The organism is Pseudomonas sp. AO-1 (assembly GCF_019775695.1).
Taxonomy (GTDB): Bacteria; Pseudomonadota; Gammaproteobacteria; order Pseudomonadales; family Pseudomonadaceae; genus Aquipseudomonas; species Aquipseudomonas parakoreensis.
Genome location: NZ_CP079947.1, coordinates 5,767,138 through 5,996,796, shown reverse-complemented (window position 1 = coordinate 5,996,796; position 229,659 = coordinate 5,767,138). Strand labels below are relative to the sequence as shown.

General features: G+C 59.9%; 202 protein-coding genes, 2 tRNA genes, 3 rRNA genes, 6 pseudogenes and 2 riboswitches (2 of these 215 cut by a window edge). Of the genes and pseudogenes, 104 read left to right on the top strand and 109 right to left on the bottom strand.

From position 1 onward, the window contains the following. The 4 genes from KVQ82_RS27375 to KVQ82_RS31885 form a co-directional block, all read left to right on the top strand. On the top strand, window positions 1-105 hold the final stretch of the coding sequence (locus KVQ82_RS27375) for a glycosyltransferase (RefSeq protein ID WP_222016913.1). It extends 681 nt beyond the left edge of the window; the window shows 105 of its 786 coding nt (coding positions 682-786); its start codon lies off the left edge, out of view; it ends in the stop codon at window positions 103-105. A 101-nt stretch (window positions 106-206) separates the two neighbouring features. Continuing rightward, the gene (locus tag KVQ82_RS27370) at window positions 207-971 is read left to right on the top strand and encodes a hypothetical protein (RefSeq protein WP_222016910.1); all 765 of its coding nucleotides are present in this window, start codon (window positions 207-209) and stop codon (window positions 969-971) included. Window positions 972-999: 28 nt separating this feature from the next. Further along, window positions 1,000-1,437, top strand: a complete 438-nt coding sequence (locus KVQ82_RS27365) for a hypothetical protein (RefSeq protein WP_222016909.1) — start codon at window positions 1,000-1,002, stop codon at window positions 1,435-1,437. A 396-nt stretch (window positions 1,438-1,833) separates the two neighbouring features. Beyond that, window positions 1,834-2,031, top strand: a complete 198-nt coding sequence (locus KVQ82_RS31885) for a DUF3606 domain-containing protein (protein ID WP_369426605.1) — start codon at window positions 1,834-1,836, stop codon at window positions 2,029-2,031. A gap of 103 nt (window positions 2,032-2,134) precedes the next feature. Here the strand turns inward: KVQ82_RS31885 and ppa are convergent, their stop codons facing one another. From ppa to KVQ82_RS27310, 11 genes are all read right to left on the bottom strand, one after another. Next, on the bottom strand, window positions 2,135-2,665 hold the full coding sequence (gene ppa, locus KVQ82_RS27355; RefSeq protein ID WP_222016903.1) for an inorganic diphosphatase: 531 nt from the start codon (window positions 2,663-2,665) through the stop codon (window positions 2,135-2,137). A 355-nt stretch (window positions 2,666-3,020) separates the two neighbouring features. Beyond that, the gene (eno, locus tag KVQ82_RS27350; protein ID WP_222016899.1) at window positions 3,021-4,304 is read right to left on the bottom strand and encodes a phosphopyruvate hydratase; all 1,284 of its coding nucleotides are present in this window, start codon (window positions 4,302-4,304) and stop codon (window positions 3,021-3,023) included. Between the two features lie 73 nt (window positions 4,305-4,377). After that, window positions 4,378-4,719 carry a hypothetical protein gene (locus KVQ82_RS27345; protein ID WP_222016897.1) on the bottom strand — a complete coding sequence of 114 codons (342 nt, stop codon included), beginning with the start codon at window positions 4,717-4,719 and terminating at the stop codon, window positions 4,378-4,380. Window positions 4,720-4,822: 103 nt separating this feature from the next. After that, window positions 4,823-5,089: a hypothetical protein gene (locus KVQ82_RS31745; protein WP_260687831.1), complete on the bottom strand. Its 267-nt coding sequence runs from the start codon at window positions 5,087-5,089 to the stop codon at window positions 4,823-4,825. Between the two features lie 42 nt (window positions 5,090-5,131). Further along, entirely contained in the window at window positions 5,132-5,455 is a 324-nt protein-coding gene (locus tag KVQ82_RS27340; RefSeq protein ID WP_222016895.1) for a DUF190 domain-containing protein, read from the bottom strand. 83 nt (window positions 5,456-5,538) lie between these two features. Beyond that, on the bottom strand, window positions 5,539-5,904 hold the full coding sequence (locus KVQ82_RS27335) for a hypothetical protein (RefSeq protein ID WP_222016893.1): 366 nt from the start codon (window positions 5,902-5,904) through the stop codon (window positions 5,539-5,541). Then, window positions 5,901-7,247 carry a voltage-gated chloride channel family protein gene (locus KVQ82_RS27330; protein ID WP_222016891.1) on the bottom strand — a complete coding sequence of 449 codons (1,347 nt, stop codon included), beginning with the start codon at window positions 7,245-7,247 and terminating at the stop codon, window positions 5,901-5,903. The genes KVQ82_RS27335 and KVQ82_RS27330 overlap by 4 nt, the downstream gene beginning before the upstream one ends. Window positions 7,248-7,328: 81 nt before the next feature. Continuing rightward, a riboswitch (Fluoride riboswitch) is annotated at window positions 7,329-7,401 on the bottom strand. Window positions 7,402-7,497: 96 nt separating this feature from the next. Next, a complete protein-coding gene (locus KVQ82_RS27325; protein WP_020191372.1) occupies window positions 7,498-7,821 on the bottom strand; it encodes a DUF190 domain-containing protein in 324 nt (107 codons plus the stop codon). Between the two features lie 10 nt (window positions 7,822-7,831). Next, on the bottom strand, window positions 7,832-8,215 hold the full coding sequence (crcB, locus tag KVQ82_RS27320; RefSeq protein WP_222016889.1) for a fluoride efflux transporter CrcB: 384 nt from the start codon (window positions 8,213-8,215) through the stop codon (window positions 7,832-7,834). 138 nt (window positions 8,216-8,353) lie between these two features. Further along, window positions 8,354-8,414, bottom strand: a riboswitch (Fluoride riboswitch). Between the two features lie 69 nt (window positions 8,415-8,483). Beyond that, a complete protein-coding gene (locus KVQ82_RS27315) occupies window positions 8,484-9,302 on the bottom strand; it encodes a phosphatase PAP2 family protein (RefSeq protein WP_222016887.1) in 819 nt (272 codons plus the stop codon). A gap of 142 nt (window positions 9,303-9,444) precedes the next feature. Beyond that, on the bottom strand, window positions 9,445-9,780 hold the full coding sequence (locus tag KVQ82_RS27310) for a hypothetical protein (RefSeq protein WP_222016885.1): 336 nt from the start codon (window positions 9,778-9,780) through the stop codon (window positions 9,445-9,447). Window positions 9,781-10,248: 468 nt separating this feature from the next. On the opposite strand from KVQ82_RS27310, the gene KVQ82_RS27305 reads away from it, so the two are divergent. Beyond that, window positions 10,249-10,701: a 3'-5' exoribonuclease gene (locus tag KVQ82_RS27305; protein WP_222016883.1), complete on the top strand. Its 453-nt coding sequence runs from the start codon at window positions 10,249-10,251 to the stop codon at window positions 10,699-10,701. Window positions 10,702-11,135: 434 nt separating this feature from the next. On the opposite strand, the gene KVQ82_RS27300 is transcribed toward KVQ82_RS27305, so the two are convergent. Beyond that, on the bottom strand, window positions 11,136-11,618 hold the full coding sequence (locus KVQ82_RS27300; RefSeq protein ID WP_222016881.1) for a helix-turn-helix domain-containing protein: 483 nt from the start codon (window positions 11,616-11,618) through the stop codon (window positions 11,136-11,138). A 226-nt stretch (window positions 11,619-11,844) separates the two neighbouring features. Between KVQ82_RS27300 and KVQ82_RS27295 the strand changes: the two genes are divergently transcribed. The 3 genes from KVQ82_RS27295 to KVQ82_RS27285 all read left to right on the top strand — a co-directional run bounded on the left by KVQ82_RS27295 (window position 11,845) and on the right by KVQ82_RS27285 (window position 13,199). Further along, window positions 11,845-12,237, top strand: a complete 393-nt coding sequence (locus KVQ82_RS27295) for a hypothetical protein (protein WP_260687828.1) — start codon at window positions 11,845-11,847, stop codon at window positions 12,235-12,237. Between the two features lie 65 nt (window positions 12,238-12,302). Then, on the top strand, window positions 12,303-12,725 hold the full coding sequence (locus KVQ82_RS27290; protein ID WP_260687827.1) for a hypothetical protein: 423 nt from the start codon (window positions 12,303-12,305) through the stop codon (window positions 12,723-12,725). Window positions 12,726-12,815: 90 nt separating this feature from the next. Further along, a complete protein-coding gene (locus KVQ82_RS27285) occupies window positions 12,816-13,199 on the top strand; it encodes a hypothetical protein (protein ID WP_222016877.1) in 384 nt (127 codons plus the stop codon). A 489-nt stretch (window positions 13,200-13,688) separates the two neighbouring features. Here KVQ82_RS27285 and KVQ82_RS31740 read toward each other — a convergent pair. After that, window positions 13,689-13,838 (bottom strand): annotated as a pseudogene (locus KVQ82_RS31740) (transmembrane anchor protein); the annotation flags it as partial. Here KVQ82_RS31740 and KVQ82_RS27280 point away from each other — a divergent pair. The 3 genes and pseudogenes from KVQ82_RS27280 to KVQ82_RS27270 form a co-directional block, all read left to right on the top strand. Next, a pseudogene (locus KVQ82_RS27280) lies at window positions 13,839-14,060 on the top strand (HAD family hydrolase); the annotation flags it as partial. Beyond that, window positions 14,053-14,636, top strand: a pseudogene (gene selD, locus KVQ82_RS27275) (selenide, water dikinase SelD); the annotation flags it as partial. The pseudogenes KVQ82_RS27280 and selD, both read left to right, overlap by 8 nt. A gap of 169 nt (window positions 14,637-14,805) precedes the next feature. Then, the gene (locus KVQ82_RS27270; protein WP_222016875.1) at window positions 14,806-15,420 is read left to right on the top strand and encodes a class I SAM-dependent methyltransferase; all 615 of its coding nucleotides are present in this window, start codon (window positions 14,806-14,808) and stop codon (window positions 15,418-15,420) included. Between the two features lie 138 nt (window positions 15,421-15,558). Here the strand turns inward: KVQ82_RS27270 and KVQ82_RS27265 are convergent, their stop codons facing one another. The 6 genes and pseudogenes from KVQ82_RS27265 to KVQ82_RS27245 all read right to left on the bottom strand — a co-directional run bounded on the left by KVQ82_RS27265 (window position 15,559) and on the right by KVQ82_RS27245 (window position 20,573). Further along, the gene (locus KVQ82_RS27265; RefSeq protein WP_222016873.1) at window positions 15,559-16,869 is read right to left on the bottom strand and encodes an MFS transporter; all 1,311 of its coding nucleotides are present in this window, start codon (window positions 16,867-16,869) and stop codon (window positions 15,559-15,561) included. A 293-nt stretch (window positions 16,870-17,162) separates the two neighbouring features. Next, the gene (locus tag KVQ82_RS27260) at window positions 17,163-17,654 is read right to left on the bottom strand and encodes a hypothetical protein (RefSeq protein WP_222016870.1); all 492 of its coding nucleotides are present in this window, start codon (window positions 17,652-17,654) and stop codon (window positions 17,163-17,165) included. Then, window positions 17,651-17,860 carry a hypothetical protein gene (locus KVQ82_RS31735; RefSeq protein WP_260687826.1) on the bottom strand — a complete coding sequence of 70 codons (210 nt, stop codon included), beginning with the start codon at window positions 17,858-17,860 and terminating at the stop codon, window positions 17,651-17,653. The genes KVQ82_RS27260 and KVQ82_RS31735 overlap by 4 nt, the downstream gene beginning before the upstream one ends. Window positions 17,861-18,614: 754 nt before the next feature. Further along, window positions 18,615-19,223: pseudogene (locus KVQ82_RS31725) on the bottom strand (histidine phosphatase family protein); the annotation flags it as partial. A 144-nt stretch (window positions 19,224-19,367) separates the two neighbouring features. Beyond that, a complete protein-coding gene (locus tag KVQ82_RS27250) occupies window positions 19,368-19,958 on the bottom strand; it encodes a hypothetical protein (protein WP_260687825.1) in 591 nt (196 codons plus the stop codon). Between the two features lie 147 nt (window positions 19,959-20,105). Continuing rightward, entirely contained in the window at window positions 20,106-20,573 is a 468-nt protein-coding gene (locus KVQ82_RS27245) for a transcriptional regulator (RefSeq protein WP_222016868.1), read from the bottom strand. 290 nt (window positions 20,574-20,863) lie between these two features. Here KVQ82_RS27245 and KVQ82_RS27240 point away from each other — a divergent pair, with 290 nt between their 5' ends. The 4 genes from KVQ82_RS27240 to KVQ82_RS27230 all read left to right on the top strand — a co-directional run bounded on the left by KVQ82_RS27240 (window position 20,864) and on the right by KVQ82_RS27230 (window position 24,071). Continuing rightward, window positions 20,864-21,427 carry a hypothetical protein gene (locus KVQ82_RS27240; protein ID WP_222016866.1) on the top strand — a complete coding sequence of 188 codons (564 nt, stop codon included), beginning with the start codon at window positions 20,864-20,866 and terminating at the stop codon, window positions 21,425-21,427. A gap of 218 nt (window positions 21,428-21,645) precedes the next feature. Beyond that, the gene (locus KVQ82_RS27235) at window positions 21,646-22,053 is read left to right on the top strand and encodes a hypothetical protein (RefSeq protein WP_222016863.1); all 408 of its coding nucleotides are present in this window, start codon (window positions 21,646-21,648) and stop codon (window positions 22,051-22,053) included. An 18-nt stretch (window positions 22,054-22,071) separates the two neighbouring features. Continuing rightward, complete coding sequence (locus tag KVQ82_RS31720; RefSeq protein WP_260687823.1) at window positions 22,072-22,278, top strand: hypothetical protein; 207 nt, start codon at window positions 22,072-22,074, stop codon at window positions 22,276-22,278. Window positions 22,279-22,493: 215 nt separating this feature from the next. Next, window positions 22,494-24,071 carry an ATP-dependent endonuclease gene (locus tag KVQ82_RS27230; RefSeq protein ID WP_222016862.1) on the top strand — a complete coding sequence of 526 codons (1,578 nt, stop codon included), beginning with the start codon at window positions 22,494-22,496 and terminating at the stop codon, window positions 24,069-24,071. A 33-nt stretch (window positions 24,072-24,104) separates the two neighbouring features. On the opposite strand, the gene KVQ82_RS27225 is transcribed toward KVQ82_RS27230, so the two are convergent. The 8 genes and pseudogenes from KVQ82_RS27225 to KVQ82_RS27190 form a co-directional block, all read right to left on the bottom strand. Beyond that, window positions 24,105-24,665: a hypothetical protein gene (locus tag KVQ82_RS27225; RefSeq protein ID WP_222016860.1), complete on the bottom strand. Its 561-nt coding sequence runs from the start codon at window positions 24,663-24,665 to the stop codon at window positions 24,105-24,107. Window positions 24,666-24,738: 73 nt separating this feature from the next. Then, a complete protein-coding gene (locus KVQ82_RS27220) occupies window positions 24,739-25,239 on the bottom strand; it encodes a hypothetical protein (protein ID WP_222016858.1) in 501 nt (166 codons plus the stop codon). Beyond that, entirely contained in the window at window positions 25,236-27,365 is a 2,130-nt protein-coding gene (locus tag KVQ82_RS27215; protein WP_222016856.1) for a site-specific integrase, read from the bottom strand. Before KVQ82_RS27215 ends, KVQ82_RS27220 begins: the two co-directional genes overlap by 4 nt. After that, complete coding sequence (locus KVQ82_RS27210; RefSeq protein WP_222016854.1) at window positions 27,362-29,803, bottom strand: tyrosine-type recombinase/integrase; 2,442 nt, start codon at window positions 29,801-29,803, stop codon at window positions 27,362-27,364. Before KVQ82_RS27210 ends, KVQ82_RS27215 begins: the two co-directional genes overlap by 4 nt. Before the next feature lie 332 nt (window positions 29,804-30,135). Beyond that, a complete protein-coding gene (locus KVQ82_RS27205) occupies window positions 30,136-31,398 on the bottom strand; it encodes a tyrosine-type recombinase/integrase (protein WP_222016853.1) in 1,263 nt (420 codons plus the stop codon). Between the two features lie 122 nt (window positions 31,399-31,520). Then, window positions 31,521-32,045: pseudogene (gene nadE / locus KVQ82_RS27200) on the bottom strand (NAD(+) synthase); the annotation flags it as partial. A gap of 4 nt (window positions 32,046-32,049) precedes the next feature. Then, window positions 32,050-33,273 (bottom strand): nicotinate phosphoribosyltransferase, encoded by a 1,224-nt coding sequence (gene pncB, locus KVQ82_RS27195; RefSeq protein WP_041065644.1) that lies wholly within the window; start codon window positions 33,271-33,273, stop codon window positions 32,050-32,052. Between the two features lie 200 nt (window positions 33,274-33,473). Beyond that, entirely contained in the window at window positions 33,474-34,379 is a 906-nt protein-coding gene (locus KVQ82_RS27190; protein WP_222016851.1) for a LysR family transcriptional regulator, read from the bottom strand. A gap of 164 nt (window positions 34,380-34,543) precedes the next feature. On the opposite strand from KVQ82_RS27190, the gene KVQ82_RS27185 reads away from it, so the two are divergent. The 9 genes from KVQ82_RS27185 (at window position 34,544) to KVQ82_RS27145 (ending at window position 45,807) form a co-directional block, all read left to right on the top strand. Continuing rightward, window positions 34,544-36,034 carry an aldehyde dehydrogenase family protein gene (locus KVQ82_RS27185; protein WP_222016849.1) on the top strand — a complete coding sequence of 497 codons (1,491 nt, stop codon included), beginning with the start codon at window positions 34,544-34,546 and terminating at the stop codon, window positions 36,032-36,034. A gap of 224 nt (window positions 36,035-36,258) precedes the next feature. Beyond that, complete coding sequence (locus KVQ82_RS27180; protein WP_222016845.1) at window positions 36,259-37,542, top strand: FAD-binding oxidoreductase; 1,284 nt, start codon at window positions 36,259-36,261, stop codon at window positions 37,540-37,542. A 368-nt stretch (window positions 37,543-37,910) separates the two neighbouring features. Next, window positions 37,911-39,044 carry an ABC transporter substrate-binding protein gene (locus KVQ82_RS27175; RefSeq protein WP_041065631.1) on the top strand — a complete coding sequence of 378 codons (1,134 nt, stop codon included), beginning with the start codon at window positions 37,911-37,913 and terminating at the stop codon, window positions 39,042-39,044. A 241-nt stretch (window positions 39,045-39,285) separates the two neighbouring features. Then, window positions 39,286-40,200 (top strand): branched-chain amino acid ABC transporter permease, encoded by a 915-nt coding sequence (locus tag KVQ82_RS27170; protein WP_027613532.1) that lies wholly within the window; start codon window positions 39,286-39,288, stop codon window positions 40,198-40,200. A gap of 3 nt (window positions 40,201-40,203) precedes the next feature. After that, on the top strand, window positions 40,204-41,505 hold the full coding sequence (gene livM / locus KVQ82_RS27165; RefSeq protein ID WP_041065627.1) for a high-affinity branched-chain amino acid ABC transporter permease LivM: 1,302 nt from the start codon (window positions 40,204-40,206) through the stop codon (window positions 41,503-41,505). After that, the gene (locus KVQ82_RS27160; RefSeq protein WP_041065624.1) at window positions 41,502-42,374 is read left to right on the top strand and encodes an ABC transporter ATP-binding protein; all 873 of its coding nucleotides are present in this window, start codon (window positions 41,502-41,504) and stop codon (window positions 42,372-42,374) included. Before livM ends, KVQ82_RS27160 begins: the two co-directional genes overlap by 4 nt. Next, complete coding sequence (locus KVQ82_RS27155) at window positions 42,371-43,087, top strand: ABC transporter ATP-binding protein (protein ID WP_041065619.1); 717 nt, start codon at window positions 42,371-42,373, stop codon at window positions 43,085-43,087. The genes KVQ82_RS27160 and KVQ82_RS27155 overlap by 4 nt, the downstream gene beginning before the upstream one ends. 851 nt (window positions 43,088-43,938) lie before the next feature. Continuing rightward, the gene (locus KVQ82_RS27150) at window positions 43,939-44,703 is read left to right on the top strand and encodes an SDR family oxidoreductase (protein WP_047291000.1); all 765 of its coding nucleotides are present in this window, start codon (window positions 43,939-43,941) and stop codon (window positions 44,701-44,703) included. A gap of 198 nt (window positions 44,704-44,901) precedes the next feature. Beyond that, window positions 44,902-45,807: a cation diffusion facilitator family transporter gene (locus KVQ82_RS27145; protein WP_222016843.1), complete on the top strand. Its 906-nt coding sequence runs from the start codon at window positions 44,902-44,904 to the stop codon at window positions 45,805-45,807. A gap of 130 nt (window positions 45,808-45,937) precedes the next feature. On the opposite strand, the gene KVQ82_RS27140 is transcribed toward KVQ82_RS27145, so the two are convergent. The 7 genes from KVQ82_RS27140 to KVQ82_RS27110 form a co-directional block, all read right to left on the bottom strand. Then, on the bottom strand, window positions 45,938-47,071 hold the full coding sequence (locus KVQ82_RS27140) for an AGE family epimerase/isomerase (protein ID WP_222016841.1): 1,134 nt from the start codon (window positions 47,069-47,071) through the stop codon (window positions 45,938-45,940). Between the two features lie 179 nt (window positions 47,072-47,250). After that, window positions 47,251-47,823 (bottom strand): HupE/UreJ family protein, encoded by a 573-nt coding sequence (locus KVQ82_RS27135; protein WP_047291003.1) that lies wholly within the window; start codon window positions 47,821-47,823, stop codon window positions 47,251-47,253. Between the two features lie 27 nt (window positions 47,824-47,850). After that, a complete protein-coding gene (ureG, locus tag KVQ82_RS27130; RefSeq protein ID WP_041065601.1) occupies window positions 47,851-48,465 on the bottom strand; it encodes an urease accessory protein UreG in 615 nt (204 codons plus the stop codon). An 11-nt stretch (window positions 48,466-48,476) separates the two neighbouring features. Further along, complete coding sequence (locus tag KVQ82_RS27125) at window positions 48,477-49,151, bottom strand: urease accessory protein UreF (RefSeq protein WP_047291005.1); 675 nt, start codon at window positions 49,149-49,151, stop codon at window positions 48,477-48,479. Further along, window positions 49,148-49,648, bottom strand: coding sequence for an urease accessory protein UreE (ureE, locus tag KVQ82_RS27120; protein ID WP_222016838.1), 501 nt, complete (start codon window positions 49,646-49,648; stop codon window positions 49,148-49,150). Before ureE ends, KVQ82_RS27125 begins: the two co-directional genes overlap by 4 nt. A gap of 244 nt (window positions 49,649-49,892) precedes the next feature. Next, complete coding sequence (locus KVQ82_RS27115) at window positions 49,893-50,525, bottom strand: TetR family transcriptional regulator (protein ID WP_007966952.1); 633 nt, start codon at window positions 50,523-50,525, stop codon at window positions 49,893-49,895. Between the two features lie 173 nt (window positions 50,526-50,698). After that, entirely contained in the window at window positions 50,699-51,205 is a 507-nt protein-coding gene (locus KVQ82_RS27110) for a hypothetical protein (RefSeq protein ID WP_041065594.1), read from the bottom strand. 385 nt (window positions 51,206-51,590) lie between these two features. Here KVQ82_RS27110 and KVQ82_RS27105 point away from each other — a divergent pair, with 385 nt between their 5' ends. Next, a complete protein-coding gene (locus KVQ82_RS27105) occupies window positions 51,591-53,666 on the top strand; it encodes an AsmA family protein (protein ID WP_108181528.1) in 2,076 nt (691 codons plus the stop codon). Window positions 53,667-53,834: 168 nt separating this feature from the next. Here the strand turns inward: KVQ82_RS27105 and KVQ82_RS27100 are convergent, their stop codons facing one another. Both KVQ82_RS27100 and KVQ82_RS27095 read right to left on the bottom strand, forming a co-directional pair. After that, on the bottom strand, window positions 53,835-54,368 hold the full coding sequence (locus KVQ82_RS27100; protein ID WP_003221186.1) for a bacterioferritin: 534 nt from the start codon (window positions 54,366-54,368) through the stop codon (window positions 53,835-53,837). Between the two features lie 91 nt (window positions 54,369-54,459). Further along, window positions 54,460-55,419, bottom strand: coding sequence for a LysR substrate-binding domain-containing protein (locus tag KVQ82_RS27095; protein ID WP_222016836.1), 960 nt, complete (start codon window positions 55,417-55,419; stop codon window positions 54,460-54,462). 109 nt (window positions 55,420-55,528) lie between these two features. Here KVQ82_RS27095 and KVQ82_RS27090 point away from each other — a divergent pair, with 109 nt between their 5' ends. The 3 genes from KVQ82_RS27090 (at window position 55,529) to KVQ82_RS27080 (ending at window position 57,455) form a co-directional block, all read left to right on the top strand. Beyond that, window positions 55,529-56,167, top strand: a complete 639-nt coding sequence (locus tag KVQ82_RS27090) for an FMN-dependent NADH-azoreductase (protein ID WP_222016834.1) — start codon at window positions 55,529-55,531, stop codon at window positions 56,165-56,167. Continuing rightward, window positions 56,168-56,473, top strand: coding sequence for a multidrug efflux SMR transporter (locus KVQ82_RS27085; protein ID WP_222016832.1), 306 nt, complete (start codon window positions 56,168-56,170; stop codon window positions 56,471-56,473). A 91-nt stretch (window positions 56,474-56,564) separates the two neighbouring features. Then, window positions 56,565-57,455 carry a triacylglycerol lipase gene (locus KVQ82_RS27080; RefSeq protein WP_222016831.1) on the top strand — a complete coding sequence of 297 codons (891 nt, stop codon included), beginning with the start codon at window positions 56,565-56,567 and terminating at the stop codon, window positions 57,453-57,455. Window positions 57,456-57,563: 108 nt separating this feature from the next. Here KVQ82_RS27080 and KVQ82_RS27075 read toward each other — a convergent pair whose 3' ends face one another. Then, window positions 57,564-58,451, bottom strand: coding sequence for a DMT family transporter (locus KVQ82_RS27075; RefSeq protein ID WP_222016829.1), 888 nt, complete (start codon window positions 58,449-58,451; stop codon window positions 57,564-57,566). Between the two features lie 96 nt (window positions 58,452-58,547). Between KVQ82_RS27075 and KVQ82_RS27070 the strand changes: the two genes are divergently transcribed. From KVQ82_RS27070 to KVQ82_RS27060, 3 genes are all read left to right on the top strand, one after another. Beyond that, on the top strand, window positions 58,548-59,342 hold the full coding sequence (locus tag KVQ82_RS27070; RefSeq protein ID WP_222016826.1) for a helix-turn-helix transcriptional regulator: 795 nt from the start codon (window positions 58,548-58,550) through the stop codon (window positions 59,340-59,342). 63 nt (window positions 59,343-59,405) lie between these two features. Beyond that, a complete protein-coding gene (locus KVQ82_RS27065; RefSeq protein ID WP_041065573.1) occupies window positions 59,406-59,711 on the top strand; it encodes a PsiF family protein in 306 nt (101 codons plus the stop codon). 169 nt (window positions 59,712-59,880) lie between these two features. Further along, a complete protein-coding gene (locus KVQ82_RS27060) occupies window positions 59,881-60,894 on the top strand; it encodes an AI-2E family transporter (protein WP_108181534.1) in 1,014 nt (337 codons plus the stop codon). Window positions 60,895-61,026: 132 nt separating this feature from the next. Here the strand turns inward: KVQ82_RS27060 and KVQ82_RS27055 are convergent, their stop codons facing one another. Beyond that, window positions 61,027-62,301 (bottom strand): Hsp70 family protein, encoded by a 1,275-nt coding sequence (locus KVQ82_RS27055; RefSeq protein WP_222016823.1) that lies wholly within the window; start codon window positions 62,299-62,301, stop codon window positions 61,027-61,029. 291 nt (window positions 62,302-62,592) lie between these two features. On the opposite strand from KVQ82_RS27055, the gene KVQ82_RS27050 reads away from it, so the two are divergent. Together KVQ82_RS27050 and KVQ82_RS27045 are read left to right on the top strand one after the other, a co-directional pair. Next, window positions 62,593-63,543, top strand: coding sequence for a DnaJ C-terminal domain-containing protein (locus KVQ82_RS27050; protein ID WP_086794516.1), 951 nt, complete (start codon window positions 62,593-62,595; stop codon window positions 63,541-63,543). Window positions 63,544-63,566: 23 nt separating this feature from the next. Continuing rightward, window positions 63,567-63,872 carry a chaperone modulator CbpM gene (locus tag KVQ82_RS27045; RefSeq protein WP_047600625.1) on the top strand — a complete coding sequence of 102 codons (306 nt, stop codon included), beginning with the start codon at window positions 63,567-63,569 and terminating at the stop codon, window positions 63,870-63,872. Between the two features lie 138 nt (window positions 63,873-64,010). Here the strand turns inward: KVQ82_RS27045 and KVQ82_RS27040 are convergent, their stop codons facing one another. The 24 genes from KVQ82_RS27040 to cbiE form a co-directional block, all read right to left on the bottom strand. After that, entirely contained in the window at window positions 64,011-65,138 is a 1,128-nt protein-coding gene (locus tag KVQ82_RS27040; protein WP_222016820.1) for a sensor histidine kinase, read from the bottom strand. A gap of 146 nt (window positions 65,139-65,284) precedes the next feature. Next, window positions 65,285-66,985, bottom strand: coding sequence for an urease subunit alpha (gene ureC, locus KVQ82_RS27035; protein WP_222016818.1), 1,701 nt, complete (start codon window positions 66,983-66,985; stop codon window positions 65,285-65,287). 181 nt (window positions 66,986-67,166) lie between these two features. Beyond that, on the bottom strand, window positions 67,167-67,475 hold the full coding sequence (locus tag KVQ82_RS27030) for an urease subunit beta (RefSeq protein WP_007966984.1): 309 nt from the start codon (window positions 67,473-67,475) through the stop codon (window positions 67,167-67,169). After that, complete coding sequence (locus KVQ82_RS27025; RefSeq protein WP_108181538.1) at window positions 67,472-68,008, bottom strand: GNAT family N-acetyltransferase; 537 nt, start codon at window positions 68,006-68,008, stop codon at window positions 67,472-67,474. The genes KVQ82_RS27030 and KVQ82_RS27025 overlap by 4 nt, the downstream gene beginning before the upstream one ends. 6 nt (window positions 68,009-68,014) lie before the next feature. Then, window positions 68,015-68,548, bottom strand: coding sequence for a GNAT family N-acetyltransferase (locus KVQ82_RS27020; RefSeq protein ID WP_108181539.1), 534 nt, complete (start codon window positions 68,546-68,548; stop codon window positions 68,015-68,017). A 9-nt stretch (window positions 68,549-68,557) separates the two neighbouring features. Then, complete coding sequence (locus KVQ82_RS27015; protein WP_222016817.1) at window positions 68,558-68,860, bottom strand: urease subunit gamma; 303 nt, start codon at window positions 68,858-68,860, stop codon at window positions 68,558-68,560. Window positions 68,861-69,009: 149 nt separating this feature from the next. After that, entirely contained in the window at window positions 69,010-69,849 is an 840-nt protein-coding gene (locus KVQ82_RS27010) for an urease accessory protein UreD (protein WP_222016815.1), read from the bottom strand. A 30-nt stretch (window positions 69,850-69,879) separates the two neighbouring features. Then, window positions 69,880-70,578 (bottom strand): urea ABC transporter ATP-binding subunit UrtE, encoded by a 699-nt coding sequence (urtE, locus tag KVQ82_RS27005; protein ID WP_222016813.1) that lies wholly within the window; start codon window positions 70,576-70,578, stop codon window positions 69,880-69,882. Between the two features lie 140 nt (window positions 70,579-70,718). Then, window positions 70,719-71,561 (bottom strand): urea ABC transporter ATP-binding protein UrtD, encoded by an 843-nt coding sequence (gene urtD / locus KVQ82_RS27000; RefSeq protein WP_177325654.1) that lies wholly within the window; start codon window positions 71,559-71,561, stop codon window positions 70,719-70,721. 23 nt (window positions 71,562-71,584) lie between these two features. Further along, window positions 71,585-72,664, bottom strand: coding sequence for an urea ABC transporter permease subunit UrtC (gene urtC, locus KVQ82_RS26995; RefSeq protein ID WP_041068203.1), 1,080 nt, complete (start codon window positions 72,662-72,664; stop codon window positions 71,585-71,587). After that, on the bottom strand, window positions 72,664-74,166 hold the full coding sequence (urtB, locus tag KVQ82_RS26990; protein ID WP_222016810.1) for an urea ABC transporter permease subunit UrtB: 1,503 nt from the start codon (window positions 74,164-74,166) through the stop codon (window positions 72,664-72,666). Before urtB ends, urtC begins: the two co-directional genes overlap by 1 nt. 238 nt (window positions 74,167-74,404) lie before the next feature. Further along, complete coding sequence (gene urtA, locus KVQ82_RS26985) at window positions 74,405-75,670, bottom strand: urea ABC transporter substrate-binding protein (RefSeq protein ID WP_027613564.1); 1,266 nt, start codon at window positions 75,668-75,670, stop codon at window positions 74,405-74,407. A 312-nt stretch (window positions 75,671-75,982) separates the two neighbouring features. Then, window positions 75,983-76,993 (bottom strand): iron ABC transporter permease, encoded by a 1,011-nt coding sequence (locus tag KVQ82_RS26980; RefSeq protein ID WP_222016808.1) that lies wholly within the window; start codon window positions 76,991-76,993, stop codon window positions 75,983-75,985. Further along, window positions 76,990-77,937, bottom strand: a complete 948-nt coding sequence (locus KVQ82_RS26975; protein ID WP_041068194.1) for an ABC transporter substrate-binding protein — start codon at window positions 77,935-77,937, stop codon at window positions 76,990-76,992. The genes KVQ82_RS26980 and KVQ82_RS26975 overlap by 4 nt, the downstream gene beginning before the upstream one ends. Next, window positions 77,934-78,722: an ABC transporter ATP-binding protein gene (locus KVQ82_RS26970; protein WP_222016806.1), complete on the bottom strand. Its 789-nt coding sequence runs from the start codon at window positions 78,720-78,722 to the stop codon at window positions 77,934-77,936. Before KVQ82_RS26970 ends, KVQ82_RS26975 begins: the two co-directional genes overlap by 4 nt. Window positions 78,723-78,894: 172 nt before the next feature. Next, complete coding sequence (locus KVQ82_RS26965) at window positions 78,895-81,018, bottom strand: TonB-dependent siderophore receptor (protein ID WP_222016805.1); 2,124 nt, start codon at window positions 81,016-81,018, stop codon at window positions 78,895-78,897. 150 nt (window positions 81,019-81,168) lie between these two features. Then, a complete protein-coding gene (locus KVQ82_RS26960; RefSeq protein ID WP_222016804.1) occupies window positions 81,169-82,548 on the bottom strand; it encodes a PepSY domain-containing protein in 1,380 nt (459 codons plus the stop codon). Between the two features lie 117 nt (window positions 82,549-82,665). Continuing rightward, window positions 82,666-84,786 (bottom strand): TonB-dependent copper receptor, encoded by a 2,121-nt coding sequence (locus KVQ82_RS26955; RefSeq protein ID WP_222016802.1) that lies wholly within the window; start codon window positions 84,784-84,786, stop codon window positions 82,666-82,668. Between the two features lie 85 nt (window positions 84,787-84,871). Next, complete coding sequence (locus tag KVQ82_RS26950) at window positions 84,872-85,312, bottom strand: DUF2946 domain-containing protein (RefSeq protein ID WP_222016801.1); 441 nt, start codon at window positions 85,310-85,312, stop codon at window positions 84,872-84,874. Window positions 85,313-85,333: 21 nt separating this feature from the next. Then, window positions 85,334-85,810 (bottom strand): copper chaperone PCu(A)C, encoded by a 477-nt coding sequence (locus tag KVQ82_RS26945; RefSeq protein WP_108181549.1) that lies wholly within the window; start codon window positions 85,808-85,810, stop codon window positions 85,334-85,336. A gap of 48 nt (window positions 85,811-85,858) precedes the next feature. Continuing rightward, window positions 85,859-86,257, bottom strand: coding sequence for a DUF2946 domain-containing protein (locus KVQ82_RS26940; RefSeq protein ID WP_222016799.1), 399 nt, complete (start codon window positions 86,255-86,257; stop codon window positions 85,859-85,861). Window positions 86,258-86,516: 259 nt separating this feature from the next. After that, window positions 86,517-87,245, bottom strand: coding sequence for a cobalt-precorrin-6A reductase (locus KVQ82_RS26935; RefSeq protein ID WP_222016797.1), 729 nt, complete (start codon window positions 87,243-87,245; stop codon window positions 86,517-86,519). Continuing rightward, window positions 87,242-88,339: a cobalt-precorrin-5B (C(1))-methyltransferase gene (locus KVQ82_RS26930; RefSeq protein WP_222016794.1), complete on the bottom strand. Its 1,098-nt coding sequence runs from the start codon at window positions 88,337-88,339 to the stop codon at window positions 87,242-87,244. The genes KVQ82_RS26935 and KVQ82_RS26930 overlap by 4 nt, the downstream gene beginning before the upstream one ends. Beyond that, window positions 88,332-89,543 carry a precorrin-6y C5,15-methyltransferase (decarboxylating) subunit CbiE gene (gene cbiE, locus KVQ82_RS26925; protein ID WP_222016792.1) on the bottom strand — a complete coding sequence of 404 codons (1,212 nt, stop codon included), beginning with the start codon at window positions 89,541-89,543 and terminating at the stop codon, window positions 88,332-88,334. The genes KVQ82_RS26930 and cbiE overlap by 8 nt, the downstream gene beginning before the upstream one ends. Window positions 89,544-89,772: 229 nt before the next feature. Between cbiE and KVQ82_RS26920 the strand changes: the two genes are divergently transcribed. From KVQ82_RS26920 to KVQ82_RS26895, 6 genes are all read left to right on the top strand, one after another. Then, window positions 89,773-90,429 (top strand): hypothetical protein, encoded by a 657-nt coding sequence (locus KVQ82_RS26920; protein ID WP_222016790.1) that lies wholly within the window; start codon window positions 89,773-89,775, stop codon window positions 90,427-90,429. Between the two features lie 147 nt (window positions 90,430-90,576). Beyond that, window positions 90,577-91,875, top strand: coding sequence for a precorrin-3B synthase (cobG, locus tag KVQ82_RS26915; RefSeq protein WP_313902826.1), 1,299 nt, complete (start codon window positions 90,577-90,579; stop codon window positions 91,873-91,875). Continuing rightward, entirely contained in the window at window positions 91,868-92,494 is a 627-nt protein-coding gene (locus KVQ82_RS26910; protein ID WP_222016787.1) for a precorrin-8X methylmutase, read from the top strand. Before cobG ends, KVQ82_RS26910 begins: the two co-directional genes overlap by 8 nt. Further along, complete coding sequence (locus tag KVQ82_RS26905; protein ID WP_041068211.1) at window positions 92,494-93,225, top strand: precorrin-2 C(20)-methyltransferase; 732 nt, start codon at window positions 92,494-92,496, stop codon at window positions 93,223-93,225. The genes KVQ82_RS26910 and KVQ82_RS26905 overlap by 1 nt, the downstream gene beginning before the upstream one ends. After that, window positions 93,225-94,925, top strand: a complete 1,701-nt coding sequence (cobJ, locus tag KVQ82_RS26900; protein ID WP_222016785.1) for a precorrin-3B C(17)-methyltransferase — start codon at window positions 93,225-93,227, stop codon at window positions 94,923-94,925. Before KVQ82_RS26905 ends, cobJ begins: the two co-directional genes overlap by 1 nt. Before the next feature lie 410 nt (window positions 94,926-95,335). Further along, the gene (locus KVQ82_RS26895; RefSeq protein WP_222016783.1) at window positions 95,336-102,403 is read left to right on the top strand and encodes a TcdA/TcdB pore-forming domain-containing protein; all 7,068 of its coding nucleotides are present in this window, start codon (window positions 95,336-95,338) and stop codon (window positions 102,401-102,403) included. Window positions 102,404-102,502: 99 nt separating this feature from the next. On the opposite strand, the gene KVQ82_RS26890 is transcribed toward KVQ82_RS26895, so the two are convergent. Beyond that, window positions 102,503-103,099 (bottom strand): MarC family protein, encoded by a 597-nt coding sequence (locus tag KVQ82_RS26890; RefSeq protein ID WP_222016781.1) that lies wholly within the window; start codon window positions 103,097-103,099, stop codon window positions 102,503-102,505. A gap of 235 nt (window positions 103,100-103,334) precedes the next feature. On the opposite strand from KVQ82_RS26890, the gene KVQ82_RS26885 reads away from it, so the two are divergent. Next, window positions 103,335-104,117, top strand: a complete 783-nt coding sequence (locus tag KVQ82_RS26885) for a hypothetical protein (protein WP_041068162.1) — start codon at window positions 103,335-103,337, stop codon at window positions 104,115-104,117. Window positions 104,118-104,177: 60 nt separating this feature from the next. Beyond that, window positions 104,178-104,867 (top strand): hypothetical protein, encoded by a 690-nt coding sequence (locus KVQ82_RS26880; protein ID WP_222016777.1) that lies wholly within the window; start codon window positions 104,178-104,180, stop codon window positions 104,865-104,867. Window positions 104,868-104,917: 50 nt separating this feature from the next. On the opposite strand, the gene KVQ82_RS26875 is transcribed toward KVQ82_RS26880, so the two are convergent. The 12 genes from KVQ82_RS26875 to gcbA all read right to left on the bottom strand — a co-directional run bounded on the left by KVQ82_RS26875 (window position 104,918) and on the right by gcbA (window position 121,140). Next, complete coding sequence (locus KVQ82_RS26875) at window positions 104,918-107,692, bottom strand: hybrid sensor histidine kinase/response regulator (protein ID WP_222016775.1); 2,775 nt, start codon at window positions 107,690-107,692, stop codon at window positions 104,918-104,920. Window positions 107,693-107,791: 99 nt separating this feature from the next. Continuing rightward, window positions 107,792-109,087 (bottom strand): phosphoribosylamine--glycine ligase, encoded by a 1,296-nt coding sequence (gene purD / locus KVQ82_RS26870; RefSeq protein WP_103485973.1) that lies wholly within the window; start codon window positions 109,085-109,087, stop codon window positions 107,792-107,794. Window positions 109,088-109,240: 153 nt separating this feature from the next. After that, entirely contained in the window at window positions 109,241-110,848 is a 1,608-nt protein-coding gene (purH, locus tag KVQ82_RS26865; RefSeq protein WP_222016773.1) for a bifunctional phosphoribosylaminoimidazolecarboxamide formyltransferase/IMP cyclohydrolase, read from the bottom strand. A gap of 82 nt (window positions 110,849-110,930) precedes the next feature. Then, window positions 110,931-111,251 carry a DNA-binding transcriptional regulator Fis gene (gene fis / locus KVQ82_RS26860; protein WP_003221275.1) on the bottom strand — a complete coding sequence of 107 codons (321 nt, stop codon included), beginning with the start codon at window positions 111,249-111,251 and terminating at the stop codon, window positions 110,931-110,933. Continuing rightward, window positions 111,248-112,258, bottom strand: coding sequence for a tRNA dihydrouridine synthase DusB (gene dusB / locus KVQ82_RS26855; protein ID WP_007961945.1), 1,011 nt, complete (start codon window positions 112,256-112,258; stop codon window positions 111,248-111,250). Before dusB ends, fis begins: the two co-directional genes overlap by 4 nt. A gap of 185 nt (window positions 112,259-112,443) precedes the next feature. After that, on the bottom strand, window positions 112,444-113,736 hold the full coding sequence (locus KVQ82_RS26850; RefSeq protein WP_222016772.1) for a DUF3426 domain-containing protein: 1,293 nt from the start codon (window positions 113,734-113,736) through the stop codon (window positions 112,444-112,446). Window positions 113,737-113,766: 30 nt separating this feature from the next. After that, entirely contained in the window at window positions 113,767-114,645 is an 879-nt protein-coding gene (prmA, locus tag KVQ82_RS26845) for a 50S ribosomal protein L11 methyltransferase (protein ID WP_041068147.1), read from the bottom strand. A 238-nt stretch (window positions 114,646-114,883) separates the two neighbouring features. After that, on the bottom strand, window positions 114,884-116,242 hold the full coding sequence (gene accC / locus KVQ82_RS26840; protein ID WP_041068145.1) for an acetyl-CoA carboxylase biotin carboxylase subunit: 1,359 nt from the start codon (window positions 116,240-116,242) through the stop codon (window positions 114,884-114,886). Between the two features lie 17 nt (window positions 116,243-116,259). After that, window positions 116,260-116,724: an acetyl-CoA carboxylase biotin carboxyl carrier protein gene (gene accB, locus KVQ82_RS26835; protein WP_024164417.1), complete on the bottom strand. Its 465-nt coding sequence runs from the start codon at window positions 116,722-116,724 to the stop codon at window positions 116,260-116,262. Window positions 116,725-116,772: 48 nt separating this feature from the next. After that, window positions 116,773-117,225, bottom strand: a complete 453-nt coding sequence (aroQ, locus tag KVQ82_RS26830) for a type II 3-dehydroquinate dehydratase (protein ID WP_007914604.1) — start codon at window positions 117,223-117,225, stop codon at window positions 116,773-116,775. Between the two features lie 246 nt (window positions 117,226-117,471). Beyond that, window positions 117,472-119,418 carry a methyl-accepting chemotaxis protein gene (locus KVQ82_RS26825; protein WP_222016769.1) on the bottom strand — a complete coding sequence of 649 codons (1,947 nt, stop codon included), beginning with the start codon at window positions 119,416-119,418 and terminating at the stop codon, window positions 117,472-117,474. A 51-nt stretch (window positions 119,419-119,469) separates the two neighbouring features. Next, window positions 119,470-121,140, bottom strand: coding sequence for a diguanylate cyclase GcbA (gcbA, locus tag KVQ82_RS26820; protein ID WP_222016767.1), 1,671 nt, complete (start codon window positions 121,138-121,140; stop codon window positions 119,470-119,472). Window positions 121,141-121,462: 322 nt separating this feature from the next. Here gcbA and KVQ82_RS26815 point away from each other — a divergent pair, with 322 nt between their 5' ends. From KVQ82_RS26815 to KVQ82_RS26765, 11 genes are all read left to right on the top strand, one after another. After that, entirely contained in the window at window positions 121,463-122,611 is a 1,149-nt protein-coding gene (locus KVQ82_RS26815; RefSeq protein WP_222016764.1) for a hypothetical protein, read from the top strand. A 109-nt stretch (window positions 122,612-122,720) separates the two neighbouring features. Further along, window positions 122,721-123,329, top strand: coding sequence for a hypothetical protein (locus tag KVQ82_RS26810; protein WP_313902814.1), 609 nt, complete (start codon window positions 122,721-122,723; stop codon window positions 123,327-123,329). Further along, a complete protein-coding gene (locus KVQ82_RS26805) occupies window positions 123,308-123,814 on the top strand; it encodes an Hcp family type VI secretion system effector (protein WP_222016761.1) in 507 nt (168 codons plus the stop codon). The genes KVQ82_RS26810 and KVQ82_RS26805 overlap by 22 nt, the downstream gene beginning before the upstream one ends. Beyond that, a complete protein-coding gene (locus KVQ82_RS26800) occupies window positions 123,811-124,287 on the top strand; it encodes a hypothetical protein (protein ID WP_222016758.1) in 477 nt (158 codons plus the stop codon). Before KVQ82_RS26805 ends, KVQ82_RS26800 begins: the two co-directional genes overlap by 4 nt. 137 nt (window positions 124,288-124,424) lie before the next feature. Next, window positions 124,425-125,492: a DUF2333 family protein gene (locus tag KVQ82_RS26795; protein WP_007963034.1), complete on the top strand. Its 1,068-nt coding sequence runs from the start codon at window positions 124,425-124,427 to the stop codon at window positions 125,490-125,492. A 3-nt stretch (window positions 125,493-125,495) separates the two neighbouring features. Beyond that, window positions 125,496-126,053 (top strand): NUDIX hydrolase, encoded by a 558-nt coding sequence (locus tag KVQ82_RS26790; protein WP_047291057.1) that lies wholly within the window; start codon window positions 125,496-125,498, stop codon window positions 126,051-126,053. Between the two features lie 316 nt (window positions 126,054-126,369). Further along, the gene (locus KVQ82_RS26785) at window positions 126,370-126,741 is read left to right on the top strand and encodes a translation initiation factor Sui1 (protein ID WP_041068080.1); all 372 of its coding nucleotides are present in this window, start codon (window positions 126,370-126,372) and stop codon (window positions 126,739-126,741) included. 219 nt (window positions 126,742-126,960) lie between these two features. After that, the gene (speA, locus tag KVQ82_RS26780) at window positions 126,961-128,874 is read left to right on the top strand and encodes an arginine decarboxylase (protein WP_007963030.1); all 1,914 of its coding nucleotides are present in this window, start codon (window positions 126,961-126,963) and stop codon (window positions 128,872-128,874) included. 231 nt (window positions 128,875-129,105) lie between these two features. Continuing rightward, complete coding sequence (locus KVQ82_RS26775; RefSeq protein ID WP_222016756.1) at window positions 129,106-130,443, top strand: contractile injection system protein, VgrG/Pvc8 family; 1,338 nt, start codon at window positions 129,106-129,108, stop codon at window positions 130,441-130,443. Further along, window positions 130,440-131,234 carry a DUF4123 domain-containing protein gene (locus tag KVQ82_RS26770; protein WP_222016754.1) on the top strand — a complete coding sequence of 265 codons (795 nt, stop codon included), beginning with the start codon at window positions 130,440-130,442 and terminating at the stop codon, window positions 131,232-131,234. Before KVQ82_RS26775 ends, KVQ82_RS26770 begins: the two co-directional genes overlap by 4 nt. A 12-nt stretch (window positions 131,235-131,246) precedes the next feature. Further along, complete coding sequence (locus tag KVQ82_RS26765) at window positions 131,247-132,122, top strand: alpha/beta hydrolase (RefSeq protein WP_086794457.1); 876 nt, start codon at window positions 131,247-131,249, stop codon at window positions 132,120-132,122. On the opposite strand, the gene KVQ82_RS26760 is transcribed toward KVQ82_RS26765, so the two are convergent. Both KVQ82_RS26760 and KVQ82_RS26755 read right to left on the bottom strand, forming a co-directional pair. After that, entirely contained in the window at window positions 132,116-133,465 is a 1,350-nt protein-coding gene (locus KVQ82_RS26760; protein ID WP_222016752.1) for an MATE family efflux transporter, read from the bottom strand. The genes KVQ82_RS26765 and KVQ82_RS26760 overlap by 7 nt on opposite strands. Window positions 133,466-133,615: 150 nt before the next feature. Continuing rightward, window positions 133,616-133,909, bottom strand: coding sequence for a hypothetical protein (locus KVQ82_RS26755; protein ID WP_007963021.1), 294 nt, complete (start codon window positions 133,907-133,909; stop codon window positions 133,616-133,618). A 239-nt stretch (window positions 133,910-134,148) separates the two neighbouring features. Between KVQ82_RS26755 and KVQ82_RS26750 the strand changes: the two genes are divergently transcribed. From KVQ82_RS26750 to KVQ82_RS26730, 5 genes are all read left to right on the top strand, one after another. Beyond that, window positions 134,149-134,451: a MazG-like family protein gene (locus tag KVQ82_RS26750; RefSeq protein WP_008011269.1), complete on the top strand. Its 303-nt coding sequence runs from the start codon at window positions 134,149-134,151 to the stop codon at window positions 134,449-134,451. After that, entirely contained in the window at window positions 134,451-135,200 is a 750-nt protein-coding gene (locus KVQ82_RS26745; RefSeq protein WP_222016751.1) for a methyltransferase, read from the top strand. The genes KVQ82_RS26750 and KVQ82_RS26745 overlap by 1 nt, the downstream gene beginning before the upstream one ends. A gap of 12 nt (window positions 135,201-135,212) precedes the next feature. Continuing rightward, window positions 135,213-135,824, top strand: coding sequence for a DUF4136 domain-containing protein (locus KVQ82_RS26740; RefSeq protein WP_222016749.1), 612 nt, complete (start codon window positions 135,213-135,215; stop codon window positions 135,822-135,824). Between the two features lie 51 nt (window positions 135,825-135,875). Continuing rightward, window positions 135,876-136,433, top strand: a complete 558-nt coding sequence (locus KVQ82_RS26735) for a DUF4136 domain-containing protein (protein ID WP_007963018.1) — start codon at window positions 135,876-135,878, stop codon at window positions 136,431-136,433. A 253-nt stretch (window positions 136,434-136,686) separates the two neighbouring features. After that, window positions 136,687-138,690 (top strand): pilus assembly protein TadG-related protein, encoded by a 2,004-nt coding sequence (locus tag KVQ82_RS26730; protein WP_222016745.1) that lies wholly within the window; start codon window positions 136,687-136,689, stop codon window positions 138,688-138,690. Here the strand turns inward: KVQ82_RS26730 and KVQ82_RS26725 are convergent. Beyond that, a complete protein-coding gene (locus KVQ82_RS26725; protein WP_222016742.1) occupies window positions 138,687-141,434 on the bottom strand; it encodes a PAS domain-containing protein in 2,748 nt (915 codons plus the stop codon). The genes KVQ82_RS26730 and KVQ82_RS26725 overlap by 4 nt on opposite strands. Then, window positions 141,431-141,877 carry a TadE/TadG family type IV pilus assembly protein gene (locus KVQ82_RS26720; RefSeq protein ID WP_041068044.1) on the bottom strand — a complete coding sequence of 149 codons (447 nt, stop codon included), beginning with the start codon at window positions 141,875-141,877 and terminating at the stop codon, window positions 141,431-141,433. Before KVQ82_RS26720 ends, KVQ82_RS26725 begins: the two co-directional genes overlap by 4 nt. Before the next feature lie 76 nt (window positions 141,878-141,953). On the opposite strand from KVQ82_RS26720, the gene KVQ82_RS26715 reads away from it, so the two are divergent. Next, window positions 141,954-142,424: a prepilin peptidase gene (locus KVQ82_RS26715; protein ID WP_086794449.1), complete on the top strand. Its 471-nt coding sequence runs from the start codon at window positions 141,954-141,956 to the stop codon at window positions 142,422-142,424. 118 nt (window positions 142,425-142,542) lie between these two features. After that, a complete protein-coding gene (locus KVQ82_RS26710) occupies window positions 142,543-143,328 on the top strand; it encodes a response regulator transcription factor (protein WP_041068038.1) in 786 nt (261 codons plus the stop codon). A gap of 61 nt (window positions 143,329-143,389) precedes the next feature. On the opposite strand, the gene KVQ82_RS26705 is transcribed toward KVQ82_RS26710, so the two are convergent. From KVQ82_RS26705 to KVQ82_RS26695, 3 genes are all read right to left on the bottom strand, one after another. Beyond that, the gene (locus KVQ82_RS26705) at window positions 143,390-143,797 is read right to left on the bottom strand and encodes a response regulator (RefSeq protein WP_121183537.1); all 408 of its coding nucleotides are present in this window, start codon (window positions 143,795-143,797) and stop codon (window positions 143,390-143,392) included. A 66-nt stretch (window positions 143,798-143,863) separates the two neighbouring features. Then, window positions 143,864-144,076, bottom strand: coding sequence for a Flp family type IVb pilin (locus KVQ82_RS26700; protein ID WP_041068032.1), 213 nt, complete (start codon window positions 144,074-144,076; stop codon window positions 143,864-143,866). A gap of 119 nt (window positions 144,077-144,195) precedes the next feature. Continuing rightward, window positions 144,196-144,402 (bottom strand): Flp family type IVb pilin, encoded by a 207-nt coding sequence (locus KVQ82_RS26695; protein WP_041068207.1) that lies wholly within the window; start codon window positions 144,400-144,402, stop codon window positions 144,196-144,198. A gap of 344 nt (window positions 144,403-144,746) precedes the next feature. Between KVQ82_RS26695 and cpaB the strand changes: the two genes are divergently transcribed. Genes cpaB through KVQ82_RS26655 form a run of 8 tightly spaced genes read left to right on the top strand, consistent with a single transcriptional unit; the run spans window position 144,747 to window position 152,202 of the window. Further along, window positions 144,747-145,679, top strand: coding sequence for a Flp pilus assembly protein CpaB (cpaB, locus tag KVQ82_RS26690; protein ID WP_222016740.1), 933 nt, complete (start codon window positions 144,747-144,749; stop codon window positions 145,677-145,679). Between the two features lie 20 nt (window positions 145,680-145,699). Next, on the top strand, window positions 145,700-146,923 hold the full coding sequence (locus tag KVQ82_RS26685) for a type II and III secretion system protein family protein (protein ID WP_222016739.1): 1,224 nt from the start codon (window positions 145,700-145,702) through the stop codon (window positions 146,921-146,923). Further along, window positions 146,920-148,113 (top strand): pilus assembly protein, encoded by a 1,194-nt coding sequence (locus KVQ82_RS26680; RefSeq protein ID WP_222016737.1) that lies wholly within the window; start codon window positions 146,920-146,922, stop codon window positions 148,111-148,113. The genes KVQ82_RS26685 and KVQ82_RS26680 overlap by 4 nt, the downstream gene beginning before the upstream one ends. Next, entirely contained in the window at window positions 148,110-149,378 is a 1,269-nt protein-coding gene (locus KVQ82_RS26675; RefSeq protein ID WP_041068020.1) for a CpaF family protein, read from the top strand. Before KVQ82_RS26680 ends, KVQ82_RS26675 begins: the two co-directional genes overlap by 4 nt. An 18-nt stretch (window positions 149,379-149,396) precedes the next feature. Further along, entirely contained in the window at window positions 149,397-150,281 is an 885-nt protein-coding gene (locus KVQ82_RS26670; RefSeq protein ID WP_222016735.1) for a type II secretion system F family protein, read from the top strand. A 1-nt stretch (window position 150,282) separates the two neighbouring features. Beyond that, window positions 150,283-151,167 (top strand): type II secretion system F family protein, encoded by an 885-nt coding sequence (locus tag KVQ82_RS26665; RefSeq protein ID WP_222016733.1) that lies wholly within the window; start codon window positions 150,283-150,285, stop codon window positions 151,165-151,167. Window positions 151,168-151,189: 22 nt separating this feature from the next. Next, window positions 151,190-151,912 (top strand): tetratricopeptide repeat protein, encoded by a 723-nt coding sequence (locus KVQ82_RS26660; protein ID WP_222016731.1) that lies wholly within the window; start codon window positions 151,190-151,192, stop codon window positions 151,910-151,912. Between the two features lie 17 nt (window positions 151,913-151,929). Beyond that, window positions 151,930-152,202, top strand: coding sequence for a DUF3613 domain-containing protein (locus KVQ82_RS26655; RefSeq protein WP_222016729.1), 273 nt, complete (start codon window positions 151,930-151,932; stop codon window positions 152,200-152,202). Between the two features lie 67 nt (window positions 152,203-152,269). On the opposite strand, the gene KVQ82_RS26650 is transcribed toward KVQ82_RS26655, so the two are convergent. The 4 genes from KVQ82_RS26650 to KVQ82_RS26635 form a co-directional block, all read right to left on the bottom strand. Then, window positions 152,270-153,940 (bottom strand): ShlB/FhaC/HecB family hemolysin secretion/activation protein, encoded by a 1,671-nt coding sequence (locus tag KVQ82_RS26650; RefSeq protein WP_222016727.1) that lies wholly within the window; start codon window positions 153,938-153,940, stop codon window positions 152,270-152,272. A 134-nt stretch (window positions 153,941-154,074) separates the two neighbouring features. After that, window positions 154,075-155,697, bottom strand: a complete 1,623-nt coding sequence (locus KVQ82_RS26645; RefSeq protein ID WP_222016725.1) for a collagen-like triple helix repeat-containing protein — start codon at window positions 155,695-155,697, stop codon at window positions 154,075-154,077. 303 nt (window positions 155,698-156,000) lie between these two features. Beyond that, window positions 156,001-156,855 carry a MaoC family dehydratase gene (locus tag KVQ82_RS26640; RefSeq protein WP_222016723.1) on the bottom strand — a complete coding sequence of 285 codons (855 nt, stop codon included), beginning with the start codon at window positions 156,853-156,855 and terminating at the stop codon, window positions 156,001-156,003. Window positions 156,856-156,857: 2 nt separating this feature from the next. Continuing rightward, a complete protein-coding gene (locus KVQ82_RS26635) occupies window positions 156,858-158,210 on the bottom strand; it encodes a 3-oxoacyl-ACP reductase (RefSeq protein ID WP_222016720.1) in 1,353 nt (450 codons plus the stop codon). A gap of 328 nt (window positions 158,211-158,538) precedes the next feature. On the opposite strand from KVQ82_RS26635, the gene KVQ82_RS26630 reads away from it, so the two are divergent. From KVQ82_RS26630 to KVQ82_RS26620, 3 genes are all read left to right on the top strand, one after another. Next, window positions 158,539-159,816, top strand: a complete 1,278-nt coding sequence (locus KVQ82_RS26630; protein WP_222016718.1) for an acetyl-CoA C-acetyltransferase — start codon at window positions 158,539-158,541, stop codon at window positions 159,814-159,816. A 238-nt stretch (window positions 159,817-160,054) separates the two neighbouring features. Next, complete coding sequence (locus KVQ82_RS26625; protein ID WP_222016715.1) at window positions 160,055-160,951, top strand: PA4780 family RIO1-like protein kinase; 897 nt, start codon at window positions 160,055-160,057, stop codon at window positions 160,949-160,951. Between the two features lie 120 nt (window positions 160,952-161,071). After that, the gene (locus tag KVQ82_RS26620; RefSeq protein ID WP_222019449.1) at window positions 161,072-162,316 is read left to right on the top strand and encodes an MFS transporter; all 1,245 of its coding nucleotides are present in this window, start codon (window positions 161,072-161,074) and stop codon (window positions 162,314-162,316) included. Here the strand turns inward: KVQ82_RS26620 and cueR are convergent. From cueR to KVQ82_RS26605, 3 genes are all read right to left on the bottom strand, one after another. Then, the gene (gene cueR / locus KVQ82_RS26615) at window positions 162,270-162,683 is read right to left on the bottom strand and encodes a Cu(I)-responsive transcriptional regulator (protein WP_007962968.1); all 414 of its coding nucleotides are present in this window, start codon (window positions 162,681-162,683) and stop codon (window positions 162,270-162,272) included. The genes KVQ82_RS26620 and cueR overlap by 47 nt on opposite strands. Beyond that, window positions 162,680-165,073: a heavy metal translocating P-type ATPase gene (locus KVQ82_RS26610; protein WP_222016713.1), complete on the bottom strand. Its 2,394-nt coding sequence runs from the start codon at window positions 165,071-165,073 to the stop codon at window positions 162,680-162,682. Before KVQ82_RS26610 ends, cueR begins: the two co-directional genes overlap by 4 nt. Before the next feature lie 163 nt (window positions 165,074-165,236). Continuing rightward, entirely contained in the window at window positions 165,237-165,620 is a 384-nt protein-coding gene (locus tag KVQ82_RS26605) for a hypothetical protein (protein ID WP_047291083.1), read from the bottom strand. A gap of 148 nt (window positions 165,621-165,768) precedes the next feature. On the opposite strand from KVQ82_RS26605, the gene KVQ82_RS26600 reads away from it, so the two are divergent. After that, the gene (locus tag KVQ82_RS26600; RefSeq protein ID WP_047291084.1) at window positions 165,769-165,969 is read left to right on the top strand and encodes a heavy-metal-associated domain-containing protein; all 201 of its coding nucleotides are present in this window, start codon (window positions 165,769-165,771) and stop codon (window positions 165,967-165,969) included. A gap of 232 nt (window positions 165,970-166,201) precedes the next feature. Continuing rightward, window positions 166,202-167,404 (top strand): multidrug effflux MFS transporter, encoded by a 1,203-nt coding sequence (locus tag KVQ82_RS26595; protein ID WP_041067973.1) that lies wholly within the window; start codon window positions 166,202-166,204, stop codon window positions 167,402-167,404. A 3-nt stretch (window positions 167,405-167,407) separates the two neighbouring features. Here the strand turns inward: KVQ82_RS26595 and KVQ82_RS26590 are convergent, their stop codons facing one another. The 3 genes from KVQ82_RS26590 to KVQ82_RS26580 all read right to left on the bottom strand — a co-directional run bounded on the left by KVQ82_RS26590 (window position 167,408) and on the right by KVQ82_RS26580 (window position 169,074). Next, the gene (locus KVQ82_RS26590; protein ID WP_169842458.1) at window positions 167,408-167,581 is read right to left on the bottom strand and encodes a hypothetical protein; all 174 of its coding nucleotides are present in this window, start codon (window positions 167,579-167,581) and stop codon (window positions 167,408-167,410) included. Window positions 167,582-167,734: 153 nt separating this feature from the next. Then, entirely contained in the window at window positions 167,735-168,748 is a 1,014-nt protein-coding gene (locus KVQ82_RS26585) for a zinc-binding alcohol dehydrogenase family protein (RefSeq protein WP_047291086.1), read from the bottom strand. Between the two features lie 32 nt (window positions 168,749-168,780). Further along, on the bottom strand, window positions 168,781-169,074 hold the full coding sequence (locus tag KVQ82_RS26580; protein WP_086794397.1) for a putative quinol monooxygenase: 294 nt from the start codon (window positions 169,072-169,074) through the stop codon (window positions 168,781-168,783). Between the two features lie 118 nt (window positions 169,075-169,192). On the opposite strand from KVQ82_RS26580, the gene KVQ82_RS26575 reads away from it, so the two are divergent. The 4 genes and pseudogenes from KVQ82_RS26575 to KVQ82_RS31715 form a co-directional block, all read left to right on the top strand. After that, on the top strand, window positions 169,193-170,122 hold the full coding sequence (locus tag KVQ82_RS26575; protein ID WP_086794394.1) for a LysR family transcriptional regulator: 930 nt from the start codon (window positions 169,193-169,195) through the stop codon (window positions 170,120-170,122). A gap of 316 nt (window positions 170,123-170,438) precedes the next feature. Continuing rightward, the gene (locus KVQ82_RS26570; protein WP_041067961.1) at window positions 170,439-171,170 is read left to right on the top strand and encodes a helix-turn-helix transcriptional regulator; all 732 of its coding nucleotides are present in this window, start codon (window positions 170,439-170,441) and stop codon (window positions 171,168-171,170) included. 127 nt (window positions 171,171-171,297) lie between these two features. Then, window positions 171,298-172,680, top strand: coding sequence for an MFS transporter (locus KVQ82_RS26565; RefSeq protein WP_222016709.1), 1,383 nt, complete (start codon window positions 171,298-171,300; stop codon window positions 172,678-172,680). A 12-nt stretch (window positions 172,681-172,692) separates the two neighbouring features. After that, window positions 172,693-172,782: pseudogene (locus KVQ82_RS31715) on the top strand (metal ABC transporter ATP-binding protein); the annotation flags it as partial. Window positions 172,783-172,798: 16 nt separating this feature from the next. Here the strand turns inward: KVQ82_RS31715 and KVQ82_RS26560 are convergent. The 3 genes from KVQ82_RS26560 to KVQ82_RS26550 all read right to left on the bottom strand — a co-directional run bounded on the left by KVQ82_RS26560 (window position 172,799) and on the right by KVQ82_RS26550 (window position 176,015). Beyond that, the gene (locus KVQ82_RS26560) at window positions 172,799-173,752 is read right to left on the bottom strand and encodes an adenosine deaminase (RefSeq protein ID WP_003221371.1); all 954 of its coding nucleotides are present in this window, start codon (window positions 173,750-173,752) and stop codon (window positions 172,799-172,801) included. 80 nt (window positions 173,753-173,832) lie between these two features. Then, a complete protein-coding gene (locus KVQ82_RS26555) occupies window positions 173,833-174,798 on the bottom strand; it encodes a 2-oxoglutarate and iron-dependent oxygenase domain-containing protein (RefSeq protein WP_222016706.1) in 966 nt (321 codons plus the stop codon). Between the two features lie 143 nt (window positions 174,799-174,941). Beyond that, window positions 174,942-176,015 carry a BMP family ABC transporter substrate-binding protein gene (locus tag KVQ82_RS26550; protein WP_222016704.1) on the bottom strand — a complete coding sequence of 358 codons (1,074 nt, stop codon included), beginning with the start codon at window positions 176,013-176,015 and terminating at the stop codon, window positions 174,942-174,944. 274 nt (window positions 176,016-176,289) lie between these two features. Between KVQ82_RS26550 and KVQ82_RS26545 the strand changes: the two genes are divergently transcribed. Then, a complete protein-coding gene (locus KVQ82_RS26545; RefSeq protein WP_222016702.1) occupies window positions 176,290-177,381 on the top strand; it encodes a calcium:proton antiporter in 1,092 nt (363 codons plus the stop codon). 124 nt (window positions 177,382-177,505) lie between these two features. On the opposite strand, the gene KVQ82_RS26540 is transcribed toward KVQ82_RS26545, so the two are convergent. The 9 genes from KVQ82_RS26540 to KVQ82_RS26500 all read right to left on the bottom strand — a co-directional run bounded on the left by KVQ82_RS26540 (window position 177,506) and on the right by KVQ82_RS26500 (window position 188,022). Continuing rightward, on the bottom strand, window positions 177,506-178,864 hold the full coding sequence (locus KVQ82_RS26540) for an 8-oxoguanine deaminase (RefSeq protein ID WP_108181598.1): 1,359 nt from the start codon (window positions 178,862-178,864) through the stop codon (window positions 177,506-177,508). A 258-nt stretch (window positions 178,865-179,122) separates the two neighbouring features. Further along, entirely contained in the window at window positions 179,123-179,809 is a 687-nt protein-coding gene (locus tag KVQ82_RS26535) for an SDR family oxidoreductase (RefSeq protein ID WP_095667619.1), read from the bottom strand. Window positions 179,810-180,057: 248 nt separating this feature from the next. Next, on the bottom strand, window positions 180,058-180,984 hold the full coding sequence (locus KVQ82_RS26530) for an ABC transporter permease (protein WP_003221385.1): 927 nt from the start codon (window positions 180,982-180,984) through the stop codon (window positions 180,058-180,060). After that, on the bottom strand, window positions 180,984-182,090 hold the full coding sequence (locus KVQ82_RS26525) for an ABC transporter permease (RefSeq protein WP_222016700.1): 1,107 nt from the start codon (window positions 182,088-182,090) through the stop codon (window positions 180,984-180,986). The genes KVQ82_RS26530 and KVQ82_RS26525 overlap by 1 nt, the downstream gene beginning before the upstream one ends. 14 nt (window positions 182,091-182,104) lie before the next feature. Further along, a complete protein-coding gene (locus tag KVQ82_RS26520) occupies window positions 182,105-183,652 on the bottom strand; it encodes an ABC transporter ATP-binding protein (RefSeq protein WP_222016698.1) in 1,548 nt (515 codons plus the stop codon). Between the two features lie 604 nt (window positions 183,653-184,256). Beyond that, window positions 184,257-184,838, bottom strand: coding sequence for a YigZ family protein (locus tag KVQ82_RS26515; RefSeq protein ID WP_222016696.1), 582 nt, complete (start codon window positions 184,836-184,838; stop codon window positions 184,257-184,259). A 7-nt stretch (window positions 184,839-184,845) separates the two neighbouring features. After that, a complete protein-coding gene (locus KVQ82_RS26510) occupies window positions 184,846-185,496 on the bottom strand; it encodes a TetR/AcrR family transcriptional regulator (protein ID WP_027613646.1) in 651 nt (216 codons plus the stop codon). A gap of 87 nt (window positions 185,497-185,583) precedes the next feature. Further along, the gene (locus tag KVQ82_RS26505) at window positions 185,584-186,972 is read right to left on the bottom strand and encodes a uracil-xanthine permease family protein (protein WP_222016694.1); all 1,389 of its coding nucleotides are present in this window, start codon (window positions 186,970-186,972) and stop codon (window positions 185,584-185,586) included. Between the two features lie 129 nt (window positions 186,973-187,101). Beyond that, a complete protein-coding gene (locus tag KVQ82_RS26500; RefSeq protein ID WP_007968115.1) occupies window positions 187,102-188,022 on the bottom strand; it encodes a LysR family transcriptional regulator in 921 nt (306 codons plus the stop codon). A 138-nt stretch (window positions 188,023-188,160) separates the two neighbouring features. On the opposite strand from KVQ82_RS26500, the gene KVQ82_RS26495 reads away from it, so the two are divergent. From KVQ82_RS26495 to KVQ82_RS26435, 13 genes are all read left to right on the top strand, one after another. Then, window positions 188,161-189,510: an aspartate aminotransferase family protein gene (locus tag KVQ82_RS26495; protein ID WP_041067922.1), complete on the top strand. Its 1,350-nt coding sequence runs from the start codon at window positions 188,161-188,163 to the stop codon at window positions 189,508-189,510. 76 nt (window positions 189,511-189,586) lie between these two features. Continuing rightward, window positions 189,587-191,080, top strand: a complete 1,494-nt coding sequence (locus tag KVQ82_RS26490; protein WP_041067919.1) for a CoA-acylating methylmalonate-semialdehyde dehydrogenase — start codon at window positions 189,587-189,589, stop codon at window positions 191,078-191,080. Window positions 191,081-191,711: 631 nt separating this feature from the next. Next, a 16S ribosomal RNA gene (locus tag KVQ82_RS26485) occupies window positions 191,712-193,248 on the top strand. Window positions 193,249-193,329: 81 nt separating this feature from the next. Beyond that, window positions 193,330-193,406, top strand: a tRNA-Ile gene (locus KVQ82_RS26480). Between the two features lie 28 nt (window positions 193,407-193,434). Then, window positions 193,435-193,510 (top strand) — tRNA-Ala (locus KVQ82_RS26475). Window positions 193,511-193,757: 247 nt separating this feature from the next. After that, window positions 193,758-196,649: ribosomal RNA gene (locus KVQ82_RS26470) — 23S ribosomal RNA — on the top strand. 154 nt (window positions 196,650-196,803) lie between these two features. Then, window positions 196,804-196,919, top strand: a 5S ribosomal RNA gene (gene rrf / locus KVQ82_RS26465). Together the 16S, 23S and 5S rRNA genes with 2 tRNA genes alongside form the textbook arrangement of a ribosomal RNA operon. Before the next feature lie 153 nt (window positions 196,920-197,072). Beyond that, window positions 197,073-200,525: an exodeoxyribonuclease V subunit gamma gene (recC, locus tag KVQ82_RS26460; protein WP_222016692.1), complete on the top strand. Its 3,453-nt coding sequence runs from the start codon at window positions 197,073-197,075 to the stop codon at window positions 200,523-200,525. Further along, window positions 200,522-204,211 carry an exodeoxyribonuclease V subunit beta gene (recB, locus tag KVQ82_RS26455; protein WP_222016689.1) on the top strand — a complete coding sequence of 1,230 codons (3,690 nt, stop codon included), beginning with the start codon at window positions 200,522-200,524 and terminating at the stop codon, window positions 204,209-204,211. Before recC ends, recB begins: the two co-directional genes overlap by 4 nt. Then, on the top strand, window positions 204,208-206,307 hold the full coding sequence (recD, locus tag KVQ82_RS26450) for an exodeoxyribonuclease V subunit alpha (protein ID WP_222016687.1): 2,100 nt from the start codon (window positions 204,208-204,210) through the stop codon (window positions 206,305-206,307). Before recB ends, recD begins: the two co-directional genes overlap by 4 nt. Before the next feature lie 120 nt (window positions 206,308-206,427). After that, window positions 206,428-207,003, top strand: a complete 576-nt coding sequence (locus KVQ82_RS26445) for a YfiR family protein (RefSeq protein WP_041066640.1) — start codon at window positions 206,428-206,430, stop codon at window positions 207,001-207,003. Next, on the top strand, window positions 207,000-208,268 hold the full coding sequence (locus tag KVQ82_RS26440) for a diguanylate cyclase (protein ID WP_222016685.1): 1,269 nt from the start codon (window positions 207,000-207,002) through the stop codon (window positions 208,266-208,268). The genes KVQ82_RS26445 and KVQ82_RS26440 overlap by 4 nt, the downstream gene beginning before the upstream one ends. A 44-nt stretch (window positions 208,269-208,312) precedes the next feature. Beyond that, entirely contained in the window at window positions 208,313-208,768 is a 456-nt protein-coding gene (locus tag KVQ82_RS26435; RefSeq protein WP_222019448.1) for an OmpA family protein, read from the top strand. Here KVQ82_RS26435 and KVQ82_RS26430 read toward each other — a convergent pair. Continuing rightward, a complete protein-coding gene (locus tag KVQ82_RS26430; RefSeq protein WP_007962101.1) occupies window positions 208,765-209,712 on the bottom strand; it encodes a LysR family transcriptional regulator in 948 nt (315 codons plus the stop codon). The two genes, KVQ82_RS26435 and KVQ82_RS26430, sit on opposite strands and share 4 nt — an antisense overlap. Window positions 209,713-209,861: 149 nt before the next feature. Between KVQ82_RS26430 and KVQ82_RS26425 the strand changes: the two genes are divergently transcribed. Further along, complete coding sequence (locus KVQ82_RS26425) at window positions 209,862-211,388, top strand: CoA-acylating methylmalonate-semialdehyde dehydrogenase (RefSeq protein ID WP_115987656.1); 1,527 nt, start codon at window positions 209,862-209,864, stop codon at window positions 211,386-211,388. A gap of 9 nt (window positions 211,389-211,397) precedes the next feature. Continuing rightward, a complete protein-coding gene (mmsB, locus tag KVQ82_RS26420) occupies window positions 211,398-212,285 on the top strand; it encodes a 3-hydroxyisobutyrate dehydrogenase (RefSeq protein WP_222016683.1) in 888 nt (295 codons plus the stop codon). A 256-nt stretch (window positions 212,286-212,541) separates the two neighbouring features. Here the strand turns inward: mmsB and KVQ82_RS26415 are convergent, their stop codons facing one another. Together KVQ82_RS26415 and KVQ82_RS26410 are read right to left on the bottom strand one after the other, a co-directional pair. Beyond that, a complete protein-coding gene (locus KVQ82_RS26415; RefSeq protein ID WP_003221437.1) occupies window positions 212,542-212,892 on the bottom strand; it encodes a cupin domain-containing protein in 351 nt (116 codons plus the stop codon). Window positions 212,893-212,926: 34 nt separating this feature from the next. Further along, a complete protein-coding gene (locus KVQ82_RS26410) occupies window positions 212,927-213,865 on the bottom strand; it encodes a LysR substrate-binding domain-containing protein (RefSeq protein WP_222016681.1) in 939 nt (312 codons plus the stop codon). Window positions 213,866-214,097: 232 nt separating this feature from the next. Between KVQ82_RS26410 and KVQ82_RS26405 the strand changes: the two genes are divergently transcribed. Continuing rightward, entirely contained in the window at window positions 214,098-214,862 is a 765-nt protein-coding gene (locus KVQ82_RS26405) for a sulfite exporter TauE/SafE family protein (protein ID WP_222016680.1), read from the top strand. On the opposite strand, the gene KVQ82_RS26400 is transcribed toward KVQ82_RS26405, so the two are convergent. Next, window positions 214,852-215,166 (bottom strand): putative quinol monooxygenase, encoded by a 315-nt coding sequence (locus KVQ82_RS26400; RefSeq protein WP_041066659.1) that lies wholly within the window; start codon window positions 215,164-215,166, stop codon window positions 214,852-214,854. The two genes, KVQ82_RS26405 and KVQ82_RS26400, sit on opposite strands and share 11 nt — an antisense overlap. 182 nt (window positions 215,167-215,348) lie before the next feature. Between KVQ82_RS26400 and KVQ82_RS26395 the strand changes: the two genes are divergently transcribed. The 7 genes from KVQ82_RS26395 (at window position 215,349) to KVQ82_RS26365 (ending at window position 222,575) form a co-directional block, all read left to right on the top strand. Continuing rightward, entirely contained in the window at window positions 215,349-215,939 is a 591-nt protein-coding gene (locus KVQ82_RS26395) for an NAD(P)H-dependent oxidoreductase (RefSeq protein ID WP_095139858.1), read from the top strand. A 208-nt stretch (window positions 215,940-216,147) separates the two neighbouring features. Continuing rightward, window positions 216,148-217,059, top strand: coding sequence for a LysR family transcriptional regulator (locus tag KVQ82_RS26390; protein ID WP_222016678.1), 912 nt, complete (start codon window positions 216,148-216,150; stop codon window positions 217,057-217,059). 103 nt (window positions 217,060-217,162) lie between these two features. Next, window positions 217,163-218,056 carry an NAD-dependent epimerase/dehydratase family protein gene (locus tag KVQ82_RS26385; protein WP_222016677.1) on the top strand — a complete coding sequence of 298 codons (894 nt, stop codon included), beginning with the start codon at window positions 217,163-217,165 and terminating at the stop codon, window positions 218,054-218,056. 314 nt (window positions 218,057-218,370) lie between these two features. Next, window positions 218,371-219,720: a GntP family permease gene (locus tag KVQ82_RS26380; RefSeq protein ID WP_222016676.1), complete on the top strand. Its 1,350-nt coding sequence runs from the start codon at window positions 218,371-218,373 to the stop codon at window positions 219,718-219,720. A gap of 15 nt (window positions 219,721-219,735) precedes the next feature. Next, window positions 219,736-220,596, top strand: coding sequence for a MurR/RpiR family transcriptional regulator (locus KVQ82_RS26375; protein WP_047291119.1), 861 nt, complete (start codon window positions 219,736-219,738; stop codon window positions 220,594-220,596). Between the two features lies 1 nt (window position 220,597). Next, window positions 220,598-222,055 (top strand): amidohydrolase family protein, encoded by a 1,458-nt coding sequence (locus KVQ82_RS26370; protein WP_222016675.1) that lies wholly within the window; start codon window positions 220,598-220,600, stop codon window positions 222,053-222,055. Between the two features lie 151 nt (window positions 222,056-222,206). Next, window positions 222,207-222,575, top strand: a complete 369-nt coding sequence (locus tag KVQ82_RS26365; protein ID WP_041066674.1) for a glyoxalase superfamily protein — start codon at window positions 222,207-222,209, stop codon at window positions 222,573-222,575. 156 nt (window positions 222,576-222,731) lie between these two features. Here the strand turns inward: KVQ82_RS26365 and KVQ82_RS26360 are convergent, their stop codons facing one another. Continuing rightward, window positions 222,732-223,748 carry an AraC family transcriptional regulator gene (locus KVQ82_RS26360; RefSeq protein WP_131671405.1) on the bottom strand — a complete coding sequence of 339 codons (1,017 nt, stop codon included), beginning with the start codon at window positions 223,746-223,748 and terminating at the stop codon, window positions 222,732-222,734. Window positions 223,749-223,959: 211 nt separating this feature from the next. On the opposite strand from KVQ82_RS26360, the gene KVQ82_RS26355 reads away from it, so the two are divergent. The 4 genes from KVQ82_RS26355 to KVQ82_RS26340 form a co-directional block, all read left to right on the top strand. After that, on the top strand, window positions 223,960-225,555 hold the full coding sequence (locus KVQ82_RS26355) for an FAD-binding oxidoreductase (protein WP_222016674.1): 1,596 nt from the start codon (window positions 223,960-223,962) through the stop codon (window positions 225,553-225,555). Between the two features lie 5 nt (window positions 225,556-225,560). Next, the gene (locus tag KVQ82_RS26350) at window positions 225,561-227,156 is read left to right on the top strand and encodes a glycerol-3-phosphate dehydrogenase/oxidase (RefSeq protein WP_222016672.1); all 1,596 of its coding nucleotides are present in this window, start codon (window positions 225,561-225,563) and stop codon (window positions 227,154-227,156) included. A 20-nt stretch (window positions 227,157-227,176) separates the two neighbouring features. Further along, entirely contained in the window at window positions 227,177-228,745 is a 1,569-nt protein-coding gene (locus KVQ82_RS26345; protein ID WP_222016669.1) for an FGGY-family carbohydrate kinase, read from the top strand. Window positions 228,746-228,974: 229 nt separating this feature from the next. Beyond that, a protein-coding gene (locus tag KVQ82_RS26340) for a phospholipase (RefSeq protein WP_222016667.1) crosses the window boundary here: on the top strand, window positions 228,975-229,659 show its 5' portion. Its footprint extends 605 nt past the window's final position; the window shows 685 of its 1,290 coding nt (coding positions 1-685); the start codon lies at window positions 228,975-228,977; its stop codon lies beyond the right edge, outside the window.

Below are 229,659 nucleotides of genomic sequence, written 5' to 3'. Positions count from 1 at the left end.
CTAGACCATATTCAAAGTGGAACGATTTCCTCACTAGGCGGCTACACCAAAAACCACAGAAGAGTCAGGATGTATAACCAGATTACACAGGGTTTAAAACTTTAAAAGGCGGCGACGGATCTGTATTCGCTCAACCTCAGAAAAATTTCGCTATCTAACTTCGCCTTTACATAAGCTCAGCGCATATCAAAAGAGGCTGTCATCACATGAATCTCGACAAAGCCGGATGGCTCAACAAAGTACCTGAAGTGACATTGTCATTCTGGGTCATAAAAATACTGTCCACTACGGTGGGGGAAACAGGGGCGGACTTTCTGGCAGTAAACGCTGGCTTAGGAGCTGCCTGGACTTCCATCGGCATGGCCGCATTACTAATGCTAGCGTTGTATTTCCAGCTCAATACCAAGGCTTATTCGCCCAGGATTTACTGGCTAACAGTGGTACTCGTAAGCATTGTCGGGACACAGATTACCGACGTCATGACCGACATGCTAGATATCAGCCTGTACACTAGCACGGCGCTCTTTGCGGTACTGCTGACGATTAACTTTCTAGTCTGGTACAAGGTCGAGCGAAACCTGTCGATTCGTGAAATTGTCACGCCTAGAAGGGAGCTTTTTTACTGGACGACCGTACTTTGCACCTTTGCGCTTGGCACAGCAGCCGGCGATCTAGCCACCGAAGCGCTGGGCTTGGGTTTCACCCTTGGCGTTTTTATTTTCGGTGCGCTTATTGCCGCCACTCTGGTGGCTTGGCGCTTGGGTGGCAACGTGGTACTGACCTTTTGGCTGGCTTACATCCTGACCCGTCCTTTTGGCGCCTCTCTCGGCGACTTGCTTACTCAAGCTAAGACCTATGGTGGCCTTGGCATGGGGGCTGCTTGGACGAGCGCAATTTTCTTGTGCGTAATTGTCCTTCTGGTAGGGGTCGCACAAATAAGTGTCAGTAACCGTAAATCCGTAAATCAATAACTGGTCAAAAAACCATCAAGGAATTCTCATGCCCACTCTTCAAAATATGATCCGTCAAGTCGGTATCGTGTCGACTATTTTTTTGCTGAGCATCGCCGCTGGCTGCTCGAAACCTTCCGATAATGTCGCCTCTGGAATACAGGCCACCCCCGTCAGCGCATCTACCCAGTCTGCTTCAAAGTTGGGTGACCTATCTGAGTTCCGAACCATCGCGGCGGATACTTCCAGCCTCACCGAAAAAAACGACCTCGCTGGAGCAAAAGCTCGCATCAAGGATCTAGAAACCTCATGGGACTCTGCTGAAGCAGGAATTAAACCCCGCGCTGCCAGTGATTGGCATGTGCTGGACAAAGCAATTGATAGGGCACTCGATGCCCTGCGAGCAAGTACACCCAAGCAAGCCGATTGCAAGGCGGCAATGGATAACCTGTTGAAAACCTTCGACTCTATGATGGGTAAGCCATGACACCGCACCATGGCCGCTGATGCATCAGGGGGCAAACATCGGCCCAGACGCTTCAACACAGACGCGCAGGTCATGATCCCTGCGCTGGTCTTAGTGAGTTACATGCGTATATTGCTAGTCGCAGATGACTCGATGATTGGCGAAGCGACTCAAGGCGCGCCGACCAACGCAAGCCACGCCTTGGACTAGGTGCGGCCAAATTTGCCGTGGCGTACCTACTGGTGCGTCTGCGTGTGATGCTACGCCGTAAAAAATCTCCAAGCCTTCGTAAGTGATTTGAGGCCAGCCGCACTTCCATTCTCCGCATACAGCGCGCAACCTAACGTACAAGATTGCCATAGAAACGGGCGTGAACTTGCTAAGTCTACAATCCTAGTTTAGCCCTCTTAACCTGTAATGGAATTTTCGATGCAAAGGCAGAATCCTATGTTCGACACCGACTCGATTAGAATCAATATAAACGACGTCACTGAACTCAAGCATTGGGCCCAAAAATTTGGAGTATCAAGAAATGAGATCAAATCGGCTGTCGGAGCAGTAGGTGACTCTTTGACAGCCGTTAAGCAATATCTTAGCCCCGTACATGAGGCTTAAATACGATAGCCTGAGACTGGCAAAACTTGCCATTCCTATTTTTCTGCCTACATCCGGGGGGCAATGGCGGACTTGCATCGCCCTTAAGCTACTGAGACGGAGACTATTTTTGGAGGACGGCAGCCACCGATTTGCGAATTTCTTCCCGCGCTTCATCTGCGCTTCCCCAGCGGCCCATCTTCACCCACTTACCCGGCTCCAACGCCTTGTAGTTTTCGAAAAAGTGCTGGATCTGCGCGAGGAGTAATGCAGGGAGGTCTGAGCACTCCTTAACGTCGCTGTATATAGAGCTGAGTTTTTCATGAGGCACTGCGATCACCTTGGCATCCGCTCCAGCTTCGTCCGTCATATACATCACACCAACCGGGCGACTACGAATGACAACGCCAGGTGATACTGGGTAAGGACAAATCACCAGGACGTCGAGAGGATCGCCGTCATCGCTGAGCGTATTTGGAATGAATCCGTAGTTGGCCGGGTAGAACATCGGCGTGCTGAGGAAGCGGTCAACGAAGATCTGTCCGCTTGGCTTGTCCACCTCGTATTTGATCGGCGAGTGGTTTGCAGGAATCTCGATTACGGTGAAGAAGTCATCGGGAATCGCGTTACCAGCTGGAATGTCCGTGTAGCTCATGCTCATATCTCCAAGCGTCTATGAAAGGCAAAGGCCGCTGACGTTTTTGCCAGCGGATACACTGTTTCGATTTCTTACGCTGACCAACCAACAGATTTACCGGCTATAAAACGAATGACTTTCTGATCGCATCCAAGTCAGTCCAAGGTTGCGAAAATTGAGAGCTGACCTCACCACAGCCAGAGCCGTGGGCGAACGGTTGATTACTCAATGTCTCGGGCTGCTGCGCCGCGCACTTTCTACAAATAACAATGCCGCCCTGGACTCTCCATCTCCTGTTCCAGTCGACTAGCTTCTCGGACGGGGTCATTACGTCTCTCTTGTTTCAATCTGATTGACAGCAAATCAGTGGATATCACCGCACAAACGCATCATGTCCTGCATAAATGGCACGGTTTCCCAGATGCTCTTCTATTCGCAGAAACTGATTGTATTTCTCGACCCGCTCCCCCCGGCATGGAGCTCCAGTCTTGAGATGGCCAGTCCCCATGGCGACAGTCAGATCAGCGATGAAGCTGTCCACCGTCTCCCCGCTACGATGAGAAACCATCGCCCCCCAGTTTGCCCCGTAGGCCATTTCGATAGCTGCTTTTGTCTCCGTCAGGGTTCCGATTTGATTGGGTTTGATCAATACGGCATTGGCGACGTTTTCTGTGATGCCGCGCTGAATCCGCTCGACATTAGTGACAAATAGGTCATCTCCAACCAACTCTATCCGGTCACCCAGCGCAGCATTCAATTGCTTCCAGCCCGACCAATCATCTTCCGCGAGTCCATCTTCCAGTACCGCAATTGGGTACTTATCGACCCATGAGGAATAGAGACTAATCAGCTCTTGGGCATCGACTTTGCGACCTTCCGAGCGTAGATGGTAAAGACCGTTTTCATAAAAACCGCTGGATGCTGGATCGATGGCGATCTCGATCTGAGATCCAGGGGTATAACCAGCCCTTTCAATTGCCTTAATGATCAGCTCAATGGCGTCTGAGTTTTTCTTGAGTGCCGGCGCAAAGCCGCCCTCATCTCCGACCGCTGTTGAATAGCCGGCGCCCTTAAGCACCGCTTTCAGCTCGTGGTACACCTCAGCGCCCCATCGCAAGGCTTCCTTGAAACTGCCAGCCCCTGTAGGTGCAATCATGAATTCCTGAAAGTCAGGGCCTTGCCAGTTGGCGTGAACACCGCCATTGAGAATATTGAACATCGGGACGGGCATTCTTGCTGCTTGCTCGACGCCCAGATATTGGAACAAGGGCAAGTTCAGCGCAGAAGCTGCCGCTCTGGCAACGGCGAGGCTCACGCCCAAGATCGCGTTTCCTCCAAGCCTGGATTTATCAGAGGTTCCATCCAGCTTAATCATCAGATGATCAATCTGTTCCTGGTCAGCCGCATCCAGGCCTCTCAAAGACTCAAGTATTTCGGTATTTACATTGCTAACGGCCTTTAAAACTCCTTTGCCGGAATACCGCTGTATATCTTGGTCACGCAACTCAACTGCTTCGTGAGCGCCTGTAGAGGCACCGGACGGTACTGAAGCCCGGCCTAGGGCTCCGCACTCCAAGGTGACGTCGACTTCAACGGTAGGATTACCGCGTGAATCGAGAATTTCACGTGCATGAATAGCCTGGATTTGCGTTTTCATTGATCTTCTCCAAGGAACGATTCGGGAACGTCATTAACCATGTGAATCCGTTGAGAGGCCTCTATGTCGGACGTCAGCTCTCCATGAGTATCCTGAACAGCTGCACTGCCGACACCGCAATCGCGGGAACCAAGAAGCCTCCAATAATTAGTTCAGGAATCTCTCCAACCAAGGGCATGAACTGCCCTCCCTTTGCCATCTGGAAAAGCTCCAGCATTTGGTTTGACGCAACCATCACGGAGCAGCAGTACGCAGTCTGGGCTTGTAGCCTGGCCTGCCTTTGATTGAGCAGATGAAAGGTCAGCAACGACACGCCAATGCTTACGATGAACAGCACGGAGAACTCATAGACTGATCCTGTAAAAAGCTTACCCATCACAAGCCCGAATACGCTGCTCAGCATCACTGCGCTCATGTGGTCTCCCAATTTTCTAAAGTGGTTTTGATGAGCCGACCTCGCTGAGCACCATTTCGCAGTCTCATCTTTGGGTTACCCATGGACATCGCGCTCATTACCCTCAATTTTGCTGTGCTCTCAGTTCGTAGCCCGGCAGGCAGGTGTGGGCTACGTCGGCCTTGCAGGACTTCTCACTGGGCATGCGCATCGTTACTAACGCCCCTTCGAGCGAGGTGACGATGTACCAACCCTCGCTCGATACCTTTTGGCTACCTGCAACGCCCGCCAGAAAAAGTGACCAAAAAATCAGTCCTACGAGGAGCGGCCTGTTGTCACGGGCCCAGTTAGCAGGAGCTGGCTGTGGACGTAGGTTATAAACTCGGTACATGGCGTTTATCCTTTTTATTGGTTGTCCAACAAGGTGTGTTTTTTAGTTTTTCGCCTGGCCCACTCGCCCGTACTCGGTGGGCAATTTGATATAGCTCAGCGAAAACGACTCCTTGGCTAATGCCTCCAGCAACTTGTCGCACCCAGTTTCATCAGTGGATATCGTCACAGTGACGGGATGATCGGCACCGCTGAGGAAATGCGCCGTATGCAAATGCCCCAAATGATCTAGCCCCTCCGTACCGCTCACCAAAGTCGCACCCAACGCGCCCTCTCGCTTGGCGAACTCGACCAACCACTCTCCCAGTGGAAGGTGCTGGTAGTTGGTATTCTGTTCAGTGAAAAACGTCAGTTGAAAGCCTTTCATAGAAAATCCTCTTAGGGTGCAAGAGCGACCGATGCTTCGGTCGAACATGCATCTTCATTTACGAGCTGTTTCTTCAAGCTGAATTACGACGCGTCACTAAGTGGTAACTCGCATAACAGGAGGACTGCTCGCACCTTGCGTAATTCGTCAGCGTGATCGCGCAGGAAGGCGCGTAGCTTGTCCTCTGTATCCAGCAATTCCAGGCACTGGGGATGACGCATATCACCCAGCTCCGGGTGATGATGCGAGATGCGATGCCCCGGCAAATAACCTGCAGAGATCGTCTTGAGCATTACCTGCTCGATTTTTGCGTTTTGAGCAACTTTAAGGAGGTGCTGGGCTAGCGCAGGTGCGCTGAGGTGGTGCCAGAAGCTGGTAACCCGAGCTCGACTAGCGCCAGGGAAATAGAGTTGCAAAGCTGTCAGGCGATCTTGACGATCCTCGGTCATTTCTCTTCCCCCTCAAGAGCCACTTTTCGCTCGTTTTCAGATTTAGTTTGTGCGTGGAATTGCTTGATATCAGAGAGCCGGATTTCCTCCGGAAGCAGACGGTGATGCTTGCTGTGGCCGACACGCTGGGCGTGATAGATCCCGGTGTGTCCGGATACGAGATAACTGGCGATACAGGCAATGGCTGCAAGCGGAGCAATTTCGGGCCCGAAGAGCTCCATGGCCATGACGATGGTTGCCAGTGGTGTATTAGCTGCACCGGCAAAGACGGCGACAAAGCCGATACCAGCCAGCATGCCGAAGGGAAGGTGCAAGAGGGGAGCCAGCGCATTCCCCAAGGTGGCGCCGATGTAAAACAGCGGTGTCACTTCACCGCCTTTGAATCCAGTGCCCAAGGAGACAACAGTGAACACCATCTTTCCAAGCCAATCCCAAGGAGCTATTGGCATTTGAAAGGATTGGACGATGCTCGGAATGCCCAGTCCGATGTACTTATCGACGTCGATGTAATGGTTACTACCGAGCGCCCACACTGCGACTGCGATCAGCAGGCCGCCGGCGAAGGGCCTTAATGGTGAATAGGTGATAAGCCGCTTAACGAAGGCCCCGAGCTTGTGGGTCGCTGTAGCGAATAGCAGACCAGTGAGGCCAAAGACAATCCCAGCTGCCACCACAGCCAAGACGCTCCACAGCTGCACCGGAACCACTTCGCCAATGACGTAATGCGTGTGAACCACGCCCCAGGCTTGCCCCACCTGGTCAGCAACGATTGCCGCAACCACGCAAGGGAAAAGCGCGTCGTAACGCATACGTCCAATGGCCAATACTTCAAGTCCGAATAAAGCCCCGGCAAGAGGGGTGCCGAAGACGGACGCAAAGCCAGCACTGATACCGGCCATGAGAATCACCCGACGGTCTTCGCGGCGCAGACGAAAGACATGCGTCAGTTGATCGGCAAGGGCACCGCCCATTTGCACCGCCGTCCCCTCACGTCCCACAGATGCACCAAAAAGGTGGGAAACCACGGTTCCGATCAGCACCATCGGCACCATGCGCAAAGGCACGATCTTCTTAGGATCATGGATCTCATCGATGATCAGGTTGTTTCCGGCATCAACCGGTTTACCCATCAAATGGTAAGCGAGCCCCACGGCGAAGCCAGCAACTGGAAGTAGCCAGATCGCCCAGCGGTGAGTTTCCCGCCATTGGGTGGCGTGATCTAAAGAGAAGAGGAATAGCGCAGAGGCAGAACCCGCCAACAGTGCGACGAGAACTGCAAGCGCAAGCCATTTTGCTATGTAGGGCAGTAAGTCGAGTTGTTCAGGTCGTCGAAGTTTAGACATTTGGCCAGCCACAAAAAAGTAAGTGGGCCTGACCAAAAGTGGGATTCTGAGCGCGAACGCCTACAGACCTGTTTTGATCAGGTTTCTGTAGGCATCATCAGCTGCTACGGGTGCAGCGGTTGGTTAATGGAGGAATGCCATCTCCAATCCGTCGATTTTAGCTAGCTCCGCTCAAAATGTAAAATCATGTTACGGAGGCAGTAAGCACAGGAAGAGCTCGTGAAGTCTTGTTTGGTAAAAGGATGCCGGACTAGGTGGTTTTTTTGCCGACAAAGCCCATTTCAATTGGAGTCTTGATGTAAAACACCGAGATGTCCTCAAGCTCCAATCGCTTGAACAAGCGTTCAGATTCGTCCTCGGTGATAGCCATGCGAATCTCGGTAGGCTGATCCGCCAGTTCAAAAAAATGGGAGGAGTGCAGCCGACCGGTATGCCCAAAACCCTCGATACCAGTAGATAGGGTCGCACCACGTAGTCCCATTTCTTTCGCCAAATCTACGATCCAGTCGCCGAGCATCTTTCCCTGATAACGACGGTTCTGTTGGGTAAAGAAAATCACCAGAAAACCTTTCATTTTCATCTCCTCAGCGCGTGCCGATCATTTGATAAGACAGAAGCCCGGCAGCCGTCATCGCCAACGAGCCCACGACATGCAATGAAACCGAGCCGAGGGCCCACAGAAGTCTGCCTTCCTGGATCAGGGCAACTGTTTCTGCCGAAAACGTGGAAAAGGTTGTAAGCCCGCCACAGAAACCCGTGATGATCAGCAGACGCCACTCAGGACTCAGGGTGGGAGACGCGGCCAAAAATGCGATGGCTAGGCCAATGATGTAGCCCCCAACCATGTTTGCAACCACTGTGCCTGGCGGAATCGTAGGGAACAGAGCGTTTAGCTTCATGCCCAAGAACCAGCGCAACCAGGCACCAAGTGACGCGCCAATGGCGATAACTACAAGTGATTTCAGCATGGCGGGCTCACCTCGTCAGACCTAGGCCAAACAGGTAGCAGGTAAGCACAACGCGGGAGTGGCGACTGGGGTAGTAGGATCATAATCCTGTCCTAGATTGGAGACAGGAAGCGGATACACCTACGCACCCTGTCCAGGGTTCACGTAGGCATCATCAGCACAAGGCGGTTGAAGGAGGAATGCCATCTCCTGGCTACAATCTAGCAGCAAAATGGGGAAAAGTGACCTAGCACGCAGTAGCTCTGTTTGAAATTATTCCTAATCCAGCTCAATGCAATGGCTTCGCTTCCAACCCCCGCCATTCATTGATAGCGATACCTATCAAGAGCCAAGCGGAGCCGACGAGGACACCGGCAAGTACATCACTCAGATAATGCAGACTTAGAAATAGTCGGCTAAGACAAATCGCCGCGATTGCCATCGCTGACCAAACCCCAACTTCTGCCCGCATTCTTTTGGTCGATAGCTCGCGAGCTATCACAAACCCTATGAATCCAATCACCACCGTAGATGCCGTAGCGTGTCCGCTTGGAAAAGAAGGATTGAATTCTGTGATTCCGTCAATAAAGACTGGTCTCGCCCGATTAATGGCGTATTTCGCAACCCATGTAGTGACTTCCGCGCCCAAAAAAGAAGCCCAAAGCGGAAGCAAAATGCTGGATCTGCGCATCGACCACAACAAGACTGATACGACAGCTACAAGCATCCCCATCGAAATTATCGTCCCTAAAGACGTCACTTCGACGAAAAGATGTAAAAGCCAAGGAGCACGAAATGGCTGAAAAAAGTCGTTCACGGCCAAATCGATGGCGGATGTCCTGTTCCAATGCAGCACCGCAATGGTCAAGCAGAGAAAAGCGCTGATTATCAGGCCTGCCGCTAAAAGCAAACAACGTATGACTCGCCAACCATCTGGTGCTCGCGGTTGCACTTCTGAGTCGCTGGTCTCAGCACCATCCTCATACATTTGCGGTGAGTTCGTTGAGTTGGCGATTTTGAGCAATATTTCGATAGCCAAAAACCGCATCGCTCCAACTGCAACAGCAAGGGCACCCAAGAAAATTAGTGCCTCTGGATAGGTACTCAATTTGCCTCCTGTTGATTTAATCCGCCTCCAAGAGCCGAGTACCGATTTTATGGTGAGCACTGTAAAAGCGTTGTGACAGGGATGCCTTGCACCATGCGCGGCTCAGTCTATGACCTGCGACTAACTATGCCAGTAGGGCCGCCTACATGGCTTTGACCGAAACCACTTCCACGTACTTGTACCTCTTCTTAGCAGGCTTCACAGCCTCCAGCTCCGCAAGCAAAGAGCTCAACGTGTCGGTCTCGTGGATCAACTCATGCATCTTACCCTCGAATTCGTTTCCAACGCGAAGCGTGACTCGCAGCCTGGGCGTAAACACTTTCTCTGCTTTTTTCTTGTCTGCGGGAGTTGCAATCGGCTTGGTAAAAACAACCTCTGGCGCAGGCTCCTGCACTGGAGGAGCAGAAACCTGCACCTCCTGCTGAGCCTCACCAAACAAGGCGCGACGCATTTCTTCTTCAGTTAAACCAGCGTTCATAAAACATCTCAATGGAGAAGCAATTAGCTCAACAAATTCTACAGGGGTGGCTACGCTAAGGTACGCTGTGGGGCATGATCAGACTTCAGATACCTAAGTCTATTTCTAGACAGGAACCTCTCCAGGCTCGCGAAAGCTGCTCCTTCGGTAATAGCGTGATGAGCCCGTCCGCTAGGTCACTGGCGTGACGAGCGTATAGCGTCACTGTGCCAGGAACCGGTATCCGATCAGCAACGAAGGCACCGACTCGCTCTTGGGCAATTTTTAATATATCTAGGACTTCTGGGCTCACCTGTTTCGTGGACAAATGCTCAACGACAGGTTTGGGCGGAGGCGCGGCGTGACTCCACATATTTACAACCACCTGAAGCAGTCCGTCTGAGCCAAGATGTTCAAGAGCTATCTCCCACAGCTGGCCTTCCTGCGCCATATCCAGGCGAGCCCTAGTCATTACGGAGTTCTAACAAGGTGAGGGTCTTTCTTGATTGCGAGTTTACCAAGCTCTCAGCGGCTGCGAAGCTGATATCACTCGCATTGGTGGCTGAGGATGGGCGCGAATTCTACGTGGAATTGCTCGATGCTTGGAAAGAAGAAGACTGCAGTGATTTCGTAAAGGAAATCGTGCTTCCGCAGCTGTGGGGCGGTAGCTACGTACGACCCACCATTGAGGCAAGGTCAGCGCTGCTCGAGTTCCTAGAGTCGTTTGACGAAGTTCTGGTGATTGTCACAGACGCTCCACAGTACGATTGGGAGCTTTTCACCGAACTTGCATATGACAATGGTAAGTGGCCAAGGAACGTCCGGAATTACCCCACTGACGCAACCACTCTAAATGCCACAAGCGACGGGGTTCCGCTTCCGCATCACGCTCTCCTTGACGCCCGTATCATCGCTAGCATGTTCATCACAAGCAATCCATAGGAAGGACTACCCTGAGAAGGCGCACAGTCTGTATTGGCCAATCGGGTCGAGCGGAGAATGAAATGGAAGGCACGCACGTCGGAGCAAGTCGCGGAGCTGCTCTGTGGTGACAACGCGGAAGGCCATTTTCATTATCCGCCAGGTGCTCAGCATGAACGGAATAGATAACGATTTGCCCTCGCTCAAACCGCCTATAGGGAACAATCGCGCCCGCAGCGGCCTGAGCAATCTTCAGAATACTCAACACACCATCACCACCGAGGTTGCCGTCCAGATACCCTCTGTTTTACCACCGGTCGACCGGACATCCGTCCATGACGCGCCCACAACTTGATGGAGATCCGATGGGCCGAGGTGCTCCTCCGAAGTTCTCCACAGGAAGCCTTCCTATGACACGGTGACTCGGGTTGTGCTCATTTAAAGGTCATTCGAAATCAAGGTCGCTCGGGCGTGGTTGTTTGTAGATATCTGCGCACAGTCGATCTCGACAGCTCCAGTCTCTCTGCGATTTCTGACACAGACACGCCCGCGCTGCTCAAACGATTAGCCTCCGCTGCCTTTTGCGCCGCATCGGATCGGACGGGTCGACCAGGCGGTAGTTTTCCGGCTCGTGCCATTGACTCCATCTCCTGATCAACACTTTCTTTTCTAATTCTGTTCATCTGTTTGGAAACGCGTTTAAGGCCCTCCCCGAACGGCTCATTAGATTGCAGAGACGTCGCCATGAGAATGAGTGAGGCCGGCTCAACTTCCATTAGCGCTGCAAGACGAATGAGCACATCAATCGTGATGTTAGCTTCACCACGCTCTATCCGGCCCCAGTAGGAACGGTCAATTGTGATCAGGTTTTCCTGCGCAAAACCCTTTCTTCTACGCAGTGCTCGTACCACTACAGCAAGGGCTTCTGCGGCCTCCATGACATTTCCCCAAGCAAATCGAGGATGAGGCCATATTGCGGCGCACCATAACACGGACTATCATCCGTATTATGGTGCGATTGGCACTTTCAGGCTGGCTTCCCGTGATCCGATTGACGTCTCCAAGCCAACGCAACTGGCGTGCGGAGATACTCTTTGCGAGGGGCGAGCTCAAACAAGCGGGATTGAATTGTCAATTTCCGGGTTATTAATTGAGGTGAACCCTATGGCTAGCGTCCAAGAGCCCGACTTTATGAAAGGGCCAAGAACGCCCCTTGAGGGCCTGGAGGGTACTTCCGAAGCTCGAGCTTTAGCAGTCGAACGATTCCCTAAAAAGCCTTACTGCCTAGTTCGCGACTGGACAATATTTCGCATTGAAGTCACACGCGACGAACTCTTCAAATGTCATGCAGCAGGCCAGCTCCCGATGATCCTGTTTGCTCACAACGTGGCCGAGGACAGCCAAGGTCGTTTCGAACGGGGCGATTGGGTTCGTTCAAGCATGTGCACCGGTTTCCACGACGGTGTTGCATTCGAGACCAGAAACTCTGTTTACGTATTGATTGGCCCTGGTCATGAACAGCTCGCAAGCCTGAAAGACGTTTTCTCCCTCTTCTAACTGCGCTCAGTATCGGAGCCCATTCAGGCTAAGGACATACGATGTTTAGAACACACGACTCCGACATGCTCGGACTGCCGGGCATGTTCGGTGAAGGTCAGTACCAATGGCATCAGGTATCCAAAGTGCTTCGTAATCACTGGTATCACGTAACTGTTCTGGCTAAGTACGAGGACAGAATTTCAGAGGCGGTTCTCATGATCGACAGCGAACCTCGGCTTCAGCAACTGCTGATTGCCCAGGACGCGGAGACGATCATCACAGAGGTGCAAGTAGTTACACCTGCCCACATGAATGGCACGGGAATTTGGCGCATGGAGAAACTGACCAAAGTGACGCTTGGTGAAGACCAAAACAAGTGTGTTGTGTGTCTGCTGGAGGTGGAGACCGGCTCCAAATACCACAGCTCTCACCAACCTGGCTTCAACACTGACGTGCTGAGCAATCTTCGTCCAATCTACCACGCGAACATGATTCGTACAGCCTGAGATTTACAAAGAATCCTGCACGATACCAGCGCAGATGGTTCCTTGAAGATTTCCTGGTAACGCCATACGGGCTGCGAAAGGAGCGCAATTATGCTGAACACTCTGGATGTGAATTTTCATGGAAAACGACATACGGATTTCGATCTCGCACGAATCCTAAAAGCACAAGCCCAAGGCTTCGACAAACCGATAACAGCCTATCTCTGCAGAGTATCCATAAAGGCTCGTGCTGGATTAGGCGTCGTGTTTGGTCACAACCGTAAAGACCAATATGGACGGTTCGGCGACGGTCACCTGATCCGGACTTCTGACGTCATTAAGGCGGAGCGCGAGGGCCGATTTTGGGTACTTACCACAGAGAACTCACGCTACGTGATCGCGACGTTTCAGCACGGTAATGGGCGTGCGAGCTTGCGAGATTTTTTGCGCCTTTCACAGAATTACCACCATTTCGCGCCAAGGTTGCTGCAGTGATGATCGTGTTCGCCTTCGCCAAAGATGAACACTCCTGAACAACTTCAAGGTAGTGTCATGATCGTAAAGACCGGCGAAATGACCTGCATTTTCCGACAAAGCCTATCGGGATGGCTCGTTGGCGGGAAAGCCTGTTCGCTTTTCTACTGAAGAACGTCAATAGCAACCTGAAATACTTCAATTTGCCATTGAACCGAGTGATCCAGCTGGGTACTCAGGTTGAGATGTAGAAATAAACAAGGCCGCGAATGCGGCCTTGTTTATTTCAGGGGTGTTACTCGTGTGAGTGTCCGTGCTCAGCGCTCTCGGACGTTGCTGCTTTCTCACCGCCACCGCATGCCGTCATCAGGCCAAGGAAGCAGATCAGGAGCATTGAGCGAATCAGCGTTGTCGGGGGGGGCATGGAAGAACTCTCAAAAAATGGATGGAATAAATGGTTTGTGATTCGGCTGGCTGAGGAACAGGTGCCGCAATAGGTTGGCTCTGCACGACCTGCGGTGCTGGAGCTGTAGCTGCTGGTTGAGGTGGTGCGGCATCCGCCAAGGCTTCCTGGGCAAGGATGATCTTCAATTCGCCCATCTGGGTGAGCCCCAGCGCCCGGCCCACACCCGTGGGATCAAAGGCGTATTCCGAAGGCATGTGGCCGATACGGTAAAGGACACAAGCCAGACTGCGATCAAAGAGCTGCACGCGCTGGGCATCAAAACCATGATGCTGACAGGCGACAACTCACACACGGCTGACGCGATTGCCAAACGAGTTGGGATAGATGAGGCGCGGGGAAACTTGCTGCCCGCTGACAAGCTCTCGGCGATTGGTGAGTTGCAGGATCGTAAGCACGTGGTAGGCATGGTCGGTGACCGGTGTCGTGCACAAAAAACACATGAAGCGCAATGATACCGCCCGAGTTGGCAATGCTTTATACCTCACCAAACCACTGGGTATAGGCATTCTTACCACCGCCGAAAAGAAGTCCAAGCTGCGGGCAGAGGATGTTGGCGTGGCCTGCGATTGGATGTGCACTTTGAATGAGCCCGGCAGCCGTTTTGGCAAGCTTGCAGGGGTCACAGCGATGACCGATGTGACCGGTTTTGGTTTACTCGGACACCTGGTGGAAATGGCCGATGGAGCTGAGCTCACCGCCCGACTCGAATATGCAGCTGTCCCTCGCCTACCTGGTGTCGATCACTACCTCGCCGAGGGCTGTGTGCCGGGTGGCACATTGAGGAATTTCGACAGCTATGGAGATAAGATCGCGCCGATCAGTGACGCGCAGCGTGACCTGCTCTGCGACCCGCAGACCAGTGGTGGCCTATTGATCACGTCACGCCGGAGGGTGAGGCGGAGTTTCTCGCCGTCTCCGCTGAGTTGGGGTTGCACCTGGCGCCTATCGGAACCTTGGTCGAACGACAGGCGTACGCGGTAGAAGTGCTCTAATGCGCGACAATAGCAGCGACACAATGTGGCTTGCTCGGATGGTTGCTAAGCATCATATTTTGATGGGCTCAGCTTGCTACTGGTGCGCTCGGCTCTGAGGTCTTAAAGGTAGAGACTCAGCAATTGTGCAATCGTGAAGTGGTTATCGACCTGCAAGAGAGGGCACTTTATGCAATCGAAGGAGCATTGGGACAAGGTCTACTCCAGCAAGCCAGCAGATGGCGTGAGCTGGTATCAAGAGCATGCGGAAAGCTCGCTGCGGCTGATCCAGCAAACTGGAGTTCCCTCGTCCGCAGAAATCATCGACGTAGGAGGTGGCGCCTCTACGTTGGTAGATGACTTAATTGCGAGTGGCTTTACCCGCCTGAGTGTCCTAGATCTTTCAGCGGCAGCTCTAGAAGCCACAAAGCAGCGATTGGGCAGCCGTGCCGATGAGGTGCGGTGGATTGCCGGAGATATCACGAAAGCTTCACTTCCTTCGCTATCTTATGACGTCTGGCATGACAGGGCCGTTTTTCATTTTTTGACCGATGAGGCCGACCGTCAGGCTTACGTCCAAGCTGTTTTGAGAAGCGTAAAACCTGGAGGTTTCGTCATTGTGGCGACCTTCTCGGAAGATGGGCCGACTCATTGCAGTGGCTTGCCTGTGCAACGGTATACAGCAGATGAACTGCATGATGAATTCGGCGCTCCGTTTGAGCTGATCAGCCATGAGAAGGAAGCACACCACACGCCGTTTGGGACAACACAGAACTTTGTGTACTGCTTCTGCCGGAAAAACTGAAGAGCGTTCATCTTCGAGGTCTGCCAGTGCTACGACGGGGCAACTGGATCTATCTGATGCACCCAGCAGCTCTACAAACCATACGGCTCTTGGTCTTGAGCAAACCGACAAGTCTTAGCAAACCATAGAAACTTACGATCACTTGGTGGGCCATCGGCGATGCTGATCATCGATAACGAACGGATGCTCATGATCATCACCTCCCTGGCCATCGATGTGCGTGTGATCGCCAGGTAGATCTTCATGGGTGTGCTTGATCGACTCCTGGTCATGAACTGGACGCCAGATCACGATGCTGATCAGCAGCGCACTACCTGCCACGACGGCGAGTCCTAGAAACGACGCCGTCAGGCTGATGTTGGCACCCAACCATCCTGCCAGTGGATAAGTAATCAACCAGCAAGCATGGGACAGCGCAAATTGGGCGGCAAACAACGCCGGGCGATCTTCGGCATGTGCCGAGCGACGCAACAGGCGACCGCTCGGAGTCTGGGCCAGCGAATAGCCCATCCCGAGCACCATCCACAGCGGCAACAGGAAGTTGTAGGTGGTCAGGTTGATGCCGACGGCCAAGCCCGCGACCAGTATTCCTCCGCCAAACAACATGGCCGTTCGGTCTTTGACGTTTTTCAGCAGGCGAGGCAATACCAGGGCCGAGATCATGGAACCACCACCAAACGCAGCCAGCGCCAATGCCGTTGAGCTTTGAGGCAGAGCGAAGCGCGACTGAACCAGCACCACGGTGTTGACGATGACCATGGCACTGGCGGCAGCTACTGTAAGATTGAGAGCCAGCAGCCCTCGTAGTCGGGGTGTTGCCAGGAATATGCGCGTGCCACGAGTGGTTCGCTTATAGATGCTACGTCGAGGCGTCTGCTTTGCCTTTGGCAATAGCACTGTGGCGACGAGGGCCGCTGAAGCAAGGAAACCGATGACAGTGCCGGCGAACAGGTTGTGGAAACTGATAACGGTCAGCAATGCGGCGGCGAGCATCGGGCTTGCGACACTTTCTAGATCGTAGGCCAGACGCGATAGCGACAAGGCACGGGTGTAGTCGTCCTCGTCCGGCAGGATGTCCGGAATAGTTGCCTGGAACGTTGGTGTGAACGCTGCCGAGGCCGACTGTAGTACGAAAATCAGGACATAGATTTGCCAGACCTCAGTCACGAACGGCAGAGCCAACGCAACCAGAGCTCGCACCAAATCCAGCGAAACCAGCATTGCCCGACGAGGTAGGCGTTCTGCAAAAGCTGCTGCAATCGGCGCAACGCCGATGTAGGCCGTCATTTTGATCGCCAACGCCGTGCCGAGAACGGCTCCTGCTTGGGCGCCTGCAAGGTCGAATGCCAGTAGGCCCAATGCGACAGTGGCAAGCCCAGTCCCAACGAGCGCAATCACTTGTGCCAGGAAGAGGTGACGGTAGGTTCGGTTGGCTAGGATTTTCAGCATGAGAAATCTCAAATGGAAAGGTGCGTCCCCATCTGGTTGTCGAGTATTTCTCGAAGAAAGAAAGCGACGAGTTTCCCGTTTGCAGATGATTATATATCCCCCTAGGGGGGATGTAGAATCATCCTAAACTAGAGGAAGTAGTAGCTCAAGGTATAGGCACTACCCTTTAACCGAATATCAGGGAGGTAGCGAGGAAGGAGGAAGGAGGAAGGAGGAAGGAGGAAGGCTATTGGTCAAGCGCACACAATGCGTGAGAGGTTTAACTCGCGCCCCTAGCCCTCCAGCTATCGGGCTCATCTCCACTGACGTTGCTGCGACCGGAGCCAAACCTCCATCTTCTCCAGCCTACCCACCTCTTGAAGCTTTGACTTCCCAGTAGCTACGAGATTGAGCAATAGTTGCTTATCGGAAAAGGATGGAAACCACTCATCCACTTCAACATTACAGTGCTCGGACTTACTCAGTGCCCACCTCACAATCATGTCGGCTGTCGCTCGGTAGTGATCTGCCATGTAAAGCTGTCGACCTTCTAAAGACCAACCGCATTTGGCCAGTTGCTCAGTGACCTCGACGATCCCTATCTCGCCAAAAAAGTCGGTGGTATCTGGATAATGGATGCCTGCAAGCGACACCTTGGCCACGCCGGATTCTCGGTCGAAGTACGACAGAAAATGCCACCCACCAGTTGTGCTCCCAGCGTGCGGAAAATTGATTGCGGCTTTCCCGGTTATGTAGTGCCCGCGTGAGACGCGTTTGAGATCAAAATCGAAAAGCGGCTGCCTCATGGGAACTTGCTGAGACGCGCCAGGCCCTGTTTTATGTGGCCCGCGTTCTCGCCGATTGTCTCGAGCGCTCCACGGACGTTATCTCCTACATCTGCATGACCGTGAGCTTCGACGTGGAGGGTCAACTCCATGAGAGCAGCCTCAAGGGCGAGCTGATTTTGGTACATCCTTTCCAGCACATCTGATAGCGAGTATTCACTCTGCACTTGATCACCTCCATGGTCAGAGTCGGCAGAATAACAGGAGCAAAAGCATCGCGTTATCCACTCAAGAATGATCAAAGCAAGCGGAGCGCGCAGGCGACAGCCGAAGGCGTGAGGATGGAAGCCCACAGGGCCAAGACGCTGGCGTTTACGACAAGGCTTGGTTCACGACAGCCGTTCCTTCAGGGACACGCAACGATACGGTAATTCGGACTTACAACTCCTTCAACATCCGCTCAAGTGTCTGATGTTCCCATGTGCTGAGCAGTGCAACTGGATCAGTGCCAAAGCGATCCCCGGAGTCAAACGACCAGTGTCGCCCATCTGGACTGACGCATTGTTCGCAGTAGTCGAGCTGATCACAGTCGTTGTAAATCGATATCTCCCAACCGTCTACATTGATCTGGAAGTGGCCGGCATAGATCTCGTCCCACGATTCATGACCCACCTTACTCATGACGGTTCGACCGAAAATTGCCTCCCTTAGCACCTGGGATACCTCTCTTGCGAAGAGCTCAGCCGCAGTGTTTTCGCTAACGCTACCTACCTGGGATGAACGAGCTGCCGCTCTGGCCTCTTTCAGCCTTTGCTCAGCGTACATAGCCGGATCATCATCTGGCAGCGGATAGCCTGCAGCTGAGAGAGCTTCGGCGCGCTCTTCAATGAGCAAACGCTCGGGATCGCGAACTGCTTGGTAGGCTCTGCCCGGTACGCGCCAAGTGGCATCCATTTGTGGCTCCTCAGTGGCTGACCGGCTTACTCTCCACCCGGCTTCGTCCAGATCTTTCGAAAGCAGGCACCCACCACAATTGGGCACGTGGTTTGCGATCTCATACTCACGCCAGTCCATCATAGCTTCGCTATCAATGCCGAGCGGCATGCGCTCAATAAGCCAGGCTATAGCGTTGATAACCTGACCATGCGAAAACGCTACGATGTCTCGGGCGGGATGTTCAGCAAGGCGCTCCAGGAAAGACTGAGCTCTAGCTATGAAATCTAGAAATGACTCAGCGCCTTCACCATCCGTGAAACCAGGATCTGCTTTGGCCCAATACGCCTCCACCCATTCGTGCCGATCAGCGACGGTTGTGCTAGTGCACCGCGCGGGTTCAAGGTAAGTGAATTCTTGAATGGGCCAAGTTTCAAATGGGGAATGAGGGAAAGCCGCAGCGGTCGCCATAGCGGTCGAATGCGCTCGGGTGAAAGACGAGGCAACAATCAGAGCCGGTGCATGGTTGAACGACAGTGCCACCAAGTGCGCTTGCTCAAATCCTTTCGGAGTGAGAGGAATGGTCGCGTGATCTAAAGTGGCTTGCCCTGCATTCGCAGCGCTCTCTCCATGTCGTATCAGCCTGACATTCTTCATCAATCGGAGACTCGGTCAGATTTTGACATTCGTTTCTGCTCAATTGGCAAAGGGGCAACAGGCTGTTAAAACCTGTGCCCCGTAAATCATTTTTTTGGCGGCGGAGGCGGCGGTGGAGATTTCGGAAGGTCTTTTCCGTGATCTTTAACGAAGCGCATTGGAGGGGGCGGTGGCGGAGGCGGCTTTTGATTGCTCATGCTGGTTTAGCTCCTGCTGGTGGGTGTAGAACGGGACGAACGACAGCACCGAGAGAATCATGGTGAGGGTTACGTAATTTGATAAGGAAACAAGTTTTGCACCACGTTTATCGTTGTTCACCGTGTTAACGGTCGCGCCTTCAATGTAATAGCTCAAAATGATCGTCTTGAAGTAGGTTTCCGCGTCATCGTCATTTTCACCGTGAACCGCAAAATGAGCCGTAGCATCAGCTCGATACCTTTCCAGCTCAGACAAGGTTGGAAGCCCTCTGTCGAAGTCGCGCAGTTGCCATGACGAGCGAAAGTAATATGCTCCACAAAGCAGACAAAAGACGGCAGACAGGTAAAAAATCCAAAATGAAACGCCTGCAAAGCCATCCTCCGAACTCGGTGCTTTGCCCAGCATATAGGACAGAAATGAGAGCAGTACGCCTAGGATAGCAAGGGGAAGATTCAGCCTAGAAATGAGCTTTTCTTTACGCTCTAGCTCATAGAAATAGATTTTCTCGTAAAAAATAAACCTTGCTGCGTCGTCCATGCGAGCTTCCTTCTGGCCTGGGGGCATGGCCTTTCGCCGTGTCAGACATCGAGAGATTTTGATATTGATTCAGCGTTACATCTCCTACCGTAACTGTTCAGCCGTGGCTCGGCCATACCGGAGTGCATGAATCCAGCTCAGCTTGGCTCAGGTATTCCAATATTTTTGGACTGTGCTCCTGGCCACGCCAAGCTTCTCCGCGATTAATTTCTTATCCATCCCCGCAGCCTTGAGAGCTCTTATGGTGTCCGCATTGAGAGGACGCTTAGGCTTGCCCTGAGAGCGCTTGATGAGCTTTCCATCACTGAATTGCTCCTCTACTAACTGCCACCCTCCGGACATCTCGAATTCCCTGATTCGCAAGGCAGTACGTCGCAAAGTTTCCGAAGGGAGTTCGCCACCCCGAGCCGCAATGGCGAGAGTGACTACCGTCAAAAGGTCGAGGCCCAAGTAGTCAGCGATCTCGTCCAGTTTCTCCAGCGTCGGCGTCGTCCTGGCCTGCTCAAGCTTCCCTACATTCGTCCGGTGCGTTGCCCCTGCGAGATCCTCGTAACTCAACCCTTGGTGTGCACGGGATCCGCGTAATGCCCCCGCCAGCGCTTCCTTCAGATTCATGAGTCGGATCCCCAAAAGCGAGGATAAAGCCACGGGTAGTGCGTTCCGATAAACAGATCATGGTGATATTATCGTGACATGCGATCAGCTTGGGCCAGGCATACGACCGCTAGGCGACGGCGTTAGCAGCAGTGGTCTGGTGACAGAGGAGAGACTCAAGCCTTGGTGAGCGGAGATCTCGCCACGCTGCGCAGCGATAACGTGTTGGAGGCGCAGGTCGTCAGGTGGTCTGACGCAACCGCTTTGAGGATGAGACGTTATTTTTTATTGAATGCAGGGATCCGGTACTAATGAAATTTGAGTGCGTAAAGTTTTCTGGAAAGGTTGATAACGTAAGCTTCGTCAGGCCCATGAGGGGTGGTTACAAAGTGACGCTAAAAATAGATGGGGAAGTTATTCCAAACCTGGTAGTGCCTGGCAAACTTTATGAAGAGCTAGAAACTAACAAGAACGTAACTTTGTATGGGTTTTTCAAGAATAGTCGGAAAAAAGAAAAGAATGAAGGGTTTTTGTACGGAATGAAACCCGAGGGTGGGGAAAGGGTGTTTGCCACTAACATGAGGCTTGGAGTTCCAGCGCTGCTCGCATTCTATGCCTGCTTGGCGTTTTGTATGATGTTCGTCGTAGGGTGGGCGGCTTCACTTGCTCTGGTAGTTGGGTTCAGCAGTGAATATAATCCTGGAGCAATGATGCATACCACTACGGTTTTCGCCTTAATCGAGGCAACTTTAGCCGGCTTATTTTTTCTCTGGCGAGCTTGGGTTATGTTCAGTAAGACATCTAATCCTGAAGCGTGGGAAACAATTACTCCCGCCGTACTATCGAGTCGATTCAGTAAGTTTCACAAGTCATAGTTCTTTAAGTTTGACGATAGGTGCGCGGCCGTTGAGACCCCGAGATATGCACTGAGGTAATCAACCTTAGAGCAGCGCAAGCGGAGCGCGCAGGCGTGCTGGATGAAAGCCCGTAGGGCCGAGCCGTGGCTTGCCACGGCTCGGTTCACGCCAGCCATCCGCCGCAGGCGGCACGCCATAGCTACTGCCCGATATCAATTCAACAAGGATGCGGCTGAATGACCCACGATGAACTCCGTCAGCTTGAGGGGGCTAGGCGAAGGACTTTGTGGGCGCTTGGCAGCCTCCGTCCTGGCGATCCCACTGCATCAGACCTCCTTGCCATCCTCGACGATCTCGACGACCAAGAGCGAAACGACACCCCCTGTAGCGATAAGCCACTCGACCTCATTGAGGTTCGTAACTCTGTCTCGGTGATGCGTCATAGCTCCGGAATCGACATCATTTTGGAGCAGACTATCCCGCAGCCATGGAGGGAGCGCTTCAATCAAGCAAGTATCGGCTCGACCAGGTTGCTTGATGGGCCATATGCCTCAGACTGGGATAAATTCCTGGCTTGTTGGGAATCAGAGATGCAGCACCTCGATGCACACAGAGCTGCATGCAGTAAGGCCAAGTTGGATTGATGCAAACGGAGAGTAGACGTGGAACGAGACAGCGATGACACCGTGTATTGCGATATCCAAATGCATGTAGCCCAAGGCCGGGAGCTACTGGAAGTAGTGACTGCCCTGCGAGAGTCGAAAGTTCATCCAAGTCTCGACAGAGTTTTTGAACACATTCAGGACGAGCTCAGCACCTCAATCGACATCGTTGAGAACCCGCTGACCTGGGGGCCTTGGTTTCAGTAAACCTCACCACAGCCCGTACTGTTTCTTCCTGTATATCGCGGATAGCCCACCAGTGTGAAAGCTGCCGGTGCCGGCGACTACAACTCCTGCAAGCACCTCTCCTTCCGTCTCTCTAGGTACAATACGAGCGTGACGCCTGCACCGCTCGGGAGCTCATTTTCAGAAGATGCCTAATGAGTGCGCCTATCAAAATCAATCAGTAAAGGAATACAATCTTGCATATTAAAAGTTTTGGTCTGTTGGGGCTTCGAACACTCTGCCTCAATAACATCATGCAGACCAACTCCCTCAATCCGCGTGATGTTCCTCAAGTCAAAGCGTCAAAGGTTAATATTTTCGTCGGCCCCAACGGCGGCGGTAAGTCAACTGTGCTAGATATGGTGCGCGCACTCAAGGATGTTGAGATTATAAAAACGATTGCTCGTGAAAACATGCGATCCACTACCGTGGCGGCTTCCATCATCTACTTTGACAATGGAACTTGGGTAGCTTCAGTATTCAACAAGCTAGATATTGATGAATTTGGCACATACATAGCCGTTACCACACGAGAAGACGGACACTTATTCAAGGGAAGTATTTACAGTAAATCGTCGAAACCTCCTAAAGAACTTTTAAAGGTTTTGGATAAACTAGAAGCAATAATTAGTTTTCGCTCATCACACGACGAGCGCGGAGTTTGTATTAACAAAATCATCAATGCGCTCAATAATGATGGCAAGCATCTAGTGGGACTCGCGCCGCACCCATTGCAGCCCGACCAAGTAGACTATAAAAGGCCTCCAAATGCAGATGACGCCTACAAGCATGCCAACCCAATTAGCTTTCTTGATAAGAATACGTTAGGTGTCTACCTCAACGATGATTTAGGTCAGTACAACCATATCCCATTAAAGATGCTGCCGTCTGGATGGCGGGCGTTTGCTGGGCTAATAGGATGGCTGAACTCTGTTAAGGATGACCAGATATGTGTCATCGAGGAGCCTGAAGTCCACCTGCATCCAACGCTTCAGAGACTCATGATGGCTAGAGTTTCTGAAATCGTCACCCGCAAGAACCTTCAGCTTTTCATCTCTACGCACTCTTCTGTGCTTCTAGACATATCAAGCTGGTCTGTACCAGGCACAAAGCTATTTGAAGTCAATGGTTACGCATTATCAGAATTAACATCACCTGCAAGGGCTCTGTCAGGGCTCGGCATAAAACCAAGCGATGTTTTCCAAGCCAACGGAGTGATATGGGTCGAAGGGGCGTCTGATCGAATCTACATTTTGCACTGGCTTTCGCTCTGGTGCTCGACGCATGGTAAATCCATGCCCATGGAGAATCTTGATTTCTCCTTCGTTTTTTACGGCGGCTCTATGCTCGGCCATTTCACATCAAATGCTACGCCAGGATTAATTGACATGTTCAGTATAAACAGGAACTCCATAGTAGTTATGGATCGAGATCTAGACTTTCAGCGCGCAGCTGACGGCGCTGATGAATGCATTAACCAAAACTGCGTGAAATATCAGGTTTGGGCAGACATTGCTGAACATGAATCGAAGACAGGATATTGCTGGGTGACTGATGGCTATACGATTGAAAGTTATTTGCCAGCAGCTTTTCGAGACAAGCATTATCGAATTTTCGGCGCTAGACTAAAGCAAATTACTACTTATTCAAAAGTTACAATCGCGGACAAGTTCGTAGCCGGAGGTAGCACTTTCAACTATAGCTATGACCCACAAACCGACTTGCCAACTCAGATTGAAAGACTTTTCAACACTATTGAGGCATGGCAGTTGTAGGCCCAAGCGTCGGTAAGTCTCGCCTCAAGGCAATCAAAGGTTTGCATCCCAAGCGTCCATCGCCTCGCTCACAGTAGCCAACCAGCGGAGATGATCGTTCTGTATGGCATTGGCGACGTGCTTGGCGGTGTTGGCTTCGATCCAAGTTGGGATACTTTGCGTGCCGTCCGAGAACAGGCTTGCGGTCGCGACAGCGAATCGCCCCGTACTCGTAGACTGGAGGCACAGATAACGCACTGCACCGCCACTGTGCAACCGACGCCAAGCCACCACCTCGATACAGTCCATGGCACTCACTGGAGTCTCTGCGGAGGGACTCGATTCCTGTTCCACCAGGAGGTCTGTCGCTGCCTCGAAAGGTCTCCTAGGCGCTCCTGTTGTGTGGACAAGGTGCTTCAACTGCTCACGTGAGGCGGTTATATGTTCGCGGAGCTCTTCGGGATCGATGGACATGCCGCCCCGGTCGGTGACCGAAAGGGTCTTCAAGCTGTTCGCTGCCAGGATGAACTCGCGTTCTCGCGCTTTCTCCCAGTCAGGGCGACGGTCGTTGTTGATAAAGCGCCACAGCTTTGCGAGGAGATTCAATAGGAGCATCTGCTGTCTCAATCGTACAGAAATACTGAATTAGAGGGTCGTAGTAACCGGGGGAAATACTTTGAGCTATCTATTAGGACTGTCGTAGTCCGCTGGCAATTTCCTGCTCCAATACATCGACCATATTATGTAGCTGCTGATTTTCAAGGCGCAGCTCGTTGATTTTACGAAGCAGTATCTGATTCTCTTCCTTGTAGTAATCACGTGCCGCTGCTGTCTGCTTGATCGTCCTCGCGTGCGAAGCGTTGTCAGCCCTCGCATCTTGAAGCTGAGTAAACCAGTAGATGATTTCTAGCCTGCTACGCTCCAGCTGCTCCTCGGGGGAGCCAGATGCTGCTTTTGCTGCAGCGTGGTCTTTCTTCTGCTGGGCACGCTTCGTCTTGATCTCTTCGATTCGAGCTTTCGGCCACTGACGGAAGTAGAGGGTGTTCCGATGCACGCCTGCTAGCTTGGCCAACTGGGTTATGGTGGCCGAAATGGACGGATCCTTTGATATTTTTTCTAGCGCTGCATCAATCGCACGACTGCCCGCCTCAAAGTTTTCCTCATTCTTGGAGTCGTAGGCGCTGCTCACACTGACATCTCGATGCCAAGTTGATGGAGCACCCCTTTGGCCTCTGAAATAGCGAGCTTCATTTGTTCGATGGACAAGGAAGCGTCAGCTGAGTCTCGCAGCTCCGCATAAGCTGCTGCAGGATCTGTCTCATACCTCCTGAGTGCTAAGGTATTTTGGACGTAGATTTCTTGCCACTTTGGCGCATTAGCTTCAGTTACCACGGCATTCTTGCATCGGTTGGGGTTACAGCGCAGTGAACCGATGCAAGGAATTGAGGGATCGTCCAACTCCGTTGCGTTGCCATAGCAATAGCCTTGGCCCACATTGATTACCGCGAAATTCAGCTCAGCCATTCGCTCAAAGATTTCTTTGTTCGAATAACCGGCCTCGAGATAACCTTTAAAATAGTTTTCAAGCCGAGCACGATGCGCGGGAGCGTTCTCGCCTGCATAACCCCCGGCGGGATTCAGGGAGTTCATGATGAATTCCGTCTCGGCATGCACTCGACCAGGAGCATCTGGGCCACCACCTGACGTAAGAGCCTCACCAATACCGCCATAGTCAATCGTGACGGTGCCTAACTGATTCCAGCGCACATCTTGGCCGATGGTGCTGGCATGGTGACCAAAGTGTTTGAGCTGATAGGACATGAACGGCAGGCCCACGGCAGCCCTGAGCATCTGGTTCGCTAACGAATGTCTGAGCGTGTATGGAGACACTTCGATCTCGTCATACTCTTCGACGGTCAAGGTTTTAGACAAAAATGCGCAAAGCTGATGACCTAGACCAGACCCGCTCAGCGAATTCGCCTCATGCTGCATGCCCGGCTTGATGGTATTCATGTTCGAGAAGAGGTATGGATTCTGCTTGAACCGGTTCAAGATCTGTAGTGCCTTTACCGCGTCCTTGACGATTGGAATTGCAACCCACATATCGTCGAAGAGTTTCCTGACGGCCTCTCGATTTTTGATGACCCTGCTGGTGATGAGCTCGTGTCCAAATTCGTCGACCGTCAGACAGTCATCAATCAAGCAGCCGGAAAGCTCGGACGGCCTCATACCGGTGTACTGACCGATGATGTAGCTTGCGCTGTTGCTGATGTGTGTCAGGTACTCATACAGGTCGTTGTCCATCGGGGCGCGAGTCAATTTACACAGCGCTTCTTTGTCCTTGAGCATGCCAAGGTTTTGAGGCGACCAAAAAACAGGCTCTAGGTTATACAAGTAAGGCTCCACTTCGAGTCCTGTATAACCGCGCGAGGTCAGGCGTATCGCCACATAAATGTCGTAATTTCTCCGCGTGATCTTGGCTTTCTTAGCCTGGTCATAGCCCATTATCTCGAGCCGGCTCAGCGTATCCTGATCCGAGATGTCCTCTTTCAGCGCTTTAAGGAAATCTACAACTGCGAAAGAACCTTCTCGGGAGCTCTTCTCGAAAATTTTGTTGCTGAACCATTTGCTCCTGGTACGGGTTTGTTTATTTTTGACGCTGTTTTGCTTCCACCCAAGATTCTCCAGATCGACGTACACCAACGGCCTTGGAAAAAGATTTTCGACAAGGAAGTGAGACCTAAGAACCTGGAAACCAGTGAGCATCACTCCCCGGAATGCTCGGTCGAAGACTTCAGCCTCAGTCCGGTAATCGTGTTCGGTAAAGTCTGCGAGGCTGAAATGCGATCCTTCGAAGAAGCGATCCCCATGCTCCAATCGCTTGCGTGCGCACATCTGATTGATAAACGGGATCACAGACTTGAAGATATCCAGCACGGTATGGGGTTTGTAGCTTCTAGGCTTCTTGGTATGGCGAAGAGCTCCAGGGATCTCCAACACGCAAAGGATAGCGACCTTCAGTTCGAAAAGAATTGTGCTGTTCAGACTCTCATAGATTCCGAAATCGATCCGGGATTTTGAGCCCTGTATATCCCTTGCTAAGACATGTGATTCACCGTTGAAGTCCCAGATCGTATGCTTCACGAGGCTCAACTTGCTGGCAGGAAGGTTCATCAGTGCGGCGAGCAACTCAAGTGCGTTCACTCCATTGTTGGAATGAGAGGTAACCACAATGAGCTCATTGCCTAAATAGCCCAAGAACCGCTCACGCACCGCTTTGATTTTGTAAATGAGCGTATCGAATCCAAGAATCACAGGGACACTGCCTCAATCATCGGGTTAGTGACGATGTGCTCTGCCAACCGGCGCGCCTCCTCCAGCTGTTCCGCCGTGAACCCATGCTCGGAAGGCGTGAGGATGCTGTTCAGTACCTCCAGGTTTTCACGGATGACAGTGCCGTATGGTGTTTCTGCGACATTGCTGGTGGACATAATCGAAATGTAGTCCCACTGCATCGCAAAGAGGTCTGGCAGGTTGGATACGGTGATGATGGAGTTGCTGCATGACAAGCACTTGTTCAGCAGCGAGCACTTACTGCCTTTTTTGTAGCTCGGCAGCTTTGTGATTTCATCAGGAGGATTTAGGGCGTCCCTGCAACTGACCAAGCCTGTCTTAATGATCACCGGTGACGAACTTGTACCTGGGGTACTTGGCTTGTGCTTGGTCGCCGATTTAGCATCCTGGATGATCGTACCTTTGTGAATCTCGGTAAGAGCTTTGGAGTTGACCTCTCGAGCCGTCTTGTTGAATTCCAACTTATCGAGATAATTGATAGTGGTTTTGTGGGATCCGTGACCAAGAATCACTTGGATTTCCCTGATTGAGACGCCCTGCTCAACAAGATCCGCTACAAGACTGGGCCGGAGTCGAGAAGCCGAGATATTCAGATCCTCACCTCCCTCAGTTTTGAGGTTGTGATCCCTGGCAAACTGGTTCATCACATTGTTGATAAGTGTGGAGTTTTCGAACGACTTCACCTTCCTGAATTCGCTTTGTTTCTGGGACTCGTAAATGAACAGTCTTTCTTTGACAGCGCCTTCGGCGAGTTCTCGAATGTGGCGAGTCAGATAAACGACCTCGCTGAAGATCTTCCTGACCTCAATGCTTTGTGCCCGCGTTAGCCACGTCCAGTCCGCGTACATGAGATCAAGGTGAAGAACCTTTCCTCCACCTGACCGCTCTTTCCAGTAACGAAGATAAGGGCGTTGAGTCAGTTCGTGGCTCTCGACGAAGTCATCAACATCCAGGCTTTTGAGGGAGTCAGCGTTGAGTCCTGTAACCTGTGCCAGCCGAGTGATATAAGGGGCAATCGTCCTAGATGTTACCTGATAGATTACCCCCCACTTGGCATACGTCTCAGTAACCCCGAGGCCGCCGATCCTCACTAATCGTGTGAAACCCTGTTCGTACTTGTTCTCCGAATCAGCTGACCACTCGCTGGTCGGTCTGCAGTTGAGCTTGTTCTCGAAGATCCAACGAGCGTTTTCCAAGGTGGCCATCCCTTTGACAAGGTGCCCATTCTCGTCCAACGGATCACTGCCTCCATGAAACGAGACGTAGTTCTTCGCCAGCTCATTGGTCTTTTGCCTCTCCATGTCACAGGCTTGCTGGATCGCCGTTCTCGCAAACTTAGGGTAAGGGCGATACATATCAGTTTCCCGACCGGTGTCGAACCCCTGCACATCAATAAAAGATGAAAGGCCAAAGCCTCGAATCTTCACTGTGCGCTTTAACATTGAGCGGACTGCCGACAAAACCCCATTAGCATAATTCGACGTTAGGGTGCCCGATTCCATTTGGTCGACAAGGTACTTCCTGAGTCGCGTTAAGTAGTGGGCCGTGACGTATTCCCGAGGATCCTCACCTCCCTCGAATCCTACCTCGGTCAAATGCATGGACATCTGCCGGAAGGCGTCACTGTAGTTTTGCTGGCCGGATGAGGATTTCGACTTCATCGACGCGGCGGCGAACATATGCAGGAGCTTGCTGAAGGGGCGACCAGAGTCTTCCGCCAGATCTTCGAACTTCGAGAGCCCGACCAGCCTTAGCTTAGAGAGCGCCTTGGTAATAGAGTCTTTTGGCGTTGCTTCTTGTTTTTTCTGCCCAGCTTCAGCCGCTCGCTCTTTGCAGTTCTTGTAATCAGCATTGATTACGCCAAGGTTCGTCAGGTCGAGGAGGATCTCTTGGAAGGTTTGTTCAACGATGGAGAAATTGGCGCGAGCCTGTTTCAGGTTTTTCATGCCGTCAACCTGGTAAAGGCTGGCTTTCGACGAGATGGTATTGCCGAACCTTGGGATGTTTCGCTTCTCTGTCTCACTTAGGTTTTCGTACCAGCAGAGAAGTTTGCGGCGCCACTCATTCGCAATTGAGGGGTGGTCGGGGATCACGATCTTTTCCTCGATCATTCGCTGGATGATTGAGTCGAGGATGTCTTCCCTAGTGTTGAAGGTGTTGCCGCTCGTTTCCAACTCTTTTAAGAGATACGTGTAAGCCGGTCTCAGCTTTCCCCTTTGAGAAAGCTGCACGTTCAAGAGAGATTGGCGGCTGCTTTTGATCCTTGTGGCCCAAGTCTGAATCGCCACAGTGACTTCGGATTTCAAACGCTTCGGGCGTCTGGCTTGGCTGGGGAGCTCGGCTTCGGTGTGAGCATGAGCCGCTGCTAGCTCATCGGGCGAATGATGAGTAGTGCTCATTTTTGGCTTCTTTGGGCGTACAGGTGAGCACAGAGCAGCATGAGGGTTCCTCCCGGTTGGTAGCCAGAAATGAACACCATAGCGAAGCGGTGGTCAAGCAGATTAAAGTAAAAAAACCATGTAAATCAATGGGTTAAGAGTATGCTGTCGGCATACCCTTAAGCTAAGCCGTTGTCCCATCAGGCTTTTTCGTCGTTATGTCGTGCCCAGCTGCGTCAGAAATTACTGGGGAGTTTTTACGGACGAAAGTCAGGGACTACGGCAAGGTCGCTGGTTTGTTCAAGTGATCCGTTCAGCGTGGAAAACTGTACTGGCGGGTGTGGTCTGAGATATCACTTTCTATCACCGGTTTTGATTCGTTTGGTCGTCCGCTCGCGCAGTACCTGCATTTCTCCGCATTTGGTCTTGATGAGTGAGTCAGGCTTGCAGAGCTTTTGGTAGATGTCATGAGGGATCTGGGTGTAGCCCTCAGATGTCGTGGAGTGGCTGTGACCATGCCCTATCGAAAGCATTCCGAGGCGCTCGAAATAATCCTTTCCCAGATCTGGGCTTGTGAGGAGGAGATACGCCGAGCCATGACGAAATTTGTGCGCCGAGATCTTTCGCTTGGTCTTCCCAGCCTTCTGGGCCCGCTTGCTTACACGCTCAAAAAGCTTTTCAACGCTCTTGGTGGTATAGGGCTTCCCATGTGAATTGAAAAACGCAGGCGTCTTACTTGGGTCTCTTATCCGCTGGCTATGTCGGTGGTAGAGCGGTGTTCTGTGATAGTTCTCGATGCGCTCCAGGGTTGTCCTACTGACGAGTGTTATCCTAGGTTTTTTTGCATTTTTTCTACCCTTGCTTCCCAAGACATGCAACGGACTGTAATCCGCATTCACCGGGATATTACTGTCAGCGGAAACATACTGGAGCTTCTGGTACTCAAGTGCATTGCGGATGTCCTGAAGCGTGATATGAGGCAGCTCAGACTCTCGAATGCCAGAGTCGTATATCAACTGCAGCATGCACCTTTCTCGTTCTGAGTGTGCATGCAAGATCAACTGTTCAAGCTCAAGCATGCTGCACGGTTGGACGATTTCTTTTGTGTGTGCCTTGCCAGGGCGAATCGGCCCGTGCTCATAAGGATTGTCAGTCCGGAGAGGTGGCTGATCGTTAAGGCTGATGCTCAGGTGGTTGCTGAACAAATGATGGTAAGCAGCATCTCGACCCTGCACTGTCTTCGGAGCTAGGCCCGCAGCATCCAGACGACCCAAGTAAACTTCGAAATTACCTAATCCGATACTCAGTAGGAGGTCGTCTCTGACTGTGGTCTCGTACTCAGGCTTTCTCCTCTGGTCATCTAGCAGGTACGAGATACGCCTTGCATAGGACACAACGGTTTTGTCCGCGAGTAAGGTGTTTCTGTAGTTCCGGCAAAGGTAGGAGGACACCAAGGGAAGAAGCTGTTCATCGTTACCGATCAACGCGCATCCTGTCACTTTCACGCTTGGTTCACTGCCCTCTGGCTGAGCTAAGAACTGCTCACGGTATGGGCCGCTGGCGAGGATTGAATTGCTAAGGTCGAGCTCTCTTTCTCGTACAGCAACCACTTTCATGATCTGACGCCCCACTCATCAACTCAGGATGTTTGGTGTGGAGTATGACTCACGGATTAGATTCTGGATGGACTTGAGGCAAGTGCGCCTAGTGATTGTGCACTTCAGTGTAGGGGGGTAGAAATCACCGCTTCCGCCGCGTGGTCGGTACCGATCACCAGCCCGTGGGCCGCGCCGGCGATGGTGTACTGGGCGACCATGCGCATCCGCGCCTTGGTGTTGCCGAGCACGAAATCCACCGACACCGCGTGTTTGCCTTCGAACGCCGCCACTTCACTGGCCAGCGACTTCACCGCCGGGCCGATGTTCACGGTGTGGCGCTCGTCCGGGGCGATGAAGTCCACCGAAGCCTGGGCGTCGTGTTCATCGAACTGGGTTTCGTACGGCAGGCGCACGGCAATGAACTTGTAGGCGTTGTCGCCAGTGCGCTCGCGCAGCTCACGCATGGCGCGCTGGGCCAAGAGACCGGCGGTCAGCGAGTCGACACCGCCGCTGATGCCCAGCACCAGGGTCTTGAGGCCGGAATTGACCAGGCAATCCTGGATAAAGGTGATGCGTCGGGCGACTTCCGCTTCGAGGGCCTGATGCCCGGCGAATGGCGGTTGCACCTTGAGCTGTTCAGCAATCTCACGCTGTACGGCTTGCATGAATTCACTCCTTGCTAGATAGGCTGGAAACGGCAGGAACCTGGAACACATGTCGCAAATAGGCGACGAAATTCGGGTCTTTACAGTGAGTCTTGCCGGGCTCGTCGGAGATCTTCGCCACCGGCTGGCCGTTGCAGGCGGTCATTTTAAGCACGATGCTCATCGGTTCGACACCCGGAATGTCACAGGTCAGGTTGGTGCCGATGCCAAAGCTGACGTTGATCCGCCCGTGCAGCGCGCGGAAGATCTCCAGCGACTTGGGCAGGGTCAGGCTGTCGGAGAACACCAGAGTCTTGCTCATCGGGTCGATGCCGAGCTTGTGGTAGTGGGCGATGCATTTTTCGCCCCACTGCACCGGATCCCCGGAGTCGTGGCGCAAACCATCGAAGAGCTTGGCAAAGAACAGGTCGAAGTCGCCGAGGAAGGCGTCGGTGGTGATGCAATCGGTGAGCGCAATCCCGAGCAAACCACGGTACTCGCGCACCCAGCAGTCGAGCGCGGCGATCTGGCTGTCGATCAAGCGTGGGCCGAGTTGCTGGTGGGCCATGATCCATTCATGGGCCATGGTGCCCAGCGGTTTCATGTCCAGTTCGCGGGACAAGTGCACGTTGCTGGTGCCGACGAAGCGCCCGGGGAAATCGTGCTTGAGCACATTCACCACTTCTTCCTGCACGCGATACGAAAAACGCCGACGGGTGCCGAAATCGGCGACCTGCAATTGCGCCAGTTCGTCGGCCGAGGCGTTGGCGCTGAGCCAGTCGAACTTGCGATACAGCTGTTCCCGCGCCTGCACCAGTTCGATTTCGCGGTAGCGATAGCGGTTGCGCACTTCGCTGACGATCGCCAGCAGCGGCACTTCGTAAAGGATCACATGCAGCCACGGGCCGCGCAGACGAATGAACAACTCGCCGTTCTCTATGCCGGTGTGGAGGTAGCGCAGGTTGAAGCGGAACAGTCCGAGAAAGCGCAGGAAATCCGGCTTGAGGAAGGTGATGCGCTCGAGAAAACTCAACTGGTCGGCGCTCAGGCTCAGCTCGGCCAGACGCTCGATCTGGTAGCGAATCTCGGCCAGATACGGCCGCAGATCCTCGCTGTTACGGCAACGAAACTCCCATTCGACTTCGACGTTGGGGTAGTTGTGCAGCACCGCCTGCATCATCGTCAGTTTGTAGAAGTCGGTGTCGAGCAGGTTCTGCACGATGCGATCGGCAAACACACTCTCGCTCATAAACGGGGTCTCCAGGTGCACCGCGCGGCTGCGCGGGATCAATCAATGACGCTAGTGGCGCATATCAGCGGTGGGGATTGCCAGCAATTTTTGGCCTGTAGCGGATTTTGCTTAATGTAGGAGCTGCCGAAGGCTGCGATCTTTTGATCCTGAAAAACAAGATCAAAAGATCGCAGCCTTCGGCAGCTCCTACAGGAGAATCAGTGGTCGTCGGGGCTATCGATCTGCTCCAGCATCCACTTCACAAAATCGCGCACCTTCGGCACTTCCGCCGCATGTTCCGGGTAGGCCAGGTAATAGGCGTCGGAGCTGGGCATTGCATGCTGCCAGGGAATGACCAGTTTGCCGTCGGCCAATTCTTCTTCCACCAGAAACCGTGGCAGCAGCGCCACGCCGCAGCCGACCTGGGCGGCGCGGATGCACATATAAAAGGTTTCAAAACGCGGCCCGTGATAGCTGTGTTCGGTGTGGTAACCCTGACTGTCGAACCAGTCGTGCCAGGCCTGTGGACGCGAGGCGTTTTGCAGCAGCACCAGATCGGTCAGTTGCGTCGGGTCGGTGAACGGCTGATCCGGCAGGCTGCCTGGCGCACAGACCGGCACCAGCTCTTCGCCGAACAGCTTCAGGCATTCGGTGCCGGGGCGTGAGCCTTGGCCGAAATAGAACGCCAGATCGCTGCGCCCCTGTAGCAAATCGTCGGCCTCCTGCTCGTTGCACAAGTCGAGATGGATCGACGGATGGCGCAGACGCCAGCCCTTCAGACGCGGCACCAGCCAGCGCGCGCCGAAGGTCGAAGACGTAGAAACGCGCAGGACTTCGGTCTCGCCGCCGTAGGAACGCAGGTAATGCGTGGACATTTCCACCTGAGTGAGGATTTTTCGGACTTCCACCAGGTACAAATCCCCGGCCGGAGTCATCTGCAAACGCCGACGCACTCGGCGGAACAACAAGTGCTGCAACAATTCCTCAAGCTGCGCGACCTGTTTGCTGACGGCGCTCTGGGTCAGGTTCAGTTCTTCGGCGGCCCGGGTGAAGCTCAGGTGCCGGGTCACGGCCTCGAAGCACTGCAGCGCGGTGATCGACGGCAGGTGGCGTTTGTTCAGCATGGGTGGTCCTTTTTCTTGTCTTTCTATGCGCAGCATGAATAAACGGAATGATATCTCGCGTAAAGGTCGTTTGTTGCCTTGCCTTCGGGAAGCTACAACTAAAGGCCTGCCCGGTCGTGAACATTCGGCCGCACACATTCAGTTTTTCGCTTGAGGAGTGACCCATGGTTGCCGCATTGCTTGATCGTCTTGGTGTGAACCCGGCCCTGTACCAGAACGGCAAAGTGCCGGTGCATTCGCCCATCGACGGCAGCCGCATCGCCGCCGTGAACTGGGAAGGCCCGGCCGAAGTCGAGCAGCACATCAGTCGCGCAGATAATGCGTTCGAGCAGTGGCGCAAGGTGCCGGCCCCGCGTCGCGGCGAGCTGGTGCGTCAGTTCGGCGAGGTGCTGCGCGAATACAAGGCTGACCTCGGCGAACTGGTGTCGTGGGAAGCGGGCAAGATCACCCAGGAAGGCCTCGGTGAAGTGCAGGAGATGATCGACATCTGCGACTTCGCCGTCGGCCTGTCGCGTCAACTGTACGGCTTGACCATCGCCTCCGAGCGCCCGGGCCATCACATGCGTGAAACCTGGCATCCGCTGGGCGTGGTCGGCGTGATCAGTGCGTTCAACTTCCCGGTCGCAGTGTGGGCGTGGAACACCACGCTGGCGCTGGTCTGCGGCAACCCGGTGGTGTGGAAACCGTCGGAGAAAACCCCGCTGACCGCACTGGCCTGCGAGGCACTGTTCGACCGTGTGGTGAAGAATTTCAGCGATGCGCCGGCGCACTTGTGCCAAGTGATCATCGGTGGCCGTGACGCTGGCGAAGCGCTGGTGGATGATCCGCGCGTGGCGCTGATCAGCGCCACCGGCAGCACCCGCATGGGCCGCGAAGTGGCGCCGAAAGTCGCCGCGCGTTTCGCCCGCAGCATTCTTGAACTGGGCGGCAACAACGCGATGATCCTCGGCCCGAGCGCCGATCTGGACATGGCTGTACGCGCCATTCTGTTCAGTGCGGTCGGCACCGCCGGGCAGCGTTGCACCACCCTGCGTCGGCTGATTGCCCATGAATCGGTGAAGGAAGAAATCGTCACCCGCCTCAAAGCCGCGTACGCCAAGGTGCGCATCGGCCATCCGCTGGAAGGCAATCTGGTCGGCCCGCTGATCGACAAACACAGCTACGAAAATATGCAGGACGCGCTGGAGCAGGCACTGAGCGAGGGCGGGCGGGTGTTCGGTGGCAAGCGCCAACTGGAAGATCAATTCCCGAATGCCTACTACGTGTCGCCGGCCATTGTCGAAATGCCGGAGCAGAGCGATGTGGTCTGCAGCGAAACCTTTGCGCCGATCCTCTACGTGGTCGGCTACCGCGACTTCCAGGAAGCGCTACGCCTGAACAACGCGGTGCCGCAAGGCCTGTCGTCGTGCATCTTCACCACCGACGTGCGCGAGGCCGAGCAGTTCATGTCGGCGGTCGGCAGTGACTGCGGCATCGCCAACGTCAACATCGGCCCGAGCGGCGCGGAAATCGGCGGCGCATTCGGTGGCGAGAAAGAGACCGGTGGTGGTCGTGAGTCGGGTTCCGACGCCTGGCGCGCGTACATGCGCCGGCAGACCAATACCGTGAACTACTCGCTGGAGTTGCCGCTGGCGCAGGGCATTACCTTCGACTGAGTTTGGAATGACGCAGATCCTGGGAGCGGGCTTTTGTGGAGAGGGGATTTATCCCCGATGGGCTGCGCAGCGGCCCCAAAACATGCAATCGCGGAGTTTCAGATACACCGCATGCACTGGTTTTACGGTTGCTATGCAACCGATCGGGGATAAATCCCCTCGCCACAGGGCTTTATCCCACAGGATCAGCAGTGTGTTTGGCAGGTTTCTGTTGGAGTCTGGCAATGCCGTTACGCGAAGAATGTCTGTGGGAAAAACTCACGCCGCAGCGCCCGGATAACACCGCGCTGCGGGGCGAGGTCAAAGTCGATGTCTGCGTGATCGGCGCCGGGTTTACCGGGTTGTCGGCGGCGCTGCATCTGTTGGAAAAAGGCAAAAGCGTCTGCGTGCTGGAAGCGCATCGCGCAGGTCACGGCGGCTCCGGGCGCAACGTCGGGCTGGTCAACGCCGGCATGTGGATCCCGCCGGACGAGATCGAGGCCGGGTTCGGCGAAGCGGTCGGCAGCCAGCTCAACCGCATGCTCGGGGCGGCGCCAGCGCTGGTGTTCAGCCTTGTGGATAAATATCACATCGATTGCCAGTTGCGCCGCGAAGGCACCCTGCACATGGCGCACAACGCCAAGGGCGAAGCGGATCTGCGCAGTCGCGAGCAACAATGGAAGCGTCGCGGGGCGCCCGTCGAGTTGCTCACCGGCAAGGCCTGCGAGCAAGCCACCGGCACGCAAAAGATCGCTGCCGCGCTGCTCGACCGCCGCGCCGGCACGCTCAACCCGATGGCCTATGTCACCGGACTGGCCAACGCGGTGAAAGGGCTGGGCGGGCAGATGTTCGATCATTCGCCGGTGAGCCGTCTCGAGCGCGTGGGCCAGCAATGGTCAGTGCAGACCGAGCACGGTTCGGTACTCGCCGAGCAAGTGGTGATCGCCTCTAACGCCTACACCGAGGGCGACTGGACCGAACTCAAGCGCAACTTTTTCCCCGGTTACTACTATCAGGTCGCCTCGGTGCCGCTGACCGAAGATGCCGCCCATGACATTCTCCCCGGCGGGCAGGGCTCGTGGGACACGCGGCAGGTGCTGAGCAGTATCCGTCGCGACAAGGACGACCGGTTGTTGCTCGGCAGTCTGGGCAACGGCAACCAGAAACCGACGTGGTTCCTCAAGGCCTGGGCCGATCGGGTGCAGCAGCATTACTTCCCCAACCTGAAACCGGTGGAATGGGAATGCACCTGGACCGGGCGCATTGCCTTTACCCCCGATCACCTGATGCGCCTGTTCGAACCGGCGCCGGGACTGGTGGCCGTCACCGGTTACAACGGTCGTGGCGTGACCACTGGCACTGTGGTCGGCAAAGCCTTCGCCGACTATCTGTGTAACGGAAATCCTCAAGCCTTGCCGATCCCCTTCGCACCGATGCAGCCCCTGGCCGGTGTCGGCCTGCGCAGTTGCCTGTACGAGGCCGGGTTCTCGCTGTATCACGCGGGCCAGTGCCTGCGCATCGTCATCTGAGTGTTGAAATATGTTGCGTAACGCGGCGCTTTTCGGCGTAGCGACTAGCCTGTAATGGTGCGGGTTGTAGCAGTCCCGCACCAGCAGTGTGCAGTTCGGTGACGCGAGCTGTTACAGGCTGGTTGCACGTCGTTTGGTGCCGCGGTTGCAATGATGGCGCAAGCGGGTTGCGCCTGAGATTTAAAAAGGTTTCACCTTCCGCGGTTTAGACGGTTGCACGCCCAATGAAAATGGGAACGAAACAGTCGAAATAACAAGAAAGCAGCGACTTTTTGAAGAATAAAAAACCGATGGCACGGCGCTTGCTCAGAGCATTCAGTGAAGTGAAGTCGCAGTGCCAACTAAAAAAAACCTTGGAGCACCACCTCATGTCCCAGACGTTTTACAAGAAAGGCTTTCTGGCCCTCGCAGTGGCTACTGCGTTGGGTGTTTCTGCGTTTGCTCAAGCTGATGTGAAAATCGGTGTAGCGGGTCCAATGACTGGCGCCAACGCGGCATTTGGCGAGCAGTACATGAAGGGTGCACAGGCGGCGGCGGACGCGGTCAACGCGGCGGGTGGCGTCAACGGCGAGAAAATCGTACTGGTCAAGGGCGATGACGCCTGCGAACCGAAACAGGCAGTAACGGTTGCGAAGGATCTGGTCAACCAGAAGGTGGCCGGTGTGGTCGGTCACTTCTGCTCTTCCTCCACCATTCCAGCGTCGGAAATCTACGATGAAGCCGGTGTTATCGCGATCACCCCGGGTTCCACCAACCCGCAAGTGACCGAGCGCGGCCTGAGCGCCATGTTCCGTATGTGCGGGCGTGATGACCAGCAAGGCATCGTCGCGGGCGATTACATTGTCGATGTGCTCAAGGGCAAGAAAGTCGCCGTGCTGCACGACAAGGACACTTACGGTCAGGGCCTGGCCGATGCGACCAAGGCTCAACTGGAAAAGCGTGGCGTGAAGCCGGTGCTGTATGAAGGCCTGACTCGTGGCGAGAAAGACTTCAGCGCCGTGGTCACCAAGATCCGTGCGGCCGGTGCCGACGTGGTCTACTTCGGCGGCCTGCACCCGGAAGCCGGGCCGCTGGTCAAGCAACTGCGCACCGAAGGCCTGAAAGACGTGAAGTTCATGTCTGATGACGGCATCGTCACCGACGAACTGGTGACCACCGCCGGTGGCCCGCAATACGTCGACGGCGTGCTGATGACCTTCGGCGCTGACCCACGCCTGCTGCCAGACAGCAAGACCGTGGTCGATGCGTTCCGCAAGGCTGGCACCGAACCTGAAGGCTACACCCTGTACGCCTACGCGTCGGTTCAGACCCTGGCGGCCGCCTTCAACGGCGCCAAATCCAACAGTGGCGAAAAAGCCGCCGAATGGCTCAAGGCCAACCCGGTGAAAACCGTGATGGGTGAGAAAGCCTGGGACAAGAAAGGCGACCTGAAAGTGTCCGACTACGTGGTTTACCAGTGGGACGCGAGTGGCAAATACCATCAGCTGGAAAAACAGAAGTAAGGGCTGACGCGATCAGCTTGATCCCCACCAATACCTGTGGGAGCGGGCTTGCCCGCGATGGCGTCAGGTCAGTCGACACACAGATTGGTTGATCCGCCGCTATCGCTGGCAAGCCAGCTCCCACAGAAGATCGGTGGGTCTGGACTCATCGCGCTCTGACATTGCTCCGACGTAAATCTGTATTTTTCCTAGAAGAACCGCCCGCCCCGGCGGGCAGGTTCTCATTGCGTGAGATTGCGTTATGGATGGTATTTTCCTGCAGCAACTGGTCAACGGCCTGACCCTCGGGTCGGTCTATGGCCTGATCGCCATCGGCTACACAATGGTCTACGGCATCATCGGCATGATCAACTTCGCCCACGGTGAGGTTTACATGATTTCCGCTTACCTGGCGGCAATCAGTCTGGCTCTGCTGGCTTACTTCGGTATCGAATCCTTCCCGCTGTTGATGCTCGGCACGCTGGTGTTCACCATCGTCGTCACTGGCGTCTATGGCTGGGTAATCGAACGCGTCGCCTACAAACCTCTGCGCAACTCCACCCGACTGGCACCGCTGATCAGTGCCATTGGTATCTCCCTGATCCTGCAGAACTATGCCCAGATCAGCCAGGGCGCCCGCCAACAGGGTGTTCCAACGCTGCTCACCGGTGCCTGGCGCATTGACGTCGGCAGCGGTTTCGTCCAGCTGACCTACACCAAGATTTTCATTCTGGTGGCCGCGTTCGTCGGCATGGGCCTGCTGACCTACGTGATCAAGTACACCAAGCTCGGCCGCATGTGCCGCGCCACCCAGCAAGACCGCAAGATGGCCTCGATCCTGGGGATCAACACCGACCGGGTGATTTCCTACGTGTTCATCATCGGTGCAGCGATGGCAGCTCTGGCCGGCGTGCTGATCACCATGAACTACGGCACGTTCGACTTCTACGCAGGCTTCGTCATCGGCATCAAGGCGTTCACCGCCGCAGTGCTCGGCGGGATCGGCTCACTGCCCGGCGCGATGCTCGGCGGGATCATTCTCGGGATCTCCGAGTCGCTGTTCTCGGGCCTGGTCAACTCCGACTACAAAGACGTGTTCAGCTTCTCGCTGCTCGTACTTGTTCTGGTCTTCCGGCCTCAGGGCCTGTTGGGCCGTCCTCTTGTGTCGAAGGTGTAAGCGATGTCTTCAACCACTCAAAAAAACATCGATATCAAAAAAAGCCTGGTTGAGGCGATTCTGGCCGGCCTTATTGCCTTGATCGTGTTCGGCCCGATTGTCGGTGTCGTGCTCGACGGCTACAGCTTCAACCTCGAACCAACCCGCGTGGCGTGGATCATCGGCATTGTCATGATCGGCCGCTTTGCCTTGAGCCTGTTTCTGCAGACGCCCAAGGGCCTGAAGATCCTCGATGGATTCGAGAGCACCGGTTCCGGTGTGCATGTGCTGCCTGCCGATCACAAATCACGCTTGCGCTGGATCATTCCACTGCTGATTGTGCTGGCGGTGATTGTGCCGTTTGTCTCCAACTCGTACCTGCTGGGCGTGGTCATCCTCGGGCTGATCTACGTGCTGCTGGGGCTGGGGCTGAACATCGTGGTTGGCCTCGCCGGTCTGCTCGACCTCGGTTACGTGGCGTTCTACGCCATCGGTGCCTACGGTCTGGCGCTCGGTTATCAATACCTCGGGCTGGGCTTCTGGACTGTGCTGCCGCTGGCGGCGATCACCGCGGGTCTGGCCGGCTGCATCCTCGGTTTTCCGGTGCTGCGTCTGCACGGTGACTATCTGGCCATCGTGACCCTGGGCTTCGGTGAAATCATCCGCCTGATCCTCAACAACTGGCTGTCGCTGACCGGCGGGCCGAACGGCATGCCGGCGCCATTGCCGACGTTCTTCGGCCTGGAATTCGGCAAGCGGGCCAAGGATGGCGGGGTACCGTTCCATGAGTTTTTCGGCATCGCCTACAACCCGGACGTGAAGTATTACTTCATCTATACGGTGTTGTTCCTGGTGGTGCTGGCCGTGCTGTACATCAAGCATCGTCTGGTGAAAATGCCGGTGGGTCGCGCCTGGGAAGCCTTGCGCGAAGATGAAATCGCCTGCCGCTCGATGGGCCTGAACCACGTTCTGGTCAAGCTCTCGGCGTTCACTATCGGTGCATCGACCGCCGGGCTGGCCGGGGTGTTTTTCGCCACCTATCAAGGCTTCGTCAACCCGACCTCGTTCACCTTCTTCGAATCGGCGCTGATCCTCGCCATCGTCGTGCTCGGCGGCATGGGCTCGACCATCGGCGTGGTGATTGCTGCATTCGTGTTGACGGTTGCTCCGGAACTGCTGCGCGGCTTCGCTGAATACCGCGTGCTGCTGTTCGGCATCCTGATGGTGTTGATGATGATCTGGCGACCTCGAGGGCTGATCCGCATCAGCCGTACCGGGGTCACCCCACGCAAAGGTGCCATTCACTATGAGAGGACTGCGCCATGAGTGAAGTCGTACTCTCTGTGGAAAAACTGATGATGCACTTCGGTGGCATCAAAGCCTTGAGCGATGTCAGCCTCAAGGTCAAACGCAACTCGATCTTTGCCCTGATCGGGCCGAACGGTGCCGGCAAGACCACGGTGTTCAACTGCCTGACCGGGTTCTACAAGGCCTCCGGCGGCAAGATCGAACTCAACGTGCGCGGCAAGCAGACCAACGTCATCCAGTTGCTGGGCGAGTCGTTCAAACCCACCGACTTCGTCTCGCCGAAAAGCTTCCTCAGTCGCCTGTATTACAAGATGTTTGGTGGCACGCATCTGGTGAACCGCGCCGGCCTGGCCCGGACCTTCCAGAACATTCGCCTGTTCAAGGAAATGTCGGTGCTGGAAAACCTGCTGGTGGCGCAGCACATGTGGGTCAACCGCAACATGCTCGCCGGCATCCTCAACACCAAGGGCTACCGCAAAGCGGAAAGCGATGCGCTGGACTGCGCGTTCTACTGGCTGGAAGTGGTCGATCTGGTGGACTGCGCCAACCGTCTGGCCGGTGAGCTGTCCTACGGTCAGCAACGTCGTCTGGAGATCGCCCGGGCCATGTGCACGCGGCCGCAGATCATCTGCCTCGACGAACCGGCCGCCGGCCTCAACCCTCAGGAAACCGAAGCGCTGAGCGCGATGATCCGGCTGCTGCGCGACGAGCATGATCTGACCGTGGTGCTGATCGAACACGACATGGGCATGGTCATGAGCATTTCCGACCACATCGTGGTGCTGGATCACGGCGTGGTCATCGCCGAGGGTGGGCCCGATGCGATTCGCAACGATCCAAAAGTGATTGCCGCCTACCTGGGCGCCGACGAAGAGGAACTGGTATGAGCAAACCGATCCTCGAACTCAAAGACCTGGACGTGTTCTATGGCCCGATCCAGGCCCTCAAGGGCGTGTCGCTTGAGATCAACGAAGGCGAGACCGTCAGCCTGATCGGCTCCAACGGCGCGGGCAAATCGACGCTGCTGATGTCGATCTTCGGCCAGCCACGGGCGGCGGGCGGACAGATCCTCTATCAAGGCATCGACATCACCCACAAGTCCTCGCACTACATCGCCTCCAACGGCATCGCGCAGTCGCCGGAAGGGCGGCGGGTGTTCCCCGACATGACCGTCGAGGAAAACCTGCTGATGGGCACCATCCCGATTGGCGACAAGTACGCCAAAGAGGACATGCAGCGCATGTTCGAGCTGTTCCCGCGGCTCGAAGAGCGCCGCACTCAGCGGGCGATGACCATGTCCGGCGGCGAACAGCAAATGCTCGCCATTGCCCGCGCCTTGATGAGTCGGCCGAAGCTGTTGTTGCTTGATGAACCGAGCCTGGGCCTGGCGCCGATCGTGGTGAAACAGATCTTCGCCACCCTGCGTGAACTGGCGAAAACCGGCATGACCATCTTCCTCGTCGAGCAGAACGCCAACCATGCGTTGAAGCTGTCGGACCGCGCGTATGTGATGGTCAATGGCGAGATTCGCCTGACCGGTACCGGTAAAGAGCTGCTGGTGAACGAGGAGGTGCGTAACGCTTATCTGGGCGGGCACTGATTCTGCTTGAGTTGTCCACAAAGCCCCGCGACGAAAGTCCCGGGGCTTTTTACATCCCAAGTCCCGCACAAATCCCCTGTAGGAGCTGCCGAAGGCTGCGATCTTTTGATGTTGTTTTTGAAGATCAAAAGATCGCAGCCTTCGGCAGCTCCTACAGTGAATCCATCTTCAATATCAAGTCGATTTGGAAATTGTGGAAAACAAATTCCCATCGCTGTCAAAGCGCGACATATAGACGCTGCAAATGGCTGTTTTTCCACAGTTTTGACTTGTCCCCGTTTGCTGTGGAGCTGGCTGTGAATAACGTGGGAGTAGCTGGCTGAAGCCCTTGTTTGACGTGGCTTGCAGGCTGGTGATCGCTTTTTGATCAGGCGTTTTTGCGGGAGCTGTAGACGCTGTTGTCAACCTTTTTCTAGGCCTCGCGCTAAAGGCAATTCCATGTGAACAAGCCTGTGGATAAGTCTGTGACTAAACTCTGGAAAGACCGCGCTGAGGGCCGTAATTACTGGCCTCGCGCAATCACCGCACTGACCGGCCGGTCGTGCAAAATGCCATCTCCGGCACAACCGCGGCTTCAGGGTCAAGCAAAAAACTTTCTATTTCCCGCGCAAAGCCTTGTGTGGCGCGGCTTTGCGCGTTTCTACTTGCCCCCGGAAACTGTGGAAGGGACTGTGGATAACGTGCGTGCACATGGCTACAGGCCACGGCAGGTATGGCGTAGCGACGGTTGATCAAAATTTGATCGGAATATGTCCCGGTGCGGGTGTTGCTCGTAAATGCCGGGCCGGGCATGCTGGCTGCTGATTTTCTATTCCAATGGCTGCGCTGGCGGCCGACGCAAGGAGAACACGATGTCCAACACCCTGTTTATTACCGGCGCAACCTCCGGTTTTGGTGAAGCCTGTGCCCGTCGATTTGCCGAGGCTGGCTGGAAACTGGTGTTGACCGGTCGTCGTGCAGAGCGTCTGAATGCCCTGTGCGCCGAACTGTCGGAGCAGACTGAAGTGCATGGCCTGGTACTCGATGTACGTGACCGCAAGGCGATGGAAGAGGCAATTGCCAATCTGCCGCCGTCGTTCGCCAAGCTGCGTGGCTTGATCAACAACGCCGGGCTGGCGCTGGGCGTCGATCCGGCACCGAAATGCGACCTCGACGACTGGGACACCATGGTCGACACCAACGTCAAAGGCCTGATGTACAGCACCCGCCTGCTGTTGCCACGGTTGATCGCTCACGGCCGTGGCGCCGGCATCGTCAACCTCGGCTCCATCGCCGGTAACTATCCGTACCCGGGCAGCCATGTGTATGGCGCGACCAAGGCGTTCGTTAAGCAATTCTCGCTGAACCTGCGCTGCGACCTGCAGGGCACCGGCGTGCGCGTCAGCAACATCGAGCCGGGCCTGTGCGAAAGCGAGTTCTCGCTGGTGCGTTTTGCCGGTGACCAGGAACGCTACAACGCCACCTACGCCGGGGCTGAGCCGATCCAGCCGCAGGACATCGCCGAAACGATTTTCTGGGTGCTCAACGCGCCAGCACACATCAACATCAACAGCCTGGAGCTGATGCCGGTGAGCCAGACCTGGGCCGGGTTCGCCATCGAGCGTAACAAGGCGTAAGACCGCATAATGGCCATCGCTGGCAAGCCAGCTCCCACAGGATCGTCGGTATACATAAATCTTGTAATCGACTCGGTACCTGTGGGAGCTGGCTTGCCAGCGATGAGGCCGTAACAGGCAAAACATGGCGATAAGGTAAACTCTCTCCTCAACAACCCCACCGCACCCCGCGGTTTTCAAGGTTTTCGAGGAGTTAAAGTGAGTAACCGAGGTGAGCAGTCGCTGCTCAAACAATCGACCATCCTGATGTTCGCGGTGTCGATTGCCGGGATCGTCACCGGTTTTGTTTCAGGTTCGCAATCCATCCTTTTCGATGGTTTTTTCTCGCTGATCGCAACGTTCATCAAAGTGCTGATGCTGATCACCGCCCGGCTGATCGCCAAAGAGAGCAATCACCGCTTCCAGTTCGGTTTCTGGCATCTGGAGCCGATGGTGCTGCTGATCGAAGGCAGCTTCCTGCTGTTGATCGCGATCTATGCGTTTCTCAACGGTGTGTTCGGCATCATCAACGGCGGCCGCGACATCGAGCTGGGCTTGGTGATCATTTATGCGGCGGTGTTCACCGTCGTCGAGTTCGCCTACTTCTTCTACGTGCGTCGGCGCAATCGCAAACTCAAGTCCAGCCTGATCCAGTTCGACAACATCAGCTGGCTGGTGGACGCGATGCTCTCGGTCGGCCTGTTGATCAGTTTTCTCGTGGCGCTGCTGCTCAAGGCCCAGGGCTTTGAGGCGTGGGCGAAATTTGTCGACCCGCTGATCCTGATCGTGCTGGCGCTGACCATGTTGCCGCCGGCGTTCAAGATCCTCGGCCCCGCGCTGCGCGATGTGCTGGGTATTGCCCCGGACACGCTGGATGACCAGGTGCGTCAGGTCATGGAAGCGGCGAAGGTCGAACACGGTTTCGACGATTACGTGACCTACGTGCAGAAGCACGGACGGGCGCGGTTCATCGAGATTCATGTGGTGCTGCCGGCGGATTACCGGTTGCACAGCGTTGGGCAACTGGATGCGTTGCGGGAGGAGATTTCGGCGCAGTTGGGCGAGCCGGATGCGGCGCGCTGGTTGACCATCAGCTTCACGGGCGACAAGAAGTGGATCGCCTGATTCAGAGCTGCTGAATCTCCTGTGGCGAGCGAGCTTGCTCGCGCTGGGCTGCGAAGCGGCCCCGGATTTTTGTGAGTGCTGCGCACTCAAGCGGGAGCAAGCTCCCTCGCCACAGGATAAGTTCAGTCAATCAGTTCAGGTATTCAGCCAGCCCGCTGTAGCACGTCGCCAAGTGATAAGGCGTTGTTGAAGGCATGTCCTTGCGGCTGACCTCTCCCAGCTCATCTCGGCATTCATGCCACCCGCCCGCGTGCAGAAAACGCTGCTGCAGCGCCTGCAACTGGCGCAGCACGGTGCCTTCGCTGTTAGGGCGCAAGGTCAGGGCGCGCAGGTATTCCGCCTGCGCCCAGATGCGCTGAGTCGAATCTTTCGGGCGACCGTCCAGTTCCAGATCGAGCATCGCCCGCACCGCCCCTGAAGGCTGTTCAACGCCGAATTGCTCGGTGAAAGCAAAGGCTCGCTCCAGCGCCGCGTGCAGTTTCGAACCGCGCAGCAGCGCTGAAGATTCAAGCAGGAAATACCATTCGAACTGATGCCCTGGCTCGTACCAGTTATCCACAGCCCCGAGCGGCTTCTCCATCAACACTCCGTGCTGCGGATCGACGAACTGCGTGTGCATGGCTGTGCATAACTCGACCAGCGCTTGCTGCGTCGCCGCGTCTTCACGTACCGCCAAAGTGGCGAGGAACGCTTCGGCCAAGTGCATCAGCGGGTTCTGCAGTGGCCCGGTTTGCAGGGTGATCCAGTCGCGGTCCAGGCAGGCTTCGTACAGGCCATCACCGGTGGCGAAGCGCTGGCCGATCACTTCCAGTGCAGCGTTGAGCGTGGATTCCACCAGCGGCTCCCGGGACTTGGCCCAGTAATGGGCGCAGGCGAACAGGATGAAGGCGTGGGTGTAGAGGTCTTTGCGCTGATCCAGCGGCTGGCCTTGCGCGTCGATGCTGTAGAACCAGCCGCCGTGCTCGGCATCATGGAAGTGCCGTTGCAGCGAGCGGAACAGCGCGGCGGCGCGCACCTCGGCGTTATCCACAACCCCGATCAGGCTGGAAAACAGGTACAGCTGCCGTGCGCAGGCCATCGCCCGATAGCGTTGCGGTGGCAAGGGTTGATGCGCCGCGTCGAGTGCCTCGTAAGGCAGCGCCATGTCGGCGTTCCAGCCCGGGCCTTGCCAGAGCGGCACGATCACGTTCAGAAAGTGCTGTTGCACGTCGCTGAACAGGGTGGTCAATTCGGGCAGGGAGGTGGAGCGGCAAGCATGGGGCATTGGCGGACGTCGTCACGGCTGGGGCGATTGCGCGACATGGTAGCAGAGAGACTGCTGTTAGAGTCTCGGTGTCTGATCGGCCGTCATCGCTGGCAAGCCAGCTCCCACAAGGATTGTTATCAATTACAAACCTGTGGGAGCTGGCTTGCCAGCGATGAGGCCGGTTCAGGCGATAGAGATCAGCCGGCCAGCAACCAGGCGCCAGTCACCGCCGAAGCAGCACCTGCCACTCGCACCAACGGCGCAGCAGCCTGCGGCAGAACACGAACCACGGCATAACCCGCCGCATGCAGCGCTGCCGTCGCCGCGACAAAACCGGCGGCATACGCCCACGGGCTGCTCATGTCCGGCAGTTCCAGGCCGTGCGCCACGCCATGGAACAACGCGAACAATGCCGTCGCCGCCACCGCCATCACCAGCGGTGGACGCACCGCCAGTGCCACTGCCAGACCCAGCGCCAGCACCGAAGCGGCGATCCCGCTTTCCAGCGCCGGCAACTCCAGCCCTTCAAAACCGAGCATGCCGCCGATCAGCATGGTGCCGACGAAGGTGCACGGCAGCGCCCAACGCGCCGCACCTTGTTGCTGTGCCGCCCACAGGCCGACCGCAATCATCGCCAGCAAGTGGTCGAGGCCGCCGATCGGGTGGCTGATACCGGCGACCAGCCCACTGTCGCCGTGGCCCGGGTGGGCGAAGGCGAGGGCTGGGGTCAGCAGCAGCGCCACGGCGCCGAGAATGCGTTTGAGTGTCATGGAGAAGCTTCCTTGTTGGTCAATAAATCAGGCGGCGTTCAGCAGGCCCTGGCGTTCGATGAAGGCAATGATGTCTTCCAGGCCCTGGCCGGTTTTCTGGTTGCTGAAGACGAACGGCTTGCCGTTACGCATGCGCTGGGTGTCGCTATTCATCATTTCCAGCGACGCGCCGACCAGCGGCGCCAGATCGATCTTGTTGATCACCAGCAGATCGGACTTGCAGATCCCCGGCCCGCCCTTGCGCGGCAGCTTGTCGCCGGCAGAGACGTCGATCACGTAAATGGTCAGGTCTGACAGCTCCGGGCTGAAGGTTGCCGACAGGTTGTCACCACCGGATTCCACCAGAATCAGGTCCAGCCCCGGAAAGCGTCGGTTCAGTTGATCGACGGCTTCGAGGTTGATCGAGGCGTCCTCGCGGATTGCCGTGTGCGGGCAGCCGCCGGTTTCCACGCCGATGATCCGCTCCGGTGCCAGCGCTTCGTTGCGCACCAGAAAGTCGGCGTCTTCGCGGGTGTAGATGTCGTTGGTGACGACGGCCAGGTTGTAGCGATCACGCAGCGCCAGGCACAGGGCCAGGGTCAATGCGGTTTTGCCGGAACCGACCGGGCCGCCGATGCCGACGCGCAGGGGTTGTGTGTTCATGGTTTGTTCTCCTAAGAGCGAAACAGTCGGCTGTACTGGCGCTCATGCGCCATGCACGCCAGAGACAGGCCGAACGCGGCGCTGCCGATGTGTTCGGGATTAATGCGCGTGGCGTCCTGCTGCGCCTGTTGCAGCAGTGGCAGCAGTTCGCTGGTCAGGCGCTGGGCGGCTTGCTGGCCCAGCGGCAGGGTTTTCATCAATACCGCGAGCTGGTTTTCCAGCCAGCTCCACAGCCACGCGGCGAGCGCATCCTGCGGGTTGATGCCCCAGGCGCGGGCCGCCAGTGCCCAGCCAAGAGCCAGATGCGGTTCCGCGCATTGCTCAAGAAAGCGGCGGGCCGGCGCGTCGAGTTCCGGCAGACCGTTGAGCAACTGCTGCAGCGAGTAACCCATCTGCCGACTCTCCAGATGCAACTCGCGGGTCTCGCGGCTGGCGCGGTGGGTTTCGCAGAGATGCAGCAACTCGGGCCAGTTTTCCTCGGCCGCAGCCTGACAATGGGCGAGCAGCAGCGGCGCTTCGAAACGGGCGAGGTTGAGCAGCAGTTGATCGCTGATCCAGCGCCGGGCGCTGTCCGGGTTGTTCACGCGGCCGTTATCCACCGCCATTTCCAGGCCTTGCGAATAGCTGTAGCCGCCAATCGGCAGTTGCGGACTGGCCAGGCGCAGCAGCGCCCAGGCCGGATTCACAGGCGAACGCCGAACTGATGGAGTTTGGGCGCGTAGTTGAAATCTTCGTCGCCATGCCGCGAATGGTGATGGCCGCCGCCGTAGGCACCGTGCTCCGGCTGGAACGGCGCTTCAATCGCTTCGACCTGCGCGCCGAGCTGTTCGAGCATGGCCTTGAGCACGTAATCATCGAGCAGACGCAGCCAGCCATCGCCGACTTGCAGAGCGACGTGGCGGTTGCCCAGGTGATAGGCGGCGCGGGTCAGTTCAAAGGCATTGGCGCAGGTGACGTGCAGCAGTTGCTCGGGGCGGGCGCAGACGCGAACGATGCGGCCGTCTTCGGCCTGCAGGCATTCGCTGTCGTATAACGGTGCCTGACCGCGCTCCAGAAACAACCCGACGTCTTCACCGTCGGCACTGAAACAGCGCAGACGGCTTTTGCTCCGCGCTTCGAAAGTCAGGTGCAACTCGGCGGACCAGACAGGTTGAGGGTCGATTCTGCGATGAATCACCAGCATCGGAAAGCTTCCAGCAGTGGACTTGTAGGAGGGCTAGAGCAAGGGGCTTGCCAACCGTGCGAGATGTAGGAAATCCCTGTCGGAGCGTAGAGGATGTTTCAAGATGTTGCAGAATTTTGGAAGATTTTGGTGCGTGAAGATTTTTACATGCACCAATTTGTGGCCAATAAAAAAGATCGCAGCCTTCGGCAGCTCCTACAGGGGGTTGGTGTAGGAGCTGCCGAAGGCTGCGATCTTTTGATCTTTACTCGGTACTGCCCAGCCCTTGCCAGTGCTTGAGGCCGATAAAGATGAAGCGCAATTGCTGGGTGATCTTCGCCTGGGGTGTCAGATGTTCCGGCAGGGCCTCGGCGGGCGGGTCGATGATGTCCGGCAGGGTGGCGAACACCGATTTGACGATCAGGTCGGCGATCACGCTCAGCCCGGCTGCATCCAGATGTTGCAACTTGGGCATCAGCGTCAGGTCGGCCGCGAGGTCGGCGCTGATGTTCTCGCGCAGACGACCGATTGCCTGACGCACCGGCAGCGAGCCGCCGTACTGCTCGCGGGCAAGAAACAGAAATTGCGAGCGGTTGGCGCTGACCACGTCGAGGAAGATCCGCACCGACGCATCGATGATGCCGCCCATGACGAATTCGTTGTGGCGCACCAGGCGGATGGTCTCGCGGAAGGTCTGGCCGACTTCACTGACCAGCACCAGCCCCAGCTCGTCCATGTCGGCAAAATGCCGATAGAAACCGGTGGGCACGATGCCGGCGGTCTTGGTCACTTCGCGCAGGCTCAGGCTGCCGAATCCTCGGCCGCTTTCCATCAAATGGCGGGCAGCGTCCATCAGGGCATTGCGGGTCTGTTGTTTCTGTTCGGCGCGGGGCAGCATCGCAAAGGCGTTTTCTTGAGCGGGACAAGCGCCGCACTCTAGCAAATCGGCTTTGCTGGCGTCGAACGGCAGGGGGAATGTCAGCGGTAAAAAAGGGTTTTACAGATTGCCAGTGCTGAAAAAGTCAAAAGCCCAATCCGGTGATTGGGCTTTTTTTCCAGGCCGCCATGGGCTTAGCTCAAAGCGCTGTTGCGTTCGATCACACGGTCACCACCACCTTCGGCAACGGCTTGGCCCAGTGGGGTTTTGTCGAAACCGTCTTCGGCAAGGGTCTGGCCTTGTGGGGTGCGGTCACCACCACCTTCAGCGAGGGTTTGGCCTTGTGGAGTGCGGTCGCTGCCATCGGAAGCCAGGGTCTGACCTTGTGGAGTCTTGTCATAGCCGTCTTGCACCAGCCCTTTCTCTTCCAGACGATCACGGCCACCTTCTGCTACAGCTTGGCCTTGTGGCGTCTTGTCGTAGCCGTCTTGTACCAGACCTTTTTCTTCCAGACGATTACGGCCGTTTTCAGCCAGGGTCTGGCCTTGTGGTGTGCGGTCGCCGCCATCAGCAGCCACAGTCTGGCTGAACACCGAGTGGCTGGATTTCACTTGTGGGGTAGCCTGATCGGCAGCGGGCAGGGCGAAAGCAGTGCTGGCTAGCATCGACAGGGTAAGGCTGAGCAGTAATTGGCGTTTCATGATGGGTTGCTCCTTGGGAGGGCGATAAAGTGGGTACGAAGCCAATGCTACTCTCGATAAGTCGATATAAAAGTTCATAAACGCAATGGTAATAATCAACAGAATTGATTGTTCTGCCGAGGCGCTCTAGCTCGGGCGTTTGCGGGCGGTGGTTTTGCACCGCAGTGGGTATTTTCGAGTCACTCGCGCCTCGCAAATGTGCGGGTGGCGGTAACGCTGTTCGACCAATCGGTCAGCATTCGGGCGATTTTTTGCCACGGAATCTATATTCCGATTAAACCTGCGCACTGTTTGCCAGTCGTAGATTTCATGAGGGCCGCTTTGGCCCGCCGTTTCAGCTGTGCGTCGCGAAGTCGGCGTGCGGTCGTCATCAGGAGTTTTGTGCATGACGCGCACCGGGAAAATCTTCAGTTGGACCTTCGCCATCCTCGTACTGCTGCTGGCGGTACTCGTTCTGATCATCGTGTTCTTCGATTGGAACCGGATCAAACCGCCGCTCAACGCCAAAGTCTCGGAAGAACTGCATCGACCGTTTGCCATCAATGGCAACCTCGCGGTGATCTGGCAGCGCGAGCCGGACGAGGGCGGCTGGCGGGCCTGGGTGCCGTGGCCGCATGTGGTGGCTGAAGACCTGACGCTGGGTAATCCGGACTGGTCGAAGCAGCCGCAGATGGTCACGCTCAAACGCGTGGAGCTGCGCATCTCGCCGCTGGCCCTGCTGGCGCAACGGGTGACGATCCCGCGCATCGACCTGACCGAGCCCAACGCGCAACTGCAACGCTTGGCCGATGGGCGCGCCAACTGGACCTTCAAGTTCGACCCGAAAGACCCGAACGCCGAACCGTCGAACTGGGTGGTGGACATCGGCGCCATCGGTTTCGACAAGGGCCACGTCACGCTGGACGACCAGACGCTGAAGACCAATCTCGACGTGGTGATCGACCCGCTGGGCAAACCGATTCCGTTCAGCGAAATCGTCGGTGACAAAGCCGCGAAAACGGCCCAGGACAAAGGCACCGCGCCGCAGGACTATGCGTTCGCGCTGAAGGTCAAAGGCCAGTACCACGGCCAGAATCTCACCGGCCAGGGCAAAATCGGCGGGTTGCTGGCGTTGCAGGACGCGAACAAACCGTTCCCGCTGCAGGCCCAGGCGAAGATCGGCGCCACCAGCCTCGAACTCGCCGGCACGTTGACCGACCCGCTCAACCTCGGTGCCCTCGATCTGCGGCTGAAACTGGCCGGTGCCAGCCTCGGCAACCTCTATCCGCTAACCGGCGTGACCCTGCCGGACACGCCGCCGTACTCCACCGACGGCCATCTGATTGCCAAATTGCATGACGCCGCCGGGGCGAAATTCACCTACGAGCAGTTCAACGGCAAGATCGGCGGCAGTGACATTCATGGCGATCTGACCTATGTCGCCAGTCAGCCTCGGCCAAAACTCAGTGGTGCGCTGCTGTCCAATCAGCTGCTGTTCGCCGACCTCGCGCCGCTGATCGGCGCCGACTCCAATGACAAGCAAAAGGCCCGCGGCGGCGAGAGCAAGCAGCCGACCGACAAAGTGCTGCCGGTGGAAGAATTCAAGACCGACCGCTGGCGCGCGATGGATGCCGACGTCGAGTTCACCGGCAAACGCATCGTGCACAGCGAAAAACTGCCCTTCACCGACCTTTATACCCACCTGAAACTCAACGACGGCGAGCTCAGCCTGGAACCGCTGCGCTTCGGCGTGGCCGGCGGCAATCTGGACGCGCAGATCCGCCTCAACGGTCGCGCCGAACCGCTGGAAGGGCGGGCCAAACTGACCGCGCGCGGGTTCAAACTCAAGCAGTTGTTCCCGACCTTCGAACCGATGAAAACCAGTTTCGGTGAGCTCAATGGCGACGCCGATATCAGCGGCCGCGGCAATTCGGTGGCCAAGCTGCTCGGCGGCGCCAATGGCCAGTTGAAGATGCTGATCAACGACGGCGCGATCAGCCGTGAGCTGATGGAACTGGCAGGGCTCAACGTCGGCAACTACGTGGTCGGCAAGATCTTTGGCGACAAGGAAGTGAAGATCAACTGCGCGGCGGCGGACTTCGACATCAAGACGGGTCTGGCGACCACTCGGCTGTTTGTGTTCGATACCGAGAACGCGATCATCTACATCGACGGCACGGCGAACATGGCCACCGAGCAACTGGACCTGACCGTGACCCCGGAATCCAAGGGCTGGCGTTTGATTTCGCTGCGTTCACCGCTGTACGTGCGCGGCAAGTTCATCAAGCCGGACGCCGGGGTCAAGGCTGTACCGTTGATGCTGCGCGGGGCGGGAATGGTTGCACTGGGCGTGATCGCTGCACCAGCGGCGGGGCTGCTGGCGCTGGTGGCGCCGAGTGGCGGGGAGCCGAATCAATGCGCGCCGCTGCTTGAGCAGATGAAGGCGGGCAAGGCGCCCGTGACCGTCAAGCCAACCAAGTAAAGGCAAGAGCAAACAGATCGCAGCCTGCGGCAGCTCCTACAGGAAGAGCATTCCAGGCTGCGATCTTTTTGTTTCTGTAGCGGCCCCTTCGCGAGCAGGCTCGCTCCCACATTTGAAATGGATTCCAGTGTGGGAGCGAGCCTGCTCGCGAAGACGGTTTTGAAAGGCTTACAGGTCTTTCAGAATGTCGGCCATGTCATCGGCATGCTCTTCTTCCTGCGCGAGGATGTCTTCGAATATGCGCCGAGTCGTCGGGTCTTTTTCGCCGATGTACTGAATGATCTCGCGGTAGCTGTCGATGGCGATCCGCTCGGCCACCAGGTCCTCATAGACCATTTCCTTCAAGGTGTTCCCGGCCACGTATTGGGCGTGGGACATTTTCGACAGCAGGTCCGGGTTGAACTCCGGCTCGCCGCCCAGTTGCACGATGCGCTCGGCCAGGCGGTCGGCGTGTTGCGCTTCCTGGGTGGCGTGTTCGAGAAATTCGTCAGCGGCCACATTGGCTTTCAGACCGTTGGCCATGAAGTAGTGACGCTTATAGCGCAGCACGCAGACCAGTTCGGTGGCCAGCGATTCGTTGAGCAGGCGCAGCACCTCTTCACGGTTGGCACTGTAGCTTTCGGTTACCGCGCCGTTCTCGACGTGTTGCCGCGCACGTTCGCGCAGGGTTTTGACATCCGACAAGTGCAGGTCATCGCTCATTTCGATCTCCAGGAGGCTAATCCAATGGGCGCCACGCTCTACAGGCGTGATCGCTTACCCTGGTTGTGAGTCCTGCGCGACGCAAAAAGTTTTACGAGATTTGCTCCGTCCCCCCTGTAGGCGCTGCCGAAGGCTGCGATCTTGGCGTCAGTCCGGACAACACGGCCTCCTCCTGCAACCAGGCAAAAAACGCCCGCACCGGCGGATGGCGCTCCCGTCCCGGCACGCACAGCGCGCTGTACCCGGCACCCTCAACCTGCACCTGCCCCTTGTACGGCACCAGTAAACCGCTGGCGACGCTCTGCGAGACCAGAATATTGCTCGCAAGGACCAATCCTTGCCCGGCAATTGCCGCTTGCAAGGCGTAGTGCTCTTCGTCGTATTCGCGCATTGCGGGATGCTGGTTCAGCCAGTTCTCACCTGCGCGGGCGCACCACGCTTCCCAGCCGTGGGCATACAGCTTCGAGTTGTGCCAGCGCACGCTGATCAGCGCCGGCGTGCGCCGGGCGGCCAGCGCCACCTGCTCCGGTGAGCCGTACACGCCGAACGCCTCATCGAACAGGCACAAGCCGTAAAGATTGGGGTAGTCGTCAAGGCTGTAGCGCAGCACCAGATCGACGCTGGCGTCCTGATGCAAGTCGATGACTTCGCAGTGGGTATCGAGGCGCACGTTGATGTTCGGGTGCTGCGCATAAAAGCGCCCGAGGCGCGGTACCAGCCATAGCGCGGCGAAGGCGGCCGTGGTCGACAGCGTCAGGCTGCTGCCGCTGCGTTGCGGGCGCAGGGTATCGACGCTTTGCGCCACTTCCAGCAGCGCGCCGTGCAGGCTGCGAAACAGCCGCTCGCCACCTTCAGTCAGGCGCACCTGACGCGGCAAGCGTTCGAACAGGGCGACGCCGAGCCAGTCTTCCAGCGTACGGATCTGATGAGAGATTGCCGTGGGCGTGACCGACAGCTCTTCGGCGGCGGCCTTGAAACTCAGCAGGCGCGAAGCGGATTCGAAGGCGCGCAGGGCGGTCAGCGGCAACGAGGCGAACATTGAAAACTCCATGGATGAAATGAATTCATCCCGACTGATTTTTGCTCATTTGAATGGACGCGGTCACGCGCTTCAAGCTGCAAGCCACAAGCCGTTTGATTCTAGTCCGGAGGAAATACAGATGAGCAAAATTCTTGCAATACATGCCAGCCCACGGGGTGACCGTTCGCATTCACGGCGCCTCGCGGAAAGCTTTCTCAGCGCCTGGCAATTGCGCCATCCGCAGGCGCAGATCACCCGCCGTGAAGTCGGGCGCGCGCTGATCCCGCCAGTCAACGAAGCGTTTGTCGCTGCCGCGTTTCATCCTGAGCCCGAGGCGCGCCCACTGTCGATGCAGGCCGATCTGGCGCTCAGCGATCAATTGGTCGGCGAGTTGTTCGAGCATGACCTGCTGCTGATTTCCACGCCGATGTACAACTTCAGCGTGCCCAGCGGCCTCAAGGCCTGGGTCGATCAGATCGTGCGCCTGGGCCTGACGTTCGACCACACCCTCGACAACGGCGTGGCCCAGTACACCCCGCTGCTGCTGGGCAAGAAAGCGTTGATTGTCACCAGTCGCGGCGGATTCGGTTTCGGCCCCGGCGGTGAACTGGAAGCACTGAACCACGCCGATCCGTGGTTGCGCACCGCGCTGGGCTTTATCGGTATCAACGACGTCACGGTGGTCGCGGCCGAGGGCGAGGAGTCGGCCGAGCGCACCTTCGCCGTGTCAGTGGCCGAGGCCGAGCAGCGTTTGCTCGACCTCGCCCGGACGTTCTAAGTGGCCTGGCTGTTCCTGCTGATCGCCGCCGGGTTCGAAGTCACGTTTGCCATGGGCATGAAGTACGCCGAAGGCTTCACCCGGTTGTGGCCGTCGCTGATCACGGTGCTCGCGGCGATTGGCGGGGTTTACTTCCTGACGCTGGCGATGCGCGAGTTGCCGGTAAGCATCGCCTACCCGATCTGGACGGCGATCGGCTCGCTGGGCACGGTGTTTCTCGGCTTTGCCTTGCTGGGCGAGAGCCTGACCCTGATGAAACTGCTGTCGGTGGGGCTGATTGTGGCGGGGGTGGTGGGCCTGAAGTAGGCTGGTCGTGGAGTTGTCATCATCAGAGAGGATGCTTGGCGGGCGTTTTGCACGTCCGGCATCCACTCAGCGACCACAAGGATGTTTGCCCATGTCACAAGGTACGGCGACACGTTATCCACTGGTGCTGGTGCCGGGCATGCTCGGGTTTATCCGGCTGCTGCTGTATCCGTACTGGTGCGGGATCATCAAGGCGTTGCGCCGTGGCGGGGCGACGGTGATTGCGGTGCAGGTGTCGCCGCTCAACTCCACCGAAGTGCGCGGCGAGCAACTGCTGGCGCGGATCGACGAGATTCTGCGCGAGACCGGCGCGGCCAGGGTCAATCTGTTCGGTCACAGCCAGGGTTCGTTGACCGCCCGTTATGCCGCCGCCAAACGGCCGGATCTGGTCGCTTCGGTCACGTCGGTGGCCGGGCCCAATCACGGTTCGGAACTGGCCGACTATCTGCAGCAACACTACCCGGCGAACACCGCCAAGGGCCGTCTGCTCGAAGCGCTGCTGCGTGTTGTCGGCTGGCTGATGGCATTGCTGGAAACCGGTTACCACGGGCCGAAACTGCCGGTGGATATCCACGCATCGCATCAGTCGCTGACCCGCGAGGGCGTGGCGCTGTTCAATCAGCGTTATCCACAGGGCCTGCCCGAAACCTGGGGCGGGCACGGGCCGGAAGAGGTCAACGGCGTGCGTTATTACTCGTGGTCAGGCACATTGCAGCCGGGCAAGACTGACCGCGGTGGCAACCTGTTCGACGGCACCAACCGCAGCTGCCGGTTGTTCGCGAAAACCTTCGTGCGTGAGCCGGGGCAGTGTGACGGGATGGTCGGGCGCTACAGCTCGCACCTGGGCACGGTAATTGGCGACGACTATCCGCTGGATCACTTCGATATCGTCAACCAGTCGCTGGGGCTGGTGGGCAAGGGCGCGGATCCGGTGCGGTTGTTTGTCGAGCATGCGGCGCGGCTCAAGGCTGCCGGCTTGTAAAGGCAAAGACAAGATCAAAAGATCGCAGCCTGCGGCAGCTCCTACAAGGTTTCAGCGTTCATCCACGCGATCACCTGTAGGAGCTGCCGAAGGCTGCGATCTTTTCCATCAGGCAACGCTGAGTTTGCGGCCTAGAACGGTGGTCCAGCGCTCCGACAGAATCACCCCACCCAACGTCAACACCCCACCCACCAGGTGATACATCGCCAACTGCTCCTTCAACACCACCGCCGCAATCAGCGCGGTAATCAACGGCAACAAGTTAAAGAACAAGGTCGTGCGGCTCGGCCCAAGACGCTGCACCGCCTGCATCCACGCCAGCGGCGCGAGCATCGAGGCCAGCAGGCACGCGTACAGCACCAGCGGAATATTTTGCGCGGTGAAGCCGGTTTTCGGTGAAGCGGCATACAGCGGAAACAGCACCACAATTGCCACCAGCACTTGCAAGTACAACAACACCAGCGGCGGCAGGCGTAACTGCCATTTTTTCAGCAGGGTGCTGTAGATCGCGTAGGCGAGGGTAGCGATCAGCATCATCGCGTCACCCAGATTTACCCCGTGCTGCAGCAGCGCGCCGAGGCTGCCGGACGACACCACCACCAGCACGCCGGCGAACGACAGCACCGCGCCGAACAGTGCCCCAGCGGTCAGACGCTGGCCGAGGCTGATGATGGCCATGGCCAGCGACATCAGCGGCATCAGCGACAAAATGATGCCCATGTTGGTCGCCGTGGTCAGGGTCGCGGCGAAGTAGGCCAGGCTTTGATACACCGCCATGCCCAGCACGCCGAGAACGAAGATCTTGCCCAGATTCGGGCGGATCTGCGGCCAGTGGGCGATCACCGCTTTGAGCATGAACGGCGTGAACAGCAGGCCGGCGAGCAGCCAGCGATAGAAACCGATCTCGGCGGGGAAGATTGCTCCGACCGCCAGTTTGTTGATCACGGTATTGCCGGCCCAGATGAAAATCGCCAGCAGGGGAAACGCGTATTGCATGAGTTAAAACCAGAGCGTTGATGAACCGTGATTATCCCCTGTCTGGATGCAGCCCTATACTGCGAACCGGACAACCTGCCTCTGCAACCGGACAGCATGAACAGTAAACACATCGATCTGCTGGATTTCAGCGAATTGCCGTCGGCGGTGTACTTCCGCTACGCCGACTTCAACGCCCATGAATACGCCGCGCCGCACCGCCATCCGTGGGGCACGCTGGAGTACGCGGCCCACGGTGTGCTGCACATGGACGTCGACGGCAGCCGCTTCATGTCGCCGCCGCAGTACGCGGTGTGGGTGCCGCCGCAGATCGACCACAGTTTCTACAGCCATCAACCGGTCAACTACCGCGCGGTATGCCTCGATCCGAAGGTCTGCGCCAATTTGCCGGAGCGCGCCTGCACGCTGGCGATCAGCGACATCCTCAAGGCGATTCTCAAGGACTTCGCCGCCCGCGACGTGAAGATCCCCGAACTCGACGCCGACCAGCGTCTGGCCCAGGTGCTGGTCGATCAACTGCAACAGGCGCCGGTACATGAATGTTATCTGCCGTACGCGAGCCATCCCGGGTTGCTGGCGATTCTCGATGCATTGCAGGCCGATCCCGGCAATAACCAGCCGCTGGCGCACTGGGCGGCGCAGGTACACGTCAGCGAGCGCACGCTGGCCCGGCAGTTCGTGCGCGAGTTGGGCATGAGTTTCGGCGAATGGCGTCAGCGCCTGCGTTACCTGGCTGCCATCGAGGCACTGGAAAGCACGAAGAGCGTGCAGGAGATCGCCTTCGATCTGGGTTACAGCAGTGGCTCGGCCTTCATCGCCATGTTTGCCCGTCAGGCCGGCTGTACCCCGGAACAGTATCGGCGGAGCCACCTGGAAGGCAGGAAGGTGTAACAAGATTTGGCTACACTTCAGCGGAGGCCGCATCCATCGATGCGGCGACAAGGAGAAAACTCCATGAAGATGTTGCGTGTGCCTTTGTTGATGATCGGTCTGCTCCTGTGTTCCCAGGGTTTCGCCGCCACGGCGCAACAGAACAAAATGACCACCTGCAATGCCGACGCTACCGCCAAGAACCTCAAGGGCGATGAGCGCAAGACTTTCATGAGCACTTGCCTCAAGGCCGCTCCGGCCGCCAATGACGCCAAAGTGCTGACCCCGCAGCAGGAAAAAATGAAGACCTGCAACGCCGACGCGAAAACCAAGGCCCTGACCGGTGATGCGCGCAAGACCTTCATGAGTGATTGCCTGAAGAAAAAATAAGATCAAAAGATCGCAGCCTGCGGCAGCTCCTACATGAGATCGCGATCCTGTAGGAGCTGCCGCAGGCTGCGATCTTTTCGGCGCGACCAGGATGCGGGGCATCTACTCGCTTCGGCGCCGGATCGCTGGCAGACTGCCAATCCTTTTACGCCGTTCGTTTTGAGGCTGTATGCCAACGTTTTCTGAGCGTCATGTTGTGTTTTGGGTCAGTTGCATCATTATTTTTGGCGGTTTGCTGCTGGCATTGCCGCTGCGCTTGTTGCCCAGCCTGCTGGCCGGTTTGCTGGTGTTCGAGCTGGTCAACATGCTCACCCCGCAACTGCAACGATTGATCGAAGGCCGGCGCGCGCGCTGGCTGGCGGTGGCGCTGCTGGGCACCCTGGTGGTCAGCGTGCTGGCGCTGATCTTTGCCGGTGCTATCAGTTTCCTGCTGCACGAAGCGGAAAACCCGGGCGCCTCGCTCGACAAATTCATGGGCGTGGTTGATCGCGCGCGCGGGCAACTGCCGCCGTTTCTCGATGCCTATCTGCCGGCCAGTGCTGCGGAGTTCCGCGTGGCGATTGGTGAGTGGGCGAGCAAACACCTGGCTGACCTGCAACTGGTGGGCAAGGACGCGGCGCACATGTTTGTCACCCTGTTGATCGGCATGGTCCTCGGCGCAATCATTGCCCTGCAGCGGATACCGGATGTGACCAAGCGCAAGCCGCTGGCCGCCGCCCTGTTTGATCGCCTGCACCTGCTGGTGCAAGCCTTCCGCAACATTGTCTTCGCGCAGATCAAGATTTCCCTGCTGAACACCTTCTTCACCGCGATCTTCCTCGCGGTGATCCTGCCGCTGTTCGGCATCAAGCTGCCACTGACCAAGACCCTGATCGTCCTGACCTTCCTGCTCGGCCTGCTGCCGGTGATCGGCAACCTGATGTCGAACACGCTGATCACCATCGTCGGCCTGTCGCTGTCGATCTGGGTGGCGGTGGCGGCGCTGGGTTACCTGATTTTTATCCACAAGCTCGAATACTTCCTCAACGCGCGCATTGTCGGCGGGCAGATCAGTGCCAAGTCGTGGGAGTTGCTGCTGGCGATGCTGGTGTTCGAAGCCGCGTTCGGCCTGCCGGGGGTGGTGGCGGGGCCGATTTATTACGCGTATCTGAAGAGCGAGTTGAAGCTGGGCGGGATGGTTTGATCCGATAACTGTGTTGCCTTAGCTGACGCCATCGCTGGCAAGCCAGCTCCCACAGGATTGATAGCGCTTTCGAAAGCGGCGCAGAACCTGTGGGAGCTGGCTTGCCAGCGATGGGCGCAACGCGGTCTTGGATCAGTTCACGGCGCCGTAGCGCTTCATCGCCTCAATCGCCAGACCGCTGCCAATGCTGCCAAAGATATTCCCTTCCACATGTCGCGCATTCGGCAGCATCGCCGAGACGCTGTTGCGCAGCGCCGGAATGCCGCTGGAGCCGCCAGTGAAGAACACCGTATCGACCTGACCCACCGAGACGTTGGCATCGTTCAACAGCTGCGTGACGCTGCCGCGCACGCGCTCAAGCAGCGCGTCGATCGACGATTCGAACAGGGCGCGGCTCAGTTCCACGCTCAGGCCCGGCTCGATGCGGTCCAGGGGTACGTGGCGGCTGTCGGTGTGGGTCAGCTGAATCTTGGTTTCTTCGACTTCCATCGCCAGCCAGTGCCCGGCGCGCTGTTCGATCAGCTTGAACAGCCGGTCGATACCGCCAGTGTCCTCGATGTCGTAGCGCATGCTGCCCAGCGCCAGGGTGGATTTCTGCGAGTACACCGAGTTGATGGTGTGCCAGGTCGCCAGGTTCATGTGGTGGCTGGTCGGCATGTAGGCGCCGCTCTTCATCCGGCTGCCGTAGCCGAACAGCGGCATCAGGCCTTGCAGGCTCAGTTGTTTGTCGAAATCGGTCCCGCCGATGTGCACGCCGCCGGTGGCGAGGATGTCGTCGTGACGGTTGTCCATGCCACGACGCTCGGGCGACAGGCGCACCAGCGAGAAGTCGGAGGTACCCCCGCCGATGTCGACGATCAGCACCAGCTCTTCTTTTTCGATGGTCGACTCGTAGTCGAAGGCGGCGGCAATCGGTTCGTACTGGAACGACACGTCCTTGAAACCAAGCTTGCGCGCCACTTCGACCAGGGTGTCTTCGGCTTCCTGGTCAGCCAGCGGGTCGTCATCGACGAAAAACACCGGACGCCCCAGCACCACTTGTTCGAACTCGCGACCGGCGGCCGTTTCGGCGCGGCTCTTGAGCTGGCCGATGAACAGCCCCAACAGATCCTTGAACGGCATCGCCGTGCCGAGGACGCTGGTGTCGTGCTTGATCAGCTTGGAACCCAGCAGGCTCTTGAGCGAGCGCATCAGCCGGCCTTCGTAGCCTTCCAGGTATTCGTGCAGGGCCAGACGACCGTAAACCGGACGGCGCTCTTCGATGTTGAAGAACACCACCGACGGCAGGGTGATCTTGTCGTCTTCCAGCGCGATCATCGTTTCCATGCCGGGGCGCAGCCAGCCGACGGTGGAGTTGGAGGTGCCGAAGTCGATACCGCAGGCACGGGCTGGAGAGGCGTTGTTCATGTCTTTCGGGTTCCGGTCAAAAAACGGCCGCGCAGTGTATGTCAGTGCGCGGCAGATTCGAAGGCCGGTCATCTGCTATTTCACGACTAAGCTTCTTGAAAGTCGCAGCTTCGCCCCAAACTTGCTGGCATGGGCCGGCAGACATACCGGCGGTCGCAAGAACCGTCGTCCACTGCCGATAAACTTCTGCTGCGCCACCCGGTCACAAAGTTGAGATCGGTCAACCCGGCACGCGCGAATGAGCGCATGCTGGTCTCGGCGCGAAATCGATAACGGATGGTGATTCCTTCGATGGACTTCAAAGACTATTACAAGATACTCGGCGTGGAGCCGACAGCGGACGACAAGGCGATCAAGGCTGCCTATCGCAAGCTGGCGCGCAAATACCACCCCGATGTCAGCAAGGAAAAAGACGCCGAGGCCAAGTTCAAGGACGCCTCGGAAGCCTATGAAGCGCTGAAGAGCGCCGACAAGCGCGCCGAGTACGACGACCTGCGCCGTTATGGCCAGCATGGTCAGCCGTTCCAGGGCCCGCCGGGCTGGCAGAGCCGTGGTGGCTTTGGCGGCGGTGGTGGCGACACCGGCGACTTCTCGGACTTCTTCAGTTCGATCTTCGGCAATCGCGGCGCCGGTTTCGGTGGCGGCGAAGGTCGGCAGCAACGCAGTGCAGGACGGCGGGGACAAGACGTGGAAATGGAACTGCCGATCTTCCTTGAGGAGACGCTGTCGAACGAGTCGAAGAAGGTCAGCTTTCAGGTCCCGCAGTACAACGCCAACGGTCAGCACGTCAGCAACACCAGCAAAAGCCTGAACGTGAAGATCCCGGCGGGCGTGACCGACGGCGAGCGCATCCGCCTCAAGGGGCAGGGCGCGCCGGGCATCGGTGGCGGCGCCAATGGCGATCTGTACCTGACCATTCGCTTTGCGCCGCACCCGAAATTCGATGTCGAAGGCGACAACCTGATCATCACCTTGCCATTGGCACCGTGGGAGCTGGCGCTGGGCACCGAGGTGGCCGTGCCGACCCTGACCGGCAAGATCAACCTCAAGGTTCCGGCCGGCAGCCAGAACGGCCAGCGCATGCGCGCCAAGGGCCATGGTCTGAAAAACAAGGCCGGTGAGCGCGGTTACCTGTTCGTGCAGCTCAAGGCCGTGATGCCGAAAACCTCGGACGACGAGGTCAAGGCGCTGTGGCAGGAACTGGCGAAGAAAGCCGCGTTCAACCCACGCGAGAACTTCTGAACCCGACGACGGAGTAGCCCATCATGAGCAGCCCCCTGATCGTTCAACTGGACATGGCAGAATTCTGTGAGGCGGCCGATCTGTCGGACGTCTACGTGATCGAAATCGTCGAACACGGCATCCTCGAACCTCAGGGCGCGCAGCCCCGGGAATGGCGGTTCACCGACTACGAGCTGAGCCTGGCCAAACGCGCCGCGAAGTTGCGGCGCGAGCTGGAGCTGGAGTGGGATGGGGTCGCGCTGGCACTGAATCTGCTGGAGGAAGTGCACGAGTTGCGGGCGGAGAACCGGATGCTCAGGCAGCGCTTGGGGCGGCTGGTGGTCGAATAGGTTTTCCGTGGTATTGGCCGGCCTCATCGCTGGCAAGCCAGCTCCCACAAGGAACTATGTCGTACACAAAGTTTGTATTCGACGCCGAACCTGTGGGAGCTGGCTTGCCAGCGATGAATTTACCGCAGATTTTCTTGCTTAAACCTTTCTCGGCAACACCACACTGAACAGCGTCCCGTCAGCCTCGCTCGAGCTGACGTCGATTGTCCCGCCATGGGCGCTCACCACTTCCTTGACGATGAACAAGCCCAACCCGAGGCTGGTCGACGGCTGCCCGAGTTCTTCGTCGGCGCTGCGCACCAGCGGGTCGAAAATCGTGCCGATCGCCTCTTCGGAAATCGGTGTGCCGTAGTTGTGCACCGTCAGGCACACGTTGTCGCCCTCGCCACGCAGATCAAGGGTCACGTCGCGCTGGCTGGTGCCGTGCTGCAAGGCGTTGCCGATCAGGTTTTGCAGGAGCTGGTCGATTCGCCCGGCGTCCCACATCCCACGGGTGTCGCCGTGCACCGTGAGCTTCGGATCGGATAGCGGATTACCGGCGCAGGCTTCGGCAATCGCCGCCCGCGCCGCAACGGCCAGGTCCATCGCTGCCGGCTCGATCGGCAGGCTACGGCCGAGGCGACTGCGCACCAGCTCCAGCAGGTCGCTGACCATCGTCGCCATGTGCCGCGCGCCACGCTTGATGTGCTGGGCGCAGGCCAGGGCATCGCCTTCAAGGCTGGATTTGCGCAGCAGCAGTTCGGTGGACATGCTCACCGCCTGCAGCGGCGCGCGCAGGTCATGGCCGAGGATGGCGAGGAAAATGTCCCGCGAGCGATTGACCTGCTCGGCGTAGGCCGCGGTGGATTCGGCCAGTGCCTCGTCGATGGCTTCGTTGAAACGGATCATGTCCTGAAAATAGGTCATGTCCGGCGATTCAAGGCTGTTGACCCACAGGCGGATCACACAGGCGCGCAAATGGCGGAATTCGCTGGTCATCTGCACCAGATCGAAACCGACGGTGTGGCGCAGTTCGCCATGGCTGGCGCCGGCCTCGTCCAGACTCGGGGTCTTTTCCGGGCCCTCGCCCTTGGCTTTGGCAGCCTGTTCGGCGGGGCTCTGTGGCTTGCTCATGTCGCGGGCGGCGGCCCGCAGAATCTCGCTGGCGTGATCGCGCAGCGCAGTGGAATCCAGATGGTCGGCCGCCGGCGTGATGGTCGCGGCGAACTGTTCCCATTCATCGACGATAGGCTCGATGTTGGCCAAGATGAACTCGGAAAGACGCATGGGCAGTTCCTGAAAATAGGCGGAGCGAATCGAATATTAGCCCCTTTGGCGGGAAATACACGACCGTTTGCGCATCGGTTTTCCTGCCCCATGAAAAAGGCCCCGGCCCGTGCGCAAGATGCGGGTCGGGGGCCTTTTGCCGTGTGTCAGAACAGGAAGTAACGCTGAGCCATCGGCAAGGTTTCCGCCGGTTCACACCACAGCAGCACACCGTCGGCCTTGACCTGATAGGTCTGCGGATCGACGTCGATGTTCGGCAGGTAATCGTTATGGATCAGGTCGGTTTTCTGCACATCGCGGCAGCCTTTGACCACGGCGATTTTCTTCTTCAGTCCCAGTGCCTCGGGCAACCCTGCCTCCTGTGCGGCCTGGCTGATGAAGGTCAGGCTGGTGGCGTGCAGCGAGCCGCCGTAGCTGGCGAACATCGGGCGGTAGTGCACCGGTTGCGGGGTTGGGATCGACGCGTTGGCGTCGCCCATCAGGCTCGCAGCGATGGCGCCGCCCTTGAGGATCAGCGTCGGTTTCACACCGAAGAACGCCGGACGCCAGAGCACCAGATCGGCCCATTTGCCGACCTCCACCGAGCCCACCTCATGGCTGATACCGTGGGTGATCGCCGGGTTGATCGTGTACTTGGCGATGTAGCGCTTGGCGCGGAAGTTGTCGTTGCCTTCGCCGTCCTGGGGCAGCGGGCCGCGCTGCTTTTTCATCTTGTCGGCAGTCTGCCAGGTGCGTGTGATGACTTCGCCGACGCGGCCCATGGCCTGGCTGTCGGAGCTGATCATCGAGAACGCGCCGAGGTCGTGGAGGATGTCTTCGGCGGCAATCGTCTCGCGGCGGATGCGGCTTTCGGCGAACGCCACGTCTTCGGCGATGCTCGGGTCGAGGTGGTGGCAGACCATCAGCATGTCGAGGTGTTCGTCGATGGTGTTGCGGGTGAACGGCCGGGTCGGGTTGGTCGAGCTCGGCAGCACGTTAGGGAAACCGCAGGCCTTGATGATGTCCGGCGCATGGCCGCCACCGGCACCTTCGGTGTGATAGGTGTGAATGGTGCGGCCCTTGAACGCGCCCAAGGTGGTTTCGACGAAACCGGACTCGTTGAGGGTGTCGGTGTGGATCGCCACTTGTACGTCGTACTGGTCGGCGACGCTCAGGCAGTTGTCGATGCTCGCCGGGGTGGTACCCCAGTCTTCGTGCAGTTTGAGGCCGATGGCCCCGGCCTTGACCTGCTCGATCAACGGCTCCGGCAGGCTGGCGTTGCCCTTGCCGGTGAGGCCGATGTTCATCGGGAACGCGTCGGCGGCCTGGAGCATCCGCGCCAGGTGCCACGGGCCGGAGGTGCAGGTGGTGGCGTTGGTACCGGTCGCCGGCCCCGTGCCGCCGCCGATCATGGTGGTGACGCCGCTCATCAGCGCTTCTTCGATCTGCTGCGGGCAAATGAAATGGATGTGCGTGTCGATGCCGCCGGCGGTGAGGATCATGCCTTCACCGGCGATCACTTCGGTGCTGGCGCCGATGGCGATGGTCACGTTCGGTTGTACGTCCGGGTTACCGGCCTTGCCGATAGCAGCGATGCGCCCGTCCTTGAGGCCGACGTCGGCTTTGACGATGCCCCAGTGGTCGATGATCAACGCATTGGTGATCAGCGTGTCGACCACTTCGGCAGCGAGCAACTGGCTCTGGCCCTGGCCGTCACGGATGACTTTGCCGCCGCCGAACTTCACTTCTTCGCCGTAGGTGGTGAAGTCTTTTTCGACTTCGATCCACAACTCGGTGTCCGCCAGGCGCACCTTGTCGCCGACGGTGGGGCCGAACATGTCGGCGTAGGCTTGCCGGGAAATCTTCATTTCAATTCCTTGCAAAAATTTATTGTGGCGAGGGGATTCATCCCCGATCGGGTGCGAAGCACCCGCCATTCAGCAAAAGTGATTTTGTGGTGGGGCCGGTGGCGGTTGGCGACCGCTGCGCGGTCGATCGGGGATGAATCCCCTCACCACAGATAAACCCCTCACCACAGGTGAATCTGCTTCAGTCGAGATCACCCATGACCCGCCCGGCAAAGCCGAACACCCGCCGATGCCCGGCGTACTCCACCAACTCGACCTCGCGGCTCTGCCCCGGCTCGAAGCGCACGGCGGTGCCGGCGGGGATGTTCAGGCGCATGCCACGGCTGGCGGCGCGGTCGAAGGTCAGCGCGTCATTGGTTTCGAAAAAGTGATAGTGCGAACCGACCTGAATCGGCCGGTCACCGCTGTTGGCGACTTTCAGGCTGAGCGTGCGGCGGCCGACATTCAGTTCGATGTCGCCGGGCTGGATCTGGTACTGGCCGGGAATCATGGCCGGGCTCCTTGCAGAATCTTGTAGTAGAGGGCAGTCGGGCGATAGGTACCGTGCGGGTCGCAGGCGTAATCGGGAATTTCACCGGCACGGGTGTAACCCAGGGCCTTGTAGAACTCTTCGGCGGGCGAGCCGGCCTCGGTGTCGAGGTAGAGCATGCCGCGCTTGTGTTTGGCCGCTTCGAGCTCCAGCGCATTCATCAACTGCTGGCCGAGACCGCGTCGCCGTGCCTGTTCGCGCACCAGCAGCTTCTGCACTTCCGCGCGATTGAGGCCGTTGGCCTTCTGGCACAGGCCCAACTGCACGCTGGCCTGCACTTCTTCATCCTTGACCACCACCCAGAGCAACACGCTGCCCTTGTTCACGTGTTGCTGCACTTCATCGAAGTAGGCGCGAGCCTGCGCGGCATCAAGGTCGGCCATGAAGCCGACGCTGGCGCCATAACCCACGGCGTCGAGCAGCAGATCAATCAGGCCCTGACGATAGTGCGCAAAACTTTCCGCATTGACGCGTCGCAGTTGGGCGGGGTTCATCGCGTGTCACTCCTTGTTGGCGAGCGGCGGCTGCGCGCCAGGGTTGAGGATCAGTTGCATGAAGGTCAGGTCGAGCCAGCGGCCGAACTTGGTGCCGACTTGCGGCATCTGTCCGGTGATGCTGAAACCGGCGCGTTCATGCAGACGAATGGAAGCGGCATTGCCACTTTCGATGGCGGCGACCATCACATGCTTGTCGCAGGCTTTGGCCCGCTCGATCAGCACGCTCATCAATTGCGGGCCAAGGCCATTGCCGCGCTGGTCGCTGCGCACGTAGACCGAGTGCTCGACGGTGTGACGGAAACCGTCGAACGGCCGCCAGTCGCCAAAGGAAGCGTAGCCGAGCACCACGTTGTCGGCGTCGACGATCACCAGAATCGGGTAGGCCTGGGCCTGACGGGCGCTGAACCACGCCTGGCGGTTGCCGAGGTCGACCGCCGACTCGTTCCAGATCGCCGTGGTGTTGAGCACCGCGTCGTTGTAGATGTCACGGATCGCCGGCAGGTCGGCGTGCAGGGCATCGCGAATGGTGTAGGTCATGGCGAGTCCTCAAACGATCGGTTGGTGGACGGTGACCAGTTTGGTGCCGTCGGGGAACGTCGCTTCGACCTGGATCTCCGGGATCATTTCCGGAATGCCTTCCATCACTTGCTCGCGGCCCAACAGGGTGGTGCCGTAGTGCATCAGCTCGGCCACGGTCTGGCCGTCTCGGGCGCCTTCGAGCAGCGCGGCGGAGATGTAGGCCATGGCTTCCGGGTAGTTGAGCTTCAAACCACGGGCCAGTCGGCGCTCGGCGACGAGGCCGGCGGTGAAGATCAGCAACTTGTCTTTTTCGCGTGGGGTCAGGTCCATTTGTTTTTCAAATCTCGGCAGAAGAAAGTTAAGTCGTACGCTCTGTAGGAGCTGCCGAAGGCTGCGATCTTTTGATCTTGATTTTTTACAGCAAGATCAAAAGATCGCAGCCTTCGGCAGCTCCTACAGAGGAATACGGGGAGTGCATTTCAGGTGTTCCAGATTCGCGGTGGCTGGGCCTCGCGACCGAGCAGGGCCGGGCGCAGCAGGCGCCACAGGTCGATCAGCCAGGCGCGGGCCAGCAGTGCCTCGCTCGCCAGGCAGCGGGCAACCAACAGCCCCGGCAACTGGGTCAAATCCCCGCGCACGGCATGCCCCAGCGAACGACAGCGCTCCAGCAGCTCGGCGTCGATTTCACCGGTGACCAACAATGTGGCGAACACCGGACGGCCATCCAGGCCGATCGGCGAATCCAGCAAACCGTCACCGCCAGTAATCCTCTGACGCTCGTGCCAGAGCAATCGCCCGTCGCGGCGGATATCCAGATGCGCTTGAAAGTGTCCGAGGTCGAAGCGCTCGCCACTGGCCGGTCGGCCCAGCGCCACCACGTCCCAGTAGAACAGCCGCGCATCGCCCTCCAGTTCGATCGAGGTGGTGAGTTCAGCCTGAGCGGCGCTGTAGACGATGGTTTCCTGCGGCAGCCACTCCAGCGTCGCGCCGGCGGCGACTTGCAGATCGAGCTGTTGATACGCCGGCCCCGCCGCGCGATACCATTTGGCGGCGCCGGGGCTGGTGATCTGCGCCCAGGCGTCCTGTTCGACGCGGGCGCTGATGTTCAGCCGATCTCCGCCGGCGATCCCGCCCGGCGGGTGGACGATGATGTGTTGGCAGACCTCGGGGCCTTCGGCGTACAGGTGCTTTTGCACGCGCAGCGGGCCGAGATGCCGGCGTTGAACCGGGCGCGTGCAGTCGCCGAAGCGGGCGTAGGCCAGTTCCAGCTCGGCGTGCCAGCTCGGGGTAAACAGGGCAGTGGGAAGCGGTAAGTTCATGGTTTGTGATTATCGTTAGGAAGCTACAGATTAAATTGTTACCAGACCTCGTACACCCTCGGCCTCCATATTTTCGCCGCGACCCTGTTGCACGATCTCGCCCCGGGACATCACCAGGTATTGATCGGCCAGCTCCGCAGCGAAATCGTAGAACTGCTCCACCAGCAAAATGGCCATGTCGCCTCGGGCCGCGAGCTTTTTGATCACCGCGCCGATCTCCTTGATCACCGAGGGCTGGATGCCTTCGGTGGGTTCGTCGAGGATCAGCAAACGCGGACGACTGGCCAGGGCGCGACCGATAGCGAGCTGCTGTTGCTGGCCGCCGGAGAGATCGCCGCCTCGGCGCTGCTTCATTTGTAGCAGCACCGGGAACAATTCGTAGATGAAACCTGGGACTTCCTTCGCTTCACTGCCGGGAAACCGCGACAAACCCATCAGCAGATTCTCTTCCACCGTGAGCCGGCCGAAGATTTCCCGGCCCTGTGGCACATAGGCGATCCCGGCGTGCACGCGCTGGTGCGGCTTGAGCGTGGTGATCGGTTTGCCCTCCCAATTCACCACGCCTTCCTTGGCCGGCAACAGGCCCATCAGGCATTTGAGCAGGGTGGTCTTGCCCACGCCGTTGCGCCCGAGCAGGCAGGTGACTTCGCCGACTTTTACGTCGAATGAGAGGCCACGGAGGATGTGGCTACCGCCGTAGTACTGATGCAGCTTGTCGACTTGCAGCATGTTCAAATTCCTTCTGTTGCACACAGAACCCTGTGGGAGCTGGCTTGCCAGCGATGGCGGTGTGTCAATCAACTTCAATGTTGGATAGGCCGCCTTCATCGCTGGCAAGCCAGCTCCCACAGGTTTTGTATTCGCAATCGTCAGCGGCCGAGATAGACCTCGATCACCCGCTCGTTTTCCTGCACCTGTTCCAGCGACCCTTCCGCCAGCACGCTGCCCTGATGCAGCACCGTCACATGGTCGGCAATCGAGCCGACGAAGCCCATGTCGTGCTCCACCACCATCAGCGAATGCTTGCCGGCCAGCGACTTGAACAGCTCGGCGGTGAATTCGGTTTCGGCATCGGTCATGCCCGCCACCGGCTCGTCGAGCAGCAGCAGTTGCGGGTCCTGCATCAGCAACATGCCGATTTCCAGAAACTGTTTCTGCCCGTGGGACAGCAAGCCCGCCGGGCGATTGACCGAGGTGGTCAGGCGAATGGTGTCGAGCACTTCGCTGATCCGGTCTTTCTGCTCGCCGCTCAACTTCGCCCGCAAACTGGCCCACACCGACTTGTCGGTTTTCTGCGCCAGTTCCAGGTTCTCGAACACGCTCAGCGCTTCGAACACTGTGGGTTTCTGGAACTTGCGACCGATGCCGGCCTGGGCAATCTGCACTTCGCTCATCTGCGTCAGGTCGAGGGTTTCGCCGAACCAGGCCTTGCCGTGACTGGGGCGGGTCTTGCCGGTGATCACGTCCATCAGCGTGGTCTTGCCCGCGCCGTTGGGGCCGATGATGCAGCGCAACTCGCCGACGCCGATGTACAGGTTCAGATTGTTCAGGGCGCGAAAACCGTCGAAGCTGACGCTGATGTCTTCCAGGGTCAGGATCGTGCCGTGGCGGGTGTCGAGGCCCGGGCCGACGCGTTGGCCGAGGCCGATCGAGTCGCGGCTGGTGCCCTCATCCTTGTTCGGTTCCACGGGGAAAAACGCCGGTTCGAGCATGAATTCAGCACTCGCAGTGACTCTCATTGTTCACCTCGTTTCTTCAGCAGGCCGATCACGCCTTTGGGCAAATACAACGTCACGACGATGAACAGCGCGCCGAGGAAGAACAGCCAGTATTCGGGGAACGCCACGGTGAACCAGCTCTTCATGCCGTTGACCACACCGGCGCCGAGCAGCGGCCCGATCAAGGTTCCGCGTCCGCCAAGGGCGACCCACACCGCCGCTTCGATCGAATTGGTCGGCGACATTTCGCTGGGGTTGATGATCCCCACTTGCGGTACGTACAACGCCCCGGCCAGACCGCACAGCACCGCGCTCAAGACCCAGACGAACAGTTTGAAACCGCGCGGGTCGTAACCGCAGAACATCAGGCGGTTTTCCGCATCGCGCAGCGCGGTCAGCACCCGGCCGAACTTGCTCTGCGCCAGACGCCAGCCGATGAACAGACTCGCCACCAGCAACAACACGGTGGCCAGAAACAGCACCGCGCGAGTGCCCGGTTCAGTGATGCCGAAGCCGAGAATCGTGCGGAAGTTGGTGAAGCCGTTGTTACCGCCGAAGCCGGTCTCGTTGCGGAAAAACAGGAGCATGCCGGCGAAGGTCAGGGCCTGGGTCATGATCGAGAAATACACGCCCTTGATCCGCGAGCGGAAGGCAAAGAAACCGAACACCAGCGCCAGCAGACCTGGCGCCAGCACCACCAGACACATCGACCAGATAAAACTGCTGGTTCCGCTCCAGTACCACGGCAATTCGGTCCACGACAGAAAGGTCATGAACGCCGGCAAGCCGTCACCGGCGGCCTGGCGCATCAGGTACATGCCCATCGCATAACCGCCGAGGGCGAAGAACAGCCCGTGGCCCAGCGACAGCAGCCCGGCGTAACCCCAGACCAGATCCAGCGCCAGAGCAACGATGGCGTAGCAGAGGATTTTGCCGACCAGCGTCAGGGTGTAGGCCGAGACGTGCAGCGCGCTGTCCGCCGGCAACAGCGAGAGCAACGGCAGGGCGATCAACAGCGCGAGGATCACCGCGCCGATGGCAAGCGTGAGTTTCGGGCCGGCCTTTTGCGTGGCCGTGACAAGTAGAGGCTGGTTCATCAGTCGATCACCCGTCCTTTCAGTGCGAAGAGGCCTTGCGGACGTTTCTGGATGAACAGAATGATCAGCGCGAGGATCAGGATCTTGCCGAGCACCGCACCGATCTGCGGTTCGAGAATCTTGTTGGCGATGCCCAGGCCGAACGCCGCCAGTACGCTGCCGGCGAGTTGGCCGACACCGCCCAGCACCACCACCAGGAACGAGTCGATGATGTAGCTCTGGCCCAAGTCCGGGCCGACGTTGCCGATCTGGCTCAGCGCCACGCCACCGAGGCCGGCGATGCCCGAACCGAGGCCGAAGGCGAGCATGTCGACGCGCCCGGTGGGCACGCCGCAGCAGGCGGCCATGTTGCGGTTCTGCGTGACCGCGCGGACATTGAGGCCGAGGCGGGTTTTGTTCAGCAGCAGCCAGGTCAGCACCACCACGAACAAGGCGAAGGCGATGATCACGATGCGGTTGTACGGCAGGACAAGATTCGGCAGCACCTGAATCCCGCCGGACAGCCACGCCGGATTCGCCACCTCAACGTTCTGCGCACCGAACAGCAGGCGCACCAACTGGATCAGCATCAGGCTGATGCCCCAGGTGGCGAGCAGGGTTTCCAGCGGTCGGCCATAGAGGTGTCGAATCACCGTGCGCTCGAGCGCCATGCCGATTGCTGCGGTGACGAAGAACGCCACCGGCAACGCAATCAGCGGATAGAACTCGATCGCCTGTGGCGCGTAGCGCTGGAACAGCAACTGCACCACGTAGGTCGAGTAGGCGCCGAGCATCAGCATCTCGCCGTGGGCCATGTTGATCACCCCGAGCAGGCCGAAGGTGATCGCGAGGCCGAGGGCCGCGAGCAGCAGAATCGAGCCGAGGGACATGCCGCTGAACGCCTGACCCAATACTTCACCGATCAGCAGTTTGCGCTTGACCTGCGCCAGGCTGGTTTCGGCGGCGGTACGCACACCGGCATCGCTTTCGACGCCAGGTTCGAGCAGTCCTTCGAGGCGGGTGCGGGCCAGCGGATCGCCGGTTTCGCCGAGCAGGCGCACGGCGGCCAGACGCACCGCCGGGTCGCTGTCCACCAGTTGCAGGTTGGCCAGCGCCAGGCTCAGGGCGGCGTGGACGCTTTCATCTTTTTCGCCAGCCAGTTGCTGGTCGAGGAATTTCAGCTGCGCGGGTTTCGCGCTTTTCTGCAATTGCTGCGCGGCAGTCAGACGGGTTTTGGCGTCGGCGGCGAGCAATTGGTGGCTGGCCAGAGCGGTGTCGATCAGACCCCGCAGGCGGTTATTCAGGCGCAGGGTTTTGGGCTGGCCGTCGATGATCAATTCGCCTTGTTGCAGGGCGTTGATCAGCTCGACACGCGCCGGCTCGGGCTGCGCGGCCCAGGCTTCCAGCAGTTTGGCCTGTTGCACCGGGTTGGCGGCGACGAAGTCTTCGGCGTCGCTGGCGTGGCCGGCCATCGGCACCAACAGTGCGAGGGCGAGAATGAAGCGGTAAAGGGTAGTCGGCATAAAGAGTCGCCTTGCGCGGACTAATTGTGGGCGCAGTCTTTGTGGCGAGGGGATTCATCCCCGATGGGTTGCGAAGCAGCCCCAAATCCAGCGGTCGCGGTGTATCAGATTGATCGCGTCGACTGATTTCGCGACTGCTTCGCAGCCGGTCGGGGATGAATCCCCTCACCACAAAATATTGTTCCCACAGAGGGATTGTGTCGGGCCGAAAATGCTCATCAGCCCGACACCCAATGGCTCAGTTGCTCTTCACCGCATAATCCGGTTTCTTGTCGTTGCCATCGATAAACGGACTCCACGGCTGCGCACGGATCGGGCCTTCGGTCTGCCACACGACGTTGAACTGACCATCGTTCTGGATCTCGCCGATCATCACTGGTTTGTGCAGGTGGTGATTGGTCTTGTCCATGGTCAAGGTGTAACCCGAGGGTGCGGCGAAGGTCTGGCCGGCCAGCGCTTCGCGGACTTTGTCGACGTCGGTGGACTTGGCTTTCTCCGCCGCCTGCGCCCACATGTGGATGCCGACGTAGGTGGCTTCCATCGGGTCGTTGGTCACCGCTTTGTCGGCGCCCGGCAGGTTGTGTTTCTTCGCGTAAGCCTTCCAGTCAGCGACGAACTTCTTGTTCACCGGGTTCTCCACGGACTCGAAGTAGTTCCACGCCGCAAGGTTGCCCACCAGCGGTTTGGTGTCGATGCCGCGCAGTTCTTCTTCACCCACGGAGAACGCCACCACCGGTACATCGGTCGCCTTCAGCCCCTGGTTGGCCAGCTCTTTATAGAACGGCACGTTGGAGTCGCCGTTGACCGTGGAGATCACAGCGGTCTTGCCGCCGGCGGAGAATTTCTTGATGTTGGCGACGATGGTTTGATAGTCGCTGTGACCGAACGGGGTGTAGACCTCTTCGATGTCCTTGTCGGCCACGCCTTTGGAATGCAGGAACGAGCGCAGGATCTTGTTGGTGGTGCGCGGGTAGACGTAGTCGGTGCCGAGCAGGAAGAAGCGCTTGGCGCTGCCACCTTCTTCGCTCATCAGGTATTCAACGGCCGGGATGGCTTGCTGGTTCGGCGCGGCGCCGGTGTAAAACACGTTCGGCGACATCTCTTCACCTTCGTATTGCACCGGGTAGAACAGCAGGCCGTTGAGTTCTTCGAACACCGGCAGCACCGATTTGCGCGACACCGAGGTCCAGCAGCCGAACACCACCGCGACCTTGTCCTGAGTCAGCAACTGCCGGCCTTTCTCGGCGAACAGCGGCCAGTTCGATGCCGGGTCGACCACCACCGGTTCGAGCATCTTGCCGTTCACCCCGCCCTTGGCATTGATCTCGTCGATGGTCATCAGCGCCATGTCCTTGAGCGACGTTTCGGAAATCGCCATGGTCCCGGACAACGAATGCAGAATCCCCACCTTGATGGTCTCGGCGGCCTGGACAGTCCAGGTCATGCCCATCGCGGCAATGGATGCCGTGAGTGTGAAAGCCTTGATCAAACTGCGACGCTTCATTGTGCGATCTCCATGAACGTTAAAGTTTTTTATGGTTGGCAGATGCGGACGACTGAAGGGTGTTTTGCAAGGGCTGTGCCCGGTCGGGATCGGGCAGGAAAATGTCGGTTTAGAGCGGTCGCGCGTGGGTGGGGTGCACCATGAAGGGACGCGGAGAGAGCGTTGGTGCAGGCGGCCGCGCCAGATTGGGGCGCCCACAATTCCTGTAGGAGCTGCCGCAGGCTGCGATCTTTTGACCTTGATTTCTAATGATCAAAAGCAAGATCAAGAGATCGCAGCCTGCGGCAGCTCCTACAGGGGGATTGTGTTGTGTCAGCGGCGGCGCATCAGGCCGATGAAGAACAGGCCGCCGATGGCCGCGGTGGCAACGCCGATGGGCAGGTCTTCCGGCGCGATCAGGGTTCGCGCGGCCACATCGACCCACACCAGAAACAGGCTGCCGAGCAGTACGCAGGCCGGCAGCAATCGGCGATGTTCGGCACCCACCAGACGCCGGGCAATGTGCGGCACCATCAGTCCGACAAAGCCGATCGAGCCACTGATCGACACCAGCACTCCGGTCATCAACGAGGCGATCACAAACACCCGCAAACGCACCGCCCGGGCATTCAGCCCGAGGGTCACGGCGGTCTGCTCGCCAGCCATCAGTGCGTTCAACGGGCGGGCCATGCCCAGCAGCAGACCGAGGCCGAGCAGCACGCTCAGCGCGGGTATCGCCAGCAGCTCCCAACGCGCCAGGCCAAGGCCGCCGAGCATCCAGAACATCACCGCCGAGCTGGCGCGATGGTCGCCCATGAACAACAGCAGGTTGGCGATCGCCATCATCACGAACGACACCGCCACGCCGCACAGCAGCAAGCGGTCGCTGTCGAGTCGACCCTGCCGATTGGCGATGCCCAATACCAGAAACATGCTCAGCAATGCACCCATGAAGGCGGCAATCGGCAAGGCCAGCAGGCCAACGATTTCACCAATGTGCAGCACCACGATCACTGCGCCGAGGGTCGCGCCAGAGGTGACGCCGAGCAGGTGCGGATCGGCCAGTGGATTACGCGTCACTGCTTGCAGCACCGCGCCGATCAACGCGAGCCCGGCACCGACCAACGCCCCGAGCAGCATGCGCGGCACGCGGATCAGCCAGACGATGTGCTCCTGCCCGGCGCTCCAGCTCACCTCGCCGAAACCGAAGGTCTTGTGCAGCAGAATCCGCCACACCACCTCCACCGGCACCCGCGCCGGACCAAAACCGAGCGAGACCACGCACGACACCAGCAACAGGGCACCGAGGGCGGTGAGCAACAGGGCGTAGCGCCGGTCGATCATTCGCCGTGGAATCCTTTGGCCAGGGTTTCCACCGCCAGCACGTTATCGATGCCCGGTGTGGCCTGCACATAAGGGATGACGATGAAACGCTGGTTCTTGATCGCGTCCACCGATTGCAGCGCCGGGTTCTTCAGCAGAAATTCGATCTTCTGCTCGGCAGTGATTTCGCTGTAGTCGACGATCACGATCACCTGCGGATTGCGTTCGACCACGGTCTCCCAGTTGACCCGGGTCCAGCTCGCGTCGACGTCATCGAGAATATTGCGCCCACCCGCCGCGTCGATCAGCGCCTGCGGCATGCCGAGTCGGCCGGAGGTCATGGCGCGGTCTTCGCCACTGTCGTAGAGGAACACACGCGGCTTGTCGGCGGGCAGGTCTTTACGGATCTCGGCGACCTGATTCTGCATGTCGGCGATCAGTGCGTTGGCGCGATCCTGTACGTCGAAAATCTTCCCGAGGTTGCGCAGGTCGTTGTAGGTGTCGTCCAGCGTGGCCGCCGGACGCTTCATCACGAAGGCGCAGGACTCGGTCAGCTCATACACGTTGATGCCCAGCGGTTGCAGGGTCTGCGGGGTGAGATCACCGCCGACGCGCATGCCGTAATCCCAGCCGGCGAAAAAGAAATCGACGTTGGCGTTGAGCAGGGTTTCCACCGACGGATATTTCGCGGCCAGCTCCGGCAAGCCGTCGAGCAGCGACTGCATCTGGGGCGTCACCGACTTCCAGCCACTGACGCCGCTGTAACCGGCCATGCGCGGTTTGAGGCCGAGGGCGAGCATCATCTGAGTCATGTTGATGTCGTGGCTGACCGCGTGCTTCGGCGCCTCGTTGAAGGTCACTTCGCGGTTGCAGCTATGGACGGTCAGCGGGTATTTGGTGGCTTCGGCCAAGGCTTGGGCACTGCACAACAGAAGAGCGACGCAAAGCAGGGAACGCACAGTCATGGTCGGGTTATCCAGGTGATTCGCGGGTAGCCGTGGAGGGGGTGGGAGTCGATCAACGCCTCGACGCCGAACACGTCGCGCAGCAACTCGGTGGTCAGTACTTCTGGCGGCGTGCCGCTGGCGACGATCCGGCCGTGGTTGATCACGTACAGTCGGTCACAGAACGCGGCGGCCAGGTTCAGGTCGTGGATGCTGGCGAGGGTGCCGATCTGCAGACGTTTGACCAGTTGCAGCAGTTCGAGCTGATAACGCGGGTCGAGGTGGTTGGTCGGCTCGTCGAGGATCAACAGTTGCGGTTGCTGGGTCAGGGCGCGGGCAAGGATCACCCGCTGCTTCTCACCGCCGGACAGGGTGGCGAACGCGTGGTCTTCGAAGCCGTCGAGGCCGACGGACTTGAGCGCTAACGTGGCAAGGTTGCGATCTTCCAGCGTGTCGCCATCGAACAGGCCTTTGTGCGGCGTGCGGCCCATGGCGACCACTTCTTCGACGGTCAGGCCAAAGGCATCGGGGAATTCCTGCAGAACCACGGCGATGCGTTTCGCGCACCAGCGCGAGGATTGCTTCCATACGTTGTGATGATCGAGTCTGACCTCACCGCTTTCCGGCTGACTGAAGCGATAAGCGCAGCGCAGCAGGCTGGTCTTGCCGCTGCCGTTGGGGCCGATCAGCCCGACAAACTCACCGGCGGCCACCTGCAACGAGGCATCACGCAGCTGGAACTGGTGATGGCAGTGGCCGTGGCCCAGGGGTGTCCAGGCAAGGTTGGCGAGATTTAGCGAGGTCATCAAATTCCTGAATTCATTACATCATTTGTGGTGAGGGGATTTATCCCCGATGGACCGCGCAGCGGTCCCAAAACCTGTAATCACGATTTGTCAGAAGACTGTATTCATCGGATTGCGACGGCTTCGCCGCCGATCGGGGATATATCCCCTCACCACAGGAATGTTTGAGCTTTTAAAAGGTGTAATCCGCCGTGACGAAGAACGCTCTCGGCTCGCCGAGGATCCATTGCTGGCCGTCATTGTATTGGCTTTGTGCGTACCGGCGGTCAAACAGATTGTTCAGCTGCAGGCCCAGCGTGGTGTTGCGCAAGGCTTGCCACGACAGCATCGCATCGACCACGGTGTAACTGGGCAGCTCGTTGCGGTTGGCCATGTCGGCGTAGCGCGCGTCGACATAACGCACGCCGGCGCCAGCCTTCAGATCATCGCTGAGGTTTTTATTGAGCCACAGATTGGCAGTTCGACGCGGTACATCCACCGGACGATTGCCGTTGTACGACAGCGTCTGTCCGTTGATCACTTCGGAGAAGTCATCGTACTTGGCCTTGACGATGGCGGCGTTGGCCTGCAGTTGCCAGGCGTGCGGCAGTTGCAGGTCGAGGCTGGCTTCAAGACCGTTGGACGATTGCTGACCGACTTGCTGCTTGAGCGTCGGGTTGCCCGGATCGTCGGTCAGCAGCTTCTTTTTGACGATGCGATAGGCCGCCAGGGTGAACTCGCCGCGTTGATCCCAGAACAACTGCTTCATGCCGACCTCGGTCTGGCGTGCCGTGGACAGGTCGTATTGCTGCTGACTCGGGCTCAGGGATATCAGGCCGCCAATGCCGTCGGTGCTGGTCGCGACCTGAGCGTAAAACGAAGTCTCGGGCGTCAGGGCAAACACCAGTCCAGCCTTCCAGTTATTGCCGGTCAGGGTCTTGTCGCTCTGGCTGTCGTCGACCAGGTTGTTGCGATCCACCTGTACATAGTCACGGCGCACGCCGGTCACCAGCGACCAGCGCTCGCTGAGTTGCGTGCGGTTTTCCGCAAACACTGACATCTGTCTGGTGGTGCTGTCGAACTGGTCGCGGTACGGGTTGGCGCTTTCGAAATAGCCCGGTTGCGGGTGATACAGATCCAGCGCCTGACCGTTCGGCAGCACATCGTTGAACGGCGAGTTGCTGTTGAGCTGGAAACGGATGCGGTTGTAATCGACGCCAGTCACGGTCTGGCTGTCGAGGCCGAACAGCGAGTGTTTGAAGGTGAAGGTCTGGCGGTCACCGACCTGTTCCTGTTGGTGGCCGATGCCGAAGTAGCCGCTGCGGCTGAGCTGTTGCGTGGCGGTGTCGAAGTTGTAGTTCTCGGCGTTCTGCCAGCGGCGCTGGGCCTTGAGGTAGTACAGCTCGTTGCTGGCGCTGACCGTGTCGTTGATCTGCCAATCGGTGGTCAGGCGCGTCCACTGATCGTTGTAGTGCTGCTGGTCGTCGCGCACGTTGTAGTTCTTGTTGCGCAGGCTGTCTTTCAATTGGCCGTTGATCAACGGCGTGCCGAAGTCGTTCTGCGGGCGCTGATCGCCGTAATCGTGGGCGAGGGTGAAGGCCAGGTCTTCGGTGGCCTGCCAGCGCAGCGCGGCGCTGATGAAATCGCTTGATGAATCACCGCGATCAATCCAGCCGTTGCTGCGCAGGCAATTGAGATTGAGCCGATAGCTCAGGGTGTCGCTCAGCGAACCGCCGCTGTCGAATGCCTGCTGCTGACGGTCGTAGGAGCCGTAGCCGAGGCGCAAGTGGTTTTCGATGTCGCCCTCGAACGGTTTCTTCGCAATCACGTTGATCACCGCACCGGTCGCGCCTTCGCCGTACAGCACCGAGGCCGGGCCGCGCAGCACGTCGACGCGCTGCACCGACCAGGTGTCGACCGGAAAGGTCACGGTGCCCATGCCGGTGTACATGCGGTTGCCGTCATACAACTGCATCACTGAACTCTGCCCGGTAAAACCGCGCGCCTGCAACGAAGTGCCGCCATCGCCCGGGGTGCCGGTGCGGCTGATGCCGGTGCTGCGCGACACGGCGTCCTGCACGCTGCGGTCACCACGGGCGCGCACCTGTTCGCCGCTGAGGCTTTCGACGCTGGCCGGGGTTTCCATGGCCGTCAGGTTCAGGCGCGAACCAGCGGTGGCCGGCGTGGTCGGGCTGACATTTTCTTCGTCAAGCGCAGGCGCGGTGATGGTGCCCGCGGGCAGCGTCAACGGCTGGCTGTCGGCGTTGGCGTTGTTCAGGGCGAACAGGCAGAGGCTGGACAAGAGGTACTTGTTCATCGGGGCGGTGAATCACTTCTTCAAAAGAAAACCCGCCACTTTGGGTGGCGGGCAGAGCGGCACATTTGCGTTATACAGTAACACTAAAATCTGCCGGAGTTTAAACCCCGGCAGTTTAAAGATCTGTCTGAAACGCGCATCTCGCCTGCTTCACGTTGAAGTTGAGGCAGATTCAGCTTGGCGGCCCAGACGCGACAACAGCAGGCGATCCAGCAGCCAGACCAGCACCAGCGAAGCGCCCACCAGCGGAAAGATCACGGCCAGAGCGAGCATGATCGCCACGCCGGTTTTCCATTTCGGCAGGTCATGGCGCAGCGGCGGCACGCCGAACTTGCCCTGCGGACGGCGCTTCCACCAGATCACCACACCGCTGACGGCGCTGAGCAGAATCATCAGGCAGATCAGCAGCACGACGATATGGTTGAAGGTGCCGAACATCTTGCCCTCATGCAGCATCACACCGATTTCCGTGGCCCGCGCCACCGCGCCGTACTGCTCGAAACGGACATCGGCGAGGACCTTGCCGGTGTACTGATCGACATGCAGGGTCGCATCGTTACGCGGGTCGTCGGCGAACACGGCAATGGTGAATACCCCGGTCGCGGTGGTCGGCAGGGTGATGCTGTAGCCGGGTTCGACCTTGCGCTCAATGGCGATGTTCTGCACGTCTTGCAGGGTGATCGCGGGCGCTGCGGGACCGTGTTGCATGCCGCCGTGGGCCATGTGCTCGGCGTGGTCGCCGGACATCGGCATCGGCGTGTTTTCCATCGCCCATGGCACGGTCTGGCGCGCGGCGTTGTTGAGGCTGCCGGCCTCGATGTCGGAGGTCGGCACATTGTTCCACATCGCGGCCGGGAACACGTTCCAAACCTGGGCATATTGCTTGCCCCAGAAGCCGGTCCAGGTCATGCCGCTGAGCAGCATCACCAGCAACAGTGCGGCGCCCCAGAATCCGGTAACCGCGTGCAGATCACGCCACAACACCCGACCGCGACTGTTCAGCCGTGGCCACAGAATCCCGGCGGACTGCCCGCGCGGCCACCACAGGAACACTCCGGACACCACCAACACCACACCCCAACCGGCGGCGAGTTCGATCAGACGATCACCCACCGTGCCGATCATCAATTCGCCGTGAATGGCGCGAGCGACGGCTTGCAGATTTTTCTTCGCATCCTGCTCGCCGAGGATGTCGCCGTGGTACGGATCGATGAATACGTTGAGTTCATGCCCCTCATTCTTGACGACAAACTGAGCGCTGCGCTCGGCGTTGGCCGGCGGCAGGTATTGGCTGATCTGACCCTGTGGATAAGCGCTCTTGACCCGTTGCAGCAAGTCATCGGCCGGCACCGTGTGATGCCCGGCCGGAACCTTGAGCAGGCTGCTGTACATCAGTGAGTCGAGTTGCGGTTTGAACAGGTAGACGATGCCGGTCAGGGCCAGCATCACCATGAATGGCGCGACGAATAATCCGGCATAGAAATGCCAGCGCCAGGCCAGGTTGTAGAAATTCGGTTTGGGCTTTTGCATCACGTTTGCTCCGCTTGGCGAATCATTTTTTTAGATCAAAAGATCGCAGCCTTCGGCAGCTCCTACAGGATCTACGCGCTCCCCTGCAGGAGCCTGCGATCTTTTGATTTTTTCTTGTCAGAAACTCATATCGACCTTGGTCCAGAGCGTGCGCCCCGGCTCGTTGATCGCTTGCGGGTCGTTGGCCGGGTAGCCGAAACCGGCGTTGCCCGCCAGGTTCAGGTGCTCGGCGTAAGCCTTGCCGAACAGGTTGTCGACGCCGGTGCTGACCTTCCAGTTTTTGTTGATCCGGTAGGCGCCGTTGAGCGAGAACACGCCAAAGCCGCCGCTCTTGTCGTAGTCCTTGCCGACCACGTTGCCCTTGTTCTGGTCGATGCGGTTTTGCGCCGCGACCACGCGCCACAGCGCCCCGGCGCTCCAGTTGTCTTCGCTGTAGGTCAGGCCGAAACGCGCATCCAGCGGTGGCATTTGCGGCAGGGCCTTGCCATCGCTGCTGTTCTTGCCCCAGGCGTACGCCAGGGTCGCGTCGGCTTTCCAGTTATCGGTGAGTTTGTAGGCGGCGCCGAGTTCGCCACCCATGATCCGTGCGTCGATGTTTTCCGCGCGCGAAGTACTCATGCCCATCATCGTTGGCGTGTAGTCGAACAGGATGTAGTCGCGCACCACACCGACGTAGCCCGAGGCCCAGGCTTCGAGTTCGGCGGTCTTGTAGTTCACGCCGAAATCGAACTGGGTGGTCTTCTCCGGCTTGATCGAGTCGAACGCATTCAGTGAACCGGCCGGGCCGGACTTCGGTGAAAACAGCTCCCAGTAATCCGGAAAGCGCTGCGCGTGACCGAGGCCGGCGTACAGCGTGGCCGGTGTGTCGGCCAGGTCATGCTCGTAGCGCACGAAACCGCTGGGCAGGGTGTCGGCGCGGGTCTCGTCGGCGGTGGGGTTGGGGCGGCTCATCATCCCCGAGCCGATGCTCTGCCGGTAATCCTTGGCCGAAGCACGGTCAACCCGGGCGCCGGTAATCAGCCGATCGCGGTCGGCGGCGTACCAGGTCATTTCGCTGAACACGCCGTAGTTATGGAAATCGGCATCTTTGGTGTATGGCTGATCCTTGTAGGTGTCGATGCCCATGCCACTGCGCTGGCGGTGTTCGTTGGTCTGCGCATCGAGACCGGTGATCAACTGGATGTCGGCCCAGCGCCAGGTCGCCTTGATCCGCGCGCCGAGGGTCCGACGGTCGACGTTGGAGGCCATGGGCCCGGCCATCATCCCGGTGCCGGACGGTGTGCGCAGGGTGTAGTTGTCCATCACGTGGTCGGCGTAGTTGTAGTAGACCTGTGCTTCGAGTTTCTCCAGCACGTCGGTGATGTTGGATTTTTCGAAGCGCAGGCCGAGGCTTTCGCGCAGGAACTGCGAACCGTCCATGCCGCGTCCGGCGTAGCGCGCTTCGCCATCGCCCTTGCCGGCGGTGAGTTCGATCAGGGTGTCGGCGTCCGGGGTCCAGCCGACGGCGATGTCACCGTTCCACTTGTCGTAGCGCGAGGCAACGATGTCGTTGTTGCCGTCGCGGTAGTCGTCGGAGTGCGCGGTGTTGCCGATCACCCGCACGTAGCCCAATGGCCCGCCGGCAGCAGCGTCGACGACCTTGTCGAAGCGCCCGTTGGAGCCGGCCAGCACGCTGGCATTCACCCGCGTGCCGAGTTCGCCGAAGCTTTCCGGCTCACGGTCGAACAGCACCGTGCCGGCCGAGGCACCCGGCCCCCAGAGCACGGTTTGCGGGCCTTTGATCACCGTGAGCTTGTCGTAGGTTTCCGGCGAGATGTACGAGGTCGGCGCGTCCATCCGCCCCGGGCAGGCGCCGAGCAGCATGCTGCCGTTGGTGAGAATGTTCAGCCGCGAACCGAACATGCCGCGCAGCACCGGGTCGCCATTGGTGCCGCCGTTGCGCACCAGGGCGAAGCCGGGAATGGTCTTCAGGTAATCGCCGCCGTCGCTGGCCGGCACCGGTTGGCGCGGGTCCTTGGGGTTGGTGACGATGGTCAGCGGCGAGCTCGGGGCGATGGCCGTGATCACCGTCGGGCTCAATTCTTCGTTGTGCCCGGCGTGGTCATCGGCCAGCACCAGCGGCGACAGCAGGACGCCGCAAAGGACGGCGGTAGCGTGCGAGAAACGAATCCGCGATTCGTTCAAGGCGAAAGACGCTTGAGCAGTGCTCAAACGTGGAACAGCAGAAAACCTGGACATGACAATTTCCATCAAACAGTCGTAAACGACACGGCCGGCAGGCTGAAGCTGTCTTCTCGACCGTGTGCAATCAAAGGTGCGGTGTTTACGCTGTGACGGGCGGGGCGCGGGTGCGGGCGCCAGGGAAGAAGGTCTGCCGGGCATGGCCCAGACGCGGGGAGGATGGGACGAAGGTGTTGACGTGGGTGATGCTGAATGTGGCGAACGTGCCGCCACCGGTCAGCGCCGGGCAATTGAACAGCAGGCTGCAATAACCGCATTTTTCCCACAGGGCGTGGTGCGAGGATTGCGGAGGACAGTGTTCGGCAGCTGGTTGTGCGCCGTGCGCGGCGTGATCCATACCCGGCATGGCCATGTCCATGCTCATCGGCATGGAACTCGAGGCGTGCTGATCCATCGGCATCGACTGAGAAATCAGCGGGCCGATGAAGATCATCAACATGGCGAACAGGGCGATCCAGCTACCGCGGGTCAGAGCCTGACTCTGGCGATGCTTGCTGGACGCCCCGGCGCGTTGCGGGCGCACGGGCGTGGTCAGCCGGATCGGTTACTGGGCGTGATCGTGTGCCTTGGTTTCCGGTGGTTTCTTCTGCACCGCGACTTCGACGGTAACGTTGCCGGCCTTTTCGAAATGCAGGGTCAGCGGGAAGCGTTTACCGTCGCTGAGCAGGCTGCGGTCTTTCGGGTTGAGCAGCATCACGTGATAGGCCATCGGCGCGAACGTCACTTTGCCGCCGGCCGGGATTACCACGTTGGGCACTTGCTGCATTTTCATCAGGTCGCCCTGCATTACATGCTCGTGCAGCTGAGCCTCGTCAGTGATCGGCGAGTCGACGCTGAGCAGGCGGTCGTCGGTCTTGCCGGGATTACTGATCACAAAATAAGCGGCGACGGTTGGCGCGTTGGGCGGCAACTCCTGCGACCACGGGTGAGCGATTTCCAGCTCGCCGGCCTTGTATTCGTGGGCATGGGCGAAGCACGCCGGCAGCAACAGCGCAGCGATGACGAAGAGTTTGTTCAACATGGCAGTTCTCCAGAACGATTTGATACGCAGGTCAATTGCGAGAACAAATCAAACCAGAGGCGAGGCGCGCGGATTAAGGCTCGGCCATTGCTGGCGCGGTGTCGGTGTTTGCAACGAGGGCGGGGCCACGCTGCGATTGCTTTCGAAGCGGGCAAAATACAGCTGCGGCGCATGCCCCGGCAACGCTACCAGCGGCGCTGAACCCGAGCAGCACCAGCAATGCTGCATGCTGGAATGGCTGTCATTGGATGGGGCTTTCTGCTGCGGGGTGCCGATGTTGATCGCCACCATCTTCGTCCCGCTGCCAGTGCAGAAACTGCTCCACAGCAATTGTTCGGCCGGTGAATTGGCCGCCTGCGCCAGCGCCCCGGTCATCGGCATGGCGAGCATGTTGAACAGCACTGCAAAGCAGGCGATCCAGGCAAATGCGAGCCGGTGTCGGTTCATGGGACAGATCCGTTGGGTGGGCGATCAGGCGCGGGCTATTTAGCCTGATCAGGGCCGATAAGTAAAAAGGCGTCGTGCGGTTTGGTGTCGCAGATCAATGGAAATGAGTGTAGCGGTGGAAATGTGCAACGCCAGATCCGACGCCTTCGCGAGCAAGCCTGCTCCCACTGGGTTTCTGGCATACACAGACTATGCGGTTGCCGCCGACCACTGTGGGAGCGGGCTTGCCCGCGAAGGCGTATTCGAAATCTGCACCTGGCTAAAGCCGGGTGAAGGCGGCAAGGGCAGCGAAGACTTCAGCCGTCGTCAGAAACTCCCGATCAACTCCCGCCAACTCCGGCCGCTTCAACACCATCACCGGCACCCCAAGCTCCCGCGCCACTTCCAGCTTCGGCTCGGTCGCGGTGCTGCCGCTGTTCTTGCTGATCAGCACATCAATCTGCCGGCGTTCGAAGAGCGCGCGTTCTTCCGCAAGCAGAAATGGCCCACGGGCGCCGATGACTTCGCAGCGTTCGTTACCGGGATAAGCGTCGAGGGCGCGCAGGGTCCAGAACTGGTGGGCAGGGATTTCGTCGAGGTGTTGCAGCGGTTCGCGGCCGAGGGTAAACAGCGGGCGGCGGAACGGTTTGAGGGCTGCGGTCAGTTCGGCCCAGTCGCTGACTTCGCGCCAGTCATCGCCCGGTTGCGGCTGCCATGCGGGGCGGCGCAAGGCCCAGCAAGGGATGCCGGTCAGTTGCGCGGCGCGGGCGGCGTTGTGGCTGATTTGCGCGGCGTAGGGGTGGGTCGCGTCGAGCAGCAGGTCGATGCCTTCGTCGCGCATGAACTGCTCCAGACCTTCGGCCCCGCCGTAGCCGCCGACGCGTACCTGGCAGGTCAGGTCGGTCGGCACCCGGCCCACGCCGGCCAGGCTGTAAATGTGTTCTGGCCCCAGCGTGCGAGCGATGGCCAGGGCTTCGGTGACGCCGCCCAGCAACAGAATGCGCTTCATGCAAAACCTCCGGCGTGGCCGACAATGCCGCCTTGGCGATCAATCGCAAACACCTCGACCTGAACCTGCGCCGGCACCACGCTGCGGGCGAAATTCAGCGCGTGGCGGCAGACCTCATCGCCGAGGGCAATGCCTGCCGCACTGGCCATCGCCAGGGCCTGCTGACTGGTGTTCGCTTCACGAATACGCTGTTGCAACGCCTGATCGGCGCCAATCGCCGCCGCCCATTCGGCCAGTTGCGGCAGGTCGATGCTGGAATGGCGAGAGTGCAGATCCATGTGCCCGGCCGCCAGTTTGCTGATCTTGCCGAAGCCGCCGCACAGGCTGAGTTTATCCACAGGCACTTTGCGCAGATGTTTGAGCACCGCGCCGACAAAGTCGCCCATTTCGATCAAGGCGATTTCGGGCAAGTCGTAGACCCGGCGCATGGTGTCTTCGCTGGCGTTGCCGGTGCACGCAGCGATGTGCAGGTAACCATTGGTTTTGGCGACGTCGATGCCCTGATGGATCGAGGCAATGTACGCCGCACAGGAAAACGGCCGAACGATACCGCTGGTGCCGAGAATCGACAGCCCGCCGAGAATGCCCAGCCGTGGATTCATGGTTTTCAGCGCCAGCGCTTCGCCGCCCTCGACATTGACCGTGACCTCGAAGCCGCCGCCATAACCGCTTTCGGCGGCGAGCAGGCTCAAGTGATCGCTGATCATCTTGCGCGGCACCGGGTTGATTGCCGGCTCACCGACGCCGAGCACCAGCCCCGGCCGGGTCACGGTGCCGACACCTGTGCCCGCGATGAAGCGAATCCCCGGCACGGCCAGCAGCCGCACGTGTGAATAGAGCAGCGCACCGTGGGTCACGTCGGGGTCGTCGCCGGCGTCCTTGATCGTTCCGGCCTCGGCGCCGTCGGCGGTCAAGCGGCAAAACTCCAGGCGCATCTGCACCTGCTTGCCCTTGGGCAGGACGATCTGCACCGCGTCCGCCGAGGTACCGTCGAGCAGCAGGCGCGCGGCGGCAAGGCTGGTGGCGGTGGCGCAGCTGCCAGTGGTCAGGCCGCTACGCAGCGGCGCGGGTTGTTCGGCGGTTTCGTCACGCATCGAGGGGTTTGACCAGATCGAGCAAGGTGATCGGCAGCGCCTGCCGCCACGTGTCGAACTCACCGAGCGGTTGCGCCTGGGCAACGTGGATTCGGGTCAGTTCGCCGCCATGGCGTTCGCGCCAGTTCATCAAGGTGACTTCGCTTTGCAGGGTCACGGCGTTGGCCACCAGTCGACCACCGGGTTTGAGTTGATCCCAGCAGGTTGCAAACACGCCCTCACGGGTCACGCCGCCGCCGATGAAGATCGCGTCGGGGCGCTCCAGCCCGGCGAGCGCCTGCGGTGCGCGGCCCCGCACCAATTGCAGACCGGGTACGCCCAACGCGTCGCGGTTGTGTTCGATCAAGGCCTGTCGGCCTTCGTCCGCCTCGATGGCAATGGCGCGGCAGCTGGGGTGCGCGCGCATCCATTCGATGCCGATCGAGCCGCAACCGCCGCCGACATCCCACAGCAATTCGCCGGGGATCGGCGCAAGGCGGGCGAGGGTGATGGCGCGGACATCGCGTTTGGTCAGTTGCCCGTCGTGCTGGAATGCCGAATCGGGCAGTCCGGCCAGACGCGACAGGCGCGGTGCCTGCGCATCGGCCAGGCATTCGATGGCGATCACATTCAGATCGGCAATCGCCGGGTCGCTCCAGTCATTGGCAGTGCTGTCAATGCGCCGCTCGGCGTCGCCGCCCAGGTGCTCGAGAACACTCAGGCGACTGCCGCCAAATCCGCGCTCGCGCAGCAGCGCCGCGATCGCCGCCGGACTTTGCCGGTCATTGCTCAGCAGCAACAGGCGTACGCCGCTGAACAGCTGTGCATTGAGTGCCGCCAAAGGTCGCGCGACCAGCGACAGTGTCACTACATCCTGCAACGGCCAGCCGAGTCGGGCGGCGGCCAGCGAACAGGAAGAGGGCGCCGGCAGGATCAGCATCTCGGCACTCGGCACCTGCCGCGCAAGGCTGGCGCCGACGCCATAGAACATCGGATCACCGCTGGCCAGCACGCACACGGCTTCGCCGCGCTGCTCCAGTACCGGCGCGAGGGAAAACGGGCTTGGCCACAACGCGCGTTCACCGCGTATGCATACCGGCAGCAAGTCCAATTGCCGCTGGCCGCCGATGATCCGCGAGGCGCCCATCAGGGCGCGCCGGGCATTTTTGCCCAGGCCCTTGAAGCCGTCTTCACCGATTCCCACAACCGTCAGCCAGGGTGTCATGCCGTTCCTTTAATCCAGGGTAGATCTTCAAGGGCGGCATGATAACGCGGCGGCCGGCATCTGACGCGGGTCTGTCGTCGCGGTGGGCTGAAAGCCGCGCGGAAATGTGTTGTTGAGCAATATTGGTTTTTTCAACTGCTGTTTTTGTTAGTTTGCTTCAGTTCAGTCTTTTAATAAGTCTGGCGCAATAGATCGATAAATAATCAATGCCAAGTTGGCAGGAGATGATATGGATATCAGTTCCAATACACGTTTAAGTCAGAATAACGCAGTGGCCGTTAACAATATGTTATTCACCGGCCTGGAAGGTCGGGCCGAGGCCGATAACAACTTTGTGAAGCACTGCGTTTATCTCGCGCAGATCAAGGCGGACGGCGTTTATAACAGCAGTACTCAGCCTGCGCAGTGGTTCGATCATTTTGCCGGCATCCTCTGGTCGTTTGGCTGGAGCCTTGAGGAACAGCCAGTGGTGCTGGTCCAGACGGCGTTTTCCGGGAGTGTGCAGGAGGCATGGCGGCGATTGACTGCGCCGTTGCTCGCGCGTTCGCAACTGACCCAGGTTGAAGCGGGACTTGCAGCGCTGGAAAAAGATGCGGCATTGTTGAAGCAGTTTTCCGCGCTGAGTGGCAAAACCTTCAACTCGCACATTTTGCCGGTCAGTCAGAACACCCGTGACGAGCTGGTGGTGGTCATCAGCCATATCCGCTTTATCAAGTTGGTACTCAATACCAACTATCTGTTCTGGCAGGTTCATCAACCGATGTCACAACTGGACATTCGCGCCAGAAAGCTGCTGATCAAGCGCCGGGCCATGGATGCCAACCGGGCAAGTGTGGAGCAAGCCATTCGCGAGAATGCGTCCAGGTTTGAGGAATACCAACTCTGAAGCAGCGCCTGACAGCGGGAATTGCAGCCTGGGTGCAATTTCCGACCGGCAGGCATTTTCATGCGCTCGGGCAAAGCAGGCATAATGGCGACCTTTCGCCCACCACAGCGCTGCCAGCCAGCCGGTCATCCCTTGAACGAACGCCCTCTGTCCACCGCTCTGCGCCCCTCGGCTTGTCCGGGGTTGCTGCGTATCGTCCAGGCGCTGGACGGCGGCATCTGCCGGATCAAGCTCAATGGCGGTTCGATCACTGCCGATCAGGCCGACGCGGTGGCCAATGCCGCCGAGCGTTTCGCCCGTGGGGAAATCGAGGCGACCAACCGCGCCAATCTGCAGATTCGCGGCATCGGTGAGCAGTCAGCGGTATTGACCGACAGCTTGCTGGCCGCCGGCCTCGGGCCGCAGACCGCAGCGGGTGACGATGTACGCAACCTGATGCTCAGCCCGAGCGCCGGTATCGATCGGCGGTTGCTATTCGATACCCGGCCTCTGGCCGAACAGATTCTGCTGACATTGCAGACGCATCCGCGTTTTCCCGAGTTGAGCGCCAAGTTTGCCGTGCAACTGGACGGCGGTGAGGCGTTGGCGATGCTCGAACATCCGCATGATCTGTGGTTGTCGGCGTTTGAGTGTGACGGTGAAGTCTTGCTGGCCTTCGGTCTGGCCGGCTGTCCGACCGATCGGGCGGCCGGTGCCGTGACCCTGGAAAACGGCCATGCGCTGGTGGTCGCGGTGCTGGAGTTGTTCCTTGAGCGGGCTCGGCCGGAGCAGACGCGCATGCGCCATTTGCTTGATGAATGGCCGATGCCGGCCTTCCTCGAACAGTTGCGCGAACGGGTGGCGATCAAAGCCGTCGTTGCCCGACAGCGCACGCCGCTGGCGGAGGCTCTGCACATCGGTGTTCACCCGCAAAACGCTGCCGACCGGGTGTATGTCGGCGCGGTGCCGGCGCTCGGCCGTCTCGACCCGGCCATGCTGCGTGGCGCCGCCCGGCTGGCCCGCGAGTACGGTGATGGCAGCCTGCGTTTCACCCCGTGGCAAAGTCTGTTGCTGCCGAACGTGAAGCCCTCCGACGCGGCGCAAGTCTTGCAAACACTGACGCAATTGCACTGGCTGTCCGATGCCAGTGAGCCGCTGTCCAGGCTGATTGCCTGCACCGGTTCCAGCGGTTGCGGCAAAGGCCTGGCCGATACCAAACACGACGCCCGATGGCTGGCGACGCTGTTGCCTCAGGCGCAGAACGTGCACCTGTCCGGCTGCCCGCGCTCTTGCGCGGCGGCCCACCGCGCACCCGCCACATTGCTGGCGATCAGCCCCGGTCATTACGACCTCTATTTTCGCGATGCAGCGCTGCCGGGTTTCGGCACGCTGCACGCACGCAACCTTACTATTGAAGCGGCCGCGATCCTGCTCGACGCCCGCTCACGGAGCCCCCTTGATGCTTGATTACATCCGCGACGGTCAGGAGATCTATCGCAACTCCTTCGCGATCATTCGCAGCGAGGCCAATCTGGCGCGCATCCCGGCCGATCTGGAAAAACTCGCGGTGCGGGTGATCCACGCCTGCGGCATGGTCGAGGCCATCGACGGTCTGCAATTCTCCGAGGGCGCCGGCAAGGCCGGGCGCGATGCGTTGGCGGCCGGTGCGCCGATCCTGTGCGATGCGCGGATGGTTTCCGAAGGCGTGACCCGTGCGCGTTTGCCGGCGAACAACCCAGTGATCTGCACCCTGCGCGACGACAGCGTGCCGGAGCTGGCCCGTGAGCTGGGCAACACCCGTTCGGCGGCGGCGCTGGAGTTGTGGCGACCGCATCTCGAAGGCAGCGTGGTGGTGATCGGCAACGCGCCGACCGCACTGTTCTATCTGCTGGAAATGCTCGACGCCGGCGCACCGAAACCGGCGCTGATCCTCGGCTTCCCAGTGGGCTTCGTCGGCGCCGCCGAATCGAAAGCGGCGCTGGCGGCTGACAGTCGCGGTGTACCGTTCGTGATCATACAAGGCCGGCTCGGCGGCAGCGCCATGGCCGCCGCCGCAGTCAATGCCCTCGCCACGGAGGTCGAATGATGCAGGCAACAGGACGTCTGATCGGCCTCGGCGTGGGCCCCGGTGATCCGGAACTGATTACCGTGAAAGCCCTGCGTCTGCTGCGCGAGTCGCCAGTGGTGGCGTACTTCGTCGCCAAGGGTAAAAAAGGCAATGCGTTCGGCATCATCGAAGCGCACCTGCAGGACGCGCAGAACCTGCTGCCGCTGGTGTACCCGGTGACCACCGAAGTGCTGCCGGCGCCGCTGTCCTACGAGCAAGTGATCAGTGATTTCTACGACGCTGCCGCCGAAGAAGTCGCGGCGCATCTGGACGCCGGGCGCGACGTTGCAGTGATCTGCGAAGGCGATCCGTTCTTCTACGGCTCCTACATGTATCTGCATGACCGGTTGTCCACCCGCTATGAAGCCGAAGTGGTGCCGGGCGTGTGCTCGATGCTTGGCGGCGCCTCGGTACTCGGCGCGCCGCTGGTGTATCGCAACCAGAGCCTGTCGGTGCTCTCCGGTGTACTGCCGCACGAGGATCTGAAGCGGCGTCTGGCCGACGCCGATGCGGCGGTGATCATGAAGCTGGGGCGCAACTTTCCCAAAGTCCGAGCGGTACTCGAAGAGCTCGGGCTGGCCGAGCGGGCGCTGTACGTTGAACGCGCGACCATGGCCAATCAGAAGATCGTGCCGCTGGATCAGGTCGAGCCGATGTCCTCGCCGTACTTCTCGCTGATCATCGTACCGGGTGAACGGTGGCAAGGTTGATGACACAGTCCACTCCGGCCATTGTCATCCTCGGACAGAGCGCGCTGGCCACCGCGCGACGTATCCAGCAGGTGTATCCGACGGCGCAGATCCACGGCCTCGCCGGACGCGTCGAAGGCGCCGACAGCCGCTATCAGGAATTCGGCGCAACCCTGCGTGAGCTGTACCAGCAAGACACGCCGATCATTGCCCTGTGCGCGGCCGGCATCGTCATTCGCACCCTGGCACCGTTACTGCTGGAGAAGGGCGCTGAACCGGCGGTGCTCGCCGTTGCCGAAGATGGCAGCGCCGTGGTGCCGCTGCTCGGTGGCCTCGGCGGGGTGAATGTCATGGCCCGGGAAATCGCTGGCGCATTGCAGGTCGCAGCGGCGATCACCACCAGTGGCGAATTGCGCTTCGGCACTTGCCTGCTCAACCCACCCAGCGGCTATGCGCTGGCGGATCTGGAACTGGGCAAGCGTTTCGTTTCCGATCTGCTGGCCGGGCACAGCGTGCGCATCGAAGGTGCGGCGCCGTGGCTGGATCAGGCGCAGTTGCCGCAAGACCCGCAGGCGCAGCGCTCGATTCATGTCGGCAGTGCCGAACGTATCGCGAACGCCAACGAGCTGCTGATCTATCCGCGCAGCGTCGCGGTGGCGGTGAGTGCGCAGCTGGAGGACCTGCCGAACGCTGTGCGCGCCGCGTTGCAGCAGGCCGGGGTTGCGCAGCAGGCGCTGGCTTGTCTGCTGGCGGCTGACACGGAAATGGCGGCGGCCAAGCTGCGTGAAGCCGCCATCGAGCTGGGTGTGCCGCTGCGCTTTGTCGCGGCGCACAACGACCTCGACGCGTTGGCGCGTCAGGCACTGCCGCAGGCCACGATCATCCGTGCCAACGGCTTGGCGATTGCGCGCGCCGAACAGCCGCTGGACGTCGCGCAGATCGGTCGTCAGCGTGGGCGCCTGGCGGTGATCGGCCTCGGCCCCGGCGCTGCCGAACTGATGGTGCCAGCGGTCAAGGCGGAACTGGCACGGGCCACCGATGTGCTCGGTTATGAAACCTATGTGCGCATGGCCGGCCCGTTTCGCGCTGATCAGGTGCAGCACTGCACCGACAATCGCGAAGAAATGCAGCGCGCCCGTCACGCCTTCCGGCTGGCGGCCGAGGGGCGTTCGGTGATCGTCGTTTCGTCCGGCGACCCCGGCGTGTTCGCCATGGCCGCAGCGGTGCTTGAAGCATTGCACGAGTCGACCGATCCGGCCTGGCACAGCGTCGAGCTGGAAATCCTGCCGGGAGTGTCCGCCTCGCTCGCCACGGCTGCGCAAGCGGGTGCGCCGCTGGGTCATGATTTCTGCGTGATGTCGCTGTCGGACAACCTCAAGCCGTGGTCGATCATCGAGAAACGTCTGGATCTGGCGGCCGCCGCCGATCTGGCCCTGGCCTTCTACAATCCGATCTCCCGGGCGCGTCCGTGGCAACTGGGCCGTGCACTGGAAATCGTTGCGCAACATCGGACTGCGGCGACGCCGGTGGTGTTGGGGCGCGACATCGGTCGGCCAGGGCAGTCGCTGCGGGTCACCACACTGGGGCAACTGACCCCGGATCAGGTGGACATGCGCACCATGGTGCTGATTGGTTCTTCGACCACGTGCACCTTCCCCAAGGCCGAAGGTGGCGAGTGGGTCTACACGCCGCGCTGGTACGGCGAAAAGCCGCAGTCATGAGCGCAGGCGAGGGGGCATGCTCCCTCGCCGTGCCGGACATGGCGGGTAGATTGTTTCCGGATTTGCCGATGTCATATCTTTCAGCAGGGCGTGTGTGATTTGCTCCATTGTCGCGTGGGCTCTTTCTTATGACTTACATTTTGTCGGACTTATCCTGAATCTTGATTGGCCGCAGTAAAAGTCGATGCGCAGTTGTGCCGCCGACTTTCGCAGTTTTTTTAATTTATTGATCAGGGTTGTCGCAATAACTTGTTGCGGTTACATGCGTTATCAGTTGTTTTTTAGTCGCCCGTTCTGACATGTATTGAAAGTTCTGAAGTTTGAGTGTGAATTTGCCATTCGTTAACTTCGCTGCCATTCAAGTGCCTGGGTGCACTGATGATGTCGGTCAGAATAACGGAGGAACTTTCATGCGCAATCAACGATTTAAAGATGCCAGTGGTTATGTCAGTTTTATCAATCTGTTCAAACAGGCTGATCTCGAGCAGGCCCTGTTGGTACACCGGGACAGTGACGTTTATCCGTCAGTGTGGCGCTATTACTTTGCATGTATCGGTTTGCTCAACTCCCCGCGACTGATTGAACCCCTGACATTGCTCAAGCATTCCCTGGCGCAGTTGATCGGCGAGCCGCGTGTGCGCCGTGACACTCTTGGCCAGTCTGAGCCGCCGAAAAACTCTTTATCGGGTATTTACAACAATATCCAGGCGTTTGAGACCCGTCTGCGAAACAGCGAGATTTACGCGAAGACCGCCGCCACTCCGGTTGTAAAAAATCTGCATTTTGTCTGGCTGGGCGGTGGTCTTGGCGCGATCCAGCGAGACTACCTCGACCTGTGGAAGCAGGTATTGAGCGGGCAGGGGTACAGCCTCCATCTCTGGTATGACAGTGACGCGCTACTGGCCTGGCAAACCAATCAGTTGATCGTCGAGGCCGCCAAGGCTGACGCCATGCAACATGGCGGTAGCGAGAGTATTACCGACAGCAGACTGGGGACGCTGTACGAAGAACGGGTCATCGTCCTCAAGCAGCAGATGTTCATGCACATCAACGAAGCGCTGGAACGAGGGGAATCGGCGGATGACGCACGGGTCGATTTGTTGACCCGCGCCTACGGCCAGGACGCGGTACAACTGGAAGCCTTGATCGAGCAGAACCGGCGCAGTCTGCTCGATCTGGCAGGCGATGATTTGCAGTTACGTGACTTGCGTGACCTGGACGCACCGCTGCGACTGCAAGCCATCTATGAGCGCGAGACCCGGTTGCGCGGTAATCTGGCCGCCGCCTCCGACGTGGTGCGGGCCGAGGTCTTGTACGAGGAGGGCGGTCGCTACGTCGATGTCGATAATCTCCCGCCCCTGGTCAAAACCATGGGCGGGGTCGACATCAGTGCGTTCGGCGGCGACGCGCGCCTTGGCGTTCTGCAACTGCTGCTCGATCACAATCCGCACTGGATGCCGGGACGCCAGGCATTGCGCGACCGGTACACCGATTATCTGGGCCGGATTCCCGACGAACACCGCGCCGCGCTGGAGGCTTTTGCCCGGCAGCAACCGGCACTGCACGAGGTGTTCCAGGCGCCGGCCGAGCTGCTTGTGCGCCCGCAGGACCTGCGCGCTGTTGCCGTGCAAAACACGTTGAGCAACTCGTTTCTGATGGCTCATGCGCAATCGCCGATGCTCAACAGCGTGATCGAGCGGTTCCGGTTCAACTATCAGGCCATTGACCAGACGGCCCGCCTCGCCGCCAAGCGAGGCGTCGCATTGAGCGATTTTGACGGCATGACAGAGTTGGCACGGGAAGTACTCGAGCAGGCATTTGGCCCTCTGGCCGAACTGTCGATGACCGAGGACGTGGCGGCCAACTTTTTGATGCTGGCCATCGCGGGCTACTTCAGTGACGGCATTCGCCCGCAGAGCGAGGGGACGATTTATCTGACCGGACCCGCCGCGATGCGCGATGGCATGGCCGATTACGCACGGCGCAATTTCGTCCCGCGCGAGGAGGAAACCTTGCGTGTGGAAGCGGCTATCGAGCCATTGTGGATGGTCAACGACAAGACCGAGGAAGAGCAGGACCACTCCTGGAAAGACAACGCCGTTGATGTCGAGCAGTGGGTGCTCGACGAGCAGCAGCGCTGGCACGAAGGACATTACAGCGCGCGCTACCGCGGCGATGTAAAAGCATTGTTGACCCAGCAGAGCATAACGTTCGAGGAGGGCTGGCCGGTTATCGAGGGCCGGCCAGTGCTGTTGACGCAGGTGCTGCAACGGATGATCGACAGACTCGGTGAACCGTTCGTGGTCGCGATGCGCCACGGACATAACGGCACATTATGGTTTCCCGACGGGCCGGGGCTCAGCTTCGATGATCGCCAGGCCATCAAGGCCCAGCCCGTCACTTTGCAGGCTCCGGCGTCGCTCAGCGATGCGCGGATTCAGGGGCTGGCGCTGGATGAGTTGCTAAGCGGCATTGCCGAGGGTTCGCTGCCGTTCTTTCAGATCAGTCCGTTGCAACGGGTGGTGTTGGGACAGATGCTCGGCGCACGCTCACTGGATAACTCAAGTCTCACGCAACTTGCCTCCGAGCTGGATAATCTGGCCAACAGCGTTGCCGAGTTAGGGGCGTCGGTGCGTTATGCGGCCATTGAACACCATCTGTATCAGCAGCGAGCCCCGCAATTCATGGCCGGTCTCGCCAGTCATGTCGAGCAGCCGATGATGTCGTCAGACAGTGCGTTGACGCTGAAGCGAGCCGCGCTGTCGCAGGCGCACACGCTGTTTCAATGGGGGCGTCATGTTGCCCATATTCAGACCGTCGCCACCCGCGAGCATCGCGAGCAGGTGATCCTGCGGCTGGGTCAGGTGCTGGGGCAAATCGAGGCCAGTGACGTCAAACTCGTGCCGCAGGATCTGTTGCTCGAAGGGCCGGGCGATCCCGGTGGCCGCTGTTACCCGCTGGCGCTGATCATGAGTGCTGCTCTGGAGCAGGGCGTTGTCGCGTCGCGACGATTGCGCGAGCGGTTCTTTCTGGCCACTGCCGAGCCGCAGCAGCACGATTCAATGATGTTTCTGGAGGCGCTCGAAGAGTTGCGCGGCGTGCAATTGCACGACATCGGCAAGCCGTTGGGGCGGGTCGATCTGCAACAGCTCGGCACCGCGCTGGAAGCGTTCGCCAGCCCGCGCACGTTGATGCTCAACTCGGACAACCACGCCATGCTGGTGGCGAAAACCTTCAAGGGTGGGCACGCCACCTATCACTTTTATGATCCCAATTTCGGCGTGTTCGAGTTCAGCCAGCCGGATCAGTTGCAGCTGGCACTGACTGACCTTTTCCACAAACAGGGCATGGCGAAATACTATGCAGCCTATGGCGACAACGCGCGTCCGACCTTTGATCTGATCGAGCTGCAGGGGCAAAAGATATCGGCCCTGAATCTGTCCGGCGGATTTAGCGTCGGGCAATTGCTGGAGTCCGACAATGTGTTGCCGGAGCAGGCACAGCGGCCAATCCGTCGGCGCTTGAACAGTGCCCGCGGCCATTCGCTGGTCAGCAATCCACACCTGGGGCGCAGCCTGCGCGATCTGGACAGTCATTGGTGGGGAGAGCAGATCGCCCAGGCAACTGACGCTTTACAGCACTTGCATGCTTCGGCAAAACCGTTGGTGCCGTTGTTCGAAACCCTGGAGATGATGCCCACCGGCGAGTTCCGGATCAACCTGATCGATCCCGCGCAATCCGAGCATGTGGTACAGGTGGTCAGCCGCGATCATCGCCTGCTGCGCATCAGAAATTATCTGTCGGAGCAGTTTTCGACACTGGGCACCCGAGCCACGCCGCAGATGGTCGAGGCCGGTGCCGTTCACACCCTCAATACCGGCTTCACGATCCAGGCACTGATGAACGTCTTGCGTGGACGAGAGGGGGATGGCCGCACCTTGACCACCGCCGTCAGGTTGCATGCTTACGTCAATTACGCGCAATTGCTGCACGGTAATGTCACCGACGTCGCCGGTCTGCTCAGTCTGATCAAGACCGCACTCAATGAGGAGAAAGTCATTGCCCGTACCTGTGCGCCAGTGGTGGGCGAGGCGCTGGGACACGTCGCCAACGAAGGTGTGGGCGCGGTGCTGGGGCTGGCCAATGTCGGCTTCGACATCTACCAATTGGCGACGGCAGACAACGAGGTCGAGCGCGCGCAGTTCGGCACTCAGTTGGCCTTCGACGCCACCAGTCTGGCGTTGACCGCTGGTGGTCTGGGAGCCGCCACGGCGGGCGCGGCGACTGCAGCCGCTGTGCTCGGCGGCGCCGGGGTGGTGCTGGGCGGCTTGGCTGTGGGTGTGGCGGCACTGGCTCAGGGGTTCGCCAGGATCGCCGGGCAGGCGCAGGAGGTGGGGCTGTTTTTCGATGATCTGGAGCGGGCCTGTCGCGGTGTCGGTTATCGTTATGACGACGGGCTTGGGGCGTGGCTCGCTCACCCCTCGCTGGTGGTTCAGAGCCTGGACTTCAATCGCGCGATGATGGTGCTCGACAGTCCGAAGGTGTATCGGCTGCGCGACCATTTCGGGGTGCCGGGTATCAACCCGGATGATCAACAAGCGCTCGATCTGCGGCGTGAACTGGGCTTGCCAGGCTACATCCGCTTCGATCCGCCGAGCACGCAACTGGTCGTCCTGCCATGCACGCCGACCACCTACTACGGGTACGAATACAAGGCGCTGCCGTTCTCGACGCTGCGTCACGACACCGGTTTCGATACGGCCCGCAAGCTGGAGAAAAAGGATGCGGCAGGCCAGTGGCAGTTCCTGTTTTCGTTCTACTCTTTTCCCACGCACTACATCATCAACCGTCTGATACCGTCGTATCGCTCAACCGTGATCGAGGTGCGGCTGGATGCCCGCGAACGTGCGCTGGCAGTACCCATGACGCCGCCGGTCTGGCACGACAAGTTGTCGTATCGCATCGAAGGAGCGGGCGGCGCCTGTTCACTGATTCTCAATCGTGGGGTCGATGTCCAGTTGCAGTCTCCCAGCCTGCAGCTGTGTCGCTGGAAGTTGGTCGCCACCTGGGCCAGCGAAAGGGATGTGCGGATTGACGCCGCCGGGATTCTTGCTGTGGGCGGTGTGAAGGTGACGTTCACCGGCAGAGGACGGCATGACGTCACGCTGCAACTGACCGGGCGACAAACGTTCAAGGTCAACCGCGGTGACGCACGACTGGACATTCTCGAGCAGGACGCGCCAGCCGGGGAGCATGAGCAGTCGCTGCTTACGCATTACCAGAGGCTGGCCCGGGAGCATCGGCTGGTGATGCCTTACACGCCGGTTCATCACTTTCCGATTCCTTTCGAGCCCGAGGGACAACCGCGCTACACCACGGCCTGGTACGACGCTGCCAAGGATCGTTTTCTGTACATTCGCAGTGAAGAGGTACTCGCGGCCGATGAAATGCTGCTGGCGGCGGTGGTCGACGATTCTGCGTTTTTCTATGAGACGCACAACTACGATATCTGGCAGGTCGATGCCGTCAGCGGTTTACTCAAATGCCGTTACCGGCTGCTGGTGATGAAGGGGCAGAGCAGCGTGCGGCGTATCGATGTCGATGCCCAAGGGGTGATTCACATCGAGCAACAATGTTGGGGGGCCGATCAGCAAGTCACGCAGTTCAATTACCTGATCCGTGAGGGCCAGCTGCAGCTGGTTGCGGTGACCCGAGAGATGGACCGTGACTTGGGCCAGCGAGTGTTCGCCAATCCGACCCTGACACATTGGTCGGCGGTGCTGGGTCACTATTTCCCGTTATCGCCGGTGCCCGAACGCGCAGGCGTCACCACCGTCGACTGGCAACCGGCCGCCTACGTGTCGGTGTGCTGGAAGTTCAATCCGGACAAGCGCGATCTGGTCTGGATTCGCAGCCGTGACCTGTTGTGCATTCATCCGTTTGCCTCTGGGCGTCACCGCGGTTGGGCCGATTCGATCAAGCATCTAGATGATCTGGTGCTGCTGCCGGTCAACGACGAGCACACGCTGTTTTTCATCTACGACCGGCTGGCGCAAAAACTGTGCAGGGTGCAACGCAGCGCGCCCGCAGGCAGCGAGCGCTGGCCGGCGCAATGGACGCATCAATGGCTTCAGCCTGACGGACTGAATGACGTGGTGCCGGTACAGGACGGGTATCTGGCCCTGACCGATGACGGCTTGTTCTTCAATCTGACCGCCGAGGGTGAAGTGCAGCTGGGTGGCTTGAGTGAGCGCTGGCTCAAGGGACGGGCCCAGTGGTGGCAAGCATTGGAAGCGCTGGCAGCGAAGTACCCGATCGACAGTTTTGCCATTCTGGGTGTGCGCAACGCCAGCGGTGATCGCAACCTGTGTGCCTGGTACGTGGATAACCGCGTGCTGCTGTGCGACCCGGGGCACGACCGGGAAATGCGCCTGCTCGGCGTGACCCCGGACAATCGGGCGGTCTGGCTGTTCGACGTCGGCAGCGGTGAGATCTTGAGTCAGCAGTTCTTTGACAGTCGACAGCTCGCAGCAGCCTTCAGCGGTGGCGCACAGTTACTGGCGGGCGAGCTGTTGCCGGCACCGCAGGCCGAGTGGGACGACTGGCGGTTCAGCACCGTGAGCAATGATGGCTCCGGTCTGCGCGGGACGTCAGCCGATGGCGTGTCTCTCGAGCTGCGATATCAGGAACCTGAACGAATCATTGGCGTCGATCATCAGTGGGCAAGCGAACACGCAGAGCATTTGTCAGAGGCTCTGCAGGCATTGCTGGAGACTGCCGAGCATGCTCCCTACATCGCCGTGGAGTCCGACGCGGGCAAACTGCAATGGTTCGACGTGGCGAATGCCCGATTGATCCGGATAGCGGGCCAGAACCTGCCGCACGATTGCGAATTGCTCGGTACGCGCCATCGGCATGTGCTGTTACACGAGCGCGCGGCACACTGCGTGTTCGTCTACCCCGATCACCAGAGCATTGGCCCTTTCGAATATATGCGGCGCGACGCCGAGGTGTTGGTGGTCGAGGGCCAGAAACAGGTCGACGACCTCTTGCCACTGATCGCTGATGACGTGAGTTGTCTGGTATTGCGCGTGGGGCAGGGTGGTGTGACGTATCACCTGTCGAGGGCCAGCTGGTTGCGGCTGGAATCGGTCATCGTCGATTGTCGACCGCCACTGGGCGAGGCTCCGGTGATTCCCGGCAAGCTGGTCTGGGCGCTGGACGCTCCGCAAAAACTGCAACTGTCGTTTGTCGACGAGCACTTGCTGATCGTCGACCCGGATCGCCAGCACAGCCTGATCCTGCGGGATGTGTGCTCGGCGGATCCGGCGATGCGCGGCGATGTCTTCCTCGGCTTCGAGGGCAAGCGTTCCTATGCGGTATCGAGTCTGGTGCACAGGCTGCGTGAAGTCGTCGAGGTCGATGATGCCGACGGCAGTGCAACGCTTGCGCAGTTGCTGGGAGCCGTGTCGGCCTGACGCGGAGGGGAAACTGACCAGGCCTGCGCAGATTACTGCGCGGGCCTTTTTACTGATTCTGTCTCGTCCTGAATAAGGTTTACACCGGCTGACTTCACCTCAGGAAACCAGATAGCCCTTCACCCCGGTAAAGATGATCTGCGCCGCCAGCGCGCAAACAAACAGGCCCATCAACCGGCTGACGATCTGCAAGCCTTGGTCGCCGAGAATTCGCTCGATGTGATTGGACAGGTACAGCACCACGCCGACGGTGAAGCTGGCAAGGGTGATACTCATGATTGCGGTCAGCTTGTCGTCCCAGTGCGGTTGGCTGACGCCCATCACCAGCAGGGCGCCGATGGTGCCCGGGCCGACGGTCAGCGGGATGGTCAGCGGAACAATCGTCACGTCCTGCTGCACGTTGTCACTCTGCACCACCGGCTTGCCCTGGGCCATGCCCAGCGCCGAGATGAACAACACGCTGCCGGCACCGATGCGGAATGCGTCCGCCGTGATCCCGAACACATCGAAAATCACCCGCCCGAACAGGTACAGCAAGACGCTGGATACCAGCGTGGCAATCGCCACTTTCCAGGCCAGGCGCCGCTGCTCCCTGCGCGAGTAGCCACGGGTCAGGCTGATGAAACAGGACAACACGAAGAATGGGCTGTAGAGCACCAGCATCTTCAGGTAAACGCTGAATAACACGTGGAGCATGGTGTTGGCTCGCGGCGGCAGATGGACAGAGCGGAGTCTATCAGCCGGTTTGATTTTTGGGGGAGGCGAAAACAAATATCCCCGGAGTAACTAAACAAGTTGTAGTTTGAAGTGGGTATTTTCGGGGCTTGTTATTAGCAAGTTACATGTTCTGGTTTGTGGTTTTTTATTGTTCTGTTTATTGTTCTTTCGCGGGTTCAAGAGGAGCTCGTTTTTAATTAATAAGGATTTGATAATGAATATTCATGATGTTGAAGATTGCGCCGTTGCTGAGTGTGTCCACCGCTTGCAGAGCTATGAACTGGACGGCGCGGCTATTCGTCCTCGTGGTCTTTCGCTGCCGGCAATCGAAGAGCCGGGCAAGGGTTCCATCGTCGGTGAAGGCATTCTGTCCTTTACCGGAAACTTGAGTGAACAGAATCGCGAAGATGTGCAACACGCGTTCCTGTTCGCCACGCTGGTCGCCAACAAGAAGTATCCGTACGAATATCAGGGCAAGGAATGGTACTACCTGTTTCTGCAAGTGATGACCGATGCCGGCTGGCTGCCAACGAGCAAGTACTACAATGACATGAACATCGGCGGTAATACCGTCCGGATGGATCAACTGGTGCTGGAGATCCTCGGCAGCGTCGTGGCCGGGCTTGCTGTGCCGGGCTCGGCTTCGGTGTTGATGCTGAAAGTCGCAGGCGACGCCATTACCGCCCTGAAAAAGCGTGAAACCGCGCTGACGCTGTACGAGCGCAACATGCTTGAACATGGTGTCGGCGGTATGGCGGCGGGCACGTGTACCGAAATCAATGGCGAAGTCACCATGGCCCTGGGGACTGTTCGATTCATCCGCAAAAACACGGCCAAACAAGTGTTGTTCATGGATTGGGATTCGCGTGAAGTGAAACTCTATCGGGGTGATTCGGTATTCCGCAAAGTGCCTTCTATCGTCGAGCAAACCCGCGATACCATCCGCGTCAAACTGGGTTTGAACGCAAAAACCAAGATCGAAGATTACGAGATCTGACTGAGTGTTATTGATAGGGCGGCCGTTATCGGTCCGCCCTTTTCTTATTGAGGGTTGATAATGGCTCGGTTATACACGTTGTTGGCAGTAGGGCATGCTGTTTTGGCGTTGCCGGAATCTGGACGCCGCACGGATTACGATGATCTCGTTCAGTCAGGTCTGTTGGCGCAACTGGTCGCCAATAAAAAAATCGAAGACGCGAAAGTTGAAAGTTGGTACGACGCTTACATCGCTGTGCTGGATGACTTCTGGGTGCGAAGCGTGAAGTTGCGCGAGGATTTCTCTGTCGCTCAGGCAGATACGGGTTCGGCGCTGGAGTGGGCCACGACAGTGTTGGCCAATAACGCTGGCAACGATCCGGCACTTGGCGGGCTGATGGCATATGCGGCGCGAATCACTGACGGTGTTTCGGCAGTGCAGACGTTGCCCGAGCCGCCTGGCGAAGCGCTCATGCAGACGCCGAGGCCTGCGCTTCAGGTGGTGCGCCTGCTGACCATTGCAGCGCAGAGTCCGACATCGATCAGCAGCCTTTATCTTGAGTTCAAGACGCGACAGACGCTGGCTGCCAATCCGTGGTCGCAGCGTTTCGCGAGCGCTGAAGTCGAAGGTCCGGTGTGTGTGCGTTATGCGCGAGCGACGCTGTCACAAACGCTCTACGCACTATCGCGTCAGGCCGTGGCGCGAAAGCTTGGAGATCGACTGGCGCAGAACGTGGCGCCATTGGCTGAGGCAATCGATCTCGGTGTCTGAGGCGGATTGCCCGGGGGCTGCAAGCGCTTTCGGGCGATGAACGGCAATCGTCAGAAAGTCGAGGCCGTACGGTTCTGCTGATCACGCTGGGCCACCCAGTGTTCGATCAGCTCGCGCAGTTGCGACAACTCCACCGGTTTGGCCATGTGCCCGTCCATCCCGGCCTGGCGCGCGCGTTCCTTGTGCTCGGCGAGGATGTGTGCGGTCAGCGCGACAATCGGTGTGCGGGTACGCTGATTGCTGACTTCCCACGCGCGCAATTGCTGGGTCGCCGAGAAGCCGTCAAGGATCGGCATTTCGCAGTCCATCAGCACCAGGTCGTAACGCTGAGCCTTCATCGCCTGCAGGGCTTCTTCGCCGTTGCTGGCAGTGTCCGGTTGCAGGTTGAGTTTGCCGAGCATGCCGCGAATCACTTTGGTCGAGATCGTGTTGTCTTCGGCGACGAGAATGCGGAAATCGCTCGGCACCTTGGCGGCGGTCGCGGGGGTGACCACTTGCGGCTGGAACACCACCTGCCCCTTGTTGCGCTGGTTCAATTCGTCGGCCAGCGTGGTCTTGAGCGTGTAGCCGGCCACCGGTTTGGCGAGGATGCGTTTGATCCCGGAGTTGCGCGCGATGATCTTGCTCGGCGCGTTGCTGATGCCGGTGAGCATGATCAGCAGAATATCGTGGTTCAGACTCGGGTCTTCCTTGATCTTGGCCGCCAGTTGCATGCCGGTCATGCCGGGCATGTTCTGGTCCAGCAGCACCACATCAAAGTAGTCACGCAGATGCGCCTTGGTGCGCAGCAGCGCCAAGGCTTCCTTGCCCGAAGGCACCGCGCTGACGTTCAGGCCCCAGGCGCTGCATTGCTGCACCAGCACCTTGCGGCACGTGTCGTTGTCGTCCACCACCAGCACGCGCGCACCTTGCAGCGGGCCGTCTAGGTCGGAGGTCGGGTGTTCGAGACGGTCAGGGTCCAGTGGCAGGGTCAGCCACAAAGTGCTGCCCTGATTGGCGCCGCTCTTGATCCCGAACTCGCCGTGCATCAGGCGGATCAGTTGCCGGGCGATCACCAGCCCAAGGTTGCCACCCAAACGGTTGGCCGAGAGGAAGTGCTTGCTGTGCAACTCGGCGTGCAGCAGCGCCTCACGCTCTTCTGCCTCCATCGGCTGGCCACTGTCCTGCACGGCGATGCGCAGGCGCGGCTTGACGCTGCGCTCGTCAAGGGCGACGACGATCAGCACTTCGCCTTCGTCGGTTTTTTTCAGGGCATTTTCCAGCAGGCTCAGCAGGGTCTGGCGCAAGCGGGTCGGGTCGCCGCTGATCACGCGCGGCACCTGTGGCTGGATGAAACTGATCAGCTCGACGTTTTGCTGTTCGGCTTTGGCCCGGTAAATGCTCAGGCAGTCGTCGATCAAAGCATTGAGGTCAAACTGCACATCGTCCAGTTCGATCTGCCCGGATTCGAGCTTGGAGATGTCGAGGATCTCGTTGATCAATGTCAGCAGTTCGTTGCCGGCACTGTGGATGGTTTGCACGTAATCGCGTTGCTTGACCGACAGTGGCGTACCCAGCAGCAGTTCGGTCATGCCCAGCACGCCGTTCATCGGGGTGCGGATTTCGTGGCTGATCTTGGCGAGAAATTCGGCCTTGGCGTTGATCTCGGCGTTGCTCGCGGCAAGGTCGCGGCTGATGCTGAAACGGCTTTCGGTGATGCTGCGCTGGCGTTCACCCAAGGCGATGCTCATCAGCAGGCCGCTGATGCAGATGAAGCCCATCAGGGTCATGATCAGGCCTTGCGGCGCCACCAGGGTCAACCCCAGCAGGGCCGGCAAAATAATCAGCGTGCCAATATTGAACACCACCATCCCGGCCACGAACAGCCGCGCCGGACGGTAGCCCTTCTGCCAATGATAGAAGCCGACCAGCAACATGCTCAGGCCGGCCAGCGCCACCAGCGCGTAGGTGATGATGTTCAGCGGCAGGGTGTTGACGAATAACAGCAGCAGGCTGCAGATCACGATGAACAGAATGTCGCCCAGCAACAGTTTGTTCAGCGGGTGCGGGCCCAGCGGGGCGAAGAAGCGCAGGGCGAACATCAGCCCGGCCGGGGCGGTCAGCAGCAACGCCAGATAGGCGCCCGGGGTCTGGATCGCGTGCCAGTTCGGCAGCCACGGGCCGGCGAGGTTGAGCAGCAACAACAGACTCAGGCCCAGCAGTCCTTCGCAGACCGCCAGCCACAGGCTACTGCGCGAGCGCGAGTAGGCGTAGCGCACAAGATTGTGCAGCAGCAACATGCCGAGGCAGCCGAACAGCAGACCGAAGATCAGCGTCTGGTTCTGGTTGGCGGCACTCATCACCGCCGATTGCAGGGTGATGTGCGGGCGCAGTTGATGGTCGGAGACCATACGCAGATAGATGTCGAGTGGCTTGTCGCTTTGCGGCAGCGGTAGCAGGAAGTCGCTGCTGGGCAGTGGCCGCTCGGCCTGCGGCTGGTGGGTGCCGGAGAGGCGTTGCTCGATCAGCTTGTCGCCGTCCAGCACGTACAGACTGAGACTGGACAGGTCGGGCGCAAAGATACGCAGCACTTGCTCGTGCTTGCCCGGCGCCAGTTTGAAGCGCAGCCAGAGTGCACCATCGGGCTCGGCCGCCGTGAGGCGATCAAGTTCGATGGGACTGAATTGATTGGTGTAGCGCGCCGAGCGGATGTCGCTCAGTTGCAGATTACCCTGATCGTCAAGCAATACCGACCAGCCACTGCCTTGCGCGGCCAGCGCCGGAAGCATGCAGAGCAAGGTCAGCAACGTGACGGTGAAACTTATGGCAATCCTGAGCCAGCGCACGGCGAAATCCCTTCGTAGGTTGATGCCAGAATATAACGATGCGCGGCGGCGGAATAGCCCGGCGAGGGACTGCATCCCGCGCCGGACGTGAAGGACAGCTTATTCCTGGGTTTCGCCACGTTCACGGGCAATGGCGCGGTAGCCAATGTCCTTGCGGTAGAAGCAGCCTGCCCAGTCGATGGCGGCGGCCAGCTTGTAGGCTTGCTGCTGCGCTTCGCTGACACTGGCGCCCATGGCAGTGGCGCAGAGTACGCGACCACCGGCCGTTACCACGTTGCCATCCTTCAGCGCCGTACCGGCGTGGAAGACTTTGCCTTCCAGGCCTGCGGCTGCGTCCAGACCGTTGATCGCCGCACCCTTGGCGTAGTCGCCCGGGTAGCCGCCAGCGGCCAATACGATGCCGACGCTCGGACGCGGATCCCACTGTGCTTCAACCTTGTCCAGCGCTTGCGCTAGAGCGGCTTCGACCAGCAGCACCAGGCTCGACTGCAGACGCAGCATCACCGGTTGGGTTTCCGGGTCACCGAAACGGCAGTTGAATTCGATGACTTTCGGGTTGCCGGCCTTGTCGATCATCAGACCGGCGTACAGGAAACCGGTGTAGACGTTGCCTTCTTCGGCCATGCCGCGCACGGTCGGCCAGATCACCTGATCCATCACGCGCTGGTGCACGTCGGCGGTGACCACCGGGGCAGGGGAGTAGGCACCCATGCCGCCGGTGTTCGGGCCGCTGTCGCCGTCGCCAACACGTTTGTGGTCCTGGCTGGTGGCCATCGGAAGGACGTTCTTGCCGTCGACCATGACGATGAACGAGGCTTCTTCGCCGTCGAGGAATTCTTCGATCACCACGCGCGAACCGGCGTCGCCGAAGGCGTTGCCGGCGAGCATGTCGCGCACGGCGTCTTCGGCTTCGGCCAGGGTCATGGCAACGATCACGCCTTTACCGGCGGCCAGGCCATCGGCCTTGATCACGATCGGTGCGCCTTTTTCCCGCAGGTAAGCCAGGGCCGGCTCGATCTCGGTGAAGTTCTGGTAGTCGGCGGTCGGAATCTTGTGCCGGGCCAGGAAATCCTTGGTGAAGGCTTTCGAGCCTTCCAGCTGCGCAGCGCCGGCGGTCGGACCGAAGCAGTCCAGGCCACGGGAGCGGAACAGATCGACCACGCCAGCGACCAGCGGTACTTCCGGGCCGACGATGGTCAGGGAAACGTTTTTCTCGGCGAAGTCGGCCAGTTGCTCAAGGGCCAGCACGTCGATGGCGACGTTTTCGCACTTGGCTTCAATCGCGGTACCGGCGTTGCCCGGCGCGACGAAAACCTTCTGTACGCGCGGATCCTGAGCCACTTTCCAGGCCAGGGCGTGTTCACGGCCACCGCTGCCAATGATCAAAACATTCATTTCAAAAACCTCAAATTCTGTGGGGCGCTACCAAACCTCTGTGGACTGAACCTGTAGGAGCTGCCGAAGGCTGCGATCTTTTGCTCTTGGCCTTCAACATCAAGATCAAAAGATCGCAGCCTGCGGCAGCTCCTACACAGAGGGAGCGGTGTATCAGTGACGGAAGTGGCGCATGCCCGTAAAGACCATGGCGATGCCGGCTTCATCAGCAGCAGCAATCACCTCGGCATCACGCATCGAGCCGCCTGGCTGGATCACCGCCGTGATACCGACCTTGGCCGCGTTGTCCAGACCGTCGCGGAACGGGAAGAACGCATCCGAGGCCATCACCGAACCGGCCACTTGCAGACCGGCGTGCTCAGCCTTGATCGCGGCGATACGCGCGGAGTTTACGCGGCTCATCTGGCCAGCGCCGACACCGATGGTCTGACGGTTCTTGGCGTAGACGATGGCGTTGGACTTGACGTACTTGGCGACTTTCCAGGCGAAGATCAGGTCGTGGATTTCCTGTTCGGTCGGTGCACGCTTGGTCACCACTTTCAGGTCGTCGGCGCCGATCATGCCGATGTCGCGGCTCTGCACCAGCAGGCCACCATTGACGCGCTTGTAATCCCAGGCCGGAACGCGGTCCGCCGACCACTCGCCGCAGGCCAGCAGACGCACGTTGGCTTTGGCGGCGACGATGGCGCGGGCTTCTGCGCTGACGCTTGGAGCAATGATCACTTCCACGAACTGACGCTCGACGATCGCCTTGGCGGTCTCGGCATCCAGCTCACGGTTGAAGGCGATGATGCCGCCGAAGGCCGACTCGGTGTCGGTGGCGTAGGCCAGTTCGTAGGCCTGACGGATACCGCCCTCGGCGTCCGGGCTCACGGCCACGCCGCACGGGTTGGCGTGCTTGACGATCACGCAGGCCGGCTTGACGAAGCTCTTCACGCATTCCAGCGCGGCGTCGGTGTCGGCCACGTTGTTGTACGACAGCTCTTTGCCTTGCAGTTGGGTCGCGGTGGCGATACCGACTTCGGCAGGCTTGGCTTCCACGTAGAACGCCGCGCTCTGGTGCGGGTTCTCGCCGTAGCGCATTTCCTGGGCCTTGATGAACTGGCTGTTGAAGGTGCGCGGGAACTCGCTGCGGCCTTCGGTGCTCAGGGTTTCGGTAGCCTGATTCACGGTGCCCATGTAGTTGGCGATCATGCCGTCGTAGGCGGCGGTGTGTTCGAAGGCCTTGAGCATCAGGTCGAAACGCTGAGCGTAGGTCAGGCCGCCGGCCTTGAGGTTTTGCAGAACGTTGGCGTAATCGCTGGCATTCACCACGATCGCCACGTCTTTATGGTTTTTCGCCGCCGAACGGACCATGGTCGGGCCGCCGATGTCGATGTTCTCGATAGCGGTCGGCAAGTCGCAGCCTGGCTTGCTGATGGTGGCTTCGAACGGGTACAGGTTGACCGCAACCAGGTCGATCGGCTTGATGCCGTGCTCGCTCATGATCGCGTCGTCGATACCGCGACGACCGAGGATCCCACCGTGGATTTTCGGGTGCAGGGTTTTCACCCGACCGTCCATCATTTCCGCGAAACCGGTGTAATCCGCGACTTCCACTGCGGCAACACCGTTGTCGCGCAGCAGCTTGAACGTCCCGCCGGTGGAGAGGATCTCGACGCCGAGGGCTTCAAGCTCCCTGGCGAACTCGAGGATCCCGGTCTTGTCGGAAACGCTGATCAAGGCGCGGCGGATCGGCAGGCGGGTAGTCTGGTCGGTCATCTCAATTTCCATCAAAAGCAAAGGAAGTCAGCAAAAAAGGCGACCGGTTTTACGCGGGCGCCTTTCTGGTTTGATTGAATGCTTACAGCAGATCGTACTGCTTGAGTTTCTTGCGCAGTGTGCCGCGGTTGAGTCCCAGCAGCTCACTGGCCTTGGTCTGGTTGCCCTTGACGTAGTTCATCACGCTTTCGAGCAGGGGAGCCTCGACTTCGGAGAGCACCAGGTTGTACACATCCGTGACGGACGCGCCCTCAAGGTGGGCGAAATAATTGTGCAGCGCCTTCTCGACACTCCCGCGAAGGGTCTGACCTTCTTCGCTTGGGGTATTGAGGTGCTGTTTCAAATTCACGTTGTCGCTCACGGGTGCTGTTCCACTCACTAAAGTCTCGGTCATCATCGTCATGCGGCCACCCCTTCTTCGTCCCCTGTCAGGCTCTTGTAACGCTCGGCGAAGAACTCCCGAACGTTGGCGCATTGTGTTTCCGTACCATCCAAACGATTGAAGTGGGCGCGAAACTCCCTGGCGCCCGGCAAGGTTGCGAGATACCAGCCCACATGCTTGCGGGCAATGCGCACGCCCATCACATCCCCATAGAAGGCGTGAAGGGCGGCCAGATGCTCCAGCAGGATGCGTTCCACTTCGCTCAGCTCCGGCGCCGGCAATTTCTCGCCGGTACGCAGGAAGTGTTCGATCTCGCGAAAAATCCATGGCCGCCCCTGGGCAGCCCGGCCTATCAGCAGGCCATCGGCACCGGTCGCGTCAAGCACGTAACGGGCCTTTTCCGGCGAATCGATATCGCCATTGGCAAACACCGGGATCGACACCGCCTGCTTGATCGCGGCAATCGTGTCGTACTCGGCTTCGCCGGTGTACAGATCGGCGCGCGTGCGGCCATGCACGGCCAGCGCGGTGATCCCGGCCTGCTCGGCGATCTTCGCCACGGTCAGGCCGTTCTTGTTGTCGCGATCCCATCCGGTGCGGATCTTCAGGGTCACCGGCACATCCACTGCAGCGACGACGGCCTGCAGGATCTCGGTGACCAGTGCTTCATCCTTCAACAACGCGGAGCCGGCGGCCTTATTGCAGACCTTCTTTGCCGGGCAACCCATGTTGATATCAATAATCTGTGCGCCCAGTTCGACGTTGGCCCTGGCCGCATCCGCGAGCATCTGCGCGTCGCCACCGGCAATCTGTACCGAGCGTGGCTCGGGATCGCCTTCGTGGATCATGCGCATGCGCGACTTGCGGGTGTTCCACAGGCTCATGTCACTGGTGACCATTTCCGAGACTACAAGCCCTGCGCCCAAACGCTTGCACAGCTGACGAAAGGGCTGGTCGGTGACGCCCGCCATCGGGGCGAGAATCAAACCGTTCTGCAATGTATATGGGCCGATGCGTACCGCCGACATAGGACTTCCCTGAAGTGGGGCCGGATCATGAGAGTTCGAAAAAGGGTTGGCATGATACCCGCTCTCGATGACTGGATAAAGGCTGAATTGAACAAAATCTGAACAGTTATTCTGTTATTACCAGCGGTTTGGTGGCCGCGGAGGAAGTCAGAAAACTGCCGTCAAACCTGAAGCGATAAAGCGATTCACTCGGGGGAGTGGAAACTCAGGCTGTAATTCACCGCTTTGGGGCCTGGATCGAGGATATCCAGTGCGATGTGGATCGGCGTCTGTGGCGGCATTTCCGCCATGCCCTCAAGGTCGCCGTTGAGGTATTCGCCGGGTTTGAAGCGACGACTGGCAATCAGATGACCGTTGAGGTCGGCGAAGCGCAACTCCAGCAGCGGGAACGGCTGGGAGAATGTTGCGCGGTTATAAATGATCGCGTCGACCACCAGCGCTCCACTGAATTCCGGATGGCTGCGCACCACCAGGTTGCTGCTTTTGATTTTGCCGATGTCGACCTTGGACGGCACCGTGCAACCGATCTGCGGACAGAACTGCTGGAACCACGGGCGGTACTGATCCTGGCGCGCCAGTTCGTCGAAATGATAGGCGATGTACTGACCCGCCAGACCGGCGGCGGCGAGCAGCACCAGCAAACTCCAGAGCAGGCGCCGGCCCCAGGGCGAACGGCGCTTCTGCCAGTCCAGTTGCAGCGGGTCGTCGGTCAGATCCTGCAGCACTTCGGCGCGTACGCCGGGTTCGGCACGTTCACGTTTTTTGCGCAGCGGTTCGACCGATGGCAACTCGTCATCGTCCGGCTCGACGCTGGCCGACAGGCGTTCGCGGCGGGCATTCGGATCGATCGGATCGTGCAGGCGCAGTTGCGGGATCGGCGGCTCGTCATCCAGATCCACCGGCTCCAGCGACAACGAAGGCTCGGTGCGCGCGGTTTTCAGCGGTTCTGCTTCGACGATCTCGGGCTCGGCTTGAACGTCGGGCTCGGACAGGCGTTCATCGTCGCGTGCGCTGAACAAGCTGTCGCGCCACACCGTTTCATCGGCTTCAGGGCTGTCGCGGCGCGCGCTCAGGGACTCCTCGCGCTGACGACCGAATTCGGTGGTCGGCTGGATTTCCCGTTGTTCGAGGCGGGCCAGTTCTTCGTCCAGATCGAGGCTGTCCAGATCCAGCTCGCTGGCGCTCCATTGCTTTTGGCTGATGGCGCGCGGCACGGGCGGTTCGTCGTTGACGGGCGCTTCGACCACTGGCGGCGGTTCGCTGACCACAGGTTGAGACGGTGCTGGCTGGACAATGGACGGCGCCACCGGCGTAACCGCTTCCTTGCCGGCGTGTTGTTCCAGCAGCTGTTTGGCGGCATTGAACACTTGCAGGCAGGAGCCACAGCGAACCACCCCGCGGGCCACGCTCAACTGAGCATGGCTGACGCGGAAGCTGGTTTGGCAATGCGGGCACTGGGTGACGAAGCTGTCGGTCATGCGGCGATCCGGTTTATGCAGGCGGCCATTCTAGCGCCGACGGCCGGTGATGCGCACCCAGCCATCACGATTGGCGATCGGGTCCAGATCGAAGTCCTGCGCATAGGCTGCAGCGACCTCTTCGCCTTGTTCGGCGAGGATCCCGGACAACGCCAGACGCCCGCCGGACTTGACCAGGCCGGACAGCTGTGGCGCCAGGGAAACCAGCGGGCCGGCCAGAATGTTGGCCACCAGCACGTCGGCTTTGACCTGCGGCAGATCTTCCGGCAGGTACAGCGGGAACAGCTCGTCGGCAATATTGTTGCGCCCGGCGTTGTCGCGCGAGGCTTCCAGCGCCTGCACGTCGATGTCGGTGCCGACCGCTTCTTTGGCGCCGAGCAGCAGGGCGGCGATCGCCAGAATCCCCGAGCCGCAGCCGAAGTCCAGCACGTTGCAGTCTTTCAGGTCCTGACCGTCGAGCCATTCCAGGCACAGGGCGGTGGTCGGGTGGGTGCCGGTGCCGAATGCCAGGCCCGGATCCAGCAGCAAATTGACCGCGTCAGGCTCAGGCGCGGCGTGCCAGCTCGGCACGATCCACAGGCGCTGGCCGAAACGCATTGGCTGGAAACCGTCCATCCAGCTGCGTTCCCAATCCTGGTCTTCGATGACTTCGCTGTGATGCTCGGGCAGCGGGCTGCCGGTCAGCAGTTCCAGATGGGCCAGCACCGGCGCAGGCTCGGTGCCGCCCTCGAACAGGGCCAGCAGATGTGTGTGCGCCCACAGCGGGGTGGTGTTGAGTTCCGGCTCGAAGATCGGCTGATCTTCGGCGTCCATGAAGGTCACCGAAACGGCGCCGACTTCAAGGAAAGCGTCTTCGTAGGTTTCGGCTTGTTCCGGGCTGATGGCGAGACGTACTTGCAGCCAAGGCATGGCGGGCACCTTTGAAAAAATATGATTGCAGCCTAGCGGCCAGCGAGAAGCGCGCAAGTTTACGCGAGCGCGCCAAAGAAGACGAACTTGGTTGAAAAGCAAAAGATCGCAGCCTTCGGCAGCTCCTACATTTCGAATGCATTCTCCTGTAGGAGCTGCCGAAGGCTGCGATCTTTTGACTTTGCTCCAGAAACAACAAAGCCGCCCGAAGGCGGCCTTGTCTGGTGCGGGCTGAAGCTTAGTGCTTGTCGCCAGCCAGCTTGTGCTCGAGGTAGTGAATGTTCACGCCCCCTTTGCAGAAGCCTTCGTCGCGGGTCAGATCACGGTGCAGCGGGATGTTGGTCTTGATCCCGTCCACCACGATTTCGTCCAGGGCATTGCGCATGCGCGCCATGGCTTCGTCGCGGGTGGCGCCGTAAGTGATCAGCTTGCCGATCAGCGAGTCGTAGTTCGGCGGAACTGCATAACCGCTGTACAGGTGCGAATCGACGCGAACGCCGTTGCCGCCTGGAGCGTGGAAATGCTTGACCGTGCCCGGGCTCGGCATGAAGGTTTTCGGGTCTTCAGCGTTGATCCGGCACTCCAGCGAGTGACCGCGGATCACCACGTCATCCTGCGTGAACGACAGCTTGTTGCCAGCGGCGATGCTGAGCATCTCCTTGACGATGTCGATACCGGTGACCATTTCCGAAACCGGATGCTCCACCTGAACACGGGTGTTCATTTCGATGAAGTAGAAACGACCGTTCTCGTACAGGAACTCGAACGTGCCGGCGCCACGGTAGCCGATGTCGATGCACGCCTTGACGCAGCGCGCCAGCACTTCCTGACGTGCCTGCTCGTCGATGCCGGGTGCCGGTGCTTCTTCAAGCACCTTCTGGTGACGACGTTGCAGCGAGCAATCGCGGTCGCCCAGATGGATGGCGTGACCCTGGCCGTCGGACAGCACCTGAACTTCGACGTGACGCGGGTTGGTCAGGAATTTTTCCAGATAGACCATCGGGTTGCCGAACGCCGCGCCAGCTTCGGAGCGGGTCAGTTTCGCCGAGGCGATCAGGTCTTCTTCCTTGTGCACCACGCGCATGCCGCGACCACCGCCGCCGCCAGCGGCCTTGATGATCACCGGGTAGCCGACTTCACGACCGATGCGCAGCGCCGTTTCTTCGTCTTCCGGCAGCGGGCCGTCGGAACCTGGAACGGTCGGCACGCCGGCTTCGATCATCGCGTGCTTGGCCGACACCTTGTCGCCCATCAGGCGAATGGTCTCGGCTTTCGGGCCGATGAAGGCGAAGCCGGAGTTCTCGACCTGTTCGGCAAAATCGGCGTTTTCTGCGAGGAAACCGTAGCCTGGGTGAATGGCGGTGGCGCCAGTCACTTCAGCGGCAGCGATGATGGCCGGGATGTGCAGGTAGGACTGAGCGGCAGAAGCCGGGCCGATGCAGACGGACTCGTCTGCCAGACCCAGGTGCATCAGCTCTTTGTCGGCCTTGGAGTAAACGGCGACGGTCTTGATGCCCATCTCTTTGCAGGCACGCAGAATCCGCAGGGCGATCTCACCGCGGTTAGCGATCAGAACTTTTTCCAACTTCGCAGTCATCAAAGGCTCTCCGCAGTTCAAACGATGGTGAACAGCGGTTGGTCGTACTCAACCGGCTGGCCGTCTTCGACGAGGATGGATTCGATCACACCGCTGGTTTCAGCTTCGATGTGGTTCATCATCTTCATGGCTTCGACGATGCACAGGGTGTCGCCTTTCTTCACGGTCTGGCCGACTTCAACGAAGGCTGGCGAGGTTGGCGAAGATTTGCGGTAGAAGGTGCCTACCATTGGCGAGCGGGCCACGGTGCCGTTCAGTGCAGGAGCAGCAGCGGCGGCTGGAGCGGCAGCAGCCACTGGAGCAGCAGCGGCGGCAGGTGCAGCCGCCGGAGCCTGCATCGGCGCCGGAGCGTAGTACTGCTGAGCCGGGGTCTTGCTGTGACGGCTGATGCGTACGGACTCTTCGCCTTCCTTGATCTCGAGCTCGTCGATGCCGGACTCTTCCAGCAATTCGATCAGTTTCTTAACTTTACGGATATCCATGAATCATCAACTCCCAAGGGTCGGTCAGGGGCGTTTAACGCTTGTGGTTCAAGTCGTTGCCTGTGTTTCAAGCTGCTCTAGTGCGGCCTCCAGGGCCAGTCGGTAACCGCTGGCGCCAAGGCCGCAGATCACTCCCACCGCTACATCGGAGAAGTAAGAGTGATGGCGGAAAGGTTCGCGCTTGTGCACGTTGGACAAATGCACTTCGATGAATGGGATGCTCACTCCCAGCAGCGCGTCACGTAATGCGACACTTGTGTGCGTAAAAGCTGCTGGGTTGATCAGAATGAAATCCACACCTTCACCGCGAGCGGCGTGGATGCGATCGATCAATTCGTACTCGGCGTTGCTCTGCAGATACAGCAGATGATGGCCGGCTTCACGGGCGCGGCGCTCCAGATCCTGATTGATCTGCGCCAGGGTCGTTGAACCGTAAGTGCCGGGTTCGCGGGTGCCGAGCAGGTTCAGGTTGGGGCCGTGCAGCACCAGTAGCGTTGCCATCTGCGTGTTCCTTGTTATGAATGAGCAGTCGTCAGAACCCGGCGACTATGCCGCAAAGGCTTTGTGGCTGTCCAGTTCTCTGCAATAGCCAGCACGATGACCGATGTTTACGCGAAATTTGTGACTGAGTGATTTGATCCGGTCATTCATCTCGTCCTGTAGGAGCTGCCGAAGGCTGCGATCTTTTTATTTTTAGAAGCAAGATCAAAAGATCGCAGCCTTCGGCAGCTCCTACAGGGATCGTGATCAGACGCGGAAGGCTTGTACGGCGGTATGCAGTTGCCCACCCAATAGCAGCAGGTTCTCGCCTTGTTCTCGACCTTCGCCGATGCGCAGCAGGTTATCCCCACCCAATTGATGGATCCGCTCGCTGTGATCACGGATTTCGCTGACCGCGCCGCTCTGCTGAGCGGTGATCTCGGCGATGCGGATCGCTGTATCGGAAATGGTCTGGATCGCGCCGACGATTTTATCCAGCGCGCCGTCCGCCGCTTGTGCCTGGTTGGCTGTGGCTTCGGCGTGTTCGACCTGCGCGCGCATGCCTTCCACCGATTGTCGAGCGGCGGCTTGCAGGCCGGCGATCAGCGTCTGGATTTCCGCCGTCGCGCCGGCCGTGCGTTGTGCCAGTGAACGCACTTCCTCGGCCACCACTGCAAAGCCACGGCCCATTTCCCCGGCCCGCGCCGCTTCGATGGCCGCGTTCAGGGCCAGCAGGTTGGTCTGGTCGGCGATCGAACGGATCACCGTCAACACGCCGCCGATGGTCGCCGACTCTTCGGCCAGGTGCTCGATCATCTGCGCGTTACCCTGGACTTCGCCGACCAGCGCGTGCAGGCCGGTGAGGCTCTGGCCGATCACGGTTTGTCCGTGTTCGACGGCCAGCCCGGCATGGCGGCTGGCATCGGCAGCCTGCCGTGCATCGCCGGCGACCTGCTGAATCGTCGCTTCCAGTTCACCCAGTGAATCGCGGATCAATGCGGTGTCGCCGGCCTGATGCTCGGCACCGGAGTGCAGGTTGTTGCTCAGCTCGGCCAGGGTGCGGCTGCTGTCGGCGACCTGTTCGGCGTTACCGCGAATCGTCCCGACCAGATCCACCAGATACGCGCGCAAGCGGTTGAGCGAAGCTTCAATGTCATGCAGTTCGCGGTTGGTTTTGCCCAACTGAATGTCGCGACTGAAATCGCCTTCGGCCCAGGTCGACAGCGCCGGGGCAAGGTTGGTCAGGGTGCGCGCCAGGCGCCGCTGCAAGGTGTCGATCAGCAGCGCGATCAGCAGAATCAGGCCGATCATCACGCCCTGCATCAGGCGCACTTCGCCCTGAATCTGTCCGTGCTGGGCGCGCACCACCGGCTCAAGTCCAGCGATGGCCTGTTGCACGGCGGCGATTTTCAGGTGAGTCGCGGTGCTCAGTTCGGTGCGTTTCTGGATCTGCTCGCGGGTGCGTGCCAGTTCCGCCGGGTAGCGGCCGAGCAGGCTGTTCAATTCACGCTTGAGGCCGATGCCGGCGTCTTCGGCGGCGGATTTTTCGGTGCTTTCGATGCCCATCATCGCGGCGAAATCATCACTGCCGGATTCATTTCTGGCGACCACGCCGAGCAGGGGCAGGGCGTCAATGGCCTGAGCCTGGGCGCGGATGGTGTCGACTTCGCGCTCGACGTCGGCCGCCAGTTCACTGCGGCCGCTGCTGACCAGTTTGTCGCGGGCCAGCGACAGCTTGCCCAAGTGCTGCGAAGCGACAAGCAGCGGCGTCAGATACGTAGCGTTGCCATTGGCGTAGGTGCTGAGTTGATCGAGACTGGCGCTCAGTTCGCGTTCGGCCTGCAACAACAACGCCTGCGGATCACCGGCCAGTTTGCCGGCGGCGAGCAGGTCGGTTTTGCTGAATGCTTCCAGGCTCGACAGGCTCGGGCGCAGGGTCTCGGCCAGCGCCGGCGGCAGTTCACCGAGCTCTTTCTGCAAACCGTCGATGGCCTGGCTGGCGCTGCTCAGTCGCAGGGCGTCGCCGCTGGCGAGGTAGTCCTCGACATTGCGCGCCACGTCATTCTGAAATTGCTGCGACAGGCCGAGGTAGCGCTCCATCAACAGATACGGACGCTCCAGGGCTTTTTGCGACCACCACAGCGTCGCGCCGAGGGCCACGCAGACGGCGACCAGCAGCAGGGTGTTGAGATTGGTGAGCAACTTCAGGCGCATGACGGCTACCAACGGCAGAAATGGTAAGTGCCTGAATTTATTGCGGTTCTGTTACAGGGTTATGACCGAATCGGTGGATTCCGATGAAAAGGTGGCACTTTGCTTTGAGTCGCGCGCAGTCTGCACCCGATTGCGTCCGGCACCCTTGGCGCGGTACAGCGCTTCGTCGGCCTGGCTGGCCATCATCAGGCTGTCGGAGTCTTCGTGCATTTCCACCACGCCGGCGCTGAAGGTGCACCACAAATCCTGCGGCTGCGCCGGATAGTGGATTTCGGCAAAGCGCTGGCGGATCTCGTCGAGCACTTTGTGCGCGGCTTCTATATCAGTGTCGGGCATGACAATCGCGAATTCTTCGCCGCCGTAACGGCCGATGAAGTCGGTCTTGCGCAAGCGTTGCTTGAGGAACAGCGCCAGGCTCTTGATCACTCGGTCGCCCATCGGGTGACCGTGGCTGTCGTTGACCCGTTTGAAGTGGTCGATGTCGAGCATGGCAAAGCTCAGCGGCTTGTTCTCGCGCCGGGCGCGGAACGAGCAGTCTTCGAGCAATTGCAGGATGTGCGTGTGGTTGTACAGGCCGGTGAGGCTGTCGCGGACCATGCGTGCCTTGAGATTGCGCGCACGGGCGGCGCGGTTGCGCACCGTCGTAATCAGATGTCGCGGCTTGATCGGCTTGGTCAGGAAGTCGTCGCCGCCCTCGCTCATCGCGTCGAGCTGCTTGTCCAGATCGTCCTCGGCGGACAAATAGATGATCGGCACGCTGACGTAGCGGTCGTTGTGGCGAATCACCTTGGCCAGTTCAGTGCCGGTGCAGGCCGGCATGTACATGTCGAGGATGATCAGGTCCGGCTGGAAATCCGCCAGTTCGGCCATCGCCTGGATCGGTTCGATCAGGGTACGCGTGACGATTCCGGCGCTGTTGAGCAGGCGTTCGGTGTGCAAGGCCTGGGCGCGGGAGTCGTCGATGATCAGCACTTTATAAGGTTCGTACTGGGCGACGCAGGTCAGGACTTCGATCTTTTCCAGCAGGCTCGACGCTTCGAGGGTGCCGGTGAGGAATTCCTGGCCGCCAGCGCGCACGGCGGCGAGACGGGTCGGGGTGTCGGTTTCATGCAGGCTGAAGAACAGCAGCGGCAGTGGTTCTTCCAGACCTGTCTGGGCTTCGGCGGCCAGTTGCAGGCCGACACCGGCGCCGCTGAAGTCCACGTCCATGACGATTGCCGCCGGCAAGCGCTCGACCATCGAGGAGCGAAATGCGGCGACACTGTCCAGCGCCTGTGCGGTCAGTCCGAAGAATTCCAGCTGCTTGGCCAGGCGTTCGGCGCGGTCGTGATCCTGCAGCATCACGTAGATCGGCTTGCGCAGCGGCGGCAGGAAGGTCTGGTCGAGTTGATCGCCATGGCGCAGACCGGTGCGAGACAGGCGCTGCATCAAGCGATTGAGGTCGGTAATCAGGCCACTGCTCAGGCGCCCGCGATTGGCATCCACGGCCTCCAGCGACTGGCTGATGTGATGAGCCAGTTGCGTGTGCTCGGGCTGCTCGAAGCGCTCGGCAAAACGCAGCAGGCGCAAGTTCGCTTCGTTCAGTTCGGCGAGGTCGGCAGTGGACCACTCACTGCGTTGCAGGCGCTGCCATATCTCAAGAATCTGACGTGCCTGATGAATTACCCGCTGGGCAAAGTGGTGCTTGAGGCGCTCACGGCTGGGGTCTTCTGGCTCGGTCATATCCTGACTACTAGTTAGGGCGCATGCTGAGATCGACTGGTGGCTCTATGCTAGCACCTCTTTTCCCTTATATGAGTGTCGTGCGTCAATAATCTGCGGTGCTGCACAATTCAGTTTCTGACCGAGCGGATTTGTTTTTGACTTGCTCGTCGGTCAAGCCCCCGTATTACGGGCTCTTTGGGATTTTTCCTGTCGTTCGCGAAGGAGTGTCCCACCGCTTTGAAGTCATTGTCTTTCAGAGTCTTCTGATTTTTCTTCGACCCCTTTCACAGGGATTACGGACGGGTAGGGTTAAGGGATTCCCTTAGATGCCTTCGCCACCATGACCCAATGTTTCAACCCGCATCCCAGCGATGGATTACGCCTGAACCACACCACCGCGCCCGTCGCCGAGTGTGAGTGCAAGGAAGAGTGGCTGTACGGCGAAAAGATGCTGGTTACCGAGGTTCCGGTACTGACGTGTCAGTGCCTCTGGCGCGCCTGTCAGCAGGAGGCCGAGAAAGTTGTCGCGCCTGAGGGCGTTCTGATCGCCGACCCCGTTGCACGCAACCGGGCGATCAACGCCGCCTATGCCCGCTTGTGGCAACACGATCCGCGGTTCCAGTGGGCGGGTCTGGCGGCCTTCGCTTCCAAGCAGGTGGGTTGTGGGCTGCTCCATGCCGCAGACAGTATCGAACGTATTCGTGAAGAACATGAGGCGCGGCAGCGGGTGCGGGATGCTCGCCGCGAGTCCGGATTGCTGACTCCTGCAAAAATGCCTGAGCAAGCCGATGCGTTGCGCGAGTACGACGAAGCCCGGGCGCGCAATTCTGTGTCGTCGCTGGATTTCCGTGGCCCCGGTGAGGCGTTGTCAGTGGCGCAGCAACAGTTCCGGCATGTGTACGAGATGATGGCGATGGGCAATACCACGCTGTTTCTGGATGTACATCCGTTGCACCGGTTTTATGCGGTGCGTGGGTTGGCGGAATTGAAGAAGTGTCTTGGTGAGCGGAAAAAAATATATGGGCACCCCACGTTTCCGGTGCTTTGGCCGGTGGGGCAGGAAACGCTTGAGTTTGGAAAGCGCTTTACAGAAATTCTGGATGCTTTTGAAGCGATCGAGGCAGGGAATATTGCCGAAAGTGTGGAGCATCTGGCTTGGCATGAGCAACGAAACATTCTTCAGCCAACCATCTACGAAAACCTTCATCTGGTGACGCTGCTGCGGGGCAATCATTTTTCTTACGTAACGGATTTTCCCTCAGGCGTTGCCCAGGCCATCGAGTTGACCCTCACCAGTCAATGCCAGCGAGTCGATGATGGCCGCACCATCGGTTTCGATACTAATCCTCTAGCGGATTTATCCGATATCGATCAACGAATGGCGTTCGTGCATCGGGCGGCGGCTCGTTTTGACCAGATGCTCAATAACGACAATAGAAATGCGCTAGCACAATCCATCCATGAAATTGCCACCATGGAGGGGAGTTAACTTGCACTTCTTTCTGTTCAACAGGCGCTGTTGGGGGGCGTTGGTGCTCTGTACTGTTCTAGCGATAGCCGCCGCACGTCTACTGACGCAGCCATTGTGGGATGACCCCGTGATTACCGTGAAAATGGGGGGAACATATGAATACATGGAAGCGCACTCGACAGCCGGATTCAAGGCGTGGGGTCGCGGCCGAGGCGGCGTTTCGGGTGGGATCCCGAAGACTGACGCCCGCCTGCGCTTTATTGATCCGCAGTACGGATTCGAAACACCTCTTGCGCGTTTTTTTACGCTGACTTTCGTTGGCAACCTGGTCATCGACATCCGCATGTCCCCGCAAATCGAGCCTTTACTCATCGACGATGCGATGAAAGTTGTAGTCGATCTGCAGGCACAGTGGTGTGCAAAGGGCTGGAAACCGATGGGTACGCGGCGCGATCCGACTATGGCGGATACCCCGCAGTGGCGTGCATACGTCCGACAAGGCGTGCTCTCGGGCACGTCCTATTGGCAGGCTGGCGACAAGTACCAGGCAATGCTGTCACTGGCACGATTTCGAGACTCCAGGCATCCGGATCAGGAGCGCTACCTCATCACCCTTGAGGTCGCCGAACCCTGGATACCTTTCGAAGAAATCGAAAAGCTCCCCGACGAACCCGACCATTTCCCCCCGCCCCAGCCACAAAAAGGAGCAACCCCATGCCCAGCCCAGCCTTCATGACCATTCACGGCAGCCGTCAGGGGCTGATCAGTGCCGGGGCCTTCACCGAGGAGTCGGTGGGCAACATCTATCAGAAAGGGCGTGAGGACAAAATCATGGTTCAGGCCCTGAGCCACGGCATTTTCCTTCCCAAGGGGCAGGGCGCGGGGCGGCGGATGCACAAGCCGCTGATCATCACCAAGGCACTCGACAAGGCATCGCCCCTGATAGAGGTGGCGATGTGTTCCGGTGAGCTGCTCAGCCAGTGTCGCGTGGAGTTCTATCGCACCTCCGCCCAGGGCGTGCAGGAGCACTTCTACACTATCGAACTGGAGGATGCGCTGATCGTCGGTGCCGAGGTGCTGATGCCGCATTGTCTGGATTCGGCGGTGTCGCACTTCACTCAACTGGAAAAAGTCCATTTCAGCTACCAGCGCATTTACTGGCGACACGAGGTGAGCCGCACGATGGGCTCCGACGAGTGGCAAGGCGAGGCGCAGGGATGAGGCTGGTTCATCATGCTGAGTTGACCAGCGCCGAGCGTCAGCATGTTTACCCGGTGGATCAGGCGCTGGAACGCGTCTGTCAGGTATTGCTGGAGCGCCGCCGGCTTGAAGGGCTCGATGAGCTGCGGGCCAGCTTGCTGATCAATCTGGACAGCGAAGTGCTGGGGCAGATCGAGTGTGGCGACTGGTTGTTGCTCAAGTCACAAGCCGAATTCGGCCAGTGGCCGGTTGCGGCGTCGGTCTTCGATCAGACTGTGCTCGAGATGATGAACAATCCCCCCGCGCAGCCCGTCCGAACCCCGCGAATTTTTCGTCTGGTCGACAGCATCACCGGTGAGCCACTGGCGCAGCAGCCTTACCTCGTAACGGTTGACGGCGTTGTCAGCCAGCGCAAGACCGACGCTGAGGGCATCGCCCATCTGTTCGCAGCTGACGCCGTCCGGCCGATTTCAATGAAAATTTTCAGCGTCTGAAGGGCGCGTCTATCCTTTCGCTCACCGACCGCGCGCGGTTTTTTGTTCCATGACCCGATCACGGGTGCCCGGCCTTGGCACGTTGTTGTATGGTTGTGGTCGAACCGTTGAACCCAAGTGATTGAAAGGATATCGCCATGCTGGACTGGAAGAACCGCGCGGGCAGCGCGCCTGAACGTGCCGCTGAACCGAAGTCGGCCACCCGCAGCTACGTGGGCGGGCTGCTGTTCAGCCGCGCGCTGGCCACGCTGATCGGCATTTATCTGCTGGTCACCATCGGCCTGGGCTGGTACTGGAGCCAGGAGCCCGCGCTGTTCCCGGTGGCACAAAATGCCCAGGCGGCTGCCGAGAAAGAAGGCAAGCAAATGGTGGTCGGCTACACCACGGTCGAAACCCTCAAGACCGTTGCCGGCACTCTGCTGAACAAGCCGGGTGGCTACATTTCCAACGACCGCTTCCCGCCAGGCCTGTGGATGGACAACACGCCGAGCTGGGAATACGGCGTGCTGGTGCAGGTGCGTGACCTGACCCGGGCGCTGCGCAAAGACTTCGCCCGTTCGCAGTCGCAGTCGGCCGAAGATGCCGACCTGGCAAAAGCCGAACCGCGTTTCAACTTCGACAACAAGAGCTGGATCCTGCCGTCGAGCGAATCGGAGTATCAGGAAGGCATCAACTCCCTGAGCCGTTATCAGGCGCGTCTGTCTGATCCAACGCAGAAAAACGCCTTGTTCTACGCCCGCGCCGATAACCTGAACAACTGGCTGGGCGATGTCGGCACTCGCCTGGGTTCGCTGTCGCAACGTCTGTCGGCCAGTGTTGGCCGGGTGAAGCTCAACACCGCACTGAAAACCGAAGTGCCGGCGGTGGGCGAAGTGCCGCAGGTTGACGAGGAAGTGGTCGAGACTCCGTGGATGCAGATCGACAACGTGTTCTATGAAGCACGCGGTCAGGCCTGGGCGCTGTCGCACCTGCTGCGCGCCATCGAAGTGGACTTCGCCGATGTGCTGGCGAAGAAGAACGCCACGGTCAGCGTGCGCCAGATCATTCGTGAGCTGGAAGCCTCGCAGGAGCCGGTCTGGAGCCCGATGATTCTCAACGGCAGCGGTTTTGGCGTGCTGGCCAACCACTCGCTGGTCATGGCCAACTACATCTCCCGGGCCAACGCCGCCGTGATCGATCTGCGTCAACTGCTCAATCAGGGCTGAGTCATGGACGAGAGCGCCAAAGAGGCGGCCCATCGCGCCGCCTCCGATGCTGAACAGATCGCCTGGGTCGACGAGCAGGACAACCTGCTCGGCGCCTTGGTGCGGGCCGATCTGCGTGAGCGTGGGCTGATCGGTCGCGGCACTTACATCATGCTGTTCAACAGTGCCGGTGAGCTTTGCGTGCATCGGCGCACCTTGAGCAAGGCGATCTATCCCGGTTATTGGGACGTGGCGGCCGGCGGCATGGTCCAGGCCGATGAGACCTACGCCGAATCGGCGGCCCGCGAGCTGGAAGAGGAATTGGGGGTGAGCGGGGTGGAACTGACTGCCCACGATCATTTCTTCTTCGAGGACACCGGCAATCGCCTGTGGTGCTCGGCGTTTTCCGCGGTGTGGGACGGCCCGCTGAAACTGCAGCCGGAAGAGGTGCTGGAAGCACGCTTCATTCCGGTCGAACAGGTGCTGCTGGAAATCGAGCAAAAGCCTTACTGCCCGGACTCTCTGGCCGCGTTGAAGCGCTATCTGAAGGCGCAGCAAAGCGACGTCGCAAAGAACACATAAATTGGCGCCGATTGGCTCTTAGCAATTGCGCTTTTTGCCGTTACACTGCGCGACCTTTTCAAGCTGCACCGAATGGTTTGATGTGGGCCTGAACGATGACAGGCCTTTAGGAGCTGCCGAAGGCTGCGATCTTTTGATTTTTGAAGATCAGGATCAAAAGATCGCAGCCTCGTTGCACTCGACAGCTCCTACAGGTCGACGTCGAGCGGTTCAATTGTGTCGGTGCAGTAGCGCTGCCCCTGCCTGAGTGGGGCTTCGCGGTCGATGACCTTGCCCAAGGTCGCGATCAGTCTTTGTCCTCCCAAGAGGATTGCCGGTGGCCAAAAAAGCCGCATCCTTCGCCGCCCTTGGTGGCCTGGTATTTTCCACCGACGCAGGTCGTCATTGCCCGGAATGCAGTAAACCGGTGGACGCCTGTATCTGCAAACAAACCGTGATCCCGGCCGGGGACGGCATTGCCCGCGTGCGTCGCGAGAGCAAGGGCCGTGGCGGCAAGACGGTGACCACCATCACCGGCGTGCCACTGGCCGAAGACGCCCTCAAGGAGCTGGCGACAACGTTGAAGAAACGTTGCGGCACCGGTGGGGCGTTGAAGGACGGGGTCATCGAAATCCAGGGCGATCATGTCGAGCTACTCTTGGCTGAGCTGATCAAACACGGTTTCAAAGCGAAGAAGTCCGGCGGCTAGCAGCCTCTGTGAAATCCATCTGCGGCTTGATCCGGCACTGAAGCAGTTCAGATCCGGCGTCGTCTCCATGGTTTTCACAGAGCCTGTTCATGACCGGTTTCTAAACTACACGCGGTCAGCGCGGTCTACCGCCGCGCTGACGAACCGTCATTTTCATTCTTTAGACTGCGCCGGCCTGCGATCAGGCGACGCACTATGACTTCTTTATAGGGGACTTCGATGTCCGTACGACGCACACGCAAAGACGATGGCAGCCAATGGACAGTTGCGGACAGCCGCAGTGTTTACGGGATTCGCCATTGGGGGGCCGGGTATTTCGCGATCAATGACGCCGGTCGCGTCGAAGTTCGTCCGAACGGCCCGAGCAGTTCGCCTATCGACCTGTTCGAACAAGTCGACCAACTGCGCAAGAGCGGCTTGTCCCTGCCGTTGCTGGTACGTTTCCCCGACATCCTGCAAGACCGCGTCCGTCAGCTGACCGGTGCTTTCGACTCGAACATCGAGCGCCTGGAATACCAGAGCAAGTACACCGCGCTGTACCCGATCAAGGTCAACCAGCAGGAAGCGGTGATCGAGAACATCATCGCCACCCAGAACGTTTCCATCGGTCTGGAAGCCGGCTCCAAGCCTGAGCTGCTGGCGGTGCTGGCGCTGGCGCCGAAGGGCGGCACCATCGTCTGCAACGGTTACAAGGACCGCGAGTTCATCCGTCTGGCGTTGATGGGCCAGAAGCTCGGCCACAACGTGTTCATCGTGATCGAGAAAGAATCCGAAGTCGGCCTGGTGATCGAAGAAGCGGCCTCGCTCAAGGTCAAGCCACAGGTCGGCCTGCGCGTGCGCCTGTCGTCGCTGGCGTCGTCGAAGTGGGCGGACACCGGTGGCGAGAAATCCAAGTTCGGTCTGTCGGCGGCGCAACTGCTGTCGGTGGTCGAGCGTTTCCGCGCCGCGGGCCTGGATCAGGGCATTCGCCTGCTGCACTTCCACATGGGTTCGCAGATCGCCAACCTGGCTGACTACCAGCACGGTTTCAAGGAAGCCATCCGTTACTACGGCGAGCTGCGCAACCTTGGCCTGCCGGTCGATCATATCGATGTCGGCGGCGGTCTGGGTGTCGACTACGACGGTACCCACTCGCGCAATGCCAGTTCGATCAACTACGACATGGACGACTACGCCGGTGTCGTGGTCGGCATGCTCAAGGAATTCTGCGACGCGCAGAGCCTGCCGCATCCGCACATCTTCTCCGAAAGCGGCCGCTCGCTGACCGCACACCACGCGATGCTGGTGGTGCAAGTGACTGACGTCGAGAAGCACAACGACGACGTGCCACAGATCGAAAACAAGGAAGCCCTGCCGGAAACCGTGCAGTGGCTGGTTGACCTGCTCGGCCCGACCGACATCGAAATGGTCACCGAGACCTACTGGCGCGCGACGCACTACATGAGCGACGTGGCCTCGCAGTACGCCGACGGCAAACTGACCCTGGCTGAAAAAGCCCTGGCCGAGCAGTGCTACTTCGCGGTGTGCCGTCGCCTGCATAACTCGTTGAAAGCCCGTCAGCGTTCGCACCGTCAGGTGCTCGACGAACTCAACGACAAGCTGGCCGACAAGTACATCTGCAACTTCTCGGTGTTCCAGAGCCTGCCGGACACCTGGGCGATTGATCAGGTGCTGCCGATCATCCCGCTGCATCGTCTGGACGAAGAGCCGCTGCGTCGTGCCGTGCTGCAAGACCTGACCTGCGACTCCGACGGCAAAATCAACCAGTACGTCGACGAACAGAGTATCGAGACCAGCCTGCCGGTACACGGTCTGAACGAAGGTGAAGACTATCTGCTGGGGGTGTTCCTGGTCGGCGCCTATCAGGAAATTCTCGGCGACATGCACAACCTGTTCGGTGATACCGACTCGGTGAACATCTATCAAAACGCCGATGGCAGCGTGTACCACGCCGGTATCGAGACCCACGACACCATCGAAGACATGCTGCGCTACGTGCACTTGTCGCCTGAAGAACTGATGACCCACTACCGTGACAAGTGCGCCAGTGCCCGCATCAGTGCCAGCGAACGCACGCAGTTCCTCGATGCCTTGCGTCTGGGTCTGACCCGCTCCTCCTACCTGTCTTCCTGAGACAGATGCTGTTGCACCGGGTTGTCTGAAATTTCCACGAAAGCGGTGGAAAATTCGGATGATCCGGTGGGACATCTCCCAAATTTCCCGCGAAATAACTGCCTGCCACAGCCGGTGAAGTGATCCCGTCTGCTTTTCGCGTAGGTCATTTCCTAAGTTGTACTTCAGCTCTCTACTCGGCCATGTCTCTCGGCGAGAATCCCCGGCCGCCCCTCCTGTAGAGATCCGCCCATGTTCGAATCAGTCAACGAGCCGTCGTTTCGTCTCGATGTAACGGGGCTGCCCGACCCCTTCGAGGTGCTGGCCTTTACCGGCAGTGAGGGCATCAGCGAACCTTTTGCGTTTGACATCGACCTGTTGATCGATGACCCGCAACTGGACCTGGCCGGTCTGCTGTACCGCTCGGCGTTCCTGCATTTCGGCCCCAGACACAATGGCCTGAGCGGGCAATTGCAGAGCGTCGTGCAGCATGAGCACGCGGCGGGGGTGCGGTTGTGCCGAGTGACGCTGGGACCGAAGTTGAGTTGTCTGGCGCTGCGTTTCAGTCAGCGCATTTTCAGCTGCCAGTGTGTGCCGCAGATCCTCGCACAGGTCCTCAAGGAGCACGGTATCGCTGGCGCGCAACGGCGTTTTGATTTGCACGGCGAATACCCGGTACGCACGTTTTGCACCCAATACCGCGAGTCGGACCTGCAGTTCGTGCAGCGGCTGTGCGCGCAGGCGCGAATTGACTACTACTTCGAGCATCGGCCTGACGGGCACTGCCTGGTCTTCGTTGATGATCCCGCAAGGTTTCCGCTGGCTGGCGGGGCATCTGTGGATGATGACGCGAACTCGCCGAGCGTCCGGCGCTGGCAGATGCAAGTGGATGCCAGCGATGTGCAGGAGCGTTTGGCTCGGCCCGGTAAAGCCCACGGCCACAGCGATCTGCCAGCCTTGCGCAGTGCGCGGTGGCTGGCACTGAGCGAACATCCGTTTGCCGAGTGCAACCGTCGCTGGCTGCTGAACCGGATCGAGCATCGTGCTGATCCGGCCAGCGAACCGCCGTACAGCAACCGGATTCTTGCCTCGGCCGAGGCGCCTCTTGCCCCGCCGACGAGCCTTGCTACACCACCGCGCATGCACAGTCTGCAACGGGCCTGGGTGGTGACCGTCGCTGAGCCCCAGCCTGACGAATGGCGGTCAGTAGCGGTGCAGTTTGACTGGCTCTATCAGGGTGAAGGCGCTGCTGCCAGTCACTGCTGGCTGCCCCTTTCTGCGGCGTTGAGCGAGACGGCGCCGGCAGCGTTGGACGAGGGCGTCGAGGTGGTGGTGAGTTTTCTTGAGGGCGATCCGGATCAGCCGGTGATCAGTGGTGTGTTGCAGGAACCGGCCCTGATCGAAGACTGCCAAGAGCCTCCGGTACTGCCGGACGTTCTGCCGAGCGCAGGTCTGGCGCGGTGGCTGATGTCCGCCGAACCGCTGTTGCTGTTGTGTCTGGTGCCCGGCGGTGGCAGTTATAACCACTGCACGGCGGCAATCTGCAGTTGCCGGCTGGTCGCGTCGCTGGGACAGGGCGGCGCCACTTGAGCGGCGCGCCATTCACCCCGCACACACAGTGGCTGCTGCTCGATGGCGCCGATGCGCGGCAGGCGCTGACGACGTTGCGTCAGGGGTTCGCCGCCGTCCATTGCACGCGGCTGTTCGAGGGCACCGAATTTCAGGCGGTAAGCGAGCTCGGGCCGCTGCTGGTCGACCTGCACGAGTGCCCGGCACTGGCGGCGCTGTGTCACCGTGATCCGCAGACCTGGCGCGGTCTGCTGATCGCAAGCGATGCCTCGTTGCAGGTTCTTCTGAGTCATTTGCGACGAATGCTGACCGTCTCGTTCGGGCTCAATCATCGCGCCTTGCTCGGTTACTACAACCGGCAGACAGCCAGTTACTTCTTCGATGCCTGTGATGCCGCCGACCTGAGCCGCTGGCTCGGGCCGATCCAACTGCTGCGCTGGTTCGGTGGTACCTGGGCTGACCTCGCGATTGGCAGTGAAGGCTGGCAGCAACTGCGCAATCCGCAATGGGTGGTCGAGCCGCTGAGCGTCGACGAAAGCCTGACGCGGCGCCAGCGCGAACGCTTGCAAAACTGTCTGCTGGAACAACACATCTGGCGCTGGTGCCAATCCATGGGAACCGACTATGCGCGGATGGCCTCCCATGTGCAGGAGGGCCTGAGCCTGGGTTTCAGCGACCGCGCGGTGCTGGATGGCTGGTTATGGCTACGCTTGCAGCATCCCCGGGCGCAACTGCCGGACGTGCCGGACGGGCTGAGCCAGCAGGCACGGCTCGACCATGTGCGGCGGCACTGGCAGAACGATCAATCTTGAGGTGTGGCACCCATGACAAACCCGCTGTGGCAACGGTTTGGTTCAATCCTCGGCGGGTGCCTGCTGCTGATGCTGTCGGGGTGTTCGCCGGTCAAGGTGCTCAATGCGCTGACACCCGATGACACGTTCCAGCGAACGGCGGGCATTGCCTACGGCGAAGATCCACGGCAGAAGCTCGACGTCTACGTGCCTCGCCAGCCACTGGAGGGCGCGCCGGTGGTGGTGTTTTTCTACGGTGGCAGCTGGAACAGCGGTGATCGTGGCGATTACGCCTTTGTCGGCGAGGCGCTGGCGTCGCGAGGGATCGTCGCGGTGCTGGCGGACTATCGGCTGTACCCGCAAGTGCGCTATCCGCTGTTTCTTGAAGACTCGGCGCGGGCAGTGGCCTGGACCCGGGCGCATATCCGCGAGTTCTCCGGCAACCCGCAACGCCTGTTCCTGATGGGCCACAGTTCCGGGGCCTACAATGCGGCGATGCTGGCGCTCGACCCTGCGCTGCTCGGTGCGGTGGGCATGTCGTCGAAAGACCTCAGCGGCTGGATTGGCCTGGCCGGGCCGTACGATTTTCTGCCGATCAAGAATGCCGCTGTGCGCCCGGTATTCTTCTGGCCTGACTCACCGCCGCAATCGCAGCCGATCAACCATGTCCGGCAGGGCGAGCCTCCAGCGCTGCTGATCGCTGCGACCAAAGATAATCTGGTCAACCCGACGCGCAACACCGCCGGCCTCGCGCGCAAACTGCGCGAGGCCGGTGTGCCGGTGCAGGATCTGTACTATTCGCGCCCCAGTCATGTGACGCTGGTGGCGAGCCTGTCGCGGCCGCTTCGGCGCCTGGCGCCGGTGCTTGAGCAGGTCGTCGCGTTCGTCAAACACACGCCGGTTCAGTGAGCGGCGCCGCTGAACCAGCCGTCGTCGCGGCGCAGCCACAGGGCAAATACACCGAGGGTCAGGCTGCGCAAGACCATGAACAGCAGGAACGTTATCCACAGCCCGTGATTGCCCAACCCTTGTAGCGCCCAGGCAAACGGCAGCAGCAGGGCGACGGTCAGCAGCATGCCATTGCGCATTTCCCGGGCGCGGGTGGCGCCGATGAACAGGCCGTCGAGCAAATAGCTCCAGACCGCAATCAGCGGCAACACCGCCAGATACGGCAGATAGATGAACGCGGTGTCGCGCACGCTCTGGATATCGGTCTGCATTTCGATGAACAAATGCCCGGCCAGCAGAAACAGCGCGGCAAATCCGAGGCTGGCCAACAACGACCAGCCGCCGGCCACCACCAATGAGCGGCGCAGGGCGAGGCGATCGCGGGCGCCGATGGCGTGCCCGCACAAGGCTTCGACCGCATGCGCCAGACCGTCCAGCGCATGGGCGGTCAGCAGCAGGCCGTTGAGCAGCAGGGCATTGGCCGCCACCGTGGCATCGCCAAGCCGCGCGCCTTGCACGGTGATCAGGAAGAACACCGATTGCAGCGCCAGGCTGCGGATGAAAATGTCGCGGTTGACCGCCAGCAACGGGCGCCAGCTCTGCCACACCTTCAGCGCTGCCCAGGCGATGTGCCCGGGATAGGCGCGCAAGGCGCCACGGGTCAGCCACAGGCCAAGCAGGGCACCGCTCCACTCGGCAATCACCGAAGCCCGGGCCGAGCCGACCACCCCCCATTCCAGGCCAATCACGAACCACAGGTTCAAAGCGATGTTGATCAGGTTGGTGCTCAGCAGAATCGCCAGCGGCGCCCGGGCGTTCTGAGTGCCGAGAAACCAGCCGACCAGGGCGTAACTGGCCAGCGCTGCGGGCAGCCCGAATAACCGGGTGTGGAAGAATTCGCGGGTCAGTTGATCAAGCTCCGCCGACGGCTGCATGAAGTGCAGGGCCACACCGCTCAACGGCACGCCGAGCGTGCCGAGCACGATCGCCAGTCCCAGCGCCAGCAGCAAACCCTGCAACAGAATCTGCCGCAACGCCGCGCCATCGCTGCGCCCGGCGGCCTGGGCGGCAAACCCGGTGGTGCCCATGCGCAGAAAACCCATGGCCCAGGCGAGAAAGGTATAGAGGCTGGCGCCGACCGCCACCGCGCCCAACTGATGGGCGTGGGGCAGGTGGCCGATGACGGTGCTGTCGACCAGCGCCACCAGCGGTACGGAAATATTGGAAAGAATCATCGGCGCGGCGAGCGCCCAGACCTTGCGGTGAGTCGGACGGTCGCGCCAGTCGGCAATCAGGTTGGACATGCGGGCTCCTTGGAGGAGCGGGGATTGTAGCGATTCATGCGGCCTGCGATACAAACCAATGTGGGGCGAGCCTGCTTGCGCAAGCGCTGTGTCTTCAGAGCCGTTTTGGCTGATCTGACGCCTTCGCGAGCAGGCTCGCTCCCACGAGGGTTAATGGATGATCCAGCTCAAAAGCCACAACCCCAACAGCAACCAGATGATCCCGGCAATGATCGACGCATTCATGAACGCGCGAATCGCCGACCACAGCAGCATCAGGCCGACAATCAGCGCGAGGATGCTGATGATCGAAGTGTCCATGCCCAGCGTCTTCGCCAGGCCATCGACAAAGTTGCCGCCGGCGTTGCTCAGAATGTTGAACAGGCCGCTGAGGCCGTCGACGATGAAGCGGATGATCGAACCGAGTGCCTGGCCGAGCCATTCGAAAAAGCTTTCTACCTGCATGTGTGCATCCTGATGAAAGAGCTGAGCCTTGGGCCACAACGCGGGTGGCCGAGTTCCCTGACAGGAGTATGGCCCAATGCTGCGCCGAACGGAAAATCTGTAGGAGCTGCCGCAGGCTGCGATCTTTGGCTGTTGATTTTCAGGGGCAAGATCAAAAGATCGCAGCCTGCGGCAGCTCCTACATGGGCCTTGCCTTCAACGCGTATCCCCCCGAAGCTATACGCCTTCAGGAGAACCCGATGAACCTTGTTGAACTGACCGAACGCCTGCACGCCATCCGCGACCGTAATGACTGGCGGCAATTTCACAGCCCGAAAAACCTCGCCATGGCCGCCAGCGTCGAGATGTCCGAGTTGGTGGAGATTTTCCAGTGGCTGACCGAAGACCAGTCACGCCAGTTGCCGGCGGACAAACTGGCGCATGCCGGGCAGGAAATCGGCGATATCGTCCTGTATCTGTTGCTGCTGTGCAGCGAGTTGGGGCTGGACATGAATGAAGTGGTGCGCAGCAAGCTCGCCGACAGCGAACGGCGGTTCAGCTGATGAGCGACCGGCATTTCGATCAGTTGGCGACCCGTTTCGCCGAAAAAATCTACGGTGGCGCCAAAGGCGCGATTCGCCTCGCGGTGTTGCAGGCCGACCTGGCCGAAGCATTGCCGGACCGACCGCTGCGCGTGCTGGACATCGGCGGCGGTCTGGGCCACATGTCGCTGTGGTTGGCCGAACGCGGCCATCAAGTGACCTTCACCGAGCCGGCCGAACCGATGCTCGAAGGGGCTCGTCAACGCTTCGCCGAAGCCGGGCAGAGCGCGACGTTCATTCAGGCACCGTGGCAGGAACTGCTCGGACAGCTCACCGAACCCTACGATCTGGTGATCTGCCACGCCGTGCTCGAATGGCTGGCCGAACCCCATGCGATCCTGCCGGTGCTGCATCAACTGACCAAACCCGGTGGCTGGCTGTCGCTGGCGTTCTACAACCGTGACGCGTTGATCTACCGCAACCTGCTCAAGGGCCATTTCAAGAAAATGCGCAAAAACACCATGGCCGGTGAAAAGCAGAGCCTGACCCCGCAGCAGCCGCTTGATCCGCGGGAGCTGGCAACGCAACTCGAAGGGTTGTGGCAGGTCGAAACCCAGAGCGGGATCCGGGTTTTTCACGACTACATGCCCGTGGAATTCCAGGCCCGCGCCGAACTCGTGGATTTGCTGGAGATGGAGCTCGCTCACCGTCGCCACCCAAGCTTCGCCGGGCTTGGGCGTTACTTGCACTGGATCTGCCGGCCGATCTGATCGGAGCACCGCATGAAAGCTCAATCCGGTTTATTGCTGATCTGCCTGGGGCTGGCCGCCTGCCAGGGCAGCAACCCGTACGTCGCGCAGTCACGGCCGTTGCCGCCGGCACCGCCGCAAGCGGCCAACACCTTCGATCGCAGTGCTTATCCGGCACCGCCACGCGATTACGGGCGCTATCGCAGTTGGGCCTGGCTCAACGGCCAGTTGCCGCCGGGCACGGCGTGGGCCGACTCGGCGCAAGTGGCCGAAGCGGTGAGCAATGCGCTGGATCAGCGCGGATTGCGGCCGTTGCACGACAACCGTCCGGCCGACCTGTTGGTCAGCGCCAACCTGCGTCTGGAAACCCGCTTGCGTCAGGTGCAGGACGACTACGGCTACTACGGCGGATACGGTGGCTATGATCGCTACGGACACGGTTACGGCATGTACAACAGCGTGCCGATTGTTCGCACCTATCAGGAGCAGGTCGTGGTGGTGCAGGTCAATCTGTTCGACGCCGGCACCGGGCAACCGGTGTGGAGCGCCAGCGCCGAGACGGCCAACCAGGGCAGCCAGCTGGTGCGCACCGATGCCATTCGCAAGGCTCTGGAAAAAGCCCTGTCGGCCTATCCGCCGAGCTAGACTTCATATGAGAACGCTTCGCAGGTTCAGGCCTTCAACCGGAGAAAAATCATGTTCCGCCGTCTCGCTTTATTGGCCATGGCCGCGCTGCTCAGTGCCTGCGCCGCCAATCAGGTCAACCATGACTTCGACGCCAGCCGCGACTTCGCCGCCTATCGCAGTTGGAGCTGGAAAGAACCCGCGCTGCAATATCGCCCGGATGATCCACGGATCAAAAGCGACCTGACCGAGCAACGCATCCGCCAGGCCGTCAGCGATCAGCTCGACCAGCGCGGTTTGCGTCCCGCCGCAGCGGGGGCCAAGGGTGACCTGAGTGTGCAGACCTACCTGATCGTCGAAGATCGCCAGCAGCAAGTGACCACCAACTACGGCGGCGGTTGGGGCGGCCCGTGGAACGGTTACTGGGGCGCGCCGATGTACAACGAAACCCGCAACATCACCTACAAGGTGGCAACGATCCAGATCGACCTGCTCGACGGCAAGGACGGCAAACTGGTGTGGCGTGGCAGCGATGAGCAGATGCTCAGCAGCACGCCCAATCCACAGGATCGCAGCAACGCGGTACGCGAAACCGTCAGCCGGATATTGGCCAACTATCCACCGCGCTAGTGCGCTGTAAAAAAAACGGGAGCCCAGGAGGCTCCCGTTTTTTTGCCCCGCCACAAATCCCCTGTGGGAGCGAGCTTGCTCGCGAAGACGGCGTGTCAGCCACATCCATGTTGAATGACACCGCGCATTCGCGAGCAGGCGAGGTCTGCAGGGTTTTGTGCGGCATCAAATGGCGCGTTGCCACTAGCGCCGTCTACACTCAAACCCACCATCGGAGGTAGCGCTCGGCAACGCGCCAGCAAAGGAGTGCGCCATGTCGCCTCGTACGCAGTTCAATGGCAAGGCCCGGCAACGCGGGGCGATCGGCTTGATGGCGGCTGCGACCCTCAGTCTGGCGCTGGTGTTGATGCTGTTGGTGGTCGACACCGGTCGGCTGTACATGGAGCAGCGCAAGTTGCAGCGGGTGGTCGACAGTGCCGCGCTGGAAGCCGTCAGTCGCGGCGGCAACTGCCAGTCCGGTCTCAGCGCCGCTACTTACGCCGGGCAAAGCGCCGTGCGTAATGGCTACATCGTCGATGGCAACAACACGCTGGTGACCACTTGCGGCAGCGTACAGACCACCGCCACCGGACTGCGCGCGTTCACTGCCGATGCGACGCAGTCGACGGCGGTGAAAGTCGCTGCCAGTCGCACGGTGACCACCAGTTTTGCCGGTGGGGTACAAGCGCTGTTCACGGGCTCGGCGGTCAGTCTGAACACCACGCTGAATGCTTCGGCTGTCGCCGCCCAGCCGACACCGACGGTTGCGCAACTGAACATCCGCAGCAACCTTGCGAGCATCAACACTGCACAATCGAACATCCTCAATCCGCTGTTCTCCGGGCTGCTCGGCGGCAACGTCAACCTCACGGCACTGGGCTGGGATGGCCTGCTCAATACCGACATCAACCTGCTCAGCTACCTCAACCAACTGGCAATCAACCTCAACGTCGCGGCCGGTAACTACACGCAACTGCTCAATACCCAGGCCACGGTCACCCAACTGATTCAGGCGGCCGCGACGGTGGTGCAGCTCAATGGTGCGACCGCTACGGTGATCACTGCGCTGGGTCAGTTGCAGGTGGCGGCGATCAATGCGGCGCCGGTCAAGCTCGGCGACATCCTGCAGTTGCAGACTGGTACCACGGCAGCCGGGCTGGATGCCAACCTGCAACTGCTGCAATTGATTCAGGGCGTGGTGCAACTGGCCAACAGCAAAAGCGCGGTGGCTGCGACCTTGCCGATCAGCGTGCTGGGGCTGGCGAATGTCACGGTGCGGGTCAAGGTCATCGAGCCGCCGCAGTTCTCGGCCATTGGCGATCCGGCGCGGGCCAAGGCCAATCCGTTGGGGCCGGACCGGATTTATGTGCGCACGGCGCAGATTCGCACGCTGCTCTCTGTGAATCTGCCGGTGCTGACCGGGGTGACCGGGTTGACCAATGCCGTATTGGGGCTGGTCGGTACTTTGACCCCGACCCTCAATGCGCTGTTGAGTCTGAATCTGGTGGCGACCCTCAACTCGGTCGGTTGTCTGCTGGGTGCCGGTTGCGAACAGCTTGATCCGCTGCTGTTGCCATCGCCGCAAATCGACATCGCCCTGGATGCCGGTGGGGCGGTCAGCTACGTCACCGATTACAGCTGCCCGGCAGGCCCGGGCACTGCGGGCACGAAAAGTCTGACCGCCCATACCCTCACCTCGATCGCGGACCTCAAGGTCGGCAAGATCGACCCGACCAATGCCTTTTCCTCACTCGCCGAACCGACGGTCACACCGTTGCCACTGGTCGATCTTGGCACCGTGACCTGCCACAAAATCCTCGGCATTGGCAGTTGCGACGAGAGCACCCACGTCCAGTACGGGGCGGGTGGTATTGCGATCATGGTCAACACCAGTGTCGCGCAAACTTCTCAGGATCTGCTGTATTCCAGCAGTACGCCGTTCGCCACGCCGGCCAACCTCAAACTGCCGCCAAGCGTGATCTCGGCGGCGCCGTCGAGCAATATCGTCAACAGCCTGGCGAACACGTTGGCGGGGATCAATCTGATCGTTTACAAACCGCAGGGCAGCAATCCACTGGGCGCCATCGTCACTGGCGTGGCCAGCCTGATCAGTGATGTCACGGCGATTTTGCAGCCACTGATTACCAACCTCGTCAGCCCGTTGCTCGACCCCTTGCTCAACAACCTGCTGAAAAGCCTGGGCATCAACCTGATGGACGTCGACGTCGGCGCCAACATGACCTGCGGTCAGACCGGCAAGGCTTATCTGGTGATCTAGACGTTCGGCGCTATCGGCAACTCGATGCAGAAACGTGCGCCCTCCAGCGAGTTGCGCACGCTCAAATGGCCGCCCATGTTTTCAATGATGCCGTAGCTCACCGACAGCCCCAGCCCGGTGCCGACGCCCACCGGTTTGGTGGTGAAGAACGGTTCGAATATGCGCTCCAGCAAACGTGGGTCGATGCCGCCACCGTTGTCCTCAACCCACAGCCGCACCTTGATTTCATCGCGCTCGGCGTAAATCGAAATCCAGGGTTTGAATGACGCGTCCTTCTCGCGTTTGCCGAGCAGCGCATCGCGGGCATTGACCATCAGGTTGATCAGCACCTGTTCCAGTTGATCGACATAGCCGCGCACCTGCACGCTAAAACCGGTTTCGCTGATCCGCAGGTCGACACCTTTGCCGCGCATGCCTTCGGCGAGCAACGACAGCGTCCCTTCGATGGCCGAGGCCGGGTTGAACAGTTGCTGCTCGACCTCCGAGCGGCGGCCGAACACGCGCATGTGATCGACCACTTTCGCCGCGCGCTGCACCTGGGCGTCGATGCGATTGAGTTTGTCGGTCAGGTAGTCGATCTGCACATCGCCGTTGCCCAGACGCTTGAGCACGTTGACGATGGCCATGCGCATCACGTTCAGCGGCTGGTTGATTTCGTGGGCCAGGCCGGTGGCCATTTCGCCGAGGGTGGCCATTTTCGCGCTTTGTGTGAGTTGCTGCTGCGAGCGGCGCACCTCGGTGTTGTCGCGGCCCACGGCCTGCACTTCGAGCAGGCGCCCGTGTTCATCGAACACCCCGCGATCGGACCACACCCACCAGGCATGCTCGCGTCCGGGCAGTTGCAGGCTGATTTCGGCGGTGCTCACCGGCAGCTCAGGAGTCAGCAGCGCCAGGCGTTGCACGAAGGCGGCGCGTTGTTCGTCGGACATCCAGCTGCCCAGATCGACCCCCGGCAATTGCTCCGGCGAGCATTCCAGATAAGTCGCCAGTGGCCGGTTGCCGAAGGTCAGGGTCAGGTCCGGACGATAACGGCAAATCATCGCCGGCGAGTCTTCCACCAGAATCCGGTAGCGCTCTTCGCTCTGTTTGACCTGTTCGGCGGCGAGGGTCGCTTCGGTGACGTCCAGCCACAGGCCGACGGCTTCGACCGGCAGGCCCAGGTCATTGCGCAGCAGCTTGGCTTCATCGAGCAGCCAGTGGTATTCGCCGCGCGCGTCGCGTAAACGAAAGCGCCCGCGCACCGAGCCTTCGCGCAGCAGTTGGCGGGTACGGGCGAAATACAGATCGCGGTCTTCAGGATGAATCAATTGCACCCAGTCAGTGCCAATGCCCTCGTCCGGCGTCCAGCCCAGCAGCGGCTGCAAACTGGCGCTGAAGAAATCGGGACGTAGCGCGCCCTCGACGTAACGCTGCACATAAATCACCGCTGGCGAACTGGCGATCAGGTTGTCCAGTCGCGCGTGCGCAGCTTCGGCTCGCTGCTGCTGGTTCCGGATGTCGCTGATGTCGAGCATGAACCCCACCAGTCGCCGCTGTTCGCCACTGCCGGCGACCTGACCTTGCACGCGATACCACTGCGGTGTTTGTCCTGATTCGCTGCGGTGCAGACGAACGCTCAGGCTCAGGGCTTCGCCGTGCAGTTGCAGGGCGTGCAGACGGCTGCGCAGTTCTTCGCGGTCGGCCGGATGAATCAGCGCCAGCCAGTCTTGCAGCGAGATTCGAGCGCTGTCCGCCGGCAGCGCAGCGAGCAGCGACGGCGCCAGCAACACGTCGTCCCCGAGCATTTCCCACCAGCCGGTACCCAGCAGGGTTTGCAGTGACTCGAGGCGCTCGGTGTAGTGATGATGTTGCTGATCCCGCAGACGGCTGAGCAGCGGGCCGGCGAGGGCGCCGGTCAGTGACATCCAGTCGCGGTCGCTCAGGTGTGGCGCGACAACGTCCACGGTGTAGAAACCACAGAGCAGCCATGCCGCCACCCCGCGATCATCGCTGTAAGGCACGGCGAAACCATCGGCGTTGCCGAAGATCGCTGCAACGCGCGAGTGTTCGAACAAACCGTGATGCGCGCCGAGACGCTGCGGTGCACTGCCGTTGAGGCTGTCGAGCGGCGTGCCCAGACGCTGGCCGTCCTGCCACAGCATGGGGGCATCGTGGGCGCGATAGTGTTGAAAAATCTGCCAGCCCTGTGCCTGTTCGTCGAGCAGGGCAATGGCCAGGCACGGGATTCGCCAGCGCTGGGCGATGGCCTGCAACTGCTCGCTGAGCACCACCGGCAGGCGCATCAGGCTGCAGGTGCGCAGGTGGTCGCTGATCTGCCCGGCAAGGGCCTGACAGGATTCGCGGTGGCGCGATTGCTGGCGCTCCAGCAGCAGGTCGCCGATGTCCATCAGTTGCAATACCCAGCCCGCCGCCGAAGGCTGCACCCAGCCGCGCAAATGCAGGGTCTGGTCACTGAGCCCGGGGAAATCCAGGTCGAGCATTTGCCCTTGCCAGTCCTGCGGCCGGCCTTCGATCGCCAGCGTACTGTGTGCGAGTAAATAAGCCGCCAACGGTAGCGGCGAATCGTGGGGCGGCTGTTGCGCCAACAGATGACGCAACGGCCCGGCCATCTGCAGTACGCCGCCGTCGTGATCCAGGTGCAGGTGCAAACCCTGCGGCGGTGAGCCGAGGTGGTCGGGCAGTTCACTGGCGGGCGCCGGCGCGCGTTTGAGCAGGCGTCCGAACAGATGGTCGCCGGAGGTCAAAATTTCAGGCTCGACGCGGCGGAGAGGGTGGCGGGCAGGCTCGGCACGGCACCCACGCCCGGCAGCACCAGAAATGGAATGACCTGATTGAGCTTGCTGGTGGGGTAATCGACTCTGACCGTCAGCGTACCTTGAGTGGCGTCATACACCGCTGAGGTGTCGACACCGACCACCAGGTTCAGCGCGGGTGGCACCCACTGCAACTGCTGGGTCAACGCGGTGTTGGCAGTGCTCACCACCACGGAGGCATAACCAGGCGTGTTGGGGTCGACTCCGACGCTGCGGCGCACCGCTTCGGATGTCGCCTCGTTGAAGGTCTGCATCAATACAAACGGCAGGCTGTAACTGACCAGCGCGTAAAATACGGCGAAAAAAATCACGAATACCAGGGCGAATTCGATCGCCACTGCGCCTGCCTGTGATTTTGCGAAGCCGGTTTTCATGACTGCGTCTACCCTGACGTTCACTGCGTAGTATCAGCATAGAATCAATCAGCAAAATCGGACGGGATTTAACCGGATGCAGAGTTTCGTTCTCCTGATCTGGCTGGCGGTTTGCGCCGCCCAGGATGCCCGACACCGGCGTATCGCCAATGCACTGACATTCGGCGCGGGAGCTCTGGCGCTGATCTATCTGCTGGTGACTGGCACGACCTGGCTCGGTGCCGAAGCGCAGCAGGGACTGTGGGCGGGCGTGATCGCCTTGGTGTTGACCCTGCCGGGGTACTTCATGGGGCGCATGGGTGCCGGCGATGTGAAACTAATGACAGCCATGGGCCTTGCGACGAACGGTTTATTCATTCTTTGTGCGTTTATCGGCGCCGGCGTCGCCAGTCTGATCTGGCTGCTTGTTGCGCCAAGAGTCTGGCTTCATATGAGTCAACGACTTAGAGAACATCTTCGATATATGGAGCCTGGAGTGTCAAAGAAGCTGCCATTTGCACCGTTCGTGCTGCTGGGCGTACTGGCTTCGATTCATTGGATCCATTAGTCGCCAGGTGCCACTAGTTCTATGTACATAGTCGGAAAGTGCGTCTACTTTCAAATGAAGTCGTTACATTGCCAAAGTGCAGAAAAAGTCAGCTTTGGCCCGAGCAATGGAGTGGTTCGTGAACAAGCTTACGTCGGCGGTAAAAGTGCTCGTGGTCGATGATCAGCCGCTGATCGTCGAAGAGTTGTGCGAGTTTCTCGAAAGCAGCGGGTACCGCTGTGTGCCGTGTGAATCCAGTGCGCAGGCGATCGAGCGTTTCAGCGAAGACGCGGAAATCGGCCTGGTGCTGAGCGATCTGCACATGCCGGACATGGACGGCATTCAGCTGGTGCAGGAACTGCAACGAATCTGCGGCAAACACCGGGTGTTCGAAGCGATCATGCTCACCGGCCGCGCCGATAAACAGGACGTGATCAAGGCCCTGCGCGCGGGGATCGCCGATTACTATCAGAAGCCGATCGAGCTGGATGAACTGCTTGAAGGCGTGAAGCGTCAGGAAGCGGCTCTGCAGGAGCGGCACAAGAATGTGCAGTTGGGCCACCTGAACCAGAAGCTGCAGTTTCTTTCCGAATCCATCGACGATCTTTACCAGGACCTGGACAAGGTCCGGCGTAACCCGGCGGCGGTGGTCAAAGACATGCTCGGTGGCGACAGCGCCGAAGCCGAGCAGGAGATTCCGGCGATCTTCAATCAGTTGTCGCCACGGCAACTGGATGTGGCGCGGCTGGTGGGCAAAGGGCAGACCAACTATCAGATTGCCTGCGAGTTGGGCATCACTGAAAACACCGTGAAACTGTACGTTTCCCAGGTGTTGCGCCTGACCCACATGCACAACCGCACGCAGTTGGCATTGGCCCTTTCACCCAGTGCTTCGGCCGCCCGTCAGCGTGTAACCGCACACTGATTCTGTTTGCCTGCCCCTTCCCGGGCAGGCAGTCAATTCTGCCAAAAAACCTTCGCCTGTATTACCCGGCCTGTGTCTTGGGTTTGGGGAACAGATTGTCCAGGGTTTCCAGCAGCCGCACGTGGTAGATCGGCTTGCGAAACAGGTCCAGCACTTGCAGGCGCAGCATGTCGCTGACGTCCTCCATGTCGGCGTGTCCGGAGGTGACGATCACTGGCAGATGCTCACGTGAAGTGTGCTCGCGCAGGCGTTTGATCAGCGACATGCCGGACTCCTCCGGCATGCGCAGATCGGTGATCACCAGGGCGATATCCGGAAAACGGGTGAGGTGATGCAGGGCGAGTTTCACCGACGTGGCGGTGTGGCAGACAAAGCCCTCGCCCTCCAGTAGCTCGGCCAGCTCAAGCAACGCGTCCTCTTCGTCGTCAACCAGAAGCAACTGTTGGCGGGGGAGTGAGGAAGCAGTCATGGGCAGTCCCTGAAAAGCTGAAAGTGATATCGAGTGTAGCCCGACATTCGCCGGGCGCGACTCACATCAGGGGGTCTGTACCGGAGCGGTCTGGGCGGTGCCGCCGAGGGATACCAGGACGCTATTGAAAATCGCAAAGATTTTCGCGCCCAGTGGTGTGATGAACACCACCACAACGACCGCTACCATTGCCACCACGATGGCGTACTCGATGGCGGATGCAGCCTCTGTACTTGCCAGAAACGACCTCAGGCGCAATATCAGATATTCGAGGATCATTGACATTCTCCTTCGTAACGGCGGGTGATCGGACTTGTGAAATCCGAAGATTTGCCAGTGCCTGAGCGCTGCTGCTGGTCAGCATGGACCCGGACACCGGACGACGGGAGGGATGTTGATCAAGGCGTCGTTCTGACCTGTGCCGTGCCACCGAGCTTGGTCAGCACCACGTTGAAAATGGCCAGCACCTTGTCGCCGATGGGCGACACAAACACCACGACCACCACCGCCACCATTGCCACCACGATCGCGTATTCGATGGCCGACGCACCTTCTTCACTTCTGCACAGCAGCCTGGCCCTGGCCAGTAGATAGTCGATGATCATCCGAAACATACGTCCACTCCTTCGCGCCTCTGGCGCCGATCCAACGCTACAGCGGCATGCTTTCACCGTGCTATCAGAGCATTGTCAACAAACCCCCGGTCAACAACTGTAAGAACGGATTAATCACAAAGGATTAACCGGATTGTTAATTGAGCCAATCCCTACAGTTAATTGGCCATGACTCATACTTTAGTGAGTTATTTTCCTGTCACTAATGGCGTTTTGGCTCGTATCAGCTAGCTTGGAAATAGCGAAATCGTTGCATGTTCATAGCTGCCTGATCGCGAAAAATTCTCTCGGCAGGAAGTACAGGCTGTCGGTGCAGCAGGAAAGGGAGAGCCGTCATGAACAGTCGCGTCACCATGGGCCTTGCAGCCGTACTGCTGTTGGGCGCAATCATCGTCGGTTACTGGGGCCTGGTGCTCAGTCGGCAACCGGCTCCGGTTGCCCAGGCGCCTGTCGCTACGCCCGTCGTGGTGGAAAAAACCGTCGCTGCCGCCGAAGATCAGACCCGTCAGCCCGTGGTCGTGTTGTTGCACGATGTTCCGCCGTTCACTCCGCTGACCGCTGCCGATGTGACCGTGGAAAAATTGCGCAATGCGCCGGCCGGCAGCCTTGCCAGTGTTGATCAGGCAGTGGGTCGTACCCCGTGGCGGCATTTGAGCGCCGGCACCTGGCTCAACGATGAAAGCTTCGAGGCGGGTGGCTCACTGGCGCGGATGATCCACAGCGACGAGCGCGCTCTGACGGTGGCCGTGGATGAAGTGATCGGCGCTGCCGGGCAACTGCTCCCCGGCGACTATGTCGATGTGCTGCTCTACCTGCGCCAGGATGCGAGCAATCTGCAGCAGTCGGCGCAAATCGTCGTACCGGCCATGCGCGTGCTTGGCGTGGGTGAACAATACGGCCTGACCAACGACGGCCAGCCCGCCAGCCCGGCCCTCAGCGCCGACGACAAACTCAAACAGGATCAACGCCGGATCGCAGCGCGCACCGTGGTCCTGGCCGTACCTGAACAATTGCTCAGCCGGATGATGCTCGCCACCCAGGTCGGCACCTTGCGTCTGGCCGTGCGCAGCAGCGAAGAGCAGCGGCTGGCGAAATACTGGGCCGGTGAACAGCAGGCGCCGGCGCACCTGGATAACGCCAACAGCCAACTCTTCCAGTTCACGCAACTGGCCTTGGGCGCCGCGCCGAAAGCGCCGTCCTCAGGTGGTCATGAACGCAAGCCGATGGAAGTGATCCGCGGCAATCAGCTTTCCCAACAAGCCCCATGATTGAGCAAGGATCCACATGCATGCAGAGTCGATTCAGGCCGTTATTAAAACCGGTAGTCCCGGCCTTGATACTGATGGGACTGACGATGAACGCGGCCATCGCGGCCACCGGCGATTGCTCGGCGCTCGGTCGCATGCCGCCGGTGATCGAGATCGGCGAAGGGTTCCAGCAGGACATCCAGTCGCCCGTGGCAATCACCCGGGTGGCCATCGGTGATCCGAAGATCGCCGATGTGCATGACACCGGCAGCGCTTCTTTTTTGCTCACTGGCGTGGCCCCCGGCGCGACCAGCCTGATGGTCTGGACCTCGTGCTCCAGTGAGCCGCGTCAGAGCATGGTGTTCGTGCAAGGCAGCGCCACAGCGGCGTTGACCAGCACCAGCAGACTGCCTTCCGATGACCCGACGCTGCCTTCGCAAGTGCAGACCGACATTCGCTTCGTCGAAGTCAGCCGCACCAAACTCAAGGAAGCCACGGCCTCTTTGATCGGTGTGCGCGGCAATTTTCTGTTTGGCTCGCCCGGTACGCTGCCCGATGTCGGTGGTGTGCCGACACCGAAGTTGCCGGTGAATAACGGCCAGTTCAATTTTTCCTGGATCGGCGGCAAGACCATGGCGATCATCAACGCGCTGGAAGGCAGCGGCTTTGCCTACACCCTCGCGCGGCCGAGTCTGGTCGCGCTGAGCGGGCAGAGCGCAAGCTTTCTGGCCGGTGGCGAAATCCCGATTCCGGTGCCCAGTTCCGGCAGCGATACGGTGACCATCGAGTACAAGGAGTTTGGCATCCGCCTGACCCTGACGCCGACCGTGATCGACCGCAATCGCGTGGCGCTGAAGGTCGCGCCGGAAGTCAGCGAACTGGATTACGCCAACGCCATCAATATCGCCGGCACCCCGGTGCCGGCCCTGACCGTACGCCGTACCGATACCAGCGTATCGCTGGCCGACGGCGAAAGTTTCGTCATCAGTGGCTTGATCAGCACCAGCAACACCTCGCAAGTGAACAAGTTTCCGGGATTGGGTGATATCCCGGTGCTCGGCGCGTTTTTCCGTGATTCGCAGATCAAGCGCGAGGAGCGCGAACTGCTGATGATCGTCACCCCGCACCTGGTGCAGCCATTGGCGGCCGATGCGCAGCTGCCGTCGCTGCCGGGCGAAAAATTGCGCAACTACGACCCGAATTTCTACCGCATGTTCTTCCTCGAAAACGGCAACTTCGACAAGCGCAGTGGGTTGTCCCAATGAACCAGAACCTGAGCCAGACCTTTCTTGCGATCACCCGTAACAGCACCGATCTGGAGTGGCTGCAAGGCGCTCTCGCGCCACTGGGCCAGGTGGTCAGCGCCGGGGCCGGGAGCCTGGACGAGTTGCTGGCGCTGGTCGATGTCACCTTCGCCAGCCTGGTGTTCGTCGGCCTCGACCGTGACCACGTGGTGGCGCAGAGTGCGTTGATCGAAGGTGCGCTGGAAGCCAAACCCATGCTCGCCATCGTTGCTCTGGGTGATGGCATGGACAACCAACTGGTGCTCAATGCGATGCGTGCCGGCGCCCGGGATTTCGTCGCGTACGGTTCGCGGGCCAGTGAGGTCGCCGGGCTGGTGCGGCGCCTGAACAAACGCCTGCCACCGGTGACCACCAACACCCAACTGGGTGGCCTCACCGTGTTGTACGGCACCCAGAGCAATTCCGACGGTGCGCTGCTGGCCAATCACATGGCGCTGGTGGTGCAAAAGAGCGGTCAGCAAACCTTGCTGCTGGATCTGGGCCTGCCCCGGGGCGACAGTCTGGCGCTGCTCGGGCTCGAGAGTTCGTTTCACTTCGGCGATGCCCTGCGCCACTTGCGCAGGCTCGATGCGACGTTGATCGACAGTGCCTTCACCAGCACGGAAGCCGGCCTGCGGATTCTCGCGTATGCCAGCAGCGACGAGCCGCTGGACAGTACCAGTGCCGCCGAGCTGTACATGTTGCTCAGCGCCTTGCGTCAACACTTCCAGCACATCGTCGTGAACCTCACCGGGCAGTCCGACAGTGAAGCCTTGCGTACGTTTGTCAGCCATTGCGACAAGCTGATCTGGTACACCGATCAGAACGTGCTCAACTGCCGTCGCAACCTCGCCGTGCTCAACCTGTGGCGCGAGAAAGGCATGAAACTCGACCACGCACGCTTGCTGGTGGACGGTTACTTGAGCAGCGTCGCTCCGGACGCCGAAACCCTTGGCAAGACCTTCAACCTGGAAGTGATCGCGGTGTTGGCAGCCAACGCCGAAGTGCGCTTGAACGCCAAGAACCAGGGCGTCAGCCTGTTCGAACTGGCTCCGCGGGAAAAACTCACACAGAGCCTGCGCACCCTCGGCGAACGTCTGGCCAAGCGCTCCGAAGGCCTGGTCAAGCCCAAGGTCGTCACCTGGTTCGACCGCTTGCGAGGCACCTCATGAGCGCGGAAAAACTGTTCGGCGCGGTGCAGCACGGCGCGACCGGCAACACCGATCACGAAGGCCTGAAGCTGGTCCTGCATCGCTACATCATTGACGCCATCGAAGAGTCGGGGAAAAACCTGCTGGAAGGCTCGCGCCAGTTGCTGGCGCAATTTGTCACCGACAAGGTCGCCGAATACATCGCCCGTCTGCACCTGGCGATTTCCCGCTACGAGATGGAGCGCCTGGCCGAAGAAATCGTCGATGAACTCACCGGTTTCGGCCCGCTGGAGGTGCTGCTGCGCGATCCGTCGGTGACCGAGATTCTGGTCAACGGCCCGCACCGGGTGTTCATCGAGCGCGACGGCGTGCTGCATCAAAGTGACCTGCGCTTTATCGATGCGCATCACGTCGAGCGGGTCATGCAACGAATTCTCGCACCGCTCGGACGACGCCTCGACGAGTCCTCGCCGATGGTCGATGCACGCCTGCCGGATGGCAGTCGGGTCAACGCGATCATTCCACCGATCGCCCTCGACGGCCCCTGCCTGTCGATTCGCAAGTTTCGCAAGGACATGCTCAAAAGCAGTGACCTGATGGCGATGCAGACCATCGATCTGGCGATTTTCGAGTTTCTTCAAGAGGCGGTGGGCAAGCGCTGCAACGTGCTCATCAGCGGCGGTACCGGCACCGGCAAGACCACGCTGCTGAACATCCTCAGCCAATTGATCAACCCCCACGAACGGCTGGTGACCATCGAAGACGTCGCCGAATTGCAGCTTGGCCACCCGCACGTCGTGCGCCTGGAAACCCGCCCGCCAAATGCCGAGGGTCACGGCGAAGTCAAGGCCAGCGACCTGATCCGCAACGCCCTGCGCATGCGTCCCGACCGGATCATCCTCGGCGAGATTCGTGGGGTCGAAGTGGTCGATGTACTGACTGCGATGAACACCGGCCACGACGGCTCGATGAGCACCGTGCACGCCAACAATGCGCAGGATGCGCTGCTGCGCCTGGAGACGCTGGTGGGGCTGACCGGACGCTCGATCGCCGAGCGCACCCTGCGCCAGATGATCTGCGCCGCCCTCGACGTGATCATCCAGCTGACCCGCATGCCGGACGGCCGCCGCTGTGTCAGCGAGGTGGTGGAAGTGGTCGGCATCCGCGAAGACGTCTACGTCACCAACACCTTGTTTCGCCTTGATCGGCGTACCGGTTTCGGCTTCCTGCGCGAAGCGGTCAATCCGGCGGGCGACAAGTTGCGCCACGAGATGAACCTGAGCTGAGAGCAGGGGACGCACATCATGATCGGACCGGCCATTCTCATCCTGCTTTGTCTGATTCTGCTCGGGCTGTCGATCTGGCTGTTCGTGCACGGCATCCACAAGAGCGGCAACGAACGGGTGCTCAATCGCCTTGCGGCGGGGCAGCCGCAACTCGTTGCCCAGAAACCGGCGTGGGTCGGGTTCGAACGCATGTTCCTGCGTGCGGGGCTGGGCCGTCCCAACGAACGTTTCGGCCTGTGGCTGACCTTGTGGGGCGTGGCCATTGCCCTCGGGTATCTGCTGGCGAGCTGGATCGGTTTGCTGACGATGCTGTTGGCACCGCCGCTGATTCTGCGTCTGTACATGTCCTGGCGGTATCACCGGCGGATCAAACGCATGATCGAGCAGTTACCGCAGTTGCTCGACTACACCGTGCGCAGTCTCAAGTCCGGCCGCACCCTGAGTGACGCGGTCATGGGCGGCATCGAGTCGAGTGACGATCCGCTGAAAGAAGCGATGGGCCGGGTGCAGCGCAACGTGCAACTGGGCGTCAATCTGCCGGATGCGGTCAGTGACTTTGCCGAACTTTATGAACAGGACGAATTGCGCATGTTCGCCCTCGGCCTGAAGGTCAATCATCGCTATGGCGGCAATGCCAGCGAGTTGCTGGAGAACCTGATCAAGCTGATCCGCGAGCGTGACCAGGGTGCCCGGCAACTGCGCGCGCTCACTGGCGAAACGCGTATGACGGCCTGGGTGCTGGGTTCGCTGCCGGTGATCCTGGTGAGCTACTTCATGCTGACCAATCCCGGTTACATGCTTGGCATGTGGCACGACGGCGGTGGCCGGACCATGTTGATCATCGCCGTGGTGTTGCAAGTGACCGGCTGCCTGGCGCTGTGGCGCATGTTGCGGAGTGTTTGACATGGTCTATCTTGCCGCCCTGATGCTGCTGCTCGGCGCGCTGTTGCTGGTGGTCAATCATCTGCTGACGGAGCGGCGTCGGGTGCGCCAGGTCAATCAGCGGTTGCAAGGCCATCTGGTGCGTGAGAACCGTTTCGGCAATTGGCTGCGAGCGCTGGGCAACAGCAAGTTCGGCCAGCGTTCGGTGAGCATCGACAGTGAAACCCAGGCCCTGCTCAGCCGGCTCGGCTGGCGCCGCGCCAGTGAGCGTTCGCTGTACGCCGCGTGCCAGATCGGCACACCGCTGTTGGCGCTGGGGCTGGCGTTGTTTCTGCAGGAAGTGTTTTTTCCGCACGCGGCCAACGGCTGGCTGGTGCCCATGCTGGCCACCGGTGCCGGCTATTTGCTGCCCAAGCGAGTGCTGGCGTACGCCGCCGGGCGTCGACAGAAAACCATCGCCGTGGAAATCTCCACGTTCATCCCGTTGCTGCGCATCCTGTTCGAGTCGGGCATGGCGGTCGAACAGGCCCTGCGCGTGCTCAGCAGCGAAGGGCAGAAACTGCTGCCGGAACTGACCCGCGAACTGCGCCTGATTCTGGCCCGGGTCGACTCGGGACTGGAATTGGGGCAGGAGCTGAACAAGGCCTCGGTGATGCTCGCCGTCGATGAGTTCACCGACACCTGCGTGATCCTGCAACAGCTGATTCAGCAGGGCGGCGGGGCGATGAAATCGTTGCTGGCGCTCAAACAATTGCTCGACGACCGGCGCCTGACCCGACTGCAGGAATACATCTCGAAGATGTCGGCGAAGATGTCGGTGGTGATGATGCTGTTTCTGTTTCCTGCCTTGCTGATCGTACTGGCCGGCCCGGGGTTCACCGCGATTACCCGGGCGTTTGCAAACTGACGTGGGCTCATGGAGAGCGTTGATGAAAGCACTGATTGTCGTGGCAAGTCTGTTGATGCTCGGTGGCTGTGCCACTGACGGCCAGGCACCGTGGTCGGCAATGCTGGCGCCGAGCAGTTGCAGCAAGCTCGACTCCGAACAGGAACTGGCCCTGAACCTGGCGGATGATCTGGCCAACGACGGCAAGCTGCACGCCAGCCTGGCCAACCTGCAAAGCCTGCCCGACAATCTGGTCGAGGTGCGCTTGCGCAAGGCCAGGGTTTACCGCTTGCTCGGGCGCAACGAGGCCGAGCCGCTGTATCGCGGCCTGCTCGGCACGTGCCTGACGGCGGACGCCGAACATGGTCTGGGGCAAATCTATGCCGCCCGTGGCGATAACGGTCAGGCCCAGGCGCACCTGCAGCGCGCGGTGCGTCTGGCGCCAACCAATGACAAGATCCGCAACGACCTCGGCGTGGTCTACCTCAACCAGTTGCGTCTTGAAGACGCGCGCTTCGAATTCCTTACCGCCATCGAACTCAAGCAGAACGATCAACTGGCTCCGCTGAATCTGGTGACCTTGCTGCTCTACCAGAACAACTGGCAGCAAGCCGCCGAAATCGTCAGCCGCGCGCACCTGACGCCGGAACAATTCTCCGAAGCCCAGGCCCGTGCGGAAAAACTCAAGGTGCCGGCCAAGGCCCCGACCGCGGCCGGTAATCAAGTGGCGGTGGTGGCTGACCCACAACCGTCGACGCTCAAGTGACATTCCGGGAGATCACCATGAACACCGTGCACCGCCTAAGCTGCCTGATACTGCTGAGCCTGCCGCTAGCAGCCCACGCGATCGACGCCGGCCCGGCCTCGGCGCAGCAACAGGAAACCGAAGGCTGGCTGGTGCTGCAAAGCCGTAACCAGGCGGCCTCGACGAAACCGCAAACCGCCACGGCGGCCGAGCGGGAAGAGGCGATGCAGCGCTGGCTGAAGAAGTACAAGTATGAGATCCCGGACTTCTACGACCCGGACGCGGGCGGCAAGATCGAGACCAAGAACTAGGTTGCTGGCGAGGCTAAATCCATTGCGTCATCGCCGCTAAAGCGGCGATGACGCAATGGCTGAAGGTCTACAACTGATAGCTGAAACTGATGCTGTAGCGCGCCCGACGATTGAACGTATCCAGCGCCTCATCGGACATCGGCTTGGCGGCCTCCAATGCAATGTTGTAGTACTTGGCATCGCCAAAGCGCAGCCCCACTGCCGCCGATGACAGGTCGTTGCTCTGTACCGCGAGCTTGTTGAACCAGGTTTTCGAACGGTCCAGCACCACATACGGCTGCAGGATGCGCACCCAGTTGCCGTCGCGGTTGAAGCTGTAGTTGACCTCGTAGGCCGCGCCCCAGCCTTTATCCCCCGAGGCCTGATCGTCCGGGTAACCACGGCCGAAATTCTGCCCGCCGAACACGGCGCGTTCGCTGTCGGGCAAGGTGTCATCGCTCCAGTACAACGCGGCCGACAGCACGCCTTGCCAGTTGTCGAAGAACTTGTCGCTCTGCACGCCGGAGAGGCGCAGGCGCAGGAAGTTCAGATCCAGTGCCGGGTTGTTGGAATGTGCGCCCATGCTGTCCAGCCCCTGATACAAGCCGCCACTGACAATCCGCAGTTGGCGGGCGTCGCTCTTGCGCCAGTCGCTTTCGAACGCGAGGGCGCGTACGTCAGTTCGCTCCTCGATGCTCAACGGGTAGCCAACCACCTTGTAGCGGTTGGTGCTATCGACCGCATACAGCCGCGCGCCGGCATTGAGCAGTTCGTTGGCCGCAGCGATGAACGGGTGACTGACACCGATTGAGTAACGGTCGTCTTCCTTGTGCGGCTTGAGTTCGAAGCCATCGCTGGTAAGCACATTGGTGCCCGGATCGGCCCGGTAGCGTGAGGCAAACAGACTCAGTTGCGTGCCTTCGCTGTTGAGGAACTGGTTGTAGTCCAGTCGGTAGTAATGCTCGTGGTCATCCCCCGGCGGAAACAGCCCGCTGAGGGTCAATTGCTCGCCCATGGCGGTCTGCGAGTTGCTGCTCACTCCCAGCAACGCCTGGGTGCCGTTACGGTTGTCTTCTGTGGTGCTCAGGGTGCTGGTGAACGGTTTGCGACTGGCCTGGGCGACCAGGGTCGTGGCACCGTCAGTGGTGCCGGGCGGAGGCACTTGGGCCTGCACCGTCACGCCGGGAATGCGGGTCATCAACGTGGTATAGCGCTCGAAGGTCTTGCGGGTCAGCGGCCGTTCAGCCTGGATTTTCGCTGCCAGCTTGTCGAGCAGACCTTTGACCCGGCCGACGTCGCCCTGCATCTGGATGTCCCTGACGTAGCCTTCCACCAACACCACCCGCGCGACGCCGTCGTCGAATTTTTGTTGGGGCAAGAACGCGTAGGACAGCAGATAACCGTCCTGTTGGTAGCGGCGGGTAATGGTGCGAGTGGCTTCGATCAGGTCGGCGAGGCTGGTCGGGTGACCGATCAGGGGTTTGTAGATCTCGGCCAGTTCGCTGAGTGGATAGATCGTCCCGCCTTCAATCTGGACTGTCTTCAGGGTAATTCTGGTTTCCATCATCAGCGGCTGGGCACTGGCCGCGCCGGGTTCCGGTACTTGCACCGGAGTAGTGGCCGGGCGGTAGGCATCGGCCGGCAGGTTCGGCACGGGCAGGTTGCGGATGGTTTCGTTGCTGTTGAGAAAACTGGGCAGGGTGTCGGCGAGGGCGGCGGAACTGAGACTGAGGAACAGCAGGGATGCCATTACACGCATAGGACACTCCATGGTCAGATCACAGCACTGGGCTGAATTTTTCCTAAGAAAAAAGCGGAAGACTCGTGGGAATCTTCCGCCCTCAACCAAGCGTAGGCGCTGTAGGTGAGGCCGTCGAATCGGCCAGGTGCAATTTAGCGTTTGTTGCCTCCAAGAGTGCCGGTCAGGCCACCGAGTACACCGCCCAGGCCACCGGTTGCGGTACTACCCGTTGCGGTGCCGCCGGTACTGGTGCCACCGTTGAGCAGGCCACCGACCGCGCCGACGGTAGCGCCAACATTGCTGACCACACCACCGACGGCGGTCGTGACCGGGTTGTTGGTGGACGCGAGGGTGGCACCAACCGTGCTGACTGCGCCGCCGACCTGACCGGTGAGACCTGCGACCGGTGCGCCCAGACCTGTGGCGGCGCCGACTTGTTGAGTGACGCTGGTGACCGCGCTGGTGACCGGGTTCAGCCCGGCACCGACGGTGGCGCCGACGGTGGCCAGTGGCGAGGTGGTGGCGGTGATCGGCGTGCCCGAGCCACCGAGTACGGTGTTGAGCGAGGCGATGGTATTGCCCACTGACGCCGTGGTGACGCCACCGGCACTCACCGCACCGTTGGTGTTGCCGGCGTTCAGACCAGCACCCACATTGACCACGGCCCCGCCTACGGTTTGCAGCAGGCCGGTACCGCCCAGGCCGCCACCGAGGCCGCCGCCCAAGCCACCACCGGAAGCGGTGCCATTGTCGACCAGCCCGCCGGCTTTGCCGACCGTGGTGCCAACGTTGGTCAGGGCGCCGCCAACGGTGTTGGTCAGGGCATTGCCGCTGCCGGCACCGGTAACTTGACCGCCCAGGCCTTTGACTGCGCCACCGACCTGGCCGAGAACACCGTTGAGCGGAGCGCCGAGGCCGGTCGTGTCGCCGATTTTGTCGGTGGTGCTTTCCACCATCGCAATCACCGGTACCAGACCGTTGCCGACGCTCTTGGTCACTGAACCGAGTGGGCCTGTGGTGGTGGCCAGGCTCAATGTGTCGCCGAGCATGGTGACTTTCTCGCCGACGCCATCAAGCACTGGTGCCACTTTGGTCACCACGCCACCGACGACTGGAACGCTGCCGGTGGCGGTCGCCAGTTTGCCGCTCAGGTCCGAGACGCCGGTACCGACATCTGAAACCACCCCGCCGACCGAAGCCGCGGTGACGCCCAGGCCATTATCGACCGTGCCCAGTTTGCCGATACCGTTGGCCACGCCGTCACCCAAAGTGCTGACCACATTGCCAGCGGTGTTGGCTGCGCTTTGCACGACGCCACCGACCACTGGAACCGTGCTGAGCGAATCGCCGACCTGGCCGACGCCGTCGCCGACGCCTGCAACGGTATTGCCGACATCCTGCACCAGGGTGGTGGTCACCAACGGGGTGGTGGTCGGGTTGGTCGGGTTGGTTGGGTCCGTAGGGTCGGTCGGGTTGGTTGGGTTCGTCGGGTTGGTTGGGTTCGTCGGATTGGTCGGGTTGGTCGTGCCTGTACCGCCAGTGCCACCGGTACCGCCTGTGCCAGCGGTATCGGTGCCGCCAGTACCGCCAGTGCCGCCAGTGCTGCCGGAACCGCCGGTGCCACTGGTGCCGCCAGTGCCCGATGTCGCGCTGTCAGGCGAAGAGCTGCCGGAACTGCTGTGATGGCCGCCACCGCCGCTGCTGCAGCCCGCGAGGCCAAGGGAGAGGATCAATGCCAGAGCTGTTGCCGATTTGCACCACACTTGAGTTTTCATGATTGAGATTCCTTGCACCTGTAACAACATTCGTCGTTTTCGATGGCTCACCCGTCTGTCGCCGGTGATGCCTCGTCCGTGGTGTCAATCTCGATCGCGTCGCGGCTTGCCGCCATTCTCAAGTTGGTATTAACGCCTTTATATATAAGGCGCCGCGCAGTGCCTAAGGACTAATACCCAGGATATAAACGCGCAAAAAAAAGCCTTGAAAATCAAGGCTGGGAGTTTTCCAGGGGGCTGCGTGCAGGGCGGGAAAACTTAAGTGATATATACACAATTTACAGGCTTGCCCGGGGGTGAGAATCAGGCAACCGGTTGCCACTGACCGACCATATGCTCCAGATCGCCAGCACCGATCAGGCGTAATTCGCCACTCGACCCCGCCGCACTCGCCAGCAACGAAACCTCGCTGGGCAAGCGCACCGGTTTGCGAAAATGCACGACGATTTCCAAGTTGGCTTTTGGCAAGTGATCGGCCAGTGCCGCAAGGGTTCGTGCCTTGTTCCACAAGCCGTGAGCAATCGCCGTGGGAAAACCGAACAGCCTGGCACTGGCGGCGCTCAGGTGAATCGGGTTGTAATCGCCCGAGACCTTGGCGTACTGCCGACCGATATCGGCCGGCGCTTTCCACTGCGCCACCTGGGACAGAGCCTGCGCAGGTTCCCACTGTTGTTCGACCGGTTCGCCGTCGAGTTTCACGCCACGACAAAGCATCTGGCTTTCGGCTTCCCACAGCGGCCCGAGTTGATCATCGAGGGTGGTCAACACATCGAAGGTTGCCCCTTTGGGATGTGGCTGCAGGTTGTGCACGCGGACGCTGACTTGTGCGCGACTGATTCCGCCCATCGGCCGCCATACACGGATGCGGTTGCTCAGATGAATCAGCCCCAGCAGCGGGAACGGAAAATCCTTCTGCGTGAGCAATTGCATTTGCAGGGCGAACGCGAGGATGTGTGGATAAGTCGGCGGCAGCAGGCCGTCATCGGCAAAGCCGCAGACCTTGCGATAGGCCGCCAGCTTCTGGCCGTCGACATCGATCCAGCAGCGCAAGCCGCTGTCGGGCAGTCGGGTGCCGGTGATCTTGCGTCGGGTCGCGGCCCGCGCATACAGGCCGGGCAGGCTCGGTTCGCGGTCGAGGGTGTGCCATTCAATGCTCATGTCTACGCCCCCAGAACACTTTGTCCACAGACCCGCAGCGCCTGGCCGGTGAACGCGCCAGTGCCCGGTTGGGCCAGCCACGCCACGGCTTCGGCGACGTCTTGCGGCAAACCGCCCTGGCCCAACGAACTCATGCGTCGCCCGGCCTCGCGCAGGCCGAACGGAATGTGCGCGGTCATCTGGGTTTCAATGAAGCCCGGCGCCACGGCGTTGATGCTGATGCCGCGTTCGTGCAGCGTCGGCGCCCAAGCCTGGGCCAGGCCGATCAGGCCGGCCTTGCTCGCGGCGTAGTTGGTCTGTCCGCGATTGCCGGCGATACCGCTGATCGAGGCCAGCAGAATTACCCGCGCGTTGTCGTGCAAGCTGCCGCTGTCGAGCAGGGCCTTGGTCAGCACCTGCGGCGCATTGAGGTTGACCGCCAGCACTGCATCCCAGAATTCCGGGGTCATGTTGGACAGGGTCTTGTCGCGGGTGATCCCGGCGTTGTGCACCAGAATGTCGAGACCGTCCGGCAGTTGTTCGATCAATTGCGCAGCGGCGTCTTCAGCGCAAATGTCGAGGGTGATAGCGCGGCCGCCGAGCCGCGCGGCGAGGGCTTCCAGATCGGTCTTGGCCGGCGGCACGTCGAGCAGAATTACCTCGGCGCCATCGCGGGCCAGGGTTTCGGCGATGGATGCGCCGATCCCGCGAGCTGCCCCGGTGACCAACGCCTTGCGTCCGGCCAATGGCCGGGTCCAGTCTGTGACGTGCGTGGCGCACACGGTCAGGCGAATCACCTGCCCGGAGATGAAGGCACTTTTCGGCGAGAGGAAAAACCGCAGCGGACCTTCCAGTTGCTCTTCGGCGCCCTCACCGACATAAATCAGTTGCAGCGTACCGCCGCTGCGCAACTCCTTGGCCAGCGAGCGCGAGAAACCTTCCAGTGCCCGTTGTGCGCTGGAGGCAAAGGGATCGCGCAGGGTTTCCGGGGCGCGGCCGAGAATCACCAGGTGCGCACTGTGGTCGAGGTTTTTCATCAGCGGCTGGAAGAATTCGCGCAGCTGTTTGAGCTGGTCGGTGTGCTGCAGGTCGCTGGCGTCGAACACCACGGCCTTGAGTTTCGGCCCGTGCCCGGGAATCCACGCGGTGGCCAGCGACGGTTCGGTGCCGTAGCTGTAGATCGCATCGGTCAGGCGGTTGGCGAATGCAATGACCCGCTCGGCCAGCGGCCCGCCGCCGATCAACAGCGCACCGTCTACCGGCCGCAGGCGCCCGGCCTGCCAGCGTTCCAGCCGCACCGGCGACGGCAGGCCCAACGCCCCGACCAGACGATGGCCGATGGATGAGTTGGCGAAGTCGATATAGCGGTCAGACATGGAACGCTCTCCAAAAGTTGGGGTTCAAAGTGTGGACTACCAACGGCAATCAATCGTTCGATCCACGCAATAAGGCCTACGCTAGAACAGCAGAGTAGTTGGCCGCCGATGGTTGTGTGGCCAAACACAAATTCAGAAACAACGTTGAACCTTGTAGGAGTGACCCGTGGCGAGGGGATTCATCCCCGATCGGCTGCGAAGCAGTCGCAATGTATAGCGATTGCAATGAGGGGGCCGCTGCGCGACCCATCGGGGATGAATCCCCTCACCACAGGTCACTCCTGCAAAGGATTCAAGTGAATTCGACCATTTGGAAAAGGAGCTTTTCATGAGTCAACTGCGCCGCGTCGCCATCATCGGTGGTAACCGTATTCCTTTCGCCCGCTCCAACGGGCCGTACGCCACCGCCAGCAATCAGGTGATGCTCACCGCCGCGCTTGAAGGCCTGATCGAACGCTACAACCTGCACGGCCAGCGCATCGGCGAAGTGGTGGCGGGGGCGGTGCTTAAATTGTCACGGGATATGAATCTGACCCGAGAATGTGTGCTCGGCTCGCGGCTGTCACCGGCCACCCCGGCCTATGACATCCAGCAAGCCTGCGGCACCGGGCTGGAGGCGGCGCTGCTGGTGGCGAACAAAATCGCCCTCGGCCAGATCGATTGCGGCATCGCTGGCGGCGTCGATACCACGTCGGACGCGCCGATCAGCGTCAGCGAAGGCTTGCGCAAAATCCTCTTGCAGGCCAACCGCGCGAAGACCACCGGCGACAAACTGAAAACCTTGCTGCAACTGCGCCCACGGCACTTGATTCCGGAATTTCCGCGTAATGGCGAGCCACGCACCGGCCTGTCGATGGGCCAGCACTGCGAACTGATGGCGCAGACCTGGAATATTCCTCGTGAAGAGCAGGATCAACTGGCCCTCGAAAGCCATCACAAACTCGCCGCGTCCTACAGCGAAGGCTGGCACAACGACCTGATGACGCCGTTCCTCGGCCTGACCCGCGACAACAACCTGCGCCCGGACCTGACCCTGGAAAAACTCGCCACGCTCAAGCCGGCCTTCGAAAAAAGCGCGAAGGGGACGCTGACGGCGGGCAACTCCACACCGCTCACCGACGGTGCCTCGGTGGTGCTGCTGGGCAGTGAAGAATGGGCGAAAGAGCGTGGTTTGCCGATCCTTGCCTATCTGCATGACGGTGAAGCGGCGGCCGTGGATTTCGTCAACGGCGCCGAAGGGCTGTTAATGGCGCCGGTGTATGCGGTGCCGCGTCTGCTGGCGCGCAATGGCCTGACCTTGCAGGACTTCGACTACTACGAAATTCACGAAGCGTTCGCCGCGCAGGTGCTGTGCACGCTCAAGGCCTGGGAAGACCCCGAATACTGCAAGACCCGTCTTGGACTGGATGCGCCGCTCGGTTCGATCGATCGCAGCCGCTTGAATGTCAAAGGCAGCTCGCTGGCGGCGGGGCATCCGTTTGCCGCGACGGGCGGGCGGATTGTCGCCAATCTGGCGAAATTGCTGGATGCCGCGGGCAAGGGCAGGGGGCTGATCTCGATCTGCGCTGCCGGCGGCCAGGGTGTCACCGCAATCATCGAACGCTGAGCGCAATCCCTCAGGGGAAATGCATGCGATGTCAGATTCTGTCGCAAATGCCCTCGACGACCGATCACTACAAGCCCGGTGGGCTCGGCTATGATCGGCAACGGTCGGTCGATTATTTCGGCACAGTGTGTGCATCCACAGGGTTCACAGGTCGGCAACCCCTCCCCGTAGCGCGAGGATTGCCGTATAACGAGTGACATTCGCGTGTTTGGTAATAAAGGACCCACAATAAAAGCTGATGAAGACTCCAAAACGCATTGAACCCCTGATCGAAGACGGTCTGGTCGACGAAGTGCTGCGCCCACTCATGAGTGGTAAAGAAGCAGCTGTTTATGTGGTGCGCTGCGGTAACCAGTTACGTTGCGCGAAGGTCTACAAGGAGGCGAACAAACGCAGTTTCCGCCAGGCAGCCGAGTATCAGGAAGGGCGCAAGGTGCGTAACAGCCGGCAGGCGCGGGCGATGGCCAAGGGTTCGAAATTCGGTCGCAAGGAGACCGAAGACGCCTGGCAGAACGCCGAAGTCGCGGCGCTGTTCCGCTTGGCCGGAGCCGGCGTGCGAGTGCCCAAGCCGTACGATTTTCTCGATGGCGTGCTGCTGATGGAACTGGTGGCCGACGAATACGGCGATGCCGCGCCGCGTCTGAACGACGTGGTGCTGGAGCCGGATCAGGCCCGCGAATATCACGCGTTCCTGATCTCGCAGATCGTGCTGATGTTGTGTACCGGTCTGGTGCACGGTGACCTCTCGGAGTTCAACGTGCTGCTGACCCCGACAGGTCCTGTGATCATCGACCTGCCGCAGGCGGTGGATGCCGCTGGTAACAACCACGCGTTCAGCATGCTGGAGCGTGATGTGGGCAACATGGCTTCGTACTTCGGGCGCTTTGCCCCGGAGCTGAAGAAAACCCGTTATGCGAAAGAAATGTGGGCGCTGTACGAAGCCGGCACCTTGCACCCCAACAGTGTGCTGACCGGCGAGTTCGACGATCCTGAAGACCTGGCCGACGTTGGCGGAGTGTTGCGCGAGATCGAAGCGGCGCGTCTGGATGAAGAGCGCAAGCAGGCGATCCGTGCCGCCGACAATGCGCCCAAAGGCAAGTCCGACGAACCACCGCCACCACCGTGGATGCAGTAAGCGCTTGAACAGAAACCCGGCTTCGGCCGGGTTTTTTGTGCCCGCATGTTCCTTCACCACACCTCACTGTGGGAGCTGGCAAGCCAGCTCCCACAGGGGCCGGTGGTGTCTATGGACTTTATGTGGGAATCTTGTCAGCCCTCGCACACTCAAGGATTGAATGTGAACGCCCGCCTCATCATCAGCGCCCGGCTGATCTCCGACTTCGGCGCTTTCCTCAACATGGTCGCTCTGGCGACGTACGTTTACCTGCTGAGCAACAGCGCCATGAGCGTCGGGGTGTTTCTCGCCAGTCGTGTCGGCGGGGGGATTTTTGCCAGCCTGATTGGCACTCGCTTTTACCGGCGCTGGAACGGCCGGGGGCCGCTGATTGCCTTCGATCTGCTGCGCGCGGTGTTGCTGGGTCTGCTGTTGATCCTGCCGGGGAGCCAGCAGGCGTTGCTGTTGCCGGTGATCGCTTTCGGTCTGGGTTTTGGCAATTCGATGTTCGCCATCGGCCTCAACAGTCAGTTGCCACGGCTGATCGAACCGGCGCAGCTACTGAAAACCAATGCCTGGATCACCTCGGCTTCATCGGCGGCAATGGTCGGTGGCAGCCTGGTGTCCGGTTTGCTGGTGGCGGCATTCGGTTTCGAAACGGTGTTTGCGCTCAACGCATTGACCTATGTGCTGGCGGCGCTGTTGATTGCGCCGTTGCGCTTCGCCGCTGCAGACGTCTGCGAACAATCGGCCAGCGAACGCGGCGAGTGGTCAGCCCTGAAACAAGGCCTGCGCAGCGCTCCGGTGATTGCGGCGATGCTCGCTGTGACCATGGCCGACACCTTGGGCAGTGCCGCGCACAACGTCGGCTTCCCGATCATCTCCAGACTGCTGACACCCGATTCGGCCAGCACCACGCTCGGCCTGATGCTGGCGGTGTGGGCCAGCGGCAAACTGCTGGGTGCGCGGATTGCCAGTCGCCTCAAAGGTTCTGATAACCGTGACCTGGAGCGACGGTATTTCTTCGGTGTGGCGTTGATGTCCTGCGGCTTTATCCTGATGTTCCAGCAGCACAGCCTGCTCGGTCTGCTGCTGTTTTCCCTGCCGGCGGGGTTGGGGGACGGCATTTCCGAGGTCGGCCTGATGTCGCGCCTGCAACGCGAACCGGAGCATTTGCGCCTGCCGGTCTTCAGCTTCCTGACCTTGCTGCAAATGACCGGGTTCGGTGTCGGCATGTTGATCGCCGCGCCGTTCTACGGCTGGTGGACGCCGGGTGCCGTGGTGCTGCTGTTTCACGGCATCCCGCTCGGTACGTTGTTGACCGTTAAGCTGTTGGCGCTCAGGCGCGGGCGGGTTGCGCGCAGCAGCCCGACGCCAGTTCCTTGAGGATCGGGCAGTCCGGGCGATGGTCGCCATTACAGTGCTCGACCAGGTCCTGCAGGGTGTCGCGCAACTCGCCGAGTTCGCGGATCTTCTGATTCAACTCGTCAATATGCTGCCGTGCCAACGCCTTCACATCGGCGCTGGCACGTTGGCGATCCTGCCACAGGGTCAGCAGCTTGCCGACTTCTTCCAGAGAAAACCCCAGGTCCCGCGAACGCTTGATGAACGCCAGCGTGTGCAGGTCATCATCGCTGTAGACCCGGTAGCCGCTGTCGGTGCGATGGGCAGCCTTGAGCAGGCCGATCGACTCGTAATAGCGGATCATCTTTGCGCTCAGGCCACTGTGCCGGGCCGCTTGGCCGATGTTCATCGGTGCTCCTCCAGATCCTTCGGTTTCCAGGTTTTCAACAGTAGCGCATTGCTCACCACGCTGACGCTCGACAGCGCCATCGCCGCACCGGCCAGCACCGGATTGAGGAAGCCGAGCGCTGCCAGCGGAATGCCGACCAGGTTGTAGACGAAGGCCCAGAACAGGTTCTGGCGGATCTTCGCGTAGGTCTTGCGGCTGATCTCCAGTGCTGCCGGCACCAGCCGTGGATCGCCGCGCATCAGAGTGATGCCGGCGGCGTGCATGGCCACATCGGTACCGCCGCCCATGGCGATGCCGATGTCCGCTGCGGCCAGTGCCGGGGCGTCGTTGATGCCGTCGCCGACCATTGCCACCACGCCGGTTTTCTTCAGTTCGGCGACGGTCGCGGCTTTGTCGGCGGGGAGCACTTCGGCATGAACGTTTTCAATGCCCAGCGCCTCGGCCACCACGCGCGCACTGCCACGGTTGTCGCCAGTCAAAAGATGGCTGTGGATACCTCGGGCGGCCAGTTGCTGCACGGCTTGCAGTGCGCCGGGCTTGAGCGTGTCGCCGAAGGCGAACAAACCGAGCACTTGCGGTTCCGGGCTTTGCTCGATCAGCCACGACAAGGTCCGGCCTTGGCTTTCCCAGGCCTTGGCGGACTCGGCGAGGTGGCCGGCGCTCAATCCGCTTTCTTCCAGCAAGCGCCGATTGCCCAGCGCCAGGCGCCGACCGTCAAGCGTGCCAGCGATACCGCGCCCGGTCAGGGACTGGCTGTCGCTGACATCCGGCACGCTCAGGTCACGCTCGGCGGCCGCGTCCAGCACGGCTTTGGCCAGCGGATGCTCGCTGCCGCGTTGCAGGGCGCCGGCCAGTGTCAGCAGGGTATTTTCATCGCCATCCAGCGCACTGAAATGGGCGATGCGCGGGGTGCCGGAAGTCAGCGTGCCGGTCTTGTCGAAGACCACGTTGTCGACTGCATGGGCACGTTCCAGCGCTTCGGCGTCCTTGATCAGAATGCCGTGACGCGCAGCCACACCGGTGCCGGCCATGATGGCCGTCGGCGTGGCGAGGCCGAGGGCACACGGACAAGCGATCACCAGCACGGCGACAGCGTTGATCAACGCTGTTTCCATAGGCGCGCCGTACAGCCACCAGCCAATCAACGTGACGAGGGCAATCAGCAACACGGTGGGCACGAACACCTGGCTGACTTTATCCACCAGTTTCTGGATCGGCGCTTTCGCTGCCTGGGCGTCTTCCACCAGCCGAATGATCCGCGCCAGCACGCTTTCCGCGCCGAGGGCGGTGGTGCGCACCATCAGGCGACCTTCGCCGTTGATCGCACCGCCGGTGACCTGGTCGCCCGGCTGTTTTGGCACTGGCAGGCTCTCGCCGCTGATCAGCGCTTCGTCAGCGTGGCTCTGGCCTTCCAGCACTTCACCGTCCACCGGGAAGCGTTCACCGGGTTTGACCAGAACAAGATCGTTGAGGCGCAGGGCGCTGATCGCCACGTCTTGTTCGTGACCGTCGATGACTTGAATCGCCCGTTCCGGGCGCAAGGCTTCGAGGGCGCGGATGGCGCTGGCGGTCTGGCGTTTGGCGCGGCTTTCCAGATATTTGCCGAGCAGCACCAGGGCGATCACCACGGCTGACGCTTCGAAATACAGATGCGGCATGCGCCCGGCGGCGGTGGCCCATTCGTACAGGCTCAGGCCATATCCGGCGCTGGTGCCGAGGGCGACCAGCAAATCCATGTTGCCGGCGCCGGCACGCACGGCTTTCCACGCGGCCACATAAAATCGCGCGCCGAAAATGAATTGCACCGGCGTGGCAAGGGCAAATTGCGCCCAGGCCGGAAGCATCCAGTGAATGCCGAACGGTTGCAGCAGCATCGGCAGCACCAGCGGCAAGGCCAGAGCGATGGCGCAGATCAGCGCCCAGCGTTCATGTTGCAGGCGCTGTTGCTGGTTATCCGCTGCGGGATGTTCGGCTTGCCAGACGCTGGCCGAGTAACCGGCCTTGCTCACGGCGTCGAGCAGCAATTGCGGATCGATCTGACCGAGCAATTCGAGGTGGGCGCGTTCGTTGGCGAGGTTGACGCTGACGCTCCTCACCCCGGGGACTTTGTTCAGGGCGCGCTCGACGCGACCGACGCACGAGGCGCAGGTCATGCCGTCGATGCTCAGTTCCACGGTTTGTTGTGGGACGCTGTAACCGGCGCGTTCAACCGCCTCCATCAACGCTGGCAAGCTGTCACCGGGTGCCTGGACGCGGGCCTGTTCGGTGGCGAGATTGACGCTGACGCCACTGGCGCCGCTGACGTTGCGCAACGCCCGCTCGACACGCCCGGCGCAACTGGCGCAGGTCATGCCGGCAATCGGCAGATCGAAAGTGATGGAATCGGACATCGGTCTTACTCCCTGTAGAAGATGTCTACAAGGATCAACCTTGCCATGCGGGCAAGGTCAAGCGCCAATCTGAAAAGCAAAAGATCGCAGCCTTCGGCAGCTCCTACAGGTGGATTGCATTCCAATGCAGGAGCTGCCGAAGGCTGCGATCTTTTTCATTGACTCAATATTCGAGGGCGGCAGGTCGCAGGTACAGCCCTTTGGCGTTGGCCGCGATCCGGTACTTGAGCACATCGCCGGCCTTGAGCGAGATCTGCTGCGCGGGCGGCGCGAGCATGCCTGCCTGGCACCCCGGCATCTGGCCAGGCAATTGTTTCAGACGAATGGAAATCGTGCCGTGCGGCAGATTGAACGAAGTGGTCTGCTCCTGAAGCAGGCGCGCCGCCAGTTCGTCATTGAGATATACGCCAATCTCGCAGGAAGTCGGCACTTCCAGGCGCTCGCGCGAGATGATCAGAACCGCATAGTCCTCGCCGGTTGCATTGGCCTGAGGCAGGGCGGCAAAGAGGCTGAGCAAGCCAAACAGGCTGAAAGCTGACCAGCGCATGGCTGAATCTCCTGAATTTGAGTCATTGATGCACGCAGCTTGGCTGAGCGCAGCGCCGATTGCCAGCCCGGCAGTTTTACGCAGAACTTGACCTTGCCATGGTGGCAAGCTCGACACTGCCGGCAACCTCACTCAAAGGAGTCCCACCATGCAAGTGTTCAGCGTTCAAGGCATGTCCTGCGGCCACTGTGTCAAAGCCATCACCAACGCCGTGCAGGCGAAAGATCCGGCGGCCAGCGTGCGGGTCGATCTGGCGGCCAAAGAAGTCGGCGTCGAGAGTTCGCTCAGCCCCGAGCAGGTGATCGAGGTCATCAGCGAAGAGGGTTACCCGGTAAAACTCGCCGGATGACGATGAATCCCCTGTGGCGAGGGAGCTTGCTCCCGCCGGGTCGCGAAGCGGCCCTTTTTTTCCAATTGAAAACACTGGGTCTGCTGCGCAGTCCAGCGGGAGCAAGCTCCCTCGCCACAGGTCAGGTGTAAATCATCTGATTTTTAATAGTTAGCGAGCTATCGGAATGTTCAAGGTGTCTTTGCGCGGCTAGACTGTCGGGCTGCCGACTCCAATCCAACCTGGATGCCTGATGAACTTCCGTACCATACTGATTCTCGGTGCCTTGAGCGCCTTCGGTCCGCTGGCGATCGACTTCTATCTGCCGGCGTTCCCGTCAATGGCGCTGGCCTTTGGCACCGATGAAAAGCACGTCCAGCTGACACTGGCAGCGTATTTCGCCGGTCTGTCGATCGGGCAGTTGTTGTATGGCCCGGTGGCCGACCGGTTTGGTCGGCGCCTGCCGCTGCTGGTCGGTGTCGGCCTGTTCACGCTGGCCTCGTTGGCCTGCGCCTATGCGCCGAATCTGCAATGGCTGATCGGGGCCCGCTTCGTCCAGGCCTTGGGCGGCTGCGCGGGGATGGTGATTTCCCGGGCGGTGGTCAGCGACAAATGCGATGCCGTCGGATCGGCGAAAGTCTTCTCGCAGTTGATGCTGGTGATGGGTTTGGCGCCAATCCTCGCACCATTGCTCGGCGGTCTGCTGGTCAACACCACGGGCTGGCAGTCGATCTTCCTCGTGCTGACTGGCTTTAGTGCACTGGCCGGCCTCGCTGTGGCGCTGGGGTTACCGGAAAGCCTGCCGGCCTACGTGCCGCGCCAGCCGCTGTCCGGTGCGTTGCGTCAATACGGCCGGTTGTTCGGTGACCGGGTGTTTCTCGGCCACGCACTGACCGGCGGTATCGCGGTCGCCGGGATGTTTTCCTACATCGCCGGTTCACCATTTGTCTTCATCAAACTGTACGGCGTACCCGCCGAGCATTTCGGCTGGCTGTTCGGCACCAATGCAGCGGGTTTCATTCTGGTGGCTCAGGTCAACGCGCGGCTGTTGGCCAAGCGCGGTCCGTCCTTCCTGCTGGCGCGAGCGGTGTGGGTATACCTGTTGGCCGGCGTTTCGCTGCTCGCGGTCAGCGCGATGCACACCGAAGCATTGTGGCCGCTGTTGATTCCGTTGTTCGTGTGCATTGCCAGCCTCGGCTGCATCCTGCCCAATGCTGCGGCATGCGCGATGAACGGCCAGGGCGCGCGCGCCGGGAGTGCCTCGGCGCTGATGGGCTGCCTGCAATTCAGCGTGGCCTCCGGCGCGGCCTCGCTGGTGGGTGTCCTGCACGATGGCAGCGCCATGCCGATGGCCATGGTCATCAGCCTGTGCGGACTGCTGGTGGTGAGCATTGCGATGTACACCCGGCGTTTGCAGAATGCCCGGGCACTGGCGCAAGCACAGGCCGAAGCCTGAACCTCAGCCGACGGCGCGTTGTTGTCCGGGCTGGGGAATCTGATGGGGCGCGTGCAGGCGCGCTTCGAGGGTGCGGGTGAAGGCGAGAGCCTCGGCTTCACTGCGAAAGGTCACGGCGTGCTGGTCCAGACGAACTTGCCATTGAGACTTTGCCACTTCTTTTATCAGGATCTTCATTGCTGACCTCCCTTGTGTAAAAGATGCATCGCAGAGGTTTCGATTGTAGACCTGAATACGATCGCATTTGTGACAACGGAGAAGCATCTGACTGACGGCAAAAAACAGCGCCAGCCCTTAACGGGTCTGGCGCTGATTGCGGCCGTCGGATTCTCAGAAACTTTCTAAAACAATTTTGCCCTTGGCTTTGCCGCTTTCCAGCAACTCGTGCGCGCGTCGCAGGTTCGCCGCATTGATCGTGCCGAAATGCTCGCCCACCGTAGTTTTCAAAGTCCCCGCATCAATCAGCTCGGCCACGCGGTTGAGCAGTTTGTGCTGCTCGATCATGTCCGGGGTTTCGAATAGCGAGCGGGTGTACATGAATTCCCAGTGCAGCGACAGGCTCTTGCGCTTGAGTTTGCTCACGTCCAGTGACTTAGGATCGTCGATCAGCGCCAGTTTGCCTTGCGGCGCCAAGGCCTCGACCAGTTGATCGAGGTGCAGATCGGTCTGGGTCAGGCTGGCGACGTGGGTCACGTGATCGATGCCGGCGCGCTTTAGCTCTTCGCTCAACGGCTGGCTGTGATCGATCACCAGATCGGCGCCCAACTCAGTCACCCAGTCGCGAGTCTGTGCACGGGACGCAGTGCCGATCACCTTCAGGCCGGTCAACTGGCGGGCCAGTTGGGTGAGGATCGAACCGACACCGCCAGCGGCGCCGACGATCAGCAGGCTTTGACCTTCATCGGTCTTGCCCTCACGGATCTGCAGGCGTTCGAACAGCAATTCCCACGCGGTGATCGCGGTCAGCGGCAGGGCAGCGGCTTCGGCGAAACCCAGGGACTTGGGCATGTGGCCGACAATCCGCTCATCCACCACGTGCAGTTCGCTGTTGCCACCGGCACGGGCGATGGAGCCGGCGTAGAACACCTTGTCGCCGGCCTTGAACAGCGTCACTTCACTGCCGACGGCTTTGACCACGCCGGCGACGTCCCAGCCCAGCACTTTTGCCGCGCCGTTTTCCGGCGCCACGTTCTGCCGCACCTTGGTGTCGACCGGGTTGACCGAGATGGCTTTGACTTCCACCAGCAGGTCGCGCGGGCCTGCGACCGGCTCCGGCAGTTCGATGTCTTGCAGGGACTTTTCGTCGCTGATCGGCAGGGAAGCGTAATAGGCGATGGCTTTCATGATTTGCTCCGTAGCGGTAATAGAAGAAGGGCTCAGGCGATGCTGCCCAGGCGTTTCAATTGGAAGTGTTCGATACAGTGGCCGGCTGTGGCCTGGAAATTCTGGAAGTGCGCGCTGGCGTTGTGCGCCTGGAGGATTTCTTCGCTGGCCCAGTGTTCGATCACATAGAAAGTCAGCGGGTCGGCGAGGTCGCGGTGCAGGTCGTACTGGCCGCAGCCTTCCTCGGCGCGGCTCGGCTCAACCAGTGCGCGCAGAGCGTTTTCGAGGGTGTCCTGCTGACCGGGTTTGGCGATCAGGGTGGCGATGGCGGTGAATGCTTGGGACATGTGCGGCTCCAGTCGCGGGATAAATTTGCTTGAACCCATCATTGGCTATTTCTCGGCGCGATAAAACCGGCTAAAAGAGCAGTCTCTTTCAATATTTTTTTGATAATCGAGGCTGAGAATGCTGCGTTTCGACGATTTGCAGTTGTTCGTTCGCGCTGCGGACCTGGGCAGTCTGTCGGCAGCCGCGCGGGTGATGGACATGTCTGCCGCGGTGGCCAGCGCCGCGCTCAAGCGTATCGAACAGCAACTGGGCGTGCGCTTGCTGGCGCGTTCGACCCGCAGCCTGCGCCTGACCGCCGAGGGCGAAGGCTTTCTCGAATATGCCCGGGCCGCGCTCGGTTCGCTGGACGAGGGCCGGCGCTTTCTCTCCAGCGCGCAGGATCAGGTCAGCGGCATCCTGCAGTTGTCGGCGCCTTCGGATTTCGGGCGCAACCTGCTGTTGCCGTGGCTCGACGAGTTTCAGCGCGAGCACCCGAAGCTGACCGTGCGCCTGTTGCTCGGTGACCGTATCGCCGACCTGTTCCGCCAGCCAGTGGACATCGCCCTGCGCTATGGCGAACCGGAAGATTCGAGCCTGGTGGCCCTGCCCATCGCCCCGGACAATCGCCGCGTGCTCTGCGCCTCGCCGGCCTACCTGGCGCGCCACGGCGAGCCGCGTCAGCTCGAACAATTGGCGCAGCACAATTGCCTGCTGTACATGCTCGGCAGCCGCGTGCATGACCATTGGAGTTTTCATGACGGCAAGCGCGAAGTCGGTCTGACGGTCAGTGGCGATCGCTTCAGTGATGACGCCGACGTCGTACGGTTGTGGGCGGTGGCGGGGGCGGGCATTGCTTATAAATCGTGGCTCGATGTCGGCACCGATGTCCTCGCCGGACGCCTCAAAGTGTTGTTGCCGGAGCTTCTCTGCGAGCGTGCTCCGCTGAATCTGTTGTGCGCCCATCGCGCGCAATTGAGTAAGCCGGTAAACCTTTTAAGGGAAATGCTCGCCAGCCGATGCGTCGAATTAAGTAGTCAATTTCCCAATTTCCCGAAACTTGATCATTAGTCGCAGGCAATTAGCGAAATTTCACTCAGGAACTATCACCATTCGCGTCAGCCACGGCGCAGGAAGCAGCGTGCATCCCGCTTATACTAGCGACCGCCTCAAACCTGCACCGACAACTGGCCAGGGCAGAATCAGGCCGGTTTTTCCAGGGCCGTGCCTGCGCCATACAAACGCTGTGAACACGCCATCGACGGGTGTGGCAGTGCTGACCTGGCTTGCACCGGCTCATGGCGTTTTACCCGTCTTGGCCGACGACACATTACTGGTCAAGATGTCTTCGAGCAGTAGACGATACGATTCAACAGGGAGTGAATACATGGAACATGCACCTTGCATCAGCCAGATCGCCACGCTGCTGGCCGACCCCAAGCGCAGCGCGATGATGTGGGCGTTGATGGATGGCTCGGCCCGCCAGACCGAGGAGCTGGCGCTGCTGGCAGGGCTGTCGCCGTCGTCGGCCAGTGCGCATCTGGGGCGTTTGTCCGCGGGTGGCCTGTTGAAAGTCGAGGTCCGTGGACGCAAGCGCTTCTTCCGCCTGGCGGCTCCGGAAATCGCAGCCGCCATTGAAGCCCTGGCCAGTGCCACGATTGCCAGTGCGCCGCGGGACGTCCCTCACGTATTCAAACGCTCGACGCCGATCAACAATCCACGAACCGCACCGTCCTCGCTGCTGCGTGCGCGCTTTTGCGATGATCATTTGGGCGGCACGCTGGCCGCCGATCTGTACCAGCGTTTGCTTGATGCCGGTTGGATCGAACAGATCGAGCAGCGGGTCGTGGTGACGCTCAAAGGCTCGACGCAGCTGGCGAATCGCGGGGTGTTCATTCAGGCCCTGGCCCATCGCAAGGCCCAGGTGGCGTGTGCCTGTCCGGACTGGAGCGAACGCCGTCCGCATCTGGGCGGTTCACTGGGCGCCGCGTTGCTGCAATTGTTCATGCAGTCCGGCTGGCTGGTGCTGCCCAAGGATTCTCGCGCATTGCAAGTCACGCCGGCCGGACAGCGGGAAATTCACTGTTTCGCCAAGGAAGTCGAGCTGGAACTGGCGTAATAGAGCATTCGCCGGTCAACTTCGTTGCTTGCGTCGTCTGTGACTGCGAACAGGTCGTATCCAGAAAAAGCGTTGAGGCGTTATCGCGCACACTCGGTCCGCACACTTCGTGGATGGGGGATGAGGTATGGATACGCGAAACTTCAGCGCGGCAGAACGTCTGGAACGGCTGCCGCTCAGCGGTTATCACCGGGTCATTTTCATCATCATCGCCTTGGCGTTCTTTTTCGATTCCATGGACCTGGCCATGATGACGTTCCTGCTCGGCTCGATCAAAAGCGAGTTTGGCCTGAGCAGTGCACAAGCCGGCCTGCTCGCCAGTTCGAGTTTTTTCGGGATGGTGCTGGGGGCATCGCTGTCGGGCATGCTCGCCGACCGCTTCGGACGCAAACCGGTGTTTCAGTGGAGCATCGTGCTGTGGGGCGTGGCCAGTTATCTGTGTTCGACCGCACAAACGGTCGAGAGCCTGACGCTGTTCCGCATCCTGCTGGGGATCGGCATGGGCATGGAGTTTCCCATTGCGCAGTCGATGCTCTCGGAGCTGATCCCGGCGCAGCGGCGCGGGCGCTACATCGCATTGATGGACGGTTTCTGGCCATTGGGTTTTGTCGCTGCCGGCGTACTGTCTTACTTCCTGCTGCCGTTGATTGGCTGGCGCGACATCTTCCTGGTGTTGGCGGTACCGGCGGTGTTTGTGCTGGCGATCCGTTTTTTCATTCCCGAATCACCGCGCTGGCTGGAGCAGGCCGGACGTCACGCAGCGGCGGACAAAGTCCTCGGCGCCATCGAGGCACGGGTGCGCACGTCTCTTGGCGTTGCGACATTGCCTGAGCCGGTGCGCCTGCCAAGGACAGTGACGCCGCCGGGCAACTTCTTCTCGGCCCTGCAGCAGATCTGGTCGCCGCAATACCGCCAGCGCACGACGATGATCTGGAGCCTGTGGTTTTTCGCCTTGCTCGGTTTTTACGGGCTGACGTCGTGGCTCAGTGCCTTGTTGCAGCAGTCGGGTTTCGCCGTGACCCAGTCGGTGTATTACACCGTGCTGATTTCTCTGGGCGGGATTCCCGGGTTTCTGATGGCGGCGTGGCTGGTGGAACGCTGGGGGCGCAAACCGGTGTGTATCGTCACGCTGCTGGGCGGCGGGGTGATGGCGTTCATCTACGGCCAGAGTGCGGTGTTTGGGGGCAATGTCGCGCTGCTGATCGGCTCGGGATTGTTGATGCAGTTTTTCCTGTTCGGCATGTGGGCGGTGCTTTACACCTATACGCCGGAGTTGTACCCGACTTCGGCGCGCGCCACAGGTTCGGGCTTTGCCTCGGCGATTGGGCGTGTCGGTTCGCTGCTCGGGCCGTTGGTGACCGGATTGGTGTTCCCGATTACCGGGCAGGGCGGAGTGTTTGCACTGGGGGCGCTGTGCTTTGCGATTGCGGCGGGGGTGGTGTGGCTGTTCGGGATGGAGACGCGCGGTAAAACCCTGGAGGAGCTGACTGAAGCAGAGATCGCTGGCTGAACACAGCACCCTGTGGGAGCGGGCTTGCTCGCGAAAGCGGTGTGTCAGTCGACATATTGGTTGAATGACACACCGCTTTCGCGAGCAAGCCCGCTCCCACAGGGGATTTGCTTTGTACTTACGGTTTTACCAGGCGCGCATCCAGGCTGTTCTGCGCCAGGCGCTTGGCCTGATCCTGGGTCATGCCCAGGTGTTCGTGCAGCGCGTGGAAGTTCTCGGTGACGTAACCGCCGAAGTACGCCGGGTCATCCGAGTTGACGGTGACCTTCACCCCACGCTCGAGCATGTCGAGGATGTTGTGCTGCGACATGTGATCGAACACGCAGAGTTTGGTGTTCGACAGCGGGCACACGGTCAGCGGGATCTGCTCGTCGATGATCCGCTGCATCAGGCGTTCGTCTTCGATGGCGCGTACGCCATGGTCGATACGCTGGATTTTCAGCAGGTCGATGGCTTCCCAGATGTACTCGGGCGGGCCTTCTTCACCGGCGTGGGCGACGGTCAGGAAGCCTTCGTGGCGGGCGCGGTCGAACACGCGCTGGAACTTGCTCGGCGGGTGACCCATCTCGGAGCTGTCGAGGCCGACGGCGACAAACGCATCACGGAACGGCAGCGCCTGATCCAGCGTTTTCTGTGCTTCGTCTTCGCTCAGGTGGCGCAGGAAGCTCAGGATCAAACCGCTGGTGATGCCCAGTTGCTGTTCGCCATCCTTGAGTGCCGCCGCGATGCCGTTGAGCACCACTTCGAACGGGATGCCGCGGTCGGTGTGGGTCTGCGGGTCGAAGAACGGTTCGGTGTGAATCACGTTCTGCGCTTTGCAGCGCAGCAGGTAGGCCCAGGTCAGGTCGTAAAAGTCCTGCGAGGTGCGCAGCACGTCGGCGCCCTGGTAATACAGGTCGAGAAATTCCTGCAGGTTGTTGAAGGCGTAAGCCTTGCGCAGGGTTTCGACATCGCTCCACGGCAGGGCGATCTTGTTGCGTTCGGCCAGGGCGAACAGCAGCTCGGGCTCCAGCGAGCCTTCCAGATGCAGGTGCAGTTCAGCCTTGGGCAGGGCGTTGAGCCAGTCGTACATATGCTTTTCTCATCAGGTGCAATGACGGCATTCTACAGATGCTTGCCGAAACAATTGGCAAAACCTGACCAAGCGATCCATCAGACCGCTTGCGGCTCGCGACGATAGGCGTAGGTATCGGCGAAGCGTGACAGCAGGAATTCGGCACAGGTGGTGGTCGGATATTTCGCCGGATGCTGTGCGTCCTGACAACCGGGCAGGCATTCGATGCGAGTATCCGGATGCGGCTCGGCGAAGAACGGCATCGAATAGCGATCCACTCCCAGCGGACTGATGACCCGGTGCGGCGTCGAGCGATAACGGTCATTGCTCCAGCGCGCCATCATGTCGCCGAGGTTGACCACGAAGGTACCGTCAATGGGCGGCGCGTCGATCCATTCACCGTTGATGTTCTTCACTTGCAGGCCGCCGGCGCTGTCCTGATAGAGCAGGGTGATGCAGCCGTAATCGGTGTGCGCTCCGGCGCCTTGCTGTGCGGCGCTGCTGGCGGTGTGGCGCGGTGGGTAGTGGATCATCCGCAGTACGCTGACCGGCTCAACGAAGCGCGAATCGAAGAAGTCGCGTTCGATCCCCAGCGCAATCGTCATCGCCCGCAGCAGGGTTTGCGCGAGCGCCTGCATGTCGAGGTAGTGCTGCTCCATCAGCGCTTCCCAGCCTGCTTGTGCAGGATGACGATTCGGCCCGCGCAGCGGTTTTCCCGCGAGCACCTCGGGATGATCCGCCGGCAAGTGCAGGCCCATGTCGAAGGTTTCCTTGAGGTCGCTGGGTTTGTCCGGGTCGAGCTGTTCGGTGGCGATGGCACCGTAGCCGCGATGGTGGCAAGTCTGGGTGATGTCGATCCTGAGTTTTTCTTCGGTCGGTTGCGCAAAAAAACGCTGGGCGTGGTCGAGCAGCGAGTCGATGCGCTGCGCGTAAATCGGGTGGCCCTTGATGTAGAAAAAGCCCCATTCGCGGCAGGCCTGGTCGATCTGCGCGGCGACGGCGGGCCAGGCGTTTTGGTCGGTGGAATAGAGCGGGCTGATGTCGATGACCGGAAGCTGATCCATACACAATCCTTGAGAACGCTGAAGATCAAATGTGGGCGCTGGCTTGCCAGCGATAGCGGTCTGACAGGCAACAATGATGTTGAATGTGAGGGCCTCATCGCTGGCAAGCCAACTCCCACAGGGGCGATGCAAGTTTGAAGAGATTACTTCGGCATCTCGGCCTTCATGCCTTCAACGTAGTAGTTCATCGACGCCAGTTCGGCATTGGTTGCGCTCACCCCGGCCGGGATTTTCTCGACGCCGGCCTGATCCTTGATCGGCCCGGTGAACGGTTGCAGGGCACCGCTCTTGATGTCGGCGATGATCTGTTCGGCCTCGGCTTTCACCGGTGCCGGCACCAGCTCGCTGATCGGCAGTTCAACCGTGCCTTCTTTCAGCCCGCCCCAGTAGTCCTGGGATTTCCAGCTGTGGTCGATCACGCTCTGGGTCGCTTGAATGTAATGCGGCGCCCAGTCATTGACGATCGAAGTCAGCACCGCTTTCGGGCCGAAGTGCGCCATGTCCGAGGCGTAACCCACGGCGTACACACCACGCCGTTCGGCGGCCTGGATCGGCGCCGGGCTGTCGGTGTGCTGGAACACCACGTCAACGCCCTGGTCGATCAGCGCGTTGGCGGCATCGGCTTCCTTGCCCGGGTCGAACCACGAGTTGACCCACACCACTTTGATTTCGGTGCCGGGGTTGTACTTGTTCAGGGCCAGCTGGATGGCGTTGATGTCGCGGATCACTTCCGGAATCGGGAACGAGGCGACGTAGCCGATTTTCTTGGTCTTGGTCATCTTCGCCGCGAGGAAGCCGCCGACATAACGCCCCTCGTAGGTGCGCGCCAGATAGGTGCCGAGGTTCTTGTCCTGCTTGTAGCCGGTGGCGTGTTCGAAGGTCACTTTGGGAAATTGCTTGGCGACTTTCAGCGTCGGGTTCATGTAGCCGAACGAGGTGGTGAAGATCAGGTTGTAGTTGTCCTTGGCCATGTTGCGGATCACCCGCTCGGCGTCGGCGCCTTCGGCGACGTTCTCGACGTAATTGGTGGTGATCTGCGCGCCGAATTTCTCCGCCAGCGCCTTGCGTCCCTGTTCATGCTGATACGTCCAGCCGTGGTCGCCGATCGGGCCGATGTAGACGAAACCGACCTTCAGCGGATCGGCAGCGCTGGCGCTCAGGCTGATCCCCAGACCGATGGCGGCGCACAGCAGTTTGTGCAGCGGACGTATTTGCATGAATTGGAGCTCCATTTTGTTGTGTGTGGTCAGGAGCAATGCAAATTGCTGACCAACAGGACAACAAAGCAAAAGATCGCAGCCTGCGGCAGCTCCTACAGGGGAATGGCAAACCTGTAGGAGCTGCCGCAGGCTGCGATCTTTTCAGCGCCGGAACCAACGCAGTGCAAGTCAGCGGATTCACGCTATCGGCTGGTGCGCTAAGGTGTAACGAAACGTTAGCGCCGCGCCGCAGTCAGTAGCTCATTCGAACCTCTCGGCAAAAAGGCCCGCCATGCTCACGATCCTCAAGCAAGAAAGCTTTCTGCTGCTGGCAGTGATTGCCGCGTGCATCGCCTATCCGCTGGAACACTGGATGCTGCACAGCGGCCAGATCGTCGCGCTGATCTGCGGTCTGGTGCTGATCGCCTTCATCGTCGCGGCTTCGATGCGCGTTGCCCATCATGCTGAACTGCTCGCCGAAAAAGTCGGCGACCCCTATGGCACGATGATCCTGACCCTCGCTGCGGTGCTGGTGGAGGTGGTGATCCTGGCGATCATGATGAGCAACGAAGCGTCCGCCACGCTGGTGCGTGACACGATCTATTCGGCGGTGATGCTCGACATCAACGGCATCCTCGGCCTTGCCGCGCTGATGGGTGGCCTCAAGCATGGCGAGCAGTCGTACAACGATGATTCGGCGCGCAGCTATAGCGTGATGATCCTCACCGCCATGGGCGTGTCGATGGTGGTGCCGGAGTTTATTCCGGCGGCCAACTGGAAGATTTATTCAGCGTTCACCATCGGTGCGATGGTGGTGCTTTATGCGTTGTTCCTGCGCATGCAGGTCGGGCCGCACAGTTACTTTTTCAGCTACAGCTACCCGGATAAACGCCGCAAGAAAGAACCGGTGGAGGATGAGCCGAAACCGCTGAGCCTGGCGTGGTCGATCGGCATTCTGGTGTTTGGGGTGGTGGTGATCGGCGCACTGGCCGAAGTGATGTCCAAGACCCTCGATCTGGGCCTGGAAGGCACGGGGGCACCGCCGGTGATCACGGCGATTCTGGTGGCGGCGATTTCCGCCGCGCCGGAGATTCTGACGGCGTTGCGTGCCGCGTTGGCCAACCGCATGCAATCGGTGGTGAACATTGCGATGGGCGCGTCACTGTCGACGGTGATTTTGACCGTGCCGGTGATGGAAGCGATGGCGCTGTACACCGGCCAGCCATTTCAAATGGCGATGACCCCGGTGCAGACGGTGATGATCTTCATCACGCTGATCGTCAGTGCGATCAACCTGAATGACGGCGAGACGAATGCCATCGAAGGTATGACCCACTTTGTGCTGTTTGCGACGTTTATCATGCTGTCGCTGCTCGGCCTTTGAGGCTGACGGAAACCAATGTGGGAGCGAGCCTGCTCGCGAAAGCGGTGTGTCATTCAACAAACATGTTGTCTGACACCCCCTCTTCGCGAGCAGGCTCGCTCCCACAGTTTTGAACGGCGGGGGATCAGGTACCGGCGATCAACTGCCGAGCCGCCTGGCTGTGATCGGCGATCAGGCCTTTCAGATCCAGTCCTTCAACCTGGCCATCAATCACCCGCCACTGGCCACCAATCATCACCCGATCGGCACGATCGGCACCGCACAACAACAGCGCCGAAATCGGATCATGGCTGCCCGAGAAGCGCAGCTCATCGAGCTTGAACAGCGCCAGGTCCGCCTGCTTGCCCACCGCCAGCTCACCAATGTCGGTACGCCCCAACAGGCTCGCCGAGCCTTTGGTTGCCCAGCCGAGCACGCGTTCCGGGGTGATCTTCTCCGCGCCGTAACGCAGACGCTGGATGTACAACGCCTGCCGCGCTTCGAGGATCATGTTCGACGCGTCGTTCGAGGCCGAACCATCCACGCCGAGACCGAACAGCGCGCCGGCATCGGTCAGATCGATGCTCGGGCAGATGCCGGAGGCCAGACGCATGTTCGAACTCGGGCAATGGCAGATACCGGTGCCGGCCTGGCCGAGGCGAGCGATTTCGTCCGGGTTGAAGTGGATGCCGTGGGCCAGCCAGGTGCGCGGGCCGAGCCAGCCGACGCTGTCCAGATAATCCACGGTGCGCAGGCCGAAACGCTGCAGGCAGAAATCCTCTTCGTCGAGGGTTTCCGCCAAGTGCGTGTGCAGACGCACGTCGAGTTTATTCGCCAGTTCGGCGCTGGCCGACATGATTTCCGGGGTCACCGAAAACGGCGAGCAAGGCGCCAGAGCGATCTGGATTTGCGCACCGTCGCCGCGCTCGTGGTACTCGTGAATCAGACGCTGACTGTCGTCGAGAATCACCTGACCTTCCTGCACGGTCTGCTGCGGTGGCAGGCCGCCGTCCTTCTCGCCGAGGCTCATCGAGCCGCGAGTGAGCATGGCGCGCATGCCCAGTTCACGCACGGTGTCGACTTGCACGTCGATGGCGTTTTCCAGGCCGTCCGGGAACAGGTAATGATGGTCGGCGGCGGTGGTGCAACCCGACAGCAGCAATTCAGCCAAAGCCACTTTCGTCGCGAGGGCGAGTTTTTCCGGGGTCAGCCGCGCCCACACCGGATACAGGGTTTTCAACCACGGGAACAATGGCTGATTGACCACCGGCGCCCAGGCGCGAGTCAGGGTTTGATAGAAATGGTGGTGGGTGTTGATCAGGCCCGGCAGGATCACATGCTCGCGGGCATCGAACACTTCATTGCACGGCGCGGACGGTTGCTGACCGGCCGCCAGCACTTCGACGATCACGCCGTCTTGCAGCACCAGACCGCCACGGGCATCGAGCGCGTTGGCCGTGAAAATGGCGAGGGGATTTTTTAACCAGGTACGGGTCGCAGGCATTGTGGCCGGCTCCTCTGAAAGTGGGGTTCAGGGTTGCCAGCTCAGTGTTGCCCTGTCTGCTGATCCAGGGTCGCCGCTATGGACGAGGTGCGGAGTTTCAAACAAATCGCCGGATCGGGCAAGCCCAACCCGACCATTCACCACACAACCCTTGTGGGAGCGAGCCTGCTCGCGAAGGCGTCGTATCAGTCGATACATCCATGGTCTGACACACCGCATTCGCGAGCAGGCTCGCTCCCACATTGGGATCTTCAGTGTTTACCAGGGAATGGTTTCACCCTTGTAGTTGATGAAGTAATGCCCACCCTTGCCGGTGTACGCATTCACCTGATCAATCAGCCCACGGGTGCTGGTCTCGACATCCAGGTCAGCCCCTTCACCGCCCATGTCCGTCTTTACCCAGCCCGGATGCAGCGACAGCACGGTGAGTTTCTGCTCGCCCAACTGGGTGACAAAACTATTGGTCATGGAGTTCAGCGCGGCCTTGCTCGCCTTGTACAGCGCCAGCTCCGGCGCGTCCGGTACGGTCACGCTGCCCAGACCGGAACTCATGAACGCCAGCACGCCGCTGCCGTCGCGGATCTGCCCGACGAAGCGCTGCGCCAGGTTGATCGGCGCTACGGCGTTGGTGAAGAACAACTGGCCGACTTCGGCCAGGGTCGCGCCGCCCGGGGTTTGCACCTCCGGACCTTTGACCCCGGCGTTGACGAACAGCAGGTCGAAAGTCTCGCCCTTGAGCTGTTGGCTCAGGGCGATCACCGCTTGTTGATCGTCCATGTCGAGTTTCTCGATCCGCACCTTGCCCAGCGCTTGCAGCGCCTCGGCCTTTTGCGGATTGCGCACGGTAGCGGTCACTTGCCAGCCGTCGGCCAGCAGGGTTTTCACCAGCCCGAGGCCCAAGCCGCGGGAGGCGCCGATGATCAGTGCGTGTTTTGCCTGGGACATGACGGAATTCCTTGAAAGTTACGGTTCACGGATTCAATGGACACGCCTGACCGAGTCGTTGTTGCAACGCTCGTCGCAACACATCGAACCGGCTCTCAAAAGAGCTGTTGACCCCGGAGCATACTCCAGGCTTTAGCATGCTTGCTTCTCAAATTCGCAGGCCGCTCAGCGGTGTTCGCCAATCATGTAGACAATACCGCCACTGTGGGAGCTGGCTTGCCAGCGATGAGGCCAGTGACATCACCACCCTAATGCCCGGCCTGCCACGGCTGCCCCAACGACACCGGCGCATACAATCGAGTCCGAACGGCATCCCGTGACAACAGCACCAACACCACAATCGTCGCCACATACGGCAGCATCGCCAACAGGCTCGACGGAATCGCCAGCCCCAAGCCCTGCGCCACCAGGTGCAGGATGCTGGCGAGGCCAAACAGATATGCCCCGAGCAACAAACGCCATACCCGCCAACTGGCAAACACCACCAGCGCCAAGGCAATCCAGCCGCGTCCGGCGGTCATGTTCTCGGCCCACATCGGCGTGTACGCCAGCGACAGATACGCCCCGGCCAACCCGGCCATCGCCCCGCCAAACAGCACCGCCAGCGTGCGCACGGTCAGCACCGGCAGGCCCATCGCACTGGCCGCGTCCGGGTTCTCGCCGACTGCCTGAATGATCAAGCCGACACGGCTTTTGATGATCACCCACGCCACCAGCGCAAACAGCGCGAACGACAGATACACCAGCAGATCCTGGGCAAACAGCATGCGGCCGATCAGCGGAATCTCACTCAAGTAAGGAATCGCCAACGGTTCGAATCCAGCCAGTGGCTTGCCGACCCATGCAGCGCCAACGAAGGTCGACAGGCCCACGCCGAAGATCGTCAGCGCCAGCCCGGTCGCCACCTGATTGGCATTGAACACCAGCGCCACCAAGGCAAACAGCGACGACAGCAGCATCCCCGCAAGCATCGCCAACAACACGCCGAGCCACAGGTTGCCGCTGTTGAGGGCGACGATAAAACCGATCACCGCGCCAAACAGCATCATCCCTTCCTGGCCGAGGTTGAGCACGCCGCTCTTTTCGCAGATCAACTCACCCAGTGCCACCAACAGCAGTGGCGTGCCGCAGCGCACCATGGCGTAGAAAATATTGCTCAGCAGATCGATATCCATCACAGCGCTCCGGCGGTTACGGCGGTGGTCGAGGTGCGCCGTGCCCAGCGCAGTTTCAGGCGTGTCCGATAGAGAATCAGCACGTCGCAGGCCAGCAGGAAAAACAGCATCATTCCCTGAAACAATTGGGTGATGGCTTGCGGCAGGTTGAGGGTCATTTGTGCGCTTTCACCGCCGATGTACAGCAACGCCATCAGCAGGCTTGAGAACAGAATGCCGATCGGATTCAGCCGGCCGAGAAACGCCACGGTGATTGCTGCATAGCCATAGCCCGGCGAGACTTGCGGCACCAATTGCCCAATCGGCCCGGTCACTTCGCAGACCCCGGCCAGCCCGGCCAAACCGCCGCTGATCAACAGCGCGAGCCAGATCAGGCGTTTCTCGCGAAAGCCGACAAACCCCGCCGCACGTTTATCCAGACCGAGCACTTTGATCTGAAAACCGACGAAGCTTTTCTGCAACAACACCCACACCGCGACCAGCGCGAGCAAGGCGAAATACACCCCGGCATGCACCCGACCATCCTCCATCAGCAGCGGCAGGCGACTGGCGTCGCCGAACATCGCCGACTCGGGAAAGTTGTAGCCGGCCGGATCCTTCAGCGGCCCGTGCACGCAGAACAGCAACAGGTTCAGTGCGATGTAGTTGAGCATGATGCTGGTGAGGATTTCGTTGGCGTTGAAGCGCGTGCGCAACCACGCCGTCAGGCCGGCCCAGGCGGCACCGGCGAAAGTACCGGTGAGCAGAATCAGCACCAGTGCCCAATGGCTTTGCATATCGATGATGTTCACCGCCAACGCACTGCCGGCGAGCGCGCCGAACAGCAACTGACCTTCAGCGCCGATGTTCCAGATTCGCGCTTGATACGCCACGGCCAGACCGAGTGCGCAAAGCAGGATCGGCAGCGCTTTGACCAACCATTCGGAGACGCCATACAGGTCGCTGATCGGCGCGATCAACAGCGTGTGCAGGGTTTGCAGCGGGTCATGGCCGAGGGCGATGAACAGCAGCGAGCCGCAACCCAATGTCAGCAGCGCCGCCAGCAACGGCGAGCACCACAGCATCAGGCGCGATTGCTGGCCACGGGGTTCGAGGGAAAGCAACATAGGGGGAAACTCCGTCAGAGCGTGGCCGATGAAGGCGCGTCGTTGAATTGCCCGGCCATCCAGCCGCCGACGTCACTCAGCAGGGTGTCGGTGGTGTTTCGCAGCGGTGACAGACGCCCCGCGCACAGGGCGCCGAGGCGGTCGCTGATCTGGAACAGTTCGTCGAGGTCTTCGGAAATCACCAGAATCGCCGCGCCGGCATCGCGCAGGGCAATCAGCGCGCGGTGAATGGTCGCGGCGGCGCCCACGTCCACGCCCCAGGTCGGGTGCGCGGCGATCAGCAGTTTCGGTTGCTGGAGGATTTCCCGGCCAAGAATGAATTTTTGCAAATTGCCGCCGGAAAGACTGCGCGCGGCGGTCTGGCTATCGGGCGTTTTCACCCCGAAACGCTGAATGATCTGCTGGGCGAGGGCTTCGACTTTGCCGCGCTCAATCAAACCGTTGCTGACCAGCCCTTGTTGAAAAGCCGTGAGCAAGGCGTTGTCGGCCAGGCTCAATTCCGGCACCGCGCCATGGCCCAGGCGTTCTGCCGGGACGAACGCCAGTCCGAGTTGGCGCCGCGCATCCGGGCGCAAAGCGGCGACCGCTTGCCCGGCAAAACAGATCGATGTCGCGCTGTCGCGGGGCAGGGTTTGCTCGCCGCTGAGCAGCGCCAGCAACTCATCCTGGCCATTGCCCGCGACCCCGGCGATACCGACGATTTCGCCGCTGCGTACTTGCAGGCTGATGTCGTTCAACGAGCAGCCGAACGGATCGGGGTTGTGCCAGCTCAAGCCGTTGACCTGTAAGTACGCCGCGCCACCGCTGACCTTCGGATATTCGCCGATCAGTGCCGCCGCTTCGCCGACCATCATTTGCGCCAACTGCTGATCCGAGCATTCGGCCGGCTCGCAATGCCCGGCGACCCGCCCGCCGCGCAAAACCGTGGCGCTATGGCACAGCGCGCGCACTTCCGCGAGTTTGTGGCTGATAAACAGTATGCTGCAGCCCTCGGCGGCGAGACGGCGCAGGGTGATGAACAATTCCTCGGCCTCTTGCGGCGTCAGCACCGACGTCGGCTCGTCGAGAATCAGCAAGCGAATGTCCTGCATCAGGCAACGAATGATCTCCACCCGTTGCCGCTCGCCGATCGACAGGCTGTGGACAAGTCGCTCCGGCTCCAGCGCCATGCCGTAGCGGCGCGACACTTCGGCAATTGTCGGCTCCAGTTGTTTCGGCGTGCCGGCCCTGGCGCCCATCGCCAAGGCAATGTTCTGCGCGACGCTGAGGGTTTCGAACAGCGAGAAATGCTGGAACACCATGCCGATCCCCAACTGCCGGGCCTGCGCCGGATTACGAATATTCACCCGCTGACCTTGCCAGAGCATTTCGCCGGCATCGGCCTGGGTCACGCCGTAAATGATCTTCATCAGCGTGCTTTTGCCCGCGCCGTTCTCACCGAGCAGGGCGTGGATTTCTCCGGGCGCGATGCTCAGGTCGATGGCGTCATTGGCCAGACAACCGGGGTAGCGTTTGCTGATCTGGCGCAGTTGCAGGCGCGGTGTTGAATCTGGGCTTGGCATGACAGGCTCGACTGGCTTGGAGTTATGCCTGTGGATAAAGCAATTTCCTGGCCATTGAGTCAGGAACCTTGGCGGCCCTCGTACGGCAACGGTTACTGTAGAGCGTCGAAGGGCAAATGTTCGGGAGGTACGGCACCAATTGAGAGCAAAGCCGTTGATCAGGCTCCAGTTTTGCCCGTAGGCAACTGATCAAAAAACGAGCAAATGCGTGGGGCCTATGCAGACCCTGCGACTGCGCCAGCCATGAACGGGTTATCCACAGGTTGCTCCACAGTATTTGTGTGCAATTGGGAATCCTTGGCATAAGCGCAGCGGTGCTATCTTCCATTGGTGATAAACAGCGCTAACTATTTGTTTTTACGCGGGATTAATCTTTTTTCAGGTGGAGTGGACGAAAAGTGAGCAAATCGCGCAAAGCCACGTGACAGAAGGGTTACAGCCAGATGTGCTCAGGTTATCCACAGTCGGGTGCACAGCAGATGTGGGCAAGTTGCTGGAATAAAGAAATCCGTCGATGCCCTAAAAGATCGCAGCCTTCGGCAGCTCCTACAGGGAAACGCAAAGTCCTGTGTAGAGCTGCCGAAGGCTGCGATCTTTTGCTCATCTAACGCTGCAGCACAATCCGCCCACGGCTCAAATCCGCCAATTGCGTTTGCAGCAAATCGATCTGCGCCTCACCCACCGCCAACTGCAATTCAACACCATTGGCGGTGAAGTTTTCTTCGACGACCAACCCACCCAGGTCCGCCACCCGCAGCTTCACCAGCGCCAGCTCGGCAAAGCCGCAGGCACAACTGAGCGGCACACGGCTGATCAACTCGACTTTCGCCGCCACTTGCAGGCACTTGTTAGCGCCGCCGCCATAGGCCCGGGCCAGACCGCCAGTGCCCAGTTGAATGCCGCCGTACCAGCGGATTACCAGCACCGCGACCTGATCGCAATCCTGCGCCTCGATGGCTGCCAGAATCGGCCGTCCGGCAGTGCCGCCGGGTTCGCCATCGTCGTTGCTGCGGTATTGCGCCCCGAGTTTCCACGCCCAGCAGTTATGCGAGGCATTCAGGTCGCTGTGCTGTTCGAAGAACGCCTGCGCGTCGGCGGGGCTGGCGATCGGCGCGGCGAAGGTGATGAAGCGGCTTTTGCGAATCTCTTCGCGGTACTCGCAAAAACCGCTGAGGGTGAAAGGCATAAACGTCTTAAATAGTCGGGGTGAGGCCGCAGCCTTTGAGAATGATGCGGATCAGGTTGTTGCCGGCGTCTTCCATGTCCTGCTTGGTCAACTTGCTGCGCCCGCTGACACGACAGATCTGCGTGGCGAAGTCGGCGTAATGCTGGGTGCTGCCCCATAGCAGGAAAATCAGGTGCACCGGATCCACCGGGTCCATCTTGCCGGCATCGATCCACGCCTGAAACACGGCCGCGCGCCCCTGAAACCAGGCGCGGTAATCCTGGTTGAAATACTCGGTCAGGCATTCGCCGCCACTGATCACTTCCATCGCAAAGATCCGCGAGGCCTGCGGTTGGCGGCGGGAGAATTCCATCTTGGCGCGAATGTAGCGGGTCAGCGCTTCGGCGGGATCGTCCTCGGCGGTCAGGGTATTGAAGGTGCTGTCCCACAGCTCGATGATGTTGCTCAGCACCGCCACGTACAACCCAAGCTTGTTGGTGAAGTAGTAATGCAGGTTTGCCTTGGGCAGCCCGGCATTCTGCGCAATGGTGTTCATGCTGGTGCCTTTGTACCCGTGACGGGCGAACTCGTCTTCGGCGGCTTTGAGGATGGTCTCTTCGTTCTTCTGACGAATGCGGCTGGCGGGTTTGCCGCCATGGGCTGGGACTTCAAAGGTCATAGGCACTTCCGGTTTGTCTGTGGGTGCAACCAGTTGCGTTGATAACGCACCCACAGGCATCCGACAAGTCCTGATGCAATAAAACCGTTATGCCTGTTCGATCTTGTTCAACGATGCGCCGGATTCGACGGTCGAGGTTTTCGCCTCCGGCAGCAACAGGCAGAGGATGATCGCGGTCAGGCCACCGCTGGTAATTGCCGAGTCGAAGAGGTTCTGCACCAGTTTCGGCAACAGGTGCAGCAGGTTCGGTTGCGCGGCGATGCCCAGGCCGACGCCGAGCGAGGTGGCGATGATCAGCATGCTGCGTCGGTCCAGCGGCGACTGCGCGAGAATCCGCACCCCGGCCGCCGCCACGCTGCCGAACATCACCAGGGTGGCGCCACCGAGCACCGGTTTGGGGATCTGCTGCAGCACCGCGCCGATCATGGGGAACAGGCCGAGACAAAACAGGATCGCACCAATGTATAAACCGACGTAGCGGCTGGCGACGCCGGTCAACTGGATCACGCCGTTGTTCTGCGCAAACGTGGTATTGGGGAAGGCGCTGAAGGTGGCGGCGATCATGCAGCTGACGCCGTCACCGAGTACGCCACCGCGCAGTCGACTTATATAAGAAGGGCCGCTGATCGGCTGACGGGCGAGCATGCAATTGGCGGTGAGGTCGCCGACGGTTTCGATGGTGCTGATCAGATAAATTAGCGCGACCGGCAGGAACGCCGTCCAGTCGAAGCTGAATCCGAACTTGAACGGTGCAGGAAGACTCACCAGCGGCAAGTCAGGCAATGCCTGCGGAACCAGTTTCCCGCTGAACCACGCGGCCAGACTGCCCAGCAGCAGTCCGATGATGATTGCCGACAGCCGCACCCACGGCGTGTTCGAACGGTTGAGCAGGATGATCGTCAGCAACACGAACACCCCCAGCGCGAGATTGCCCGGGGCGCCGAAGTCCGGCGCATTGAAACCACCGCCCAGATCGGTAATGCCGACTTTGATCAGGCTGATGCCGATCAGAGTAATGACGATCCCGGTCACCAGCGGCGTGACGACCCGGCGCAATTGACCGATGAAACGGCTGAGGACGATCTGCACCACGGCGCCGAAGAAGCACACGCCGAAGATCATCGCCAGAATGTCCTCCGGACTGCCGCCGCGCTGCTTGACCAGAAACCCGGCCGACAGCACTGCGCCGAGGAAGGCGAAACTGGTGCCTTGCAAACAGATCATCCCGGCGCCGATGCCGAACGGTCGCCGCGCTTGAATAAAGGTGCCGACCCCTGAAACCATCAACGCCATGCTGATGAGATACGGCAAGTGCGCGGTCAAGCCGAGAGCCGAGCCGATCACCAGCGGCGGGGTAATGATGCCGACGAAACTGGCGAGCACGTGTTGCAGGGCGGCGAGGATTGCGGCGGGTGGTTTTGGGCGGTCGTCGAGGCCGTAGATCAGGTCGCTGGACGGTTCAGAATCTGGCTGCATGGGTTTGGCTTCTTGTTCAGGGATCGAGTTCACCCTTCACTGCAAAAACCTGTCCACTTGCTCAGCTTTAAGGGATTGCGATTGCCAAATGTAGGAGCTGCCGGAGGCTGCGATCTGTTGATCTTGCTTTCAACGCGTCGCCGCCAGGCTCTCCAGAAAGCTCTCCAGCACCAAATGAGGGCGCCGCCCCTTGCGCGTGACCGATGCGAGGCTCAAGTCATAAAAACGCGTCGTCGATTTCAGCGCACGCAAGCGCCCTTGCTGCACCCACAGACTGGCGTAGTGATCCGGCAGATAACCGATATAACGCCCGGTCAGAATCAGAAACGCCATGCCCTCACGGTCGGAAGCGCTGGCGGTGCAGTTGAGTGCCTGGTAATGCGCCTGAATTTCCGCCGGCAAACGGAACGTCGGCGCAATCGCGTCCTGACTGTTCAGGCGTTCGTCATCCAGTTGCTTGTCATCGACATAAAACAGCGGATGACCCACTGCGCAATAAAGCAGCGAGCGCTCGCTGTACAACGGCTGATATTCCAGCCCCGACAGTGCACTGGCCTGCGGCACCACGCCGACATGCAGGCGGCCGTCGAGCACGCCTTGTTCGACTTCGTTGGGGGCGATCATGCGGATCTGGATCTGCACGTCCGGCCCGCGCTCCTTCAATTGGGCGAGGGCATGGGTGATGCGCATGTGGGGCAGGGTGACGAGGTTGTCGGTCAGGCCGATGATCAGTTCGCCGCGCAGGTGCTGGTGCAATCCATTGACCTCGGTGCGGAAACTTTCCAGCGCACTTAACAGTTGCAGCGCCGATTGATAAACCTCCCGGCCTTCTTCGGTCAGCGAGAATCCGGCGCGGCCACGTTGGCACAGACGCAGGCCGAGACGCTGTTCCAGATCGCTCATCTGCTGGCTGATCGCCGAGCGCCCGATGCCGAGCACGGTTTCCGCCGCCGAGAAGCCGCCGCACTCCACCACGCTGCGGAAAATCCGCAACAGGCGAATATCAAAATCACTGACTTGGGCCAGCGGATCGGGGCGGCGACTGCTCATGCTGTTGTTCTCATTGTTTAGCAGGCTTCTAACTGAAGGTTAGAAAAGTTGGATTTCACCGACTTTATCCGCGTGGCAATTTAGCTGCAACAACGCTTTTTATCTCCCTGATGCTTATGCCCTGCGAGGTTTTGCCCGATGAACATGCCTGAAAACGCGCCGTCGCCACTGGCCAGCCAACTGAAGCTGGACGCGCACTGGATGCCGTACACCGCCAACCGCAACTTCCAGCGCGATCCGCGTCTGATCGTGGGGGCCGAAGGCAGCTGGCTGTTCGATGACAAGGGCCGCAAGATCTACGATTCGCTGTCCGGTCTGTGGACCTGCGGCGCCGGGCACACCCGCAAGGAAATCCAGGAAGCGGTCGCCAAGCAACTGGGCACCCTCGATTACTCGCCGGGCTTCCAGTACGGCCATCCGCTGTCATTCCAACTGGCGGAAAAAATCACTGATCTGACCCCGGGCAACCTGAACCACGTGTTCTTCACTGACTCCGGCTCCGAGTGTGCCGACACCGCGGTGAAAATGGTCCGTGCCTACTGGCGTCTGAAAGGTCAGTCGACCAAGACCAAAATGATCGGTCGTGCCCGCGGTTATCACGGCGTGAACATCGCAGGCACCAGCCTCGGCGGCGTCAACGGCAACCGCAAACTGTTCGGCCAGGCGATGATGGACGTCGATCACCTGCCGCATACGCTGCTGGCCAGCAACGCATTCTCCCGTGGCATGCCGGAGCAGGGCGGCATCGCCCTCGCCGATGAACTGTTGAAGCTGATCGAACTGCACGATGCATCGAACATCGCGGCGGTCTTCGTTGAGCCAATGGCCGGCTCCGCTGGTGTACTGGTTCCGCCTCAGGGTTACCTGAAGCGTCTGCGCGAGATCTGCGATCAACACAACATCCTGCTGGTGTTCGACGAAGTGATCACCGGTTTCGGCCGCACCGGATCGATGTTTGGCGCCGAGAGCTTTGGCGTGACTCCGGACCTGATGTGCATCGCCAAGCAAGTCACCAACGGCGCGATCCCGATGGGCGCGGTGATTGCCAGCTCCGAGATCTACCAGACCTTCATGAATCAGCCGACGCCGGAATATGCGGTGGAATTCCCCCACGGCTATACCTACTCGGCGCATCCGGTGGCGTGCGCCGCTGGCCTGGCGGCACTCGATCTGCTGCAAAAGGAAAACCTGGTGCAGAGCGTGGCCGAAGTCGCGCCGCATTTCGAAAATGCCCTGCACGGCCTGAAAGGTTCGAAGAACGTCATCGATATCCGTAACTACGGCCTGGCCGGTGCGATCCAGATTGCCGCCCGCGACGGCGACGCCATTGTGCGTCCGTTCGAAGCCGGCATGGCCCTGTGGAAAGCCGGGTTCTACGTGCGCTTTGGCGGCGACACCCTGCAGTTTGGCCCAACCTTCAACAGCAAGCCGCAAGACCTCGATCGTCTGTTTGACGCGGTTGGCGAAGTGCTGAACAAGCTCGACTGATTTTTCCCTCTATATATACCTGCGAATAACGGGCGCCCCATGCGGGCGTCTGTACACAAGAATTCAGGAGTTTTCGATGAGCGTTATCCCGCATTTGATCAATGGCGAACTGGTGACCGAGAACGGTCGCGCGGTTGATGTGTTCAACCCGTCTACCGGTCAGGCGATCCACAAGCTGCCGCTGGCCACCCGCGAAACCATTCAACACGCAATCGACGCCGCCAAGGCCGCGTTCCCGGCATGGCGCAACACCCCGCCGGCCAAACGTGCCCAGGTGATGTTCCGCTTCAAGCAACTGCTGGAGCAGAACGAAGCGCGAATCTCGCAATTGATTAGCGAAGAACACGGCAAGACCCTCGAAGACGCCGCCGGTGAACTGAAGCGTGGTATCGAGAACGTCGAGTTCGCCTGCGCCGCACCGGAAATCCTCAAGGGCGAGTACAGCCGCAACGTCGGCCCGAACATCGACGCCTGGTCGGACTTCCAGCCACTGGGTGTGGTGGCCGGTATCACGCCGTTCAACTTCCCGGCGATGGTGCCGCTGTGGATGTACCCGTTGGCGATCGTCTGCGGTAACTGCTTCATTCTCAAACCATCCGAGCGTGACCCGAGCTCGACGCTGCTGATCGCCCAACTGCTGCTGGAAGCCGGTTTGCCGAAAGGCGTGCTGAGCGTGGTGCATGGCGACAAGACTGCAGTGGACGCGCTGATTGAAGCGCCGGAAGTCAAAGCGCTGAGCTTTGTTGGCTCGACGCCAATTGCCGAATACATCTATGCCGAAGGTACCAAGCGCGGCAAACGCGTTCAGGCACTGGGCGGGGCGAAGAACCATGCGGTGCTGATGCCGGATGCGGATCTGGACAACGCAGTCAGCGCGCTGATGGGCGCGGCCTATGGTTCTTGCGGTGAGCGCTGCATGGCGATTTCGGTCGCGGTGTGTGTCGGCGATCAGGTAGCGGATGCGCTGGTGGCGAAACTGGTTCCGCAGATCAAGGCGCTGAAAATCGGTGCCGGCACTTCGTGCGGTCTCGACATGGGGCCACTGGTAACCGGTCAGGCGCGGGACAAGGTCAGCGGCTATGTCGATGACGGTGTGGCAGCGGGCGCGACCTTGGTCGTCGATGGTCGCGGCTTGAGCATTCCGGGTAACGAAGAGGGCTTCTTCCTCGGCGGCTGCCTGTTCGACAACGTTACCCCTGAAATGCGCATCTATAAGGAAGAGATCTTCGGACCGGTGTTGTGCGTGGTTCGTGTCAATAGCCTGGAAGAGGCGATGAAGCTGATCAACGATCACGAATACGGTAACGGCACCTGCATCTTTACCCGTGACGGTGAAGCGGCGCGTCTGTTCTGTGACGAGATTGAAGTCGGCATGGTCGGCGTCAACGTACCACTGCCGGTACCGGTGGCTTACCACAGCTTCGGTGGTTGGAAGCGTTCGCTGTTCGGCGACCTTCATGCTTATGGTCCGGATGGTGTGCGCTTCTATACCCGTCGCAAGGCCATCACTCAGCGTTGGCCGCAGCGTGCGAGCCATGAGGCTTCGCAATTCGCTTTCCCTAGCTTGTAAGTAGCAGGGCATGACCAAGGCCGACCTCTAGAGGTCGGCCTTGGTGTTTTCGGGTGTTTTTGACCGATATGACAGAAATATGAAAAAAAGCGGTTGACGGCAGATTCTGGAGGTCTATAATTCGCCCCACTTCCGGCGCAGTCGAAACGGAAAACTCCTTGAGATTCAATGAGTTGCGCGGATTTCGACAGCAGTTCGCTTCAGTTAATCGAAGCCTGGAAGGAGTTGAAAGAGCGGTGATGTTTGGCTCTTTTGACGGTTCGATCTTCTCGGTCGAAAGCGGAGAAAAAGAGGTGTTGACAGCAGCGTGTAACGCTGTAGAATTCGCCTCCCGCTAACGAGAGATCGGAAGCGCAAGTGGTTGAAGTTGTTGAAGAATTCTTCGAAAACTTCTGAAAATAATCACTTGACAGCAAATGAGGCTGCTGTAGAATGCGCGCCTCGGTTGAGATGAAAGATCTTAACCAACCGCTCTTTAACAACTGAATCAAGCAATTCGTGTGGGTGCTTGTGGAGTCAGACTGATAGTCAACAAGATTATCAGCATCACAAGTTACTCCGCGAGAAATCAAAGATGTAACCAACGATTGCTGAGCCAAGTTTAGGGTTTCTTAAAAACCCAAAGATGTTTGAACTGAAGAGTTTGATCATGGCTCAGATTGAACGCTGGCGGCAGGCCTAACACATGCAAGTCGAGCGGATGAAAGGAGCTTGCTCCTGGATTCAGCGGCGGACGGGTGAGTAATGCCTAGGAATCTGCCTGGTAGTGGGGGACAACGTTTCGAAAGGAACGCTAATACCGCATACGTCCTACGGGAGAAAGCAGGGGACCTTCGGGCCTTGCGCTATCAGATGAGCCTAGGTCGGATTAGCTAGTTGGTGAGGTAATGGCTCACCAAGGCGACGATCCGTAACTGGTCTGAGAGGATGATCAGTCACACTGGAACTGAGACACGGTCCAGACTCCTACGGGAGGCAGCAGTGGGGAATATTGGACAATGGGCGAAAGCCTGATCCAGCCATGCCGCGTGTGTGAAGAAGGTCTTCGGATTGTAAAGCACTTTAAGTTGGGAGGAAGGGTTGTAGATTAATACTCTGCAATTTTGACGTTACCGACAGAATAAGCACCGGCTAACTCTGTGCCAGCAGCCGCGGTAATACAGAGGGTGCAAGCGTTAATCGGAATTACTGGGCGTAAAGCGCGCGTAGGTGGTTTGTTAAGTTGGATGTGAAATCCCCGGGCTCAACCTGGGAACTGCATCCAAAACTGGCAAGCTAGAGTATGGTAGAGGGTGGTGGAATTTCCTGTGTAGCGGTGAAATGCGTAGATATAGGAAGGAACACCAGTGGCGAAGGCGACCACCTGGACTGATACTGACACTGAGGTGCGAAAGCGTGGGGAGCAAACAGGATTAGATACCCTGGTAGTCCACGCCGTAAACGATGTCAACTAGCCGTTGGGAGCCTTGAGCTCTTAGTGGCGCAGCTAACGCATTAAGTTGACCGCCTGGGGAGTACGGCCGCAAGGTTAAAACTCAAATGAATTGACGGGGGCCCGCACAAGCGGTGGAGCATGTGGTTTAATTCGAAGCAACGCGAAGAACCTTACCAGGCCTTGACATCCAATGAACTTTCCAGAGATGGATTGGTGCCTTCGGGAGCATTGAGACAGGTGCTGCATGGCTGTCGTCAGCTCGTGTCGTGAGATGTTGGGTTAAGTCCCGTAACGAGCGCAACCCTTGTCCTTAGTTACCAGCACGTTATGGTGGGCACTCTAAGGAGACTGCCGGTGACAAACCGGAGGAAGGTGGGGATGACGTCAAGTCATCATGGCCCTTACGGCCTGGGCTACACACGTGCTACAATGGTCGGTACAGAGGGTTGCCAAGCCGCGAGGTGGAGCTAATCCCATAAAACCGATCGTAGTCCGGATCGCAGTCTGCAACTCGACTGCGTGAAGTCGGAATCGCTAGTAATCGCGAATCAGAATGTCGCGGTGAATACGTTCCCGGGCCTTGTACACACCGCCCGTCACACCATGGGAGTGGGTTGCACCAGAAGTAGCTAGTCTAACCTTCGGGAGGACGGTTACCACGGTGTGATTCATGACTGGGGTGAAGTCGTAACAAGGTAGCCGTAGGGGAACCTGCGGCTGGATCACCTCCTTAATCGACGACATCAGCTGCTCCATAAGTTCCCACACGAATTGCTTGATTCATTGAAGAAGACGATAGAAGCAGCCCGAAATTGGGTCTGTAGCTCAGTTGGTTAGAGCGCACCCCTGATAAGGGTGAGGTCGGCAGTTCGAATCTGCCCAGACCCACCAATTTTTGTGTGGGAACCTGTAGAAATACGGGGCCATAGCTCAGCTGGGAGAGCGCCTGCCTTGCACGCAGGAGGTCAGCGGTTCGATCCCGCTTGGCTCCACCACCACTGCTTCTGAAGTTTGAAAGCTTAGAAATGAGCATTCCATCGCTGTGATGGTGAATGCTGATTTCTAGTCTTTTGATTAGATCGTTCTTTAAAAATTTGGGTATGTGATAGAAAGATAGACTGAACGTTACTTTCACTGGTAACGGATCAGGCTAAGGTAAAATTTGTGAGTGACTCTTAAGAGTTTTGCGAATTTTCGGCGAATGTCGTCTTCACAGTATAACCAGATTGCTTGGGGTTATATGGTCAAGTGAAGAAGCGCATACGGTGGATGCCTTGGCAGTCAGAGGCGATGAAAGACGTGGTAGCCTGCGAAAAGCTTCGGGGAGTCGGCAAACAGACTTTGATCCGGAGATGTCTGAATGGGGGAACCCAGCCATCATAAGATGGTTATCTTGTACTGAATACATAGGTGCAAGAGGCGAACCAGGGGAACTGAAACATCTAAGTACCCTGAGGAAAAGAAATCAACCGAGATTCCCTTAGTAGTGGCGAGCGAACGGGGACTAGCCCTTAAGTGGCTTTGAGATTAGCGGAACGCTCTGGAAAGTGCGGCCATAGTGGGTGATAGCCCTGTACGCGAAAGTCTCTTAGTCATGAAATCGAGTAGGACGGAGCACGAGAAACTTTGTCTGAATATGGGGGGACCATCCTCCAAGGCTAAATACTACTGACTGACCGATAGTGAACTAGTACCGTGAGGGAAAGGCGAAAAGAACCCCGGAGAGGGGAGTGAAATAGATCCTGAAACCGTATGCGTACAAGCAGTGGGAGCCCACTTTGTTGGGTGACTGCGTACCTTTTGTATAATGGGTCAGCGACTTATTTTCAGTGGCGAGCTTAACCGAATAGGGGAGGCGTAGCGAAAGCGAGTCTTAATAGGGCGTCTAGTCGCTGGGAATAGACCCGAAACCGGGCGATCTATCCATGGGCAGGTTGAAGGTTAGGTAACACTGACTGGAGGACCGAACCGACTACCGTTGAAAAGTTAGCGGATGACCTGTGGATCGGAGTGAAAGGCTAATCAAGCTCGGAGATAGCTGGTTCTCCTCGAAAGCTATTTAGGTAGCGCCTCATGTATCACTGTAGGGGGTAGAGCACTGTTTCGGCTAGGGGGTCATCCCGACTTACCAAACCGATGCAAACTCCGAATACCTACAAGTGCCGAGCATGGGAGACACACGGCGGGTGCTAACGTCCGTCGTGAAAAGGGAAACAACCCAGACCGTCAGCTAAGGTCCCAAAGTTATGGTTAAGTGGGAAACGATGTGGGAAGGCTTAGACAGCTAGGAGGTTGGCTTAGAAGCAGCCACCCTTTAAAGAAAGCGTAATAGCTCACTAGTCGAGTCGGCCTGCGCGGAAGATGTAACGGGGCTCAAACCATACACCGAAGCTACGGGTATCACGTAAGTGATGCGGTAGAGGAGCGTTCTGTAAGCCTGTGAAGGTGAGTTGAGAAGCTTGCTGGAGGTATCAGAAGTGCGAATGCTGACATGAGTAACGACAATGGGTGTGAAAAACACCCACGCCGAAAGACCAAGGTTTCCTGCGCAACGTTAATCGACGCAGGGTTAGTCGGTCCCTAAGGCGAGGCTGAAAAGCGTAGTCGATGGAAAACAGGTTAATATTCCTGTACTTCTGGTTATTGCGATGGAGGGACGGAGAAGGCTAGGCCAGCTTGGCGTTGGTTGTCCAAGTTTAAGGTGGTAGGCTGAGATCTTAGGTAAATCCGGGATCTTAAGGCCGAGAGCTGATGACGAGTTACCTTTCAGGTGACGAAGTGGTTGATGCCATGCTTCCAAGAAAAGCTTCTAAGCTTCAGATAACCAGGAACCGTACCCCAAACCGACACAGGTGGTTGGGTAGAGAATACCAAGGCGCTTGAGAGAACTCGGGTGAAGGAACTAGGCAAAATGGCACCGTAACTTCGGGAGAAGGTGCGCCGGTGAGGGTGAAGGACTTGCTCCGTAAGCTCATGCCGGTCGAAGATACCAGGCCGCTGCGACTGTTTATTAAAAACACAGCACTCTGCAAACACGAAAGTGGACGTATAGGGTGTGACGCCTGCCCGGTGCCGGAAGGTTAATTGATGGGGTTAGCTAACGCGAAGCTCTTGATCGAAGCCCCGGTAAACGGCGGCCGTAACTATAACGGTCCTAAGGTAGCGAAATTCCTTGTCGGGTAAGTTCCGACCTGCACGAATGGCGTAACGATGGCGGCGCTGTCTCCACCCGAGACTCAGTGAAATTGAAATCGCTGTGAAGATGCAGTGTATCCGCGGCTAGACGGAAAGACCCCGTGAACCTTTACTATAGCTTTGCACTGGACTTTGAATTTGCTTGTGTAGGATAGGTGGGAGGCTTTGAAGCGTGGACGCCAGTTCGCGTGGAGCCATCCTTGAAATACCACCCTGGCAACTTTGAGGTTCTAACTCAGGTCCGTTATCCGGATCGAGGACAGTGTATGGTGGGTAGTTTGACTGGGGCGGTCTCCTCCTAAAGAGTAACGGAGGAGTACGAAGGTGCGCTCAGACCGGTCGGAAATCGGTCGTAGAGTATAAAGGCAAAAGCGCGCTTGACTGCGAGACAGACACGTCGAGCAGGTACGAAAGTAGGTCTTAGTGATCCGGTGGTTCTGTATGGAAGGGCCATCGCTCAACGGATAAAAGGTACTCCGGGGATAACAGGCTGATACCGCCCAAGAGTTCATATCGACGGCGGTGTTTGGCACCTCGATGTCGGCTCATCACATCCTGGGGCTGAAGCCGGTCCCAAGGGTATGGCTGTTCGCCATTTAAAGTGGTACGCGAGCTGGGTTTAGAACGTCGTGAGACAGTTCGGTCCCTATCTGCCGTGGACGTTTGAGATTTGAGAGGGGCTGCTCCTAGTACGAGAGGACCGGAGTGGACGAACCTCTGGTGTTCCGGTTGTCACGCCAGTGGCATTGCCGGGTAGCTATGTTCGGGAAAGATAACCGCTGAAAGCATCTAAGCGGGAAACTTGCCTCAAGATGAGATCTCACTGGAACCTTGAGTTCCCTGAAGGGCCGTCGAAGACTACGACGTTGATAGGTTGGGTGTGTAAGCGCTGTGAGGCGTTGAGCTAACCAATACTAATTGCCCGTGAGGCTTGACCATATAACACCCAAGCAATTTGAATGCTCGAAAGAGACCAGATTGCGGTGTGTGAAGACGCAATGAACCGAAAGTTCGCGCTGCTCACAAAGCACCTGTATCACATACCCGATTTGCTGAAGCGAGGCCAGCCGGTCACGAGTCAGTACCCGAATTTCTTGACGACCATAGAGCGTTGGAACCACCTGATCCCATCCCGAACTCAGAAGTGAAACGATGCATCGCCGATGGTAGTGTGGGGTTTCCCCATGTGAGAGTAGGTCATCGTCAAGATTAAATTCCGAAACCCCAATTGCGAAAGCAGTTGGGGTTTTGTTTTGTCCGCAGGAAAGTTCCTACAGCGCGCGGTATGCCCTTCCGGCTGTCACAGCCTGCCGACAATGCTAAGGTTCTGCCCTGGCTTTGTACTTTTCCAAGGAAGCTTTTATGCCGGACGCCCAGTCCCTCAATGCTGCATTCATGGTGGTCCAGAGCAATAGCCTGGACGAACTGCGCAGCCTGGTGGTTAGCGTCATGCGGCGGTATCCATTGGCACCCTTGGAGAACGAAATCGCTCTGGTGCAGAGCAACGGTATCGCCCAATGGCTCAAATTGGCTTTGGCGGAAGACCCTGAGGACGACGACCTCGGGGGATGCGGAATAGCTGCGGCCATAGATGTGCAATTGCCTGGCAGTTTCATGTGGCAGCTTTACCGTATGGTGTTGGGCCGAGACGAAATTCCCGCCAACTCCCTGCTCGACAAAGCCCCATTGACCTGGCGACTGATGCGCTTGCTGCCGCAGGTTATTGATCGCCCCCATTTTGAGCCACTACAAAGGTTCCTCACGCACGACACGGATTTACGCAAGCGCTACCAGCTGTCAGAGCGTCTGGCAGATCTCTTTGACCAGTACCAAGTGTATCGGGCTGATTGGCTCGAGGACTGGGCCGAAGGCCGGCACCAGTTGCGCAATGTTCGAGGTGAAGTGAAGCCACTGCCCCCGGTCAGTTGCTGGCAGGCTGAATTGTGGCGTGCTCTGCTGGAAGATGTCGGTGAGCAGGGCATGGCGCAGAGCCGGGCAGGTGTTCATCAGCGCTTTGTCGAGCGCATAAATGCCCTTGAAAACGCACCTGCGGGGCTACCCTCGCGGGTGATCGTGTTTGGCATATCTTCGTTGCCGGCCCAGGTGCTCGAAGCATTGGCCGGACTTGCGCGTTTCAGTCAGGTGCTGCTGTGTGTGCACAACCCTTGCCGACACCACTGGGCAGATATCGTTGCCGACAAGGATCTGCTGCGCCATCAATACAAGCGACAAAGCCGCAAGATCGGCATGCCGGTCGTACTCGATCCGGAAGCGCTGCACCAACACGCGCATCCGTTGCTCGCAGCCTGGGGCAAACAGGGGCGCGACTACATCAACTTGCTGGACAGTTACGATGACCCCAATAGCTATCGCGCGGCATTCCGTGACGGGCGCATCGACCTGTTCAGCGAGACGCAGCCACAGAACCTGCTCAATCAACTTCAGGACGACATCCTCGAATTGCGGCCGCTCAATGAAACGCGTGAACGGTGGCCTGCTGTCGACCTGACGCAGGATGAGTCGATCCGCTTTCATATAGCCCACAGTGCTCAGCGTGAGGTGGAAATCCTTCACGACCAGTTACTCGCCCGCTTCAGTGCCAATCCCGACCTTCGCCCGCGCGATGTAATCGTGATGGTGCCGGACATCGATAGTTATGCGCCCCATATTCGGGCGGTGTTCGGGCAACTGGATCGGCATGATCCGCGCTTCATTCCATTTACCTTGGCCGACCAGGGTCAGCGCGGTCGCGATCCGTTGCTGATTGCCGTCGAGCACCTGCTCAAACTGCCGGACAGTCGTTTCCCGGTAAGCGAGATCCTCGACCTGCTCGACGTTCCTGCATTGCGCGCCCGCTTTGGCGTTCAGGAACGCGACTTACCTACGCTGCATCGCTGGATCGAAGGCGCAGGTGTGCGCTGGGGAATGAACGCTGAACAACGTGCCGGATTGGGCTTGCCAAATGAGCTTGAGCAAAACAGCTGGCATTTCGGCCTGCGACGGATGTTGCTTGGATACGCCGTAGGCAGCTCCAACGCCTGTGCAGGTATCGAGCCTTACGATGAAATCGGCGGTCTGGATGCCGCGTTGATCGGGCCGCTGGTTGCCCTGCTCGATGCCTTGGAGCTGGCCCATCACGAGCTCAATGAGGCCGCTCAGCCCAAGGTGTGGGGCCTGCGGCTGCAGATTCTGATGCAACTATTCTTCAAGGCCAGTAATGAGCACGACGATTATCTGCTCACGCAACTTGAGGAGCTGCGCGAGACTTGGCTGCAAACCTGCGAATCGGTGGGGTTGGTAGATGAGTTGCCGCTGACGGTGGTTCGGGAAGCCTGGCTCGCGGGGCTGGATCAAGGGCGTCTGTCCCAGCGCTTTCTGGCCGGTGCAGTAAATTTTTGCACACTGATGCCCATGCGTGCGATCCCGTTCAAGCTTGTCTGTTTGCTGGGGATGAACGATGGCGATTATCCCCGGGCGCAACCTCCACTTGATTTTGACCTCATGGGCAGTGATTACCGGCCCGGGGACCGTTCCCGACGTGAGGATGATCGCTATCTGTTGCTCGAGGCGCTGCTGTCTGCGCGAAATCAGCTGTACATCAGTTGGGTCGGACGCAGTATTCGAGACAATAGTGAACGGCCTGCTTCCGTGCTGATCGGCCAGTTGCGCGATCACCTAGCCAGTGGCTGGCGGTCGCTCGATGAGCACCAGGAACTGTTGCACGCCATGACCGAGGAGCATCCCCTGCAACCGTTTAGCTCGCGCTATTTCCATGAAGGCGACCAACTATTCAGTTATGCCCGTGAATGGCAGGTTTTGCACCAGATGCATGAGCCACAACACGAAGCTGAGCTACTCGCGCCTTATGTTCAGGAGGAGCCGCTGAGTCTGGCCCTTCTGCAGGATTTCCTGCGCAATCCGGTCCGGCACTTTTTCACGCAGCGACTCAAAGTGTACTTTGAGGCCGCCGAGGCGCCCCTGGCTAACGAAGAACCGTTCGTGCTGGACGCATTGCAACGTTACACACTGAGCGAGAGCCTGCTCGAGGCCGCGCTTCGGCAGCCCGATAATGTCGATCGTGCGCTAGAAGATCAGGCACGTCGTTTGCAAAACAGTGGGTTACTGCCCATGGCCGGTTTTGGCGAATGCCTGCAACGAGAGTTGATCGAGCCGTTACCGGACCTGCTGCAGCGTTACCAACAACTTCTGGCGTTATGGCCGACTCCGTTGACCAGCGCGCTGCCGGTCAATCTCGAGTTGCAGGGTGTGCGTATTGAAGGCTGGCTCGCCGGTTTGCATCAGCGTGCTGACGGTGGCGTGTTGTCCGTCACGGCCATTCCCAACAGCATCGGTTCGATCAAAAGTCGGAAATGGCATCGCTTGATCAAGCCCTGGGTCAACCACCTGGTGGCCTGCGCCAGCGGACTCATGCTGAGCACGGCGTTGGTGGCGAGTGACGATACGCTGTTGCTCGAGCCGATGGAGAAGGATCGTGCCGCTCGGTTCCTTGGCGATCTTCTGCTCGCCTGGCAGGCCGGCATGCGCCAGCCGCTGCCGATCGCGGTCAAGACAGCCTTCGCCTGGCTTGCGCAGACTGATCCGCTCAAAGCCGAGGCAGCTGCCCGCAAGGCCTATGAAGGTGACGGCCAGACCACTGAAGGCGAGCGCCGAGAGAACCCTGCGTTGTCCCGTCAATTCGCAGATTTTGATGCATTGCTGGCGGATGAAACGTTCTCCGGTTGGTGCGACGCGTTGTATCGCCCTCTATATGAAGCGCCTTGGTGTTCACTGACCAGCGAAGGGGCGCGCGCATGAGTACCAAGACACCTTTGGCACTGGCCTTCCCGCTGCACGGCAGTCAACTTATCGAGGCCAGTGCCGGCACCGGCAAGACCTTTACTATCTCGGCGCTTTATCTGCGGCTGATCCTTGGGCACGGCGGCGAAGCGAGCGGTTTCGGCCGTGAGCTGCTGCCCCCGCAGATTCTTGTGGTGACGTTCACTGACGCCGCCACCAAAGAACTGCGTGAACGAATCCGTACGCGGCTGGCCGAGGCCGCGCGGTTTTTCCGTGAAGAAACCCCTGCGCCGGATGCCCTGATTGCCGAATTGCGTGAGCAATTTGACCCGGCGCAATGGGCCGGATGCGCCAATCGTCTGGACATCGCCGCGCAATGGATGGACGAAGCGGCCGTCTCCACCATCCACAGTTGGTGCCAGCGCATGTTGCGCGAACATGCATTCGACAGCGGCAGCCTGTTTACGCAATCCCTGGAGACCGATCACAGCGACCTGCTCGGCGAAGTGCTGCGCGATTACTGGCGACTGTTCTGTTATCCGATGCAGGGCGATGCGCTGAACTGGGTTCGTACCTACTGGGGCGGGCCGGCCGCGTTGTTGCCAAGGGTGCGCGGTCTGTTTGGCAGTGAGCGCGAAAGTGATGACGGCAAAGCTCCCGCAGAGTTGATCGACGAGTGCCTGCAGGAGCGACGTGCCGCGTTGCTCGAGCTGAAGATGCCATGGCGTCAGTGGGCGGATGAGCTGCTGCTGATCTGTCACGAGGGCGTCGCGAGCAAAACCGTTGACGGACGCAAGATGCAGGCGCGTTACTTCGAGCCCTGGTTCGAGAAACTCAAGGCCTGGGCGCAAGACGAGTCCATGGAGCAACTGGACATCGGCACTGGTTTCACCCGACTGACCCCTGACGGGATGGCTGAAGCCTGGAAGGGGCAGGCGCCGAGTCATCCGGGGCTCGACGCGATGCCGGGGCTCAAGGCGAGCCTCGACGCGCTGCCCACCCCGGATGCCGCTGTCTTGCAGCACGCGGCGAGATGGGTGGGCGCGCGTTTTGAAGAAGAGAAGCGTCGTCGTGCGGAAATGGGCTTCGATGACATGCTGTTGCGCCTGGATTCGGCGTTGCAATCCGACAGCGGCGAGCGCCTTGCTGCGGTAATCCGCGAGCAGTTTCCGGTGGCACTGATCGATGAGTTTCAGGACACCGATCCGGTGCAATACCGGATCTTCGAAAGCATCTATCGCATCGAAGATAACAGTCCGGACACCGGCCTGTTCCTGATCGGCGACCCCAAGCAGGCGATCTACGCGTTCCGTGGCGCCGATATCTATACCTACCTGCGCGCGCGTCAGGCCACCACCGGCCGTCTGCATACGCTGGGCACCAACTTCCGCTCCAGCCATGGCATGGTCAATGCGGTCAATCATGTATTCGAACGCGCCGAGTCCCGTGAGCAGGGACGCGGCGCGTTTTTATTTCGGGAAAAAACCGGGGAAAACCCGGTGCCGTTCCAGCCCGTTGATTCGCAAGGACGCAAAGAGCGGTTGCAGATTGCCGGCCAGGATGTCGCGGCACTGAACGTCTGGCACCTGTCGACGGACCAGCCGCTGTCAGGGGCGGTCTATCGCCAGCAGTTGGCGGCGGTCTGTGCCAGCGAAATCACCGCATTGCTCAACGGCGGGCAAGCCGGCGCGGCGGGATTTGTCCGGGACGCAGAAGCCTTCCGCGGTTTGCGGCCCTCCGATATCGCGATTCTGGTACGTGACGGCAAAGAGGCCCAAGCCGTACGCACAGAACTCGCGGCCCGTGGCGTGCGCAGCGTTTATCTGTCGGACAAGGACTCGGTGTTTGCCGCCCAGGAAGCGCACGACCTGCTGTCCTGGCTCAAGGCCTGCGCCGAGCCGGATGTCGAGCGCTCACTGAAGGCCGCGCTGGCCTGCATCACCCTCAATCTGCCGCTGGCTGAACTTGAGCGCTTGAATCAAGACGAGTTGATCTGGGAAGCTCGCGTCATGCAGTTTCGTGGCTATCGCGAACTGTGGCGCAAGCAAGGTGTACTGCCGATGTTGCGACGCTTGCTGCACGACTTCCATTTACCGCAGACCCTGATCGCTCGCAGTGACGGCGAACGAGTGCTGACCAACCTTCTGCACCTGTCGGAACTGATGCAGCAGGCCGCGGCGGAACTCGATGGCGAGCAAGCGCTGATTCGTCATCTGGCCGAGTTGCTGGCACTGTCCGGTCAGGCCGGTGAAGAACAGATATTACGTCTGGAGAGCGACGAGCAACTGGTCAAGGTGGTGACCATCCACAAGTCGAAGGGACTTGAGTATCCGTTGGTGTTCCTGCCTTTCATCTGTTCGGCAAAACCGGTGGATGGCAGTCGCCTGCCGCTGCATTACCACGATGCCTCCGGCAAAGCCCAGGTGACACTGAAGCCTACCGCCGAATTGGTCGCCCTGGCGGATGACGAGCGCCTGGCCGAGGACCTGCGTCTGCTCTACGTCGCGCTGACTCGTGCGCAACATGCATGCTGGCTGGGTGTAACGGACCTCAAACGCGGTAATAACAACAGTTCAGTGCTTCATCTTTCGGCGCTTGGCTATCTGCTGGGTGGCGGCGCCAGGCTGGATGAGTCAACCGGCCTGAGTCGTTGGCTGCAGGATCTGCAACAGAACTGCGCGGCTATCAGTCTGAGTGAGTTGCCTCAAGCGACGCAGGAGATCTACCAGCCCGAGCGCAATGAAGCGATCCTCAGCGCTACATTGGTGCCAAAGCGCAAGGCCAGCGAGAACTGGTGGATTGCCTCTTACAGTGCATTGCGCATCAGCGACGTGTTGAGTGTCGGCAGCGATGAGGCGCCGGACAGTCCGCAAGCGCAAAAGCTGTTTGACGATGAGCGCCTCGACCCGGATGCGCCGCGAGAGCTCGTGGTTGGTGGCGCCGATATCCATCGTTTTCCCCGCGGTCCGAACCCGGGAACCTTCCTCCATGGTTTGCTGGAGTGGGCTGGCGATGAAGGCTTTGCCGTTTCCAGTGAGTCGATCAAGGACGCAATTGGCCGGCGCTGCAATCTGCGCGGCTGGCAGGGCTGGATTGTCACCTTGAGTGACTGGCTGCAGCACTTGCTCAAGTCCCCGCTGCCAGCAGGTGGCGGACAGCCTCCGGTCGTGCTCGAGCAACTGAAGCAGTACCGCGTTGAAATGGAGTTCTGGTTTGCCAGTCACAAGGTTGATGTCCTCAAACTTGATGATTGGGTGCGCCAGTACACCCATAACGGTGTGGCGCGAGTAGCCGCCGAGCCAGTACAGCTCAACGGCATGTTCAAGGGCTTTATCGACCTGACCTTCGAGCACGCGGGCCGTTACTACGTCGCCGACTACAAATCCAACTGGTTGGGTGTCGACGATACGGCCTATACCGAGCAAGCCATGGAGCGCTCGATCCTCGACAACCGTTACGACCTGCAGTACGTGCTGTATCTGCTGGCCTTGCATCGGCAATTGAAGGCGCGCCTGCCCGACTACGATTACGACCGGCATGTCGGTGGTGCGTTGTATGTATTCCTGCGGGGAACCCGGGCAGACAGTCGCGGCGTGTACTTTGCGCGGCCGCCACGGGACTTGATCGAACGCCTGGATCGCCTCTTCCAGGGTAAGCCGGAACCCAAGGCCGAACCCGCATGGGAACAGGGAGTCCTGTTATGAACCGTACCTTCGCCGATCTGTCATCGGCTATCGACAACCCGTCGAGCCTGGCGCCACTGACCAGTGCCGCAGATCTGCTGATCTTGCTTGAGCGCTGGGTCGAGCGAGGCTGGCTTCGTTCGCTGGACAAGGCCTTTATCGGTTTTCTGTACGAACTCGCACCCCAGTCCGATCCACTGGTGTTGCTCGCTGCCGCACTGACCAGCCATCAACTGGGTCACGGACATGTCTGCCTCGACGTGTTCGAAACCCTCAAGGCCCCGGATTTCGCCCTGTCTTTACCTCCTGAAGGCGATGAGCAAAGTGATGTCTTGCTCCTGCCGTCGCAGTTGCTTGAAACGCTGGATGGCGCGCATTGGTGCAAGGTGCTGGCGAGCAGCGCTCTGGTTGCACTGGCTGCGGACAATAGCGAAGCGGCGCATCAGCGACCGTTGGTGCTGTCCGGCAAGCGTCTGTACCTGCGGCGCTACTGGGCCTATGAGCGGCGTATCGATGCGGCGTTACGCACACGTCTGGCCCAAGGCGAAACGCCGCCGGATGACTTGCCTAAGCGTCTCGATGAATTGTTCGGCCCCGCCAGGCCCGGAGCAGTGATCGACTGGCAGAAACTCGCCTGCGCGCTTGCCACTCGGGGAGCCTTCAGCATCATCACGGGCGGCCCGGGAACTGGCAAAACCACCACGGTGGTGCGTCTGCTCGCGCTGCTTCAGGCGCCGGCGGTGGAAGCCGGTCAGCCGTTGCGCATTCGTCTGGCGGCGCCCACGGGCAAGGCTGCTGCGCGGTTGACCGAGTCCATCAGCCAGCAAGTGCAGTCGCTGAAAGTCACCGAAGACGTGCGCGAGAAGATCCCTTGTGACGTGACGACTGTCCATCGTTTGCTGGGCAGCCGGCCCGGCACCCGACACTTCCGCCACCATGCCGGCAACCGCTTGCCGCTGGATGTGCTGGTGGTCGATGAAGCTTCCATGATCGACTTGGAAATGATGGCTAACCTGCTCGATGCATTGCCGAAGCATGCGCGTCTGGTGTTGCTCGGCGACAAGGATCAACTCGCTTCGGTGGAGGCCGGAGCGGTACTCGGCGATCTTTGCCGTGATGCCGAGGCAGGCTGGTATAACCCGCACACCCGGCAGTGGCTGGAGTCGGTCAGCGGAGAGTCATTGCACGGCAGTGACCTGCACGTAGACCTCGATGGCTCTCATCCGCTGGCCCAACAACTGGTGATGCTGCGTCATTCCCGGCGTTTCGGTGAAGGTAGCGGTATTGGTCAACTGGCGCGGCGGGTCAATCAGCAGTTGCCGGATGAGGCGCGCCAGTTGCTGGCGGCCGGTCACTACGACGATGTGTTTTCACTGCCGCTCAAGGGAGAACACGATCACAAGCTGGAGCGCCTGTTGCTCGACGGTCATGGCGACGGTCCACAGGGTTATCGCCACTATCTGAACATCCTGCGCGAACAACGCCCGCCAGCGGGCAGACCGCTGGAGCATCCAGACTGGGTCAACTGGGCGCGGGCGGTGCTGCAGGCGTTTGACACTTTCCAGTTGTTATGTGCCGTGCGCAAGGGACCTTGGGGCGTTGAAGGGCTGAATCTGCGGATCACCGAAACGCTGGTCAAGGCACGCCTGATCGAGCATGACCAGCAATGGTATGAAGGCCGGCCGGTGCTGATGACGCGCAACGATTACGGTCTGGGTCTGATGAACGGCGATATTGGCATTGCCCTCAAGTTGCCCGAGCGCGAAGGCCCGGACGCCGACAAACCGGTGCTGCGCGTGGCCTTTCCGCGTAACGACGGGCAGGGCGGTGTGCGTTTCGTGCTGCCGAGCCGGCTCAACGACGTGGAAACGGTGTACGCGATGACGGTGCACAAATCCCAGGGCTCCGAGTTCGCCCACACCGCGCTGATCCTGCCGGACGCCTTGAATCCGGTGTTGACCAAGGAATTGATCTATACCGGTATTACCCGGGCCAAACACTGGTTCACTTTGATCGAGCCCCGGGCCGGCGTGTTTGAAGAGGCGGTGCAGCGCAAGGTCAAGCGCCTGAGCGGATTGATGCTGGAACTGGAGGAAGGTGGCGAGGTTCGGGAATGAAATAGCCTGATGTTCGGTGCCGATTACTGACCAACTGGTCAGCAGCTGCTGTCTCGCTGGTGTTACTCCGCTGTGCTATCGTTGCGGCATCATTTCGGTACGATCCAAGAGAATCCCTGCATGAAGGTGGCTGTCTGGGCGACAGAGCGCGTGGTTCGCTGCAAGCACGCATTGCTTGTCGGTCTGCTCTGTTTGCTGGCGGGCGCTGCCATCGCGCAGCCACAAACGTCGGCGGGCATGGCCGAGCAACGCGCCCAAGCGGTGACGCAGGTCGTGCTCGGCATTCTCAGCTATGCACGCTGGCCGGTTGAACCTGCGCAATTGCGCCTGTGCATCGTCGGCCCCACTGAATACACCGACGACCTGGTCAAAGGCACCACGCAGGCCACTGGTCGGCCGGTCGTCGTACGCCGACTGCTGGCCGACAACCCGGCGATCGTCAGCGAATGCGATGCGGTGTATATCGGCAAACTCACGGCGGATGAGCGCAGTCGGCTGTTTGCTTCATTGATCGGTCACCCGGTGTTGAGCATCAGCGAAGGGGGCGATCAGTGCACGGTCGGCAGCCTGTTCTGCCTGCGCGTCGGCGATGAACAGGTGTCCTTCGAGGTCAACCTCGACTCTGTCGCGCGCAGCGGTGTACGCATCCACCCGAGCGTACTGCAATTGTCGCGTCGCAAACCGGCGGCGCCATGAAACTGTTCCGTTCTGGAAGCCGCCCGACGCTGGGATCGGTCATTGGCCGTGGCCATTTGATTGTGGCGCTCGTAGCCGTGACGATGGCCAGCGTATCGCTGACCCTGCTGGGCGTTCTCGCGCTGCGGGTGTACGCCGATCACAACTTGCAGCTCATTGCGCGCTCGATCAGTTACACCGTGGAAGCGGCGGTAGTGTTCAACGACAAGGCCGCCGCGACTGAAGCGCTGGCCTTGATTGCGTCCACCGAAGAGGTGGCGGACGCGCAGGTGTTCGATGCGCAAGGTCAGGTGCTGGCGCGTTGGCAGCGGCCGGAGAACGGCTTGTTCACCGAATTGGAAATGCAGATCACGCGTACCGTTCTGGAAAAGCCGGTCAGGCTGCCGATTGTGCATCAGGAGCGCGAAATCGGTCACATTCTGCTGGTCGGTCATGGCGGCAGTCTCATGCGCTTTTTGCTGAGTGGTCTGGCAGGGATCATCCTGTGTACCGCCATCAGTGCCTGGGTCGCGCTCTATCTCGCGCGTCGACAATTACGCGGTATTACCGGACCACTGCGTAGCCTCGCCGCGGTGGCCCACGCCGCGCGCAGCGAGCGCGCGCTGGATCGACGGGTACCGCCGGCGCAGATTGCCGAACTGGATAATCTGGGCAACGACTTCAATGCTTTGCTCGACGAACTCGAATCCTGGCAAACCCACCTGCAGAGCGAGAACGAGACCCTCGCCCACCAGGCCAGCCACGACAGCCTCACCGGTTTGCCCAACCGGGCGTTTTTCGAGGGGCGATTGATTCGCGCCTTGCGCAACGCCGGCAAGCTCAATGAGCGGGTGGCGGTGCTGTTTCTCGACAGCGACCGCTTCAAAGGCATCAATGACAACTTCGGTCACGCCGCTGGCGACGCGGTGCTGGTGGCGGTCGCCAATCGGATCCGCGCGCAACTGCGTGAAGAGGATCTGGTGGCGCGGCTCGGCGGCGACGAGTTCGCCGTACTGCTCGCGCCGCTGCACAAGATCGAGGACGCCGAGCGCATTGCTGACAAGATTCTCGCCAGCATGGACATGCCCATCGCGCTGCCGGGCGATACCAGTGTGGTGACGTCGCTCAGTATCGGCATTGCGGTTTTCCCTGATCATGGTGCCACGCCAGGTGCCTTGCTCAACGCCGCCGACGCGGCGATGTACCAGGCCAAACGCCTGTCGCGTGGTGCTCAATTCACTGCCGGGTCGGAGAGCCCGGTTGTCAATCTGCAAACCAGGAGCTGATTCCCGTGTTCACATTTCCCGCTCGATTGTTTTCCGCCTTGCTGATGATCGCCGTACTGGCGCTGACCGGCTGCCAGACCGCACCGCAAAAAGGCCTGACCCCGGCGCAGATCGCCGTCCTCAAACAACAAGGCTTCGAGGCAACCGACGAAGGCTGGGAGTTTGGCCTGTCAGGCAAAGTGCTGTTTGGCAGCGATATCGAAAGCTTGAACGCGAAAAGCACCGAAATCGTCGAACGCATTGGCAAGGCGCTGGTGGGAGTCGGCATTGAGCGCGTACGGGTCGACGGTCATACCGACGCCTCGGGCAAAGAGACCTATAACCAGCAATTGTCGTTACGCCGGGCCAAGAGTGTGGCCAAAGTGCTGACCACCGTCGGCATGAAGGAAGAGAACATCCAGTTGCGCGGCCTGGGCAGCAGCGAGCCGGTGGCGTCCAACAGTACTGCCGCCGGACGTACCGAGAATCGTCGGGTGTCGATTGTGGTCAGCGCCGATTAATCGGCAAACCGCATCTCGCGGGTCTGCCCCATCAGCAGACCCTGATTACGCTCGGTCACCTCACGGATGTAATCCCACAACAGGGTGATGCGCTTGAGCTTCCTCAGATCCTCCCGGCAGTACATCCAGAACTGCCGGGTGATGTCGATTTCTTCGGGCAGCACCGGCAGCAGGCGCGGATCCTGCGCCGCGAGGAAGCATGGCAGAATGGCCAGTGAACGCCCTTGCTGCGCTGCGACGAACTGCGCGATCACGCTAGTGCTGCGCAGGTTCGCGCTGGCGCCGGGCAGCACGTTCGCCAAGTACAGCAGCTCCGAGCTGAACGCCAGGTCATCCACATAACTGATGAATTGATGCTTGCCCAAATCGGCCGGGCGGCGGATCGGTGGGTGTTGGTCGAGGTAGTCCTGGGTCGCGTACAGCTGCAAGCGGTAGTCGCAGAGTTTGCAGCACACGTACGGGCCGTGTTCCGGGCGCTCCAGTGCGATGACGATATCGGCTTCGCGTTTGGACAGGCTGATGAAGTGCGGCAGCGGCAGGATGTCTACCGAGATTGCCGGGTAAGCGTCGACGAAATGGCTCAGCTGTGGGGTGATGAAAAAGCTGCCGAAACCTTCGGTGCAACCCATGCGTACATGCCCGGAAAGTGCCACACCAGAGCCCGAGACCTGCTCGCAAGCCATGTGCAACGTGCTTTCAATCGACTCGGCATAGCCCAGCAAACGCTGGCCTTCAGTGGTCAGGACAAAACCGCTGGTGCGCGATTTTTCGAACAGCAACGTACCCAATGCCGCTTCCAGCGAACTGATGCGCCGCGACACGGTGGTGTAGTCGACGGCGAGCCGTTTGGCCGCGGTGCTGGCCTTGCGGGTACGGGCGACTTCGAGGAAAAACTTCAGGTCGTCCCAGTTCAGCGACCCCAGGGAGGTGATGTTTTTTTGCATGATGGACGGGCTTATATGTGCGTTCTTATTAGAAGTTTGCACATCTATACTCCAAAAACAGTCCGACAACCAATTCGTGACACACGCCTCATCTCAAGGCGAACCCTTCGCCTTGGCTCCTACGATAAAAACAAGTTTCGGAGACCAGCATGAACGCATCGCTTACGCCCAACGAAACCACGGTCCAGAAGGTCAAGCTGCTGATCGACGGCGAGTGGGTCGAATCGCAGACCACCGAGTGGCACGACATCGTCAACCCGGCGACCCAGCAAGTGCTGGCCAAAGTGCCGTTTGCCACCGCCGCTGAAGTCGATGCCGCCATCAGTGCCGCGCACCGCGCGTTCCAGACCTGGAAACTGACCCCGATCGGCGCGCGCATGCGCATCATGCTCAAACTGCAGGCACTGATCCGCGAGCACTCCAAACGCATTGCCGTGGTGCTGAGCGCCGAGCAGGGCAAGACCATTGCCGACGCCGAGGGCGATATTTTCCGTGGCCTGGAAGTGGTCGAACACGCCTGTTCCATCGGCACCCTGCAAATGGGCGAGTTCGCCGAAAACGTGGCGGGCGGCGTCGATACCTACACCCTGCGCCAGCCGATCGGCGTGTGTGCCGGCATCACCCCGTTCAACTTCCCGGCGATGATTCCGCTGTGGATGTTCCCGATGGCCATCGCCTGCGGCAACACCTTCGTCTTGAAACCTTCGGAGCAGGATCCGCTGTCGACCATGCTGCTGGTGGAGCTGGCGATTGAAGCCGGCGTTCCGGCGGGTGTGCTCAACGTGGTACACGGCGGCAAGGATGTGGTTGATGGCCTGTGCACCCACAAGGACATCAAAGCCGTATCGTTCGTTGGTTCGACGGCGGTCGGTACTCACGTTTACGACCTGGCCGGCAAGCACGGCAAACGCGTGCAATCGATGATGGGCGCGAAGAACCACGCCGTGGTGCTGCCGGACGCCAATCGCGAGCAAGCGCTGAATGCGCTGGTCGGCGCCGGTTTCGGTGCCGCCGGGCAGCGTTGCATGGCTACCTCGGTGGTGGTGCTGGTCGGTGCCGCGAAACAATGGCTGCCGGACCTGAAAGCACTGGCGCAGAAACTCAAGGTCAACGCCGGCAGCGAGGCGGGTACCGATGTGGGTCCGGTGATCTCGAAGAAGGCCAAGGCGCGGATTCTTGAGCTGATCGAGAGCGGCATCAAGGAAGGCGCCAAGCTTGAGCTCGATGGTCGCGACATCAAGGTGCCCGGCTACGAGCAAGGCAACTTTGTCGGCCCGACCCTGTTCTCGGGCGTGACCACCGACATGCAGATCTACACCCAGGAAATCTTCGGCCCGGTGCTGGTGGTGCTGGAAGTCGACACCCTTGATCAGGCCATTGCGCTGGTCAACGCCAACCCGTTCGGCAACGGCACGGGCCTGTTCACCCAGAGCGGTGCGGCGGCGCGTAAATTTCAGAGTGAAATCGACGTCGGCCAGGTCGGCATCAACATCCCGATTCCGGTGCCGGTGCCGTTCTTCAGCTTCACCGGTTCCCGTGGCTCGAAACTCGGCGACCTCGGCCCGTACGGCAAGCAAGTGGTGCAGTTCTACACCCAGACCAAAACGGTCACGGCGCGCTGGTTCGATGACGACAGCGTCAACGACGGCGTGAACACCACCATCAACCTGCGCTGAGGACTGGCCATGAAAATCGCATTTATCGGTCTGGGCAACATGGGCGCGCCGATGGCGCGCAACCTGATCAAGGCCGGCCATTCACTGAATCTGGTCGACCTGAACAAGACGGTGCTGGCGGAGCTTGAGCAACTGGGCGGCACCATCCGCGCGTCGGCCCGTGAGGCGGCGCAAGACGCCGATCTGGTGATCACCATGCTCCCGGCCGCGGTGCATGTGCGCAGCGTCTGGCTCGGTGAGGACGGTGTGCTGGCCGGTATCGGCAAAGGTGTGCCGGCGGTGGATTGCAGCACCATTGATCCGCAGACCGCCCGCGATGTGGCCGCCGCTGCCGCCAAACAAGGCGTGGCCATGGCCGATGCACCGGTCTCCGGCGGCACTGGCGGCGCGACCGCTGGCACGCTGACCTTCATGGTCGGCGCCACCCCGGAACTGTTTGCCACCCTGCAGCCGGTGCTGGCGCAGATGGGCCGCAACATCGTGCATTGCGGCGAAGTCGGCACCGGGCAGATCGCCAAGATCTGCAACAACCTGCTGCTGGCGATTTCGATGGTCGGTGTCAGCGAAGCGATGGCGCTGGGCGATGCACTGGGGATCGACACCTCGGTGCTGGCCGGAATCATCAACAGCTCGACCGGGCGTTGCTGGAGTTCGGAAATGTACAACCCGTGGCCGGGCATCGTCGAAACGGCGCCGGCCTCGCGCGGTTACACCGGTGGCTTCGGCGCCGAGCTGATGCTCAAGGATCTGGGCCTGGCCACCGAAGCGGCGCGTCAGGCGCATCAACCGGTGGTGCTCGGCGCGGTGGCGCAGCAGTTGTATCAGGCGATGAGCCAGCGCGGGGAAGGCGGCAAGGACTTCTCAGCGATTATCAACAGCTATCGCAAGCCGCAGTAACCAGGCATCAAATTGTGGGGGGGGCTTTTGTGGCGAGGGAGCTTGCTCCCGCTGGTCTGCATGGCAGACCTAAACCTGGTAAACGCGCTTTCTGAATTTACGACTGCTGCGCAGCCGAGCGGGAGCAAGCTCCCTCGCCACAGGTGGTTTCCTGGGCTTTTTATGGGAGGCAAAAAAGATCGCAGCCTTCGGCAGCTCCTACAGGGTGTACATCTTGCCCATGTAGGAGCTGCCGAAGGCTGCGATCTTTTGCTTGTCAGGCAAAGACAAAATATTTGCGTACGGTCTCGACCACTTCCCAGGTGCCTTTCATCCCCGGCTCAACCACGAAGATGTCGCCGGCACGCAGGTGAATCGGCGCCATGCCGTCTGGGGTGATGATGCAATAGCCTTCCTGGAAGTGGCAGTACTCCCACTTCACGTAGTCGACCCGCCACTTGCCCGGGGTGCAGATCCAGGTGCCCATGATCTTGCTGCCGTCTTCGCTGGTGTAGGCGTTGAGGTTGACGGTGTGCGGGTCACCTTCGAGTTTTTCCCATTTGCAGGCATCGAGTACCGGCAGCGGGTGGGTGTCGCGCAGAACGGTGATGGGGGCGGTCGCGGTCATGGGAACTCCGGGCAGAGGGATTTGAAATCAAACCCTATAGCGCCTGCTCGCCGTTCAGTTGTCTGTGCTCGACATCGAACTGCTCAGAAACGCGCGGATCAGTGAGCGCGTGTAACAACGCGCGGGCGTAATTCGGCAACGTAGCGAAGTCTCGGGCGCACAACATGAGCGTGCGGCGTGCCCACGTTTCATTGAGCGCAACCCATTTGAATGACCGCAACGCGGTTCGCTCGACAGCGGCCAGCGGCACAATTGCCAGCCCGGCACCTCGGGCGACCATGCGTAGCACCCCGTCGAATCCGTCGGCGCGGATGCGGATCTGCATCCGCGAGCCGCTGTGCAGCGCTTGTTCTTCCAGATACACCGCCAGCGCGCTATCAGCGCGCAGTCCGACAAAGTCATGCTGCAGGGCGTCGCTGAAACGGACTGGCGCAGCGTCAGACAATGGGTGGTCGAGGGGGAGGATCAGCACCAGTGGATCGGCACGAAATGGCAGGGTCTGCAGGTCGGTGGTATCGACGGCGTCGGACACAATCCCGAGGTCCGCCGCGCCTTGGCGCAAGGCATGAGTGATGCGCGCGCTGGGCAATTCCTGCAGATCGATATCGAGGTTGGGATGCTCGCACAAAAAGTCCGCCAGCACTTCCGGCAGGTATTCAGTGATCGCGGTGGTGTTGCACAGCAGCCGTACCTGGCCTTTGACGCCTTGGGCGTAGTCGGCCAGATCCTGCTGCATGCGTTCGGACTGTTGCAGGAGGACGCGCGCATGTTGCGCCAGCGCCTTGCCGGCCGGCGTCGGGCTCACGCCGCGGCGCCCGCGCTGCAGGAACTCGGTGCCGAGCGAAGCCTCCATGGCCCGGATACGCGCACTGGCGGCGGCGAGTGACAGATGGCTGCGGGCGGCGCCGGCGGTGATGTTGCCGGCGTCGAGGATGTGCAGGTAGAGGCGCAGGTCGGTGAGGTCGAAGTGCATGGGGCAGCCTGTGGTTTTTGTGGTGTCTGGGCGGGCCCTATCGCTGGCAAGCCAGCTCCCACAGGATGTGTGTTGTGCACAAAATCTGTAATCCACACTGAAACCTGTGGGAGCTGGCTTGCCAGCGATGAGGCCGGAAGTCTCCATCAAATCTGCAGCCTCTTGTATCGAAAGAGGCAGCCTCAGTATATGGCAGATTTTCAGCACACCCGCCAAGGCGCACAGTAGCGCCATGAACGCACTCGCAGACTTCTATCAAAACCTCGGCATGGGCCTATCGTTGCTGGTCATCGCCACCTTTATCATGGCCGGTCTGGTCAAAGGGGTAATCGGTCTTGGCTTGCCCACCGTCGCCATGGGCCTGCTCGGTCTGGCTATGGCCCCATCACAGGCAGCCGCGTTGCTGATCATTCCGGCGACGCTGACCAACGTTTGGCAACTGGCCTTTGGCGGGCATCTGAAAGGACTGATCAAACGCCTGTGGCCGCTGCTGCTGATGATCTTCCTCGGGACCGCCGTCGGCACGTTGTCGATCGGCATGGCGGGCGGGCATTGGGTGGTGCGCGGCTTGGGCGCGGCGTTGCTGCTGTATGCGTTGAGCGGGTTGCTGCTGCCGACCCTGCAGGTCAATCCCCGGCATGAGCCGTGGCTGGGTCCGCTGTGCGGGCTGATCACCGGGGTTATCACTTCGGCCACCGGTGTGTTCGTGATTCCGGCGGTGCCGTACCTGCAGGCGTTGGGTTTGCAGCGTGATGAACTGGTGCAGGCGCTGGGCCTGTCGTTCACCGTCTCGACCCTGGCGCTGGCCGGCGGCCTGTTCTGGCGCGATGCACTGGGCAGTGGCGAGTTGACTGCCTCGCTGCTGGTGCTGATCCCCGCGATGCTGGGCATGGGGTTCGGCCAATGGCTGCGGCAGCGCATCAGCGCCGTGCTGTTCAGGCGCGTGTTCTTTATCGGACTGGGCGCACTCGGCGCCCATTTGCTGATCAGCGGCTAGCCGACGACGCGCTGAGCATTTCGATCCGACGGATATCGAAATCGCGCTCCAGGTACGTCATGCGGTTGTCGAAAAACTCGCGCATGTGCGGCAGGTTCGAGTGCACGTCCAGGTGCGCCTGGCTTTCCCAGATCTCGTAGAAGATGAACAGCGTCGGGTCTTCCTGGTCGCGCAGCATGTGGTACTCAATGCAGCCCGGTTCGGCGCGGCTCGGTTCGACATAGGCGCGAAACAGCGCTTCGAAGGCCTCGGCTTTCTCCGGGCGGGTCTTGGCGTGCAGGATGAAACCGTGGCGTTCACTCATCAGATCAACTCCTCAAATGCAGATGGCTGCCAATGCTATTGCAACAATCTGCGTTCAATTCGTGCATTTTGGTCAAATGTATTTTGCGCCGACGCGGCTTATTCCGCGCGAGATGGATGGTTAACCTGCCGCCATTCGTTTTCCCATCTTTCCCCAGCCCAATGGCTGCGCGAGGCGTTCTGATGAAAAAAGTGTTGTTGCTCAATGGCGGCAAGAAATTCGCCCATTCCGACGGTCGTTACAACGCGACCCTGCACGAAACTGCACTGAGCGTGCTGGATCGTGGTGGCCTGGATGTCAAAACTACGTTCATCGATGAGGGTTACGACGTCGCTGAAGAAGTGGCCAAATTCCTCTGGGCCGATGTGATCATTTATCAGATGCCGGGCTGGTGGATGGGCGCGCCGTGGACCGTGAAAAAGTACATCGACGAAGTCTTCACCGAAGGCCACGGCAGCCTCTATGCCAGCGATGGTCGGACCCGTTCCGATGCGTCGCAGAAGTACGGCAGCGGCGGTCTGATTCAGGGCAAGCAATACATGCTGTCGCTGACCTGGAACGCACCGCAGCAAGCTTTCGACGACCCGAGCGATTTCTTCGAAGCCAAAGGTGTCGACGCGGTGTATTTCCCGTTCCACAAGGCCAACGAGTTTTTGGGCATGAGCGGGCTGCCGACATTCCTCTGTGTGGACGTGATGAAGCGCCCGAACATCGAGAATGATGTGGCGCGGTACGAGCAGCATCTGAAACAGGTGTTTGGTCTCAAGGCGTGAAGTGATTTCATGTGGTTACGGTTGTAACTGTGGTGAGGGTTTTAAATGTGGTGAGGGGATTCATCCCCGATGGGTCGCGCAGCGGCCCCCCGATCTTGATCTCAAAAAGCGGGGGCCTGCTGCGCAGTCCATCGGGGATAAATCCCCTCGCCACAGGGGTGTTCTCTCTCCACAATGGATTTGTGCAGTCGATCAATAAGGGACACCCGTGAAAGCCAGATCCGATGAATTGCAGATTTTCGTCTGCGTGATCGAGTGCGGTTCGATTTCCGCCGCCGCCGAACAGGTCGGGCAGACGCCGTCGGCGGTCAGCCGCACGTTGTCGCGGCTCGAAGCCAAGCTCGACACCACGCTGATCAACCGCACCACGCGGCGCATGGACCTGACCGAGGAGGGCAAGTATTTCTTCGAGCAGGCCAAGCTGATTCTCGACCAGATGGATGCCCTCGAAGAGCGTCTGTCCTCACGCCAGCAAACGCCGTCCGGACGTCTGCGGATCAACGCTGCGTCGCCGTTCATGCTGCACGCCATCGTGCCCTACATCGACGAGTTCCGCAGGTTGTACCCGGACATCCAGCTCGAACTCAACAGCAATGACCTGATCATTGACTTGCTGGAACAAAGCACCGACGTCGCCATCCGTATCGGCACTCTTGCTGACTCCACGTTGCATGCGCGTTCGCTCGGTTGCAGTCCGCTGCTGATCGTCGCCAGTCCGGCGTATCTGGAGCAGCACGGCGCGCCGCAGCAGGTCGCCGACTTGAGTGATCACGCCCTGCTCGGTTTCACCCACAACGAAGGCCTCAATCAGTGGCCGCTGCGTTACGTGCACGGCGACCGCTGGCCGATCACCCCGGCCATCAGTGCTTCCAGTGGCGAGACCGTGCGCCAGCTGGCGCTGGAAGGCCAGGGCATTGCCTGCCTGTCGCACTTCATGACCATCGACGACATTCGCGCCGGGCGCCTCAAGGTGCTGCTGGCGGAATACAACAGCGGCTATCGCCAGCCGATCAACGCGGTGTACTACCGGAACTCGCAACTGGCGCTGCGCATCCAGTGCTTCCTCGATTTCATCCAGAGCAAACTCGCGGCGTACGCCAGTGCGGATTTCAAGGGCTGATTCGTGACCCCTGCGCAACAGTGAATTGGGCGAGGGCGGGTTTTTCCATCGGGGTGACCGGTCGATACTCGTTGCATCACTTATTCACGCAGGGAGTTTCTCCATGAACGTATTCATCACCGGTGCCGCCGGTTTTATCGGCGGCTCCATCGCCACCGGTCTGGTCCAGGCCGGGCACTCTGTCACCGGCCTGGTGCGCAGCGCCGAGCAGGCCGATGAGCTGAAAGCTTTGGGCATCACCCCGGTGATCGGCACCCTCGAAGACAGTACATTGCTGGCCGATCAGGCCCGCGCCGCCGATGCGGTGATCAATGCCGCCAGCAGTGACCATCGCGGCGCGGTCGAAGCCTTGCTCGATGCCCTGCGCGGTTCGCACAAAGTGTTCCTGCACACCAGTGGTTCGAGCATCGTCGGCGATGCCTCGGGCGGCAAATCCAGCGACGTCATCTACTACGAAGACAACCTGCCGGAGCCCACCGTCGACAAGGCGGCGCGCGTGGCGATTGACAACCTGATCCTCGCCGCCGCACAGGACGGCGTGAACTCGGCAGTGATCTGCAACACCCTGATCTACGGCCACAGCCTGGGCGTCAATCGCGACAGCGTGCAGTTGCCGCGTCTGCTCAAACAAGCACGTAAAAGTGGCGTGGTGCGGCATGTCGGCACTGGCCAGAACATCTGGTCCAACGTACACATCGAAGACGTCGTCGCCCTGTACCGGCTGGCGCTGACCCGGAATGTGCCCGGCACCTTCTACTTCGTCGAAAGCGGTGAAGCCTCGTTCATCGACATGACCACTGCCATGGCGCAGGCGTTGAATCTGGGCCAGCCACAAGACTGGCCACTGCAAGACGCCGAAGCCGAATGGGGCTACGAAATGGCCAACTACGGGCTCGGCTCCAACAGCCGCGTACGCGGCAAACACGCTCGTGAACTGCTGGGCTGGGCGCCAAAGCGTACGTCGGTGGTGGAGTGGATTCGTAACGAGATGGTGTGAATCGTACTCCAGCCATCCAGACACCACCGAACCTGTGGGAGCTGGCTTGCCAGCGATAGCGGTTCACCCGTCAGCAAATATGTTGAATGTGCAGCCGCCATCGCTGGCAAGCCAGCTCCCACAAGGTTTTGTGTTTGCCTGGGAACCATGTAAATCCCGCCTCGCGATTTTCATTAATCGCGACAAGACATATCCAACAGCGACACACCTTACCTCCCAACGAAAATTACTTTCATGGTGTTTGAAAACTCGATCTCGAAATGATTTATGAGTTTCACAACCCATTCGAACGTGACCCTTTCGAGGAGTACCGCATGACACCTTCCTTCGGCTATTGGCTGCTGATGTATGCCGCCGTCGCCATCATCGCCTTGATCGTGCTGATCGCCCGTTACCGGCTCAATCCGTTCATTGTCATCACGCTGATTTCCATCGGTCTGGCGCTCGTAGCGGGAATGCCGCCGTCGGGCGTGGTGGGGGCGTATGAGGCCGGGGTGGGCAAGACGCTGGGGCATATTGCGCTGGTGGTGGCGCTGGGGACGATGCTCGGCAAGATGATGGCCGAGTCCGGCGGTGCGGAGCAGATGGCCCGCACCTTGATCGAGAAATTCGGCGAAAAAAACGCACACTGGGCGATGGTTTGCATCGCGTTTCTGGTCGGCCTGCCGCTGTTCTTCGAAGTCGGCTTTGTCTTACTGGTACCCATCGCCTTCACCGTGGCGCGGCGGGTGGGTGTGTCGATTCTGATGGTCGGCCTGCCGATGGTTGCCGGCCTGTCGGTGGTGCATGCGCTGGTGCCGCCGCACCCGGCGGCGATGCTCGCGGTGCAGGCTTATCAGGCCTCGGTCGGGCAGACCTTGCTGTATGCGATTGCCATCGGTATTCCCACCGCAATCATCGCAGGCCCGCTGTACGCCAAATTCATCGTGCCGCGCATTCAACTGCCGGCGGATAACCCGCTGGAAAAACAATTTCTCGACCGCGAGCCGCGCGACAGGCTGCCGGGTTTCGGCATCACCATGGCGACCATTCTGTTGCCGGTGGTGCTGATGCTGATCGGTGGCTGGGCCAACCTGATCTCCACGCCGGGCAGCGGTTTCAACCAGTTCCTGTTGTTCATCGGCAACTCAGTGATCGCACTGTTGCTGGCGACCTTGCTGAGTTTCTGGACGTTGGGCATCGCTCAGGGTTTCAACCGTGAATCAATCCTCAAATTCACCAACGAGTGCCTGGCACCGACCGCCAGTATCACCTTGCTGGTCGGCGCCGGCGGTGGTCTGAACCGGATTCTGGTGGACGCTGGGGTCACCGATCAGATTGTCGGGCTGGCCCACGAATTTCACCTGTCGCCGCTGATCATGGGCTGGCTGTTCGCCGCGTTGATGCGGGTGGCCACCGGCTCGGCGACCGTGGCCATGACCACCGCATCCGGCGTGGTTGCGCCGGTCGCCATTGGTCTGGGTTATCCACACCCGGAATTGCTGGTGCTGGCGACCGGCGCCGGCTCGGTGATCTTTTCCCACGTCAACGACGGCGGCTTCTGGTTGATCAAGGAATACTTCAACATGACGGTCGCGCAGACGTTCAAGACCTGGACCGTGCTTGAGACCCTGATCTCGCTGGTCGCTTTCGCTTTGACCGTCGGCCTTTCTTACCTGCTGTAACCGGAGCCCGCCGCCATGGACATCCTTTATCAGATCCGCGCTCGTCAGGACTCCTTCAGCGCCGGCGAAGGCCGCATCGCCCGGCTGATGCTGGACGACGTCGGTTTTGCCGCGAGCGCCAGCCTCGAAGACCTCGCGCAACGGGCCGAAGTCAGCACCGCCACGCTGTCGCGTTTTGCCCGTACGGTGGGCTGCCGCGACCTGCGTGATCTGCGCCTGCAACTGGCTCAGGCCAGCGGCGTTGGCAGCCGTTTTCTCGACCCGGCGGGTACCCCTGAACAGTCGGCGTTCTACGGGCAGATTGTCGGCGATATCGAAACCACGCTGCGCCAGCATCTGGCTGGATTCGACGAATCACGCTTCGCCGACGCGGTGAAAATGCTCGGCCAGGCGCGGATGATTCATGCGTTCGGCATGGGCGGTTGCTCGACCCTGTGCAGCGATGAATTGCAGGTACGCCTGGTGCGCCTTGGCTACCCGATTGCGGTGTGCCACGACGCGGTGATGATGCGCGTCACCGCCGCCAGCCTCAATGCCGAGCACGTGCTGATCGTCTGCTCGCTGACCGGCATCACCCCGGAGCTTTTGGAAACTGTCGAACTGGCGCGCAACTACGGCGCACGCATTCTGGCCATCACCCGCGCCGACTCGCCGCTGGCCGAACTGGCCGACATCGTTCTGCCGCTGCAAGGCGCGGAAACTTCGTTCATCTACAAACCAACGGCGGCGCGCTACGGCATGTTGCTGGCCATCGATGTGCTTGCGACCGAGCTGGCGCTGGCCAATCCTGAAGACAATCAAGAGCGTCTGCGGCGGATCAAACTCGCCCTCGACGAATACCGTGGCGGCGACGATCACCTGCCGCTGGGAGACTGACATGCAGTACGACACGCTGATCCGCAACGCCACCGTCATCGATGGCAGCAATACCCCCAGCTACCGCGCCGATGTGGCGATTCTCAACGGCCGTATCGAACGCATCGGCGACTTGCACGATGCCCGCGCCACAGAAGAAATCGACGCCGCCGGCCGCGTGCTCGCCCCGGGTTTTATCGACGTGCACACCCACGACGACACCGTGGTCATCCGCCAGCCGCAGATGCTGCCCAAACTCAGCCAGGGCGTGACCACGGTGATCGTCGGCAACTGTGGGATCAGCGCCTCGCCGGTCAGTCTCAAAGGCAATCCACCGGACCCGATGAACCTGCTCGGCAGCGCAGCGGCATTCGTTTACCCACGCTTTAGCGATTACCGTGCCGCCGTCGAAGCGGCGAACACCACGTTGAACGTCGCCGCACTGGTCGGCCACACCGCGCTGCGCAGCAATCACCTCGACGACCTGTTTCGCACTGCCACGCCTGACGAAATCACCGCCATGCGTGAGCAACTGCGTGAAAGCCTTGAGTCTGGCGCGCTCGGTTTATCCACAGGCCTAGCCTACGCCAGCGCCTTCAACGCCTCCACCGATGAAGTGAAGCAACTGACCGAAGAACTGACCGCGTTCGGCGCGGTGTACACCACCCATCTGCGCAGTGAATTCGAGCCGGTGCTGGAGGCGATGGACGAAGCGTTCAGCATCGGCCGTCACTCGCGATCCCCGGTGATCATTTCCCACCTCAAATGCGCCGGTGTCGGTAATTGGGGGCGCAGTCCGCAGTTGCTCGCGGCGTTGGAGCAAGCAGCGAAAACCCAGCACGTGGGCTGCGATTGCTATCCCTACGCGGCGAGCTCTTCGACGCTGGATCTGAAGCAAGTCACCGATGCCCATCGCATCACCATCACCTGGTCGACGCCGCATCCTGAAGTCAGCGGCCGCGACCTGATCGACATCGCTGCCGAATGGAACGTGCCACTGCTCGAAGCCGCCAAACGCCTGCAACCGGCGGGCGCGGTGTACTACGGCATGGACGAGGCGGACGTACGAAAGATTCTCGCGCATCCGCTGTCGATGGTCGGCTCTGACGGACTGCCGGAGGACCCATTCCCGCACCCACGCTTGTGGGGCGCTTTCCCACGAGTACTCGGCCATTTCAGTCGCGATCTCGGGTTGTTTCCGCTGCACACCGCCGTGCACAAGATGACCGGTCTGTCGGCGGCGCGGTTTGGCTTGAAAGGGCGCGGCGAGATTCGTGAGGGCTATTGGGCGGATCTGGTCTTGTTCGATCCTGAGACGGTGCGCGATGTGGCGGATTTCACTGATCCGCAACGAGCGGCGCAGGGGATTGAGGGGGTGTGGGTCAATGGCGTGTTGAGCTATCGCGACGGGCAGGCAAATGGTCGCCGGGAAGGGCGGTTTCTGGCGCGGCAGGGGGATTTGCGCGAAGGATTTCATTGATTGCCAAGCCCCGGTAGGCGCTGCCGAAGGCTGCGATCTTTTGATCTGCGTCTCATAGTGGCACTCTGAGATTAAAGAATGTCGAAACCAAGCCGAATTGCTGACATCCAGCCCCGCTAAACGCTTGGGCCAACCAGTCAGGGAGCACCCCATGAGCTTCGGCAAAACCACCCCGATCCTGCGGATCTTCGATGAAGCCAAGGCGTTGGAGTTTTACGTCGACTTCCTTGGCTTCAAGATCGACTGGCAGCACCGTTTCGAAGCGAATTTCCCGCTGTATCTGCAGGTGTCCCGTGGCGAATGCGTGCTGCACCTGTCCGAGCATCATGGCGACGCGACGCCGGGCTCGGCGTTGCGCATCGAGACCGACGAGCTGGAGGCGTTTCAGCAGCAGTTGCAGGCCAAGGATTACAAGTTCTCGCACCCACAGATTCAGGCGATGCCGTGGGGCAGTCAGGACATGACCATTGCTGATCCGTTTGGCAATCGACTGGTGTTTACCAACGCGATCAGTGTCTGAGTCGAGCCATACAAAAAAAGCGCTGCCAAACCATTAAGGTGGCTACTGGCGCCATCGCTGGCAAGCCAGCTCCCACAGTGATCGAGTCGTACACAAAATTTGTGCTTCACCAAGAAACCTGTGGGAGCTGGCTTGCCAGCGATGAGGCCAGAACAATCACCCCCGATGCATCTGCCGAAACTCCCCCGGCGGCATCCCGCGCCGGCTCTTGAACGTGCGATGAAACGACCGCGGCTCGGTAAACCCCAGATACTGCGCAATGTCTTGAATCGGCAACGTGCTGTTGAGCAAATAATGCTCCGCCAGCTCCTGACGCAAGTCATCGAGAATCTGCTGATACGACGTCCCCGCCTGATGCAACTGGCGCTGCAACGTGCGCACCGACACCGCGAGCTGCTCGGCCACCTGTTCCTTGCGCGGCAAGCCTTCCTTGAGCAGTTGACGCAGGATGCTTTTGACCCGCTGTTCCAGCGACGCATCCTCCAGCGTCGCCATCAACCCCATCGCATGTTCTTCCAGGGTGCGCAGCAATTGCGCGTCGGCCTGGCGCAGCGGCAACTGCAGATACGCCAGTGGCACGATCAGCGCCGAATACGCCTGCTCGAACAGCACCGGGCAATCGAAAAACGCTTCGTACTGCGCCTGGCTGGCGTCTGGCGGGCACGGATGTTCCAGCCACACGGCGGCGGGCGACATCTGCGTGTCGGCTATCCAGCGTGCATATTGCAGCCACGAGCCGAGGACGTTTTCCACCAGATGCCGGCGGATACGCGGGCGCTCGTAGCGGCACGTCCAGATCAGGTGCACGTGACCGTCCTGCACCTCGGCGCGGCTGACGCCCATGTCGCCCACCAGTTTTTCGAACGGCATGATCCGGCTCATCGCATCGCCCAGGGTCGCGCAGTTCATGGTGATGTAACCGAGCACGCTCCAGGAATTGGGCAGGACGAAATTGGCCGCGTTGAGACCAAACAGCGGATCGCCCGAGTGCTCGCAGAAATAATCGAGCAGGCGCTCATGGGTTTCGCCCGGCAGGCGCAGGCTGTTGTCGCTCAGTTGCTGCGCCTGCAAACCGGCAGCGGCCAACGCCGGCTCGATGGCCATGCCCAGTTGCTCGGCATGGCGCACGTATTTGAGCAGCGGCGGAACCGAGGTGAAGCCGAGCGATTGCATGATCCGAATCCCTTGATCAAGGCCTGCGTGAGCGAATGAATGCCTGAAAGGTAATTTGAAACCCCGACTAAAGTAAATGGCTGGCACTTGCGCGACGTTTGACTCAATTGGCTACTCGAACTGGCCGGATGCGACCGTGACACTTTGCGGCCGCTGACTAGTATGGAGGCCTGCCACATCACTGATCAGACTGCATAAGAAGGACACACGCATGCGACGCTGGAACGGCTGGGGAGATGCAACCACGGTGGTCGAACTGCCGGCCCAGGGCGCGAGTTTTCTCCATGAACGGTTGGGGGCCGGGCGCGCGCTGCCCGATGCCACGCTGGAGGCAGCACTGGCGCGAGTGCCGGTCTCACGGTTGGCGGCGCACGCCTTGTACAGCGTTGATGCCCATGATCGTCTGCTGCACGCTCGGGGCCAGAGTTTGCCGGACTGGCTGGCGCTGCGCGAAGGTGCGCTGGGCAATTATCCGGACGCGGTGGCGTTTCCGGAGACCGCCGGGCAGATCCGCCAATTGCTGGCGCTCGCGCATCAACAGGACCTGTGCCTGATTCCCTACGGCGGTGGCACCTCGGTGGCCGGGCACATCAACCCGCCGGATTCGGCGCGACCTGTAGTGACCGTGTCGCTGGCGCGGATGAATCGTCTGATCGACCTCGACGAGCAGAGCCAACTGGCGACGTTTGGCCCCGGTGCCAGTGGCCCGCAGGTGGAAAGTCAGCTGCGCGCTCGCGGCTACACGCTGGGGCATTTCCCGCAGTCGTGGGAGCTGTCGACGCTGGGCGGTTGGGTCGCCAGTCGCTCCAGCGGTCAGCAGTCGTTGCGTTACGGGCGCATCGAGCAATTGTTCGCTGGCGGCACCCTGGAAACTTTCGCCGGGCCATTGGAAATCCCGACCTTTCCTGCCTCGGCGGCGGGGCCCGATTTGCGTGAAGTGGTGCTCGGTTGCGAGGGCCGTTTCGGGATCATTTCCGAGGTCAAAGTGCGGGTCAGTCCGCTGCCGGCCGATGAGCGTTTTTACGGAGTGTTCCTGCCCAGTTGGAGCAAGGCGCTGCAAGCGATTCGCCAATTGGCGCAGGCGCGGGTGCCGCTGTCGATGCTGCGGCTGTCGAACGCGGTGGAGACCGAAACCCAACTGGCGCTGGCCGGGCATCCGCAGCAGATCGCCTGGCTGGAAAAGTATCTGAACCTGCGCGGCGCCGGTGAAGGCAAGTGCCTGCTGACCTTCGGCGTCACCGGCAACCGTCGGCAAAACGCGCTGTCGCTGAGCCAGGCGCGCCAGCATCTGAAAGCCTTCGGCGGCGTCTTCACCGGCACCTTGCTCGGCAAGAAATGGGCGCAGAACCGCTTCCGTTTCCCCTACCTGCGCGAGAACCTGTGGAACGCCGGCTACGTCGTCGACACCCTGGAAACCGCCACCGACTGGAGCAACGTCGACAATCTGCTCAACCTCATCGAAAACAGCCTGCGCGACGCCTTGGCGGCAGAGGGCGAACGGGTGCATGTGTTCACCCATCTGTCCCACGTCTACGGCGAAGGTTCGAGCATCTACACCACTTACGTGTTTCGCCCGGCGGCGGATTATCCGGCGACGCTGGCGCGCTGGCAGGCGCTCAAGCACGCAGCCAGCCAGACCATCGTCGACAACCACGGCACCATCAGCCACCAGCATGGGGTCGGCAAGGATCACGCGCCGTACCTGCCGCGCGAAAAAGGCGCGCTGGCGATGGATACCTTACAGGCGCTGAGCAGGCACTTCGATCCGGCCGGGCGCCTCAACCCCGGCACGCTGATGCAGGAGTGACGATCATGCACCCGGACTGGAACGCTGCGTGGCGCCAGCAAACTTTGCCGACATTGGCCGACGCAAGCTGGGATCTGATCGTCATCGGCGGCGGCATCAGCGGTGCCGGCATTCTGCGCGAAGCGGCACGGCGTGGCTGGCGTTGTCTGCTGCTGGAGCAACGGGATTTCGCTTGGGGCACCTCCAGCCGGTCGTCGAAAATGGTTCACGGCGGATTGCGTTATATCGCCAAGGGCCAGTGGCGCCTGACCCGCGATTCGGTGCGCGAGCGCCAGCGCCTGCTCGACGAAGCGCCGGGGCTGGTGGAGCCGATGAGTTTCCTGATGCCGCACTATCGCGGCGGCTTTCCCGGGCCGCGTGTGCTCGGTGGTTTGTTGTCGGTGTACGACGCGTTGGCCGGGCGACGCAGCCATCGTTTTCACGACGCGCAGCAACTGCGTTTTCTCGCGCCGGGGGTGAAGGAAACCCGGCTGCTCGGTGGCACCTGTTTTGTCGATGCGCTGACCGATGATGCACGGCTGGTGATGCGCGTGTTGAGTGAAGCGCGGGCCGATGGCGCAGTGGTGCTCAACGGGGTGCGCGTCGAACATTTGCTGCGCGAAGACGGCCGGGTGTGTGGGGTGCAGATCGAGGACTGTGAGGCGGGTGGGGCGCGGCAATTGCGTTGCGGCGTGCTGGCGGTGGCGACCGGCGCGTGGGCTGAGCGCCTGCGTTTGCCCGAGGCTCCGCGACAACTGCGGCCATTGCGCGGTAGTCATCTGCTGCTGCCGGGCTGGCGTTTGCCGGTGGCGCAGGCCCTCACGTTTCTGCATGCGCGCGACCGGCGGCCGGTGTTCGTTTTTCCGTGGGAAGGGGCGACGGTGGTTGGCACTACGGATCTCGATCATCGTGAGGATCTGGATCAGAGCGCGAGCATCAGCACCGAAGAACTCGACTACCTGCTGGCGGCCTGCACGCAACAATTTCCAGGTGCCGAAGTGACGGCGAGCGATGTGCTGTCGACCTGGTCCGGCGTGCGTCCGGTGGTGGGCAGCGCGGCGGGTGCACAGCAAGGCGAGCCGTCGAATGAAACCCGTGAACATGTGCTGTGGCAGGAGCCGGGTTGTGTCACGTTGGCCGGTGGCAAACTGACGACGTTTCGCCCGCAAGCCATCGAAGTGCTCAAGGCCTGTGCCGACATGCTTGGCCGCGCTTTCGAAGATGACGGCGCGCCGGTTTTCGCAGCCGTACCGCCACTGACCATTCCCGGACTCAGCCCGCAGCAGTGGCGACGGCTGGCCGGCAGGCACGGCCGTGATCTGCCGCGACTGGCGCAACTGATCGCCGAGTTAGGCCACGAAACGGTCGGCAACACTGACACCTTGTGGGCAGAGCTGGCCTTCGCCTGCGAGGCGGAAATGGTGCTGCACCTCGATGATCTGTTGCTGCGCCGCACCCGTCTGGGCCTGTTGCTGGCGCGCGGTGGCGAAGCGCATTTCGCCGCCATCCGCCAACTCTGCCAGCCACGCCTGGGCTGGGACGATGCACACTGGCTGCAAGAACTGCAGCGTTACCGGGCGTTGTGGCAACGCCATCACGGTCTGCCGGATGCCACGCCTTGAGGCCCCTTGAAGAGAGCGCCATGCATAACCACTCGAACAAGCGCTACCTGCTGGCGATCGACAACGGCACCCAGAGCGTGCGCGCATTGCTCTTCGATTTGCAGGGCAATCTGCTCGGTAAAGGCAAGGTCGAGTTGCAGGCGTACTACTCGACGCAACCGGGCTGGGCCGAGCAGGACCCGCAGTATTACTGGGCGAAACTCGGCGAGGCTTGCCAGCAACTGTGGGCGCAAACCGGGATTGATCGCTCGCAGATTGCCGGGGTGTCGCTGACCACTCAGCGCGGCACAGTGATCAATGTCGATGCCGAGGGCAAGCCGCTGCGTCCGGCGATTCTGTGGCTCGATCAGCGCCAGAGCGACGTCGAGGGCGGTATCAAGGGACCGTGGGGCTGGCTGTTCAAACTGGTCGGCGCACAGGCCACCGTGGATTACTTTCGCGCGCAGGCCGAGGCCAACTGGATCGCCAGACGCCAGCCTGAAGTCTGGGCGGCGACCGACAAGTTTTTGCTGCTCTCGGGCTTTCTCACCCATCGCCTGTGTGGGCGCTTTGTCGACTCGGTGGGTTGCTGCGTCGGCTATCTGCCGTTCGACTTCAAACGTCTGAAATGGGCTGCGCCCAGCGACTGGAAATGGCAGGCGCTGGCGGTGCGCCCGGAGCAATTGCCGACCTTGCACAAACCTGGCGAAACCCTCGGCTATATCACCGCCGAAGCCGCTCGCCATACCGGCATTCCCGAAGGTTTGCCGCTGATTGCTGCCGGCGCTGACAAGGCCTGCGAAGTGGTCGGTGCCGGCGTGGTCGATGCGAGCACGGTGTGCCTGTCCTACGGCACCACCGCGACCATCACCAGCACCCGCTCGCGCTATCTGGAAATCGTCCCGCTGATTCCGCCGTACCCCTCGGCGGTGCCCGATCAGTACAACTGCGAGGTGATGATTTATCGCGGTTACTGGATGGTCAGTTGGTTCAAGAACGAGTTCGGTCTGCGCGAAATGCAGCAGGCGCAAGAGCAGGGCATTGAACCCGAGCAACTGTTTGATGCGCTGGTCAACGCGGTGCCGCCGGGCTCAATGGGGCTGATGCTGCAACCGTACTGGTCGCCGGGGATTCGTGAGCCGGGCGTCGAGGCCAAGGGCGCGATGATCGGCTTCGGCGACGTGCACACCCGCGCGCACATTTACCGGGCGATTCTGGAAGGGCTGGCGTATGCGTTGCGCCAGGGCCTGGAGAACATCGAGAAGCGCTCGAAGGTGTCAGTCAAGCGTCTGCGGGTGGCCGGTGGCGGTTCGCAGAGTGATGCGGCGATGCAGCTGACGGCGAATATTTTTGGTCTGCCGGCGGAGCGCCCGCATGTGTATGAAGCGTCGGGGCTGGGCGCGGCGATCTGTTGTGCGGTGGGGTTGGGCTTGTATGCGGATTTCCCCACGGCGATCGCTGCGATGACGCGAGTGGGCACGGTGTTCACGCCGCAGCCCGAGGCGCAGCAGGTCTATGAGCGTTTGTACAACGAGGTGTACCTGCGCATGTATCGCCAGCTCAAACCGCTCTATCAGAGCATCCGCAAAATCACCGGTTACCCCGCCTGAAAAAACACCACCAATCCCCTGTAGGAGCTGCCGAAGGCTGCGATCTTTTGACTTTGATTTTTTAAAAACAAGATCAAAAGATCGCAGCCTTCGGCAGCTCCTACACAGGTGAGCGGTGAGCTTCATATGGCGCTATCGGAGAACTTTTCTGGTGAGATCGGACAGTGTCAGCGCCTGGGTCGGTTGTTAGGCTCAACCCCCACAGCACCTCCAATAAGAATTAAAAGCAATGAAGCTGACCTTTCTCCTGTTGCTGCTTTGTGCCACGGCCCCGACGGCGTGGGGCTGGTCGAACCACACGGTCGGCAGCTATCTGGCATTGCAGGCACTGCCGACGCTGCGCGATGCGCCGCCGGTCGAGGTCGAGCCGCTGGAGCGTTTTCTCGCCGAGCAATATCCGGCCGTGGTCGCGCTGCTGGAGCAACAGGAAAGCTTCGCCCGTGAACACTTCACCCAGTACCCGCCGCGCCCCGACAACCTGAAGCTGCCCGCCGTACCGGGTGACAATCTGCGCCACGATTTTCTCACCGCGTTGCGGCTCAATCCGCGCATTCACCTGGCGATGGTCATTCAGCCGCTGCCGGGTCAAGACCTGCCCGAGCGTGAACACTTGTCGGCCGATCAGGTGATGGTCGAGCAAACGCTGTCACCGTGGAATCGTCAGCGCTTCATTCGCGTGGCGGATGGCGAGAACGTCGCGCCGCTGGCCGTGCTGGCAAGCGCCGCCGACGAGCCGGATTACGGTCACGACATCAACCTGTTCAGCGACAACCCCGGCGAAGTCGGCGCGCGGTACGGCTTCGGCCCGCAGCCGTTTGGCGATGATCGTTTCCAGTATAGCTCGCAGGCGCCGTTCCACATGGGCTTCTTCCATGAAAGCGCGGTGGTGTATGCCGCAGCCGGATTTCTTCAGC

Excerpts from the sequence above, each read along its gene's own strand:
- KVQ82_RS27370 (WP_222016910.1), top strand. The coding sequence starts at position 207 with ATGAATCTCGACAAAGCCGGATGGCTCAACAAAGTACCTGAAGTGACA.
- KVQ82_RS27365 (WP_222016909.1), top strand. The coding sequence starts at position 1,000 with ATGCCCACTCTTCAAAATATGATCCGTCAAGTCGGTATCGTGTCGACT.
- KVQ82_RS31885 (WP_369426605.1), top strand. The coding sequence starts at position 1,834 with ATGGAATTTTCGATGCAAAGGCAGAATCCTATGTTCGACACCGACTCG.
- ppa (WP_222016903.1), bottom strand. The coding sequence starts at position 2,665 with ATGAGCTACACGGACATTCCAGCTGGTAACGCGATTCCCGATGACTTC.
- eno (WP_222016899.1), bottom strand. The coding sequence starts at position 4,304 with ATGAAAACGCAAATCCAGGCTATTCATGCACGTGAAATTCTCGATTCA.
- KVQ82_RS27345 (WP_222016897.1), bottom strand. The coding sequence starts at position 4,719 with ATGAGCGCAGTGATGCTGAGCAGCGTATTCGGGCTTGTGATGGGTAAG.
- KVQ82_RS31745 (WP_260687831.1), bottom strand. The coding sequence starts at position 5,089 with ATGTACCGAGTTTATAACCTACGTCCACAGCCAGCTCCTGCTAACTGG.
- KVQ82_RS27340 (WP_222016895.1), bottom strand. The coding sequence starts at position 5,455 with ATGAAAGGCTTTCAACTGACGTTTTTCACTGAACAGAATACCAACTAC.
- KVQ82_RS27335 (WP_222016893.1), bottom strand. The coding sequence starts at position 5,904 with ATGACCGAGGATCGTCAAGATCGCCTGACAGCTTTGCAACTCTATTTC.
- KVQ82_RS27330 (WP_222016891.1), bottom strand. The coding sequence starts at position 7,247 with ATGTCTAAACTTCGACGACCTGAACAACTCGACTTACTGCCCTACATA.
- KVQ82_RS27325 (WP_020191372.1), bottom strand. The coding sequence starts at position 7,821 with ATGAAAGGTTTTCTGGTGATTTTCTTTACCCAACAGAACCGTCGTTAT.
- crcB (WP_222016889.1), bottom strand. The coding sequence starts at position 8,215 with ATGCTGAAATCACTTGTAGTTATCGCCATTGGCGCGTCACTTGGTGCC.
- KVQ82_RS27310 (WP_222016885.1), bottom strand. The coding sequence starts at position 9,780 with ATGAACGCTGGTTTAACTGAAGAAGAAATGCGTCGCGCCTTGTTTGGT.
- KVQ82_RS27300 (WP_222016881.1), bottom strand. The coding sequence starts at position 11,618 with ATGGAGGCCGCAGAAGCCCTTGCTGTAGTGGTACGAGCACTGCGTAGA.
- KVQ82_RS27295 (WP_260687828.1), top strand. The coding sequence starts at position 11,845 with ATGGCTAGCGTCCAAGAGCCCGACTTTATGAAAGGGCCAAGAACGCCC.
- KVQ82_RS27290 (WP_260687827.1), top strand. The coding sequence starts at position 12,303 with ATGCTCGGACTGCCGGGCATGTTCGGTGAAGGTCAGTACCAATGGCAT.
- KVQ82_RS27285 (WP_222016877.1), top strand. The coding sequence starts at position 12,816 with ATGCTGAACACTCTGGATGTGAATTTTCATGGAAAACGACATACGGAT.
- KVQ82_RS27270 (WP_222016875.1), top strand. The coding sequence starts at position 14,806 with ATGCAATCGAAGGAGCATTGGGACAAGGTCTACTCCAGCAAGCCAGCA.
- KVQ82_RS27265 (WP_222016873.1), bottom strand. The coding sequence starts at position 16,869 with ATGCTGAAAATCCTAGCCAACCGAACCTACCGTCACCTCTTCCTGGCA.
- KVQ82_RS27260 (WP_222016870.1), bottom strand. The coding sequence starts at position 17,654 with ATGAGGCAGCCGCTTTTCGATTTTGATCTCAAACGCGTCTCACGCGGG.
- KVQ82_RS27250 (WP_260687825.1), bottom strand. The coding sequence starts at position 19,958 with ATGGACGACGCAGCAAGGTTTATTTTTTACGAGAAAATCTATTTCTAT.
- KVQ82_RS27245 (WP_222016868.1), bottom strand. The coding sequence starts at position 20,573 with ATGAATCTGAAGGAAGCGCTGGCGGGGGCATTACGCGGATCCCGTGCA.
- KVQ82_RS27240 (WP_222016866.1), top strand. The coding sequence starts at position 20,864 with ATGAAATTTGAGTGCGTAAAGTTTTCTGGAAAGGTTGATAACGTAAGC.
- KVQ82_RS27235 (WP_222016863.1), top strand. The coding sequence starts at position 21,646 with ATGACCCACGATGAACTCCGTCAGCTTGAGGGGGCTAGGCGAAGGACT.
- KVQ82_RS27225 (WP_222016860.1), bottom strand. The coding sequence starts at position 24,665 with ATGCTCCTATTGAATCTCCTCGCAAAGCTGTGGCGCTTTATCAACAAC.
- KVQ82_RS27210 (WP_222016854.1), bottom strand. The coding sequence starts at position 29,803 with ATGAGCACTACTCATCATTCGCCCGATGAGCTAGCAGCGGCTCATGCT.
- KVQ82_RS27205 (WP_222016853.1), bottom strand. The coding sequence starts at position 31,398 with ATGAAAGTGGTTGCTGTACGAGAAAGAGAGCTCGACCTTAGCAATTCA.
- pncB (WP_041065644.1), bottom strand. The coding sequence starts at position 33,273 with ATGAGCGAGAGTGTGTTTGCCGATCGCATCGTGCAGAACCTGCTCGAC.
- KVQ82_RS27190 (WP_222016851.1), bottom strand. The coding sequence starts at position 34,379 with ATGCTGAACAAACGCCACCTGCCGTCGATCACCGCGCTGCAGTGCTTC.
- KVQ82_RS27185 (WP_222016849.1), top strand. The coding sequence starts at position 34,544 with ATGGTTGCCGCATTGCTTGATCGTCTTGGTGTGAACCCGGCCCTGTAC.
- KVQ82_RS27180 (WP_222016845.1), top strand. The coding sequence starts at position 36,259 with ATGCCGTTACGCGAAGAATGTCTGTGGGAAAAACTCACGCCGCAGCGC.
- KVQ82_RS27175 (WP_041065631.1), top strand. The coding sequence starts at position 37,911 with ATGTCCCAGACGTTTTACAAGAAAGGCTTTCTGGCCCTCGCAGTGGCT.
- KVQ82_RS27170 (WP_027613532.1), top strand. The coding sequence starts at position 39,286 with ATGGATGGTATTTTCCTGCAGCAACTGGTCAACGGCCTGACCCTCGGG.
- livM (WP_041065627.1), top strand. The coding sequence starts at position 40,204 with ATGTCTTCAACCACTCAAAAAAACATCGATATCAAAAAAAGCCTGGTT.
- KVQ82_RS27160 (WP_041065624.1), top strand. The coding sequence starts at position 41,502 with ATGAGTGAAGTCGTACTCTCTGTGGAAAAACTGATGATGCACTTCGGT.
- KVQ82_RS27155 (WP_041065619.1), top strand. The coding sequence starts at position 42,371 with ATGAGCAAACCGATCCTCGAACTCAAAGACCTGGACGTGTTCTATGGC.
- KVQ82_RS27150 (WP_047291000.1), top strand. The coding sequence starts at position 43,939 with ATGTCCAACACCCTGTTTATTACCGGCGCAACCTCCGGTTTTGGTGAA.
- KVQ82_RS27140 (WP_222016841.1), bottom strand. The coding sequence starts at position 47,071 with ATGCCCCATGCTTGCCGCTCCACCTCCCTGCCCGAATTGACCACCCTG.
- KVQ82_RS27135 (WP_047291003.1), bottom strand. The coding sequence starts at position 47,823 with ATGACACTCAAACGCATTCTCGGCGCCGTGGCGCTGCTGCTGACCCCA.
- ureG (WP_041065601.1), bottom strand. The coding sequence starts at position 48,465 with ATGAACACACAACCCCTGCGCGTCGGCATCGGCGGCCCGGTCGGTTCC.
- ureE (WP_222016838.1), bottom strand. The coding sequence starts at position 49,648 with ATGCTGGTGATTCATCGCAGAATCGACCCTCAACCTGTCTGGTCCGCC.
- KVQ82_RS27115 (WP_007966952.1), bottom strand. The coding sequence starts at position 50,525 with ATGCTGCCCCGCGCCGAACAGAAACAACAGACCCGCAATGCCCTGATG.
- KVQ82_RS27110 (WP_041065594.1), bottom strand. The coding sequence starts at position 51,205 with ATGAAACGCCAATTACTGCTCAGCCTTACCCTGTCGATGCTAGCCAGC.
- KVQ82_RS27105 (WP_108181528.1), top strand. The coding sequence starts at position 51,591 with ATGACGCGCACCGGGAAAATCTTCAGTTGGACCTTCGCCATCCTCGTA.
- KVQ82_RS27100 (WP_003221186.1), bottom strand. The coding sequence starts at position 54,368 with ATGAGCGATGACCTGCACTTGTCGGATGTCAAAACCCTGCGCGAACGT.
- KVQ82_RS27095 (WP_222016836.1), bottom strand. The coding sequence starts at position 55,419 with ATGGAGTTTTCAATGTTCGCCTCGTTGCCGCTGACCGCCCTGCGCGCC.
- KVQ82_RS27090 (WP_222016834.1), top strand. The coding sequence starts at position 55,529 with ATGAGCAAAATTCTTGCAATACATGCCAGCCCACGGGGTGACCGTTCG.
- KVQ82_RS27080 (WP_222016831.1), top strand. The coding sequence starts at position 56,565 with ATGTCACAAGGTACGGCGACACGTTATCCACTGGTGCTGGTGCCGGGC.
- KVQ82_RS27075 (WP_222016829.1), bottom strand. The coding sequence starts at position 58,451 with ATGCAATACGCGTTTCCCCTGCTGGCGATTTTCATCTGGGCCGGCAAT.
- KVQ82_RS27070 (WP_222016826.1), top strand. The coding sequence starts at position 58,548 with ATGAACAGTAAACACATCGATCTGCTGGATTTCAGCGAATTGCCGTCG.
- KVQ82_RS27065 (WP_041065573.1), top strand. The coding sequence starts at position 59,406 with ATGAAGATGTTGCGTGTGCCTTTGTTGATGATCGGTCTGCTCCTGTGT.
- KVQ82_RS27060 (WP_108181534.1), top strand. The coding sequence starts at position 59,881 with ATGCCAACGTTTTCTGAGCGTCATGTTGTGTTTTGGGTCAGTTGCATC.
- KVQ82_RS27055 (WP_222016823.1), bottom strand. The coding sequence starts at position 62,301 with ATGAACAACGCCTCTCCAGCCCGTGCCTGCGGTATCGACTTCGGCACC.
- KVQ82_RS27050 (WP_086794516.1), top strand. The coding sequence starts at position 62,593 with ATGGACTTCAAAGACTATTACAAGATACTCGGCGTGGAGCCGACAGCG.
- KVQ82_RS27045 (WP_047600625.1), top strand. The coding sequence starts at position 63,567 with ATGAGCAGCCCCCTGATCGTTCAACTGGACATGGCAGAATTCTGTGAG.
- KVQ82_RS27040 (WP_222016820.1), bottom strand. The coding sequence starts at position 65,138 with ATGCGTCTTTCCGAGTTCATCTTGGCCAACATCGAGCCTATCGTCGAT.
- ureC (WP_222016818.1), bottom strand. The coding sequence starts at position 66,985 with ATGAAGATTTCCCGGCAAGCCTACGCCGACATGTTCGGCCCCACCGTC.
- KVQ82_RS27030 (WP_007966984.1), bottom strand. The coding sequence starts at position 67,475 with ATGATTCCCGGCCAGTACCAGATCCAGCCCGGCGACATCGAACTGAAT.
- KVQ82_RS27025 (WP_108181538.1), bottom strand. The coding sequence starts at position 68,008 with ATGAACCCCGCCCAACTGCGACGCGTCAATGCGGAAAGTTTTGCGCAC.
- KVQ82_RS27020 (WP_108181539.1), bottom strand. The coding sequence starts at position 68,548 with ATGACCTACACCATTCGCGATGCCCTGCACGCCGACCTGCCGGCGATC.
- KVQ82_RS27015 (WP_222016817.1), bottom strand. The coding sequence starts at position 68,860 with ATGGACCTGACCCCACGCGAAAAAGACAAGTTGCTGATCTTCACCGCC.
- KVQ82_RS27010 (WP_222016815.1), bottom strand. The coding sequence starts at position 69,849 with ATGAACTTACCGCTTCCCACTGCCCTGTTTACCCCGAGCTGGCACGCC.
- urtE (WP_222016813.1), bottom strand. The coding sequence starts at position 70,578 with ATGCTGCAAGTCGACAAGCTGCATCAGTACTACGGCGGTAGCCACATC.
- urtD (WP_177325654.1), bottom strand. The coding sequence starts at position 71,561 with ATGCTCGAACCGGCGTTTTTCCCCGTGGAACCGAACAAGGATGAGGGC.
- urtC (WP_041068203.1), bottom strand. The coding sequence starts at position 72,664 with ATGAACCAGCCTCTACTTGTCACGGCCACGCAAAAGGCCGGCCCGAAA.
- urtB (WP_222016810.1), bottom strand. The coding sequence starts at position 74,166 with ATGCCGACTACCCTTTACCGCTTCATTCTCGCCCTCGCACTGTTGGTG.
- urtA (WP_027613564.1), bottom strand. The coding sequence starts at position 75,670 with ATGAAGCGTCGCAGTTTGATCAAGGCTTTCACACTCACGGCATCCATT.
- KVQ82_RS26980 (WP_222016808.1), bottom strand. The coding sequence starts at position 76,993 with ATGATCGACCGGCGCTACGCCCTGTTGCTCACCGCCCTCGGTGCCCTG.
- KVQ82_RS26975 (WP_041068194.1), bottom strand. The coding sequence starts at position 77,937 with ATGACTGTGCGTTCCCTGCTTTGCGTCGCTCTTCTGTTGTGCAGTGCC.
- KVQ82_RS26970 (WP_222016806.1), bottom strand. The coding sequence starts at position 78,722 with ATGACCTCGCTAAATCTCGCCAACCTTGCCTGGACACCCCTGGGCCAC.
- KVQ82_RS26965 (WP_222016805.1), bottom strand. The coding sequence starts at position 81,018 with ATGAACAAGTACCTCTTGTCCAGCCTCTGCCTGTTCGCCCTGAACAAC.
- KVQ82_RS26960 (WP_222016804.1), bottom strand. The coding sequence starts at position 82,548 with ATGCAAAAGCCCAAACCGAATTTCTACAACCTGGCCTGGCGCTGGCAT.
- KVQ82_RS26955 (WP_222016802.1), bottom strand. The coding sequence starts at position 84,786 with ATGTCCAGGTTTTCTGCTGTTCCACGTTTGAGCACTGCTCAAGCGTCT.
- KVQ82_RS26945 (WP_108181549.1), bottom strand. The coding sequence starts at position 85,810 with ATGTTGAACAAACTCTTCGTCATCGCTGCGCTGTTGCTGCCGGCGTGC.
- KVQ82_RS26940 (WP_222016799.1), bottom strand. The coding sequence starts at position 86,257 with ATGAACCGACACCGGCTCGCATTTGCCTGGATCGCCTGCTTTGCAGTG.
- KVQ82_RS26935 (WP_222016797.1), bottom strand. The coding sequence starts at position 87,245 with ATGAAGCGCATTCTGTTGCTGGGCGGCGTCACCGAAGCCCTGGCCATC.
- KVQ82_RS26930 (WP_222016794.1), bottom strand. The coding sequence starts at position 88,339 with ATGCGTGACGAAACCGCCGAACAACCCGCGCCGCTGCGTAGCGGCCTG.
- cbiE (WP_222016792.1), bottom strand. The coding sequence starts at position 89,543 with ATGACACCCTGGCTGACGGTTGTGGGAATCGGTGAAGACGGCTTCAAG.
- KVQ82_RS26920 (WP_222016790.1), top strand. The coding sequence starts at position 89,773 with ATGGATATCAGTTCCAATACACGTTTAAGTCAGAATAACGCAGTGGCC.
- KVQ82_RS26910 (WP_222016787.1), top strand. The coding sequence starts at position 91,868 with ATGCTTGATTACATCCGCGACGGTCAGGAGATCTATCGCAACTCCTTC.
- KVQ82_RS26905 (WP_041068211.1), top strand. The coding sequence starts at position 92,494 with ATGCAGGCAACAGGACGTCTGATCGGCCTCGGCGTGGGCCCCGGTGAT.
- cobJ (WP_222016785.1), top strand. The coding sequence starts at position 93,225 with ATGACACAGTCCACTCCGGCCATTGTCATCCTCGGACAGAGCGCGCTG.
- KVQ82_RS26895 (WP_222016783.1), top strand. The coding sequence starts at position 95,336 with ATGCGCAATCAACGATTTAAAGATGCCAGTGGTTATGTCAGTTTTATC.
- KVQ82_RS26890 (WP_222016781.1), bottom strand. The coding sequence starts at position 103,099 with ATGCTCCACGTGTTATTCAGCGTTTACCTGAAGATGCTGGTGCTCTAC.
- KVQ82_RS26885 (WP_041068162.1), top strand. The coding sequence starts at position 103,335 with ATGAATATTCATGATGTTGAAGATTGCGCCGTTGCTGAGTGTGTCCAC.
- KVQ82_RS26880 (WP_222016777.1), top strand. The coding sequence starts at position 104,178 with ATGGCTCGGTTATACACGTTGTTGGCAGTAGGGCATGCTGTTTTGGCG.
- purD (WP_103485973.1), bottom strand. The coding sequence starts at position 109,087 with ATGAATGTTTTGATCATTGGCAGCGGTGGCCGTGAACACGCCCTGGCC.
- purH (WP_222016773.1), bottom strand. The coding sequence starts at position 110,848 with ATGACCGACCAGACTACCCGCCTGCCGATCCGCCGCGCCTTGATCAGC.
- fis (WP_003221275.1), bottom strand. The coding sequence starts at position 111,251 with ATGACGATGATGACCGAGACTTTAGTGAGTGGAACAGCACCCGTGAGC.
- dusB (WP_007961945.1), bottom strand. The coding sequence starts at position 112,258 with ATGTCGGCGGTACGCATCGGCCCATATACATTGCAGAACGGTTTGATT.
- KVQ82_RS26850 (WP_222016772.1), bottom strand. The coding sequence starts at position 113,736 with ATGACCGACAGCTTCGTCACCCAGTGCCCGCATTGCCAAACCAGCTTC.
- prmA (WP_041068147.1), bottom strand. The coding sequence starts at position 114,645 with ATGCCTTGGCTGCAAGTACGTCTCGCCATCAGCCCGGAACAAGCCGAA.
- accC (WP_041068145.1), bottom strand. The coding sequence starts at position 116,242 with ATGACTGCGAAGTTGGAAAAAGTTCTGATCGCTAACCGCGGTGAGATC.
- accB (WP_024164417.1), bottom strand. The coding sequence starts at position 116,724 with ATGGATATCCGTAAAGTTAAGAAACTGATCGAATTGCTGGAAGAGTCC.
- aroQ (WP_007914604.1), bottom strand. The coding sequence starts at position 117,225 with ATGGCAACGCTACTGGTGCTGCACGGCCCCAACCTGAACCTGCTCGGC.
- KVQ82_RS26825 (WP_222016769.1), bottom strand. The coding sequence starts at position 119,418 with ATGCGCCTGAAGTTGCTCACCAATCTCAACACCCTGCTGCTGGTCGCC.
- gcbA (WP_222016767.1), bottom strand. The coding sequence starts at position 121,140 with ATGACCGAGCCAGAAGACCCCAGCCGTGAGCGCCTCAAGCACCACTTT.
- KVQ82_RS26815 (WP_222016764.1), top strand. The coding sequence starts at position 121,463 with ATGACCCAATGTTTCAACCCGCATCCCAGCGATGGATTACGCCTGAAC.
- KVQ82_RS26805 (WP_222016761.1), top strand. The coding sequence starts at position 123,308 with ATGCCCAGCCCAGCCTTCATGACCATTCACGGCAGCCGTCAGGGGCTG.
- KVQ82_RS26800 (WP_222016758.1), top strand. The coding sequence starts at position 123,811 with ATGAGGCTGGTTCATCATGCTGAGTTGACCAGCGCCGAGCGTCAGCAT.
- KVQ82_RS26795 (WP_007963034.1), top strand. The coding sequence starts at position 124,425 with ATGCTGGACTGGAAGAACCGCGCGGGCAGCGCGCCTGAACGTGCCGCT.
- KVQ82_RS26790 (WP_047291057.1), top strand. The coding sequence starts at position 125,496 with ATGGACGAGAGCGCCAAAGAGGCGGCCCATCGCGCCGCCTCCGATGCT.
- speA (WP_007963030.1), top strand. The coding sequence starts at position 126,961 with ATGTCCGTACGACGCACACGCAAAGACGATGGCAGCCAATGGACAGTT.
- KVQ82_RS26775 (WP_222016756.1), top strand. The coding sequence starts at position 129,106 with ATGTTCGAATCAGTCAACGAGCCGTCGTTTCGTCTCGATGTAACGGGG.
- KVQ82_RS26765 (WP_086794457.1), top strand. The coding sequence starts at position 131,247 with ATGACAAACCCGCTGTGGCAACGGTTTGGTTCAATCCTCGGCGGGTGC.
- KVQ82_RS26760 (WP_222016752.1), bottom strand. The coding sequence starts at position 133,465 with ATGTCCAACCTGATTGCCGACTGGCGCGACCGTCCGACTCACCGCAAG.
- KVQ82_RS26755 (WP_007963021.1), bottom strand. The coding sequence starts at position 133,909 with ATGCAGGTAGAAAGCTTTTTCGAATGGCTCGGCCAGGCACTCGGTTCG.
- KVQ82_RS26750 (WP_008011269.1), top strand. The coding sequence starts at position 134,149 with ATGAACCTTGTTGAACTGACCGAACGCCTGCACGCCATCCGCGACCGT.
- KVQ82_RS26745 (WP_222016751.1), top strand. The coding sequence starts at position 134,451 with ATGAGCGACCGGCATTTCGATCAGTTGGCGACCCGTTTCGCCGAAAAA.
- KVQ82_RS26740 (WP_222016749.1), top strand. The coding sequence starts at position 135,213 with ATGAAAGCTCAATCCGGTTTATTGCTGATCTGCCTGGGGCTGGCCGCC.
- KVQ82_RS26735 (WP_007963018.1), top strand. The coding sequence starts at position 135,876 with ATGTTCCGCCGTCTCGCTTTATTGGCCATGGCCGCGCTGCTCAGTGCC.
- KVQ82_RS26730 (WP_222016745.1), top strand. The coding sequence starts at position 136,687 with ATGTCGCCTCGTACGCAGTTCAATGGCAAGGCCCGGCAACGCGGGGCG.
- KVQ82_RS26720 (WP_041068044.1), bottom strand. The coding sequence starts at position 141,877 with ATGAAAACCGGCTTCGCAAAATCACAGGCAGGCGCAGTGGCGATCGAA.
- KVQ82_RS26715 (WP_086794449.1), top strand. The coding sequence starts at position 141,954 with ATGCAGAGTTTCGTTCTCCTGATCTGGCTGGCGGTTTGCGCCGCCCAG.
- KVQ82_RS26705 (WP_121183537.1), bottom strand. The coding sequence starts at position 143,797 with ATGACTGCTTCCTCACTCCCCCGCCAACAGTTGCTTCTGGTTGACGAC.
- KVQ82_RS26700 (WP_041068032.1), bottom strand. The coding sequence starts at position 144,076 with ATGATCCTCGAATATCTGATATTGCGCCTGAGGTCGTTTCTGGCAAGT.
- KVQ82_RS26695 (WP_041068207.1), bottom strand. The coding sequence starts at position 144,402 with ATGATCATCGACTATCTACTGGCCAGGGCCAGGCTGCTGTGCAGAAGT.
- cpaB (WP_222016740.1), top strand. The coding sequence starts at position 144,747 with ATGAACAGTCGCGTCACCATGGGCCTTGCAGCCGTACTGCTGTTGGGC.
- KVQ82_RS26685 (WP_222016739.1), top strand. The coding sequence starts at position 145,700 with ATGCAGAGTCGATTCAGGCCGTTATTAAAACCGGTAGTCCCGGCCTTG.
- KVQ82_RS26680 (WP_222016737.1), top strand. The coding sequence starts at position 146,920 with ATGAACCAGAACCTGAGCCAGACCTTTCTTGCGATCACCCGTAACAGC.
- KVQ82_RS26675 (WP_041068020.1), top strand. The coding sequence starts at position 148,110 with ATGAGCGCGGAAAAACTGTTCGGCGCGGTGCAGCACGGCGCGACCGGC.
- KVQ82_RS26670 (WP_222016735.1), top strand. The coding sequence starts at position 149,397 with ATGATCGGACCGGCCATTCTCATCCTGCTTTGTCTGATTCTGCTCGGG.
- KVQ82_RS26665 (WP_222016733.1), top strand. The coding sequence starts at position 150,283 with ATGGTCTATCTTGCCGCCCTGATGCTGCTGCTCGGCGCGCTGTTGCTG.
- KVQ82_RS26660 (WP_222016731.1), top strand. The coding sequence starts at position 151,190 with ATGAAAGCACTGATTGTCGTGGCAAGTCTGTTGATGCTCGGTGGCTGT.
- KVQ82_RS26655 (WP_222016729.1), top strand. The coding sequence starts at position 151,930 with ATGAACACCGTGCACCGCCTAAGCTGCCTGATACTGCTGAGCCTGCCG.
- KVQ82_RS26650 (WP_222016727.1), bottom strand. The coding sequence starts at position 153,940 with ATGCGTGTAATGGCATCCCTGCTGTTCCTCAGTCTCAGTTCCGCCGCC.
- KVQ82_RS26645 (WP_222016725.1), bottom strand. The coding sequence starts at position 155,697 with ATGAAAACTCAAGTGTGGTGCAAATCGGCAACAGCTCTGGCATTGATC.
- KVQ82_RS26640 (WP_222016723.1), bottom strand. The coding sequence starts at position 156,855 with ATGAGCATTGAATGGCACACCCTCGACCGCGAACCGAGCCTGCCCGGC.
- KVQ82_RS26635 (WP_222016720.1), bottom strand. The coding sequence starts at position 158,210 with ATGTCTGACCGCTATATCGACTTCGCCAACTCATCCATCGGCCATCGT.
- KVQ82_RS26630 (WP_222016718.1), top strand. The coding sequence starts at position 158,539 with ATGAGTCAACTGCGCCGCGTCGCCATCATCGGTGGTAACCGTATTCCT.
- KVQ82_RS26625 (WP_222016715.1), top strand. The coding sequence starts at position 160,055 with ATGAAGACTCCAAAACGCATTGAACCCCTGATCGAAGACGGTCTGGTC.
- KVQ82_RS26620 (WP_222019449.1), top strand. The coding sequence starts at position 161,072 with ATGTGGGAATCTTGTCAGCCCTCGCACACTCAAGGATTGAATGTGAAC.
- cueR (WP_007962968.1), bottom strand. The coding sequence starts at position 162,683 with ATGAACATCGGCCAAGCGGCCCGGCACAGTGGCCTGAGCGCAAAGATG.
- KVQ82_RS26610 (WP_222016713.1), bottom strand. The coding sequence starts at position 165,073 with ATGTCCGATTCCATCACTTTCGATCTGCCGATTGCCGGCATGACCTGC.
- KVQ82_RS26605 (WP_047291083.1), bottom strand. The coding sequence starts at position 165,620 with ATGCGCTGGTCAGCTTTCAGCCTGTTTGGCTTGCTCAGCCTCTTTGCC.
- KVQ82_RS26600 (WP_047291084.1), top strand. The coding sequence starts at position 165,769 with ATGCAAGTGTTCAGCGTTCAAGGCATGTCCTGCGGCCACTGTGTCAAA.
- KVQ82_RS26595 (WP_041067973.1), top strand. The coding sequence starts at position 166,202 with ATGAACTTCCGTACCATACTGATTCTCGGTGCCTTGAGCGCCTTCGGT.
- KVQ82_RS26590 (WP_169842458.1), bottom strand. The coding sequence starts at position 167,581 with ATGAAGATCCTGATAAAAGAAGTGGCAAAGTCTCAATGGCAAGTTCGT.
- KVQ82_RS26585 (WP_047291086.1), bottom strand. The coding sequence starts at position 168,748 with ATGAAAGCCATCGCCTATTACGCTTCCCTGCCGATCAGCGACGAAAAG.
- KVQ82_RS26580 (WP_086794397.1), bottom strand. The coding sequence starts at position 169,074 with ATGTCCCAAGCATTCACCGCCATCGCCACCCTGATCGCCAAACCCGGT.
- KVQ82_RS26575 (WP_086794394.1), top strand. The coding sequence starts at position 169,193 with ATGCTGCGTTTCGACGATTTGCAGTTGTTCGTTCGCGCTGCGGACCTG.
- KVQ82_RS26570 (WP_041067961.1), top strand. The coding sequence starts at position 170,439 with ATGGAACATGCACCTTGCATCAGCCAGATCGCCACGCTGCTGGCCGAC.
- KVQ82_RS26565 (WP_222016709.1), top strand. The coding sequence starts at position 171,298 with ATGGATACGCGAAACTTCAGCGCGGCAGAACGTCTGGAACGGCTGCCG.
- KVQ82_RS26560 (WP_003221371.1), bottom strand. The coding sequence starts at position 173,752 with ATGTACGACTGGCTCAACGCCCTGCCCAAGGCTGAACTGCACCTGCAT.
- KVQ82_RS26555 (WP_222016706.1), bottom strand. The coding sequence starts at position 174,798 with ATGGATCAGCTTCCGGTCATCGACATCAGCCCGCTCTATTCCACCGAC.
- KVQ82_RS26550 (WP_222016704.1), bottom strand. The coding sequence starts at position 176,015 with ATGCAAATACGTCCGCTGCACAAACTGCTGTGCGCCGCCATCGGTCTG.
- KVQ82_RS26545 (WP_222016702.1), top strand. The coding sequence starts at position 176,290 with ATGCTCACGATCCTCAAGCAAGAAAGCTTTCTGCTGCTGGCAGTGATT.
- KVQ82_RS26540 (WP_108181598.1), bottom strand. The coding sequence starts at position 178,864 with ATGCCTGCGACCCGTACCTGGTTAAAAAATCCCCTCGCCATTTTCACG.
- KVQ82_RS26535 (WP_095667619.1), bottom strand. The coding sequence starts at position 179,809 with ATGTCCCAGGCAAAACACGCACTGATCATCGGCGCCTCCCGCGGCTTG.
- KVQ82_RS26530 (WP_003221385.1), bottom strand. The coding sequence starts at position 180,984 with ATGGATATCGATCTGCTGAGCAATATTTTCTACGCCATGGTGCGCTGC.
- KVQ82_RS26525 (WP_222016700.1), bottom strand. The coding sequence starts at position 182,090 with ATGTTGCTTTCCCTCGAACCCCGTGGCCAGCAATCGCGCCTGATGCTG.
- KVQ82_RS26520 (WP_222016698.1), bottom strand. The coding sequence starts at position 183,652 with ATGCCAAGCCCAGATTCAACACCGCGCCTGCAACTGCGCCAGATCAGC.
- KVQ82_RS26515 (WP_222016696.1), bottom strand. The coding sequence starts at position 184,838 with ATGCCTTTCACCCTCAGCGGTTTTTGCGAGTACCGCGAAGAGATTCGC.
- KVQ82_RS26510 (WP_027613646.1), bottom strand. The coding sequence starts at position 185,496 with ATGACCTTTGAAGTCCCAGCCCATGGCGGCAAACCCGCCAGCCGCATT.
- KVQ82_RS26505 (WP_222016694.1), bottom strand. The coding sequence starts at position 186,972 with ATGCAGCCAGATTCTGAACCGTCCAGCGACCTGATCTACGGCCTCGAC.
- KVQ82_RS26500 (WP_007968115.1), bottom strand. The coding sequence starts at position 188,022 with ATGAGCAGTCGCCGCCCCGATCCGCTGGCCCAAGTCAGTGATTTTGAT.
- KVQ82_RS26495 (WP_041067922.1), top strand. The coding sequence starts at position 188,161 with ATGAACATGCCTGAAAACGCGCCGTCGCCACTGGCCAGCCAACTGAAG.
- KVQ82_RS26490 (WP_041067919.1), top strand. The coding sequence starts at position 189,587 with ATGAGCGTTATCCCGCATTTGATCAATGGCGAACTGGTGACCGAGAAC.
- recC (WP_222016692.1), top strand. The coding sequence starts at position 197,073 with ATGCCGGACGCCCAGTCCCTCAATGCTGCATTCATGGTGGTCCAGAGC.
- recB (WP_222016689.1), top strand. The coding sequence starts at position 200,522 with ATGAGTACCAAGACACCTTTGGCACTGGCCTTCCCGCTGCACGGCAGT.
- recD (WP_222016687.1), top strand. The coding sequence starts at position 204,208 with ATGAACCGTACCTTCGCCGATCTGTCATCGGCTATCGACAACCCGTCG.
- KVQ82_RS26445 (WP_041066640.1), top strand. The coding sequence starts at position 206,428 with ATGAAGGTGGCTGTCTGGGCGACAGAGCGCGTGGTTCGCTGCAAGCAC.
- KVQ82_RS26440 (WP_222016685.1), top strand. The coding sequence starts at position 207,000 with ATGAAACTGTTCCGTTCTGGAAGCCGCCCGACGCTGGGATCGGTCATT.
- KVQ82_RS26435 (WP_222019448.1), top strand. The coding sequence starts at position 208,313 with ATGATCGCCGTACTGGCGCTGACCGGCTGCCAGACCGCACCGCAAAAA.
- KVQ82_RS26430 (WP_007962101.1), bottom strand. The coding sequence starts at position 209,712 with ATGCAAAAAAACATCACCTCCCTGGGGTCGCTGAACTGGGACGACCTG.
- KVQ82_RS26425 (WP_115987656.1), top strand. The coding sequence starts at position 209,862 with ATGAACGCATCGCTTACGCCCAACGAAACCACGGTCCAGAAGGTCAAG.
- mmsB (WP_222016683.1), top strand. The coding sequence starts at position 211,398 with ATGAAAATCGCATTTATCGGTCTGGGCAACATGGGCGCGCCGATGGCG.
- KVQ82_RS26415 (WP_003221437.1), bottom strand. The coding sequence starts at position 212,892 with ATGACCGCGACCGCCCCCATCACCGTTCTGCGCGACACCCACCCGCTG.
- KVQ82_RS26410 (WP_222016681.1), bottom strand. The coding sequence starts at position 213,865 with ATGCACTTCGACCTCACCGACCTGCGCCTCTACCTGCACATCCTCGAC.
- KVQ82_RS26405 (WP_222016680.1), top strand. The coding sequence starts at position 214,098 with ATGAACGCACTCGCAGACTTCTATCAAAACCTCGGCATGGGCCTATCG.
- KVQ82_RS26400 (WP_041066659.1), bottom strand. The coding sequence starts at position 215,166 with ATGAGTGAACGCCACGGTTTCATCCTGCACGCCAAGACCCGCCCGGAG.
- KVQ82_RS26395 (WP_095139858.1), top strand. The coding sequence starts at position 215,349 with ATGAAAAAAGTGTTGTTGCTCAATGGCGGCAAGAAATTCGCCCATTCC.
- KVQ82_RS26385 (WP_222016677.1), top strand. The coding sequence starts at position 217,163 with ATGAACGTATTCATCACCGGTGCCGCCGGTTTTATCGGCGGCTCCATC.
- KVQ82_RS26380 (WP_222016676.1), top strand. The coding sequence starts at position 218,371 with ATGACACCTTCCTTCGGCTATTGGCTGCTGATGTATGCCGCCGTCGCC.
- KVQ82_RS26375 (WP_047291119.1), top strand. The coding sequence starts at position 219,736 with ATGGACATCCTTTATCAGATCCGCGCTCGTCAGGACTCCTTCAGCGCC.
- KVQ82_RS26370 (WP_222016675.1), top strand. The coding sequence starts at position 220,598 with ATGCAGTACGACACGCTGATCCGCAACGCCACCGTCATCGATGGCAGC.
- KVQ82_RS26365 (WP_041066674.1), top strand. The coding sequence starts at position 222,207 with ATGAGCTTCGGCAAAACCACCCCGATCCTGCGGATCTTCGATGAAGCC.
- KVQ82_RS26360 (WP_131671405.1), bottom strand. The coding sequence starts at position 223,748 with ATGCAATCGCTCGGCTTCACCTCGGTTCCGCCGCTGCTCAAATACGTG.
- KVQ82_RS26355 (WP_222016674.1), top strand. The coding sequence starts at position 223,960 with ATGCGACGCTGGAACGGCTGGGGAGATGCAACCACGGTGGTCGAACTG.
- KVQ82_RS26350 (WP_222016672.1), top strand. The coding sequence starts at position 225,561 with ATGCACCCGGACTGGAACGCTGCGTGGCGCCAGCAAACTTTGCCGACA.
- KVQ82_RS26345 (WP_222016669.1), top strand. The coding sequence starts at position 227,177 with ATGCATAACCACTCGAACAAGCGCTACCTGCTGGCGATCGACAACGGC.